Origin of the sequence: Saccharothrix tamanrassetensis, assembly GCF_014203665.1 — a bacterium.
GTDB classification, from domain to species: Bacteria; Actinomycetota; Actinomycetes; order Mycobacteriales; family Pseudonocardiaceae; genus Actinosynnema; species Actinosynnema tamanrassetense.
The window spans coordinates 183,730-414,415 of record NZ_JACHJN010000007.1; the positions used below are offsets into that span (position 1 = coordinate 183,730).

The 230,686-nt window shown below is 72.3% G+C and carries 199 protein-coding genes and 1 pseudogene (2 of these 200 running past the window's edge); 90 read left to right on the top strand and 110 right to left on the bottom strand.

All coding sequences use genetic code 11. The features are described from left to right. Positions 1 to 251, top strand: partial view of an SRPBCC family protein gene (locus tag FHS29_RS22865; RefSeq protein ID WP_184693661.1) — the 3' portion only. The gene continues 178 nt to the left of window position 1, outside the view; the window shows 251 of its 429 coding nt (coding positions 179-429); its start codon lies beyond the left edge, outside the window; the stop codon is at positions 249 to 251. A 3-nt stretch (positions 252 to 254) separates the two neighbouring features. Here FHS29_RS22865 and FHS29_RS22870 read toward each other — a convergent pair whose 3' ends face one another. Next, entirely contained in the window at positions 255 to 521 is a 267-nt protein-coding gene (locus FHS29_RS22870) for a hypothetical protein (protein WP_184693663.1), read from the bottom strand. Positions 522 to 680: 159 nt separating this feature from the next. Between FHS29_RS22870 and FHS29_RS22875 the strand changes: the two genes are divergently transcribed. Then, on the top strand, positions 681 to 1,547 hold the full coding sequence (locus tag FHS29_RS22875; protein ID WP_184693665.1) for an NAD(P)-dependent oxidoreductase: 867 nt from the start codon (positions 681 to 683) through the stop codon (positions 1,545 to 1,547). Here the strand turns inward: FHS29_RS22875 and FHS29_RS22880 are convergent. Further along, the gene (locus FHS29_RS22880) at positions 1,544 to 2,395 is read right to left on the bottom strand and encodes a helix-turn-helix domain-containing protein (RefSeq protein ID WP_312865050.1); all 852 of its coding nucleotides are present in this window, start codon (positions 2,393 to 2,395) and stop codon (positions 1,544 to 1,546) included. The genes FHS29_RS22875 and FHS29_RS22880 overlap by 4 nt on opposite strands. Positions 2,396 to 2,426: 31 nt before the next feature. Then, the gene (locus FHS29_RS22885; protein WP_184693667.1) at positions 2,427 to 4,079 is read right to left on the bottom strand and encodes an acyl-CoA dehydrogenase family protein; all 1,653 of its coding nucleotides are present in this window, start codon (positions 4,077 to 4,079) and stop codon (positions 2,427 to 2,429) included. A gap of 55 nt (positions 4,080 to 4,134) precedes the next feature. Between FHS29_RS22885 and FHS29_RS22890 the strand changes: the two genes are divergently transcribed. Further along, positions 4,135 to 4,914, top strand: coding sequence for a PaaX family transcriptional regulator C-terminal domain-containing protein (locus FHS29_RS22890; protein WP_184693669.1), 780 nt, complete (start codon positions 4,135 to 4,137; stop codon positions 4,912 to 4,914). Between the two features lie 15 nt (positions 4,915 to 4,929). On the opposite strand, the gene FHS29_RS22895 is transcribed toward FHS29_RS22890, so the two are convergent. Then, entirely contained in the window at positions 4,930 to 6,234 is a 1,305-nt protein-coding gene (locus FHS29_RS22895; protein WP_246440706.1) for an alpha/beta fold hydrolase, read from the bottom strand. Between the two features lie 69 nt (positions 6,235 to 6,303). After that, positions 6,304 to 6,963: a GntR family transcriptional regulator gene (locus FHS29_RS22900; RefSeq protein WP_312865051.1), complete on the bottom strand. Its 660-nt coding sequence runs from the start codon at positions 6,961 to 6,963 to the stop codon at positions 6,304 to 6,306. Between the two features lie 265 nt (positions 6,964 to 7,228). Between FHS29_RS22900 and FHS29_RS22905 the strand changes: the two genes are divergently transcribed. Then, positions 7,229 to 7,846, top strand: a complete 618-nt coding sequence (locus FHS29_RS22905) for a phosphoribosylanthranilate isomerase (protein WP_184693671.1) — start codon at positions 7,229 to 7,231, stop codon at positions 7,844 to 7,846. A 109-nt stretch (positions 7,847 to 7,955) separates the two neighbouring features. Here FHS29_RS22905 and FHS29_RS22910 read toward each other — a convergent pair whose 3' ends face one another. From FHS29_RS22910 to FHS29_RS22925, 4 genes are all read right to left on the bottom strand, one after another. Further along, positions 7,956 to 8,606 carry a hypothetical protein gene (locus tag FHS29_RS22910; protein WP_184693673.1) on the bottom strand — a complete coding sequence of 217 codons (651 nt, stop codon included), beginning with the start codon at positions 8,604 to 8,606 and terminating at the stop codon, positions 7,956 to 7,958. 165 nt (positions 8,607 to 8,771) lie between these two features. Next, positions 8,772 to 9,422: a response regulator transcription factor gene (locus FHS29_RS22915; protein ID WP_184693675.1), complete on the bottom strand. Its 651-nt coding sequence runs from the start codon at positions 9,420 to 9,422 to the stop codon at positions 8,772 to 8,774. Beyond that, complete coding sequence (locus FHS29_RS22920; RefSeq protein WP_184693677.1) at positions 9,407 to 10,489, bottom strand: sensor histidine kinase; 1,083 nt, start codon at positions 10,487 to 10,489, stop codon at positions 9,407 to 9,409. Before FHS29_RS22920 ends, FHS29_RS22915 begins: the two co-directional genes overlap by 16 nt. Continuing rightward, positions 10,486 to 11,550: a sensor histidine kinase gene (locus tag FHS29_RS22925; RefSeq protein WP_312865052.1), complete on the bottom strand. Its 1,065-nt coding sequence runs from the start codon at positions 11,548 to 11,550 to the stop codon at positions 10,486 to 10,488. The genes FHS29_RS22920 and FHS29_RS22925 overlap by 4 nt, the downstream gene beginning before the upstream one ends. A 105-nt stretch (positions 11,551 to 11,655) precedes the next feature. On the opposite strand from FHS29_RS22925, the gene FHS29_RS22930 reads away from it, so the two are divergent. From FHS29_RS22930 to FHS29_RS22945, 4 genes are all read left to right on the top strand, one after another. Then, positions 11,656 to 12,654, top strand: a complete 999-nt coding sequence (locus FHS29_RS22930; RefSeq protein WP_184693680.1) for a DUF3558 family protein — start codon at positions 11,656 to 11,658, stop codon at positions 12,652 to 12,654. Between the two features lie 39 nt (positions 12,655 to 12,693). Further along, entirely contained in the window at positions 12,694 to 13,185 is a 492-nt protein-coding gene (locus FHS29_RS22935) for a metallophosphoesterase family protein (protein WP_184693682.1), read from the top strand. 171 nt (positions 13,186 to 13,356) lie between these two features. Continuing rightward, complete coding sequence (locus tag FHS29_RS22940; protein ID WP_184693684.1) at positions 13,357 to 14,376, top strand: LLM class flavin-dependent oxidoreductase; 1,020 nt, start codon at positions 13,357 to 13,359, stop codon at positions 14,374 to 14,376. A gap of 44 nt (positions 14,377 to 14,420) precedes the next feature. Beyond that, positions 14,421 to 14,834: an STAS domain-containing protein gene (locus tag FHS29_RS22945; RefSeq protein ID WP_184693686.1), complete on the top strand. Its 414-nt coding sequence runs from the start codon at positions 14,421 to 14,423 to the stop codon at positions 14,832 to 14,834. Positions 14,835 to 14,862: 28 nt separating this feature from the next. On the opposite strand, the gene FHS29_RS22950 is transcribed toward FHS29_RS22945, so the two are convergent. The 3 genes from FHS29_RS22950 to FHS29_RS22960 are packed head-to-tail and all read right to left on the bottom strand — an operon-like array spanning position 14,863 to position 17,947. After that, on the bottom strand, positions 14,863 to 15,222 hold the full coding sequence (locus FHS29_RS22950) for an STAS domain-containing protein (RefSeq protein ID WP_184693688.1): 360 nt from the start codon (positions 15,220 to 15,222) through the stop codon (positions 14,863 to 14,865). Further along, the gene (locus FHS29_RS22955) at positions 15,219 to 16,313 is read right to left on the bottom strand and encodes a cobalamin B12-binding domain-containing protein (protein WP_184693690.1); all 1,095 of its coding nucleotides are present in this window, start codon (positions 16,311 to 16,313) and stop codon (positions 15,219 to 15,221) included. Before FHS29_RS22955 ends, FHS29_RS22950 begins: the two co-directional genes overlap by 4 nt. Continuing rightward, positions 16,310 to 17,947 (bottom strand): PP2C family protein-serine/threonine phosphatase, encoded by a 1,638-nt coding sequence (locus tag FHS29_RS22960; RefSeq protein WP_312865053.1) that lies wholly within the window; start codon positions 17,945 to 17,947, stop codon positions 16,310 to 16,312. The genes FHS29_RS22955 and FHS29_RS22960 overlap by 4 nt, the downstream gene beginning before the upstream one ends. Before the next feature lie 408 nt (positions 17,948 to 18,355). Here FHS29_RS22960 and FHS29_RS22965 point away from each other — a divergent pair, with 408 nt between their 5' ends. Beyond that, entirely contained in the window at positions 18,356 to 19,285 is a 930-nt protein-coding gene (locus FHS29_RS22965) for a YihY/virulence factor BrkB family protein (RefSeq protein ID WP_184693694.1), read from the top strand. Positions 19,286 to 19,336: 51 nt separating this feature from the next. Here the strand turns inward: FHS29_RS22965 and FHS29_RS22970 are convergent, their stop codons facing one another. Then, complete coding sequence (locus tag FHS29_RS22970) at positions 19,337 to 20,794, bottom strand: PKD domain-containing protein (protein ID WP_184693696.1); 1,458 nt, start codon at positions 20,792 to 20,794, stop codon at positions 19,337 to 19,339. Positions 20,795 to 21,020: 226 nt separating this feature from the next. On the opposite strand from FHS29_RS22970, the gene FHS29_RS22975 reads away from it, so the two are divergent. From FHS29_RS22975 to FHS29_RS22995, 5 genes are all read left to right on the top strand, one after another. After that, complete coding sequence (locus tag FHS29_RS22975; protein ID WP_184693697.1) at positions 21,021 to 21,380, top strand: DUF2203 domain-containing protein; 360 nt, start codon at positions 21,021 to 21,023, stop codon at positions 21,378 to 21,380. Between the two features lie 209 nt (positions 21,381 to 21,589). Next, positions 21,590 to 23,098: a DUF5005 domain-containing protein gene (locus tag FHS29_RS38225; protein WP_184693698.1), complete on the top strand. Its 1,509-nt coding sequence runs from the start codon at positions 21,590 to 21,592 to the stop codon at positions 23,096 to 23,098. Between the two features lie 116 nt (positions 23,099 to 23,214). Next, positions 23,215 to 23,625 carry a hypothetical protein gene (locus tag FHS29_RS22985; protein WP_184693699.1) on the top strand — a complete coding sequence of 137 codons (411 nt, stop codon included), beginning with the start codon at positions 23,215 to 23,217 and terminating at the stop codon, positions 23,623 to 23,625. Then, a complete protein-coding gene (locus FHS29_RS22990) occupies positions 23,622 to 24,152 on the top strand; it encodes an RNA polymerase sigma factor (RefSeq protein ID WP_184693701.1) in 531 nt (176 codons plus the stop codon). The genes FHS29_RS22985 and FHS29_RS22990 overlap by 4 nt, the downstream gene beginning before the upstream one ends. After that, on the top strand, positions 24,149 to 25,141 hold the full coding sequence (locus FHS29_RS22995; RefSeq protein WP_184693703.1) for a hypothetical protein: 993 nt from the start codon (positions 24,149 to 24,151) through the stop codon (positions 25,139 to 25,141). Before FHS29_RS22990 ends, FHS29_RS22995 begins: the two co-directional genes overlap by 4 nt. A 41-nt stretch (positions 25,142 to 25,182) precedes the next feature. Here FHS29_RS22995 and FHS29_RS23000 read toward each other — a convergent pair whose 3' ends face one another. Next, entirely contained in the window at positions 25,183 to 28,092 is a 2,910-nt protein-coding gene (locus FHS29_RS23000) for a proprotein convertase P-domain-containing protein (protein WP_184693705.1), read from the bottom strand. A 272-nt stretch (positions 28,093 to 28,364) separates the two neighbouring features. On the opposite strand from FHS29_RS23000, the gene FHS29_RS23005 reads away from it, so the two are divergent. From FHS29_RS23005 to FHS29_RS23020, 4 genes are read left to right on the top strand one after another with little or no spacing between them, the layout of a single operon-like run. Then, positions 28,365 to 29,138: a carbohydrate ABC transporter permease gene (locus FHS29_RS23005; RefSeq protein ID WP_221456487.1), complete on the top strand. Its 774-nt coding sequence runs from the start codon at positions 28,365 to 28,367 to the stop codon at positions 29,136 to 29,138. Then, positions 29,138 to 30,451 carry an ABC transporter substrate-binding protein gene (locus FHS29_RS23010; RefSeq protein ID WP_221456488.1) on the top strand — a complete coding sequence of 438 codons (1,314 nt, stop codon included), beginning with the start codon at positions 29,138 to 29,140 and terminating at the stop codon, positions 30,449 to 30,451. Before FHS29_RS23005 ends, FHS29_RS23010 begins: the two co-directional genes overlap by 1 nt. Next, positions 30,448 to 31,434, top strand: a complete 987-nt coding sequence (locus FHS29_RS23015) for an ABC transporter ATP-binding protein (RefSeq protein ID WP_184693710.1) — start codon at positions 30,448 to 30,450, stop codon at positions 31,432 to 31,434. Before FHS29_RS23010 ends, FHS29_RS23015 begins: the two co-directional genes overlap by 4 nt. Beyond that, a complete protein-coding gene (locus tag FHS29_RS23020) occupies positions 31,435 to 32,331 on the top strand; it encodes a carbohydrate ABC transporter permease (protein WP_221456489.1) in 897 nt (298 codons plus the stop codon). A 27-nt stretch (positions 32,332 to 32,358) separates the two neighbouring features. On the opposite strand, the gene FHS29_RS23025 is transcribed toward FHS29_RS23020, so the two are convergent. Beyond that, on the bottom strand, positions 32,359 to 32,724 hold the full coding sequence (locus FHS29_RS23025) for an Hsp15 family ribosome-associated heat shock protein (protein WP_184693711.1): 366 nt from the start codon (positions 32,722 to 32,724) through the stop codon (positions 32,359 to 32,361). A gap of 145 nt (positions 32,725 to 32,869) precedes the next feature. Beyond that, positions 32,870 to 34,162, bottom strand: coding sequence for an MFS transporter (locus FHS29_RS23030; protein ID WP_184693712.1), 1,293 nt, complete (start codon positions 34,160 to 34,162; stop codon positions 32,870 to 32,872). 261 nt (positions 34,163 to 34,423) lie between these two features. Between FHS29_RS23030 and FHS29_RS23035 the strand changes: the two genes are divergently transcribed. Then, on the top strand, positions 34,424 to 34,984 hold the full coding sequence (locus FHS29_RS23035) for a 3'-5' exonuclease (protein WP_184693713.1): 561 nt from the start codon (positions 34,424 to 34,426) through the stop codon (positions 34,982 to 34,984). Between the two features lie 205 nt (positions 34,985 to 35,189). Here the strand turns inward: FHS29_RS23035 and FHS29_RS23040 are convergent, their stop codons facing one another. The 7 genes from FHS29_RS23040 to FHS29_RS23065 are packed head-to-tail and all read right to left on the bottom strand — an operon-like array spanning position 35,190 to position 38,050. Next, entirely contained in the window at positions 35,190 to 35,486 is a 297-nt protein-coding gene (locus FHS29_RS23040) for a DUF202 domain-containing protein (RefSeq protein WP_184693714.1), read from the bottom strand. Between the two features lie 4 nt (positions 35,487 to 35,490). Further along, entirely contained in the window at positions 35,491 to 35,838 is a 348-nt protein-coding gene (locus FHS29_RS23045) for a YidH family protein (protein WP_312865054.1), read from the bottom strand. 60 nt (positions 35,839 to 35,898) lie between these two features. Then, positions 35,899 to 36,696 carry a rhomboid-like protein gene (locus FHS29_RS23050; protein ID WP_184693716.1) on the bottom strand — a complete coding sequence of 266 codons (798 nt, stop codon included), beginning with the start codon at positions 36,694 to 36,696 and terminating at the stop codon, positions 35,899 to 35,901. Further along, the gene (locus FHS29_RS37760; protein WP_281391689.1) at positions 36,680 to 36,805 is read right to left on the bottom strand and encodes a hypothetical protein; all 126 of its coding nucleotides are present in this window, start codon (positions 36,803 to 36,805) and stop codon (positions 36,680 to 36,682) included. Before FHS29_RS37760 ends, FHS29_RS23050 begins: the two co-directional genes overlap by 17 nt. Next, positions 36,790 to 36,984, bottom strand: coding sequence for a hypothetical protein (locus tag FHS29_RS23055; RefSeq protein ID WP_184693717.1), 195 nt, complete (start codon positions 36,982 to 36,984; stop codon positions 36,790 to 36,792). The genes FHS29_RS37760 and FHS29_RS23055 overlap by 16 nt, the downstream gene beginning before the upstream one ends. Further along, the gene (locus FHS29_RS23060) at positions 36,981 to 37,424 is read right to left on the bottom strand and encodes a MarR family winged helix-turn-helix transcriptional regulator (protein ID WP_184693719.1); all 444 of its coding nucleotides are present in this window, start codon (positions 37,422 to 37,424) and stop codon (positions 36,981 to 36,983) included. The genes FHS29_RS23055 and FHS29_RS23060 overlap by 4 nt, the downstream gene beginning before the upstream one ends. Positions 37,425 to 37,456: 32 nt before the next feature. Beyond that, a complete protein-coding gene (locus FHS29_RS23065) occupies positions 37,457 to 38,050 on the bottom strand; it encodes a TetR/AcrR family transcriptional regulator (protein ID WP_184693721.1) in 594 nt (197 codons plus the stop codon). Positions 38,051 to 38,146: 96 nt separating this feature from the next. Between FHS29_RS23065 and FHS29_RS23070 the strand changes: the two genes are divergently transcribed. Continuing rightward, positions 38,147 to 38,887 carry an SDR family NAD(P)-dependent oxidoreductase gene (locus tag FHS29_RS23070; RefSeq protein WP_184693723.1) on the top strand — a complete coding sequence of 247 codons (741 nt, stop codon included), beginning with the start codon at positions 38,147 to 38,149 and terminating at the stop codon, positions 38,885 to 38,887. Between the two features lie 7 nt (positions 38,888 to 38,894). Here FHS29_RS23070 and FHS29_RS23075 read toward each other — a convergent pair whose 3' ends face one another. Further along, positions 38,895 to 39,653 (bottom strand): SGNH/GDSL hydrolase family protein, encoded by a 759-nt coding sequence (locus FHS29_RS23075; protein ID WP_184693725.1) that lies wholly within the window; start codon positions 39,651 to 39,653, stop codon positions 38,895 to 38,897. Positions 39,654 to 39,736: 83 nt separating this feature from the next. Here FHS29_RS23075 and FHS29_RS23080 point away from each other — a divergent pair, with 83 nt between their 5' ends. Both FHS29_RS23080 and FHS29_RS23085 read left to right on the top strand, forming a co-directional pair. After that, positions 39,737 to 41,095 (top strand): CoA transferase, encoded by a 1,359-nt coding sequence (locus FHS29_RS23080; protein ID WP_312865056.1) that lies wholly within the window; start codon positions 39,737 to 39,739, stop codon positions 41,093 to 41,095. 115 nt (positions 41,096 to 41,210) lie between these two features. Continuing rightward, entirely contained in the window at positions 41,211 to 42,332 is a 1,122-nt protein-coding gene (locus tag FHS29_RS23085; protein WP_184693727.1) for a hypothetical protein, read from the top strand. Positions 42,333 to 42,492: 160 nt separating this feature from the next. On the opposite strand, the gene FHS29_RS23090 is transcribed toward FHS29_RS23085, so the two are convergent. The 4 genes from FHS29_RS23090 to FHS29_RS23105 all read right to left on the bottom strand — a co-directional run bounded on the left by FHS29_RS23090 (position 42,493) and on the right by FHS29_RS23105 (position 47,330). Next, positions 42,493 to 43,881 (bottom strand): CoA transferase, encoded by a 1,389-nt coding sequence (locus FHS29_RS23090; RefSeq protein WP_184693729.1) that lies wholly within the window; start codon positions 43,879 to 43,881, stop codon positions 42,493 to 42,495. Between the two features lie 181 nt (positions 43,882 to 44,062). After that, positions 44,063 to 45,655, bottom strand: a complete 1,593-nt coding sequence (locus tag FHS29_RS23095; protein WP_246440707.1) for a class I adenylate-forming enzyme family protein — start codon at positions 45,653 to 45,655, stop codon at positions 44,063 to 44,065. Then, the gene (locus tag FHS29_RS23100; RefSeq protein ID WP_312865057.1) at positions 45,652 to 46,947 is read right to left on the bottom strand and encodes a protoporphyrinogen/coproporphyrinogen oxidase; all 1,296 of its coding nucleotides are present in this window, start codon (positions 46,945 to 46,947) and stop codon (positions 45,652 to 45,654) included. The genes FHS29_RS23095 and FHS29_RS23100 overlap by 4 nt, the downstream gene beginning before the upstream one ends. Beyond that, positions 46,944 to 47,330, bottom strand: a complete 387-nt coding sequence (locus FHS29_RS23105) for a hypothetical protein (RefSeq protein ID WP_184693731.1) — start codon at positions 47,328 to 47,330, stop codon at positions 46,944 to 46,946. Before FHS29_RS23105 ends, FHS29_RS23100 begins: the two co-directional genes overlap by 4 nt. 425 nt (positions 47,331 to 47,755) lie before the next feature. On the opposite strand from FHS29_RS23105, the gene FHS29_RS23110 reads away from it, so the two are divergent. From FHS29_RS23110 to FHS29_RS23125, 4 genes are all read left to right on the top strand, one after another. Then, positions 47,756 to 48,787, top strand: a complete 1,032-nt coding sequence (locus tag FHS29_RS23110; RefSeq protein WP_184693733.1) for a Gfo/Idh/MocA family protein — start codon at positions 47,756 to 47,758, stop codon at positions 48,785 to 48,787. A 387-nt stretch (positions 48,788 to 49,174) separates the two neighbouring features. Further along, positions 49,175 to 50,050, top strand: coding sequence for a Gfo/Idh/MocA family protein (locus tag FHS29_RS23115; RefSeq protein ID WP_184693735.1), 876 nt, complete (start codon positions 49,175 to 49,177; stop codon positions 50,048 to 50,050). Between the two features lie 136 nt (positions 50,051 to 50,186). Next, complete coding sequence (locus FHS29_RS23120; protein WP_184693737.1) at positions 50,187 to 52,187, top strand: erythromycin esterase family protein; 2,001 nt, start codon at positions 50,187 to 50,189, stop codon at positions 52,185 to 52,187. 437 nt (positions 52,188 to 52,624) lie between these two features. Further along, positions 52,625 to 53,851 (top strand): MFS transporter, encoded by a 1,227-nt coding sequence (locus tag FHS29_RS23125; RefSeq protein WP_184693739.1) that lies wholly within the window; start codon positions 52,625 to 52,627, stop codon positions 53,849 to 53,851. A gap of 26 nt (positions 53,852 to 53,877) precedes the next feature. Here FHS29_RS23125 and FHS29_RS23130 read toward each other — a convergent pair whose 3' ends face one another. Beyond that, positions 53,878 to 54,756, bottom strand: coding sequence for an LLM class flavin-dependent oxidoreductase (locus tag FHS29_RS23130; RefSeq protein WP_184693741.1), 879 nt, complete (start codon positions 54,754 to 54,756; stop codon positions 53,878 to 53,880). 252 nt (positions 54,757 to 55,008) lie between these two features. Here FHS29_RS23130 and FHS29_RS23135 point away from each other — a divergent pair, with 252 nt between their 5' ends. Beyond that, on the top strand, positions 55,009 to 58,791 hold the full coding sequence (locus FHS29_RS23135) for a Pls/PosA family non-ribosomal peptide synthetase (protein WP_184693743.1): 3,783 nt from the start codon (positions 55,009 to 55,011) through the stop codon (positions 58,789 to 58,791). Next, positions 58,788 to 60,035, top strand: a complete 1,248-nt coding sequence (locus FHS29_RS23140) for a M1 family metallopeptidase (RefSeq protein WP_184693745.1) — start codon at positions 58,788 to 58,790, stop codon at positions 60,033 to 60,035. Before FHS29_RS23135 ends, FHS29_RS23140 begins: the two co-directional genes overlap by 4 nt. 16 nt (positions 60,036 to 60,051) lie before the next feature. Here FHS29_RS23140 and FHS29_RS23145 read toward each other — a convergent pair whose 3' ends face one another. From FHS29_RS23145 to mdlC, 7 genes are all read right to left on the bottom strand, one after another. Further along, positions 60,052 to 60,597: a sigma-70 family RNA polymerase sigma factor gene (locus FHS29_RS23145; RefSeq protein ID WP_312865077.1), complete on the bottom strand. Its 546-nt coding sequence runs from the start codon at positions 60,595 to 60,597 to the stop codon at positions 60,052 to 60,054. 133 nt (positions 60,598 to 60,730) lie between these two features. Then, positions 60,731 to 61,627 (bottom strand): hypothetical protein, encoded by an 897-nt coding sequence (locus tag FHS29_RS23150; protein ID WP_184693748.1) that lies wholly within the window; start codon positions 61,625 to 61,627, stop codon positions 60,731 to 60,733. Continuing rightward, positions 61,624 to 66,198, bottom strand: coding sequence for an RHS repeat-associated core domain-containing protein (locus tag FHS29_RS23155; protein WP_184693750.1), 4,575 nt, complete (start codon positions 66,196 to 66,198; stop codon positions 61,624 to 61,626). Before FHS29_RS23155 ends, FHS29_RS23150 begins: the two co-directional genes overlap by 4 nt. Beyond that, positions 66,195 to 66,506 carry a type VII secretion target gene (locus FHS29_RS23160; protein WP_184693752.1) on the bottom strand — a complete coding sequence of 104 codons (312 nt, stop codon included), beginning with the start codon at positions 66,504 to 66,506 and terminating at the stop codon, positions 66,195 to 66,197. Before FHS29_RS23160 ends, FHS29_RS23155 begins: the two co-directional genes overlap by 4 nt. Beyond that, positions 66,506 to 66,958 (bottom strand): YbaB/EbfC family nucleoid-associated protein, encoded by a 453-nt coding sequence (locus FHS29_RS23165; RefSeq protein WP_184693754.1) that lies wholly within the window; start codon positions 66,956 to 66,958, stop codon positions 66,506 to 66,508. Before FHS29_RS23165 ends, FHS29_RS23160 begins: the two co-directional genes overlap by 1 nt. Positions 66,959 to 67,204: 246 nt before the next feature. Further along, the gene (locus FHS29_RS23170; RefSeq protein ID WP_184693756.1) at positions 67,205 to 68,419 is read right to left on the bottom strand and encodes an MFS transporter; all 1,215 of its coding nucleotides are present in this window, start codon (positions 68,417 to 68,419) and stop codon (positions 67,205 to 67,207) included. Between the two features lie 33 nt (positions 68,420 to 68,452). Further along, entirely contained in the window at positions 68,453 to 70,027 is a 1,575-nt protein-coding gene (mdlC, locus tag FHS29_RS23175; RefSeq protein ID WP_184693758.1) for a benzoylformate decarboxylase, read from the bottom strand. 103 nt (positions 70,028 to 70,130) lie between these two features. Here mdlC and FHS29_RS23180 point away from each other — a divergent pair, with 103 nt between their 5' ends. Further along, positions 70,131 to 71,027 (top strand): LysR family transcriptional regulator, encoded by an 897-nt coding sequence (locus FHS29_RS23180; protein ID WP_184693760.1) that lies wholly within the window; start codon positions 70,131 to 70,133, stop codon positions 71,025 to 71,027. Between the two features lie 21 nt (positions 71,028 to 71,048). Here FHS29_RS23180 and FHS29_RS36990 read toward each other — a convergent pair whose 3' ends face one another. From FHS29_RS36990 to FHS29_RS23270, 18 genes are all read right to left on the bottom strand, one after another. Continuing rightward, positions 71,049 to 71,381, bottom strand: coding sequence for a helix-turn-helix domain-containing protein (locus tag FHS29_RS36990; protein ID WP_184693762.1), 333 nt, complete (start codon positions 71,379 to 71,381; stop codon positions 71,049 to 71,051). After that, entirely contained in the window at positions 71,378 to 71,815 is a 438-nt protein-coding gene (locus FHS29_RS23190) for a cupin domain-containing protein (RefSeq protein ID WP_184693764.1), read from the bottom strand. The genes FHS29_RS36990 and FHS29_RS23190 overlap by 4 nt, the downstream gene beginning before the upstream one ends. Before the next feature lie 64 nt (positions 71,816 to 71,879). After that, complete coding sequence (locus FHS29_RS23195) at positions 71,880 to 72,746, bottom strand: helix-turn-helix domain-containing protein (RefSeq protein WP_184693766.1); 867 nt, start codon at positions 72,744 to 72,746, stop codon at positions 71,880 to 71,882. Between the two features lie 15 nt (positions 72,747 to 72,761). Continuing rightward, the gene (locus FHS29_RS23200; RefSeq protein ID WP_184693768.1) at positions 72,762 to 73,646 is read right to left on the bottom strand and encodes a transporter substrate-binding domain-containing protein; all 885 of its coding nucleotides are present in this window, start codon (positions 73,644 to 73,646) and stop codon (positions 72,762 to 72,764) included. Next, positions 73,639 to 74,430, bottom strand: coding sequence for an amino acid ABC transporter ATP-binding protein (locus FHS29_RS23205; protein ID WP_184693770.1), 792 nt, complete (start codon positions 74,428 to 74,430; stop codon positions 73,639 to 73,641). Before FHS29_RS23205 ends, FHS29_RS23200 begins: the two co-directional genes overlap by 8 nt. Next, positions 74,430 to 75,230: an amino acid ABC transporter permease gene (locus FHS29_RS23210; protein ID WP_184693772.1), complete on the bottom strand. Its 801-nt coding sequence runs from the start codon at positions 75,228 to 75,230 to the stop codon at positions 74,430 to 74,432. Before FHS29_RS23210 ends, FHS29_RS23205 begins: the two co-directional genes overlap by 1 nt. A gap of 106 nt (positions 75,231 to 75,336) precedes the next feature. Beyond that, on the bottom strand, positions 75,337 to 75,975 hold the full coding sequence (locus tag FHS29_RS23215) for a proteophosphoglycan 5 (protein WP_184693774.1): 639 nt from the start codon (positions 75,973 to 75,975) through the stop codon (positions 75,337 to 75,339). Between the two features lie 108 nt (positions 75,976 to 76,083). Beyond that, the gene (locus FHS29_RS23220) at positions 76,084 to 77,292 is read right to left on the bottom strand and encodes an FAD-dependent monooxygenase (RefSeq protein WP_184693777.1); all 1,209 of its coding nucleotides are present in this window, start codon (positions 77,290 to 77,292) and stop codon (positions 76,084 to 76,086) included. 62 nt (positions 77,293 to 77,354) lie between these two features. Continuing rightward, the gene (locus FHS29_RS37765; protein ID WP_184693779.1) at positions 77,355 to 80,360 is read right to left on the bottom strand and encodes an AfsR/SARP family transcriptional regulator; all 3,006 of its coding nucleotides are present in this window, start codon (positions 80,358 to 80,360) and stop codon (positions 77,355 to 77,357) included. Positions 80,361 to 80,510: 150 nt separating this feature from the next. Beyond that, positions 80,511 to 82,373 carry a hypothetical protein gene (locus FHS29_RS23230; RefSeq protein WP_184693781.1) on the bottom strand — a complete coding sequence of 621 codons (1,863 nt, stop codon included), beginning with the start codon at positions 82,371 to 82,373 and terminating at the stop codon, positions 80,511 to 80,513. A 148-nt stretch (positions 82,374 to 82,521) separates the two neighbouring features. Further along, the gene (locus tag FHS29_RS23235; protein ID WP_184693783.1) at positions 82,522 to 82,752 is read right to left on the bottom strand and encodes a hypothetical protein; all 231 of its coding nucleotides are present in this window, start codon (positions 82,750 to 82,752) and stop codon (positions 82,522 to 82,524) included. 92 nt (positions 82,753 to 82,844) lie between these two features. Beyond that, on the bottom strand, positions 82,845 to 85,601 hold the full coding sequence (locus FHS29_RS23240) for an AfsR/SARP family transcriptional regulator (RefSeq protein WP_184693785.1): 2,757 nt from the start codon (positions 85,599 to 85,601) through the stop codon (positions 82,845 to 82,847). A gap of 102 nt (positions 85,602 to 85,703) precedes the next feature. Then, positions 85,704 to 86,759, bottom strand: a complete 1,056-nt coding sequence (locus tag FHS29_RS23245; protein ID WP_184693787.1) for a serine hydrolase domain-containing protein — start codon at positions 86,757 to 86,759, stop codon at positions 85,704 to 85,706. A 52-nt stretch (positions 86,760 to 86,811) separates the two neighbouring features. Continuing rightward, complete coding sequence (locus FHS29_RS23250; protein ID WP_184693789.1) at positions 86,812 to 87,345, bottom strand: potassium-transporting ATPase subunit C; 534 nt, start codon at positions 87,343 to 87,345, stop codon at positions 86,812 to 86,814. Positions 87,346 to 87,349: 4 nt separating this feature from the next. Next, positions 87,350 to 89,404 (bottom strand): potassium-transporting ATPase subunit KdpB, encoded by a 2,055-nt coding sequence (gene kdpB, locus FHS29_RS23255; RefSeq protein WP_312865058.1) that lies wholly within the window; start codon positions 89,402 to 89,404, stop codon positions 87,350 to 87,352. Beyond that, positions 89,401 to 91,023 (bottom strand): potassium-transporting ATPase subunit KdpA, encoded by a 1,623-nt coding sequence (gene kdpA, locus FHS29_RS23260; protein WP_184693791.1) that lies wholly within the window; start codon positions 91,021 to 91,023, stop codon positions 89,401 to 89,403. Before kdpA ends, kdpB begins: the two co-directional genes overlap by 4 nt. Then, on the bottom strand, positions 91,023 to 91,124 hold the full coding sequence (gene kdpF / locus FHS29_RS23265; protein WP_184693793.1) for a K(+)-transporting ATPase subunit F: 102 nt from the start codon (positions 91,122 to 91,124) through the stop codon (positions 91,023 to 91,025). Before kdpF ends, kdpA begins: the two co-directional genes overlap by 1 nt. Then, the gene (locus FHS29_RS23270) at positions 91,121 to 91,267 is read right to left on the bottom strand and encodes a hypothetical protein (protein WP_184694183.1); all 147 of its coding nucleotides are present in this window, start codon (positions 91,265 to 91,267) and stop codon (positions 91,121 to 91,123) included. The genes kdpF and FHS29_RS23270 overlap by 4 nt, the downstream gene beginning before the upstream one ends. Before the next feature lie 214 nt (positions 91,268 to 91,481). Here FHS29_RS23270 and FHS29_RS23275 point away from each other — a divergent pair, with 214 nt between their 5' ends. Continuing rightward, positions 91,482 to 92,195, top strand: coding sequence for a YbfB/YjiJ family MFS transporter (locus FHS29_RS23275; protein WP_312865059.1), 714 nt, complete (start codon positions 91,482 to 91,484; stop codon positions 92,193 to 92,195). Between the two features lie 41 nt (positions 92,196 to 92,236). After that, positions 92,237 to 92,491 carry a YbfB/YjiJ family MFS transporter gene (locus tag FHS29_RS37770; RefSeq protein ID WP_312865078.1) on the top strand — a complete coding sequence of 85 codons (255 nt, stop codon included), beginning with the start codon at positions 92,237 to 92,239 and terminating at the stop codon, positions 92,489 to 92,491. Here the strand turns inward: FHS29_RS37770 and FHS29_RS23280 are convergent. Together FHS29_RS23280 and FHS29_RS23285 are read right to left on the bottom strand one after the other, a co-directional pair. Continuing rightward, positions 92,422 to 93,396 (bottom strand): LysR family transcriptional regulator, encoded by a 975-nt coding sequence (locus tag FHS29_RS23280; protein WP_184693795.1) that lies wholly within the window; start codon positions 93,394 to 93,396, stop codon positions 92,422 to 92,424. The genes FHS29_RS37770 and FHS29_RS23280 overlap by 70 nt on opposite strands. Positions 93,397 to 93,492: 96 nt before the next feature. After that, positions 93,493 to 94,929: a S1 family peptidase gene (locus FHS29_RS23285; RefSeq protein ID WP_184693797.1), complete on the bottom strand. Its 1,437-nt coding sequence runs from the start codon at positions 94,927 to 94,929 to the stop codon at positions 93,493 to 93,495. A 399-nt stretch (positions 94,930 to 95,328) separates the two neighbouring features. Here FHS29_RS23285 and FHS29_RS23290 point away from each other — a divergent pair, with 399 nt between their 5' ends. Both FHS29_RS23290 and FHS29_RS23295 read left to right on the top strand, forming a co-directional pair. Further along, complete coding sequence (locus tag FHS29_RS23290; RefSeq protein ID WP_184693799.1) at positions 95,329 to 97,005, top strand: S8 family peptidase; 1,677 nt, start codon at positions 95,329 to 95,331, stop codon at positions 97,003 to 97,005. 147 nt (positions 97,006 to 97,152) lie between these two features. After that, positions 97,153 to 97,590: a PPOX class F420-dependent oxidoreductase gene (locus FHS29_RS23295; protein ID WP_184693801.1), complete on the top strand. Its 438-nt coding sequence runs from the start codon at positions 97,153 to 97,155 to the stop codon at positions 97,588 to 97,590. Here the strand turns inward: FHS29_RS23295 and FHS29_RS23300 are convergent. Further along, positions 97,580 to 98,071, bottom strand: coding sequence for a GNAT family N-acetyltransferase (locus FHS29_RS23300; protein ID WP_184693803.1), 492 nt, complete (start codon positions 98,069 to 98,071; stop codon positions 97,580 to 97,582). The genes FHS29_RS23295 and FHS29_RS23300 overlap by 11 nt on opposite strands. A gap of 17 nt (positions 98,072 to 98,088) precedes the next feature. After that, complete coding sequence (locus tag FHS29_RS23305; RefSeq protein WP_184693805.1) at positions 98,089 to 98,880, bottom strand: molybdenum cofactor biosynthesis F family protein; 792 nt, start codon at positions 98,878 to 98,880, stop codon at positions 98,089 to 98,091. A gap of 147 nt (positions 98,881 to 99,027) precedes the next feature. On the opposite strand from FHS29_RS23305, the gene FHS29_RS23310 reads away from it, so the two are divergent. Beyond that, a complete protein-coding gene (locus FHS29_RS23310) occupies positions 99,028 to 99,738 on the top strand; it encodes an SDR family NAD(P)-dependent oxidoreductase (protein WP_184693807.1) in 711 nt (236 codons plus the stop codon). Between the two features lie 98 nt (positions 99,739 to 99,836). On the opposite strand, the gene FHS29_RS23315 is transcribed toward FHS29_RS23310, so the two are convergent. From FHS29_RS23315 to FHS29_RS23335, 5 genes are all read right to left on the bottom strand, one after another. Then, positions 99,837 to 101,198 (bottom strand): S8 family serine peptidase, encoded by a 1,362-nt coding sequence (locus FHS29_RS23315; RefSeq protein ID WP_312865060.1) that lies wholly within the window; start codon positions 101,196 to 101,198, stop codon positions 99,837 to 99,839. A 475-nt stretch (positions 101,199 to 101,673) separates the two neighbouring features. Next, a complete protein-coding gene (locus FHS29_RS23320) occupies positions 101,674 to 103,077 on the bottom strand; it encodes a nitrilase-related carbon-nitrogen hydrolase (RefSeq protein ID WP_184693810.1) in 1,404 nt (467 codons plus the stop codon). Then, a complete protein-coding gene (locus tag FHS29_RS23325; RefSeq protein ID WP_184693813.1) occupies positions 103,061 to 103,636 on the bottom strand; it encodes a TetR/AcrR family transcriptional regulator in 576 nt (191 codons plus the stop codon). The genes FHS29_RS23320 and FHS29_RS23325 overlap by 17 nt, the downstream gene beginning before the upstream one ends. A 70-nt stretch (positions 103,637 to 103,706) precedes the next feature. After that, entirely contained in the window at positions 103,707 to 104,381 is a 675-nt protein-coding gene (locus FHS29_RS23330; protein ID WP_184693815.1) for a response regulator, read from the bottom strand. After that, positions 104,378 to 105,682: a sensor histidine kinase gene (locus tag FHS29_RS23335; RefSeq protein WP_246440709.1), complete on the bottom strand. Its 1,305-nt coding sequence runs from the start codon at positions 105,680 to 105,682 to the stop codon at positions 104,378 to 104,380. The genes FHS29_RS23330 and FHS29_RS23335 overlap by 4 nt, the downstream gene beginning before the upstream one ends. A gap of 208 nt (positions 105,683 to 105,890) precedes the next feature. Here FHS29_RS23335 and FHS29_RS23340 point away from each other — a divergent pair, with 208 nt between their 5' ends. The 3 genes from FHS29_RS23340 to FHS29_RS23350 all read left to right on the top strand — a co-directional run bounded on the left by FHS29_RS23340 (position 105,891) and on the right by FHS29_RS23350 (position 110,934). Further along, entirely contained in the window at positions 105,891 to 106,568 is a 678-nt protein-coding gene (locus FHS29_RS23340) for an ABC transporter ATP-binding protein (RefSeq protein ID WP_184693819.1), read from the top strand. Beyond that, positions 106,565 to 108,892, top strand: a complete 2,328-nt coding sequence (locus FHS29_RS23345; RefSeq protein WP_184693821.1) for an ABC transporter permease — start codon at positions 106,565 to 106,567, stop codon at positions 108,890 to 108,892. The genes FHS29_RS23340 and FHS29_RS23345 overlap by 4 nt, the downstream gene beginning before the upstream one ends. A gap of 185 nt (positions 108,893 to 109,077) precedes the next feature. After that, positions 109,078 to 110,934, top strand: a complete 1,857-nt coding sequence (locus FHS29_RS23350) for an ABC transporter ATP-binding protein (RefSeq protein WP_184693823.1) — start codon at positions 109,078 to 109,080, stop codon at positions 110,932 to 110,934. Between the two features lie 355 nt (positions 110,935 to 111,289). On the opposite strand, the gene FHS29_RS23355 is transcribed toward FHS29_RS23350, so the two are convergent. Further along, a complete protein-coding gene (locus FHS29_RS23355) occupies positions 111,290 to 112,447 on the bottom strand; it encodes an ROK family transcriptional regulator (protein ID WP_184693825.1) in 1,158 nt (385 codons plus the stop codon). 77 nt (positions 112,448 to 112,524) lie between these two features. On the opposite strand from FHS29_RS23355, the gene FHS29_RS23360 reads away from it, so the two are divergent. Further along, positions 112,525 to 113,685, top strand: a complete 1,161-nt coding sequence (locus tag FHS29_RS23360) for an MFS transporter (protein WP_184693827.1) — start codon at positions 112,525 to 112,527, stop codon at positions 113,683 to 113,685. Positions 113,686 to 113,785: 100 nt separating this feature from the next. Here the strand turns inward: FHS29_RS23360 and FHS29_RS23365 are convergent, their stop codons facing one another. From FHS29_RS23365 to FHS29_RS23425, 13 genes are all read right to left on the bottom strand, one after another. Next, positions 113,786 to 114,871 carry a MerR family transcriptional regulator gene (locus FHS29_RS23365; RefSeq protein ID WP_184693828.1) on the bottom strand — a complete coding sequence of 362 codons (1,086 nt, stop codon included), beginning with the start codon at positions 114,869 to 114,871 and terminating at the stop codon, positions 113,786 to 113,788. A 123-nt stretch (positions 114,872 to 114,994) separates the two neighbouring features. Continuing rightward, the gene (locus FHS29_RS23370) at positions 114,995 to 116,209 is read right to left on the bottom strand and encodes an amidohydrolase (RefSeq protein WP_184693829.1); all 1,215 of its coding nucleotides are present in this window, start codon (positions 116,207 to 116,209) and stop codon (positions 114,995 to 114,997) included. Between the two features lie 84 nt (positions 116,210 to 116,293). Continuing rightward, on the bottom strand, positions 116,294 to 117,559 hold the full coding sequence (locus FHS29_RS23375) for an MFS transporter (RefSeq protein WP_184693830.1): 1,266 nt from the start codon (positions 117,557 to 117,559) through the stop codon (positions 116,294 to 116,296). A 32-nt stretch (positions 117,560 to 117,591) separates the two neighbouring features. Next, positions 117,592 to 118,854 carry an ATP-grasp domain-containing protein gene (locus tag FHS29_RS23380; protein WP_246440711.1) on the bottom strand — a complete coding sequence of 421 codons (1,263 nt, stop codon included), beginning with the start codon at positions 118,852 to 118,854 and terminating at the stop codon, positions 117,592 to 117,594. Between the two features lie 39 nt (positions 118,855 to 118,893). Continuing rightward, positions 118,894 to 120,198 (bottom strand): cation:proton antiporter, encoded by a 1,305-nt coding sequence (locus FHS29_RS23385; protein WP_184693831.1) that lies wholly within the window; start codon positions 120,196 to 120,198, stop codon positions 118,894 to 118,896. Next, positions 120,195 to 122,009, bottom strand: a complete 1,815-nt coding sequence (locus FHS29_RS23390) for an ABC transporter substrate-binding protein (RefSeq protein WP_184693832.1) — start codon at positions 122,007 to 122,009, stop codon at positions 120,195 to 120,197. The genes FHS29_RS23385 and FHS29_RS23390 overlap by 4 nt, the downstream gene beginning before the upstream one ends. 21 nt (positions 122,010 to 122,030) lie before the next feature. Beyond that, positions 122,031 to 122,378, bottom strand: a complete 348-nt coding sequence (locus FHS29_RS23395; protein WP_184693833.1) for an avidin-fold protein — start codon at positions 122,376 to 122,378, stop codon at positions 122,031 to 122,033. A gap of 118 nt (positions 122,379 to 122,496) precedes the next feature. Beyond that, positions 122,497 to 123,738, bottom strand: coding sequence for an ATP-grasp domain-containing protein (locus FHS29_RS23400; RefSeq protein ID WP_184693834.1), 1,242 nt, complete (start codon positions 123,736 to 123,738; stop codon positions 122,497 to 122,499). Between the two features lie 12 nt (positions 123,739 to 123,750). After that, the gene (locus tag FHS29_RS23405; RefSeq protein WP_184693836.1) at positions 123,751 to 125,382 is read right to left on the bottom strand and encodes a class I tRNA ligase family protein; all 1,632 of its coding nucleotides are present in this window, start codon (positions 125,380 to 125,382) and stop codon (positions 123,751 to 123,753) included. Beyond that, positions 125,379 to 125,747, bottom strand: coding sequence for a cupin domain-containing protein (locus FHS29_RS23410; RefSeq protein ID WP_221456491.1), 369 nt, complete (start codon positions 125,745 to 125,747; stop codon positions 125,379 to 125,381). Before FHS29_RS23410 ends, FHS29_RS23405 begins: the two co-directional genes overlap by 4 nt. Positions 125,748 to 125,776: 29 nt before the next feature. Continuing rightward, a complete protein-coding gene (locus FHS29_RS23415; protein ID WP_184693838.1) occupies positions 125,777 to 127,099 on the bottom strand; it encodes a lysine N(6)-hydroxylase/L-ornithine N(5)-oxygenase family protein in 1,323 nt (440 codons plus the stop codon). 321 nt (positions 127,100 to 127,420) lie between these two features. After that, the gene (locus FHS29_RS23420; RefSeq protein ID WP_184693840.1) at positions 127,421 to 128,452 is read right to left on the bottom strand and encodes an FAD-dependent oxidoreductase; all 1,032 of its coding nucleotides are present in this window, start codon (positions 128,450 to 128,452) and stop codon (positions 127,421 to 127,423) included. Positions 128,453 to 128,771: 319 nt separating this feature from the next. Continuing rightward, complete coding sequence (locus tag FHS29_RS23425; RefSeq protein ID WP_221456492.1) at positions 128,772 to 129,383, bottom strand: hypothetical protein; 612 nt, start codon at positions 129,381 to 129,383, stop codon at positions 128,772 to 128,774. A gap of 77 nt (positions 129,384 to 129,460) precedes the next feature. Here FHS29_RS23425 and FHS29_RS23430 point away from each other — a divergent pair, with 77 nt between their 5' ends. From FHS29_RS23430 to FHS29_RS23460, 7 genes are all read left to right on the top strand, one after another. Further along, a complete protein-coding gene (locus FHS29_RS23430; protein WP_184693844.1) occupies positions 129,461 to 129,979 on the top strand; it encodes a hypothetical protein in 519 nt (172 codons plus the stop codon). A gap of 121 nt (positions 129,980 to 130,100) precedes the next feature. Further along, positions 130,101 to 130,685 (top strand): hypothetical protein, encoded by a 585-nt coding sequence (locus FHS29_RS23435; protein ID WP_184693846.1) that lies wholly within the window; start codon positions 130,101 to 130,103, stop codon positions 130,683 to 130,685. Between the two features lie 40 nt (positions 130,686 to 130,725). Beyond that, positions 130,726 to 131,460: an alpha/beta hydrolase gene (locus tag FHS29_RS38230; protein ID WP_221456493.1), complete on the top strand. Its 735-nt coding sequence runs from the start codon at positions 130,726 to 130,728 to the stop codon at positions 131,458 to 131,460. Positions 131,461 to 131,536: 76 nt separating this feature from the next. Then, positions 131,537 to 132,706, top strand: a complete 1,170-nt coding sequence (locus tag FHS29_RS23445) for an RtcB family protein (RefSeq protein WP_184693848.1) — start codon at positions 131,537 to 131,539, stop codon at positions 132,704 to 132,706. A gap of 141 nt (positions 132,707 to 132,847) precedes the next feature. Then, the gene (locus FHS29_RS23450) at positions 132,848 to 133,207 is read left to right on the top strand and encodes a hypothetical protein (protein ID WP_184693850.1); all 360 of its coding nucleotides are present in this window, start codon (positions 132,848 to 132,850) and stop codon (positions 133,205 to 133,207) included. A 97-nt stretch (positions 133,208 to 133,304) separates the two neighbouring features. Next, positions 133,305 to 135,554 carry a catalase gene (locus tag FHS29_RS23455; RefSeq protein WP_184693852.1) on the top strand — a complete coding sequence of 750 codons (2,250 nt, stop codon included), beginning with the start codon at positions 133,305 to 133,307 and terminating at the stop codon, positions 135,552 to 135,554. Positions 135,555 to 135,847: 293 nt separating this feature from the next. Continuing rightward, positions 135,848 to 138,556 carry an alpha/beta hydrolase family protein gene (locus FHS29_RS23460; RefSeq protein ID WP_184693854.1) on the top strand — a complete coding sequence of 903 codons (2,709 nt, stop codon included), beginning with the start codon at positions 135,848 to 135,850 and terminating at the stop codon, positions 138,554 to 138,556. Between the two features lie 119 nt (positions 138,557 to 138,675). On the opposite strand, the gene FHS29_RS23465 is transcribed toward FHS29_RS23460, so the two are convergent. Both FHS29_RS23465 and FHS29_RS23470 read right to left on the bottom strand, forming a co-directional pair. After that, positions 138,676 to 139,350 carry a S1 family peptidase gene (locus FHS29_RS23465; RefSeq protein ID WP_184693856.1) on the bottom strand — a complete coding sequence of 225 codons (675 nt, stop codon included), beginning with the start codon at positions 139,348 to 139,350 and terminating at the stop codon, positions 138,676 to 138,678. Positions 139,351 to 139,392: 42 nt separating this feature from the next. Next, positions 139,393 to 142,005, bottom strand: a complete 2,613-nt coding sequence (locus FHS29_RS23470) for a helix-turn-helix transcriptional regulator (protein WP_184693858.1) — start codon at positions 142,003 to 142,005, stop codon at positions 139,393 to 139,395. Positions 142,006 to 142,164: 159 nt separating this feature from the next. On the opposite strand from FHS29_RS23470, the gene FHS29_RS23475 reads away from it, so the two are divergent. Continuing rightward, complete coding sequence (locus tag FHS29_RS23475) at positions 142,165 to 142,551, top strand: hypothetical protein (protein ID WP_184693860.1); 387 nt, start codon at positions 142,165 to 142,167, stop codon at positions 142,549 to 142,551. A 137-nt stretch (positions 142,552 to 142,688) separates the two neighbouring features. Next, positions 142,689 to 143,036 (top strand): hypothetical protein, encoded by a 348-nt coding sequence (locus tag FHS29_RS23480; protein WP_184693862.1) that lies wholly within the window; start codon positions 142,689 to 142,691, stop codon positions 143,034 to 143,036. Between the two features lie 99 nt (positions 143,037 to 143,135). Here the strand turns inward: FHS29_RS23480 and FHS29_RS23485 are convergent, their stop codons facing one another. From FHS29_RS23485 to FHS29_RS23510, 6 genes are all read right to left on the bottom strand, one after another. Beyond that, positions 143,136 to 144,005, bottom strand: coding sequence for an LLM class F420-dependent oxidoreductase (locus FHS29_RS23485; RefSeq protein ID WP_184693864.1), 870 nt, complete (start codon positions 144,003 to 144,005; stop codon positions 143,136 to 143,138). Positions 144,006 to 144,074: 69 nt separating this feature from the next. Next, a complete protein-coding gene (locus FHS29_RS23490) occupies positions 144,075 to 144,305 on the bottom strand; it encodes a hypothetical protein (protein ID WP_184693878.1) in 231 nt (76 codons plus the stop codon). Between the two features lie 89 nt (positions 144,306 to 144,394). After that, positions 144,395 to 145,924: a serine/threonine-protein kinase gene (locus FHS29_RS23495; RefSeq protein WP_184693883.1), complete on the bottom strand. Its 1,530-nt coding sequence runs from the start codon at positions 145,922 to 145,924 to the stop codon at positions 144,395 to 144,397. Between the two features lie 130 nt (positions 145,925 to 146,054). Further along, positions 146,055 to 147,335 carry a D-alanyl-D-alanine carboxypeptidase family protein gene (locus FHS29_RS23500; RefSeq protein ID WP_312865062.1) on the bottom strand — a complete coding sequence of 427 codons (1,281 nt, stop codon included), beginning with the start codon at positions 147,333 to 147,335 and terminating at the stop codon, positions 146,055 to 146,057. A gap of 134 nt (positions 147,336 to 147,469) precedes the next feature. Then, positions 147,470 to 152,095: an HAD-IC family P-type ATPase gene (locus tag FHS29_RS23505; RefSeq protein ID WP_312865063.1), complete on the bottom strand. Its 4,626-nt coding sequence runs from the start codon at positions 152,093 to 152,095 to the stop codon at positions 147,470 to 147,472. Positions 152,096 to 152,237: 142 nt separating this feature from the next. Beyond that, positions 152,238 to 152,450, bottom strand: coding sequence for an SHOCT domain-containing protein (locus FHS29_RS23510; RefSeq protein ID WP_184693887.1), 213 nt, complete (start codon positions 152,448 to 152,450; stop codon positions 152,238 to 152,240). A 247-nt stretch (positions 152,451 to 152,697) separates the two neighbouring features. Here FHS29_RS23510 and FHS29_RS23515 point away from each other — a divergent pair, with 247 nt between their 5' ends. The 3 genes from FHS29_RS23515 to FHS29_RS23525 are packed head-to-tail and all read left to right on the top strand — an operon-like array spanning position 152,698 to position 155,499. Continuing rightward, a complete protein-coding gene (locus tag FHS29_RS23515) occupies positions 152,698 to 153,309 on the top strand; it encodes an isochorismatase family protein (protein WP_184693889.1) in 612 nt (203 codons plus the stop codon). Beyond that, positions 153,306 to 154,541: an MFS transporter gene (locus tag FHS29_RS23520; protein WP_184693890.1), complete on the top strand. Its 1,236-nt coding sequence runs from the start codon at positions 153,306 to 153,308 to the stop codon at positions 154,539 to 154,541. Before FHS29_RS23515 ends, FHS29_RS23520 begins: the two co-directional genes overlap by 4 nt. Positions 154,542 to 154,554: 13 nt before the next feature. Beyond that, on the top strand, positions 154,555 to 155,499 hold the full coding sequence (locus tag FHS29_RS23525; RefSeq protein WP_184693892.1) for a LysR family transcriptional regulator: 945 nt from the start codon (positions 154,555 to 154,557) through the stop codon (positions 155,497 to 155,499). Here FHS29_RS23525 and FHS29_RS23530 read toward each other — a convergent pair whose 3' ends face one another. Beyond that, positions 155,500 to 156,927 (bottom strand): amidase, encoded by a 1,428-nt coding sequence (locus FHS29_RS23530; protein WP_281391702.1) that lies wholly within the window; start codon positions 156,925 to 156,927, stop codon positions 155,500 to 155,502. 470 nt (positions 156,928 to 157,397) lie between these two features. Between FHS29_RS23530 and FHS29_RS23535 the strand changes: the two genes are divergently transcribed. The 5 genes from FHS29_RS23535 (at position 157,398) to FHS29_RS23555 (ending at position 162,126) form a co-directional block, all read left to right on the top strand. After that, positions 157,398 to 158,204 carry an alpha/beta fold hydrolase gene (locus tag FHS29_RS23535; RefSeq protein ID WP_312865065.1) on the top strand — a complete coding sequence of 269 codons (807 nt, stop codon included), beginning with the start codon at positions 157,398 to 157,400 and terminating at the stop codon, positions 158,202 to 158,204. Between the two features lie 10 nt (positions 158,205 to 158,214). After that, on the top strand, positions 158,215 to 159,474 hold the full coding sequence (locus tag FHS29_RS23540; protein ID WP_184693898.1) for a PP2C family protein-serine/threonine phosphatase: 1,260 nt from the start codon (positions 158,215 to 158,217) through the stop codon (positions 159,472 to 159,474). Between the two features lie 119 nt (positions 159,475 to 159,593). Continuing rightward, on the top strand, positions 159,594 to 160,070 hold the full coding sequence (locus FHS29_RS23545; RefSeq protein ID WP_184693900.1) for an MSMEG_6728 family protein: 477 nt from the start codon (positions 159,594 to 159,596) through the stop codon (positions 160,068 to 160,070). Next, on the top strand, positions 160,067 to 161,128 hold the full coding sequence (locus FHS29_RS23550) for a carboxylate-amine ligase (RefSeq protein ID WP_184693902.1): 1,062 nt from the start codon (positions 160,067 to 160,069) through the stop codon (positions 161,126 to 161,128). The genes FHS29_RS23545 and FHS29_RS23550 overlap by 4 nt, the downstream gene beginning before the upstream one ends. A 5-nt stretch (positions 161,129 to 161,133) precedes the next feature. Then, complete coding sequence (locus tag FHS29_RS23555; RefSeq protein WP_184694161.1) at positions 161,134 to 162,126, top strand: iron-containing redox enzyme family protein; 993 nt, start codon at positions 161,134 to 161,136, stop codon at positions 162,124 to 162,126. A gap of 39 nt (positions 162,127 to 162,165) precedes the next feature. Here FHS29_RS23555 and FHS29_RS23560 read toward each other — a convergent pair whose 3' ends face one another. Then, the gene (locus tag FHS29_RS23560) at positions 162,166 to 162,360 is read right to left on the bottom strand and encodes a CDGSH iron-sulfur domain-containing protein (protein ID WP_184693904.1); all 195 of its coding nucleotides are present in this window, start codon (positions 162,358 to 162,360) and stop codon (positions 162,166 to 162,168) included. Then, entirely contained in the window at positions 162,344 to 162,991 is a 648-nt protein-coding gene (locus FHS29_RS23565) for a HemK2/MTQ2 family protein methyltransferase (RefSeq protein WP_184693906.1), read from the bottom strand. Before FHS29_RS23565 ends, FHS29_RS23560 begins: the two co-directional genes overlap by 17 nt. A gap of 230 nt (positions 162,992 to 163,221) precedes the next feature. Here FHS29_RS23565 and FHS29_RS23570 point away from each other — a divergent pair, with 230 nt between their 5' ends. The 6 genes from FHS29_RS23570 (at position 163,222) to FHS29_RS23595 (ending at position 170,388) form a co-directional block, all read left to right on the top strand. Continuing rightward, a complete protein-coding gene (locus tag FHS29_RS23570) occupies positions 163,222 to 164,544 on the top strand; it encodes a serine/threonine protein kinase (RefSeq protein WP_281391691.1) in 1,323 nt (440 codons plus the stop codon). Between the two features lie 307 nt (positions 164,545 to 164,851). Next, positions 164,852 to 165,904, top strand: a complete 1,053-nt coding sequence (locus tag FHS29_RS23575; RefSeq protein ID WP_184693910.1) for a fatty acid desaturase family protein — start codon at positions 164,852 to 164,854, stop codon at positions 165,902 to 165,904. Positions 165,905 to 166,524: 620 nt separating this feature from the next. Then, on the top strand, positions 166,525 to 167,544 hold the full coding sequence (locus FHS29_RS23580) for a heme oxygenase-like domain-containing protein (protein WP_184693912.1): 1,020 nt from the start codon (positions 166,525 to 166,527) through the stop codon (positions 167,542 to 167,544). 12 nt (positions 167,545 to 167,556) lie between these two features. Continuing rightward, on the top strand, positions 167,557 to 168,612 hold the full coding sequence (locus FHS29_RS23585) for a thiaminase II/PqqC family protein (protein WP_184693914.1): 1,056 nt from the start codon (positions 167,557 to 167,559) through the stop codon (positions 168,610 to 168,612). Between the two features lie 38 nt (positions 168,613 to 168,650). Next, a complete protein-coding gene (locus FHS29_RS23590) occupies positions 168,651 to 169,490 on the top strand; it encodes a DMT family transporter (RefSeq protein ID WP_312865069.1) in 840 nt (279 codons plus the stop codon). Position 169,491: 1 nt separating this feature from the next. After that, positions 169,492 to 170,388: a GNAT family N-acetyltransferase gene (locus FHS29_RS23595; protein ID WP_184693918.1), complete on the top strand. Its 897-nt coding sequence runs from the start codon at positions 169,492 to 169,494 to the stop codon at positions 170,386 to 170,388. A gap of 55 nt (positions 170,389 to 170,443) precedes the next feature. Here the strand turns inward: FHS29_RS23595 and FHS29_RS23600 are convergent, their stop codons facing one another. Together FHS29_RS23600 and FHS29_RS23605 are read right to left on the bottom strand one after the other, a co-directional pair. Then, positions 170,444 to 170,929 (bottom strand): hypothetical protein, encoded by a 486-nt coding sequence (locus FHS29_RS23600; protein WP_184693920.1) that lies wholly within the window; start codon positions 170,927 to 170,929, stop codon positions 170,444 to 170,446. 272 nt (positions 170,930 to 171,201) lie between these two features. After that, complete coding sequence (locus FHS29_RS23605; protein ID WP_184693922.1) at positions 171,202 to 171,351, bottom strand: hypothetical protein; 150 nt, start codon at positions 171,349 to 171,351, stop codon at positions 171,202 to 171,204. Between the two features lie 840 nt (positions 171,352 to 172,191). Between FHS29_RS23605 and FHS29_RS23610 the strand changes: the two genes are divergently transcribed. From FHS29_RS23610 to FHS29_RS23625, 4 genes are all read left to right on the top strand, one after another. After that, positions 172,192 to 172,416, top strand: coding sequence for a hypothetical protein (locus FHS29_RS23610; protein ID WP_184693924.1), 225 nt, complete (start codon positions 172,192 to 172,194; stop codon positions 172,414 to 172,416). Positions 172,417 to 172,540: 124 nt separating this feature from the next. Continuing rightward, positions 172,541 to 175,327 (top strand): AfsR/SARP family transcriptional regulator, encoded by a 2,787-nt coding sequence (locus tag FHS29_RS23615; protein WP_184693926.1) that lies wholly within the window; start codon positions 172,541 to 172,543, stop codon positions 175,325 to 175,327. 101 nt (positions 175,328 to 175,428) lie between these two features. Then, a complete protein-coding gene (locus FHS29_RS23620) occupies positions 175,429 to 175,620 on the top strand; it encodes a hypothetical protein (protein WP_184693928.1) in 192 nt (63 codons plus the stop codon). 311 nt (positions 175,621 to 175,931) lie between these two features. Further along, entirely contained in the window at positions 175,932 to 181,400 is a 5,469-nt protein-coding gene (locus FHS29_RS23625; RefSeq protein WP_184693930.1) for an ATP-binding protein, read from the top strand. Positions 181,401 to 181,612: 212 nt separating this feature from the next. On the opposite strand, the gene FHS29_RS23630 is transcribed toward FHS29_RS23625, so the two are convergent. Both FHS29_RS23630 and FHS29_RS23635 read right to left on the bottom strand, forming a co-directional pair. Continuing rightward, the gene (locus FHS29_RS23630) at positions 181,613 to 183,733 is read right to left on the bottom strand and encodes a hypothetical protein (RefSeq protein WP_184693932.1); all 2,121 of its coding nucleotides are present in this window, start codon (positions 183,731 to 183,733) and stop codon (positions 181,613 to 181,615) included. A 177-nt stretch (positions 183,734 to 183,910) separates the two neighbouring features. Beyond that, on the bottom strand, positions 183,911 to 185,128 hold the full coding sequence (locus tag FHS29_RS23635) for a hypothetical protein (RefSeq protein WP_184693934.1): 1,218 nt from the start codon (positions 185,126 to 185,128) through the stop codon (positions 183,911 to 183,913). Positions 185,129 to 185,688: 560 nt separating this feature from the next. On the opposite strand from FHS29_RS23635, the gene FHS29_RS23640 reads away from it, so the two are divergent. From FHS29_RS23640 to FHS29_RS23650, 3 genes are all read left to right on the top strand, one after another. Further along, complete coding sequence (locus FHS29_RS23640) at positions 185,689 to 186,651, top strand: phenylacetaldoxime dehydratase family protein (RefSeq protein ID WP_184693936.1); 963 nt, start codon at positions 185,689 to 185,691, stop codon at positions 186,649 to 186,651. A 116-nt stretch (positions 186,652 to 186,767) separates the two neighbouring features. After that, a complete protein-coding gene (locus FHS29_RS23645) occupies positions 186,768 to 187,184 on the top strand; it encodes a VOC family protein (RefSeq protein WP_184693938.1) in 417 nt (138 codons plus the stop codon). Beyond that, on the top strand, positions 187,181 to 187,861 hold the full coding sequence (locus FHS29_RS23650; RefSeq protein WP_184693940.1) for an SDR family NAD(P)-dependent oxidoreductase: 681 nt from the start codon (positions 187,181 to 187,183) through the stop codon (positions 187,859 to 187,861). Before FHS29_RS23645 ends, FHS29_RS23650 begins: the two co-directional genes overlap by 4 nt. Here FHS29_RS23650 and FHS29_RS23655 read toward each other — a convergent pair. From FHS29_RS23655 to FHS29_RS23665, 3 genes are all read right to left on the bottom strand, one after another. Beyond that, on the bottom strand, positions 187,846 to 188,229 hold the full coding sequence (locus tag FHS29_RS23655; protein WP_221456495.1) for a DUF1622 domain-containing protein: 384 nt from the start codon (positions 188,227 to 188,229) through the stop codon (positions 187,846 to 187,848). The two genes, FHS29_RS23650 and FHS29_RS23655, sit on opposite strands and share 16 nt — an antisense overlap. 164 nt (positions 188,230 to 188,393) lie before the next feature. Next, on the bottom strand, positions 188,394 to 189,125 hold the full coding sequence (locus tag FHS29_RS23660; RefSeq protein WP_184693942.1) for an RDD family protein: 732 nt from the start codon (positions 189,123 to 189,125) through the stop codon (positions 188,394 to 188,396). Between the two features lie 131 nt (positions 189,126 to 189,256). Next, positions 189,257 to 193,000 (bottom strand): nSTAND1 domain-containing NTPase, encoded by a 3,744-nt coding sequence (locus FHS29_RS23665; RefSeq protein WP_184693944.1) that lies wholly within the window; start codon positions 192,998 to 193,000, stop codon positions 189,257 to 189,259. Positions 193,001 to 193,197: 197 nt separating this feature from the next. On the opposite strand from FHS29_RS23665, the gene FHS29_RS23670 reads away from it, so the two are divergent. Further along, a complete protein-coding gene (locus FHS29_RS23670) occupies positions 193,198 to 194,874 on the top strand; it encodes a DUF4185 domain-containing protein (RefSeq protein WP_184693946.1) in 1,677 nt (558 codons plus the stop codon). A 105-nt stretch (positions 194,875 to 194,979) separates the two neighbouring features. On the opposite strand, the gene FHS29_RS23675 is transcribed toward FHS29_RS23670, so the two are convergent. After that, positions 194,980 to 195,873: an MBL fold metallo-hydrolase gene (locus FHS29_RS23675; RefSeq protein ID WP_184693948.1), complete on the bottom strand. Its 894-nt coding sequence runs from the start codon at positions 195,871 to 195,873 to the stop codon at positions 194,980 to 194,982. Between the two features lie 79 nt (positions 195,874 to 195,952). Here FHS29_RS23675 and FHS29_RS23680 point away from each other — a divergent pair, with 79 nt between their 5' ends. After that, positions 195,953 to 196,840, top strand: a complete 888-nt coding sequence (locus FHS29_RS23680; RefSeq protein WP_184694165.1) for a LysR family transcriptional regulator — start codon at positions 195,953 to 195,955, stop codon at positions 196,838 to 196,840. A gap of 67 nt (positions 196,841 to 196,907) precedes the next feature. Here the strand turns inward: FHS29_RS23680 and FHS29_RS23685 are convergent, their stop codons facing one another. Both FHS29_RS23685 and FHS29_RS23690 read right to left on the bottom strand, forming a co-directional pair. Then, on the bottom strand, positions 196,908 to 197,687 hold the full coding sequence (locus tag FHS29_RS23685) for a class I SAM-dependent methyltransferase (RefSeq protein WP_184693950.1): 780 nt from the start codon (positions 197,685 to 197,687) through the stop codon (positions 196,908 to 196,910). A gap of 169 nt (positions 197,688 to 197,856) precedes the next feature. Then, positions 197,857 to 198,870 carry a metallophosphoesterase family protein gene (locus FHS29_RS23690; RefSeq protein WP_184693951.1) on the bottom strand — a complete coding sequence of 338 codons (1,014 nt, stop codon included), beginning with the start codon at positions 198,868 to 198,870 and terminating at the stop codon, positions 197,857 to 197,859. 223 nt (positions 198,871 to 199,093) lie between these two features. Between FHS29_RS23690 and FHS29_RS23695 the strand changes: the two genes are divergently transcribed. Continuing rightward, positions 199,094 to 200,239, top strand: a complete 1,146-nt coding sequence (locus FHS29_RS23695) for a glycosyltransferase (protein WP_184693953.1) — start codon at positions 199,094 to 199,096, stop codon at positions 200,237 to 200,239. A gap of 143 nt (positions 200,240 to 200,382) precedes the next feature. Then, positions 200,383 to 200,949: a hypothetical protein gene (locus tag FHS29_RS23700; protein WP_312865070.1), complete on the top strand. Its 567-nt coding sequence runs from the start codon at positions 200,383 to 200,385 to the stop codon at positions 200,947 to 200,949. A gap of 138 nt (positions 200,950 to 201,087) precedes the next feature. Here the strand turns inward: FHS29_RS23700 and FHS29_RS23705 are convergent, their stop codons facing one another. Then, positions 201,088 to 201,396 carry a hypothetical protein gene (locus tag FHS29_RS23705; RefSeq protein ID WP_184693955.1) on the bottom strand — a complete coding sequence of 103 codons (309 nt, stop codon included), beginning with the start codon at positions 201,394 to 201,396 and terminating at the stop codon, positions 201,088 to 201,090. A 268-nt stretch (positions 201,397 to 201,664) separates the two neighbouring features. Here FHS29_RS23705 and FHS29_RS23710 point away from each other — a divergent pair, with 268 nt between their 5' ends. After that, a complete protein-coding gene (locus tag FHS29_RS23710) occupies positions 201,665 to 202,507 on the top strand; it encodes a YwqG family protein (RefSeq protein ID WP_184693956.1) in 843 nt (280 codons plus the stop codon). An 80-nt stretch (positions 202,508 to 202,587) separates the two neighbouring features. On the opposite strand, the gene FHS29_RS23715 is transcribed toward FHS29_RS23710, so the two are convergent. Together FHS29_RS23715 and FHS29_RS38515 are read right to left on the bottom strand one after the other, a co-directional pair. After that, positions 202,588 to 203,784 (bottom strand): TolB-like translocation protein, encoded by a 1,197-nt coding sequence (locus FHS29_RS23715; protein WP_184693958.1) that lies wholly within the window; start codon positions 203,782 to 203,784, stop codon positions 202,588 to 202,590. A gap of 187 nt (positions 203,785 to 203,971) precedes the next feature. After that, entirely contained in the window at positions 203,972 to 204,724 is a 753-nt protein-coding gene (locus FHS29_RS38515; RefSeq protein ID WP_221456496.1) for a helix-turn-helix domain-containing protein, read from the bottom strand. Positions 204,725 to 204,962: 238 nt separating this feature from the next. Between FHS29_RS38515 and FHS29_RS23725 the strand changes: the two genes are divergently transcribed. The 4 genes from FHS29_RS23725 to FHS29_RS23740 all read left to right on the top strand — a co-directional run bounded on the left by FHS29_RS23725 (position 204,963) and on the right by FHS29_RS23740 (position 207,878). Continuing rightward, the gene (locus tag FHS29_RS23725) at positions 204,963 to 205,937 is read left to right on the top strand and encodes a glycoside hydrolase family 113 protein (protein WP_184693960.1); all 975 of its coding nucleotides are present in this window, start codon (positions 204,963 to 204,965) and stop codon (positions 205,935 to 205,937) included. A 195-nt stretch (positions 205,938 to 206,132) separates the two neighbouring features. Next, a complete protein-coding gene (locus FHS29_RS23730) occupies positions 206,133 to 206,417 on the top strand; it encodes a hypothetical protein (protein ID WP_184693962.1) in 285 nt (94 codons plus the stop codon). 93 nt (positions 206,418 to 206,510) lie between these two features. Further along, positions 206,511 to 207,290 carry a YwqG family protein gene (locus tag FHS29_RS23735; RefSeq protein ID WP_312865071.1) on the top strand — a complete coding sequence of 260 codons (780 nt, stop codon included), beginning with the start codon at positions 206,511 to 206,513 and terminating at the stop codon, positions 207,288 to 207,290. Between the two features lie 72 nt (positions 207,291 to 207,362). Beyond that, positions 207,363 to 207,878: a hypothetical protein gene (locus tag FHS29_RS23740; protein ID WP_184693965.1), complete on the top strand. Its 516-nt coding sequence runs from the start codon at positions 207,363 to 207,365 to the stop codon at positions 207,876 to 207,878. Between the two features lie 194 nt (positions 207,879 to 208,072). Here FHS29_RS23740 and FHS29_RS23745 read toward each other — a convergent pair whose 3' ends face one another. Then, positions 208,073 to 209,104, bottom strand: a complete 1,032-nt coding sequence (locus FHS29_RS23745; protein ID WP_184693967.1) for a hypothetical protein — start codon at positions 209,102 to 209,104, stop codon at positions 208,073 to 208,075. Positions 209,105 to 209,314: 210 nt separating this feature from the next. On the opposite strand from FHS29_RS23745, the gene FHS29_RS23750 reads away from it, so the two are divergent. From FHS29_RS23750 to FHS29_RS23765, 4 genes and pseudogenes are all read left to right on the top strand, one after another. Then, entirely contained in the window at positions 209,315 to 209,818 is a 504-nt protein-coding gene (locus tag FHS29_RS23750) for a GyrI-like domain-containing protein (RefSeq protein ID WP_184693969.1), read from the top strand. 407 nt (positions 209,819 to 210,225) lie between these two features. Then, positions 210,226 to 210,633, top strand: a pseudogene (locus FHS29_RS23755) (DUF6301 family protein); the annotation flags it as partial. Further along, positions 210,630 to 211,091 carry a TY-Chap domain-containing protein gene (locus tag FHS29_RS23760; protein WP_184692192.1) on the top strand — a complete coding sequence of 154 codons (462 nt, stop codon included), beginning with the start codon at positions 210,630 to 210,632 and terminating at the stop codon, positions 211,089 to 211,091. The pseudogene FHS29_RS23755 and the gene FHS29_RS23760, both read left to right, overlap by 4 nt. Positions 211,092 to 211,561: 470 nt before the next feature. Beyond that, positions 211,562 to 211,969 carry a RidA family protein gene (locus FHS29_RS23765; RefSeq protein WP_184693972.1) on the top strand — a complete coding sequence of 136 codons (408 nt, stop codon included), beginning with the start codon at positions 211,562 to 211,564 and terminating at the stop codon, positions 211,967 to 211,969. Between the two features lie 387 nt (positions 211,970 to 212,356). Here the strand turns inward: FHS29_RS23765 and FHS29_RS23770 are convergent, their stop codons facing one another. From FHS29_RS23770 to FHS29_RS23780, 3 genes are all read right to left on the bottom strand, one after another. Next, positions 212,357 to 212,578, bottom strand: a complete 222-nt coding sequence (locus FHS29_RS23770) for a hypothetical protein (RefSeq protein WP_184693974.1) — start codon at positions 212,576 to 212,578, stop codon at positions 212,357 to 212,359. Continuing rightward, on the bottom strand, positions 212,575 to 213,390 hold the full coding sequence (locus tag FHS29_RS23775) for a class I SAM-dependent methyltransferase (RefSeq protein ID WP_184693976.1): 816 nt from the start codon (positions 213,388 to 213,390) through the stop codon (positions 212,575 to 212,577). Before FHS29_RS23775 ends, FHS29_RS23770 begins: the two co-directional genes overlap by 4 nt. A gap of 301 nt (positions 213,391 to 213,691) precedes the next feature. Then, positions 213,692 to 214,846 carry a hypothetical protein gene (locus tag FHS29_RS23780; protein WP_184693978.1) on the bottom strand — a complete coding sequence of 385 codons (1,155 nt, stop codon included), beginning with the start codon at positions 214,844 to 214,846 and terminating at the stop codon, positions 213,692 to 213,694. A gap of 201 nt (positions 214,847 to 215,047) precedes the next feature. Here FHS29_RS23780 and FHS29_RS23785 point away from each other — a divergent pair, with 201 nt between their 5' ends. From FHS29_RS23785 to FHS29_RS23795, 3 genes are all read left to right on the top strand, one after another. Further along, a complete protein-coding gene (locus FHS29_RS23785; protein ID WP_184693980.1) occupies positions 215,048 to 216,127 on the top strand; it encodes an aminoglycoside adenylyltransferase family protein in 1,080 nt (359 codons plus the stop codon). A 243-nt stretch (positions 216,128 to 216,370) separates the two neighbouring features. Then, positions 216,371 to 217,522, top strand: coding sequence for a BMP family lipoprotein (locus FHS29_RS23790; protein WP_184694169.1), 1,152 nt, complete (start codon positions 216,371 to 216,373; stop codon positions 217,520 to 217,522). Positions 217,523 to 217,749: 227 nt separating this feature from the next. Beyond that, positions 217,750 to 218,097 (top strand): helix-turn-helix domain-containing protein, encoded by a 348-nt coding sequence (locus tag FHS29_RS23795; RefSeq protein ID WP_184693983.1) that lies wholly within the window; start codon positions 217,750 to 217,752, stop codon positions 218,095 to 218,097. 10 nt (positions 218,098 to 218,107) lie between these two features. Here FHS29_RS23795 and FHS29_RS23800 read toward each other — a convergent pair whose 3' ends face one another. Next, on the bottom strand, positions 218,108 to 218,698 hold the full coding sequence (locus FHS29_RS23800; protein ID WP_184693985.1) for a ClpP family protease: 591 nt from the start codon (positions 218,696 to 218,698) through the stop codon (positions 218,108 to 218,110). Next, positions 218,695 to 219,321: a ClpP family protease gene (locus FHS29_RS23805; RefSeq protein ID WP_184693987.1), complete on the bottom strand. Its 627-nt coding sequence runs from the start codon at positions 219,319 to 219,321 to the stop codon at positions 218,695 to 218,697. The genes FHS29_RS23800 and FHS29_RS23805 overlap by 4 nt, the downstream gene beginning before the upstream one ends. A gap of 295 nt (positions 219,322 to 219,616) precedes the next feature. On the opposite strand from FHS29_RS23805, the gene FHS29_RS23810 reads away from it, so the two are divergent. Both FHS29_RS23810 and FHS29_RS23815 read left to right on the top strand, forming a co-directional pair. After that, a complete protein-coding gene (locus FHS29_RS23810; RefSeq protein ID WP_184693989.1) occupies positions 219,617 to 221,218 on the top strand; it encodes an ABC-F family ATP-binding cassette domain-containing protein in 1,602 nt (533 codons plus the stop codon). Between the two features lie 177 nt (positions 221,219 to 221,395). Further along, positions 221,396 to 221,626, top strand: a complete 231-nt coding sequence (locus FHS29_RS23815; RefSeq protein ID WP_184693991.1) for a hypothetical protein — start codon at positions 221,396 to 221,398, stop codon at positions 221,624 to 221,626. A 62-nt stretch (positions 221,627 to 221,688) separates the two neighbouring features. Here FHS29_RS23815 and FHS29_RS23820 read toward each other — a convergent pair whose 3' ends face one another. Beyond that, a complete protein-coding gene (locus FHS29_RS23820) occupies positions 221,689 to 223,089 on the bottom strand; it encodes an MFS transporter (RefSeq protein WP_312865072.1) in 1,401 nt (466 codons plus the stop codon). Between the two features lie 457 nt (positions 223,090 to 223,546). On the opposite strand from FHS29_RS23820, the gene FHS29_RS23825 reads away from it, so the two are divergent. Then, positions 223,547 to 225,154, top strand: coding sequence for a carboxylesterase/lipase family protein (locus tag FHS29_RS23825; protein ID WP_184693993.1), 1,608 nt, complete (start codon positions 223,547 to 223,549; stop codon positions 225,152 to 225,154). Positions 225,155 to 225,235: 81 nt separating this feature from the next. On the opposite strand, the gene FHS29_RS37775 is transcribed toward FHS29_RS23825, so the two are convergent. After that, complete coding sequence (locus FHS29_RS37775) at positions 225,236 to 225,562, bottom strand: hypothetical protein (RefSeq protein ID WP_221456550.1); 327 nt, start codon at positions 225,560 to 225,562, stop codon at positions 225,236 to 225,238. 56 nt (positions 225,563 to 225,618) lie between these two features. Continuing rightward, on the bottom strand, positions 225,619 to 226,641 hold the full coding sequence (locus tag FHS29_RS23835; protein ID WP_184693995.1) for a linear amide C-N hydrolase: 1,023 nt from the start codon (positions 226,639 to 226,641) through the stop codon (positions 225,619 to 225,621). 132 nt (positions 226,642 to 226,773) lie between these two features. On the opposite strand from FHS29_RS23835, the gene FHS29_RS23840 reads away from it, so the two are divergent. The 3 genes in view from FHS29_RS23840 to FHS29_RS23850 are tightly spaced (each overlapping or abutting the next) and all read left to right on the top strand, a layout consistent with a single transcriptional unit that may run on beyond the window. Further along, positions 226,774 to 228,600, top strand: a complete 1,827-nt coding sequence (locus tag FHS29_RS23840) for a non-ribosomal peptide synthetase (protein WP_184693997.1) — start codon at positions 226,774 to 226,776, stop codon at positions 228,598 to 228,600. After that, on the top strand, positions 228,593 to 230,662 hold the full coding sequence (locus FHS29_RS23845; protein WP_184693999.1) for a type I polyketide synthase: 2,070 nt from the start codon (positions 228,593 to 228,595) through the stop codon (positions 230,660 to 230,662). Before FHS29_RS23840 ends, FHS29_RS23845 begins: the two co-directional genes overlap by 8 nt. Then, positions 230,659 to 230,686, top strand: partial view of a non-ribosomal peptide synthetase gene (locus FHS29_RS23850; RefSeq protein ID WP_184694001.1) — the start only. 6,890 nt of this gene lie beyond the right edge of the window; 28 of the gene's 6,918 nt are visible here — the first part of the coding sequence; its start codon is at positions 230,659 to 230,661; its stop codon lies off the right edge, out of view. Before FHS29_RS23845 ends, FHS29_RS23850 begins: the two co-directional genes overlap by 4 nt.

Sequence of the window (230,686 nt, forward strand, 5' to 3'; positions counted from 1 at the left end):
CCTGGCTGCGGGTCGACCGGGAGCGCCGGATGCTGTCCTGGGGCACGCCGGGCGAGGACGACTACCACGGCGAACTGGCGGTGAACGACCAGGGCGCGGGGCGTAGCGAGATCGTGGTGACCCTGCACACCGAGCGGGCGGGTGGTCCGGACATCCAGCGCAGTCTGGAGGAGACCGTCGCGGTCCTCACGCATCGCGCTACCGCCGAGGCCGACACCGCCGCGGCGGAGAAGGGTGACGACTGGTTCTGAGCACTACTCCGGACGCTGCCGGCGTGGGTCGTGTTCGGGTGCGGTGGCCTGCGCCGGTGGCTGGTGGGGCAGGCCGACCGCTGTGATGCCCACCGCAGCGTCGGACACGACGTGCTCCGGGGTGTGGAAGCCGTTTGCCGACTGCCGCGCCGTGATGCGTCGGACCACCACGACGACCGCCGCCGCCGCTACCACGGCCAGCACCGCGGCTGCGGTCGTCAGTGCCGCTCCGCTCTGCCCCAGAAGCTCACGATCGGCGGTCAGCCCCACAACACCGCGGCCTGCCTGTACCGATGCGTCCGACCCGCGCGAAGGGTAGCCGAGCGGGCGGCCCGCGCCGGACGCACAAACCTTCAAGACGCGGTCACCCGTGACGGCTAGAAATCCGGCAGCGGGTCCACCGGCCCGCGCAGCCGGGGAGGAGCGCGCATGACCACGGGTTTCATCGGACTGGGTGTCATGGGTCAACCCATGGCCCTCAACCTCGCCCGCTCCGGTGCACCGCTGGTGGTCTGGAACCGCACCGCCGCCCGATGCGAACCCGTCGCAGCCGCCGGCGCGCGGGTGGCCGCCGGACCGTCCGAGGTCTTCGCCGAGGCCGAGGTGGTGCTGCTCATGCTCGCCGACGAGAACGCGGTCGACACCGTCCTCGCCCGTGGCACCCCGGACTTCGGCTCGCGCTGCCACGGCCGCACCGTCGTGCAGATGGGCACCATGCCCGCGACCTACTCCGCCGCCCTCGCCGCCGAGGTCGCCGCGGCCGGGGGCACCTACGTGGAGGCCCCGGTCTCGGGGTCGCGCGGACCCGCCGAGGCGGGCACGCTGGTGGCCATGGTGTCGGGCGCCGACGTCGAGCAGCTCCGGCCGGTGCTCGCGCCGATGTGCGCGGAGGTCGTGGACTGCGGTCCGGTGCCCGGCGCGCTGCTGATGAAGTTCGCGGTCAACCTGTACCTGATCACCATGGTCACCGGCCTGGCCGAGTCCTACGCGTTCGCCGAGGCGAACAAGCTCGACCCGGCCCTGCTGACCCGCATCCTGGACGCCGGCCCGATGGCGTCCCAGGTCTCCAGGGCGAAGGCCGCCAAGCTGCTGGACGGCGACTTCACCGTGCAGGCCGCCGCTCTCGACGTGCTGAAGAACAACCGCCTCATCGCCGAGGCGGCCCGAGCCGCCGGCGTGGCGTCCCCGCTGCTGGACGTCTGCCACGCCCTGTTCGGCGAGACCGTCTCCCTCGGCCACGGCGCGGAGGACATGGCGGCCGTCCTGCGCGCGATCCGGGCGAGGTCCGGGACCTAGCGCCGGACCGCGGCCGCCCACGCGGCCGGTGTCAACCCGTACGCGCGCTTGAACATCCGCGTCAGGTGGCTCTGGTCGGCGAACCCGACCGCCGCCGCCACCTCGCCCAGCGGACGCCCCGCCCGCATCAGCCGCCGGGCCAGGTCTAGCTGCCGCATGGTGCGGAACCGGGTCGGGCTGGTGCCGAAGGCGGCGCGGAACTGCCGTGCCACCGCCCACCGGTCCATCCCGGCGACCCGTTCGAACTCCTGCACGCTGTGCCGACTGGTGACGTCGTCCAACAACAACGCCCGCACCCGGCGCACGGCGTCCAGGTCCAGCGCCGCCCGCGCCGCCGGCCGCTCCGACGAGTGCCGGCTGAGCAGGTCCGCCACCGCCGCGGTGACCTCGACGGCCTCCACGTCGTCCAGGGGTTCGTCGATGTGCGCCAACCACCCCGCCACCGCCGTCCCCACGCCCCGGATCACCGGATCGGCCACGAACGGCAACGGCCGACCGCCGAGGGCGTCCTGCACCAGCGCGGGATCCAGGTAGATGATCCGGTAGCCGAAGCCGCCGTCGGTCCCCGCCGCCCCGTCGTGCAGCTCGTCGGGGTGCAGCACGTGCCACTCCCCCGGCAGGCAGTGCCGCAGCGCTCCCCGGTACCGGAACGTCTGCACGCCCGCCGTGGTCATGCCGATGGCGTACGTGTCGTGCCGGTGCGGCGAGAACGCCTCGCCGGCCAACGCCGCCTCCATCCGTTCGATCCCGGCGGCACCACCGCCGAACCTCAGCCGTTGCGCGGCCCGTGCACCGGACAGCGACGTCAACGGGTTCCACGCCCCGCGCTCATCCGACTTCGTCCGCACGCGGACCAGACTAAGGCCTGCCGAGCCCGCGTCAGCGGTCGTCCGGCAGGGCTCGGTCGAGGATGCCGGTGAGGTCCGCGGTCGCGGGGAGGGTGCCGAACGCGTAGCCGCCACCGCCGAAGCGGGTCGCGCAGAAGGCGTCGGCGACCGCGGGCGGGGCGTGGCGGACGAGCAGGGAGGCCTGGAGTGCCAAGGCCAGTCGTTCCACCAGGTGCCGGGCCCGGGTCTGGGCGTCGGTGGGGTCGGCCAGTTCGGTGCCGATCTGTGCGATGGCGGCGTCCAGGCGGGGGTCCGCGCCGCGCGCCGAGGTCAGCTCGGCCATCAGCGCGGGGGCGGCGGACGGGTCCTTGCCCAGCACCCGGAGCACGTCGAGCGCGTTGACGTTGCCCGAACCCTCCCAGATCGAGTTCAGCGGGGCTTCCCGGTACAGCCGCGGCATACCCGAGTCTTCGACGTAGCCGTTGCCACCCAGGCATTCGAGGGCTTCGGCGGCGAACATCGGCGCGCGTTTGGTCACCCAGTACTTGCCGATCGCGGTCGCGATGCGGCGGAACGCGCGTTCGCCCTCGTCGCCGCGCACGGCCCGGTCCGCCGCGCCGGCCAGCCTGAGCGTCAGGGTGGTGGCGGCTTCCGACTCGATCGCCAGATCGGCCAGGACGTTGCGCATCAGCGGCTGGTCCAGCAGCCGGGCACCGAAAGCCGTGCGGTGCGCCACGTGGTGGCCGGCTTCGACCAGGGCCTTGCGCATCAACGTCGCGGAGCCCGCCACGCAGTCCAGGCGGGTGCAGTTGACCATTTCGACGATGGTCTTGACGCCCCGCCCCTCCGGGCCGACCAGCCAGGCCGCGGTGCCGTCGAACTCGGGTTCGGACGAGGCGTTGGAGCGGTTGCCCAGCTTGTCCTTCAGGCGCTGGATGCGGAACGGGTTGCGGGTGCCGTCCGGGAGGACGCGCGGCACCAGGAAGCAGGACAGGCCGCCGGGGGCCTGGGCCAGCACGAGGAACAGGTCGCACATCGGGGCGGAGGTGAACCACTTGTGGCCGCGCAGGGTGTGGACGCCGTCCTCGCCCGTCGGTGTCGCGGCGGTGGTGTTGGTGCGGACGTCGGAGCCGCCCTGCTTCTCGGTCATCCCCATGCCCGCCAGCAGGCCGCGCTTGGTGGTGGGCTCGCGCAGGCCCGGGTCGTACACCCGACTGGTCAACAACGGCTCGTACACGGCGGCGAGGTCGGGTTGGTGGCGCAGGGCGGGCACCGCCGCGTACGTCATCGCCATCGGGCACCCGTGCCCGGCTTCGGTGTGGCCCCAGACGAGAAGTCCCGCGTAGCGGGCCACGTGTGCGCCGGGGCGTTCGTCGGCCCACGCCGCGCCGCTGTTGCCCTCGGCGATCGCGACCCGCATCAGGTCGTGCCAGCCGGAGTGGAACTCGACCTCGTCGATCCGGTTGCCGTAGCGGTCGTGGGTGCGCAGGACGGGTTCGAACGTGTGGGCGTCCGCGGCCCACTGCTGCGCCTCCGGGCTGCCCGCGTGCCTGCCCAGGCGCCGGATGTCGGCTTCGGCCCAGCCGGCGCCCTCCCGCCGCAGGCCTTCGAGCAGGGCGGCATCGGCCGAGGCGTCGTACGGCGCGATCGGCGGCGGCTGGTTGGTGACCTCGTGGGTGGCGTCGGGCAGCACGGTGGGGGCCATGCCGCCGAGTATTACGCTTCCAACACAACCGCAGCAAGAGTGTAATGTGCGCCGGATGGCTACCATCTCCGGCGGTGTCCGGCGAACGGGGAGGACCAGCGTGGCGCCGGAGATCGCCTTGCGACCGCTGACCGCGCGGTCGGTCGTGCTCAGCGTCCTGCTCGGCGCGCACCCGCCGGAGCTGCCGGTGCGCGACCTGGTGCGGATCGCGAACCTGTTCGACATCAGCGACGCCACGCTGCGCGTCGCCCTCACCCGGATGGTGACGGCGGGCGACCTGGCCCGGGCGGGCTCGACCTACCGGCTGAGCGACCGGCTCGTGGAACGGCAGCGGCGGCAGGACGAGGCGATCGAGGCCGGCACCACCGACTGGGACGGCACGTGGGAGATCGTCGCCGTCACGGCCACCGGGCGCGGTCCGTCCGAGCGCGCGGCGCTGCGGACCCGGATGACCGCGCTGCGCCTCGGCGAACTCCGCGAAGGCATGTGGCTCAGGCCCGCGAACCTGCACCGCACCTGGCCACCGGACCTCGCCGGCCTGACCCGGCGGTTCAGCGCCGTCCCCGAGGCCGACCCCGTGGACCTGGCGCGCGGGTTGTGGGATCTCGACGGCTGGTCCGGGCGCGCCGCCGCGCTGCTGCGGCTGTTCGGGGACGCCGGGCACGCCGCGGCACGGTTCACCGTCGCGGCGGCCGTCGTCCGGCACCTGCTCGCCGACCCGCTCCTGCCCGACGCGCTGCTCCCCCACCCCTGGCCGGCCGACGCCCTGCGCGTCGCCTACCGCCGGTACCGGGCCGAACTCGTCAGCCTCAGCCGGGCGGCCAGGCTCGACTGAGTCCCGACGTGCGTCTCACACCCGGCCGGCGGCCATGTCGATGAGGCGGGACAGCACCCGGTCACCGGAGGCGTTGACGCCGTCGTGCTCCCACTCGTTGGTCACCCAGGCCCGCGTCGAGCCGACCGACTTCGCGGCCCGCAACGACAGCTCGACGGGCACGTACATGTCGTCGTGGTAGACCACGGCGGCCACCGGGATGTCGTTGTCCGCCAGCCGTTTCAGGTCGTAGAGGGGTGGCCAGTCGGCGCGTTCCGCGAGCACGTCCGCCGCCTCCGCGAAGGGCCGCAGGGCGGCTGTCCCGCGGAACATCCACGGGAAGAACATCTCGCCGGTGAACAGCAGCGGGTCGGCGTCCCGGGAGAAGTCGGGAAGCCCCTGCATCGCGCGGTGCGCGGACCACGCGGTGGCTGCGCAGCCTTGGGCGTACACCGACTCCTGCAGCACGGCGAACAGCGGGTTGTCCACGAACCCGGTCAGCTGCATCACCTGGTACCGGAACGCGTCGGACAGCCCGTCCGGCCCGAGCGCCTCGTCCAGCAGCCAGTGCAGCCGTTCGGCGCCGTCACCCATGCCCAGCATCAGCCCGAGCACGCGGAACCGCGCGGAGGTCAGTCGGTCTCCGTCGGGCAGCAGCACGGTCTCGCGGTCGAGCAGGTCGGCGATCCGCCGGACCACGTCGCGGTCCTGCGGGTAGCGGTCGTAGAAGGCGTGCGTCTTGTCCCGCACCCGGCTGTAGGTCAACGCGTACACGTCGTCGGCCGTGCCCGCCGGATCGGGCAGGCCACCCGTGATGTAGCACGACGCCAGCCCTTCCGGCGCAATCGACAGGTACGACAGCGTGATGAAACCGCCGAAGCTCTGCCCCAACGTCTCCCACGGCTGCTCGCCGCACAGCCGCCTGCGGATCAGCTCGGCGTCGGCCACGATCGAGTCGGCCCGGAAGCACGCCAGGTAGTCGGCGAGAGCGCCCGCCGAACCGAACCCGGCCGCCGACCGCGCGGTGACCGGGTGGCTGCGCCCCGTGCCGCGCTGGTCGAGCAGCAGCACCCGGTGCGTCTCCAGCGCACGACCCAACCAGCCGTCACCCGCTCGCAACGGCCGGGGCGCCTTGCCGCCGGGGCCGCCCTGGAGGTACAGCAGCCACGGCAGCCAACGGTCCGCGCGCGCCGGATCGACCAGCTCACGGGCGAACACGTCGATCGTCCGCCCACCGGGGTCGTAGTGGTCCAGCGGCACGGAGAACACGTGCTCGGTCACCGACATGCCCGGCATGTGGTAGGAGCGACCGGTGGAGCCGAGCAGGTGATACGGGCTCATGGGGTCCTTTCGTACGGAAGTCGGAACACGACCCGGCGCCCGGCCACGAGTATCCACTGTGGATGGACGCTAGGACGGCTTCGCCCAACGCCCCCGTGTCTGGCTGATGTGTGCGCGCAGCAACTCCTCCGCCCTCGCCGCGTCCCGCGACCGGAGCGCGTCGACGATGGCCAGGTGCTCACGCGCGACCGGGACCAGCTCCCCCTTCTCCAGCAGGGAAGCCAGCCCGTACAGCCGGGTGTGCGCGCGGAGGTCCGAGACCAGGTCGACCATCCGCGCGTTGTCCGCGTAGCCGAGCAGCGCCAGGTGGAACAGCCGATCCGCCTCCGTGTACTCCACGAGGTCACCGGCCTCCGCCCCGTCCACGATGCGCTGCGCCAGTCCCCTCAGGCCTTCGAAGTCGTGCTCCGGGATGACCGACGCGACGTCCCGGACGATCGGCGGCTCGATCAGCATCCGCAGCTGGGCCATCTCGTCCAGGTCCCGCTCACTGACCTCGGTCACCCGGAAACCCTTGTTGGGCACGATGACCACCAGGTTCTCCCGGACGAGGTCCAACATCGCCTCCCGCACCGGCGTCGCGGACACCCCGAACCGCGCACCGAGGGAGGGCGCGGAGTACACCACGCCGGGCTCCATCTCGCCGGAGATGACGGCGGCACGCAGGGCGTGGGCGACCCGCTCCCGGAGATTGACCTTCTCGACCGGGCCGATGTTCGAACTGTTCACGCGCACCGTGGCCACCGACAGCCCTTCGTCAGAGCGGACCTGGCGGCGGCGATCGTCCCGACCTACCCGCTCCCTGGAACACGATGGTATGTGATATTGCACTACCCCGACAATGCGCCACCCGCAGCAACCCAAGCCACCCTCACCTTCGAAGAAGCAAGGCAAAGGGCGCGGTTCTTTCGAAATTGTCTCTACGCAGGTGGACCACATCAATCCGGCCCGGTCGCACCGACGATGATCCACGCCGGGCACTATTCTCACCGCCATGTACGTGAAGCTGTGCGGTCTGCGCACCACCGCCGACGTCGCGGTGGCTGTCGACGCCGGAGCGGACGCGGTCGGGATCGTCTTCACGGAGAGTCCCCGGCAGGTGGATCCCGACACCGCGCGGCGACTCGTGCGCGAGGTGCCGCCGCACGTGCTGTCCGTCGGCGTGTTCAAGGGCATCGCGGCGGACGAGGTGCGTCGCCTCGCCGCCGAGGCCGGGGTCGACGCGGTCCAGCTGCACGGCCGCTACCCGCAGGCGGCGTTCGAGGAAGTGTCGGCGCTGGGGGTGCCGTTGGTCCGGGCGGTCACGTTGACGTCGGACACCGATGTGCGGGTCGGCGCGTACGGCGAGCAGATGTTGCTGCTCGACTCTCCGGTGGCGGGTTCCGGGGAACAATGGGACACCACCGCTCTGGACGGCGCACGGCCGGAGGGGCGGTGGCTGCTCGCGGGCGGTCTCGGGGTGGACAACGTCGCCGGGGCCGTCAGCCGCGCGCGGCCCTGGGGCGTCGACGTGTCGAGCGGCATCGAATCGAGTCGCGGGGTGAAGGACCACGGGCTGATGCGGGAGTTCGTGGCCGCAGCACGGGCTGCGGCACCTCACTCACCCTCGTAGCCCGTCGAGCCCTCGTAGCCCGTCGAGCCCTCGTAGCCGGCCGAGCCCTCGTAGCCGGTGACGTGGGCGACACCGCCCCCGCCGGCCGTCGGAACCGTCCTCGAGCCGGTCAGTTCTCCCAGACCAGCGGCGACTTGTCGTAGCCGTCGCCGTTGTTGTAGCTCGCCGCACCGGCCTTGGTGCCCTCACGGACGCCCTGGAGAACGCACGTCTCGTACTTCGCACCCACCGTGGTGAAGTCGCGGCCCGCGGTCTCCGACTCGCACTGGTCGGTGTCGCCGCTGATGATGACACCCGTGCCCTTGCCGTCCGGGCCCAACGCGCGCAGGCTCAGCGAGCTGTGCGCCAGGTCGGTGCCGCCGACGTTCTCCACGGTGACCCGGATGTAGACCGGCGTGATGCCCTTGGCCTTGTCGCCGAACTTCACCAGGTCGGCGTTCGCGCCCTCTTCGATCTCGTTCACCGTGATGGCGATCGTGCCGGTCTTCTGGGTGCCGTACTTGAACGGCACGACGGCGCGCTCGCCCACCTTCAGCTTGGTGCCGGGCTTGGTCACGTCACCCGCCGGCACGGGCGCCGTGGAACTCCCGGACGTCGCCGAAGCGGCCGTCGAAGCGGTCGCCGAAGCGGCCGTCGTGGTGGTCTCGGCGGACGTCGTGGTGCCGGGCTTGGCAACTCCGTCCGTGGAACTGCCGCAGGCCGACAGCAGGAGGGCTGCCGCCCCGGCGGCGATGGTCAGGGCGCCACGGGCGTGCGTCAAGACAGGTCTCCTAAGTGCGAGGGGGTGGTGCCTCGCAAGCTAGCCCCGTTCGACGCCGGGCACTGTCGGTCGTTCGCACCACAAGCCGGTCACCGTCCACACCAACCGGTCACCAGCCGGTCACCGGCCGCCACGAAACCGGTCGGAGGGCGCCCGAGCCGTGGGTCAGAGGTCGTCGACCCCGATCAGGCCGTCCTGGATCGCCCTGGCCACCAAGGCGGCCTTGGTCGGCGCTTCCCGGCCGATCAGCGCGTACTTGATCCGGATGCGCTCCAGGTGGGAGTTGACCGTGCTGACCGAGATGCCCAGCCGGCGGGCCACGAAGTCCTTGGACTCCGACTGGAACCACTCGATCAGCACCTCGGTCTCCCGCGTGGACAACGCCGGGCGGGCCTCCGAGCGGTCACCGGCGAGCGCCCCGGCCAGCGCCGGCGGCGTGTACGGCCTGCCTTCCGCCGCCGCCCGGGTGGCCTGCACGAGGTGTTCCGCGCCCTCCGCCTTGGTCAGGTAGCACAACGCACCCAGCTCCAGGCACTGCAGCGCGATCTCGTCGTCGGCGCGCATCGAGTAGACGACGACCCGCCGGCCGGCCTCCACCAGCCGCCGCAGGTCACCCAGCACGGGTGTCGGCCCGCCCAGGTGCAGGTCCAGGATCACCACGTCGGCGTCCGCGCCGGCGTCCAGCCACGCCACCCGCACGTCCTCGCCGTCCGCGACGACCTCGATCGGCGGCTCGCCGGAGGACAGCCAGTACGCGACACCCGCGCGCACGGCCGGGTGGTCGTCCACCACCACCGCGCTCACCTGGTCCGCCATCGGGCCTCCGTCCGGGTCTGCTCACCGTACGTGTCGCACCTGACCTCCACCCGTGACGACACGGCGCCCACCGGTGCCCCGGTGTCCGCGATCACCGCCACCCGCACCTCGCCGTCGGTGCGCAGCAGGCTGACCCGCGCCCGTTCCCGGGCGGCGGACAACGCCACCGCCACCGGCGCGGTCAGCTCGCGCCGCACGTCCGTCGGCACGGGCACCGCCGTCCCGCCCACGGCCAGCGAGACCGTCAGCCCACGCCGTTCGGCCACGTCCACGCACGCCGCGACCTCGTGCAGCAGCGGGTCCGGCACCTCGTCGTGCTCGGCGAACAGCCGCCGCAGCTGCGTGGCGGCGAACGCGCACCGCCGCCGGGTGTCCTCGTCACGGGGGTCGAGCACGCCGTCGGCGAGGTCCGCGAGCAGCGGCAACGTCGTGCCCAGACCGCCCGCGAAACCGGCTCGCAGGTCCTGCGCCCACTGCTCGGCCAGCGCGGCACGGGTCGCGGTCCGCTCCTGCTCGACGGCCACCTCGGCGGCCTGGCGCGCGTTGCGCAGCAGCACCCGGGTCAGCAGCAGCACGCCCAGCTGGAAGCTCGTCGCCCCGAGCACGACCACGCCCGCCGCGCCGATCTCGACCCGCTCCGGCGTCCCGGCCAGCACGAACTGCACGACCTCGCACCCGAGGTGCACGCCCGACACCGTCAGCAGCAACCCGACCCGGTCCGCCAGCAGCACCAGCAGGTGCCAGCCGACCAGCCCGAACGACCAGTGCGCCGCACCGAAATGAGCGTCGGGCGGCAACGCGTCCGTGGCGAGGACCGACGCGCCCAGCACCGCCGCCACTCCCGCGCCCACGACCACGGCCGGCAGCGGGCGCCGTCGCACGACCCACACCGCGCACACCAACGTGGCCAGGGCCAACACCCCGAACGCGACCCACGCGCCCGGCCCGTGCGGGTGGGAAAGCAGCGGCGGGAGCGACAGGCCGAACTGCAGGACCGCGACCACGCCGAGCAGCACCAGCCGGATGCTCGCGAACACCTGGCCGGCCGCCGTCTGGTGATCCGTCACGCCGGCCACGCCAACCGGACCGTCGTGCCGCCGGACGCCGAGGTGACCACCGCCGAACCGCCGACGGCGGCCACCCGTTCCACGATCGACCCGCTGATCCCGCGCCGGTGCCCGGACACCGCGGCCGGGTCGAATCCCCGGCCGCGATCGGCGACGGTGACCGTCACCCGGTCGTCACGCGCGGACACCACGAGTTCGGCCCGACCGGTCCCGGCGTGCCGCTCGACGTTGACCAACGCCTCCCGCACGGCTCTGACCAGGGCCAAGGCCACGGACGCGGGCACCGGGGCGGGCTCGGTCCGGGCGTCGACGTCCAGCGGGGCGCGTTCGGCGACCGCCCGCAGGGACGTTCCGACGTCCACCAGGCGGTCCTGCGGCACACCGGCCGTGCCGGTCAGCAGGCCGAGGTCGCGCCGGGCGAAGCCGGCCACCGCGTCGGCGTCCCCACCCTGGGTGGCGACCACCAGGAACGTCGCCGACGCGGTGTCGTGCAGCAACGCCATGTACTCGCGTTCCCGCTTGCGGCGTTCCGCGGCCAACGCCTCCGCCCGTTGCAGCTCGGCCCGCCGGACCCGCAGGACGTCGACCCGCCGCGTGGACCGCCGGACCACCAGGAACGCCAACCGGGCCAGGGCGCACTCCACCACGACCCGCAGCACCACCGAGCCGTCGGACCCCGCTCCCCACAGCTGGACCGCCAGCAACCCGGCCGTGATCGGGACCGCCACCCGGGGCGCCCATTCCCACTGGAGCGTGATCGCGGTCGTGGTGAGCACGTTGAGCGCCCACCACCGGGCCTCCCCGCCGAGCACACCTTGGGCAGCGCAGACAGCCACCACCCGGACCACCGCGAAACCCAGTGAGGCCCGCGGGTCGCCGAAGTCCGCGACGGCGCCGACCACCATCAGGGCGAGCAGGGCGAACCCGAGCGGCAACGCGTCGGAGGACACCGACAACACCCCGAACGCGCTGAGCAGCACCACGCCCACGCCGCGAACCGGCCCCGCGAAGCGGCGGATGGCGGCGAGCAACTCCGCTTCGACCTGCCCGACCCCCGCCACGGCCCCGACCCTAACGCGGCCCTCGCATCCATTCCTCATCGGACACCGCACCGGGAGTCGCGGACTCCCCGCTGTCCGACCGGTCGTTCACATAGGCTGCCCGCCATGATCAGGGCGCGTAGCTGGATCCCGCTCGCCGTGGGACTCGTCGCTGTGCTGAGTGGGTGCACCACGCAGGTGGCCGGGTCCGCGGTGCCGGTGCCCAACCCGACGTCCACCACGACCGCGAAGCCCGAGCCGACGGCCGCGAACCTGCTCGGGGACCTGCCGTCGCTCGACCCGTGCAGCCTGGTCGAGCCCGCCGAACTGGCCCGGTTCGGCACGCCCGCCCTCGCCACGCCCCTGTCGCTGGACTTCTGCGCGCTCACCGTGACCGTGCCGTCCGGGGCGAAGCTGGAGGTCTCGGTCGGTCTGCTCGACCAACTGGCCGCGGAGCGCGAGATCACCGGTCGGGTCGAGGACTACCGCGGCTTGAGGATCGCTGAGGAGACGGACGACGGGAGCCGCTGCGCCCGCCGGCTGGTGTTCCCGGAACTGGTGACGATGACCGTCGCCGTGGACAACTTCACCTCGGACAAGGCGACGCCCACCGAGATGTGCGGGATTGCCGACCGCGCCGTGCGGGCCGTCGCCGACCGGGTGCTCGCCAAGGAGGTGGAGCACCGGACGTTCCCGAAGAACTCGCTCGGCAAGACCGACCCGTGCACCTCGGTGACCTCCGCGACGGTCGGCCGGGTGCCGGGTCTGGCCGGGGCCAGGGTCAAGCCCTACCCGGCCGCCCACCAGTGCCGGTGGAGCAAGGACGGCACCGCGAACCCGCCGCGGGTGCGGGTCACGTACTCCGTGGGCGTGCCCACCGCGGCCGACGGCGGGAACGCCACCACCGAGGACATCGCCGGGCGGCCGAGCACGGTCAGCAAGTCGGGCTCCGCGTCGCTCGTGCTGTGCGCGGCGGAGACCGCCCACATCCCGTTCGACGGGGGCGAGGGTGTGCGGGAACTCGCGATCGTGACGGTGAGCCTGCCCAACGGCAGCCAGGTGGACCAGGCGTGCGCCGCGGCCAGGGCGGTGGCGGCCGACGTCTGGTCCCGACTCCCGAAGTAGCCGCCGGCTGTTCCACGTCGAAACGGGTATCCACGCCCCATGAAGGTGGCCGTCCTCTCCGACACCCACGCCCCGCGCCGCTGGAAGGCCTGCCCGCCCGCCGTGGCCGAGCACCTGCGCGACGTCGACCTGATCCTGCACGCGGGCGACGTGTGCGTGCCCTCGGTGCTCGACGAGCTGGCGCGCTTCGCCCCGGTGGTCGCGGTGGCCGGCAACAACGACGGGCCCGAGGTGACCGCGTGGGGCGCGCCGGAGACCGTGGAACTCGAACTCGACGGCCTGGCCGTCGCGATGATCCACGACAGCGGACCGGCCAAGGGCCGGACCGCCCGAATGCACCGCCGCTTCCCCGACGCGGACCTCGTCGTCTTCGGCCACTCCCACATCCCGCTGGACGAGTCCGACGACGACGTCCGGATCTTCAACCCCGGCTCCCCCACCGACCGCCGCCGCCAGCCCCGCGGCACCATCGGCCTGCTCCGCGTCGAGGCGGGTGAGCTGGTGGAAGCCCGCATCGTGCCGGTCACCTGAACACCGGTCACCTGAACACCGGTTGCCTGAACACCGGTCGTCCGGACGGGCCGGGCGCCGGAGGCTACCCCGGTCGGCGGGCCCGCCCAGACAGTGGAACGCCCCGGTCCGCGAACCCGTCGACTGCCACAATCGTGCTGCGGAGTGCGTCGTGGACGATGGAGGAGCCCTGTGCCACTGCCCTCGGAACCGCTGCGCCAACTGGGTTTCCTCACCATCGGACTGTTCGGTGAGGACGATCCCCGGCGCGGGCACGAGTCGACGCTGGAGATCATCGAGCTGGGCGAGCGGTTGGGGTTCGACAGCGCCTGGGTGCGGCACCGGCACCTCCAGTTCGGCATCTCGTCCCCCGTCGCGGTCCTGGCGGCGGCTTCGCAGCGCACCAGCCGCATCGCGTTGGGCACCGCGGTCATCCCGCTGGGCTGGGAGAACCCGCTGCGGCTGGCCGAGGACCTGGCGACGGTCGACCTGCTGTCCGGCGGCCGGCTCAACCCCGGTGTCAGCGCCGGGCCGCCGATGCACTTCGACCGGGTCGGGCGGGCGCTGTACCCGGACACCGCCGACGCCGAGGACTTCGGCTACGAGCGGGCGCGGCGGCTGCTGGACTTCGTGCGCGGCGAACCGGCCACCGACTTCCGCGGCACAGAGGGGTTCGAGGTCTTCTCCGACCGCGTCCAGCCGCAGTCCCCCGGTCTGGGCAGCCGGCTGTGGTACGGCGGCGGCAGCCTGCGATCGGCGCGGTGGGCGGGTGAGCACGGGATGAACTTCCTGACCAGCAGTGTGGTGAAGGCGGAGGAGTCGGAGGACTTCGCCGAGATCCAGTTGTCGCACATCCGGGCGTTCCGCGCGCACCACCCGGACGGCGACCGCGCCCGCGTCTCACAAGGGCTCGTCGTCATCCCCACCGACAGCGCCTCGCCGGCGCAACGCGCCAAGTACGAGGAGTACGCCCGGAAGCGGACACCGCGCACCGCCACGCCCCGGGGACCGGCGCGCCTGTTGTTCGCCCCGGACCTCGTCGGCACGTCCGCGGAGATCGCCGAACGCCTCTACGCCCACGCCGCGTTCCGGGAGGTGCACGAGGTCGCGTTCGCCCTGCCCTTCACCTTCGAGCACGACGACTACGTGCAGATACTCGGCGACATCGCGGGCCGGCTGGGACCGGCACTCGGCTGGCGGCCGTCCGCCTGACCGCAGCGCGACGACACGGGCAGCCCGGGACGACTACACTCCGGATGGCTGCCGGGAAGCCGTCGGCGCGGCGGGAGGAGCAGCCCGTGGAACTCGGTGTCGGCACCGGGGATGACGTCGTCGTACGCACCGCCGAGGTGGGACGGGTGGTGGCGGCGGTGGTCGGCGTGCTCGACCGGGTCAGTGCCGACCGGATCGCGGACCGCGCGGTCGGCCTGCTGAAGCCCGGCGAGGGCGTGCTGGTGCTGGACCTGTCCGGGGTGACGTTCTGCGACTCGTCCGGGCTCAGCGCGATGCTCCTGGTCTGGCGCAGGGCCAGGGAGATCGGGGCCCGGTTGGCGTTCGTGGAGATGCCCTCGCAGCTCAGCCGCCGGTTCCAGGTCACCGGGCTGCAGGAGGTGCTCGGCTGCTACCCCACCGCGGGCGACGCGCTCGCCGCGCACGACCCGGCCCGCTGACGCAGCGGCGAGCCGGCCCGGCGGGCGGTCAGCTGTCGAGCTGGTGCTCGCGTTCGGGCTCGACCGACCGGGTGAGGTGGTTGTACGTGTTGGTCCTGCGCAGCAGGCGGTCCAGCGCGGCCGGGCGGTTCTCCAGGTGCAGCACGCCGCCGACCGCGTCGAGTCTCCGGTGCACGGCGAGCAGCGTGCCCAGGCCGTAGGAGTCGCAGAACGTCACCTCGCCGCAGTCGAGGCGCAGGCGGCGCACCGGGTGGTCGGCCAGCAGGTCGGCGACGACCCCCAGCAGGCGGTCGCCGCTGTCGAAGACGATCTCGCCGGACACCACGATCCGGGCGGTGTGCGCGTCGACGATGGCCAGGGTGCAGGTGAGCTGGTGCGGCGAACTCATGCGGCAGGTCCATGATCGTGATCGGGCCCCTCGACGCCGAGGGTGCGGGTCGACAGTTCGTGGGCACGCGCGAGGACGCGCTTGGCCCGGGGGAAGTCGCGGAGTTCGGCGGCGAGCACGTCCAGCGCCGGCGGCAGGAAGCGGGCGGGCACGCCGCGGGCGCCGAGGATGTCGGTCGTCCAGGCCAGGAAGCCGAGGAACAGGGCGTCGTCGTCGATGTAGAGGGACGCGGCGAGGAAGTCCACGATGTGCGCGAGGTCCTGCGCGGTGTGGTGGCGCTGTGACTCGCTGTAGGAGGCGAGCTCGGGGAACCGCGCCTCCAGGGCCGAGTACGCGGCCTTGACCAGCTGCCCGCTGGTCCGCGACACCATCGTGTACTCCTGGTCGCCCAGGTGGGGCAGGTCGTCGATCGGCTGGTGGGTGCCGCGCGGGCGGGGCAGCGGGGCCTCGGTGAGCCGGTCGGCCGCCGAGCGCGCGTCGGGAGCCCAGAAGTCCGCGCCGAGCAGCCGCGCGTACCGGCCGTCCGGGCCGAACGCGCCGCCGCCCGCGAGCACCGGTACCCCGGCGGCCTGGCAGGCGGTGATGGTGGCGTGCGCGGTCGGCAGCCGGGTCGCGATGGAACCGGACAGCGCGACGGCGTCCGGCCCGGTGCTGTGCAGGTGGGTGATCAGGTGCGGCGCGGGCACCTGGGCGCCGAGGTAGTCGACGCGGAAGCCGCGCAGCCTGAGCACCTCGGAGAGCAGCCGGGCGGGCAGCGCGTGCCACTCGCCGTCCACGCACGCCACCGTGATCCGGCCCCGGTGCGGTTCGGGGAACGTCGCGGTGCCGGCGAGCGTGGCGATCACGCGTTCGTTGATCGCGGTCGCGGCGTGCTCCTGCGCGACGGTCAGGCGGTTGGCCGCCCACTCCGCGCCGACCCTCCGCTGCACCGCGCCGATCACGTCGAGCAGCACGGACTCGGTGTCCAGGCCTTCCCCGGACGCGGTCAGCACGACGTCCCTGGCCGCGTGCTCGTCGCCGACCACCACGGCTTCCCACAGCCGCTGCGCACAGGTCCGCGCGTCCAGGGTTTCACGGGTGGTGGTGGTCATGCGCCCCGTCCATGGCCGCCGACAGCGGTCAGGTGCCTGCCGCGCGGTGCGGTGATCGCCAGCACCGCGATGTCGTCGTGGCTGCCCCCGCCGATCCACTGGGACGCCACCATGTGCACGTGCTCGGCCACCGCGTCGGCGGGCATCCCGGCGCAGGAGGCCAGCACCGCGTGCAGCCGTTCTTCGCCGAACATCTCCCCGCCCAACGGCCCGCCCATGGCCTCGGTGATGCCGTCGGTGTAGAGCAGGCAGGTCTCGCCGGGCGCGAGGACGACCTCCGCGGTGGTGGCTTCGATCTCGGGGAGCACTCCGATCAGGGTGCCGTGGGCGGGCACCTCCTGCACCTCTCCCGTCGTGCGCACCACCAGCGGCGGCAGGTGCCCACCGCTGGTCAGCCGCAGCCGCACCTCGCTGCCGACCCGGGCCACCGAGGCCAGCACGACCGTGACGAACCGGGTGTCGTGCGAGTCGAGCAGCGCGTTGTTCAACAGCTCCAGCATCCGCCGGTGGTCGGAGGCCATCGGCAGCAGCGCCTGCAGCGTGGTGCGGACCTTGCCGGTCAGCACCGCCGCCTCCAGGCCCTTGCCGCACACGTCGCCGAGCACGGCCAGCGACTCCACGGCCCCAGCTCCGGTCGTGACGGCGGCCGGGTGGACGTCGTAGAAGTCGCCGCCGACCCGTTCGGTGTCCAGCGCCGGCCGGTAGCGGCCGGCGAACTCGATGCCGTCGACCTGGTGCAGCTTCGGGGGCAGCAGGTCGCGCATCAGGGTTTCGGTGATGGAGACCTGCTGGGCGAACATCCGCGCCGCCGACATGGCCGCGCCCGCACGGGCCGCGAACAGCCGGGCGAACACCTCTTCGTCCTCGCTGAACGCGCGTTGCTCGGTGCGCCGCAGCAGGATCAGCGCGCCCGCCGGGACGCCGTGGCCGGGCAGCGGCGTCACCACGATCGACCCGATCTCGCCGAACTCCTCGGGCACCAGCCAGCCGGGCGCGGACGACGGTTCGATCCAGCGGGACGGCACCGGCGGGAAGCCCTGCAGCGCCTCGGCCAGCCCGGCGACGTCGTCCGGGTCCACGGCGAGCCGCTCGTGCACCACGTCGCCGCCGCGCACGCACCGGGCGACCGGGAAGTCGCGCCGGCCGCCGGGTGCGATCACCCACGCCGCGTCGGCCAGGTGACCGGCCGCCAGTTCGGCCGCGACCTGCATGCACCGCTCGGGGTTCAGCGAGGTCAGCAGCCTGGACGACACCTCGCCGAGCACGGCGGTGCGCTCCCGTTCGAGCCGCAGCGCCTCCCGCGCCAGCCGGGTGTCGGTGTCCTCCACCAGCCACCACGTCACGGTGCCGTCGTCGCCGCCGACGGGGTGGGCCTCGAAGCTGCGTTCGCCGATCAGCCCCGACACCCGGTCACGGGTTCCGCCGGTGTGGCGCTCGTGCGCCTCCACCAGCCAACCGGGACACGTCCCGGCCATCGACCCGCCCACCGCCGCGCCGGGGAACAGCACCAGCGCCGCCTCGTTCACCACTCGCACCGCACCCGCCGCGTCGACCGACACCACGGGGTAGGGCGCGCTTCGCCAGCCCACGTCCTGCTGGACGTCGGACTGCCGGACCACACGACTGGTCTTCACCACGCCAACGGACCCGTACAGGGCCCCACCACCCCACTGCTCTCGGTTGCACGACGCGAGGCGGGAAGATCGTGCTCCGAGATTCCCGGCTCGCCTGAACAGCCTAGATTGCCAGACAGGCCCGCTCCCGGCGACCGCCGTACGCGGCGGACGCGGCCGGCCGGATTCCATAGTGGGAGGTCACGGCGCCGATGAGCGGCGGCGAAGTTTTTCCGCCCGACACGGCTGGAATAACCCAGGTGGGGGTACTGCGGGCGGCCGTTCAGCCGTCAACGAGGTCGCCGCCACACGCGCCGACGAGGAGCACGTTCCCGGTCGGGGATTCCCCTTCGCGCCGGTAATCCCCGTTGCGCCGGTAGAAGCCCGACAGGCTGTGTGGACCTCGGATTTCGGGGAAACCCGTCGCACATGGCCTCAGCACCCGCCGCACCGACCCAGCTGCCGAAGCGCTCCTGGTGGGCCGTGCTCAAGCGCACGGTCAAGGAGTTCAACGACGACAACCTCACCGACTGGGCCGCCGCGCTCACCTACTACGCGGTCCTCTCGCTGTTCCCCGGCCTGCTGCTGCTCACCTCGTTGCTGGGCCTGCTGGGACCGGACGCGACGCAGTCGGTCAAGGACAGCCTGGACGTGCTGGGGCCGGGCGAGGCGAAGGACCTGATCGTCGGCGGGATCGACAACCTCCAGAAGTCCAGCGGCATCGCGGGCCCGCTGGCCGTCGTCGGCCTGGTCACCGCGCTGTGGTCGGCGTCCGGCTACGTGGGCGCGTTCATGCGCGCGGCCAACTCCATCTACGACGTGGAGGAAGGCCGCCCGTTCTGGAAGGTCATCCCGCTGCGACTGGTGTTGACCGTCGGCGTGGTGATCCTGCTCGCACTGACCGCGCTGGGCGTCACGCTCACCGGTGGCGTCGCCGAGTGGCTGGGCGAGGTCCTGGGCCTCGGTACGACGTTCGTCACGGTGTGGGACATCGCGAAGTGGCCGGTGCTGTTCCTGTTGGCCAGCCTCGCCATCGGCCTGTTGTACTGGGCATCGCCGAACGTCCGGCAACCGGCTTTGCTGTGGATCACGCCGGGCGGCCTGCTGGCCGTGCTGGCCTGGCTGGTGGCGTCCACCGGCTTCGCGCTCTACGTGGCCAACGCCGGTTCGTACAACAAGACCTACGGCTCCCTGGCCGGCGTCATCATCTTCCTGGTGTGGCTCTGGATCTCCAACCTGGCCCTCCTGCTGGGCGCGGAGCTGGACGCGGAACTCGAACGCGGCAGGCGCATGGAGAGCGGCCAGTCCGACGGCCAGGACCCGGTGGCCCCGCCCCGTGACACCCAGGCGATGTCCTAGCCCCGGCGGAGGGCCCCCGGGCACCGCGCCCGAGGACCCTCCGAGACCCGGTCAGCCGACAACCACGCCCTTCGTCGCCGCCGCCTTCACGGTGGTGGGGACCGAGACGACCTCGTTGTCGAACGGCAGCGCGTCGTTGGCACCTTGGATGGCCACCACCGCCTTGAAGGTGACCTTGCCCACAGCGGCGTCGTCCGGGGAGAAGGTGTAGCGGAACGGGAACTGGGTGGTGCCGGCTTTCACCGGCAGCCACTGGGTCGCCGATCCGACTTCCTCGAAGCCGGTCGGGCTGCTGCGGTACAGGGTGACCCTGGCGCTCTCGTCGTAGCGCTGGTTGGACACGGTCACCGTGATCGGGTGGCTGCGGCCGGCGATGCCCGTCGACGGCACGGCGAAGCGGCTGATCGCCACGTCATGGGTCCGGATGGCCAGTGGTTTGGCAACGGTCGCCGATCGGCCGTCGGCGGTCTGCACGGTAAGACGGACCGAGTAGTCGCCGTCGGCGGTGTAGCGGTGGCTCACTTCCGGCGTGGTGGCCGTGGTGCCGTCGCCGAAGTCCCACAGCCATTCGGTGAACTGGCCGTCGGCCGGGTCGTGGGACTCGTTGGAGAACGTGATCCGGCTGTACACGGACGGGTCGGTCGCGTCGTGGTCGAAGTCGGCGACCGGTTCCGGCGCCACGGTGAAGTCCAGTTCGAGTTCCGGGTTCACCGGGTTGTACGGCGCGAGCTGGATGTAGTAGGTCTGCCCCGCCGTGGCCCGGAACGTGGCCGAAGCCTCGTAGGTCGCGCAGGCCACCCGCTCCAGGTTCCTCGGTTCGGTGCCGGTGTACACCGCCACCGAACCGTAAGTGCGCTGGTCCAGCGTGACGGAACGGGTTCCTGGCGCCGTGTAGGAGTACCAGACGGTCTGGGGCGAGGAGACACACCAATCCGGCTCGTCCGGTTCACTGGTCGCCGCCGCGGTGTCCACCCGGATGTTCTGCGGTGGCACCGCGTTGATCGGCACGGCGGCGGCGAAGTCGTCGTTGGCCGGCGCACGGGCACTGGCGACGCTGAAGTGCAGCGTGCCGCCCACGCGCGAGCTGCTCGCGAGGAAGTAGTAGGTGACACCGGCGAGGGCCTTGAAGCTGAGTTCGGAGTGCTTCGCGCCTCTGGCGTTGTCGTTGCACGCCTCTTGGAGCAGTCCACGCGGCTGCTCGGAGAAGGCGCCCAGCAGGGTGTCGTAGTCACTGCCGAGCGTGGACGCCTTGAGCACCCCGTCGGTGCTCGGCGTGATCGTGAACCACACCGTGCCGTGCTCGAAGCTGCACCCGTACGGGTCGTCGGCCTCCGGTGACGCCTCGGCCGTCGACTGGACGGCGGTGAAGGGCAGGGCGGCGATCCGGGTGGCGTCGGCGAAGTCGTCGTTGTCGGGCGGCGCGGCGTGCGCGACGCCTTGGGAGGTCAGGCCGAGCACGACGGCGGCCACCGCGGTCAGCGCCCGGCGCAGGACAGGTCTCAGGGTCATCTTGTGTTACCCCTCTGCTGGTCGGAATCCCCCAGCGCCCACGTCCCGGGGTTCCGGGGTGGTGGAGTCGCCGACGCTAGGACCGGACCGCGGCTCCGGGTCGGCCGCTTCGGTGCATCCGCACTCGCTCGGCCGAGCACGGCCACCCGAACGGCTCCCGGCCGCTACCCAGCGGCACGACCCGGTAGCTTGGCACCGTCACGTACCCACTCGGCGAGGTAGGACGTTGGGACTTTTCACCCTGCCCGAAGCGCGGCGTGAACTGGACCGGCTGCGGCCGGTGCTGGACGAGATCGTCGGGCTCAGAGCCGACGCAGCCGAGTTGTCCGCCGCGCTCGGCGCCGGCGAGCCGACCGCGCTGGGTGGACTGGCCGAGTTCAAGGCCGCGCAGGCCCGGCTGGACGACCTGATGAGCACGGTGCAGGCGACCGGCGCCGAGCTGAAGGGCTTCGCCCCGCTGCTGGTGGACTTCCCGTCCGAGCTGGACGGCGTGCCGGTGCTGCTGTGCTGGCTGGAGGGCGACCGGGGACTGGACTGGTACCACCGGGCCGACCTGGGCTTCGCCGGTCGCCGCAGGCTCCCCTGAGCCCACGCCGGCGGCACGACCGCCACACGACCGCCCGCCGTGGGCCGTCCGGCCGGTCGAGTCGGCACTGCCGGTCACCAGTGTGCGGCCGTCCGGGCTGAACGCCGGTCCGACCACCGCCGACGTGGCCCGGTCCGGTTGTTCCGATTTTTCTGTTCAGCTCTTGTCCGGCGACACCGAACAACGTGGTTCCGGTAGAAGAACGGGGTATGTCCACACCAACGAAGGCGTGCGGTGTCCTCGCGATCGTCGCCGTGCTGGCGGCATCCGCAGCTCCTGCGGCAGCGGCAGTCCCGTTCTCGCCGGCCCGGCCGGTGGCGCTGCTGGCCGGGCAGGGCGACGGCGATGTCAACCAGACCAGGTCGCGGTTCGGCGTGCACGCGACCGACCTCGGCATCATGTGGCGCGACAGCCGGGGTCGCACCGCGGTGGTGTTCGGCGACACCTACGGCGAGGGCTGGGGCGGCCACGGCGCCGGACCGGAGACCGCCGACTGGCGGTTCAACGTGCTGGGCCACTCGGCCGACACCATTCTGGCCGACGGCCTTCGGATCGACTCGATGGTGGAGGACCGACCGGGCCACGCCGCCGAGATCCTGCACCGCGATCCGGCGGTGTCGGAGGTGACGGTGATCCCGACGGCGGCGGTCGCCGTCGGGTCTCGCGACTACATCCACTACATGTCCATTCGCGGCTGGGAGCCGTGGACCACCAACTACTCCGGCGTGGCCTACTCCGACGACGGCGGGCGCACGTGGGTGAAGCCGGCGGAGAGCAGGTGGCTCAACCAGGGTGGCAGCGCGCGGTTCCAGATGGGCGCGTTCGTGCGCAACGGCGGCTTCGTGTACCTGTTCGGCACGCCGAACGGCCGCTTCGGCAACGCCCACGTCGCCCGTGTCGCGGAACCCCATGTGCTCGATCCTGCCGCCTACGAGTACTGGACCGCGTCCGGCTGGCGGCGTGACGTGGACGCGTCGGTCCCGGTGTTCGGCACCCAGGTAGGCGAGCTGTCCGTGCTGTACCACAACGGTCTGCGCCGCTGGGTGTCGTTGGCCCTGGACGAGAGCCGCGCCGCGATCGTGCTGCGCACCGCCCCCGCGCCCAACGGCCCGTGGAGCGGCGGCCGGGTGGTGGCGCACGGAGTCGACTACCCCGCCCTGTACGGCGGCTTCGTGCACCCGGCGAGCGCGGACGGCCCGGACTTGTACTTCTCGATGTCGCAGTGGGGTCCGTACCACTCGAAGTTCATGCGGCTGCGGCTGTCCGACGTCCCGACGGGGTCGAACCTGCTGTCCGACGGCGGTTTCGAGGACCGCCCGGCAGGGGTGGGACCGGGTCCGTGGCGGATCGACGGGCGCGGCGGCATCGACCAGGGCCTCGGCCTGGCCCACTCGGGGCGCAACAACGGCTGGGTCCGGCACGACAGCGGCTGGAACGCCCTGAGCCAAGGGGTCGTCGTGCGACCCGGGCAGCGGTACCGGCTCACCGGCTGGGTGCGTTCGTCCGCGAGTGGCACCGACGGCTACTTCGGCGTGCGGCGTCCCGGTGGCGGCGTGGTGGCCGAGCAGCGGTTCGGGCACTTCCCGGACTACCGGCAGCTGACCGTGGAGTTCACCGCCGACACGACCGAGGTGGAGGTCTTCGGGGGCACGTGGGGGCGGGGTGTCGACACGTGGGCCCAGCTCGACGACGTGCTGCTGGAACCGGTCACCGGTTGAACGAACCCGTACGGGGTGACCGACCAGAGCGTCGACCCGTGTGACTCAGGTCATAAGGCGCCATGAGCCGTCCGCCGTGTCTCCGGTGTGACAGCTGAGGCGAACTGGAGGTCACCATGACCGCTCTGGACATCCGTGCCACGAGACCGGCGTCGGTGCTGGCAGCCACCGTCGGGATCGGGGTGCACGCGTTCAACCACGTCACCGTGGTGGTGCAGGACGTGTGGCGGCTGATCGCGACGCCCGAGGCGGCGGGCTTCAACCCCGGCACCGTCTACCACCCGATCAGCGCCGTGCTGTACGTGTGGCTGGCGACCACCGTCCACTCCGGACGGAACGCCGGGCGGATCGCCATCACCGTCCTGCTGGCCTTCCAGGCCGTGGGCCGGTACTTCGTGTTCGTGTCGTACCCGGAGGTGGAGGTCAGGGCCGATCTGGTGACCGGCTGGGCGTTGTCGGCGGTCGTGCTGTTCCTGCTGTGGTTCCCGGTGGAGTCCCGCCGGCACTTCGCCGCGCCGGCCGCATGACGGCGGACGCGCTCGGCCGGGCCGTGGTGGGTGTCACCGAGGAGGAGGTGTTCACCGCGTACGTCGGTGAACACCTCCCCCGGCTGCGCCGACTGGCCTACCTGATGTGCGGCGACGAGCACCGCGCCGACGACGTGGTGCAGATCGCCATCACCCGGCTGTTCACCCACTGGCGCAAAGCCCGTGCGGCGCGGGACCTGGACGCGTACGTGCGGACGATCGTGGTCCGCACGTTCCTCAACGAGCACCGCCGCCGCTGGAGCCTGGTCCGCCTGGTGGGCCGCCCCGCCGAGTTGCCGCGCGAGCCGAGCGCGCCGCCGCCGGACGTGGAGACCCGTGAGGTGGTGTGGTCCGCGCTGCGCCGGCTGCCGCCGCCGGCGCGGGCGGTGCTGGTCCTGCGGTTCGTGGCCGACCTCCCGGTGGCCGAGGTGGCGACCACGCTGGGCTGCTCGGAGAGCAGCGTGAAGAACCGGACCGCGCAGGGGCTGCTGGCCTTGCGACGACTGTTGGGAGGCGCAGGACGATGAACGACTCCGAACTGCTGGAACCGCTGCGCGGCGTGGAACCCGGTGCGGGCGGCGGCGTGGATGTCGCACGGGCCATCCGGGACGGCAGACGCCGACGGCGCAACGGAAGGGCGCTGAGCTTGGTCGCGGCCGTCGCGATGGTGTTCGGCGCGGCCGTCGTCGGTCCCGCCGTGCTGCGGGGCCTGAGTCCCGGACCGGCGGCGTCCGCGGCGTTCGACCCGTTGCGCGTGGTGGCCCAGGTCGGCTCTGCCGGCGGCTTCACGCCGGTCGAGTACCGGACCGGCCGCCACAGGCAGGAGGTGGTGCTGGGCCTCGAGGACGACCGGGCGGCCGGGGAGCGCGGGATCGTGCTGATCCACGCGGCGGGCTGGTTCCCCGGCCAGGACGGGCCGGAGTGGCGGCCGGACGGGGACCGCGCGCCGGACGTCGGCGGCCGGGCCGCCTGGTGGCGCGGCGACTCCGAACTGGTGTGGGAGTGGGCCGAACACTCCTGGGCGGTGGTCCGGGTCGCCGGGGGGTTCCCCGACCTTCGCGACCGCGCCCACCGGGTCGCACAGAGCGTGGACACCAGCCGGTCCCTGCCGGTCACCGTGCCGCTGACCGTCGAGGCGGCCGCGGTGACGCCACCGATGCGGCTCGCCGGGGTGCACGTCCCGCTCCGCCAGGGGAACGTGATCGGCTCGCTGGTGTTCGCCGACGACGATGCGGCCGAGGCCGCATCGCTGGTGGTGAGCCTGCACACCGACGGCGTCCCCGGCCGGGACGTCCCGGCGGACCGGCAGGTGGCCGGACGACCCGCCACGGCGTCCGTCGACGTCCTCGCGGTCGCGGCGCCGACCGGGGAGTACGCCATCCGCGTCACGGCCGTGCACGGTGAACTCTCGGTGTTCGGCGCGTCGAGGGGTCTGGTGGCGCTCGCCGAGGCCACCACGCCGGTGTCCGACCCGAAGGACCGGCGCACCTGGGTGGCCGACCCGCTGACCCGCTGACCCGGCGTGGTCGGGGCGCTCCCCCGACCACGCCGGACCGGCTACAGCGTCAGCGTCCAGGTGTCGACGAGGCCGACGTCCTGCGCCGCCGCGTCCTGCACGCGCAGCGTCCACGTGCCGGACCTCGCCTCACCGGTCAGGTTGACCGGGTAGGTGGTGTCGATGTTGTCGGTGCCGCCACCGGACCGGTTGTGCAGCACGTACGCGCTGCCGTCCGGCGCGACGAGGCTGACCACCAGGTCACCGATGTAGGTGTGCTTGATGTGCACCTCGACGGTCGAGTTCGGTGACGCCGCTCCCACGCAGGTCAACGGGATCGTCGACGTCGCGACGGCGTTGTCGTTGATCGCCACGTCGTTCGGGTTGCTGCCCGTGCACGTCCCGCCGACCGGGTTGACGGTCAGCGTCAACGTCGAGCTGCGGGTCGCGGAAGGCGCCGTCCCCGTCACCGTGACCGGATACGTGCCCGCCGGGGTGGTGTTCGACGTGGCGATCGTGACCTGTGCCGACCCACCGGCCGTGACGGAGGCGGGGCTGAACGTCGCCGTCGCACCCGCGGGCAGGCCGCTCGCCGACAGGGCGACGCCTTCCGCCGTGCCCGAGACGACCGACGTGGTGACGGTGGCCGGGGTGGAGCCGCCGGGGTCGACCGCGCCGGAAGACGGCGACACCGCCATCGCGAAGTCGTTGTTCGGCGCCGTGGACGGCCTGAGCTGGTAGATGCCCAGGCCGTAGGTCGCGGCGGTGAGCACCGTCTGTCCACTTGAGACCGAAGTGGCGATGTCCGTGACCGGGACCACCGGCAGGTCCGTACCCAGCGGCGACCAGTTCGCACCCGCGTTGGTCGACCCGAACGCGCCGACATCGCTGCCCACGTACAGGATCGAGCGGTTCTGCGGGTCCAGCGCGATTTCGTTCACCGGGGCGTCCGGAAGGTTGCCGGAGATGTCCTGCCAGGTGCTGCCGCCGTTCGTCGTGCGGAACACGTGCGCGAGGCTGGAACCGTTGCGGTATCCCGAAACCGTCGCGTACGCGAGGTTCGCGTCGGTCGGGTCGACGGTCACCCTGGTGATGAACCGGGTGGGCAGGCCGGTGGTGATCTCCTGCCACGACGTGCCGGTGTTGCGGGTGACCCACATCCGGCCGTCCTCGGTGCCCGCGTAGATCACCCGGCTGTCGCTCTTGGCCACCCCGACCGCGCTGATCGTGGCCCACGTGCCGTGCGTCAGGTCGCCGCTGATCGCGGTGAACGACGCGGCCGAGTCGGTGGACCGGTTGAGCCGGTTGCCGCCGTAGTACACGATCGCCGGGTTGTTGGGGTCGAGCACGACCGGCGTCAGCCAGCCGCGCCGCTCCGAGGTCGTCGCGCCGAACGCGGACACCGTGTTGCCGCCGTTGGTCGACCGCACGCACGCCCCGTTCTGGGCGCACGCGTAGACCTTCTGGTGGTTCGTCGGGTCGATCAGGTTCGCCAGCCCGTCGCCGCCGTAGATCTCGCCCCAGCCGGCCCACGACCGCACCGACCCGTTGTCCTGCAAGCCGCCGCTGATCCGCGTCGGGTCCTGCTGCGACACGGCCACCGTGTAGAACTGCATGTTGAACAGGTTGCGCGACTTGGTCCACGTGCCGTTCAGCGAGCCGTTCTGGGTGGAGCGGTAGACACCGCCGTCGTTGCCGATGAAGACCCGCCCGGCCACCCTCGGGTCGACCGCGACGGCGTGCTGGTCGACGTGGAACGACGAGCCGTTGCTGATCCAGCTGCCGCCGGCGTCGGTCGACTCCAGCATCGGCACGCCCGGCACCCAGATGTGCCGGGCCGCCGCCGGGTCGACGAAGATCCGGCCGAACCACCAGCCGAACGTCGACTGAGAGCTGGACAGCGCACTGGTGTTGGTGATCTTCGTCCAGGTGTCGCCGCGGTTGGTGGAGGTCCAGAAGCCGGCGAAGTTGCCCGGCGTGTCGGCCGCGATCGCGTAGAGCCGGGCCGGGTCGCTCTTCGACACCGCGACACCCATCCGGCCGTTGTTCGGGCCGGCCGCGGGCAGGCCGCCGGCCAGCCGGGTCCAGGTGGCGCCGCCGTCGGTCGAGCGGTGGACGCCGGTGCCGACACCGCCGTACGCCCGACCCGCCGGGGTGCGGGTGTGGTCCCACAGCGCGGCGTAGACGTGCGTCGGCTCGGCGGGGCTGATCGAGACGTCGATGCCGCCCGTGGTGGCGTTCGCACCCGCCAGCGCCTGCCGCCAGGTGACGCCGCCGTCGGTGGTCGCGTAGATGCCGCGCGTCCCGCCGGGCTGGTAGAGCTTGCCCGCCGCGGCGACGAAGATCCGGTCCGGGTTCGTCGGGTCGATCGAGATGCGGCCGATCCGGTCGGTGTCGGCCAACCCGAGGTGCTGCCACGTCGCGCCCGCGTCGGTCGAGCGGTAGACCCCGTTGCCGGGGAACGAGTAGCTGGCCGAGCCCGGCGCGCCCTCCCCGGTGCCGACGTAGATGGTCCCGTTGCCGCTCACCGCCACCGCGCCGGTCGACTGCGGCATGTCGCGCTGCCAGGCGTAGCCGAACGTGGTGCCGCCGTCGGTGCTCTTCCACAGCCCACCGGACGCGGCGCCGACGTAGACCGTGTCGGGCCGGGTCGGGTCGACCGCGACGTCGGAGATCCGGCCGCCCAGCGAGGGCCCGATCGACTGCCACGCCGCCTGCGCGGTGAGGCCGCGCGAGTGCCCGTCCCGCAACGAGTTCGCCTGTCTGCGGGCCTTCGCGAGGTTCGCGCCCACGTCGGAGCCGGGCTGGATCCGCTGGCGCGCGAACCACTCGTCGCTGCCGGCCGGGCCGAGCGGGTTGTCGTTCTCCACGGCCAGGGTGCCGACGACGGTGTCGGCCACGCCGGGCACCGCCGCCGTCGGCAGGACCAGCAGGGCGGCACCCATCAGGGCCAGCGCGGATCGACGTCGCATGGCGGTCCTTTCGGCAGCGGGGTGGAACCGGTGGGACGCGCCCGACATGCTCCCGCTGATCCGGCTTGTCCGGTAGGGCCGAATTGCGGGGTGTTCCGCGGTTCGTCCGAGCCTTGTCGGCGTTCCGCCCGCTGTGGCACTGTGACCCGCTGTCGCGGCCGCGCTGTCCTGGCCGGTCGGTGTCGGGGACCGGTTGGTGTCGGGGACCGGTTGGTGTCGGGGTCGGTTGTGCCGGGGAGGCTGGTGCGCGGATGTGGCGGCGATGGGGTGCGGTGGCGGTCGTCGCCGTGTTCCTGCCGCCGCTGGTCCTGCTGGTCTCCGGTTCCCTGCACCGACCCGGCCTGCCGCCGCCCACCACCCCGGACCTGCTGCCCGACCCCGTCACCGCCGAGGGCTACCGGCTCGCGGCGGAGCTGGGCGGGCTGACCCGGGCGACGCTGAACTCCCTGCTGGTGTGCGCGATCGCGGTGCCGTCGAGCGTGCTGGTCGCGTCCATGGCGGGCTTCGCGATGGCCCGGCTGCCGCGCCGGGTCGCCGGTGCCGTGGCCGCGCTGTCGATGGTGGCGCTGATGGTCCCGGCCGTCGCGCTGCTCGTGCCCAAGTTCGCGATGTTCCGCCTGATGGGCCTGACCGACACGCTCGCGCCGCTCGTCGCGCCCGCGTTGATCGCCACCTCGCCGCTGTTCCCGCTGGTGTACTACCTGGCGTTCCGGGCCGTGCCCCGGGAGCTGTACGAGGCGTGCGCGATGGAGGACCTGACGCCGCTGCGCACGTGGTGGCGGGTCGGGATGCCGCTCGTGCGCCCGGTGACCGCCGGGGTGGGCGCGTTGACCTTCGTGCTGACGTGGTCGAACTTCCTGGACCCGCTGGTGTTCCTGTACGACCGGGAGCTGTTCACGCTGCCGCTGGCGCTGCGGTCGCTGGCGACCCTGGACGCGGCGGACTTCCCGGTGTTCCTGGCGGGCGCGGTCCTGGCGACCGCGCCCGCTCTCGTCGTGTTCGTGGTCGCGCACCGGGATGTGCGGCAGTGGAGGGGAGTCCGGTGATGAGGGCACGTGCGTTGATCGCGGCGGCCGTGCTCGCGGCGGCGGGGTGCGGCGGCACGCCACCCGAGCGGGCCGTGAGCCTGCTGGTGTTCGGCGACCCGCACGAGTTGGCCGCGTACCGGTCCCTGGAGGCCGCCTACGAGCGGGCCGACCCGGGCACGGACGTGCGGCTCGTCGAGGCCGGTGACCGCAAGGACCTCATCACGCGGTTGTCGACGTCCATCGCCGGCGGGAAGCCGCCGGACCTGTTCCTGATGAACTACCGGTTCTACGGCCAGTTCGCGGCGCGGGACGCCATCGACCCCGCCGGTCCGCTGCTGGCCTCGTCCCGGCAGCTCCGCGAGCAGGACTTCTACCCGCAGGCGATGGCGGCGTTCCAGTTCGGCGGCAAGCAGCTGTGCATGCCGCAGAACATCTCCAGCCTCGTCGTCTACTACAACCGCGACCTGTTCCGGAAGTACCGGGTCGCCGAGCCGGGAGCCGGGTGGACGTGGGACGACATGGTGGCCACCGCGACCGCGCTGACCCGTGACGCGAACGGCGACGTGGTGAAGGGTGTCGACTTCGACCAGCCGGGAGCGGCGCCCACGGGCCCGCCGCCGGTGGAGTACGGGCTGGCCGTGTCGCCGGAGTTGGTCCGGTTGGCCCCGTTCGTGTGGTCCAACGAGGGCAAGGTGTTCGACGACGCGACCGAGCCGTCGCGGATCGCGTTGGACGGCCCGGCGCTGGAGGCGTTGCAGAACTTCATCGACCTGCGCGGGCGGCACGGGGTCGTGCCCACCGACCAGGAGGCCGAGAGCCAGGACGACGAAGCGCGGTTCGCCGCCGGCACGCTGGGAATGCTCATGTCGTCCCGGCGTTCCACCACGACGTTCCGCGCGATCGACGGGTTCGACTGGGACGTCGCTCCCCTGCCGGTCTACCGCACGCCCGCGACCGTGCTGCACAGCGACGCCTACTGCATCCCGCGCGGCGCACCGAACAAGACCGGCGCGTGGCGGTTCGTGGAGTTCGCGCTGGGCAAGGGCGGAGCGGAGATCATGGCCGCCACCGGCCGCACCGTGCCGTCGAACAAGGCCGTCGCCGAGTCGCCCTCGTTCCTGGACCCGAACGCGAAACCGCGCAACGCCAAGGTGTTCCTGGACTCGATCCCGACCATCAGGGCCGCACCGACCCTCTCGACGTGGCCGGAGATCGAGGACGTGGCCAACGACATCCTGGAGAACGCCCTCTACTACAACCAACCCCCGGCGGAGGTAGCACGCCGACTGGACGAGCAGACCGCTCCGCTGTTCGCCCGGGCCCGACCATGACCGGTGTCGAACTCGTCGGTGTGCGGGCAGCCCACGGGACGCGGGACGTGTTGCGGCACATCGACCTCACGGTCGCGCGCGGCGAACTGCTGGTGGTGCTCGGTCCGTCCGGTGCGGGCAAGTCGACGCTGCTGCGGGTGATCGCGGGTCTGCACCCGGTCTCCTCGGGCACAATCGGCATCGCGGGCCGGGACGTCACGCGGCTCAGCCCCGGCGAACGGGACGTGGCGATGGTCTTCCAGTCCTACGCCCTGTTCCCGCACCTGACCGTGGCCGACAACATCGCCTTCGGCCACCGGGTGCGCGGTGTGCGCCGCAAGCACGCCCGGCCGATCGCGGCGAAGGCGGCCGAGGTCGCCGGGTGCGCGCACCTGCTCGACCGCTTCCCGCACCAGCTCTCCGGCGGTGAACGGCAGCGCGTCGCCCTGGCCAGGGCCGTGGTGCGGGAACCCGCCGTGTTCCTGCTCGACGAACCGCTGTCCAACCTGGACGGTGAGCTGCGCGCGCAGACCCGGGTCGAACTGCGCGCCCTGCACGACCGGGTCGGGGCGACCACCCTGCACGTCACGCACAGCCGGTCCGAGGCGCTGACCCTGGGCGACCGGATCGCCGTCGTCCGCGACGGGGAGCTGGAACAGGTCGGCACGCCCGACGACATCTGGCGTCGACCGGGCACCGAGTTCGTGGCGACGTTCGTCGGCGCGATGAACCTGCTGCCCGCTGACGGGCCGTGGCGCGCGGACGCCCACCGGGTCGGCGTTCGCCGGGAGGCGGTTTCCCTGGCGGACGACGGGATCCCCGCCCGTGTCGACCGGGTGGAGGTGGTCGGCGAGGACACCTACGTACACCTTCGCGTCGCCGGAGCCCACGCCGTCGTGGCCAGGGTGGCGACGGCGGACCGGCCCGCTGCCGACTCCGCCGTCCACGTCCGGGTCCACGACCGCGACCTGCACCTGTTCGACTACGACGGATCGCGGATCTGAATGTCCGCGAAGGACAGGCAGCTGGCCCTGATGCTGACGCCGTACCTGATCGGGCTGACCGCCCTGGTGCTGGTGCCGGCGGTCGCGTCGCTCGGCATGGCGTTCACCGAGTACGACCTGATCGGTGCGGCCCGGTGGGTCGGCCTGGCGAACTTCGCGGAACTGGCCACCAGCGTCCCGTTCCGCGCCGCGCTGGTCAACTCGCTGGTGTTCGCCGCCATCGCGGTACCGCTCCGGGTCGCCGCCGCCGTGGGTCTCGCCCTGCTCCTGCACCGCCGCGCACCGGCCGCCACCACGGCGAGCACGGCCGCCACCCTGCCCACCGCCGTCCCGGAGATCGCCTACGGCCTGCTCTGGCTGTGGCTGTTCAACCCGTTGTACGGCCCGGTCAACCAACTGCTGCGCTGGGGCGGCGAGAACGGCCGCACCGCGTTCGACACCACCGTCCCGTCCTGGCTGACCTCCCCGAACGACGCCCGCGCGGCGATCGTCGTGATGAGCCTGTTCACCATCGGCGAGATGCTCGTCGTCCTGCTGGCGGCCCGCCGCGCACTCCCCCGGGAGGTCCACGAACTGGCTGCCCTGGAAGGCGCCACCGGCTGGACCCTGGCCCGCCGCGTCACGCTGCCCATGCTGGCCCCGGTGATCGGCCTGCTCCTGCTGCGCGACACGATCCTGAGCTTCCAGTTCTCCTTCGTGCCCGCCCTGGTGGTCACCGACGGTGGCCCGCCGCCGTACTCGACCACCTACCTGTCCCTCTACATCTACCGCAACGCGTTCGAATACCTCCGCTACGGCCATGCGGCCGCCGCCACCCTGGTGATGCTCGCCCTCACCGCCGGCGCGGTGTACCTCCAGTGGCGGACGTTCCACCGCTATCGCAGCCGCTACCGCTGAGCGTTCGGGTGCAACGGCCGTTCCGGGTCAGGGCTGGCCGGTGCGGAACTTGTCCAGGACTCGGCGTTCGCGCTTGGTCGGACGGCCGGCGCCGCGTTCCCGGCGGGCGACCGGGTTGGCCGCTTCCGGCGGTGGGGCGGGGGTGCGGTCGATGAAGCAGGTGGCCGCGTCCGCCGCGCCGACCCGTTTCTGGATCACCCGGACCACCTCCAGGACGCGGGTCGTGTCGCCCACCCGCGCCCGGACCTCGTCACCCGGTGAGACGGTGCTCGCGGGTTTGGCGGGGTGGTTGTTGATGCGCACGTGGCCGCCCCGACAGGCAGCCGCCGCGTCCGGCCGGGTCTTGGTCAGCCGGACCGCCCACAGCCAGCGGTCCACTCGGGTCGACTCCACAGTGCTGAATCATGCCGGGCCGTACCACTGCGGGCCACCTCATACCGGCCCCATCCCTCTGGGCCCCATCCTTCTGGGCCCCATCCTTCTGGGCCCCATCCTTCTGGGCCGGCTCATGCCGGGCCACCGCATGCGCCGGACCGGCTCATGCGGGTGCGTCACGACGGCCGCGTGCCGCGTGGATGCCGGCCGCCACGGTACCCAGGCAGAGGGCGACGGCGCTGAGGGCCAGCGACAGGTGCACACCCACCGCCGCGCCGAGCAGGCCCACGGTGAAGCCGCTGCCGGTCCGCAGGCCGCCGGACGACATGCCGTAGACGCCGAGGACGCGGCCCCGGTCGGCGGGTGGGCTGAGCAGCTGCACGACGGTCTGCGTGATCGACATGGACGCCAGGTGCGCGATGCCGCCGACCAGGAGCAGCACGACGGCCAGCACGTAGCTGCCGGTGACCGCGAAGCCCAGGCTGGTGATCCCGTAGATCCCGGTGGCGATCACGGCCGCGGTCACCGTGGACGGGATGCGCCGGGTCAGCTCCAGCAGGATGCCGCCGACCACGCCGCCCGCGCCGTTGGCGAACAGCAGGACGCCGTAGGCCGCGCCCGCACTGCCCGCGCCCAGGTCGTTGGCGAAGATCGGCATGGACGTCTGCAGCGACGCGCCGACGAAGAACGACCCGAGACCCGCCAGCACGATCATGCTGACCAGCGTCCGGTTCGTGCCGACTTCCCGCAGGACCCTGAGCGACTCCAGCGCCCCGACCCTCGGTCGGACGTGGTGGTCGCGGGTGTGGCCGGTGAACTTGGTGCGGAACAGGAAGATGGTCAGGGGCAGGTAGAACGCGACGTTGATGAAGATGCCCGCGGTCGGCCCGAGGCCGAGCAGCAGCGCCGATCCGACGACCGGGCCGAACAGGATGCCCAGGCTGCGGAACGTGGCGTTGAGCCGGACGGCGCTGGGCAGTTCGTCCTGGCCGACGAAGTCGTGCAGCATCAGCTGCTCCCCCGGACCCCACAGCGCGCCGGCTATGCCGTGCAACACGAGCAGCACGCACGCCTGCCACATCTGCAGCGAGTCGGTGAGGAACAGGATCCCCCAGGCGACGGACACCGCCATGAACAGCACCTGCGCGGCCTGGATCACCCGGCGGCAGTCGTAGCGGTCGGCCAGCGAGCCGAACCACATGGACAGCAGCAGGAACGGGGCCCAGTGGCTGATCACCGCGAACCCGGCCAGCGCCTCCGAGTGGAACTTCTCCCACAGCACCCAGTAGGTGATGACGTGCTCGATGTTGTCGGCCATCATCGCCAGGCCCGCGCCGAACAGGTACGGGCGGCAGTCGCGGTTGCGCAGCGCGGCGAACCGGCGGGGCGGGGACGGGCTGCCGACGGGCGGTGCGGGTTCGGGCAGGTGGGTCGGGACACCGCAGGCTGCGCACATGGTCGGCGTCTGGTCCTCTCGGGTTCGGCTGTGTTCGCCGCGCGGACAGCCGGGTTCTCGTGCCGGACCCACGTTAGGAGCAGCCGACCGGCCAGGCCTAGTACTGACGTGAACAAGCCGGTGTGGGCCGCGCTACACCCGCCGCGCGGCCCGTCCCGGTCAGCCCGGCGATTCCGCGTAGGCGGCGAACGCGCAGCCCTGGGCACCGGCACAGGTGTCGCCGAGGATGTCGCGGACTGTTCTGTCGTCTACGGTCGCCCGGTGACCGGATTGTTGAACGTCGTCGACGTCGAGGCGACCTGCTGGGACGGCAACCCGCCGCCGGGCCAGTCGAACGAGATCATCGAGATCGGGCTGACCGTGGTGGACCTGGGCAGCGGCACCCGCGTGAGCCGGCACCGCATCCTGGTGCGACCGCAGCGGAGCAGGGTGAGCGCGTTCTGCACCGGCCTGACCGGTCTCACGCAGGAGGAGGTCGACACCGGGATCGACTTCGCCGAAGCGTGCCGGGTGCTCGCCACCGAGCACTCCGCGGGCTCCCGCCCGTGGGCGAGCTGGGGCGACTACGACCGCAACCAGTTCACCCGCCAGTGCCGTGCCACGAACACCCGGTACCCGTTCGGGCAGGTCCACACGAACGCGAAGGTCGCCTTCACGGCGGCGCACGGGCTGCGTCGGCGACCCGGCATGGCGCAGGCGCTCGACGTGGCCGGGCTGCCGTTGGAGGGACGCCACCACAGCGGCGAGGACGACGCCTGGAACATCGCGGCCCTGATCCTCCACCTGCACGACCGCGACGCCTGGCCCACCGCCGGCGGGTAGTCGCCGGCGGTGGGCCAGGCGTCGCGGGTAGTCGCCGGCGAGGTGTTCCGACCGCCCGGAAGACGAAAGTTGAGAGCGCCCACCGCACGGTCGCGGCGATGGACGTCGGCAAGCGGTCCCGGCGCGAGGAGGTGCTGCGGGTCCGTTCCGAGCGCGACGCGCTGACCGGGCTGGTCGGCCGCGTGCGCTCCCTGCACCTGGTGAGTCAGCCCGGCGGCAGCAGCGCCAGCAGTTCGACCACGATCATGGTCACCGTCCCGGCGACGACCGCGAGGGGCAGGCCCGCACCGCCGGTCCTCCCCCGCCGTCCCTGCTGGTAGCGCCGGCGCGCGGCGACGAGTACCACCAGCCCCAGCGACACGGTGACCGCCATGCCCGCCAGCGCGAGCGGCCCGATCCGGCCGACCGTCAACCGGGTCAGCACCGCCGAACCGGCGATCATCGCCAACGCCGTGCGCTGCCACGCCAGCGCCGTGCGCTCGTTCTGCGCACCCCGGTCCACGGCCCTACGCCTTCAGCACCAGCACGACGACCGCGGCCAGCACGACCCCGACGACGAGGACGAACCCGATCCCGAACGACGGCAGCGGCTCGGCGTGCCGCATGGCGCGTTCGCTGCGCGCCCACCGCACCCACGACAGCACCGCGCACACCAGTCCGAGCCCGATCAGCAGCACGGCCAGCGCGGTCTCCAGCGCGCCGGGCAGGCCGAGGTCGACCGCGTCCACCGCCACACCGCACGCGAGCAGCGCGAGGGCCGTGCGGATCCACGCCAGGAACGTCCGCTCGTTCGCGAAGCTGAACCGGTAATCGGGCTCCTCACCGGAGCCGTAGACGCTCCGCGGCCACTTCACCCGGGGTTCCGACGAAGGCACAGCGCATCAACTCCACGGCTCGAACCGGACGAAGTCCACTCAGGACACTCCCCGCCGCGCCCCGAACGCCGGCAGCGGGGCGACCACCAGCACCACCAGGATCCCCAGCAGCACGGTCGACGGCCGCGAGGTGTCCCCCAACGGCCCCTGCGCCGGCAGGAGCGCACCGAGCGCGAACCCGACGGCCACCACGACCACCGGCACACCGAACGCCAGCAGGAGGGCCTCCCGGCGGGGCACCCGGCCGTCGAGCACCGGCCCCACCGCCAACCCGGCGACCACCGCCACCAGGTGCTCCACATCCGCCAACGAACCGAGGAACGCGAACGATCCCACCGCGTACACCGCCAACCCCAGCCGCACCCGCAACCGCCACGGCGGCGGGACGGACGCGGACAGCAGGGCCGCCACCCACAGCGCCCCGGCGGAGAACCCCACGTCCAGGGCACCGGCCGTGCGTTCGGCCCAGTCCCACCCGGTCCACCGCAGCAGCACCAGGAGCAACGCGCCCAGCAGCACCGCGCCGAGTTGTCCCACCACGGCGACCACAGCCGTGAACCGGGTGCCCAGCCGCCACTCCGCCAGCCCGACGAACAACGCGAACGTCCCGGTCATCGGCACGTACGCGGCGGGCACGATGGCCAGGAACGACCCGGTGACCGGCGTCCACCACCGCCCCTCGGCCAGCGACGGCACGCCGAACGCCACCTCCGGGTACCAGGGTTCGTCCACGGCGTCCGTCCACAGCGCACCGCTCGCCACTCCGACCACCAGCATCACCACGACCACCGAGACGGTGAACGGCAGCCGCCGCAACACCTCAGCCGTGCGCCGCACGGGACCTCGCGCGTCGTTGCGCCACCAGGGCGTCGTACTCGGCCCGCCATCCGGGGTGGAGCGCCAACCCCGTTCGCCGTGCCTGCTCGGCACTCAGTTCCACCGACATGCCGCAAGTATCGTGCAGCTCGCACCGGTGCCTCCGGTGGCCACCGGTTCGGCGGCGAGCCGCGCCGCGAGTCCTTCGGCCGGCACGGCGGCTTCGTCCCGGTCATCCGGTGTGGACGCCGGTTCGGCCCGGCGGGCGAGGGCTTCCACGCGTTCCACCGCGCTCACGTCGGTGGTCACCGGTGATCCAGGAGGTCGCCGAGGTCGCGCAGCGTGCCGGTCACCGCGCGGAGTTCGGCCAGTGGGATGCGGGCGCCGACGTCATCGGCCCACTCGGCCTGCCTGCGTTCGACCTCGCGCAGCGCCGTCCGACCGGGTGGGGTGAGCGCGAGCAGTCGGGCACGGCGGTCGCGCGGGTCGTCCACGAACTCCAGCATCCCCTCGCCGACCAGGCTGTTCGCCGTCTGCCGCACGGCCTGCCTGGTCAGGCCCATGGTCCTGGCGACCTGGGCGACGGTGCTCGGCCCGTGGTCGACCACGCCCAGCACCTGCCACCGGGCGCTGGTCAGGCCGGCCGGCGCGGCGAGCTCGTCGCCCGCGGCGAGGAGGAGGCCGTTGAGCCGGAACACTTCGACGAGGAGTGCGGAGAACTCGGACCCGCGATCGGTCAACGCGGTCATGGCCGACAACCTGCCAGATTGACAGGTACCTGTCAAAGTTCGCCGATGGGGTGCGCCGCCTCCGCCCGCAGGCCGTCCACGACGAACGCCAGGCACCGCCGCCACGCGTCCGGGGCCGTAGCCGCGGACTCCCTGATCACCTGCGACATCGCCCACGTCAACGCGGTCAGGTCGGACAGTTCGAAGTCCGCGCGCAGCCGGCCGCTTTCCTTGGCGCGCTTGATGATCCGCTCCGCGTGGTCGGCACCGCGCTGGCAGACCTCGGCCAGTTCGGACGCCTGCGGGAACCGCCGGGCGAGCGCGTCGTTGAGGCCGTGGTCCTCGGCCTGGAGGGTGAAGATGCCCACCAGGAAGGCGACGAACCCCCGCCACGGGTCCGGGTCGGCGAGCGACTCATCGGCGATCCGGTCGAGCACCGCCAACCGTTCCGGGAAGATCGCGTCGACGAACGCCTGCCGGGTCGGGAAGTGCGCGTACAGCGTGCCGATGCTGACGCCGGCCCGGCGGGCGATGTGCTCCAGCGGCGCGTCCAGACCCCGGTCGCCGAACACCTCCGCGGCGGCGTCCAGCAGCTTGCGCCGGTTGCGCGCGGCGTCCGCGCGCAGCGGCTTCGGTTCGGCGGCCATGGGCACATCCTACAAATCGAGGACACCCTCGGGTTCGTGATAGCTTCGGAGCGGAAGTCGAGAACACCCTCGACTTAATCCTGTCGAAAGGCGCCCATGTCCACCACCAAGACCGCTGTCGTCATCGGCGCAGGCCCCGGCCTGGGCATGTCCGTCGCCCACCGGTTCGGCCGCGAGGGCTACGCCGTGGCCCTGATCTCCCGGACGGACACCCGGCACGCGGACTACGTCGCCGCGCTGGCCGAGGCGGGAGTCGAGGCGCAGGCCTTCACCGCCGACGTCGTCGACCGCGACCGGCTGCGGTCCGCCCTGGACACCGCCACCGAGCGGTTCGGGACCATCGACGTCGTCTACTACGGGCCGGGCGCGGCCGACCCGGACGCCCCGCTCAAGCCCATCACCGGGATCGGGTCCGACGACGCCCGCGAAGCCATGTCGTGGGTGTACCCGGCGGTCGACGTGGTCGAGCACGTGCTGCCCGGCATGGTCGGGCGCGGCGAGGGCGGCCTGCTGTTCGCGGGCGGGCTCAGCGCGGTCCACCCGATGCCGCCGCTGGGCGCGCTCGCGATCGCCTCGGCCGCCCTGCGCAACTACGCGGTGACCCTGCACGCGGGACTGGCCGACCAAGGGGTGTACGCGGGCAACCTGACCATCGGCGGGCTCGTCGAGCGCGGCGACATCCACCGGTTGGTGAAGTCGCAGCCGGAGAAGTTCGGCGACGTCGGCGACAAGACCCTCGACCCCGACGACATCGCCGACGAGGCCTGGCGGCTGTTCACCGGCCGCGACCGCGCCGAAGCGGTGTTCAGCGCCTTCGCCGCGGGCGTGGAGCGCTGACGCCCGGTCAGACCCTCGGCATCGCCTCGACGGTGGTCCACCCGGGGTGCTTGCCGCTCCGGTCGTCGCCGGACGATCGGCCGCGCAGCCTGCGGTTCAGCCAGGGCAGGACGTGCTCGCGGTAGTAGCGCGCCTCGGCGAGCAGTCGGCGACCGGTGGGGCCGTGATCGACCGGATCCGCTTCGGCGGCGTGCCCGAGGGCCGTGAGCACGTGGGACGCCACCCGGCGGTGGCCGGCCGCGTTGAGGTGCAGCCGGTCCGACGACCAGTAGCCGGCCTTGCGGATCTCGGTGTCGTTGAACATGTCGACCATCAGCAGGTCGTGCCGGGCGGCCAGCGCGGTGACCGCCGTGGTCAGGGCCTCGCCCCGGCGGTGGACCGTGCGGCCGAACGGCAGGCGCTCGGACGGGTCCGCCCCGCTGAGCAGCACCAGCCGCACCCCGGCGTCCGCGCAGCGCCGGATCGCGTGCTCGGTCAGCTCGACCAGCCGCTTCTCGTCCACGCCGGCCCGCATCATGTCGTTGCCGCCGCCGTTGAGCGTGATCAGCGTCGGCGCCGGGGACAGCGACAGCGCCGCGTCGAGCTGGTCGGTGACGATCGGTTCGAGCAGCCGACCCCGGATGGCCAGGTTCGCGTACCGCACCGGCTCACCGAGCCCGGCGGCCAGGCCCGCCGCCACCAGGTCCGCCCACCCCCGTGGCGAACCGTCGGGCAGCTCGTCCCCGACCCCCTCGGTGAAGCTGTCGCCGATCGCCGCGTACCGCACGCCGATGCCCTCCCCTGTCGCCCGTGGTGTCCAGCATATGAGGTGCTCTCGTGGACTGTCCGGCCGTGTCGGAGGATGGCGGGGTGACGCACGGGGACGACAGCGCGACGGCACAGGCGTGGGCGGCGCTCGGTGGCCCGGCCGGGATGTCCGGTGAGGTGGCGTACGAGCCGGCGGGCGGGGTGCTGGCCGCTCGGCTGCCGGTGCGGGAGCTGGCCCGGGCCGCGGTCGGGGTCTGTTCGCTGGCCGCCGCCGAACTGCTGGCCGCGCGGAACGGCGCACCGCTGCCCGCTGTCCGGGTGCACGAGGGCGCGGTGGCCACGGCGTTCGTCAGCGAGCGCCACCTGCGGATCGACGGCCGCGCCCCGGTGACGTTCGCCCCGCTGTCGCGGTTCTGGCGCGCGGCCGACGGCTGGGTGCGCACCCACGCGAACTACCCGCACCACCGGGCCCGGCTGCTGGACGCGCTGGGTGTCCCGGACACCGGCGACGACGAGACCCTGGTCGAACGGCTGGCCGCCGAGGTCGCCGCACGCCCGGCCGAGGCCGTCCAGGAGGACGTCTACGCGGCCGGCGGGCTCGCGGTGGCGGTCAGGGCCGCTACCGGCGAACGCCACCCCCTGGTCGAGACCCGGCCGGCGGGCAGCGGTACACGGGTGCTGCCGCCCGCCGGGCTGCCCGCCGAGGGGGTGCGCGTGCTGGACCTGACCAGGGTGATCGCCGGGCCGGTCGCGACGCGGACGTTGGCCCTGCTCGGAGCCGACGTGCTGCGGGTCGACTCCCCCGCCCTCCCGGAGTCCGGGGACGCCCTGGCGGACACCGGGCCGGGCAAGCGGTCGACGCTGCTGGAACTCTCGGACGACGGCGACCGGCAGGTGTTCGAGGAGCTGCTCGGCCGGGCCGACGTGGTCGTCACCGGCTACCGCCCCGGCGCGCTGGACCGGTACCGGCTCGCGCCCGATGACCTGCTCGAACGCCACCCCGGTCTGGTCGTCGCCCAGCTGTGCGCCTGGGGCTGGACCGGGCCGTGGGCGGGACGGCGCGGGTTCGACAGCCTCGTGCAGGCGGGCAGTGGCATCGCGGTGGTGGAGGGCGACGGTGACCGGCCGGGCGTGCTGCCCGCCCAGGCCCTCGACCACGGAACCGGCTACCTGCTGGCGGCCGGTGTGCTCCGGGCGCTCACCGGGCGGCTGCGCACCGGCGGCGGGCGGCACCTGCGGCTCTCGTTGGCGGGCACGGCTTCCTGGCTGCTGCACGACCTCCGTCCCACCGCGCCGGACGGCGGGCCGTACGACCCGCAGCCCTGGGTGACCGAAGTCGGATCGCCCTACGGCATCGTGCGGCACGCCGTTCCGCCGGTGCAGTACGAGGGCGCGCCGACCGGGTGGAGCCGCCCTGCGAGCCGCTGGGGCGACGACCGTCCGGAGTGGACAGTCCGGTGACTCCTGTCGAGGCCGCCACCGCGTGCCCGGTGCCCGTCAGGGTCGGTCGATCCCGGACGTGCTTGAAGCCGGCGGCACCCGGCGGGATCATGGGTGTCCCGAGGAACGGAGTGCGATGCGCCCCGCCTACCTGGAGCCGCGCACCGACGTGCCGGCCCTGCAGGACTGGTCGACCACGCTGATCCTGGCCGAACTGCGCTGGGGCGCACGGGTCGCCGGGCCGATCGCCGGCGTGTCGGCCGGAGTCGTCGCCTGGCTGGTCGTGTACCTGCCGGCCACCCCCGGCACGGTGGCCGCGATCGTCGTGCTGGGCCTGGCAGCGCTCGTCACCGCCGTGGGACCGCTGATGCACCGCGTCGAGACGCGCCCCGTGCGGCGCGGGCTGCTCGACTCGCCGTGGCGGAGGTGTCCCGCGACCGTCGCGGCCCCCGAGGAAGGGATCCACGACGAACGGCTGCTGGTGTTCGGCGACGGGGGAACGACCGTCCTGCGCGGGATGCTGTCCGACCTGACCGACCTCGTGCTGGAGCGGCAGGAGGTGTTCCTGTGCGGCCCGGACGGCGACGGACGGGCCGTGGTGCGCGTCGCCGGGCTGTGCCGGATGCAGTCGGCCCGGGTGGACGACCGCCCCGCCCGACCCCGTGAACGGGCCCCGCACCTGATCGGCCGGCCGCTGGACGATCCGGCGGTGGCGCGGGCGTTCCGCTACTTCAAGATCGGCGTCCGGGCGTGGGTGTGGTGCGCGGGCGCGGCGGCGCTCGGCGTGGCGATCGCCGGCCTCAGCGCTCGGCCGCTCTCCGTGGCCGGCCTGGTCGTCGGCGGGCTGCTCGTGGCCCTCGCCGCCCTGGCCCTGCCGACCGTGCTGCGCGTCGGCGGCTGGTACCGGGAAGCGGCGGCCGGGCTGAGCGCGACGACGCGGTGGACACCCGTACCCGTGACGCTGTTCCCGTGGGGGCCCTACGAGGAGGTGGCCGGCCTCGCCCAACTGCCCGGCGGCACCGCCCTGGTCCGGTTCCCCCTCCCCCACCTCGACGTGATCGCCAACATCGCCGACACCGGCACGCTCTGGATCGCCGGCGGCACGACCGGCGTGGTGGCCATCGGCGTGCCGCGCGTGCAGGCGTTGACGTTCGCCGTGGTGCAGCCCGACCGCGACAAGCCGGACGACACCTCTCAGCCGTGGCTGCTGCGCGGCAGGGAACCCGCATTGCGCAACGTCCCGGCCCTGCGTCGCTGACCACACCACCCGACGTGCTCAGGACGGGCTCGCGTGCCGTTCGGCGGTGGCGCCGTGGGCAGTTCACGCCGTCCGACGACCCGTGGACGTTCATCACGTCGACCTTGAACGCGTCCCGGCACGAGGTCGCGCAGCACGATCCCGTCGGACGAGCGCCACTTCATCGGACGAACTCCCACGGCGAAGCCGGGAACACACATCCGTCCCGCACCAGCGCACGCGCGAACCGCCGGTCGTCGGCCAGCGAAGCGAGGTCCGTGCACACCGGCACGCCCAGCGGCGCGGCACACCAGCCGCGCGCTCCGGCGTTGAGCCGGGACGCCGCCGACAGCAGCGACGACTCCACCGACCGGCCACGCCCCGTGTGCGCCCGCCGCAGCAGCGCGTCCACGATCCCGTGCGCGGCGACGAGTCCGCCGAACAGGTCCACGATCGTCATCATCGACGGCGGCACCCCGGCGTGCGCCTGGACCACGAAGTCGTTGCTCAGCGGCGGTTCCGGCCCCCACGCGTCACCCCAGCCGGACGCGTGCGCGTAGACGACGCCCGGCCGCGCACGGGCGACGTCCTTGGCCCGCAGCGCCCACCGGGCCGCCTTGCCCGGAGCCCAGTCGTGCAGGAACACGTCCGCCGCCGAGGCCAGCTCCAGCACCTCGTGCCGACCGCCGACCGTGCCCAGGTCGACCTCCGCGACCCGCTTGCCCCGGTTCAACGCCAGGAAGCGCGCGGAGCAGCCGTCCACCACCGGCGGCACCCCGCGCAGCGGATCACCACCGGGCGGCTCGATCCGCACCACGGTCGCCCCGAGCAGCCCCAGCAGGTGCCCGGCCATCGGTCCCTGCACCCGGCGGCACGACTCCAGCACCACCAGTCCCGCCAACGGGAGCGGCCCACCGACCGGCAACGGCGGCGCGTCGCCGCCCAACGGGGCGGTCAGGTACGCGGGCATCTCGTCCAGCACCCGCGACGACACCCGGACCAACGTCATCCCGGTCGTCCGCGCCGCGTTCTCCAGCACGTGGATCGGTGTCCGGCCGGTGAGCGCGGTGAGGTCGACCGGCAGCGGGCAGGTGGCCGTGTCGTACCGCTGCACGAACGGCTGCCAGCCCAGTTCCACGGCCCGCGGCTGCGCATCGAGCACGGCCCAGAACCGCTGCCACACCTCGGCATCCGGCGCGCCCAGCTCGAACAGCACCCGGTCGGCGGACACGAACGGGGGGCCGCTCGCGGCCGGCGGCTCCGGCGACGGTTCCGCCGTGGCCGCCGCCAGGTACGGCGACACCGCGAGCAGCGCGGCCTGGGCGACGGACGTGGTGGCGAGCCGGAGCGCGTTCCCCCGTGCCCGGGCCAGCTCCACCGCCACCGCACCGATCCCGGCCAGCTCGGTCGCGGTGATCGACGCGTAGTCCAGCCCGAGACGGGTGGGCCTGCCGTACTGGCGACCGTGGACGTGCATGAGGCCGCACGCCGCCTGCACGTCCAGTTCACCGCCCAGCGGCAGGTCGACCGGTCCGGCCCAGCTGACGGCTTCGAGTCCGGCGACGGTCATGCGGTCCGCCTCCCCCGCGCGGGGCGGATCACGCACGACGACGGCCGGCGCCGACCCTTCCGGACGCCGGTGTGCGCGAGTCGGGCGAACGTGATCGGGCCGTGCGCGGCGGACCGGCGACGGAACCGCCCGGTGGCGCGCGGCCCGTGGTCGCCGGACAGCTGTGCGGTATCGGTCGCCGTCATGTCCACCGTCCCGTGCCGTGTGTCTCGGCGTTCCCGACCAACCGGGTCAGCAGCTCCAGTCGCCGCACCTTGCCGGTGCCGGTGCGCGGCACCTCGTCCCACTTGAGCACCCGCGGCAGCCCGAGGTCCGGCAACCCGGCCGCCACCGCCCACCAGCGCTCGTGGTCCAGCCGCCCGTCCGCGGTGACCAGCACCGGGATCGGCAGCCGCCCCGCCGGACCGAGCACCACGCACTCCAGCACCTCGGGCAAGCGGTCCTCCACGACGTCCTCCACCTCCAGGCAGCTGAAGCCCGGCACGGCGTCCACCTCCCGGTCCAGCAGCCGCACGCCGCCGGTCCGGGTGCGCACGGCCAGGTCCCCGGTGTTCCACCACGGGCCGGAGTTCTTGGCCTGCCAACGGTCCTGCTCGCCCACGTACCCCGCGCACCGGGCCTTGGTCCGCGCCAGCACCAGACCCGGCGTGCCTCGTGGCACGTCCTCGAACGTCGCCGGGTCGACCACCCGCAGCCGCGTCCGGCCGGGCACCGGACGGCCCAGGAACCTCGCCGTGGTCTCCCGCCGGGCGGCCTTGCGGGTGAGGAACCGGAACGTCAGCGGCCCGGTCTCGGTCTGGCCCCAACCCTGCATCCACAATGGGTGTTTGCGCTTCGAGGCGTTCAGCATGGCGCGCACGGCCGGCGGGTGCATGGCGTCGTAGGAGCTGACGTACAAGCGCACCGAGCGGAACGGGTTGTGGCTCGAAGCAGCCAACTGCTGCCAGCGGACATAGGTGGACGGCAGCGCTTCCACGGTCGTCGGCCGGTGCACGCCCAGCACGTTGCGGGCCGAACCGGGCTCGCTCAGGATCACGATCTTGCGCGGCTCCAGGCCGAACACGCTGGCCGTCCAGCAGAACGTCCGCCCGTGCGCGTAGGAACTGGCGTTGGCCACCACGTCGTCCCGCCGCGTCCCGATCACCGGCACCCGGGTGGACTCGAACCGGGCCAACCGGCTCGCCAGCGTGGAAGTGGTGTGCACGACCAGCTTCGGCAGCCCCGTTGTGCCCGAGGTGTGGTTGATCACCAACGGGTCGTCGTCGTGCCGGAGCCACGGCGACGGGGCCCGCGACCCGCGTACGTCGTCCAGCACCAACCTCCCGCCCCCGTCCCGGTCCCCATACCCATTCCTATGTCCGTCGCCGTGTCCGTCCCCGTGGCTCAACGACAACACGCGTCGCGCGTGGTGCGCCGCCATCGGCCGGTCGGTCACCAGCACCGCCGGTTCGAGCCGCTTGAGCAGGAGCTCCAGGGCGTCGTCGGCCAGGTGCCCGGAGAGCAGCGCCGGCACCGCACCGAGCCGGATCGCCGCGCACGCCAGCAGGTCGTAGTCGTAGTGGTTGCGCTTCACCACCGCCACGCGTTCGCCCTCACGTGCCCCGGCCGCGTGCAGCCAGCCCGCCGCCTCCTCCACCAGGTCGGCGAGCTGCGGCACGGTGAACGTCGTGCCGCGCTCCGGCGCGATGTCGAACGGCCGGTCCAGCACGACGGTGGTGTGCGAACGCCGTGCCGCGCACTCGTCGAACAGCGTGCCCATGTCGCGGGGCTTCATACGGGTTCCCTTCTCGGCACAGCGAGCACACGAGCGGCGGTTCGTCGTCCGGAGCGCACAGCGGCCTCGCTGCACGGCATCACGCCCACCCAATCCCCCGCGTAGTCCACGACCCCGCCCGCCCGTGCGACGAAGTCGGCACGCAGCGCCACCGCCTCCGGGGTCGCTTCGGGCAGCCCGTCCCGGAACCGGTGCACCACCGCGTCGCGGGTGGCCGCGCGCAACCCCGGCACGAACTCCTCGGCGGCGGCGGCGAGCACGTCAGCCACCTCGGTGTCGGACGCCGCCAGCAGCCGGCCGGCGATCGAGGGGTGGGCGACCAACGTGACCAGGCCACGTCCTTCGGGCGCGCGATTGCGGTACTTGAGGTGCTCGAACAGGATGGTCGACACGGTGCGGCTCGCCACCGACGGCAGGGCCACCAGGTACACCTCGGCTTGCGGCCGCCGCTCCAGCATCAGGTGCACCTTGACCACCGGGGTGTACGTCGACGCCTCCAGGAACGGCACCTCGTGCCCCGGCGGGTTCGCGTACACCTGCCGGACGACCGGCGCGGGCATCGCGAGCACCACCTGCCGGGCCCGCAGTTCGGTGCTGCCGGCGAAGATCCGCGCCGACCGCGCACCGGCCACCACCACGTCCACCGGGAACGACAGGTTCACGTCCAGCCGGTCCGCCAGCGCCCGCGCCATGATGTCCATGCCGTCGCGGTAGGTCCGCCACGCCGACGACCGGCCGATCGCCGACAGCACCCCGAGGAACGGCCCGGCCGAGGACCGCTCCGGACCCCAGCCGCAGAACCCGGACAACACCGGTCGGCACAGGTGGTCCAGCGGGTCGGGGTGGTGCCGGGCGGCGAACTCGGCGACCGTGTCCGTCCCGGACCGCTCGGGGTGGTCGAAGTCGTGACCGCCGCGCAGCACCCGGACCAGGTCCAGCAGCCCCCGCACGGACAGCCCGGCGCCGGTCGGCAGTCCCGACGGGCGCGCCAGGCCGGGGCGGACCCGGCCGTCCCGCCACACGCCGGGCCGCCGCCCGATCCGGGGCAGCTCGAACCGCCCGATGCCCAGCTCCGCCAGCACCGCCCAGGTCGCGTCGCAGCCGCGTCCGGAGACCTGCGCCGCGCCCGAGTCGATCACGAAACCGCCCCGGCGCAGGGTCGCCATCCGACCGCCCACCCGGTCACCGGCCTCCAGCACGACCACCGAGCGCCCGGCCTTGCGCAGTTCGTAGGCGGTGGTGAGGCCCGCGATCCCGGCTCCGACCACCACCACGTCCACGTCCGTGCTCACCGCGGGCTCACCACCACGAGCGGGGCCGTCGTGATCCGGTGGGTGTCGGCGCCCGGCCGGACGCGACTGCGTCCGCCGCTCGCGGATTCGCGGATCACCGTTTTCAGCGCGGCGGTGCCGGTACCGGTGATGAACCGCCGATCAGGAGTGGCCGCGACCTGTCGCACGAGGTCGAACAGCACTCGGTCGCCGCTGAACAGATCACCCGGACAGACCGCGATCTTCGCACAGGCCTCGCCGCGTGGAATTCCGCTATTCCCGAACCCACCCGGTGCACAGCGGCCGGCGGCGAATCCGGAGACAACGGCACCGCGAGCACGCACCGGCACGCCGCCACGGAATTCGGGAAATCCTCCGGCATCCGCACGGAATCGGCAGAACATGGTTCGAGGAGCAATGGTGACGGGTAGCGGATCTCCGCCTCCGCGCCTCCCGGGCGCAGGCCACGCACGCGCAACACCAGAGCCCGCGCGTCTGCGTCGCCGTCCGCTCCGACCACGCGCCGCACCCCGGCGTATTCGACTAATGCCCTTTTCCACTCGCCCACCTTGACGCCGTTCGAGCACCGCACGATTCGGGAAAAATGGTTGATCGGGTGAAGAATGGGTCGGGCAGCGCACTCACCTCCGCTGTCGAAGCACGCCCGGTCAGCGTATGGCAGGCGCTCCGACCGACCCGCGCACGCACCGGAGTTCACTCTTCCTGGTCAACTCCGCGAAGCTCTGTTGACAGCGCGGTCCCGGTCGGACAACGTCGTTATTGATCGAATTCGGTCGTTTTATTCGTACGCCTGACGATCAGGGGCTCAATGGTGCGGACACTCGTCGTGGGACTCGGCCGGGCGGGAGCGGAGCTGCACCTCCCGGTGCTCGCCAGGGCCCGTACCGGGGCCCGGCAGCTGTTCGGGGACGAGCCGGTGGTCGCGTGCGACCCGCGCCGGGTGCTCGGCGACCGGCCCGGCCTGGTGACGGCGACCAGCCTCGCCCAGGCGGCCTCGGTGCTCGACGCGGAGGAGACGGTCGCGCACGTGTGCACGCCGCCGGCCGTGCGCACGCAGGTGATCGGCGAACTCGCCGAACGCGGCTTCCGCAACCTGATCGTGGACAAGCCGCTCGCCGCGGACACCGACGACCTGGCCCGGATCATCCGGCTGCGCCGCAAGCGCGGCCTGCGGATCGCGGTGGTCGAGCCGTGGCTGACCAGCTCGCTGACCGCGCGGCTGACCGAGCTGGTGCGCGGCGGCACGCTCGGCGACCCGAGGTCGATCGCGATCGTGCAGAACAAGCCCCGCTTCCGGCGCTCGCTGTCCCGGCCGGGCCACCAGACCGCGTTCGACGTCGAACTGCCGCACGGCGTGGGCCTGGCGCTGCGCCTGGCGGGCAACGCGCGGGTCACCCACGCGGCCGGGTCCGACCTGGTGGTGGGTGACGTGGTGGTGCCCCGGATGGGTGGCGCGCGGGTCGGGCTGCGGCACAACAGCGGGGTGCGCACGGAGATCAGCTCCGACCTCACCTCACCGGTCCGGGAACGCCGGATCACGATCAAGTTCGACCAGGCCACGGTCGTCGGCCACTACGCGGTCAGCGCCGACGACGACCACTCGCAGCTCACCGTCACGCGCAACGGCCACGGCGAGCACGAGGTGCTCCGGGACGACTCGCTGACCGAGTGGGTGATCCGCGCCTACCAGCTGTTCCGGGGCGTCGGCGACCAGCACGCGCGTGGCTTCGCCTTCGCGACCGACGTGGTGCAGCTGCTGTCGGTGGCCAAGAACATCTGCGCCGAACCGGTGGTGCCCGCCGCGCGCGCCGAGACCGCGGTGGCCGTCCATGCCCGCTGAGCCGGTGTTAACGGGCACCACCGGCGAGGCCGCCCCCGACCGCGCGGCCCGACTCGGCTGGTCGGGCGTCGGACCGCGGCCCGCACGGCTACCACGGGTTCGCGGTGCCGGAGCAGAACGTTCCGCACGTGGTTCACGTGCACCTCGAGGACGCGGTCGGCGACCGGTTCGTGCCGCCGGGGCAGGGCGGGGCGAAGGTCGCCGACCGCGTCCGCCTGCTGCGTGCCCGCGCGCACCGGGACGCCTGGTCACCCGACCCGGTCGAGGCGGGCCCCACCGACGACGTGTCGGCCGCGTTCGTGGCGGCGGGCCGGGCCGTGGCCCGGCTGCCGCGGTGGCCACGGCCGACCCCGCCCTGCGATCGGTCCCGCTCGTGCGGGCGGCCCGGTGATCCGCGTCGGCGTGGTCGGACTGGGGGTGATCGCCGGGTACTACCTGACCGCGATCGACGCGCTGCCCGACTACGAACTGGTCGCGGTGTGCGACGTGGACCGCGACGTCCTCGCCGGGCACGGTGTCCGCGACTACCTGCACCACCGCGCGATGCTCGCCGACGGCGACCTGGACGCCGTGGTGGTGACCGCGCCGAACGACGTGCACGCCGCCGTCGCCCGGGACGTGCTCGACGCCGGCCTCCCGGTGTGCGTCGAGCAACCGCTCGCCACCACCCTGGCCGACGGCGAGGACCTCGCGCGGCGGCCGGGAGTGCTGTTCACCGCGTTCCACCGCCGCTACAACAGCAATGTCGTGGCATTGCGGGGGGAACTGGTGAACGCGGCTCCGATCGAGTCGCTGGCCGTGCGTCACCTGGAGCGCATCGAGGACCGCGTCGGTCTGGGCCGCCGGCACCTGGACGCGGGCCGCGACGGCGGCGGGTGCGTCGCCGCCAACGGCCCGGACGCCCTGGACCTGGCCCGGCTGTTCGTCGGCCCGCTGACGCTGGAGTCCGTGAAGATCGTCCGCGACTCCACCGGCGTGGACCGGCAGGCCCTGCTGCGCGTACGAGGCTCCGCGCCGGCCTCGATCGAGCTGGACTGGTCGTTCCCGGGCGAGACCGAGGAGGTGGAGGTCCGACTCGCGGACGGCACCGTGCTGCGGGCCGACGTGCTCGACGGCCACCGGGAGTCCGAGGGCTCGCTGCGGCACGAGTACGTCGGCGTGCTGCGGGACTTCGCCCGCGCGATCCGCGCCGGCGGCCGGGAGGACGGCGGGCTCGCCGCACTGTCCCTCGTGGACGAGGCCCGTCGACGTGAAGGCGCGTGACGATTCGGGGGCCGGGGGCCACGGGTGGATTGGGGCCGGAGGCCACGGGTGGGATCAGGGCCGGCAGCCAGGGGCGGAATACCGCAGAACACCGCCGCAGCCGGTTGACCCGGGCCCTGCGGGGTAGCCGATCGCCATGTCGGATCGCCTGTTCCGAGACCGCCGCGACGCCGGTCGGGTGTTGGCGGGCCTGCTCGACGGGTACCGCGACCGCGACGACGTGATCGTGCTCGGCCTGCCGCGCGGCGGAGTCCCGGTCGCCCACGAGGTCGCGACGGCGCTCGCCGCCCCGCTGGACGTCCTCCCGGTGCGCAAACTAGGCGTGCCCGACCACCCCGACCTGGCCATGGGCGCGGTCGCCGGCGGTGACGTGGTGGTGGTGGACGACGACATCGTGCGCGGCCTGGGCATCACGCCCGAGGTCGTCCGGCGGGCGACCGAGCGGGAAGGCCGGGAGCTGCTCCGCCGGGAACACCTGTACCGCGAGGGCAGGCCCATGGTCGACGTCGCCGGGAAGACCGTGGTCCTGGTGGACGACGGCCTCGCCACCGGCGCCGGCGTGCGGGCCGCGATCCAGGCGCTGCGCGGGCTGGAACCCGCGCGGGTCGTCGTCGCGGTGCCCGCCGCGCCGGAATCGACGTGCGCGGAGCTGCGGCGGCACGTGGACGAGGCGGTGTGCGCGGTCACGCCCTCACCGTTCTTCGCCGTGGGCGAGTCCTACTGGGACTTCGCCCGGACGACCGACGAGGAGGTGCGCGACCTGCTGCGGGCGGCGGCCCGGACCCGGCCCGCGCCCGCTGCGGCCCCGACCGAGATTTCCGCCATCCGCGCGGCGGCCATCCCGGTGCGGGACGGGGCACCTCCGGACGACGTGCTGTTCGACCTGGTCGGTGACGCCCGGTTCGTGCTGATCGGCGAGGCGTCGCACGGCACGCACGAGTTCTACGCCGCCCGCGCGCACATGACGCGGCGGCTGATCGAGGAGATGGGGTTCGCGGCGGTCGCGGCGGAGGCCGACTGGCCGGACGCCTACCGCGTCAACCGGTTCGTCCGGGGCCGGAGCGACGACGCCACCGCCGAGGAGTCGCTGCGCGGCTTCGAGCGGTTCCCGGCGTGGATGTGGCGCAACACCGACGTCCGGGACTTCGTCGACCGGCTGCGCGAGCACAACGACCGGATCGGCGACGAACGCGCGCGGGTGGGCTTCTACGGGCTCGACCTGTACAGCCTGCACCGCTCGGCCGACGAGGTGATCGGCTACCTGGAGGGCGTCGACCCGGAGGCCGCCGCGCGGGCTCGCGAACGCTACTCGTGTTTCGACCACTCCGATGGGGACGCGCAGAACTACGGCTACGCGGCCGCTTTCGGGGCGGGCGAGTCGTGCGAGCGGGCCGCCCTCGAACAGCTCGTGGAACTGCGGCGGGAAGCGCTGGACCACGCCCGGCGGGACGGGTCGGCGGCGGAGGCGGACCTGTTCGACGCCGAGCAGAACGCCCGGCTGGTCAGCGACGCGGAACGCTACTACCGCACCATGTTCAGCGGCCGGGTGTCCTCGTGGAACCTGCGCGACCGGCACATGGCGGACACGCTGGACGCGCTGGCCGAGCACCTGACCGGGCAGCGCGGAGCGCCGGCGAGGATCGTGGTGTGGGCGCACAACTCGCACCTCGGCGACGCCTCCGCCACCGAGTCCGCCGCCCGCGGCGAGCTCAACGTCGGGCAGCTCGTCCGCGAGCGGCACGGCGACGACTGCCGGCTGATCGGCTTCACCACCCACGGCGGCACGGTCACCGCGGCCGACGACTGGGGCGCGCCCGCGGACCGCAAGCGGGTGCGGCCCGCACTCGCGGACAGCGTGGAGGAGCTGTTCCACGACGTCGGCCGCGCGGAGTTCATGGTGCGCTTCGACCGCCCGCCGCAGGCGGCCGAAGTGCTGCGCGACGCCAGGCTGCAACGTGCGATCGGGGTGATCTACCGGCCGCGGACCGAGCGGCAGAGCCACTACTTCCGGGCGCGGGTGGCCGACCAGTTCGACGCCGTGATCCACCTCGACGAGACCCGTGCACTGGAACCGCTCGACCGCAACACCCGCTGGGACGCCGGAGAGCTGCCCGACACCTACCCGTACGCGGTGTAGCTGCCGCACCGACTAGTGCCGCGCGGCCCCTGCTAACCGGCTCGGTGCCCGCTGTAGGCATTCCTGCGCAGTCGGCACCCCGGGTGGACCGCCTAACCGTTCGCCGAACGCCGAACGCGGTCCGCGCCGACCAGTCGCCGCCAGCAGGACGCGCACCCACCCCGGCCGGGCGTCGCCTCGGAACAGCCCCGTCGCTTCGATCTGGCCATTCGTGCCTCCTCGTCTCGCCCGCCACACCGTCCGGACGGGGCCGGTGGTCAACTGAACCCATCCCCCGTTGTTCGGTGTCGGCGCCTGGACGATGAACAACAAGCTCTGAACAATGGGCACCCGACTACGAGGGGGACTCGTCTGGTGGCTCGGCGTGAGCGTCCGTTGAGGGACGGGGAAGGGCCGCTGCTGTCGTTCGCGGCGGACGCGGCGGCGTGGCCGGCCGCATGAGCGGCGTCTTCGAACCGCTGAGGACACCGGCGTTCCGGCGGTTGATCACCGGGCGCGGCTGCGCCGAGTTGGCCAACGCGGTCGCCCCCGTGGCGCTGGCGTTCGCCGTGTTGGACCTGACCGGCAGCCTGGTCGACCTGGGCATCGTCGTGGGGGCGCGGTCGGCGGCGGTCGTGGTGCTGGTGTTGTTCGGCGGGATGCTGGCCGACCGCCTGCCCCGGTCGGTCATCCTCCAGGGCACGGCGCTGACCGCGGCGCTCACCCAGGGGCTCGTCGCGGCGTCGGTGCTCGGGCACTTCGCGTCGCTGCCGCTGCTGGTCGGGCTCGGCATCGCGAACGGCGCGACGGCGGCGATGTCGTTGCCCGCCGCCGCCGCGCTTACCCCGCAGACCGTGGCCCCGGCGTTGTTGACGCAAGCCAACGCGTTGGCGCGGATAGGCGTGAACACCGGTCGGTTCTCCGGGGCGGCGTTGGGTGGGCTGCTGGTCGGCTCGCTCGGGCCGGGGTGGGCGATCGCGGGGAACGCGGTGCTGTTCCTGCTCGCGGCGCTGGCCTACCAGCGGGTCCGGGTCGCGCACCCGCCCCGGGTGGTGGAGAAGGGCGTGCTCGGGGACCTGGTGGAGGGCTGGCGGGAGTTCACCGAGCACACCTGGGTCTGGGTCGTGGTGTTGCAGTTCATGGTCGTCAACGCGGTGTTGGCGGGTGGGCTGTTCGTGCTCGGACCGTCGATCGCCAACCACACCATCGGGCGGACCGCGTGGGGTTTCGTCATCGCTGCGGAGACCCTGGGCGCGTTGATCGGCGGGGTGTTGGTGGCGCGCTGGAGGCCCCGGCGGGCGTTGTTCGTCGGCGTCTCGGTCATCCTGCTGGAAGCCTTGCCGCTGGTCGTGCTGGCCGAGTGGGCGCGGGTGGTGCCGCTGTTGCTCGCCATGTTCGCGGTCGGGTTGACGACCGAGGTGTTCGTGGTGGCCTGGGACGTGTCGCTGCAGGAGAACATCGCGCCGGAGAAGCTGGCGCGGGTGTACTCCTACGACATGCTCGGGTCGTTCATCGCGCTGCCGGTCGGGGAGGTCGTCGCCGGGCCGTTGGCCACCAGGTTCGGCGTGGAGACGACGTTGCTGGCGGGTGCGGTGGTGCTCGTGATCGTGACGTGCGGCGCTTTGTGCAGCCGACAGGTGCGCACGCTGACCCGTCGTGCGGATCAGGAGGACGTCCGGACGTAGTGGCCGGCGACGCGCGGCGAGGCGATCTAGGGGTCCAGGCCGGGCAGAACTTCGGACGCCACCCTCTCCAGGATCCCTTCATCGCCCGCGAACACGCCGGACCCGCGCGGCCACGGTGCGGCCACGTCGGTGAAGCCCAGGGCTTCCGCCCGGCCGAGGAAGTCGCGGTAGACCTCGACGCCGGACAGCGAGAACACCGGGGCGGCGTCGGTCTGGAGGAAGCGGCGCACCTCGTCGCGCGGGCGGTCGAGTGCGTCGAGCGTCTCGTCGAACCGTTGCGACAGCTCGGCGATCGACGACCACCACGAGTCCAGGGAGTCCTGCGGCGCGCCGGTCGTGATCCAGCCCTGGCCGAAGCGGGCCGCGAGCCGCAACGCCTTGGGACCGTTGGCTGCGACCACGAACGGGAGCCTGGGGCGCTGCACGCAGCCGGGCGGGTTCCGGGCGTCCTCGGCCCGGTAGTACTCGCCCGACCAGGTGACGTGGTCACGGGTCAGCAGGGCGTCGAGCAGTTCCACGAACTCGGCGTACCGGGTCGCCGGGCTGCGCGCGAGGTTGGTCCCGCCGAACACCTTCTGGTCGTAGCCGCCCATGCCGCCCGCGCCGACGCCGAGCGTGAAGCGGCCGTCCGACACGTCGTCCAGGGTGATCAGCTCCCGCGCGAACGGCACCGGGTGGCGGAAGTTCGGAGACGCCACCATCATCCCCAGCTCGATCCGCGAGGTCGCCTCGGCGGCCAGCGCCAGGGTCGGCACCGAGCCGAACCACGGGCCGTCGACCAGGGTCCGCCAACCCACGTGGTCGAACGTCCAGGCGTGGGCGAACCCGTAGTCCTCGGCGGCCTGCCAGCGCGGCTTCGCCTCGGCCCACCGGTATTCGGGCAGGATGGTGATCCCGGCTCTCATCCGCACTCTCCTCGGTCGACGTGTCCGACCGAACGGAACCACTGTTCGGCTGTCGACGCGACCCGAACGTGTGAGACCTCCCACTCCCCGTCTCGATCACGCTGCGTCGTGGTGGCACCGGGGTAAAGTCGCAGGCTGCGGTTTCGCGGAGGCGATCGCCGCGGCTGCCTGACCGGTCTGCACCGGGTGCGGGGCAGCTCCCCCACCCTCTCGGAGGACGACAGTGCGTTCGCGTTCAGCCGGTGCGCGCCGGTGACCATTGCCCCCGACTTCACGCTCGCCCCTGCCCTGTTCCGCGCCCGCGCCGCCGCGCCGGAGCGCACCCTGCTCGACATCCTCGCGGACACCGCGCGCCGGCACCCCGAGGCGCCCGCGGTCGACGACGGCACCACCGCGCTGACCTACCGGACCCTGCTCGAAGAGGTCGACCGGGTGCGCCGCGACCTCACCGCGCACGGCATCGGCGTCGGTGACCGGGTGGGCATCCGCGTCCCTTCCGGCACGGTCGACCTCTACGTGTCGATCCTCGCCGTGCTGGCCGCCGGCGCGGCGTACGTGCCGGTCGACGCCGAAGACCCCGACGAGCGCGCGGACCTGGTGTTCACCGAAGCCGGCGCGTGCGCGGTCATGGGAGCGGGCCGGGAGCTCGTGCTGCGCGGCGCCCCGATGGGGCTGGTCGGCGCGCCGGGGCCGGACGACGACGCGTGGATCATCTTCACCTCCGGCTCCACCGGCAAGCCCAAGGGCGTCGCGGTGTCGCACCGGTCGGCCGCCGCGTTCGTGGACGCCGAAGCGGGCCTGTTCCTCGTCGACGAGCCGATCGGGCCGGACGACCGGGTGCTGGCCGGCCTGTCCGTCGCCTTCGACGCGTCGTGCGAGGAGATGTGGCTGGCGTGGCGCAACGGCGCGTGCCTGGTGCCCGCCCCGCGTTCGCTGGTGCGCACCGGCATGGACCTCGGGCCGTGGCTGGTCGAGCAGGAGATCACCGTGGTGTCCACGGTGCCGACGCTGGCCGCGCTGTGGCCCGTGGAGGCGCTGGACGACGTGCGGCTGCTGATCTTCGGCGGCGAGGCCTGCCCGCCGGAGCTCGCCGAACGCCTGGCCGTCGAGGGCCGCGAGGTGTGGAACACCTACGGCCCCACCGAGGCCACCGTCGTCGCGTGCGCCGCTCCGCTGACCGGTACCGGCCCGGTGCGGATCGGGCTGCCGCTGGACGGCTGGGAGCTGGCCGTGGTGGACGCGCGGGGCGAGCTGGTGCCGATGGGCGGCACCGGCGAGCTGGTGATCGGCGGCGTGGGTCTGGCCCGCTACCTGGACCCGGCCAAGGACGCCGAGAAGTTCGCGCCGCTGCCCGCGCTGGGCTGGTCCCGCGCGTACCGCAGCGGCGACCTGGTCAAGGCCGAGGACGAGGGCCTGCTGTTCCTGGGCCGGGCCGACGAGCAGGTCAAGCTGGGCGGACGGCGGATCGAGCTGGGCGAGGTCGACGCGGCGCTGCAGGCCCTGCCGGACGTGGCCGGCGCGGCCGCCGCGGTGCGCACCACCAAGGGCGGCAACCAGGTCCTGGTCGGCTACCTGGTCGCGGCGGACGGGTTCGACCGGGCCGACGCGGTGAGCCGGCTGCGCAGCGCGCTGCCCGCCGCCCTGGTGCCGCTGATCGCGGTGGTGGACACGCTGCCCACCCGCACGTCCGGCAAGGTCGACCGGAACGCCCTGCCGTGGCCGCTGCCCTCGCTGGACGCCGAGGTCGAGTCGCAGCTGGAAGGCACCGAGGCGTGGCTGGCCGAGCAGTGGGCCGGGGTGCTCGGCTCGCGGGTCGCCGACCCGGACGCCGACTTCTTCGCCAGCGGCGGCGGCAGCCTCGCCGCCGCCCAGCTGGTGTCCCTGGTGCGCGCCCGGCACGCCGGGGTGTCCGTGAGCGACGTCTACCAGCACCCGACGCTGCGGGCGCAGGCGCGCCGGCTGGACGAACTGGCCGAGCACGACTCGCCCGTGCGGGTCGTCGCGCCGACACCGCGCCGCACCGCGATCGTCCAGGCGCTCCTGACGATCCCGCTGATGACCGTGGCCGGGGCGCGGTGGACGGTGGCGCTGGCGGCCATCGGCAACGTCGTCGGGCTCATGTCCGTGTCGTGGTGGTGGGTCGCGGCCGGCTGGCTGGTGCTCATCAGCCCGCCCGGCAAGGTCGCCATCGCCGCCGGTGGCGCGCGGCTGCTGCTGCGGGGCGTGCGACCGGGCACGTATCCGCGCGGCGGGGGCGTCCACCTGCGGCTGTGGACCGCCGAACGGCTCGCCGAGTTCAGCGGGGCCACCAACCTCGCCGGTTCGTGGATCACGCACTACGCCCGCGCGCTCGGCGCGAAGATCGGTCCGGACGTCGACCTGCACTCGCTGCCGCCGGTCACCGGTCTGCTCAAGCTCGGCCGGGGCAGCGCGATCGAGCCCGAGGTCGACCTGTCCGGCACCTGGGTGGACGGCGACCGCGTGCGCATCGGCCGCATCCGGGTCGGCGCGGGCGCGACGATCGGCGCGCGCAGCACCCTGTTGCCCGGCGCGCGGATCGGCAAGCGGGCGGAGGTCGCGCCCGGCTCCGGTGTGGTCGGCTCGGTGCCGACCGGCCAGCGGTGGGCGGGCGTGCCCGCGCAGCGCACCGGCAAGGCGTCCCGACCGGGACCGCGCCCGCCGCGTTCGCCGTGGTGGAAGTCCGTCTACGGGGCGACCACGTTCGCGTTGGGCCTGCTGCCCGCCGTCGCGGCGCTGCCGGCCCTGCTGCTGATCGTGCGCGGGCCGTTGACGCTGACCTCGGCGTTGTCGGCCGTGCCGTTGGCGACGTTGGCGTGGTCGGGTTCGTACGCGCTGCTGGTGCTGGTGTCCGTGCGGCTGCTCGGCATCGGCTTGCGCGCGGGCGTGTACCCGGTGCACAGCCGGGTCGCCTGGCAGGCGTGGACGACCGAGCGGTTGATGAACATGGCGCGGGTGGCGCTGTTCCCGTTGTACGCCAGCCTGTTCACGCCGGTGTGGCTGCGGGCCCTGGGAATGCGCGTCGGGCGCGGCGTGGAGGCGTCGACCGTGCTGGCGCTGCCGAAGATGACCAAGATCGGCGACGGCGCGTTCCTGGCCGACGACACCATGGTCGCCTCCTACGAACTGGGCGGCGGGTGGCTGCGCATCGCGTCCGCCAGGGTCGGGAAGCGGGCGTTCCTGGGCAACTCGGGCATGACCGCACCCGGCCGGGCGGTGCCCAACCGGGGTCTGGTGGGGGTGCTGTCGGCCGCGCCGAAGCGGGCCAAGGCGGGCAGCTCGTACCTGGGCATGCCGCCGATGAAGCTGCCGCGTGCCGTCGAGGACGGCGACCAGAGCCGCACGTTCGACCCGCCCAAGCGGCTGGTGGTGGCGCGTGCGCTGGTCGAGCTGTGCCGGGTGGTGCCGGTGATGTGCCACGTGGCGCTGGTCGTCCTGGTGCTGTTCGCGCTGCGCGAGCTGGGCGGCTACGCGCCGCTGCTGGCCGGTGCCGTGCTGCTGGCGGCGGGTGTGGTGGCGTGCGTGGTGGCCCTGGTCGCGAAGTGGGCGCTGGTGGGCCGGTTCCGGCAGCGGGAGTACCCGCTGTGGAGCGCGTTCGTGTGGCGCAACGAGCTGGCGGACACGTTCGTCGAGGTGCTGGCCGTGCCGTGGCTGGTCGGGTCGGCGGGCGGCTCGCCGCTGATGTCGGTGTGGCTGCGGGCCCTGGGCGCCCGGATCGGGCGCGGCACCTGGGTCGAGTCGTACTGGTTCCCGGAGGCCGACCTGGTCCGGCTGGGCGACGGCGCGACCGTCAACCGGGGGTGCGTGGTGCAGACGCACCTGTTCCACGATCGGATCCTGCGCATGGACCGGGTGACGTTGGCGGCCGGCGCGACGCTCGGGCCGCACGGCATCGTGCTGCCCGGCGCGACCGTCGGCGCGCACACCACGGTGGGGCCCGCCTCGCTGGTGATGCGCGGCGAGGAGGTGCCGGCGGGCAGCCGCTGGCTGGGCAACCCGATCTCCGCCTGGCGATGACCGGGTACCTCGCGCAGCACGGCGACCCCGCCTGCCGGGTCGAGCACTACGACCTCGAACTGGACTACAAGCCGCTGACCGGCCGGCTGGCCGGTCGCGCGCGGCTGTGGGTGGCGACCGACGGGCCGATCACGCTGGACTTCGGCCGGTTCGCCATCGGCAAGGTGCTGGTGGACGGCAAACCCGTCCGGTACGCGCACGGCGGCGGGAAGCTGCGGCTGCGGCACCGGGCCGGCGGGCGGTGCGTGGTGGAGGTGCGGTACTCCGGCACGCCCCAGCCCGTGCGCACCCGGCACTGGGGCGACCTGGGGTGGGAGCAGCTGGCGGACGGTGCCCTGGTGGCCGGCCAGCCGATCGGCGCGCCGTCGTGGTTCCCGTGCAACAACCTGGTGCGCGACAAGGCGACCTACCGGATCTCGGTGACGTCCGCCTCGCCCTACACGGTCGTGGCCAACGGGGTGCTGGTCGACGTGCGGACCGGGGGCAGCGCGACGACCTGGGTGTACCGGCAGGCCGAGCCCATGGCCGCGTACCTGGCGTCGGTCCAGATCGGGCAGTACGACCGGCTGACCGTGGCATCGGGGCAGGACGTCGTCTTCCCGGCCCGGCTGCGCCGGGCGGTGACCCACGACTTCGCCCGGCAGCCCGCGATGATGACGAAGTTCTCCGAGCTGTTCGGCCCCTACCCGTTCCCGGAGTACCACGTCGTGGTGACCGACGACGAGCTGGAGGTGCCGGTGGAGGCTCAGGGCATGTCCGTGTTCGGGTCCAACCACGTGGACGGGCGGCGCGGGTTCGAGCGGCTGGTGGCGCACGAGCTGGCGCACCAGTGGTTCGGCAACAGCGTCGGGCTGGCCGACTGGCGGGACATCTGGCTCAACGAGGGCTTCGCCTGCTACGCCGAGTGGCTGTGGGCGGAGAACTCGGGCGGGCCTTCGGCGGCCGTGTCGGCTTCGCGCACGCGTACCCGACTGGCCCGGCTGCCCCAGGACCTGTGCATCGGCGAGCCCGGCGAGGCCGACATGTTCGACGACCGGGTGTACGAGCGCGGGGCGCTCACCCTGCACGCGTTGCGCGACCGCCTGGGCGACCAGGCCTTCTTCACCGTGCTCCGCGACTGGACCCGGACCTACCGGCACGGCACGGCCACCACCGCGGACTTCATCGCGCTGGCCCAGTGGCACAGCGTGGCGCCACTGGACCCGTTCTTCCAGTCCTGGCTGCACGAACCGCGCCTGCCCTGAAGGGCGCCGAGGAGCGCTACAGCCCGACCCGTCGGGGGTCTTCGGCCAGCGTCGCCCGCAGCCGGTTCAACGCCCGGTGCTGCGCCACCCGCACGGCCCCCGGCGTGGAGTTGACGGCGACGGCGGTCTCCTCGGCCGACAGCCCGACGACCACGCGCAGCAGCACGATCTCCCGCTGCATGTCGGGCAGCACGTCCAGCAGCCGGGCCAGCTGCGCCGACAGCTCACCGTGCAGCGCGTGCTGCTCGGGCCCGTCCCCGGCAGCCGGCCCGTCCGGCAGGTCGGCCACCGGTTCCGCCTTGTCGCGCGTGGCGCTGCGGTGGGCGTCGGCGACCTTGTGCGCGGCGATGCCGTACACGAACGCGAGGAACGGCCGCCCCTGCTCCCGGTACGACGGCAACGCCTTCAACAACGCCAGGCACACCTCCTGGGCGACGTCGTCCGCCGCCACCGAGGACCGGCGGACGCGTGCCCGGCAGTACCGCACCACCAGCGGCCGGACGGACGCCAGCAGGCGCTCGACCGCGACCCGGTCACCCGACACCGCCCGGGAGACCTGGATGTCCGAACCGCCCGGGTCGGCGGGTGTCGCCCTGCGGTGCTGCCCGGAGGGGAGATCGGCAGCGCACACCGCGGACCTCCTTCCGTGGTCGACGTGCGGGCCGCCTGCCGGGCCCGCACGACCGGCGACCGGGTCAGTCCCGTTCGCCGCTCAACACCTTCTGCAAGAACACCGCCGGGTAGGTCTGCCGGTACCTGCCGGCCGCCAGGCCGACCGCCTCGGCCTCCTCCGCGTCGATCATCCGCAGCGGACCGTCGGCCGTCTCCGCCGCTCCGTGCTCCCCGGTGTCCACGCCGGGGTAGGCGCCGGGCTTGTGGTAGACCTCCGGATCGGCCGGGAACCGCCCGAGCAGGCCCTCGTCGTGGCCGACGACCTGCCAGGTGCCGTTCTTGACCTGGCTCTCCTCCGTGTACACCGGGAACCGCCGAGGGGCCTTCAGCACGTCCGCCGACGGCCGCCCGTCCGGTGACACGCCCTCGAACAGGCCGATCGCCGTGCCGAAGCGGTTGCGGGTGATGACCACGGCCAACCGGTGGCCGGACGGTTCCACGGGAATGGCGAGGATGTCGCCCGGGGACAGCCTGGTGTTGCGCTTGGCGCGTTCGGCCACGAGTCTGCGCACCTCGGTTCCGTCGACGTCGGCGAACGCGATCCGCCCCGTCCGGATGATCCGGAGAATCGCCGAAGCGTACTGCTGCGGCGTGCTCGGGCTGCCGGCGGAGGCGATCCGTTCGGTCAGGGTGGCGTTGAGCGAGCGGGCGTCCTCGAACACGTGGTCGTTGAGCTCGGCGACCCTGGAGGCGCCCTCGGGTCGGTACCGCTTGCCCTTCACCGTCGCCGTCAGCCGCAGCGGCTCGGTGAACGTGCCGTCCACGGCGTCGCTGTTCGTCGGCACGGACCAGCCCAGCACTTCCAGGAACTCGCCCAGCGTCGGCGGTCCGCCGGTCTCGTCCGCGAACTCGGCGGCGACGTCCGCGAAACCCGAGGCGAACGGGTCGAGCGCGTCGGCGGCGAGTGGCGCGTCGGTCACGGAGGACATCCCAACCCGTTGTTCTTCCTCGACTCGTATTGTTCGTACTCGTCCACTTTGTTCTCGTTCATCGGGTTCTGCCGGTTGCCCCGGTAGTTGTTGCCGTCCCGGCCGATGACCGTATCGTATTGCTCCGCCAGTCGCTGTTCCATCAACCGCGACTCGCCATAGGTCCGCGTGCCGGGCTGCACGGTGATCGTGTCGCCGTTGTTCGGGTCGTAGCGGTTGTTGTTGGCGGCGTGCCGGCGTTCCACGTCGGCCTGGGTGGTGTTCGGGCCGAACTGGCCCGAGTAGTAGACGGTTCCGTTCGCGTCGCTCAACGTGTAGTTCGACCAGCCCGGCCGGTCCAGGTGCAGGTAGCGGTCACGGGTGATCAGGCCCAGCGGGTCGAGCAGGACCATCGGGTTCCCGACGTAGCCGTGGTGGTTCGGCGCGGGGTCCAGGCCCAGCGGGTCGGGGGTGGTGTAGCGGCCGTTCGCCGGGTCGTAGTAGCGGTGCAGGTTGTAGTTCAGGCCGGTCTCGCGGTCGTGGTACTGACCGGGGAAGCGCAGCAGGCAGTCCACCACGCCCTCGGCGCCGCGGTCCTCGCCCCACACGCTGGTCCGCTGCCGCCACTCGACGCGGCCGTCCGCCGTCACCAGCTCGGTCGGGGTGCCGACCAGGTCGGTGACGATCGCGTGGAACCGGCGGTCGATCTCGTGCCGGGTCGCGTCCGCCACCGCGGTGCGGGTGTCCTGGCTGATCGGCGTCCACGTGCCGGGCCGGTGGTCCCACGTGGTGGTGGACACCAGGCCGTGCTCCAGGCGTTCCTGCCCGGCCAGTACCTGACCGTCCCAGTGGAAGCGGTACTCCTCCACCGCCACGCCGTCCGCGCCCAGCCGGCGCTTGCCGATCCGCCTGCCCAGCGGGTCGTAGCGGTAGCGCCACCGCTCCCCCGCCGGGTTGACGGCTTCGACCATCCGGTTGCGCGCGTCGTACCGGTAGGTCCACACGCGACGGCTGCCGGACAGCGTCCGGAGCACGGTCCGCACCAGGCGGCCCCGCTCGTCGTGGTCGTAGTGGACCCGACCCGCGCGGCGGACCAGCGTGCCCGAGACCTCGCGCGGCCCGGCGGCCGGCGAGTCGGCACGGCTGTCGGCGGCGAACGCCAGGTTGCCGGACGCGTCGTAGGCGTAACCCTCCTGCCACGTGGCCGCCCGCACGGCGGTGACCCGGCCCAGCGCGTCCGACTCGAACCGCCGGGCGCCGTCGAAGCTGTCGTCGGCCGAGTCCGGCACGCCGTCCGGGCGGTAGGTCCACCTGCGCCCGTAACGGGGCCGGGACCCGCCCTCCGGGCCGACCAGCTGTCGTGCGACTAGCCGGCCCGAGCTGTCCCAGGAGCTGGTGACCGCGACGTCCGGGCCCAGCGCCTGGAACACCTCGCGGCGCGCGGCGTCGTGGCCGAACGTGATGCGCCGCCCGCCCGTGGTCAGCGAGACCGGCAGCCCCACCCGGTCGTACTGCCAGACCGACGTGTGGCCGGTGGGCGTGGTGCGGGACGTGCGGCGGCCCAGCAGGTCCCAGGTGGAGGTCAGGGTGCGGCCGTCCACGGTCTCGGTGAGCAACCGCCCCAGCGGGTCTCGGGTGAACCCCAGGTCGCCGTCCGGGCAGCTCGCGGTGCTCACCCGGCCCGCCGCGTCGTAGCCGAAGGTGGTGACCTCGCCGCTGTCGGTGCGCTGGGTCAGCGGACGGCCGAGCGGGTCTCGGGTGATGGCGATCGACTCGCCGTCGGTGAGCCGGACGAGGCGCTTGGCCGCGTCGTGCCGGTAGGACACCGCGCGGCCGTTGAAGTCCCGCTCGGACACCAGGTTCCCGGCCGGGTCGTAGGTGTAGCACCAGGTCAGCCGCTGGGGGTTGACCACCTCCACCAGCCGCAGCTCGGTGTCGTGGCGGAAGGAGTGGCGCGAGCCGTCCGGGTCGGTGCGCGCGACCACGACGTGGAACGGGCCCACCTCGTAGCCGGTGGTGTAGCCCGCCCGGTCGGTCTCGGCGATCACGTCGCCGTTGCCGTTGGTCGCCCACGACTGGCTGGTGCCGTCCGGGTAGGTGTACCGGGACGGGGTGTCGGCGTTGCCCCACTGCACGGTGGTGACCGCGCCGAGCGCGTCGGTCGCCCGCACCAGCCGCCCGCGCGCGTCCAGCAGGTAGTGCTCGGTGGCACCGGACGGGTCGGTCACCGACACCGGCAGCCCGGCGGCGTTGGTGGTGATGGTCGTGGTGTTGCCCAGCGCGTCGGTGATGGTGCGGGGCTCGCCGTGCTCGCCGTAGGTGAAGGTGGTGACCGCGCCGGCCGGGTCGGTCTCGGTCAGCTTGTTGCCGCGCTCGTCGTACGTGTACCGCCAGCGCGCGCCGTCCGGTCCGACGACCTCCACGGGCTTGCGCAGCTCGTTGTACTCGGCGGTCACGGCGGTGCCGTCCGGGCGGTCGACGCGCACCGGGTCGCCGTCCCAGCCCAGCGTGTAGCGGGTGGTGTGGCCGAGCGCGTCGGTGCGGGACAGCAGGCGGTGGAACCGGTCGTACTCGGTGAGTTCCGCGTTGCCGAGCGGGTCCACCACCTTGGTCAGGTGGTTGAACTCGTCGTAGTGGAACACCGTGACCTGGCCGAGGCTGTCGGTGACGGTGGTCCTGCGGTTCGCCGGGTCGTAGTCGAAGTCCGAGGACAGGAAGCCCCCGGCGCCCTCACCCCGGACGACCCGGCCGTCCTCGCGGTAGGTGTAGGTGTAGCGGTAGCCCTCCCGGTCGACCCACGCCGTGATCCGGTCGGCTTCGTCGTACTCGTACTGGTACGGCAGGAAAGTGGTGTCCACGATCCCGATGAGCCGGCCGCGCGGGTCGTAGCGGTACTCGACCAGTTTCGTGTTGTCGGCCGCCAGGCGGAGCGCGGCGACGCGGGGGCCGGCGTCGCCGTGCACGGTCTCCACCAGGATCCGGTAGCCGCCCGAGTGGACCACTTCGGTGGGCAGGCCGGCGGCGTCGCGCCGGTAGGTGATGCGGTTGCCGTTGCGGTCGGTGAACGCGGTGATCGGGCGGACCCCCGGGTCGGTCGGGTTGGGGCCGAAGTGGCGCACCCAGCCGGTTCGCGGGTCCTCCACCCGGTAGGTGTCGCCGTCCCAGGTCAGCGCCCAGCGCGCGCCGTCGTTCGGCATTCCCCGCGAGCCGGGGTGTTCCGGGCGTTCGTAGCGCAGGATCTCCGCGTCGTCGCCGAAGTAGCGGACGTCGTGCTCGTCGACCTCCAGTCGTTGGTCCACTGTGGACGACCAGCCGGGACCGTGCAGCCGGCCGCCCCGGTAGCCCGAGGCGTAGGCGCGCCGCAGGAACAGCGGCAGCAGGGCGGGCAGGTCGACGTCGGTGCCGTTGACGATCATCTGGCCGGACACCGCGTCGACCGGGTCGCCGCCCTTGCCGTCGCAGCCGCCGTTGCCGTCGGACTTCTGGCCGCTGCCGCCGTCCTTGTCGCCGGGCTTGTTCCCCTGGCCGTTCTTGGCGGTGTCGGGGCCCCGGGTGTTCGGGGAGTTGCCGCCGGGCGATGTCCCGTCCGGTGTGGACGGACCGTCCGGCTTGGGCGTGGCCGGGGTGTCCGGGATGGTGGACGGGCCCGTCGTGCCGGAAGGACTGGTGGTACCGGATGGGCTGGTGGTGCCGGCAGGACTGGTCGTTCCCGATGGACTGGTGGTGCCGGACGGGCTGGTGGTGCCGCCTCCCGAGGGCCCGGACGGCGAGGGGTCCGGCCCGCGCGGCGTCGGGGCGTCGGGGCCCTTGACCGCGGGGCCGTCCGCCTTGCGGCCCAGCTTGCCCAGGGCCTGGATGATCTCGTCGAGCTTGTCGACGACCTTGCGGATGCGCGGCGTGACGTTGCCGACGGTCTTGATCAGGTTGCGGATCAGGTCGCCGATCTTCTTGACCACCTTGGAGATCGCGGTGATCGCCTGCCCGATGATGACCGGGATCGCCAAGCCGAGGGTGGCCACCGCCTCCAGCGCCCAGGCGATCAGCCGGCCGATCAGCTCCGCCACGATCTCGCGGACGATCTCGCGGACCGCCGCCACCACCTCGCCCATGATCATCACGCCCGCGGAGATGCCGTCCGCCAGCGAGCCCGCCCCCGCCACCGCGTCCGCGACCTGTGCCGAGTGCGCCCGGTAGGCGTCGCCCGCGCTGCCGGTCCAGCCCGCCGTGCCGTTGCGCGACTCGTTCAGGTAGTCCTGCGCGATCGCGGACACCTCACGCGCCACGTTCGCCCACGTCTCGCTGAACGACCGGATCACCGGAGGGTCGCCGGCCAGCCAGTCCAACGCCTCCTTCAGCGGCTGCACGTGCTCGATCAGCCACCCGACGCCGTAGGAGGCGAGGGTGCCGACCGGGTCCACCACCATGCTGAGCGCTTCCAGGCCGACCCCGGCCGCACCGAGCCCGGTGGCGACCCAGTCACCGCTGGAGACGCCCTGCGCCAGGCCGTCGGCGGCCTCCAGGATGCCGATCCCGGTGGTCGCGTTCGTGGTGTCCTGCGGCTGGGCGACCAGGCCCCCGGTCATCCGACTTCGATCCCGTCGAACGCGGCGGCCCCGGCCTGCTCCCGGGCGCCGTAGTCACCGGCCGTCGCGCGCACCTCCTCCGCCACGTGGCCGATCGTCTCCACGCCCTTCGCCAGCGCGTCCACGCCCATCTGCTCGAACGGCTGGAGCAGCATCGCGAAAGGTCGGCAGATCACCCCGTACGCCCCGTCCGACATGGTGACCTGACGCGCGGCGTCCACCGCCGCCCGCAACCGGCCCGCCAGCGCGTCGACCTTCCCGGCGTGCCCTTCGAGCTCGTCGACCAGGACCCGGTACCCGCCGGTCATCAGCGACCACCCGACAGGTAGGAGTCACCGCTGAAGTCGTCGTCGTCGCCGTCACGGGGCGGTCGTGGCGGTGGCGGCTCCTGCCCCTCCGGGTGCGGGAAACCGGCCTGCGCCGTGGCCACCAGGTGCCGGGTGGTGGCGTCGTCGCCGACGGTCTGCGCCATGATCGCGGCGAGTCGTTCCGGGTAACGCGACTGCGCCCGGGTCATCGCCTCCATCACGGCGGCGGCGATCCGGTCCGGGCTCAGCTTGCGGACGCCGTCGGTCATGGTGACCGCGTCGGGGATGCCGTTCGCGCCGACGGTCACGGTCACCGCGCCGCTCGCGGCCGACCCGGTGATGGAGATCCGCTCCACCTCGTCGGTCATCTCCCGGTAGCGGGCCGCCTTCCGCTCGGCATCCCGTTCCCACCGGTCGATCGCGCTCTCCACGTCCGACAACGGCTCCGGCATGGCGTCTCCCTCACCACGAAGATCCAGCACTCCGATGCTGCTCGCGGTCGGCCGGTTGAACAGCCCGTTGGCAGAACCTCACTCTTTTGACGCAGGGGAATTCCCCGTTTGCCTGGAATCCGCCGCCCGGTGGCCGCACTTCGCGGGAGCGGTCGACGCAGTGGCGCCACCGGCGGACGGCGCTGCGCCGACGCCGCCCGCCAGTGCGCTCAGACGACTGGATGACCTTCCGGTCCCCCGAGGACATCACAGCGGTGTGTGTGCCTCGGCAGCCTGGGAGTCGGGGGTGCGGGCGAGCAGCAACACAGCACCCAGACCGAGGGCCGCCACCACCGCGAAGAACCAGAAGCCCCACGGGTACGCGATGCCCGCCGTGACCAGGGCGCCGGTGACGAACGGGCCGAGGATCGAGCCGAGCCGGCCCACCGCGGAGGTGAAGCCGAGCGCGGTGCCGCGGGCCTGGGCCGGGAACGCCTGCGCCACGTACCCGTAGATCAGGACTTGGGCGGAGAACACGAACACGCCGGTCAGCAGCACCATCAGGTTGAGCAGGAAGCTGCTGCTCACCTTCAGGCTCAACGCCGCCAGCAGCACCGCCGCCGCGCCGAACCACAGCGTCGCGATCGGCTTGATGCCGTACCGGTCGGCGATCAGGCCGGCCGCCAGCAGGCCGATCACCGCGCCCACGTTGAGCACCAGCAGCAGGGTGATCGCGGTCGAGATGGGGTAGCCGGCGGTCCGCATCAGCTGCGGCAGCCAGGTGTTCAGCCCGTAGACCAGCAGCAGACCCATGAAGGAGCCGACCCACACCGCGATGCTGGTCCGCCGGAACCTCGGTCCGAGCAGGTCGCGCGGCGACATCCGTTCGGACTCGTCGCGGGCGGCCAGGAACGCCGAGGACTCGGGCAGCCGCCACCACATCAGCGGCACGACCAGCAGGCCCGCGAGGCCGCCGCCGTAGAACAGCAGGTGCCAGTCCTCCTGCGCCGCCAGGGCGAGCACGGACATGAGCACCGCGCCGACGTGGTAGCCGGTCATGGTGAACGTGCTCGCGCTCGCCCTGCGCCGCGGCGGCAGGTTCTCCGACATGACGGTCAGCGCGACCGGCATGCACGCGCCCAGCCCCAGGCCCGCGATGAACCGGAGCAGGGCGAACACCTCCACGCTCGGAGACAGGGGGATCACGAGCGTGAAGACGGAGAACAGCAGGACCGAGCCGATCAGCAGCCTGCGCCGGCCGAACCGGTCCGTGAGGGGGCTGAGGACGGCGGCGCCGACCGCCACGCCGATCAGCGACACGGTCGCCACCAGGGTCGCGCCCGCCGGGGTGAAGCCGAGGTGGCCAGTCTTGAGCAGGGTCGGGATGGTCGCGCCGAACGCGACCAGGTCGTAGCCCTCCAGCAGGACGGTCAGCCAGCAGAACACGGCCGTCCAGGTGGAGCGGGGTGGAGACGTCGTCATTGCCGTGCTCCTCTTCCGGGGTCGGGCGCGGAATTACTCCGGCGTGGTCAGCTGGGTGTCGACCTGGATCAGCCGCGGGCCGTCGGCGACGGCCTTGAGCTGCGCGTGCAACTCGTCCACCTCCGTGACGGTGGTGGCGGGCACGCCGTAGCCCTCGGCGATGCGGGTGAAGTCCAGACCGGGGATCTCGGTGCCCGGCACGTCCGGGGTGCCGAGCAGCCCGCCGAACCAGCGCAGCGCGCCGTACGTGCCGTTGCGCAGGATGACGAACGTGACCGGTACCCGGTGCTGGGCGGCGGTCCACAGCGCGGTGATGCCGTAGTTCGCCGACCCGTCGCCGACCACGGCCACCACCGGCCGGTCGGGGCGTCCCATGGCCATCCCGACGGCGGCGGGCAGCCCGAAGCCGAGACCGCCGGAGGCCGGGAAGAAGTACGAGCTGCCCTGCCGCAGGTCCATCTGCCGCCACCAGGCCGAGTTGGTCGAGGTGGACTCCACGACGTACGTGGTGTCGGCCGTCTGGGTCTCCCGCAGCGCGGCGAAGACCTGCTCCGGGTGCAGCGCCTCCTCCGCCGTCGCCGGCTCGGGGTTCGGCACGTAGCCGGTCTCGCCCCCGCGCGCGGTGGTGCGGGCCAGCAGCGCTTCCACGACCGCACCGGGGTCGGCGACCAGGGCCTCCCCCATCGGCGCCCGGGTCGCCGCGCCCAGGTCGTCGGTCACCTGCACCAGCCGGCTGCCCTCCGGCAGGTACGGGCCCGGCACGTGCTGGTGGTAGCGGAAGACCGGGGCACCCAGCACGAGGATCAGGTCGTGCCCGGCGAGCGCGGTGGACACCGGCGCGATCCCGGCGGGCAGCACGCCCCGGAACAACCGGTGCCGGTTCGGGAACGGCAGCCGGTGCGGCGACGGGGCGACCCACGTCGGCAGCGCGAGGTGCTCCGCGAGCGCCACCGCGCGGTCGAACAGCCCCGCCGCGTCGATGTCGCCGCCCAGCACCAGCGCCGGGTTGCGGGCGGTGGAGACCTGCCCGACCAGTTCGGCGAGCTGGTCCTCGGTCGGCGCGAACCCACGCCGCACCTCGCGGTCCAACGTCACCGCGACGCTGTCGTCGAGCTCCTGCGCCCAGTCGTCGTAGGGCACGGACAGGTAGGTGGGGCGGCGGTGCAGCTCGGCCTCGAACACGGCCTGCGCCAGCGAGCGGGGCACGTCCGCCGCGCAGCTCGGCTCCCCGGACCAGCCGACCAGCGGGCGCATGAGGTGGGCGGCGTCGACGTTGGCCAGCATCGCCTCCAGCCCGATGGCGGACCGCACCTGCTGGCCGGCGGTCAGCACCAGCGGCGAGCGGGAGTAGACGGCGTTGGTGAGCGCGCCCATCGCGTTGCCCGAGCCGGCGGCGGCGTGCAGGTTGACCAGCACGGGACGGCCGGTGGCCTGCGCGTAGCCGTCGGCCATGCCCACCACGACGCCCTCGTGCAGGCCCAGCACGTAGCGGAACGACGCGGGCAGTTCGGCGAGGAACGGCAGCTCGTTCGAGCCGGGGTTGCCGAAGACGGTGGTGAGCCCACGGCGTTCGAGGAACTGGTGGGAGATCCGGCGGACGGTCGGCATGAGCGTGCTTCCTCCTACAGCGGCGGTGTGGGCAGACCATAGGAAACGTCCGGGAGTGTGTTCCAATAAATGTTCGGGCCACTTTATATCGATGGGATCGATGATGCGGGATTTCGACCTGAACCTCGTGCGCACGTTCGTGCTGCTCTACGAGACCCGCAGCGTCACCGCGACCGCCGAGGCCATGCACCTCACGCAGCCCACCATCAGCTACAGCCTGCAGAAACTCCGGCGGCGGTTCAGCGACGAGCTGTTCCGGCGGGCCAAGGGCGGCCTCGTGCCGACGGCGACCGCGCAGGCGCTGTACGAGCCGCTGCACAACGCGCTGGCGGGCATCGAGGCGGCGGTGAGCGGGGCCTGGTCGTTCGACCCGGCGACCGCGCACGCCACGTTCACGCTGAGCTTGTCCGACCTGGGCGAGGTGGCGCTGCTGCCCCGGCTGATGGCGGCGCTGCCCTCGCACGCGCCCGGGGTGACGTTGGCGGTGCGGCCGTTGGACGTGGTGAACGCACCCGACCAGCTCGGGCGGGGCGAGATCGACGCGTTCATCGCGTCACCGTTGTTCAGCACGCCCCGGGTGGCCCGGATACCGCTGTTCAACGAGGGGTACGTCGGCATGGTCGCCTCGGCGCACCCCCGGTTGCGCGGACCGGTCGGTCTGGCGGAGCTGGCCGGGGAACGGCACATCGCGGTGTTCGGGCCGACCGGTCACGACGGGCCCAGGCGGGCGCTGGAGGCCAACGGGCTGATGCACCGGGTCGTGCTGGAGACGACCCGGTTCACGTCGCTGCCCTACCTGGTGCAGGGCGGCGAGCTCATCGCGATGGTGCCGCGCATGGTCGCGGAGGTGTTCGTCACCGACCACGACGTCCGGCTGGTCGAGCTGCCCTTCGACATCGAGCCGGCGCAGGTCTCCATCTACGCCCGGCACGCCCACGCGCGCGGTGCGGCCCAGGACTGGCTGGTGCGCTTCATGGCGGAGATCCTGGCCGGGCGGTGAGCCCGCGCGGGGCGGGTGGGCTCAGCCCACCCGCCCCGCGCGCCGGTACTCCCGCGGGGCGCAGCCGTAGGTCTGCCGGAACACGCGGCTGAAGTACGACGAGTCCGGCATCCCCCACCGCGCACCCACCACGCCGACCCCGACGCGGTCGGCGATCAGGTCGCGCCTGCACCGCTCCAGCCGGCGGTCCCGGATCCACCGGGCCACCGTCGTGCCCTCGCTCTCGAACAGCCGGTACAGCTGGCGGGTCGACACGTGGTGCGCCGCCGCCACCCGCTCCGGCGTCAGCTCCGGGTCGGCGAGGCGGGCGTCGATGAAGGCCTGGATGCGGTGCAGCAGGACGGGATCGGTCACGACTTGTATTCGGGGTGCAGCGACAGCGCGATGAACTGGAACGGCCGGTCCACCCGCTGGTACCCGAGCGGGCAGTGCCGGACGCCCGCCGGGATGTACACCGAGGCGCTGGTCGAGATCTCGTAGACCTCGTCCTCGATGGTCAGCTCGGCCACCGCGCCGAGGTCGTTGATGTCCTCGGGGTTCGAGCCCATCCAGATGAGCACCTCGTCGTACTCGTGGGTGTGCTCCAGCACGTACGGGTTGGGGGTCGGCACCTCGTGGATCCAGCTGTAGGCGATGTGCACCTTGCTGCCCGGCACCTGCCAGCCGCTCATCAGCGCGTGCGCGCCGCTGGTACCGCCCTCCACTTCCCCGTACGCCAGGACACCCTCGTTCGGCAGCTCCTCGCGGACCATCTCCCGAACGATGTACTTCTCGAATTTCCCTGCCATGTAAGGAATCTCCTTCGGTGAGGACGTCCTCCGAAGGTACGAACCGGCAGCCCCGACCGGACAGTCAACGCTCTCGGGCGATCTGGTACTTTTCGCGGACCTCCCGGCGGAAGTCCCCCGGGCTGGTCCCGGTCTCGCGCTTGAAGAACCGGCCGAAGTACGACGGGTCGTCGAACGCCAGCCGGTGCGCGATCTGGGCGACGCTGAGCTCGGTCCGCGCGAGCAGCCGCTTGGCCTCCAACGCCAGGGCGGCCCGGATCACCGCACCGGGCGTCCTGCCCGTCGCCGCGCGCACCAGGTCGGTCAGGTGGCCGGCCGTCACCCCGACCCGCTCGGCGTAGGCCGTCACGGACCGCTCCGCGAGCACGTGCTTGTCCACCAGCCGGATGAACTGCCACGCGGTGGAGGACATCGGGGCCTCCGGCCGGACCTGGCGCAGCCGCTGCGTCCGCACGAGCAGGATGTGCAGGTACGCCTGGAGCATCGTGGCGTAGCCGGACGCACGCGCCCGGTACTCCCGCGCCATGTCGTCGAAGATGCCCTCGACCAGTCCGGTGTGGTCACCGGTCAGCCGCAGCTCCGGGCCGCCCCCGGGGAACGGCGGCGGCCCGCCCGGCCGGTCGAGCAGGAACTCCTCGGCGAACACCAGCACCCGGCCGCGCACCTGCTCGGTGTCCTTCCAGAAGTGCACCTGGCCGGGTGCGAGGAAGTACAGCGTGTTGGGCACGATCGGGTAAGGCTCGAAGTCGACCACGTGCACGCCGTCGCCGCCGGTCAGGTACAGGATCTCGTAGAAGTCGTGCCGGTGCGGGAACCGGGCGCGGGTGAACGCACCGATCTCGTCGAAGGTCCCGATGGCGAACGGCGACAGGCCGGACGGCACCGGGACCTCGATCTCGTGCAGCGGCAGCGGCTCGTCGGAACGCCCCATGCGCCGCGCCTTCCGTCAGCTCCCGCTCGTGGCCAGGTTCAACCCCGGTTCCGGGAGGGACCGGAGTCCGTAGCGGCCGATGATACGGTCCAGCGTCCCGTCCGCCTTGAGCGCTTTGAGCGCGGCCAGCAGGGCGTCCGCCAGCTGCCTGTCGTCCTTGCGCAGGTACATGCCGACGTAGGTGGGCGCGAAGTCGGCCGAGACGATCACGATCGGCGCGTTCTGCTCCTTGATCGCGTACCTGGCCTGCTCGGTGACCGCAACCTGGAAATCGGCCTGCCCGGACCGCAGCGCGAGGTCGGCGTCCTGGGCGGTCGGGTACTGGGTGGACTCGGCGGCCGGCTTGCCCTTGCGCACGCACTCCTGCGATATCTCGTCCGCGTGCTGGACGTCGGTGGTGCCCCGGATGGCGGCGATCCGCCTGCCGCAGGCGTCCTCGACCGACCTGTACCTGCCCTCGTTGGACTTCGCGGTCACCAGGACGCTGGCGGACTGCATGTAGTCCACGAACAGGCCGACGCGCTGGCGCTCCTCGGTGTCGGACAGGCCGTCGTCGGCCATGTCGAACCGACCCGCGGTCACACCGGGCAGCAGCGCCTCCCAGGCGATGTTCTCGATCTCGTAGCGCAGGCCCAGCTTGGCCGCGACCGCCCGCCCCACCTCCGGGGTGATGCCGCCGGTGATGTTGTTGCTCCCGTCGGTGAGCAGGTACGGCAGGTTGGGCAGCGTCGTGCCCACCTTGAGCACGCCCGCGTCCTTGAGCCGCTGCGGCAGCAGGTCGTGCAGCGCCTGGTCCTTCGCGGGCAGCGAGGCGTCCGGCGGCGCCGGGGTCGCCCCGGGATCGCCGCAGGCGGCCAGCAGACCCAGCGCGGCGACGGCGGCGACCAGCTGTCTACGCATGATCGTGTTCCTTCCGGGGGTGACGGCGGACGTGGGCGAGGAACGCCGCGGTCCGTTCGGATTTCGGCGACAGCAGCACCTGCTCGGCGGGCCCCGACTCGACGATCACGCCTTCGTCCATGAACACCACCGTGTCGGCGACGTCGTGCGCGAACCCGATCTCGTGCGTGACGACGATCATCGTCATGCCCTGCGCGGCCAGGTCGTGCATCACGGTGAGCACCTCGCCCACCAGCTCCGGGTCCAGGGCGCTGGTCGGTTCGTCGAACAGCATCACGGCCGGCTTCATCGCCATGGCCCGCGCGATCGCCACCCGTTGCTGCTGACCGCCGGACAACTGCGCGGGCAGCTTGTCGGCGTGCGCGGCGAGGCCGACCCTGGCCAGCAGCCCACGGGCCTCCTGCTCGGCCTCGCGCGGATCGCGGCCCAGCACCCGGACGGGGCCGAGCGTCACGTTGCGCACCGCCGTGAGGTGGCTGAACAGGTTGAACTGCTGGAACACCATGCCCATCCGCCGCCGGGTGCGGGCGACGTCCCGCTCGCTGCTCTCGAACAGCCGACCGTCCCGGTGCTCGTAGCCGACCAGGCTGTCGTCGACCAGGACGAACCCGGCGTCGACCGGTTCCAGGTGGTTCACGCACCGCAGCAACGTGCTCTTGCCGCTGCCCGACGGCCCGATCACGCAGACCACCTCGCCCGGCGCGACGTCGAGGTCCACGCCGCGCAGGACCTCCTGCGCCCCGAAGGACTTCCGGATGCCACGCAGGCGGAGCCCGCCGACCATCACGCCACCGCCCAACGCTCGAGGAACCGCTGCCCGATGCTCGCCACCGTGACCAGGACGAGGTACCAGCCGGTCGCCACCAGCAGCAGCGCGATCACCTGGTAGTTCTGCCCGTAGATCTGCTGCGCGCGGGTCATCAGGTCGCCGCCGCCGATCACCGAGACCAGCGAGGTGCCCTTCAGGATCAGGATGAACTGGTTGCCCAGCGCGGGCAGGATGACCCGGATCGACTGCGGCAGCACGATCGTCCGCGTCGCGGTCGCCCGCGTCATGCCGATGGTCAGCGCGGCGTCCACCTGGCCGCGCGGCACGGCGAGGAACCCGCCCCGGATGATCTCCGCCAGGTAGGCCGCCTCGTGCAGCCCCAGCCCGAGCAACGCGGCCAGGAACGGCGTGACGACCTGGTTGGTCGGCGCGAACCCCAGCGTGGGGAACAGCAGCGACAGGTTGAACCAGAACACGATCTGCACGACCAGCGGCACACCGCGGAAGAACCAGACGTAGCCCGACGCGGCGGCCGACAGCACCGGGTTGCGCGACTGCATCATCATCGCCAGCGCCGCGCCGAGCACCAGGCCGATGCCGAGGGTGGCGAAGGTGAGCACCAGGGTGACGCCGACGCCCTCGATGACCGGTGTGGCGAGGAAGTACCTGCCGACCACCGTCCACTCGAGATTGGGGCTGACCGCCACCGTGCAGCCGAGCCAGCCCACGACCGCCACCAGCACGGCGCCGACGCCCCACCGGGACACGATCCCTCGGCGGCGCACCACTTCGAGCGTGTGGAGTGTGTCGAGCATCGTCCTCCTCCCCCTGCACCGGGTAGGAAGGACGGTAGGTCGGGAGGGGGACGGATTCTTGACTCTCCCTGCCAGGCTCGCGACGTGCGCGAACCCGGCGTGCGGCTCAGTCCACAGTGGATGCGCGGAACCCGCGTGCGGCGGTCGCGCCGGCCGCCGCGTCCCACCCGGTGGCACCGACGACCGCCGCCACGTGCTCCTCGGTGACGTCACCGTCCGCCGCGATCAGCGCACCGACCGCGTCCGGGTCGGGCGCGGCGCCGGCGAGGCCGGGCGCGTCCTGCGCGAACTCCGTGATGAGCTCCCGGCACCGCCGGTCGTCGGCGGCCGGCAGGTTCACCGAGTCGAACCCGTCGTCCAGGTCGTACGGGGCGCGACGCCACACGCCGTCCTCGAACCCGTACACGAAGCCGACCCACGAGCCCTGTTCCAACGCCGTGCGGACCGGTGGAGCCCACCACTCGGGCGCACCGGCCAACAGGTCCGTCTCCGGCTCCTCGAAGTACTCCGCAGCGGTCGAGTAGTACGTCTCGGAGTACTCGTGGTCGTGGCCGATCAACACCGCGCGCCCACCGCCGACGTGGTGCAGGTCGGCCCAGTTGCCGCCGCCGTCGTCGTAGTGCCAGACCGTTCCGTCGGCGTGACAGCTGTCGGCCCATCCCCGTGCCGCGCAGACCGCCGCGAACGCCGCCCACCTCCCGCGCATCCACGCGGGCTCCGGCAGATCCACGACGACGAGCCCCACCACGGCCTCCGGTTCGAGACGGACGATCGACCGAACCAGCCTAGACCCGTGAGGTCGCCCGTCGAGCCGGACCGCCGAGTGCCGGCTCGGTGACCGGTCTCCACCTGACTACAGCTCGGAGTCGGCCGGACTCCCGGTGGTCCGGATGCCCGACCGGCTCCGGTCGGGGCCGGGCAGCGGGTAGTCGGGCAGGTCGGGGTCGGTGGCGAACCAGTCGGTCGACTTGAGCAGCAGCGAGAGCACCAGCCGCGAGTTGAACACCCGGTTCCGCAACCGGATCCGGGCCCGGCTGCGCGGTGCGAGGAACGGCCCGGCGTTGGCCTTGCGGGCGACCTTCGCGAGGCCGCGCAGCCGTTCTCCGTACCGGCGGAACGCCACCCGGTGGTCGCCGTCGGCCGCCTGCAACTCGCCGGCCAGCACGTAGGCGCCGACCACCGCCAGCCCCGTGCCGAAACCGCCCAGCGTGTTGCCGTAGCCGGCGTCGCCGAGCAGCACCACCCGTCCCCTGGCGCAGTGGTCCACCTCGACGCGGCTGATCGAGTCCAGGTGGATCGACGTCGCACCGGACATCGCGTCCACCAGTTCCGGCAACCGCCACCCGCCGCCCCGGAACGCCGAGCGCAGGATCTCCCGCTGCGCCGCCGTGTCGTACCGGTCGTAGGTCAGCTCGTCGGACGCGAACACGAAGAACGCCGGCGCTTTCGGACCGCCGACCGCCGCCAGCCGGCCGGGCTCGTTGTACATCACCGGCTCGCCGCCCAGGTCCCCCAGGTCGGCCAGCGCGTAGTAGTGACCCAGGAACCGCACGTGGTCCTCCTCCGGACCGAACGCCAGCCGCCGCACCGCGGAGTGGATCCCGTCCGCGCCCACCACGAGGTCGAACGTGCGTGGCGCGGCGCGTTCGAAGGTGACGTGCACGCCGTCGGCGGTCTCGGTCAGGGAGGTCGCGGAGTCGCCGAACACGTACTCGCAGGCGTGCGCGGTCTTCTCGTGCAGCAGGGCCGCGAGGTCGCCCCGCCGGATCTCGACGTCGCCGCCGGTGAACGCGCCGGGGATGACGGCCAGTTCCCGGCCGTGCTCGTCGACGATCGTCTGGTCGACGCCGCCGGTCTGGCGGGCGCGCACGTCGTCCAGCAGTCCCATGCGTTCGAGCACCCGGCGGTGGGTCGGGCCCTTGAAGTCGACGGCCTGCCCGCCGGGGCGGGGCTCGGACGCCTTCTCCACGACGGTGACCGCGCAGCCGAGCAGGTGCAGCCAGTGGGCGAGGGCGGGGCCGGCGATGCCCGCGCCGGAGATGAGGACCGTGGTGTTCTTCATGGCCGAGAGCATCGGGGGGCGCGTCGACACTCCGTCGACAGTCCGCTGACAGCGGCTGTCGGTCACACCCCGAGGGCTGTCAGCGCCTCGTCCCGGCTCATCGCCGCACCCCGCGCGTACGCCTCGGCGAACACCTCCGCCCCGACCAGCGCCCGTGCCCCGTCGGCCACCCGTGCCGCGTCCGGATCGCCCACCTCGGCCGTGCCGCGCAACGCCACCGCCGTGCCCAGCAGCAACGCCGCCCGGTCGGCCGCACCGTCCAGCAGCGCCAGCCCGGCCCGGCCCTCCACGACCGCGGCCAGCTCGGTCGCCAGCGCCGGACTGCGCACCACGGCCAACGCCTCGTCGTGCCACCGCGCCGCCTCGTCGCGGTCCCCGGACAGCTCCGCCAGCCGGGCCGACGCGGTGAGCGCCCGAGCCGTCATCCACGGCGCGCCGCCCTCCTCCGCCCGCGCCCGGCCGATCAGGTCGGCGGCGAGCCGCAGGTCGCCGCGCAGCCGCGCGACCTCGCCGAGCCCGAGCACGGCTTCCGCCGCGGGCCGGGCGAACAGCGCGGCGGCACGCGTGAACTGGGCGTGCGCCGCCGCCAGGTCGCCCTGCCGGATCAGGCACCGCCCCCGGTGGCAGTGCAGTTCAGCGCACTCCTCGGTGGCGCCGAGCACCTCGAACAGGCCGAGCGCCTCGTCCCACCGTTCGTGCGCCGAGGCCCACTCGCCCCGCCACCCCGCGAGCTGCGCCAGCCAGTCCGACGACTGGGCGGTGCCCCACCGCTCGCCGAGCACCCGGAACGCGTCCAACGCCTCCCGCATCCCCCGCTCGCCCTCGGCCGGCGCCCCGCGCATCACCGCGAGCAACGCGCTGCTGAACCGGCCGAGCGCGGCGTTCCACGGGTCGTCGCCCAGCAGTCGGCCGGCGTCGGCCGCGAGGTCGTCGGGCGGTCCGGCGACCATGCCCCACAACGCCAGCCCGAACGGGTACCGCATCTCCCGCGTCGCCACGAGCCGCCGCGCCCGGCTCCAGTGCCCGGCGGCGGGCCGCGGCCGGGCGTGCACGACGCAGCTGACGTACTCCTCCTCCAGCCCCTCGGGCACGTCGCCGTCGAGCAGGGCGGCAGCGGCCTCCCCCACCTGTCCCCGCCGTCCGCTCAGCCACCAGTACGCGGCGAGCGCCGCCACCAGCCGCATACCGGTCTCGCGGTCCGCCCACCGCAGCGCCGCCATCAGGTCGTCGTGCTCGGCGGACAGGCGCGCCAGCCACGTCAACTGCTCGGCGCCGCGCAGGTGCGGGTCGGCGCGGCGGGCCAGTGCCAGGTAGTAGGCCGCGTGCCTGCGGCGCAGCTCGTCCTGTTCGCCGGCCTCCTCCAGGCGTTGCGCGCAGAACAGCCGGATCGTGTGGGACATCCGGTAGCGCCCGTCGACCACGGTCACCAGCGAGCGGTCCACGAGATCGGCGAGCACGTCGTCCTCGTCCCCGCAGACCTCCTCCACGGCGGCGAGGGACGCGGCACCGGCGAACACCGAGAACCGGCGCGCCAACCGGCGCTCCCGTCCGCCCAGCAGATCCCAGCTCCAGGCGACGACCGCGTGCAGCGTGCGGTGCCGCTCGGCCGCCGTGCGATCCCCTCGCGACAGCAGCCGGAACCGGCCGTGGCCGGCCAGCCGTTCGGCGATCTCGGCGACCGTGAACTGACGCAGCCGGGCGGCGGCCAGCTCGATGGCCAGCGGCAGGCCGTCCAGGGCAGCGCAGATCGCCGCCACCGCGTCCACCGTGGACCCGTCGACCGCGAACCCGGGCCGCACCGCCGCCGCACGGTCCGCGAACAGCCGGACCGCCGGGGCCTGCGACACGTCCGGCGCGGCGGTGGCCAGGGGTTCCAGCGGCAGCAGCGTCTCGCCGGTCAGGCCCAGCGGCTCACGGCTCGTGGCGAGGACCCGGAGGCGGGGGCACCGGGTGAGCAGCGCGCGGACCAACGCGGCGACAGCACCGACCACGTGCTCGCAGTTGTCCAGCACCAGCAGCAGGTCCTGGTCGAGCGCGGCGACCAGCCGTTCCACCGGATCGGCGGGGCCGGGCCGGAACCCCGACTCGCGCAGCCCCGACGCGGCCAGCACGGCCAGCGGCACGGCGTCGCCCGCGTCGGCGGCGTCGGCGGCGGCGTCCAGCGCGGACAGGTCGACGAAGCAGGCGTCCGGACCGGCGGACTCGACCGCCAACCGGGTCTTGCCCGTGCCACCCGGCCCGAACACCGTGACCAGGCGGGCTCGCTCGGCCGCCAGCCTCGCCAGCTCCGCCTCCCGTCCGACGAAACTGGTGAGCTGGGCCGGCGGCACCCGCCGCACGACCGGGACCGGCTGCTCGGCCCGCAGCACCGCGAGGTGGGCGGCGGCCAGGCCGGGCGTCGGGTCCGCCCCCAGCTCGTCCGCCAGCAGCCGGCGCGCGCGCTCGAACTCGGCCAGCGCCTCCGCCGTGCGCCCCTCGGCGTGCAGCGCCCGGACCAACTGCTCGCGGAACCGCTCGCGCAGCGGGTGCTGCTCCACCAGCGACCGCAGCCGGGCCACCGGACTGCCGTCGCCCGCGGCCAGCTCGGCGTCGACCAGGTCCTCGGTCACCGCCAGCTTCAGCTCCTCCAGCCGTGCCGCCGAGGCGTCGCCGTGCGGCAGGTCGGCCAGCGCCGGCCCACGCCACAGCCCCAGCGCTTCCCGGAGGACGGCCACCGCCTCGGGGGCGCGACCGGCCGCCAGCGACCGCCGTCCGTCGCGCGCGAGGCGCTCGAACACGTGGACGTCCACGTCGTCCGGCCGCACGGCGATCCGGTAGCCGCCGCCGGAGAACTCGACCAGCCCGCCGAGCGCCCGCCGCAGCCGCGACACCTGCGCCTGCACGGCGTTCGCCGCCTCGGCCGGCGGGTCGTCCCCGTACTGGCCCGCGACCAACCGCGCCAGACCGACCGGGCGGCCGGGGTCCAGCAGCAGCATCACCAGCACCGCACGCGGCCTCGGCCCGCCGACGTGGACGACCGCCCCGTCCGCCGACCGCACCTCCACCGGGCCGAGCACGCTGAACTCCACAGAGGTGATTCTCCCGCCCCTCCGACCGGGAATCGTCGTACCCCTGCCGCCGGGTCCGCGCCGACCCGGCCACGGGCATGTGCCGGCCGGCGTCCGTGGCTGCGCCTGCCGGCGACCGCGCAGGCGCGGCAGGGCGCCGGCCGACGCGGCTCACGACTCCCGGAACAACGCCAGCAGCCGTTGTGCGAGCAGGTTCAGGCCGTGGTCGAGCCGCCGGAAGTAGGTCGCCCGGCTCAGGTGCAGTCGGTTCGCCACGCCGAGGTGGTCGGACCGCCGCCGCACGTAGTACGCGTGCATGATCTGCCCGGCCTGTGCGGTAGGCGTGTCCTGCGCGGCGGCGAGTTCCGTGATGGCGGCCGTCAACACCGCGTGCAGTTCCTCGGCCGTGGGGGTGGCCGCCGACGTCAACAACGGGCTGCGCGCCAGCCGGCCGCTGTCGTGGAGGTGTTCCAGCGCCCGCCGCACCTCCGCCACGCACCACCGCAGGTCGGGCTGTGCCGACCCGGTCAGCCCGGTCGCGGCGATCCGGTCCAGCCACGACGCCACGCTGTCCGGCGTCGGGAACCCCAGGTGGTGGATCTCGGACTGCCGCCCGCAGTCGTACGGGTCGTGCCGCGCGTCGCCCAGGTAGCCGAACCCGAGCCTGCGCACCAGCTGCTGGTACTCCGGTGACGGCGTCGCGACCACCATCCGCCCCTGGCCGATGCCGTCGGCCAGGATGTGCCGGAGCAGCGCCGCGTGCGCGCCGGGGTCGTCGCAGACCGCCATGCCGATGAACGTCCCGCCGGTCCGCCCGTCGACCAGGGAACGGGTGTGCTGCTGGGTGACGGGCTCGATCACGCCGACCGCGCGGTCGGTGATCACCGGGGTGTAGGTCATCCCGAGCGGCCGGTCGTCGGGGCCGCACACCACCCGGAAGCCGTCGGCGGTGTGCCTGAGCCAGCCTTCGAGCAGCCGGTCGCACTTGGCGGGGTCGTGGCCGCCGCTCCGGGCCCAGTGGTGGACCAGCGCGCCGATGTCGTCGTGGTCGGACGGCCTCGCCCGCCGCACGGCGGGTGCCGGCGGCACGGGAGGGAACAGCATCCGCTGGATCACCGGGTCGTCGGTGAGGTAGAGCGAGTGCTCGGTGAGCGCACGGCGGCGGCGTTCGTCGGTGGTGGCGGTGAGCAACCGCCGGTTGCGGGCCGCCGCCTTGGTGACGGCCGTGCGGTGCGCGACGGGCCTGCGCCAGCGGTGCTTGAGGTCGAGCAGGGTGCGGAACGGTTCGACCACGGTCGGTCCGCACTCGGTCGTCGTGACCAGGCTCAAATCGGTGAGGGCGGCGAACCAGTCCGGTCCGTGCGGCGTCTCCACCAGTTCGGCCAGCAGTTCCTCGTCCCCCCGGCCCACCACGGCCAGCGCCTCCACCAGGTCCCGGTCGGGTCGCTCAGGGTCGAGTCGGGCGAGGATCCCGCGCAGCGCACGGTCCGCGACCGCGCCCGGCACGTCCGGCGGGGTGGGCGCGAGCAGGGCCAGGCTCAGGCACCGCGCCACCAGCGGCAGGCCGCCCGACAGGCGTTCCACCAGGTCGAGTCCGGCGGTGACGCCGAGCGACACGGCCAGTTCGCGGATCTCCGCGTCCGTCCACGGTGGGATGTCCACGACGGACACGGCACCGCTCACCGGTCGACGGCCGGCCATGACGACGTGCGCCGTCGATCCCGCCCGGTCGAGTTCGTCCCGGAGGACCTCCCGACAACCGGGCAGGTCGACGCCGTCGACGAAGAGGACCGGTCGCGCGGTGTCGAGCAGGCGGCGGATGGTGGCCGGGAGGTCACCCCGCCCCGGCTCGACGACCGGTTCCCCTCCGGCGAGTGCGGTGAGGACGGTGGTCTTGCCGGCCCCGAGCGGACCGACGAGGCCGATCACGGTCGGCTGCTCCGCCTCGGCGAGCAGTGCCGCCACCCGGTCCCGCACGGCCGCCTGCCCGGCGTTGGGCAGCACGGCGGCGGACGCCGTCCTCGACGAAGCCATGGCGTGACCCCCACCCTGGTTGCGGATCCCGTGCCGACTTGTAGTCGGTGAAAGCCGAACGGGTGAACGGTTTACGCCAGAGTCACACTAATGGGGCAAGCGTCGGTCACTCGGGCAGGCGAGGGGCTGCCCGAGTGACCACCTCTGCCTACTCGCAGACGTAGATGTGCACCACGCGCCCGTCGGAGAACTGGAACCACCCGGCGTACCGGCACCCGGCCGCCAGGGCGCTCACCCGGCCGTCCTCGGTGGCCGGCACGACGACGACCTTGCCGCCCGACTCGGCCACCGGGGCGGCCGAAGCGGGCGCCCCCGCGAACAGCAGTGCGCCCATGGCCACCGCGCCCGCGATCACTGCGTTGCGAACAGTACGGAACATTCGAACCCTCTTCCCTGCGGTCATCACGCCTGTTGACGTCCGACAGCGGGGACGTTATGCCGACGGCCGTCCGCCGGAGTCTCACGAGAGTCTCAAACCCGTTCAGCCGCGGCGTCCAGCTCCGCCAGCCGCTGCCGCACCTGGTCGGCTTCTTCGGCGCGTTGTTGGGCGCGGTAGAGGCTTTCGGCTTCCTGCCAGGTCTTCCGGGCCTCGTCGGGACGGCCGAGGGCGCGCAGCGACTCGGCGAGGCGGTCCAGGGTGTTGACGGCCTGGTAGGTGTTGTCCAGGGCCCGGTAGAGCGCCACGGCGGCGGTGAAGTGGTCGACGGCGTCCTGGTAGCCGCCGGTCTGGTGGTCGATGTAGCCGAGGCTGTCCAGGGTGTCCGCCTCGCCGTCGCGGTCCTGGTGGTTGCGTTGCAGGGCCAGCGCCGCCCGGCAGTGTTCGCGGGCGAAGTCGTGGCGGCCCAGTCGCGCGGCGCACCAGCCCACGGCGTTGAGCGCGTCCGCCTCCCACGCCGGGTTGCCCAGGGTGCGGTGGATCTCCAGGGCGCGGGTCGCGTGCTCCATGGCCTTCCCGTCGTCACCGAGCTGGATCCACGACCACGTGAGCGCGTGGTGCGTGTGGGCCTGGTCGGCACGGGCGCCGGTGTCCTCCGCCAGGGCCAGTGCCCGGTAGAGGTGGCGCATCGCCTCGTCCGGCTGGTCCACGTCGGCGCACGCCCGGCCGAGCAGGCGGTGCGCCAGGATCCGGACGTCGGGGTCGGCCAGGTGTTCGGCCGCCGCCAGGGCGTGTCGCCAGAGCATCAGCTGTTCGTGCCGGTTCCCGCGACGGAAGTGGTAGGTGCTCGACGCCCACGCCAGCTGCCAGACCGCCCGGTGCAGGCCGTGGGCGATGGCGGCGTCCACGGTCGCGAGCAGGCAGGCGTGCTCGGCGTCGAACCACGTCAGGGCGGTCGCGTCGTCGGCCAACGGGTGCGGCCGGCTGCCGGGCTCCGGCGGGTCCAGCTCGATCGGGGTCACGTACGGGTGCAGCAGCCGGTTGCCGGCGTGGGCGGTGCGCAGGTAGAAGTCGACCAGCCGGCGCAGGGCGGGCCCGCTGTCGAGCGAGGCGGCGCGTTCCGCCGCGAACTGGCGGATCAGGTCGTGCATCCGGTAGCGGCCGGACGCGTCCCGCGTCACCAGGGACGCCTGCTCCAGCTCGCGCAGCAGCGTCCGGGTGCGGGCCGGCGGCAGGCCGGCCAGGCTCGCGGCGGCGGGCAGGCCGATGTCCGGACCGGGCGCGCACCCGAGCAGGCCGAACAGCTCCGCCTGCTCCTCGGTGAGCGCGCGGTGCGACCAGGAGAACACCGCGGGCAGGCTCGCTTCCGGGTCGCCGTCGTCCAGCGCGCCCAGGCCGAACTCGCGCAGGTCGGCCACCAGTGCCGACAGCGGCAGCCCGCCGGCCGCGTGACCGGAGACGATGCTCAGCGCCAGCGGGAAGCCGCCGCAGAGCCCGACCAGCTCCGCCACGGCGGCGGGTTCGGCGGCCACCCGCGCGGCACCGAGGCGGTCGGCCAGCAGGGCGCGGGCCTCGTCGTCGGCGAGCATGTCCAGCGGCACGTGGTGCGCCGAGTGCCCGGTGATCAGGCCGGTCAGCCGGTTGCGGCTGGTCACCAGCACGGTGCAGGCGGGCGTGCCGGGCAGCAGGTCGGCGACCTGCGCGGTGTCGGCGGCGTTGTCCAGCACGATCAGCATCCGCTTGTCCGCCACCAGGCTGCGGAACAGCGCGGCCTGCGCGTGCGGTTCCACGGGCACCTTGGCCCGGTCGGTGCCGAGGGCGTCGAGGAACCCGCGCACCGCCGAGTGCGTCGCGAGGGGCGCGCCGTCCGGGCTGAACCCGCGCAGGTCCACGAACAGCTGACCGTCCGGGAACCGGTGGAGGTGGCGGTGCGCCCAGTGCAGCGCCAGCCAGGTCTTGCCGATGCCGCCCGCGCCCGCGATGGCGGAGATGACCACCGTGCCGCCGGAGCGGTCCAGCACGGCGTCCAGCCGGTCGAGTTCGTCGTCCCGGCCGACGAACGGCTCGGGTGCGGCGGGCAGTTGCCGCGGCACGACGGCGGGCTTCGCCGCGGCGCCGGCGGTCAGCGCCGGGTCGCCGTTGAGGATCCGCCCGTGCAGCTCCCGCAGCGCCGCGCCGGGGTCGACGCCGAGTTCCGCGACCAGCCTGGCATGCAGCCGCCGGTAGTGCTCCAGCGCGTCGGCGGCCCGCCCGGCGCGGTAGAGCACGAGCATGTGCTGCGCGGCCACCCGTTCGTCCAGCGGGTGTTCGGCGGCCCGTGCCGACAGCTCGGCGACCAACCCCTCGCCCCGGCCCAGCCGCAGCAGCAGGTCGGTCAGGTCGCACTCGACGCCCAGCCGCTCCTGCTCCAGCCGGTCGCGTTCGGCGGCGGCCCACTCGCCGTCCAGCCCGTCCAGCGGATCGCCGTGCCACAGCCCGAGTGCCTCGGTGAGCAGCGCCGCGGCCCGCTCGTCGCCCTCGGCCCGGTCCGCCCGCGCGCACAGCCGGCGGAACCGGTGGAGGTCGACCACGTCCTCGTCGGCGACCAGCAGGTACCCCCCGGAACGCCGTTCCAGGCGCACGTCCGCGCTGATCTGCCGCAACCGCGACACGTAGCTGGACAGCGTGGCGCGGGCCCGCCGGGGCTGGTCCTCGCCCCACACCCGCTCGGCCAGCCGCTCCACCGACACCGGCCGGCCGAGGTCGACCGCCAGGGCGGCCAGCACGCAGCGCTGCTTCGCCGGTCCCAGCTCCACGCGCTGCCCGCGCACGTGCGCCGTGACCTCGCCCAACAGGGCGATCCGAACCTCCATCACAACTCCCGGCTGCCGCCTGCGTCCGCTTGGATACCGTCAGCGGCCGGGCCGGCGCACCCCGGTTCACACGATCGGCCGCGGCCGATCGCGCGCGCCAGGTTACGAAATCCTGATCCTGCGGTCCACTTCGCGGATCACCGCCAGGCCGCCGCGCTGGGCGTTGGACAGCACCACCACGTCCAGGTCCTCCGCCGGGTAGTACCGCGCGATGCCGCTGACGCCCGCGTTGCCGCCGTCCTTGTAGTAGTTGCGCACCGAGCCGTCCGGGTTCAGCGTGAACTCCAGCCCGAAGCCGTACCAGACGTCGCCGTCGTCGTCGCGGTGGTGCGGCACCTGCGGGGTCAGGAACAGCCCGGTGCGTTCCGGCGACAGCAGTTCCCCGCCGCGCAACGCCCGCAGGAACCGGACCAGGTCCTCGGCGGTCGCGTGCGCTCCCCCGTCCGGCGAGCCGATCGGCGGGTAGCTGAAGATGTTCTGCCTCCACCCGGTGATCCGCCCGTCGGCGTCCTCCACCGGATCCCAGCCCTCCGCGACGTCCGGCACGGCCTCGCGGCGGTCGTGGAAGTCCGAACCGGACATGCCGGCGCGGGCGAACACGGTCTCCCGGACGTGGTCGCGGTAGGCGGTGCCGGTGATCTCCTCGATCGCCAGGCCCACCAGCACGTAGCCGACGTTGCAGTACCGGCATCCCTTGCCCGGCGGGAAGTTCGGCGGCTTGTGCACGAAGTTCGGCAGGTGGTCACGGGTCTCCACGACCGAGTAGACCGGCTTGTCGACCCACAGCGCCTCGTAGCTCTCCCCCGCCTCCTCGTCGGCGTCGTCACCGATGCCGGAGGTGTGCGTGAGCAGGTGCCGGACGGTCACCTCGGACGAGATCGTCGTGCCGGACAGGTCGACCAGTCCGGTGATCGGCGCGTCGAGGTCCAGCCGGCCCTCGTCCACCAGCCGCAGCGCGGCCACCGCCGTGAACAGCTTGGTGATGGACGCGGTGTCGAAGCGGGTGGCCAGGGTGTTCGGCACCGGCCACCGCCTGCTCGCCCAGCCGTACGCGCCCGCGAACGGGGTTTCGTCCCCGCTGCGCACCAGCACCACTCCGGAGAACTGGTCGGAGGCGGACCGAGCGCTCAACCAGGAGTCCAACTCCGTGAAAGCCATGCTCCGACGTTAGCGCGGTCGGGGCCACCGGGTGGCGGCCCCGACCGGTCGTTCACCCCAGGGCGCGGTTGAGCGCGGTGACGTTGACGCCGGGTTCGCCCAGGACACCGGCCGCGCGGCCGTCGGTGTGCCCGGCGACCAAGGCTCGGACGCGGTCCTCGCCCAGCCCGCGCGCCCTGGCCACGCGGGGCACCTGGAGTTCGGCGTAGGCCGTGCTGATGTGCGGGTCCAGGCCGGACGCCGAGGCGGTGACCGCGTCTTCCGGCACCCGGTCCTCGGCGACGGCTTCCCGTTGTGCCACGGCGGTCCGGCGTTCGGCCACCACGGCGTCGTACTCGGCGTTCCGCTCCCCCTTGTTCGACCCGCCCGACGCCGGGAGGGTGGCGGCGGACGGCCGGGTGCGGAACCACTGGTCGCCCTCGCGGTCGATTCCGATCGACGTGGTGTCGACGGCTTCCGCGTTGGCGTGGAGGCCGGGCAGCCGGGACACGCCCCACACCGCCGCCGGGTAGAGGATGCCGGTGAGCACCGTCAGGGCGAGCAGGACGCGAAGGCCGGCCACGGCCTGTCTGCCGAAGTTGTCCACAGTGTCACCCGATCCCGGGAATGAGTCGCACGAGCAGGTCGACCAGCCAGATCCCGACGAACGGCGTGACGATGCCACCGAGGCCGTAGACCAGCAGGTTGCGCCGCAGCAGCGCGGACGCGCTGGACGGCTTGTACCGGACACCCCGCAGCGCCAACGGGATCAGCACCACGATGACGAGGGCGTTGAAGATCACCGCCGACAGGATCGCGGACTGCGGCGACCCCAGGTGCATGATGTCGAGCCGGCCCAGCTGCGGGTGGATGGCGGCGAACATGGCGGGCAGGACCGCGAAGTACTTCGCCAGGTCGTTGGCGACGCTGAAGGTCGTCAGCGCACCGCGCGTGATCAGCAGCTGCTTGCCGATCTCCACGATCTCGATCAGCTTGGTCGGGTCGGAGTCCAGGTCGACCATGTTCCCGGCCTCCTTCGCGGCGGAGGTGCCGGTGTTCATGGCCACGCCGACGTCCGACTGGGCCAGGGCGGGCGCGTCGTTGGTGCCGTCGCCGGTCATCGCGACCAGCTTGCCGCCCTCCTGCTCGCGCCGGATCAACGCCATCTTGTCCTCTGGCTTGGCCTCGGCCAGGAAGTCGTCCACCCCGGCCGCGTCCGCGATCGCCCGGGCGGTCAACGGGTTGTCCCCGGTCACCATGACCGTGCGGATGCCCATGGCGCGCAGCTCGGCGAACCGCTGCCGCATCCCGGGCTTCACCACGTCGGACAGCCGGATCACCCCGAGCACCACGTCGTTCTCCGCGACCACCAGCGGGGTTCCGCCCTGCGCGCTGATCTCGTCCACGACGCTCCGGGTGGAGGCGTCGACGGTGAACGCGCTCGCCGCGCCCTTGCGGATGCGCCGGTCGCCCAGGTCGATGCCGCTCAGCCGGGTCTGCGCGGTGAACGGCACGAACTCGCCGGCTCTCTCGCTGTCCGCGGGTTCGGTCGCCCGGCCGTACCTCGTGGCGCACAGCTCCACCACGCTGCGGCCCTCGGGGGTGCCGTCCGCCAGGCTGGACAGCCGCGCGGCGTCCACCAGCGCGTCCACCGGCGTGCCGCGCACCGGGATGAGCTCGGTGGCCCGCCGGTTGCCCCAGGTGATGGTGCCGGTCTTGTCCAGCAGCAGCGTGTCGACGTCACCCGCCGCCTCGACGGCCTTGCCCGACGTGGCGAGGACGTTGCGCTGCACCAGCCGGTCCATGCCGGCGATGCCGATCGCGGACAGCAGCGCGCCGATGGTGGTGGGGATCAGGCACACCAGCAGCGCGGTCAGCACGACCACCGACTGCTTCCCGCCGGAGAAGATCGCGAACGGCTGCAACGCCACCACCGCGAGCACGAAGACGACCGTCAGCGTGGACAGCAGGATCGTCAACGCGATCTCGTTCGGCGTCTTCTGCCGTTCGGCGCCCTCCACCAACGCGATCATCCGGTCCACGAAGGACTCGCCCGGTTCGGTGGTGATCTTCACGACGACCCGGTCGGACAGCACGGTCGTGCCGCCGGTCACCGCCGACCGGTCGCCGCCCGACTCCCGGATCACCGGCGCGGACTCGCCTGTGATCGCCGACTCGTCCACCGTGGCGATGCCTTCCACCACGTCACCGTCGCCGGGGATCACTTCGCCCGCTCCGACCACCACCAGGTCACCGACCCGGAGGTCGGCGCCGGGAACCGTGCGGCCGTCGGTGAGCCGGGCAACCACGTCCTCTTTCGTCCTGCGCAACGAGTCCGCCTGCGCCTTGCCCCGGCCCTCGGCGACCGCCTCGGCCAGGTTGGCGAACAGCACGGTGGACCACAGCGACAGCGTCACCGCGACGGTGAACACGCTCGGTTCGCCGATCGCGAACACGGTGACCAGCAGGGAACCCACCCACACCACGAACATCACGGGGTTGCGCAACTGGTGGCGCGGGTGGAACTTGCGCAGCGCGTCCGGCAACGAGGTCAGCAGTCGGCGAGGGTTGAACACACCGGCGCCGACCTGGTGGCCCGGGTTCCGCGCGTGCCGGTCCCGGATCTCCTCCGGAGTCCGCTGTGGACATTCGGTCGTGGTGGTCACAGCAAAGCCTCCGCGATGGGACCGAGGGCGAGAGCGGGGACGAAGGTGAGCGCGGCGACCAGCACGATCGAACCGCCCAGCAGGGTCGCGAACAGCGGGCCCGTGGTGGGCAGCGTCCCAGCGGTCTCCGGCACCTTCTTCTGCGCCGCGAGGGAACCGGCCAGGCACAGCACCGCGATGATCGGAATGAACCGCCCCAACGCCATGCACACGCCCAACGACGCCTGGAACCAGTCACTGGTCACGGTGATCCCGGCGAACGCGCTGCCGTTGTTGTTCGACGCCGACGCGTACGCGTACAGGATTTCCGACAGGCCGTGCTCACCCGGGTTGTTCAACGCCCCCTTCGTGCTCGGCAGCAGCGCGGCGGTTCCCGCGCCGACCAGCAGCACGGTCGGCATGGCCAGGATCGACACCGCGGCGGCGGTGACCTCGCGACGGCCCAGCTTCTTGCCCAGGTACTCCGGTGTGCGGCCGACCATGAGCCCGGCCAGGAACATCGCGATGACCGCCATCACCAGGATGCTGTACAGGCCGGTGCCCACGCCGCCCGGCGTCATCTCGCCGAACAGCATGTTCAGCATCGCCCCACCGCCACCGAGGCCGGTGTAGCTGTCGTGCATCGAGTTCACCGCGCCGGTCGACGTGCCCGTGGTGGAGTTGGCGAACAGCGCGGACGACGGGACGCCGAACCGCGTCTCCTTGCCCTCCGACGGGCGCAGGCCGTGGGCCTCGGCGACCCAGATGACGGCCAGCACCAGCGACCACAGGGTGCCCATGACGCCGAGCAGCACGTAACCCTGCCTGCGATCGCCGACCAGCGTGCCGAACGTTCGGGTCAGCGACACCGGGATGACCAGGATCAGGAACACCTCGATCAGGTTCGACCAGCCGTTGGGGTTCTCGAACGGGTGGGCGGAGTTGGCGTTGAGGACGCCGCCGCCGTTCGTCCCGAGTTCCTTGATCGCCTCCTGGCTGGCCACCGGGGCCGTCGCGACCTGCCGGCCGTCGACCGTGACACCGGACTTCAGGCTCATCACCACGCCGGTCGCCACCAGCACGACGGCGAACAGGAAGGCCACCGGCAGCAGGATGCGGATCGTGCCCCGCACCAGGTCCACCCAGAAGTTGCCCAGCCGGTCGGTCCGGTGCCGGACGAACCCGCGCACCAGCGCGACCGCCACCGCCATGCCGACCGCGCCGGACACGAAGTTCTGCACGGTCAACCCGACCATCTGGACCGTGTGGCCCATGACGGACTCGGGCACGTAGGACTGCCAGTTCGTGTTCGTCACGAAGCTGATCGCGGTGTTGAACGCGACCCCCGGCGGCACCGCACCCCGGTCGAAGTCGAACGGCAGCACGGACTGGATCCGTTGCAGCACGTAGAGGAGCACCACACCCACGAACGAGAACGCGATCACGCCCCGCGCGTAGGTGCCCCACCGCTGCCCGGACTCGGGGTCGACCCGCGCGACGCGGTAGACCGCGCGCTCGACCCGGGAGTGCCCGGCGCTGGTGTACACGCGGGCCATGTAGTCGCCGAACGGCCGGTGCACCACGGCCAACGCGACGAGGAGGACGCCGACCTGGACCAGGCCGGCCGCAGTCGACGACATCAGAACTTCTCCGGGCGGATGAGCGCCACGAACAGGTACCCGATCAACGCCAGGGCGAGCACGCCTGCGACGACGTCGGCCACCACACCGGTGCCGCTCACAGCCGCTCCAGACCGCGCACCGTCAGCGCCAGTAGCACGAACACACCGATCAGCAGCAACGCGTAGGCCAGGTCGGCCATGTGCGCGCTCCCTTCCCGACTGACACCGGCCCCCGTTGGGCCGTCACGCCGGAAAGGCTGCATCGGGAAGTGCGGGTGTCTGCACGGGCCTGACGCGCCCTTGACACCGACGACCGGCATCTTTACGGGCCTCTGACGGCCGGGAGACCTGCCTCTCACCAGCGGGTTCATCTGATCGAGTCATCGCCGTCACGCGGAGTGGACCCGTGGCGCACGGATCCCATCGGGCGAGCGGTCAGCGGCTGCCGGACAGCAGGGCCGGCGCCGCTCGGCGGGCGTGGTCGCCGACCTGCGCCGGGCCGCGCTGGTCGGCCGGCACGGTCGCGCCTCCCACCAGCATCAGCAGCTGCCGTCCCAGCACGACGGGATCGGCCGCGCCCGCCCTCGTCGCGATGTCGGTGAGCAGTTCGAGGTCGTGCTGCCGGCGACCCGCGCCGCTGCGGGCGTCACGGGCGCGGTGGTGTTCGTCGTCGGCGGGGTGATCGCCTCGCGGATCGGCTCGGGCCTGCCGATCACGGTGTACTTCGCGGGCGCCGGCCTGGGCATCCTGGTCAGCGCCGCGACGATCCCCGCGCTGGGCGCGCACTGGCGGCTCGGGTGGACCGGCCTGGGCGTGGCCGCCGGGCTGGCGGCACTGCTCAGCTGGTCCGCAGCGCGCAGCGACGAGCCGCCGGCCGCGACGAACGGGCGGGTGCGTCCGCTGTGGCGGGCCGGGTCGACCTACCTGCTGTTCGCCGCCGGGTACATCACCTACATCACGTTCCTGTCCGCCTACCTCGCCGACCGGCACGCCCCGACCACCCAGGTCGTGCTCACCTGGACGGCGCTGGGCCCGGCCGTCACGGTCGCACCGGCCCGGTGGAGCCGCCCCATCACGAACTGGCCGGGCACCCGTGCGTCAACCGTGCTGCTCGGCCTGCTCGCGGGCGGTGCGGCGTTGGCGCTGCTCACACCCGCACCGCTGGTCGTCCTCGGCTCCGCGGTCGTCTAGGGGCGACGTTCCTGGGCGTCCCGGCCGCGGTCACCGCGCACATCCGGTCCGAGACCGCACCGGCCGACCGGACGGCGACCCTGGCGGCGTTCACGACGGTGTTCGCGGCCGGTCAGACCGCCGGGCCGTGGCTCGCCGGGCTCGTCGCCGACCGCACGTCGACCGACGCCACCCTGGTCCGGACGGCGGTCCTGTGCGCGGTCGCGGCCGTGGTCGCGGCGACCGGTCAGACGGCGGGCAGGAGTTCGCGCCCGCGTTCGCGCCACCAGGCGTCGAAGGCGGGGCTGCACCCCTGACGGTTCGCGTAGCTGTCCAGGACCCGGGCGTGGATCTCGTGGATGTGGGCGGCCACCACCGTGTCCGGGCGGTAGAACAGCCGGAGCTCCTGCCACATCGGCATCCCGTCGATGGCCCGCACCACGATGCTGTCCGGCCGGTTGCGGCTGGTGGCCAGCGCGGGACCGACGGCCAGCTTCGCCAGCACCAGTTCCAGCAGGGTCGCCAGGCACTGGGTGCTGTGCGGCTGGCGCAGCACCAGGCCGTGCTCCTGGCAGACCTGGTTGAGGTAGGTCCACCAGCGGGACGTGCCCGGCGGCTCGTCCACCCAGGAGTGCTCGAAGATGTCGGCCAGCGGCACCGGGCCCGGCCGGACGATCGGGTGGTCGTGCGCCAACGCGACGAACACCGGCTCGGCCGGGTGGACCACCACGCTCGCCACGCCGGGCGGGACGGCCATGCCGGGCAGCGGCGGCCGGTAGACCAGCGCGAGGTCCAGCTCGCCGATGGCCACCTTGTCGACGCTGATCCGCTCGTCCAGGTCCTCCTGGAGGTTCACGTCCGCGCACCACGGCTGTTCGCGCAGCCACCGGCTCACCGCGACGTGCAGGAACCCGCAGTACCCGCCGACCCGCAGCGGGTCGGACGGCCCGCCGCGCCGGGACCACTCGCCGACCCGTTCGGCGATGGTGGACATGCTGCTGAGCACCACCCTGGCCTCGCCCAGCACCTCGGTGCCCAGCGGGGTCGGCAGGCAGCCGTGCTCGGCGCGGAAGAACAGCGCGCCGCCGACGCTGTGCTCGATCCGCTTGAGCAGACCGGACAGCGCGGGCTGGGACATGCCCAGCAGGCGTGCGGCGCGGGTGAGGCTGCCGGTGTCTTCGATCGCGGCCAGCGCGCGCAGGTGGCGTACTTCCAGCTCCACGGGACCTCCGCTCGGTCCCGCGACCGTACCGCCGCCCGAGGCGCGCGGGAAAGGGGTCCGCGACGCGGCGGACCCCTTTCCCCGGACGACCTCCTGCTAGGGCTTGACCGTCTCCAGGGTGTACTGACCGGAGCCGCTGTACGAGCGGACCTGCCACCGGTAACGCCCTGCCGTGCCGTTGTAGGTGACCTGTTCCACCGAGTCGGGTCCGGTCCCGGAGGCGACCGTGCGCCAGGTCGTCCCGCTCTGCTTCTGCAGGTACAGGTCGAAGTCCGTGCCGGCCGGTCCCTTCAGACATCCCTTCTGCGCGCCCGCCGCCGCGTCGAAGTAGCCCGCCTTGGGCTCCACGGCGGTGGCGCCGGACGAGACGTTGCCGGTCACCGAGGTGCCGCAGCCGGGCGGGTTGGGACCGCCGTCCGTGGTCAGCAGGGTGACGCCGTACCGGGTGAGGATCTCCGGCACCGGCTGGAAGTACGTGGTGGCCGCGCCGCCCTTGCAGTCGCCCGACCCGCCCGAGGTCACGCCCTGCGCCTGGCCGTCGGAGATGGCCGAACCGCCCGAGTCGCCGGGTTCCGCGCACGCCGTGGTCTCGATCGCCTGGTAGACCTTGCCGATCTCCGGGCCGTAGTCGACGGTCGCGTCACGGGACCGGATGGTGCCGCAGTGCCAGCCGGTGGTGCCGCCCGAGCGGCAGATGGACGACCCGACGGGCGCCTCCTGCGAGCCCTTCACCGCGACCCGGCCGCCGTTGTAGTCGTTGACCGCGCCGACCGGGGTCTCCCCCGCGTTGGTGCGCACGAACGCCATGTCGTCGGTCGGGAAGCTGGAGCCCTCGAACCGACCGCCCGGCTGGGTGGTGGTCTCGCCGACCTTGCCGCAGTGCCCGGCGCTGATGAACCCGCCCTGCACCGAGAACCCGACCGAGCAGCCGTACTTGCTGGTCCAGTACCGGTTGCCGCCGACCACGTCGATCAGCGGGCGCGGGCGCCCGACCGCTTCGAGGTAGCTGACGGTCCCGGCGTCCACCCCGGCCGCGGCCACCCAGGCGCGCGCTCGGGCCTCTGCTCCCGGCGCGTGCTTGACGAGCACGCTGTTCGTGGCCGGATCGACCTGCCATCCGGGCACGGACGCCGGCGCCGAGGGCGAAGCCGCGTCGAGCCTGCTCTTGGCCGCGGCCAGGGTGGATTCGCCGCGCGCGACGAGCCTGGGCTCCGCACCCCCGGCTCGCACCGCCGCGGCGGCGCGGGAGTCGGTCACCGCGACGACGAGCTTGCCGCGCTCGGCGTCGAACCAACTCCCGCCGAGACGGGTGCCGAGGGCCGCCCGGAGCCCCCGGTCCGCCCGGGCCGCTTCCCGTTCGGCGGCCAACCGGGCCACCGGGTCGGCGACGCCGAGATCGCGTCGCATGGCGGCCAGCACGGGTAGTTCGGCGACGGGAGGATCGCCGAACGCGGGCGGCGCAGCGGCAACGGCGCCCCCGACGGTGGTCATCACCACCAGGGCGACGACCGGCGACATACGAAGTCTGGACATGCTGGATCTCCTCGCGGTGCAGGGGAACCGCCGGGGACACCGCGACCGGCTCCGGTCGCGGTGGCGAGGCGGGCTGTCGACGGCCCGCCCGGCGGTCAACCCGACCGTAGGACGCGCACCGGCGGCCGGGGAGATCACAGATCGCCATAGCACCGGAACTCCGGCAGCCGCAGCCGCCGGTCCGCCAGGAGTCCTCGGGGAGGCGGAGGTGGAGCCCCGCCTTCGGCGGGTGCCCGGACAGCCCCGCATCCCGGTGCCGCACCGATGGCGACTCGTCGTCGTGCCTGGTCGTTGTTGGGACTTTGTTGTTCAACTCCCGTGCCCCGAAAGGAATCAACGGAACCCGCGTAGGAGTCGGGGGGTGGTCGCACTCGTTCACGACAGGGGGAAGAAGATCAGATGAGACCGAACAGATTGCTCATCCCGGCGGCGGTGGTGCTGCTGGTGTCGTCGGTGACCGTGTCAGGGGCGCCGTCGGGCGTCGCGGTCGAACCGACGACGGACTACCTCGTGCTGGTGGAGCAAGGCGCGAGCCGCGAGGCGGCGGTGGCGGCCGTGCGCGCGGCCGACGGCGTGGTGACCGACGAGAACACCGGGATCGGGCTGCTCTCCGTGACCGGGCCCGCCACCGGCTTCGTGCTCGACGTGACGGCGTCGGACGCGGTGGCCGGGGCGACGCACGCCCGTCCGATCGGCCGGGTGCCCGCGGTGAAGACCGTGCCGGCGCGGGACGTCCCCACCGGCGCGGCACGGCCGGCGCAGGCCTCACCGGGCATGGACCCGTTGGACGGCAAACTGTGGGGACTGTCCATGGTGCGCGCCGACCTGGCCCGCGACCACCAGCTCGGCGACAAGCGGGTGCACGTCGGCGTGCTGGACACCGGTATCGACGGCAGCCACCCGGACCTGCGGGCCAACCTCGACCGGCGGCTGTCCCGCAACTTCGCGAAGGACATCCCCGAGCTGGACGGGCCGTGCGAGTTCACCGGCTGCCTCGACCCGGTGGACCACGACGACGACGGCCACGGCTCGCACGTCGCGGGCACCCTGGCCGCGGCGGCCGACGGGTTCGGCGTCTCCGGTGTCGCGCCGAACGTGACGCTGGTGAACATCCGGGGCGGCCAGGACAGCGGGTTCCTGTTCGTCAAGCCGGTGGTGGACGCGCTGACCTACGGCGCGGACATCGGGCTCGACGTGATCAACATGTCGTTCTTCATCGACCCCTGGCTGTTCAACTGCCCGGACAACCCGGCGGACACGCCGGAGCAGCAGGCCGAGCAGCGGACCACCATCGAGACCGTGCAGCGGGCACTGCGCTACGCGCACGGCAGGGGTGTCACGCTGATCAGCTCGATGGGCAACACGCACGAGGACCTGGGCAAGCCGCGCACCGACCTGCTCAGCCCGAACCACCCGCCCGGCGCGGCGCACCCGAGGCCGATCGACAACGCGACCTGCCTGAAGCTGCCGACCGAGGGCGACCACGTGCTGCCCGTGGTGGCACTGGGACCGTCCCAGGCCAAGGCGGACCGCTCGAACTACGGCGTGGAGCAGACCGCGCTGTCCGCGCCCGGCGGGTACTTCAAGGACGGCTTCGGCACGCCCTGGTACGAGACCAACGAGAACAAGATCCTGTCCGTCTACCCGCACAACGTCGCCGTGGTGCTGGGCGACGTGGACGCGGCCGGGAACGTCACGCCGCAGGGCCGGATCGCCGGCGTGCAGAAGTACTGCCGGGCCGGCACGTGCGGCTTCTACCGCTTCCTGGAGGGCACTTCGATGGCGTCGCCGCACGCGTCCGGCGTGGCGGCGTTGACGGTCAGCGAGTACGGCGTGCCGGACCCGGTCCGCCCCGACACCCTCGCCCTGTCCCCGGACAAGGTGCGGCGGGTCCTGTTCGGCACGGCCGACAAGGTGCCGTGCCCGACGCCGCGCACGGTGTCCTACGAGCACCTGGGTCATCCGGCCGAGTTCAACGCGACCTGCGAGGGCGACCTGTCGTTCAACGGCTTCTACGGCCACGGCGTCGTGGACGCGTTCGCCGCGGTCACCCGAGGCGGCGACCACCTCGGGTGAGGTCACCCGCGCGCCGAGGCTCGTTCCGCTCCCCGCCGTCGTGGCGGGGAGCGGTTCGGCGCGAGGAGCGGTTCACGGCGGCGGGGTGACAGCGGGGACTGGCCGGGGGACAATCGTGGTTTGGCGGACACCGGCGGACGGAGTGCTGTGGCCGAGTTGAGTGAACCGGTGCGGGCGAGGTTGGTGGCGCCGAACTTCTGGCACCTGGCCACCCTGAACCCGGACGGCTCGCCCCAGGTGACACCGATGTGGGTGGACCTGGAGGGTGGGCACATCGTGTTCAACACCGCGATCGGTCGGGTGAAGGAGGAGAACCTCCGCCGCGACCCGCGAGTCTCGCTGTCCTGTGTGGACGGTGCGAACCCGTACGACCGGGTGGAGGTCCGCGGGCGGGTGGTCCGGTTCGTCGAAGGCGACGAGGCCGAGGACAACATCGACCGGCTGGCGAAGAAGTACGTGGGCACCGACCGCTTCGAGTGGCGGATCCCCGGTGAACGCCGGGTGAAGATCCTGGTGGAGCCGACCCGGATCCGACACGTGGTGGGGGTGGAGCCGTTCCGGCGCGGCGTCCTGCCTACGCCGTGAACTCCAGCAGCAGCACGGCGTAGCCGTCCAGGTCGTCCTGCCGGAGCAGGCCGGCCTGCTCGGCGACGCGGATCGCGGCGGTGTTCGACGGACGGGTCTCCACCAGGACCGGCCACTCGGGTCGCACGGTCCCGGCCGCCGCCACCGCCTCGCGTGACACCTCGGTCGCGATCCCCTGCCCCCACCGCGCGGGATCGACGCGGTAGTACAGGTTCCAGCACCGGCGGTCCTGCCACGGCTTCGGCCGCACCCCGCCGAAGCCGACGACGTGTTCCCCTTGGCGCACCGTCCAGTACCCGAGGTCGCCGTCCTCCCACACCCGGACGAAGTCGGCCAGGTAGTCGGCCGACTTCGCCGGGTCGGGAGCGCCGCGGCCGTCACGCGTTCGCAGCGCCGTTTCCAGCGCCACGAACGCGTGCAGGTCGTCCATCGACACGCGGCGCAACCGCAGCCGGGCAGTGGTCGGTTCGGGGCGGACCATGCCCTGACGGTAGCGGCTCAGTCGAGCGCCGGGTCGTACTCCTCGGGGTGCACGGTGTTGCTGAGCAGGCGGCCGTGGGCGCCGAACGTGAAGTGCGTCGGGTTGTGGCCGGTCTCGTCCAGGCCGAACAGGACGCCGTGGGAGCGCAGGCGGTGGACGTCGCGGTGGTCGGCGACCGTCACCGAGGCGCACGGGATGACCTTCTCCCGCCACGTGAACACGTAGATGCCGGGGCGCAGCTGGTAGACCGAGTTCTCGTCGGTGTCCGCCAGGCCCTTCTCCGGGCCGGACAGGCACTGCCAGGTGTACCAGTGCGGGCTGAGGTAGACGTGCTCGTACGCGTGTTCCTCGCTGTAGACCCACATCGCGCGGCGGCCGATCAGGGCACGGGTCGGCGCCGGGGCGTCGCCGAACACGTCGGTGCCGCGGATGGTCGCGGGCACGAACCGCTGGGTGACCCGCGGGGTGCCGTCGTCGTTGATGGTCGTGGTCACGTGCAGCGCCCGGCCGTTGCGCAGGTCCAGGAACAGCGACACCGCCTCCCGCGGACGTGCCTGCGGGTGGAACTGCGTGTAGTACAGGTCGTCGTCCACGAGGAACGTCTCGCAGTCGTCCGCGCCGTGCTCCCACTCGATCCTGGTCCCGGTGAACCGGGCGTGGAGCAGTTGCCCGTCCGGCCCGTCGAGCACGACCTCACGCCCGTGCAGATCCCCCACGGTCGGCGCTTTGTTCGCGTCGAAGCCCGGCGCGAGGCCGTCCAGGGGCAGCCAGGTCGAGGTGTCCGACAGGGTCGTTGCGGTCTCGGTCATCGGCGTTCCTTTCTAGGCCTACCGGTGCAGTCTCCGGCGGCCGGCCGCCGCGGCGGAACGCCCCGACCCGCACCCGTGCGGCACGGGACAAGGACGGTGCGCCGACCGTCAACCCCGGACGAACGCCGACCGCCCACGATGGACCCCATGGATTCGTCGTTCACCGACCGGAAGGTGCTGGTCACCGGAGGTGCGTCCGGTATCGGCCTGGCCTGCGCCCGGGCGTTCCGGGCCGCCGGCGCGCAGGTCGTCGCGCTCGACCGCGCCTCGGGCCCCTCCGACCTCGACACCGTGCACGCCGACGTCGCTTACGAAGCGAGCCTCTCCGGGGCCGTGACGACGGCCGTGGAGCGGCTGGGCGGTCTCGACGTGGTGGTCGGCTGCGCGGGCATCTCCGGCCCGGTCGGCACGCCCCTGGTCGACACGTCGGCGGCCGACCTGGCGGCCGTGCTGGCGGTCAACGTGACCGGGCAGCTGTTGCTCGCCAAGCACACCTACCCGCACCTGTCCACCGGGGGCGCGATCGTCTTCCTGGCCAGCGACTCGGCGTTCGTCGCCACGCCCGGCATGGCGCCGTACTGCGCGTCCAAGGGCGCGGTGGTCGCCCTCACCCGGGCCCTCGCGGTGGAACTGAACCGGGTCCGCGTCAACTGCGTCTGCCCGTCCGTCGTGGACACCCCGATGGCCAGGTCCGACCTCGGCGACGCGGCGATCGACCAGGCCGACTTCCCCGTCCAGACCGCCGACGACGTGGCCCGCCAGGTGCTCTTCCTGGCCGGACCGCACTCCCGCCCGGTCAACGGCCACGCACTGCTGTCCGACTTCGGCTACTCCGCCAGGTCCGGCTTCCCGGCCTGACCGGGCGGGAGCGCGGACGCAGACGTGCCGGGGTCGCTCACGCGACCCCGGCACGGTTACCGCGATGGCGCGGTTACCGCGATGTGCTGCCTACCGCGCTACTGCTTGCGGTGCCAGTAGAACTCACCGGCCGGGCCGTACAGCACGACGTTGTCGTCGTTCTGCACCACCAGGCGGTCGGCGGCCGAGCCCCAGGTGTTGGTGTGCCAGCGGGCCACACCGGCGGCCGAGTAGAGCACGAAGTTGCCGTCGGGCTGGAGCACCGCGCGGGTCACGTCGCTGCCCCACGTGTTGGTGTGCCACAGCGCACGGCGGTCCGCCGTGTAGAGCACCAGGTTGCCGTCGACCTGGAGCACCAGGCGGTACTGGCCGTCCAGCGACGTCCGCGACTGCCCGGCGGTCAACTGCTCACCGCGCACCAGCCGGTCCGGCCCCGACACGGTCGGAACCGCCGAGTGCAGCAGCAGGTTCGGCGAACCCGCACCCGGATCCGTGACGTGGTCACGCGTCGCGGCGTTGACGATCGCGTCCCGGACCACGTTCGGCGCGGCGGCCGGGGTGGCGGTCAGGTGGAGCGCGGCCACACCCGCGACGTGCGGGGCCGCCATCGACGTGCCGTCGAGGACCGCACCTTCGTCGTCGGCCGTGTGCCAGGCGGAGAAGATCCCCTCACCCGGCGCGAACACGTCGGTGCACGTGCCGAAGTTGGAGAACGAAGCCCTCCGGTCGTCCTCCCTCGTCGCACCGACCGTGATCGCCTCGGTGACGCGGGCCGGCGACTGCTCGCACGCGCTGCGGGCGCTGTTGCCCGCCGCCACGACGACCGTGATGCCCGCGCTGATGGTGCGCCGCACGGCCGAGTCGAACAGGTCGTTCGGCAGCGAGCCGAGGCTCAGGTTCGCCACGGCGGGCTGGACCTTGTTGGCGGCGACCCAGTCGAGGCCGGCGATGGCGCCCGCGACCGTTCCGTTGCCGTTGCAGTCCAGCACCTTGACCGCGTGCAGCCGGACGTCCTTGGCCACGCCCACCGTCGTGCCGCCGACCGTGCCGGCCACGTGCGTGCCGTGACCGTTGCAGTCGGTGTTGTCGGTGTCGATGGCGTTGTGGTCGAACGTCGCCCGACCACCGAAGTCGACGTGCGTCGCACGGATACCCGTGTCGATGACGTAGACGTGCACACCGGCACCCTTGTTCGGGTAGCTGTACGAGTCGTTCAGCGGCAGGTCGCGCTGATCGATCCGGTCCAGACCCCACGACGGCGGGTTGGGCTGCACTTCGGTCTTGCGGACCTTCTGGTCCTGGACCACGGAAGCCACCGCCGGATCGGCGGCGAGGCGCTTCGCCTGGTCCTCGTTCATGGTCGCGGCGAACCCGTCGACCACGGACTGGTAGCGGTGGACCACCCGCACACCGGCCCGGTCCGCGACCGCGGTGGTCTGGTTGCGGTCCTTCAACACCACGATGTAACTACCCGCGACAGCGTCAACGCTGTTCGCGCCCTCAATGCCCCCCTGCGCAGCCGCCGGTGCAGCACTGAGCCCCACGGCAACCGCCGCAGCCGCTCCAACACCGGCGAACCGTCTCCAGGACGCGCCGAACTCTCCCATGCCTGGGTCTCCCTCTGCGGGTTCTCACTCGACTACAAGGGGTTCGCGCGAACCGTTGTGGAGCCTAGCGGTCCACCCTCACAGTGCACTCACGATTTGCGACAAAGGGCCGGTCAAAACGCCGGGATCCTCGGCCGGGGCACGGCTCCGTGCGGTCCGCCGCTGCTCCGGCGCACGATCCCCGCCCCGCGCTCGCCGGTGGACGTGCGGTCCGGACGGGGCTCGACCACGTGGTTCCACAGTCGGTGCAACCGATCAGCCGATTGCCGACGGGGATCGGAAGTGCTGTCGGAACCGCCATCCGGCCCAGTTGCGGTGTCCGCTCCGGTCAGCGCCGCCGCGGCAGGTAGAGGGTGACGACACCGACCACCGAAGCCAAGAGGCAGAGCCAGGCGAACCAGTCGCCGAACCTGGTGTACGCGGTCGCACCGGGGGCGAGGCGCACGTCGGCCGTGACGGTCGTGAACGGTTCCGGACCGCCGGTCGGCGCGTCGGCCAGGACCCGCCCGTGACCATCGCTGATCATCACGGTTCCGGTGCGGGCCGACCAGACCACGGCCTGGCCGTGCTCGACGCCCCGCAACAACGCGGTCCTGCTGTGCTGCCAACCGTTGTCCGTCTCGTCGGACGCCGGGATGAGCAGGAGGCCGGTCCCGGCCGCCGCGTAGTCCCGGGCCGGTGCGGAGTGGTTGACGTCCGCGCAGACCTGCACACCGCCGCGCAGGCCGGTGAAGACGAGTTCGTCACCGGGCGGGCTGACCCGGTCGTGGTGCTTGAGGTAGGCGGTCGGGTCACCGCCGTCGGCCGGGAACGTGAGGGCGTAGTTGTACTTGGCGTTGCCGTCGAAGTGCGCGTAGCCGACGACGACGTCGATCCCGTGCCGCTGCGCCACTTGGCCCATCGGCTCGTAGAGCGCGGCCGGGCGCGCTTCCTCGGATCGGAACGACTGCTCCGGCAGCACCACGACCTCCACGCCGTCCGGCAGTGCCGCGATGCGGTCCGCATAGGCGTCCACGAGATCGCGGCCGGCTCGCGTGGCGAGGTCCGGGGCCCAGACCTTCTGGTTGGTCGCGATGGCCGCGACCCGTTGCGTCGGCCCGACGTCCGACAGCCGCAGCGCTCCCCCGCCCAGCGCCACGCCGAGCACGACCAGTGCGACGGCCGCCGTCCGCACCCGGACGGCGGTCGACACCTCCGGGGCGAGCGACGCGGCCACCGCGGAGGGCACGAACAGCACGAGGAACTCGATGCCCCACATACCGGTCACCGAGGCGGTCTGGAGCACCAACGGCACATTGCCCTGGTGGTTGGCGAACGTGCCCATCAGCCCCATCGGATTGGCGACCGACACGAGGTACACCAGGGCCGTCCACGACGCCGACGCGGCGAGCGCCGCCGACAGCACACGGCCGCGAACCAGTTGCGCACGGAACACGACGACGGCGAGCGTGAACGTCGCCGACATCCCGAGGTCGATCAGCAGACCGACGGGCATCATCGGGGTGTCGTGGGAACGCAGTTGCAACGCCCACATGTTCGCCGTGCCGAGGACGAACGCGACGAACGCGACCCCGGCCGCCACCCGCCCCGACACCCTCGGCGCCAACAGCAGCACGGGCAGCGGAGCCACCCACGTCAGCACGGCGACGGGAGCGAAACCCGTGCCCAGGAAGAACAACACGGCCGAGCACGCGGTCGCGCCGGCGAGGGTGAGACTACGACTTGAGTCCATCGAGGACCCTTCCGATCGTCCGCTTGCACAGTGCGCGGAAGTCGTCCTCGGTCAGCTCCATGCGCCCGCCGTGGTACAGCTGGACCAGCCCCATGGCCGGGGTGGTGATGGCGAGGGTGATCTCCACCGGGTCGCCGGGCCTCAACACCCCGTCCTCGACGCCCCGCACGACGGCGTCGAGCACCGGCCCGAACGTGGGCGAGCCGCCTTCCCGGAAGTCTTCCGGGAACCGGCGCGCCCCGTCCCGCCGTTCGGTGACGACGAACCGGTAGAGGTTCGGCTTGCCCAGGGCGAAATCCAGGAAGTCGTCCGCCAATCCGTCAATTTTTTGCTCGAACGTGCCGGCATGGCCCCGCTTGCCCCATCCGGCGGTCAGTTCGGCGACCGCGCCGTCCACCACCGCGCGCAGCAGGGCTTCGCGGTTGGGGTAGTGCCGGTAGGTGGCCATTGGCGTGACGCCCACCTCGGCCGCCACCCGGCGCATCGTCACGGCCTCGGCGCCTTCGTCCAGCAGGATCGCCAACGCCACGGAGGCGATCCGGTCCGCGGTGCCTGTCATGTCTACACCGTACACGTCTTGTCTACGGTGTAGACCTCGCGGATGCCGGAGCGGCGGGCGGAAACCTCTTCTACGCCGGGACGTCGCCGCTGGGCGTGACCAGACCGGTCTCGTAGGCGGCGATCACGGCCTGCACGCGGTCCCGCAGGTCGAGTTTCGCGAGGATGCGGGCGACGTGGGTCTTGACGGTCGCCTCGGACAGGTGGAGGCGGGCGGCGAGTTCGGCGTTGCTCAGGCCCTGGGCGAGCAGCCGCAGCACTTCCAGCTCGCGCGGCGTCAACGCGGCCAGGTCGCGGTGCACCGTGCTCGCGATGTCGCGCTGGGCGAAGCGCTCGACCAGCCGGCGGGTGATCGCGGGGGCCAGCAGCGCGTCCCCGGCGCGGACCATGCGGATGGACGCCACCAGGTGTTCCGGGGTCACGTCCTTGAGCAGGAAGCCGCTGGCGCCCGCCGACAGCGCCGCGTACACGTAGTGGTCCAGGTCGAACGTGGTCAGGATGACCACCCGGGGCTCGTCGGCCGCGCCGCGCAGGATCCGGCGGGTGGCTTCCAGGCCGTCCAGCTCCGGCATCCGGACGTCCATCAGCACCACGTCCGGCTTCGTCCGGCGGACCGCCTCCACCGCCTCGGCCCCGTTGGTCGCCTCGGCCACCACGTCGATGCCGTCGGCGGTGAGGATCATCCGGAAGCCGGTGCGCACCAGCAGTTGGTCGTCCGCGATCACCACGCGCGGCGAGCCGGTCACGAAGCCTCCAAGGGGATTTCTGCGACGACACGGTAACCGCCCGCGGCGCGTGGCCCGGTGCGCAGAGTTCCGCGGTACACGCCGAGGCGTTCACGCAGGCCGATCAGTCCGCGCCCGTTGCCGACGGCGGACGGGCTCGACGCGCCCCCGGTGTCGGCGACCTCCACCCGGAGGCTGTCGGGACCGTACTCGACCACGACCTCGGCGGTCGCACCGGCGGCGTGCTTCACGGTGTTGGTCAACGCCTCCTGCACCACCCGGTAGGCGGCGAGCTGCACCCCGGACGGCAGCGGGCGGGGCGTGCCCCGCACCGACAGCTCCACCGGGACGCCGGTGTCCCGCACCCCGGCGACCAGGCCCTCCAGCTGCCCCAGGCCGGGCTGCGGGGTGAGGTCGGCGTGGTCGCCGTCCGCCGCCAGCAGGCCCATCACGTGCCGCAGCTCGGACATCGCCGCCCGGCCGCCCGCCTCCACCGCGAGCAGCGCCTCCTGCGCCTGGCCGGGATCGGCGGCCATGACCTTGCGCGCCGCACCCGCCTGGATCACCATCACGCTCACGTTGTGCGTCATCACGTCGTGCAGTTCGCGGGCGATCCGCGCCCGCTCGTCCTCGACCGCCCGGCGCAACGCCTCGGCCTGCTCGCGTTCCAGCGCGGACACCCGCGCGGTGCGCTCGTCGGTGCGGATCTTCCACGTGCGCAGGCCGTTGGCCGCCACCGCGATCGGGACCATCAGCATCAGCGGGATGTAGTCGTTCGGGACGACGGCCAACGGCGAGTCGCTGAACCTGCCCACCGACAGCACGGCCGCCACCACGCCCACCGCCGTCGGCAGTCGGTACGGGCTGTACGCGGCAGCGCTGTAGACGGCGATCACGCACGCGTAGAACGTCAGCCTGGGCGAGTCGTGCGGTGCCAGCAGGGTCGCGGGCACCATGGCCCACAGCACGGCCAGCGGGTACCGGCGGCGGAACGCCAGCGCCGCGGAGGCCGCGATCGCGAGCAACACCGCACCGAACGTCGTCGCGGGGGTCGACGGGTTCCCCTCGGGAAGGAGCACCTTGTCGGGCAGGAGCGCGCCGTCGGGAAGGCGCGGAAAGCCTGGGACGAGCGGCACCAACCCGGCGCGCGGTGCCGGGACGTCCACGCCGGAGACCGCGAACTGGATCGCCACGACGCCCAGCACCACCGCCAGCACCACGTCGAAGGCCAGGTTGCGCCGGGTCGGGCGGGGTGGCGGTGGGCCGGACGGGCGGGTCAGCCACGCGACGCCGGAGCGCACCCGTTCCACCAGCGCGTTCATCACGGGCTCATTGTCACCGGCGGGCCGTAGGCCGGACATCGGCACCGTGGGCGCATCCACCTACACCGCTCGACTACATCGCAGGGATGACACCGGCCGCCGTCATCCCGACGCGGTACCGGAAATGGCCCGCCCGACCGACGCGACCCGGTCCCCCGCGCTCCTAGCGTCCTCCCGGCACCATCCGGACGACTCCAGGGAGCACCAGATGACCACGCCGGTGATCGAACTGCGCGACGTGAGCCGCAGGTACGACGGCGGACCGCCGGCACTGCACGAGGCGTCGCTGACCGTCCGGCCGGGCGAGGCGGTGGCGATCCTCGGACCGTCCGGCAGCGGCAAGTCCACGCTGCTCAACCTGATCGCGGGCCTGGACCGGCCGGACGCCGGGACGGTCACCGTGGACGGGGTGCGGGTCGACGGGCTCGGCGAGGCCGCCTCGGCGAAGTACCGGCGGACCCGGATCGGCATGGTCTTCCAGTTCTTCAACCTGCTGGACGACCTGACCGTGGCCGACAACGTGGCGCTGCCCGCGCTGCTGGCCGGCACGGCGCGCGCCGAGGCGCGGCGGCGGACGGCGGAGCTGCTGGCGTCGCTCGGCGTCGCCCGGCACGCCGACGCCTACCCCGGCCGGCTGTCCGGTGGCGAACGGCAGCGCGTCGCCGTCGCCAGGGCGCTGGTGAACCGCCCCGCCCTGCTGCTGGCCGACGAGCCGACCGGCGCCCTGGACACCACGTCGGGAGAGGACGTCAGCAAGCTGCTCGCCGAGCTGAACGCCGACGGCCAGACCGTCGTCGTCGTCACCCACGACCTGGCGCTGGCCCGGTCGTGCACGAACCGCACTATCCGGATCGTCGACGGGCACGTCACCGAGGAGAACCGTTGAGCGCGCTGGGCGAGGTCGTGCGCTCGGGCGTCGGGCGACGCCGGGTGCAGGCCGTCGTGATCGGGCTGTCCACCCTGATGGCGGTGACCGCGTCCGTGCTCGGCGCGACGCTGCTGGACGTGTCCAACGCGCCGTTCGACAAGGCGTTCGCCGAGCAGCGCGGCTCGCACCTGACGGTCCGGTTCTCCGCCGACAAGACGACCACCGGGCAGCTCACGGCGAACGTCCCCGGTGTCACCGCCACGTCCGGCCCGTTCCCGACGGTGTCGGCCACGCCGCACGCCCAGAGGGGGCAGCGCAAGCCGATGACGCTGGTCGGTCGGGCCGATCCGGGCGGGCCGGTCGACGCGGTCACGCTGTCCGAGGGCCGTTGGGCGGGCCCCGGTGAACTGGTGCTGTCCGCCGACACCCCGATGCCCGAACGGCTGATGGGCAGTCGGATCGCGTTCCCCGACCTGCCCGGCGGCCCGACGTTGACCGTGGTCGGCGTGGCGCGGTCGGTGAGCCGGACGGCGGACGGCTGGGTGTCGCCGGCCACGATCACCGCGCCCGCCGGCTACCAGGTGCTGTACCGCCTGGCTTCGGCGGACACCGCCGACCAGGTCGACGCCGCCGGCGCCGCCGTGGCGGCCACCGTGCCGGAGGGTGGCGTGGACGGCGCCCGGTCGTGGTTGGCGGTCAAGCGGGAAGCGGTGCGGGAGACCGCGGTGTTCGTGCCCTTCCTGGTGGCGTTCGGGCTGTTGGGCGTGGTCATGTCGGTGCTGGTCGTCGGCAACGTGGTGGCGGGTGCGGTCGGGTCCGGGACACGGCGGATCGGCATCCTCAAAGCCCTCGGCTTCACCCCGTCCCAGGTGGTGCGCGCCTACGTGGCCCAGGCGCTGATCCCGGCGGCCGTCGGCACCGCACTGGGGGTGGTCGCGGGCAACTTGCTCGCCATCCCGATGCTCGCGGAGACCGAACAGGTGTACGGCACCGCGACGTTGAGCGTGGCGGTCCGGGTGGTCGCGGCGGTGGCCGCCGGGGCGCTGGGCGTGGTGGCGGTGACGGCGTGGGCGAGCGCGGCGCGGGCCGGGCGGCTGCGCACGGTCGACGCGATCGCCGTCGGCCGCGCCGCGCCCACCGGCCGCGGCCGGTGGGCGACCCGGCTGACCGCACGGCTTCCGCTGCCCCGGCCGGTCGGGCTCGGTCTGGCCCGTCCGTTCGCCCGGCCGGCGCGGGCGGCGGCGCTGCTCGTTGCGGTGGCGTTCGGCACGACGGCGGTCACGCTCGCGATCGGCCTGGTGTCCTCGCTCGCCGTGGTGCAGGACGCGCGGCAGACCGACCTCTCCGACGTCGTCATCGGCTCGTTCAGCGGAGGCCTGCGCAACGCGCCGATGTCCCCCGAGGGTCCGAGGCCCCAGTTGACGCCCGCCACGGACCGGGCCGCGGTCACCGCGGCGATCGACGCCCAGGCCGGGACCAAGGCGTTCTACAGCATCGCCCGGACACCGGTGGCGGTCGCCGGGGTGACCGCTTCGGCCGACGTCCTCGGGTTCGGCGGCGACCTGGGTTCGAGCCGCTACCAGCTGATCTCCGGGACGTGGTTCCGCACGCCGGGCGAGGCCGTGGTGCCGTCGCCGTTCCTGAACGCCACCGGCACGCGGGTCGGGGACGACGTGACGCTGGAGGACCGCGGCCAGGCGGTCACCGTGCGGATCGTCGGCGAGGTGTTCGACACCCGCAACGACGGGATGCGGGTCCTGGTCGACGCGGCGACGTTCCCCGAGGCACCCGCCACGAGCTACCACATCGCGGTCGAGCCGGGCACCGACGTGACGACGTACCTGGAGGGCTTGAACAACGCGCTGCGGCCACTCGGTGTGGTCGCCGACCCCAACCAGGACGGCGGCGTCGGCGACACGCTGCTGCTGATGGGCGCGCTGATCGCGTTCCTCACCCTGATGCTGGTCGCCGTCGCCGGTCTCGGGGTGTTCAACGCGGTCGTGCTGGACACCCGTGACCGCGTCCGCGACCTGGGCGTCCACAAGGCGCTGGGCACGACGCCGCGGCAGGTCATCGCGATGGTCGTCGCCTCGGTGGTGGTGACCGGGCTGATCGGCGGCGCGGTCGGCGTGCCCGCCGGGGTGGTCCTGCACCAGGCGGTCCTGCCCGCGATGGGCGAGAGCGCGGGCACCGGCCTGCCCGCCGCGGCGTTCGGCGTCTACGGCCCGGTGGAACTGGCGCTGCTGGTCCTCGGCGGCGTGGCCATCGCGGTCCTCGGGGCGCTGCTGCCCGCCGGCTGGGCTGCCGGCACCCGCACCGCCACCGCGCTGCGCGCCGAGTAGCCGGGCGTGGCCGGTCGGCTGAGGCGACACCCGACCGCACCCGCAGACGGAAGTCGGGCGTCGCCGCGACCGCCGGGCACCGCCCGACTTCCGTCCACAGTGGACAGCAGTGGTTATTCGATCGCCCAGGACGTGCCCCCTGCGGCAGCATGGCCGGGTAAGCGCCGGCAATGGTCCTGGAGAGGATGGCTGTGCCCGGAACTCCCGGCACGACGAACCCCGATTCGCCCACCCGCCGGACGGCGGTGGTGCTGGCCCTGCGCTACTACGGTCGCGAGCTGCGCCGGCAGCGCCGCAACTCCGTTCCCGCGCTCCTGCTGCCCGCGTTGGGCAACATCTGCCTGCTGTACCTGGCACCGCTGGTGGTCGCCGCCCTGGTGGGCCGGCTCGCGGGAGGCGCGGACAGCGACCTCGCGACCGTGCTGCCGTACGTGCTCGGCTTCGCCGGCCTGCTGCTGCTCGCCGAGGTCCTGTGGCGGGTCGGCGTGCACTGCCTCAACCGCACCGACGGACGGGGCATCGAGAAGCTGGCCGTGGCCGGCATGGGGGAACTGCTGGGCAAGGACGCGGCGTTCTTCCACGACAACTTCGCGGGTTCGCTGACCAAGCGGGTGATCAGCTTCGCGACGCGGTTCGAGGAGTTCGTCGACACACTGGCGTTCTCGATCGTCGCGAACCTCGTGCCGCTGGCGTTCGCCTGCGTGGTCCTGTGGCGCTACGACCCGATGCTGGTCGTGGTGCTGCTCGGCCTCATCGCGTTCACCGGCTTCGTCATCGCACCGCTGATCCGCCGTCGCCAGGCGCTGGTGGACCAGCGGGAGGCCGCCATCGCCCGGGTGGCCGGGCACGTCGCCGACACCCTGACGAACATGGAGACGGTCCGGGCGTTCGCCGCCGAGGACCGGGAGGCCGCGGAGCACCGGGTCCGGGTCGCCGAACAGCGGACGCTGACGCTGCGGTCGTGGGACTACGGGAACCTGCGGATCGACACCGTGGTCGCGCCGATGTCGGTTCTCACCAACGCGCTGGGCCTGCTGATCGCGGTCGGCCTGGGCGGCGGCGGGCTGGGCGTCGAAGCGATCATGGTGACCTTCGCCTACTTCTCCAGCGCGACCAGGATCATGTTCGAGTTCAACCAGATCTACCGGCGGATGGAGAGCGCCCTCACCGAGGCGGCCCAGTTCACCGAACTCCTGCTCACCCCACCGACCGTGGTGGACCCGCCGGCGCCGGAACCGTTGCGGCCCGAGGACGCCGCCGTCCACTTCGACCGCGTCACGTTCGCGCACAGCGCGGGGCGCCCCTTGTTCGAGGGGCTGGACCTGAACATCCCCAGCGGCAGCAAGATCGGCCTGGTGGGTCGGTCCGGCGGCGGGAAGAGCACGCTGACCCGACTGCTGCTGCGCCTGATGGACGTCGACGGCGGCCGGATCCTGGTGGGAGGTCAGGACATCGCCACCCTGCGCCAGGCGGACCTGCGCAGCCTGATCGCCTACGTCCCCCAGGAACCCGCCATGTTCCACCGCTCGCTGCGCGACAACATCGCCTTCGCCCGACCGGGAGCCACCGACGCCGACATCCGCCGCGCCGCCGAAGCCGCCCACGTGACCGAATTCGCCCAAGCCCTGCCGCAGGGCTTCGACACCCTGGTGGGCGAACGAGGCGTCAAACTGTCCGGCGGCCAACGCCAACGCGTGGCCCTCGCTCGGGCCATCCTGCGCGACGCGCCGATCCTCCTGCTGGACGAGGCGACCAGCGCCCTGGACTCGGAGAACGAAGTCCTCATCCAGGACGCCCTCTGGCAGCTCATGGAGGACCGCACGGCGCTGGTGGTGGCCCACCGCCTGAGCACGGTGGTCCGCATGGACCGCCTGGTGGTGCTGGACGAAGGCCGGATCCTGGAGCAGGGTACCCACGACGAACTGCTCCGGTCCCGAGGCGCCTACGCCCGCCTCTGGCACCACCAGTCCGGCGGCTTCCTGGCCGACGACAGCACGACCCGGCCGGCGGACCTGGAAGCCGACCGGACCACGGTGCGCTGAGCGCACACCGTCGCCCGCCCTCCGCTTCCGCGCTGTTCCGCCGCCCTCGGTCGTCCGCCGGCATGGCGACGGTGTCCACTGTGGACGAGATTCCGATCAGTGGACTGTGCACATGAGCGGCTAGTGTGCGCGGGCCTTCCGCCTCCGCGACGCTGACCGCCGCCGGGAACCCCGGGTGTTCCCTCGGGTCAGAAGCCGGACGGACGGTGCCTGCGAGCTGGTCCCGAGGGCTTCCCCGCAGTGCCGGCAGGTATAGGTGACCGGGCGGACCATATGCGGCAACGGTGGTTGTGCCCGTCAACGCCCGACGCCCCGTTTGCGGCGATCACTGCCCTGCGAACCCCTGAACGGCTGATCAGGCGCGCGCGCAGTGGCTGAACAGGTCGTCCTGGGCCGCCTCGCACGCCGTCAGCAGGGCACCGCGCAGGACCGCCGAACCACCGAGGGCACTGGGGCGCACGGTGGTGGGTATCGGGGACCACGCGGCCAGGCGGTCGGCGACCCGGGCGGCCAGCGGGTCGCCGCCGGCTCGGCCGATCTCGCCGCCGAGCACCACGCAGCCGGGGTCGAGCACCGAGGTGATCGAGGCGGCGCCGATGGCGACCCGATCGGCGAGGGCGTCCAGGAAGCGTTCCGCACCGACGGCAACGGCCTCGCGGACGACGGCGGCGGCCGATGGCTCGTGAGGCGCGGCGGTGGCGGTGAGGCCGTGCTCGGCGGCCAGAGCGGTGATGGCCGCGGACGACGCGAGGGTGTGGAAGCCGTTGCCCGGGACGGGGCCCGGTACGCCCGGCACGGGCAGGAAGCCGAGTTCGCCGGCGCCCCCGGACGCGCCCCGGTGCAGGGTGCCGTCGAGGACGAGGGCCGCGCCGGTGCCGTGGCCCAGCCAGAGCAGGGCGAAGGTGTCGCGGTCGCCGGCGTTGCCCGCGCGGTGTTCGGCCAGGGCCGCGACGCTGGTCTCGTTCTCCACGACGAGACGGCCGGGGAGGTCGCGGAGGGCGGACATGACGCCGCCGTGCCACTGCGGCAGTCCCGGTGTGCGGCGCAGTTCGCCGGTGGCCGGGTCCACCAGGCCCGGCACGCCGATGCCCACCGAGTGCAGGGCCTGGGCTCCCGCCCGGCGTGCGGCGTCCGTGACGAGGTCGACGGTGCGGTCGACGGCGGACGCCGGAGTGTCCCGGTCGACCGGGGTGGCGGCTTCGGCCAGCACGGTGCCCAGCAGGTCGGCCACGACGACCGCGACGCTGTGCGTGCGGATGTCCAGCGCGGCCACGTGGGCGCGGTCCCGGACGATGCCGTAGAGCTGCGCGTTGGGTCCTCGGCGGCGGACGTCGGCCTCGCCCACGACGGTGACCAGGCCGGCGTCGCCCAGGCGTTTCACCAGTTCGGCGATGGTGGGGCGGGACAGCCCGGTCAGCCGGGTCAGCTGGCCTGCGGTCAGCGGGCCGTCGCGCAGCAGGAGCAGGGCCTCCCGGTCGTTGATCGCCCGGGCGGCGCTCGGTGATGCGGGCATGACCCGGCCCTCTCTTTCATTCAGGAAGCCTTCCTGATAATTTCCGAATCCTACAACGAGGGGAAGAGGTGGGGAACGTGGGCGACACAGCCATCGCCGGCGGTCTGCGGACCGCGCGGTTCGCGGTGGCCGCCGTCTTCGGCGTGCACGGCGCGGTGCTGGGGTCGTTCGCGACGCGGGTGCCGTGGCTCCAGGACCACACCTCGATCGGCGCGGGCCAGCTCGGGCTCGCCCTGGCGTTCCCGGCGATCGGCTCCGCACTGGCCATGCCGTTCGCCGCGCGGATCGGCCACCGGCTCGGCACCCGCACCGCGTTGCGGGTGCTGCTCGCCCTGTGGACGCTCGCGCTGACCCTGCCCTCGCTCGCACCGAACCTGCCGGCGCTGTGCGTGGCCCTGTTCGCGTTCGGCGCCTCGGCGGGCATGTCGGACGTGACCATGAACGCGCTCGGCGTCGAGGTCGAACGCGGGCTCGGCCGGTCGATCATGTCCGGGCTGCACGGCATGTGGAGCGTCGGCGCGCTGGTCGGCTCCGCCGCCGGCACCCTCGCCGCCCACCTGGACGTCAGCGCCCGGCTCCACCACGCGGTCGCCGCGGCCGTCCTCACCGCCGCCGGGCTGGTGGTGTGCCGGAGCGTGCCGGACCTGCGTCCCGAACAGGACGAGGAGCCGCCGCCGAGGTTCGCGCTGCCGCCCCGGTCGGCGCTGCTGATCGGCGCCATCGGGTTCTGCGCGGTGTTCGCCGAGGGCGCGAGCCTGGACTGGTCGGCGGTGTACCTGCGGGACGTGCTGGACACGTCGGCCGGCGTCGCCGCCGCGTCCACCACGGGTTTCGCCCTGACCATGGTGGTGGCCCGGCTCGCGGGCGACGCCGTGGTGAACCGGTTCGGCGCGGTGCGGACCGTGCGCGCGGGCGGCCTGGTCGCCGCCCTCGGCGGCCTGCTCGTGGTCGTCGCACCGCACCCGCTGGTCGCCATCGGCGGGTTCGGGTTGCTGGGCCTGGGGATCGCGGTCGTCGTGCCGCTGGCGTTCGCCGCCGCCGGTCACCAGGAAGCCAACGCGAGCCGCGCCATCGCGGGCGTCGCCACGATCACCTACACCTCGGGCCTGGTCGCGCCTTCCCTCATCGGCGGGATCGCGCAGGCCACCAACCTCACGGTCTCCTTCATGGTGGTGACCGCCCTCGCCTTCGGCCTCGTGCTGTTCGCCGGCGTGTTGTCCACCCGCACTCGCGGATGACCGGCGGTGGTGCGGATCCGCGGGCGGGCATCGAAAGCGGTCGCCGCGCACCCGAGCGGGCCGGCCCGCCGCCGAACGCGGCGGGCCTTCGACGCGCTACCTACCCGGCAGGCACGACCGCAGCCCGCCCCACGTCCGCGGGCACGACGTCCGCGACCACGCAGACCACGTTGTCCGGACCGCCGTTCTCGTTCGCCAGCTCCACCAGCCGCCGCGTCGCCTCCTCCGGGTCGGGCACCGTGCACAGCACGTCCCGCAGGTCGGGCTCGGGCACGACGGTGTGCAGGCCGTCCGAGCACAGCAGGTACCGGTCGCCCGGCAGGGCGTCGTGCAGGGACAGGTCCGGCTCGACCTCCTTGCCGTGCAGCGCGCGCACCAGCAGCGACCGCTGCGGGTGGCTCGCCGCCTCCTCCTCGGTGAGCCTGCCCTCGGCGATCAGCGACTGCACCACCGTGTGGTCGTGCGTGATGCGGAACAGCTCGTCGCCGCGCCGCAGGTACACCCGCGCGTCGCCGACGTGCACCAGGCCCAGGCGCGACCCGGACAGCACCAGCGCGGTCAGCGTGGTCCCGCTGCACTCGGGGGCGGGGTCGGCCGACAGCAGGTCGCCGACCGCCGCCCCGGCCCGGTGCACGGCGTCCGCCAGGGTGTTGAGCAGTTCGCCCGCCGGGATGGCGGTGTCCAGCCGGGCGAGGGTCTCGATGGCCGTCGAGCTGGCCGGTGCGCCGCGCGCGCCGAACCCGTCGGCTACCGCGAGCAGCCGTTCGCCGGCGTAGCCGCGGTCCTGGTTCGACTCGCGGACGAGTCCTCGGTCGGTGCGCAACGCGTAGCGCAGTGCCACGGTCATGGTGGTGTCCTTCCCGGAGAGCTGTTCCACGAGGAAGGTGGCCAGGTTCCGGCGGGCGGCCGTGTCCGCTTCGACCCGCGCCCAGTAGGCGCGGACCTCCGCGGCGGCGTCCGGCGGGTCGAGCTCGCAGACGTGCCGGATGCGGGCCAGCGGCATGCCGAGCCTGCGCAGCCACGCCACCAGGCGGGCCTGGTCGAGCTGGTCCGGCGAGTACAGCCGGTAGCCCGACAGCGGGTCTACCCGGGCCGGTGTGAGCAGCCCGAGCTCGTCGTAGAGCCGGAGCGCCTTCGGTGACAGGCGGGCGGCCCGCGCGAACTCCCCGATGGTGACCAGCTCCACTACCCCACCCCCTCCTCGGCCGGACCGTGCCGGCCCGGCGGAGTCCACCGTGCGGCTTCCCCCAGGGTGAAGGTCAACTCGATGCCCGAAGAGGTCGTCCGAGCAGCGGTCGGGGCGCGCGTGTCACGTGAGCCAGGCGCGGGCCCCGGCGACCAGCGCCGCCACGCCGACCTCCAGGGTCGGGCTGATGACCGGCGCGAACAGCGGCGAGTGGTTGGCGGGCAGGCCGCCGACCACCGCGCGCAGCTCGTCCATGGTCGTCGCGTCGGCGAACGCCGCCGGGTCCGCGCCGCCGAGCAGCCAGTACACCAGCGGCACGCCCGCCGCCGTGGCGAACACGCCCACGTCCTCGCTGCCGGTGACCGGGCCGGGGTCGACCACGCGCTGACCGGTCACCACACCGGCCAGCCCGGCACGGACGCGCTCGACCGCGTCGGGATCGTTGACGACCGCCGGGTAGCGCGACACCGCGACGATCTCCGGCTCACGGGGCGCGCCTGACGCCGCCGCCTCGGCCCGCACGATCCGCTCCACGGCCGTCAACACCCGCTCCCGCACCACCGGGCTGTAGCTGCGGACGCTGAGCAGCAGCTCGGCCTCGTCCGGGATGATGTTGGCCACCGTGCCGGCCCGGATCGCGCCGACCGTGAGCACGGCCGTCTCACCGGCCGCGATCTCCCGCGACACGATGGTCTGCAACCGCAGCACGGTCGCCGCCGCCATCACCACCGGGTCCACCGACGCCTCCGGCCGCGCCCCGTGGCCGCCCTCGCCGTACAGCGTCACGCGCAAGGTGTCCGACGCCGCGAACGCCGCACCGGGGCGCAGCCCCACGAACCCGGCGGGGATCGGCGCGACGTGCTGGCCCAGCACCACGTCGGGCTTGTCGAACCGGTCGAACAGCCCGTCGTCGACCATTCCCTGCGCGCCGCCGCCGGCCTCCTCGGCGGGCTGGAACACGGCGATGACCGTCCCGCGCCACGCCTCGCGCGTGGCCGCCAGTTCGCGCACCGCACCGACCAGGCACGTCACGTGCACGTCGTGCCCGCACGCGTGCGCGACCGGCACGGCTTCCCCGTCCCGGTCGACAACGGTCGTGCTGGCGTACGGCAGGCCGGTGCGCTCGGCCATCGGCAGCGCGTCCATGTCGGCGCGCAGCATCACGGCGGGTCCGTCACCGTTGCGCAGCACACCCACGACGCCGGTTCGGCCGACCCCCTCGGTGGTGTCGAACCCGGCGGCACGCAGTTCCCGCGCGGCGATCGCGGCCGTCCGGGTCTCGGCGAACCCGAGTTCGGGGTGCTGGTGCAGGTCTCGGTACAGATCGGCAAGGCTCACGACGATCACTATCTGCGCCCCGGCGGCGGCCGGCAACACACCGGCGTCGGGCCGTCACCCTCGCGGTGACGGCCCGCGCCCGGATCAGCCCTGCGTGACCGGCTCCTCCACCGGTTCCGCCGCCGGGGTTTCCTTCTTCGTGTCCTTCGTCGCCACGAACCCGACCGCCGCCGCCACGAAGGACAGCGCGCCCAGCACCGGCCACACCGCGTGGCCCAGCTGGAGGAACAGGAACCCGCCGACGATCGGGCCGGCCGCCGCGCCCAGGCCGTACACGAACTGGAAGCTGCCGATGTAGCGACCCCTGAGGTGAGCGGGGGCGACCACGCCGGGGTAGGAGAACACCACGGGACCGCCGATGATCTCCGCCAGCGTCCAGAGCAGCGTGCCGGTGATGATCACGGCCGGGCCCAGCGGCAGGCCGTACGCGGCGACGCCCAGACCGAGCAGCACGAAACACGTGGCCACGACGACCTTGGCCGGCATGTTCTGCGTCTTCTTGGTGACCACGAGCTCGAACAGGATCACCACGGCGCCGTTCAACGCGACCGCGAAGGTGTACCAGAAGATCGGCACCCCGGCCTTCTGCACGTCCAGCGGGAGCGTGGACAGGTACTGCACGTAGACCACGCCGTTGATGAACACCACGAACAGGAACGCCAGGTAGCGGCGGTCGCGGAACACGTCCGCGTAGCTGCCGGTCGAGGCCGGGGCGGCCTCGTCGTCACCGCCGGCGCGGATGCGCTTCTCCTCCGCCTTGGACGGCAACGCCAGGTGCGCCAGCACCGCGTAGGCCAGCGCGACCAGCGCCTCGCCCCAGAACAGCAGGTGGTAGCTGTCCCCGCCCCACTGGTAGAGGGCGAACCCGATCAGCGGCGCGGCGGTCGTGCCCAGGTTCAGGCCGAACCGGTACATCGCGAAGATCATCACCTGGCGGTCGTCGTCGGTCAGCTCGGAGAGCAGCGTCGCCGACGCCGGCCGGTAGACCTGCCCCACCGCGCCCACCAGGGCGGTCGCCACGATCAGCAGCGGGTAGCTGGGCAGGTAGAGCAGCGCGGCGATGAGACCCGCCGAGCCGGCCATGCTCAGCACCGTGGAGTTGCGCGCGCCGAGCCGGTCCGCGAGCGCGCCGCCGACCAGCACGCCGATGACGCTGCCGACGCCGTAGACGCCGAGCGCGGTGGCCGCCTGGCCCGCGGAGTAGCCCTTCGCGGTCAGGAACAGCACCAGGAAGATGTTGAGGAAGCCGCCGATCTTGTTGACGAAGACGCCGCCCAGGACCGCCTTCACCGCCATCGGCGACTCGACGAACGTGGTCCAGATGCCTGTTGACTTGTTCTGCGTTGCCATCACTTCACATCTCTCGGGGGGTTTGCGGGGGTTCAGGCGGGCTTGACTTCGAACGCGGCTTCCGCCGCGGCCAGCCGGTCGGCGACCTGCTCGCGGGAGTCGCCGGTGGCGACGGCGAACGCGATGCGGCCCCAGACCGTGCCCTTGGGCGGCGGCGAGACCACCGCGCCGGGCTTGGCCACCACGACGACCCGCTCGATGCCTTCGGGCAACGCATTCTCCGCGAAACCGAGCGATCCGATCGTCGTGTCCTCCTCCGCCACATAGAAGAACCGAATACCGGCGACTTGACCGCGGGTCGGCGTGAGGTCCGCCGGCCGGCCGGTCGCCGCGGCGGCGGCGGCCAGACCGGGGTCGATGCCGGTCGCCAGCGAGCCGAGGAACGGGATCATGTCGCCACCCAGGCGGCCGTTGACCTCGATGACCTTCGGGCCGGACGCGGTGAGCATGAACTCCGAGTGCGTGATGCCGTCGGTGAAGCCCAGGGCCTCGTGCGTGCGCTGCAGCGCCTTCAGCAGCGCCGGGTCCGCGAGCAGCGGGTCGGCGGCGTCGACGAAGTGCCCGACCTCCTCGGCGTACGGCGGGTAGCCGACCACCTTGCGGCCGATGAACAGCGGCGTCACCTCACCGTCGCGGACCACCGAGTCGACGCTGATCTCCTCGCCGGAGACGAACTCCTCCACCAGGATCGGCTGGTCGGTGTCGAACACCACCGGCTCCGGCCCCTCGGCCTTCTGCGTGAACCCGAAGTTCGCCCGCAGCTGCGCCTCGTCGGCCACCTTGACGACGCCGAGGCTCGCGCCCAGCCCGCGCGGCTTGAGGATCGCCGGGTAGCCGACCACCTCGGCGGCGGCCACCGCGTCGTCCACCGTCTTCACCGGGATGGAGCGGGGCTGCGCCACGCCCGCGACGTCCAGTGCGGCCCGCGTCCGCCCCTTGTCGCGCAACCGCCACACCACCTCCGGGTCGCCGTTGCGCGCACCGACGGCCTGCGCGACGAACGCGGCGGCGTGGATGCGCGCCTCGTCCCAGCACAGCACGCCCGCGATCTCCTCGCGTCGGGCCAGTTCCGTCGCCGCGGCGGCCATCGCCGGGCCGTCCATGGTGTTCGGCAGCACGGTCCAGCCGGCGGCGTACTCCTTCTCCCACTCGGGTTCCGCGTTCAGGAACAGGTGGACGCGGTACTCGGCGCTGATCGAGCGCAACAGGTACTCGCGGTAGGTCCGCATACCGGTGGCGACCACCAGCAGCAACGGGCGGGTGTCCTCGGGGCCGGTCATCACGCGGTGCCTCATTTCTCCGTCGACAGGGGGTTTCGTTGCAGGACGAGCGGATCAGCCGCTGAACGCCTTCTCGCGCTCTCGTTCTTCGTCGGTGACCGCGATGCGCCGGACGGCGTACCGGAGGGTCGGCGGGGCCATCAGCGACGTGACCACCGCGACCAGCACGACGATCGTGTACGTCTCGGTCGTCAGCACACCCAGGCGCAGCCCGACCATCGCGACGATGACCCCGATGACGCCGCGCGCGTTGAGCCCGGCGCCGAGCGCCAGCCCTTCCCAGTGGCCCAGGCCGCCGAGCCGCGCGCCCAGGTAGGCACCGACGAACTTGCCGACCACCGCCAGCACCAGGACCAGCGCCGCCGCGCCGAGCACCGCCGGGTGGCGCAGCGCGGTGAGGTCCATGCGGAGTCCGGCGGTGGCGAAGAAGACCGGGGCCAGCACCACCATCACGAACGTCCGCAGCGGGGTCAGCTTCTCCCGGTCCAGCAGGCCGGACGCGCTGAGCAGCAGGCCGCACACGAACGCGCCCAGGATGGGCTCCAGTTCCAGCGCGTGCGTACCGGCCGCGAACACCAGGGTCAGCAGCACCACGACCGCGACCGCCACGCCCGGTTCGCCCGACCGGTTCGCGAAGGTCAGCGCGCCCTTCACGACCGGTCTGCCGAGCACCAGCGCGACCACGCCGACGACCAGCAGCGAACCGACCGACAGCGCCACGTGCCCGAGCGTGAAACCCGCGCCCGCCATGCCGGAGACGACGGCCAGCAGCGACCAGCCGACCACGTCGTCCACGGCGGCGGCGGTGACCACCAGCTGGCCGATGTCGCGGTGCAGCAGGTTCATCTCCAGCAACACCTTGGCGATGACGGGGATCGCGCTCACGCACACCGCGACACCGAGGAACAGCGCGAAGACCGGGCGGTCCGCGTTCTCCCCGATCATCACGGCGGGCAACGCGAAGCCGGCCGCGAACCCCAGGCCCAACGGGATCAGCAGCCCACCCGCGCTCACCCACGCCGCCGCGCCGCCCCGGCGTCGGGCCAGGCCGACGTCCAGGTGCATCCCGGTGAACCCGACCAGCAGCAGCACACCGAGCTGCCCCACCGCGTCCAGCAGGTGGATCTGCGTGACGTCGGTCGGGAACAGCCACCGGGACAGCGCGGGCCACAACGGGCCGAGCAGCGACGGGCCGAGCACCACGCCGGCGGCGAGTTCGCCGACCACGGCGGGCATCCGGACCCTCGTCGCGAGCCTGCCCAGCGCGAACGCCGCACCGAGCAGGACGGCCAGTTGCACCAGGAACACCAGCAGCTGGTGCGCGCCGAGGGGGCTCGGCGGCGCGGCGGCGAGGATCATCGGTCCTCGTCCTGCGCGTAGTACCAGTTCTCCGGGTTGATCATCCCGTACGGGTTGACCGGACCGAAGCCGCGCAGCTCGTTCGACACCTCGAACAGCCGGATCGGGAAGTTCGGCGTGAAGATCACCGGGACCTGCTCGGCGATGTAGTCCTGGTACTCGTAGAGCACGTCCAGGTCGTCACTGGTGACCGTGCGGTTGATCAGCTCGTCGGCCTTGGGATCGGTGTAGAAGCCGAAGTTGCCGCCCGCGCCGGTGGAGAACAGGATCTCGCCGGTCGGGTGGTGGTAGGCCCAGCCGCCGTTCCAGCAGCACATCTCCCACAGGCACGGGGTTTCCTCGGTCGCCTTGCACGGGGCGTCCTCGGCCACCAGGACCGAGCCGTAGACCTCCTGGAGGCGCAGTTCGATGCCCGCTTCGGCGGCGGCGTCCCGGAAGCCGTGCATCAGCCGGGTCAACGCCGGGCGGCCTTCGACGTACCGCATCAGGATCGTCAGCTCGGTGCCGACCGGGATGCCCTCGCCCGCCTCGCCCGGACCGGTGCCGGGGCGCACGCACACCGCCGGGGTCCGGCTGGTGTCCCAGCCGTTGGCCTCCAACAACTCCTTGGCGTGCTTCGGATCGAACGGCAGCGGCCACGCGCCCTCGCGCTGGCGCGGCGAGACGTAGTCGGTCTTCGGGTACATCGGGACCGGGCCGTTCTGCCGGTAGGCGTAGCCCTGGTAGATGTCCCGCACGGCGGTGTCCTGGTCCAGGCAGCTCTGCAACGCCTGCCGGAGGTAGGTCTGCGCGAACATCTTCCCGACCACGGTCGGGTTGTTGTAGTTCAGCGAGATGTACCGGATGCAGAACGCCGTCTGCGGGTACATGGTGTACTTGTCCGCCAACGGGTTCGGGCCGCCCACCACCGGGTCGACGGCCGGCTCGGTGGCGAAGCTCAGCGGCAGGTAGCCGACCTGGATGCCGTTCTCGGCGTCCGGCCCGGCCTGGAGCATCCGGTACTGCTCCTCGTCGGAGAACGTCGGCACCTGGCGGAACTCGTCCAGGTGCGGCTTGTTCGGCCCGGAGTAGTGCTCGTTGGGCACGAACGTGACGACGCCTTCGAGCGTGTAGCTCTTGAGCCGCCAGGGACCGCTGACGACGCTCCAGATCGGGCTGTCGGCCCACCGCGTGCGGTGCTCGTTGCCCTCGTCCACGATGTCGCCCTGCTGCGCCATCAGGTACTCGTAGACCGCTTCCACGTCCGCCGGGTCACCGGATGCGTTCGCCGGGCCGTCCTCGGTGCGGTCCCACGACTTCGGCAGCGGGGTGATGGTGCTGAGCTGGTTGTGCAGCACCCAGTGCTTCGAGTAGACCTTGTCGAAGGTGAAGAACACCTTGTCCTCGGCCAGCTTGCCGTACGAGGTCAGGTTGTCCGGGAAGTAGCCCGGCACGTACTCGCCGTACCGCGCGCCCTTGACCTTCATCAGGTTGACCCAGAACAGCACGTTGTCGGCGGAGATCGTCTCGCCGCTGGACCACTTCCACGGCTTGACCGTGACGGTGACGGTGAGCCCGTCCTCGCTCCACTCCGGCGGCTCGCCGATGCTCTGGGTGTAGTCGACGTTCGGCGTGCCGTCGCTGCCGAAGTAGTACAGCGTCCGGTACATCAGCGCCTGGAACTCCAGGATGTTGCGGGTGCCCATGCGCTCGGCCGGGGTGAACGGGAAGATCACCGCGGGCGGGAAGCCGGGCGCGCACGCCCAGGTGACCACGCCGCCCTTGCGGGGCTCGGCTTCGGCGGGCGCGGCGACGGTGCTGGCGGATGTCATGGTTTTGTGCGTCCTCGTGGGTCAGCTGGCCTGCGGGGCGGGGATTTCCTCGATCACGGACACGCCGCTCGACGAGTGCGAGCCGAACCGCTCCCACACCTCGTCGAGCCGGATGCGGCCGTCGTCGAGCACGTTCGGCGTGCTGCGGCAGTGGCCGGAGATCACTTCGCCGTCGTCCAGCACCATGCAGTAGGCGAAGTCCAGCGAGCCGTCCGGCGCGGCGGTGCCGGTGAGCGCGCCCCGGCGGGCCCGGCCGCCCAGGAACTCGCCCCACAGCAGGTCGCCGTCCTGGTGGTAGACCGCGACCCGGCTCTCCTCGGGCGCGCCGTCCGCGACCGGCCGGAACCTCTTGCCGTCGTAGTTGATCACTTTCCTGGCTCTCCAAGCGTTTCGGGCGGGCAGCACCGGGTGCCGCCGCCGCGTTCGAGCGGTCGGTGGTGGTGCACCCGGCGCCGCGGGTGGCGCGGCGCCGGGTGCCGGGACCGGGCTAGCGGAAGGAGACCCGGATCTTGGACGCGTACTCGTCGAGCAGCGCGAGCGCGTCCTGCTCGGACTTCCCGGTGGTGCCGAGGAAGCCGACGATCGTGTTGCCGTCCGGCGGGCGCTTGACCACGTCGCCGGGTCGTGCGGTGATCTTGAGCAGGAACACCCGGTCGGACTCGCCGACCTCGGCCGGCACGTCCACGTGGTCGACCACGCCGGCGTCGGAGATCAGGCACATCGAGGTGGTGTGCGTGCCGGTCGGCCGGAAGTGCCGCACGTCCGGCCGGCGGCCGGCCGCGATGTCGACCACGGCCGCGATCGGGTCGTGCTCGGCGGTCAACCGGGCGATCATGTCCAGACCGCCGCCGCCGACCCGTGCCGCGATCTCCAGCAGGTACGGCCTGCCCTGGTGGAAGCGGACTTCCGCGTGCATCGCGCTGCGGTCCAGGCCCTGCGCGAGCGCACCCGCCTTGACCACCTCGTGCACGGCGGCCAGGTCCTCCGGGCTCATCGACGTCGGCGCGTGGTGCACGTCGTCGTCGAACGTGCCGCCCTCGGCGGTGATCCGGTCGACCACCGAGCCGAGGTAGACCTCGCCGTCCCAGGAGACGGCCTCCATGAGGTACTCCTTGCCGTCCAGGAACGACTCGACCAGCAGGCCGTTCGGCCCGAGGTCGATGTCCTCGGCCTCCGAGTTGGCCCAGAACAGCTCCCGGATGCCGGCCGCGGCCTGGGTGTAGTGCTCGACCAGCTCGGTCTCGTCGTCGCACTTGAAGACGAAGTGGCTGCCCGCGCCCAGCGTCGGCTTGACGACCACCGGGAAGCCGAACTCGCGCGCCGCCTGCTGCGCCTGCTCCAGCTCGGTGACGTAGCGGAAGCCGGGGATCGGCGCGCCCGCCTTCTCGTGCGACTGGCGCATCAGCAGCTTGTTGCGGCTGTTGAGCGCCGCCTCCACGCCGATGCCGGGCAGGCCCAGCGCTTCGGCGATCGCGGCGACGGCCACCACCGCGGCCTCGGAGAAGGTGATGACACCGGCGAAGTCCTCGGTGGCGTGCCACTGCTTCGCCGTGGCGATCATGTCGTCGATCTTCTTGCTGCCCACCAGGCGGTAGCGGTCGGCGGGCCAGAAGTCCTCGGTGCCCTCGCCGTTGAGGACGTACAGCTCCACGCCCAGCGCTTCCACCTGCTCGTAGCGCGAGTGGTAGTACTGGAGGTACTGGCGGGTTTCCACAGTCAGCAGCTTCACGGCGGGTGCCTCCTAACGTGCGCCGTCGAGCGCGGGCGAGAGCCCGGTCGGCGCGGTGGTCGCGGGCAGCCGGGGGAACCGGAACACCGGCACGGACTCGGCCTGCGCCGAACCGAGGTCGAGGTCCACGCCCTCGGCGAGCAGCCCGTCCGCGACGTCGACCAGGATCGGCGCGGCGCACGCGAGCAGGGTGCGGGCTTCCAGCAGCAGGTCGCCGGGCGCGACCGGGGAGTGGCCGTTGCGCTTGCCGTCGACCGCGTCGGCCAGCGTGCGCAGCCGGCCCAGCTGCGTGATGACGGTCTCCGCCGCCCGGCCCAGGCTGTAGTTGGGCAGCTCGTAGCAGAGCCGGAAGCGGTCCAGCATCGCCGCCGAGCGCCGCCTGCCGACCTCCGTGGTGCGCGGCTCGGCGGGGGCGTCCACGCCGACCAGCGCCAGGGTGACGGCGTCGGCGAGGGCGTTCCACGGCTCGATCAGCCGCCGGGTGGTGACGGCGTGCAGCGAGTCGCGGCTGAAGTTGGTGCGCTGGTACTCCGGCGCGGTCAGCGCCAGGTAGAACCGCACCAGGTCGCGCGGCACCTCGGCGAGCAGGTCCGCGCTCCAGATCAGGTGGTTGCGGCTGGTGGAGAACTTCTCGCCGTCCAGGTCGTAGAACTCGTTGCAGACGTTGCTCTCCGGGGTGATGTAGCGGTCGCCGTGGGCGAGCAGCATCACCAGGTCCACCAGGCCCCAGTGGTAGACGTTGTCGAAGCCGTGGAAGTAGACCAGTTCGGCGTCGGACTCGGCGCGCCACAGGTGGTCGGTGTCGCCGGCGGCGTGACCGAGCTGCTGGGCGGTCCACCAGGTGCTGTAGATGGACGCGGGCATCGCCTCGATCCACGGGTACAGGATCTGGTCGGGCGTCTCGGCGAACGGCGCCGGGATGCCCCACGTGCCGGGGAAGGTGACCGGCACGTCCGGCAGCGGACGCGCGAGCAGTTCGCCGATCAGCTGCTTGGCGTGCGGACGCCAGCGCGGCGTGCGCGAGGCGTAGTAGCTCGTCAGCCGCTCGCGGTACTCCTCCATCGGCAGCACCAGGATGGTCTGCTCCCGGTACACCACCGGGTCGGAGGGGTCCATCGTGTACTTCGGGTCGACCAGCTCGTCGAAGTTGTTGGGGTGCCCGCAGGTCTCGCACGCACCACCGCAACTGCCCGCCATGCACACCGGGCACGTGCCGGTGACCAGGCCGTCGTAGAGGAACCGGCCCGCGTTCTTGGCGTACGGCAGGCGGACCGTGCGCAACCGGAACCGGCCGGCGGCGTGCAGGTCGGCCACGTAGTCGAGCACCGTGCGGCGGTAGCGGTCGTCGATCGGGGGCAGGCCCGCCATCAGCGTGCCCATGGCGGCCAGCGACCGCTCGATCTTCGCGGTGGAGGTCTCCACCAGCTCCTCGGGCGTGGTCTCCCGGCGGTGCGCGGTGGACACCACGTAGCTCTGGCTGTCGTCGGTGCAGGTCGTGTAGATCACCTGGCGGCCGTTGGCGCGCAGGTAGCGGGCGTACACGTCGCCGGACAGGTACGGCCCCGCCATGTGGCCCACGTGCAGGTCGCCGTTCGAGGTCGGCGTCGCGGCGATGACGATCGCCGGGCGGGAGCGGCCGGTCACACGGACTCCTCGTGGCGGGCGGAGAACTTCTCCGTCATGTCGGCGTCCCACCAGATCGCGTAGAACTCGAAGTCCGCGTCGCCCCGGTTGACCACCTGGTGGCGCTCGTGCGGCGTGAAGTGCACGACGTCGCCCGCCACGAACGGCGTCTCGCCGTCCTCGGTGATGATGTGGGACTCGCCGGACATGGCGACCCAGATCTCGTACTCGTGGTGGCCGTGCGCGCCGGACTCGGCGCCGGGCCGCACCACGCACCAGGAGCCCTCGAACGGCGCGTTCACCAGCGACCACGGCATCAGCCGCTGCGCGACCAGGCCGTTGTCCTGCTTGAGGTTCTCGCGGTCGAGCTTGCGGATCTCCATCATGGTGTCGGTTCCTCCGTGTGGTGGGTGGCTCAGGCGGGGTGGGGGACGCTGGCGAGCAGCTCGGCGTCGGAGCGCGGCCGGCTGTCCGCGGTGGACAGCTGCCGGTCGGCCAGCAGGTCCCCGACGATCTCCCCGGCGCGGATGGCGAGCACGCTGATCAGCGAGTCGGCGATGCCGTGCGTGGACTCGTTGACGCCCTGGAGGTAGACCCTGGCGGTGATCGAGTCGGGCAGCGTCATCCGGTAGTTGCGGGTGACGGTGAAGTCGTCCACCCCCACGGCGGCGGCCAGCGACCGGGTCAGCGCGGGCATCCGCTTGACGAAGCCGGTGCCGAGCATGACCACGTCGCAGCGCAGCTCGTCGGTCCGGCCGGACTTGCGGTCGAGCAGGGTCAGCACGACCTCGTCGGCCTCCAGGCGGGCGTCCGCGATCTCCGCCATGGTGATCATGTGCAGCCGCTCGGTCCCGGTCAGCCTCTCCAGGTACATCGTGCGGTAGAGGTTCTCCAGCATGGACGGGGCGAGGCCGGAGTAGTTGGTCCGGTGCATCTCCCCCAGCAGCTGCTCCCGCGCGGCGGGTTGCGCCGCGTTGAAGGTGTCCACGAAGGACGGGTAGAACAGCTCGTTGGTGAACTTGCTGCTCTCGTAGCCGTTCAGGCCGATCGACCGCATCACCATGGTCACCTGGGCGTTGGGGAAGCCCTGGTGCGTCGACCAGAGCATCTCCGCCGCGCTCTGCGCGCCGCCGACGACCACCATCCGGTGCGCACCCCGCGGGTCGAACTCGCCGACCCGGTCCAGGTACTCGGTGCTGTGCACGACCCGCTCGCGCGGCAGCGTGGCGAACTGCGCCGGCACGTAGGCGTCCCGGCCGGCACCGACCACCAGGTCCCGGCAGCGGACCGTGCCGCCGTCGGCGAAGCGCACCAGCCAGCCGGTGACCTGGCCCGCGACCACGTCACCGGGTTCGACGCCGACCACCCGGCGGCCGTGCTCCAGCCGGACCGCCGACAGCGACCGGGCGACCCACGCCAGGTAGTCGGAGATCTCCAGCCGGTACGGCGTGAAGGTGCCGAGGTTGATGAACTCGTCCAGCCTGCCGATCGAGTGCAGGTAGTTGACGAAGGAGAACTGGCTGCGCGGGTTGCGCAGGGTCACGAGGTCCTTGAGGAACGACACCTGGCTCTGCGACCAGGGCAGCAGCATCCCCCGCTGCCAGGCGACGTCCTCGTGCTGCTCGACGATGAGGGAGCGGGCGGCGAGGTCGGGGGCGAGTTCCTCCAACGCCACGGCCAAGGCCAGGTTCGCCGGCCCCGCGCCGATCGCCAGCAGCTCTACATCCCGGTGGTCCAACGCATTCTCCAAACCCTTGAAGGGGGGTGGCGCCGCGACGGCGGCACCACGCGAGCGGACCGATCGCGCGCCTCGGTAGGGAGGAATTCGGTCCGCCGACGCCGGGAAAGAATTCCCGCGGCGGGAAGTCGATAAAGCCGATTTCGGCTTGCCGGTGGAACGGTAGGTGACCCGACAGCGCTCGACAAGGTGTCCTCGACTGGCCTCGAATCGACTCGATAAAGGAACCCTATCGACCCGTCGAGGCCCGTTCTGCGGGCAGCCCGAAACCCGGCCGGAGGCGTGCCGCGACCTCCGGCCGGGATTCCCGGTGCCGATTCGTCAGAGGGTCGTCAAGAGCTCACCCGCCGCGCGCCGGCTGACCACGACGGCGGTTTTCGCCGCGCCGCCGCTGCCGCCGGTGAACGTGAAGAGGCCGGGTCGCCCGTCGACCGGGAGCAGGCGCAGCCCGGCCGGCGAGCGGTAGCAGTCGAACGAGGCCACCACCTTCTCCGGCGGCGCGGCGCCCACGGCGACCCCGAACCGGCGGCGCACGCCGGCCGCCACCCGGTCGGCCAGCGCCAGGTCCGGCTCCACCGCCTCGGGCCGGACGTCCCACCGGTCGCAACCCAGGCCGAGCAGGAACGTGCCGTCACCCCACGGCCTGCCGTAGAGGCCGGTGTCGTCGTCCACGAACGCGCCCAGACCGGACAGCGGAACGCGGTAGACGCCGTACTGGATCTGCTTGGTGCGCAGCGTCCCGCCGTGGTCGACCAGGCCGGGCGTCCACGCCCCGGCCGCCACGACGAGCGCGTCATAGCGCCGCTCCACCCCGTCCGACGTGCGCAGGGCGGGCCCGTCCCGGACATCGACGGCATCGGCCGCGACCACGTCCACCCCTTGGTCGGCAGCCCGTGCCAGAGCACTGTCACGCAGCTTGGCGGGCGAGAGGTAACCCGCGTGCCGCTCCACGACGCCCACCGCGTCGTCCGCCAGGTCCCGGAACCCGAACCGCCGGCGCAACTCCCCCGCGTCCACGACGGCCGGTGACCCTGGCAGCCTCTCGTCGACGACCCGCACCGACCCGGCCGGGTCCACGCCCCTGGGCACCACGTATAAGGAGCCGATCTCCCGGTAGCCGCTCCACTCGCGCAACCGGTCGTCCCCGCGCAACTCCGCGAGGCTCTCCGCCGCCACCCGACCAGCTCCAGGGTCCAGTTCGAAGCCGCGCACCAGACCGCCGGACACCGCGGAGGCGTCCGGCCTGGTGCGGCGGCCGACGACGACCTCCACCCGCACGCGGTCGGACGCCTCGCTCAGCCGCCACGCCAGCAGCGCGCCGGCGAGCCCGCCGCCGACCACCCCGACCTTCATGCCGGTCCGCCCGTGCGCAGCCGGTATACCGGAGCGAATACCCCTGAACTACTGCTGAAAGTGTGATCCGCATCCCGTCCGGGTAAAGCGGACAATATGTGGCGCTTTGTTGTGCCCCCACCCGACAAACTGCACACCCCGGTCTCCCGTCATCCTGGGTACGCAGATCGTAAGCGCGACCGGGGCAAAGTCAACGGTTCATTCGACCCGCACCGCGCTGACTCATAACGAAGCCTTATGGGGTGGTGTCCGGGCACCTCGGCGCGCTACCGGACACCGCCGAACGGCCGTGCCCACTCGGTAGCCGGCCAATTACCCACTAGCCGACGGTGACCGACCAATTACGGGTGTGCACCAGGTAGCAGAACTCGTCGAGAAGCTTCGCCAGCGACCTGCCGGGTCGTCCCAACCGCGCCACCAAATCCGTTTCGCCCGTTCCCGCCTCGGCGAGCAGGTCCAACGCCCAACCCCGACCGAGCCGCAGGTGCGCCACGTACGCCGCGCGGTCGCGGGCGCCGTGCAGGGCCTGTGCGATCAGGTCGTCCCACGGCATGAGACTGTTGGGGCGCAACGCGAACAGCAGCTTCGACGCGGCCGTCGGACCGAGCGAGCGGCGGGCCGCGGCCGGCGTCGCGGCGAGTTCGGCGAAGCACCCGCCCAGCTGCTCGATCTCCTCGTCGGTCAGCTCGCCGATCCGCGTCACGGGCTGCGGCAGGGCGACGTGCCACCGTTCCCACCACTCGGCCAGACCCCGGTCGAACACCTGCGGCTCACCGGGCCTGGGGTAGCGGATGCGGCACCCCCACGCGTTGAGCCAGCGGTGCGCCGCCTCGCGGTGCGCCGACCGCGCCAGGTCGATGGCCGGGTCGGTGGCCGCGAGCAGGGCCGTCCAAGACCTGTCGGGTTGCGTGTAGCCGCCGAATTGCTCCACAGCGGCTCGTAAAGTCGTGAGATCCGGTTTCACAACGGGGCAGACTAGCCCGGCCCCAGGGCCTACGATCCCGTGCCGTGACCACGAATCTCACCCACCTCGCCAAGCTGACCAGCGTCGAAGACGGCTACCGGCACTACCCCAAGGAAGTCGTCGCGCTGCCGGACCACGACGTGGTCCTCCCCGACTCGCACCTGAAGTGGTACGAGGTGCGCAAGGCCGAGGCCACCGTCGACCCGGCCGTGCGGACGCAGGGCGAGGAGTTCCTGCGCGCCGAGGTGGCTTCGGGCGACCTGGCCATCTCCGGCGAACTCGGCTTCGTGGTGCACCACCTGTGCGGCGAGTCGTTCCACTTCCTCATCGTCTGCACGTGGCGCAACAACAACGAGATGTGGCTGACCGTCTACTACCGCGAAGTCACGCAGCACGAGAGCTTCCAGCGCCTGGAGCAGGGCACCCACCTCCAGGTCATCTGCGTGTGGGAGATGGGTGCCGTCCTGCACGAGCGCCAGGCGTGGAGCCGCTTCCTCTACTCGGACCGCGACGACGAGGCCAAGGCCGCCTACCTCGCCGACCGCTTCAACGGAACCGTCTAGCGGTCTGCGCCCCACGGCAACCCGTCGATCGGACTCGGGGACGACCCAAGGGTCCTCCCCGAGGCGCGCGGTGCCGGACCGGTGGTCGAATGAAGATCCACGACGACCGACTGGGGAGACCATGCGCCGATTCCTCGCCGTCACCGCGTCCGCGGTGTTCGGCGTCGCCGCCTTACCGGCCTTGCCGGCCGGGGCGCGGACGGGCCCGGCCCTGGACTGGGTGCGGTGCGAGGCGGACGAGCCCGGCCAGGAAGACCCGCCGCCGGCGGACGTGCAGTGCGCCGGATTGCGCGTACCCGTCGACTGGGCACGGGGTGGCGCCACCATCGAGCTGTCGCTGGTGCGCCGCCAGGCCACCGGCGACCGGATCGGCACGATCGTCTACCTGCCGGGCGGGCCGGGCGACTCCGGCATCCGGCAGCTGATCGACCGGAACCGCGTCACGCCCGTCGCCGAGGCGCGCTTCGACGTCGTCAGCCTGGATCCGCGCGGTACCAACCGCAGATCCGGGCGGCCCTCGGTGAACGCCGGATCAGCGTCTACAGCCGTTCGTACGGCACGCCGGCCGCACAGCTGTACGCCGAGATGTACCCGCACCGGGTGCGGACGATGGTGCTCGACAGCGTCTTCGACCACACGCTGGGCACACGCGAGTTCATGGCCGGTTCGGGCAGGGCGGTCGAGGACGCCTTCGGCGAATTCGTGAAGTGGTGTGCCGTCAGCACGAACTGCGCCCTGCACAGGACGTGGAGGCCGTCTTCGGCGACCTGTACCGCCGCGCTGAACGCGGCGAACTCGCCGACCCCGCCGACCCCGCCGACCCCGCCGACCCCGCCGACCCCGCCGACCCCGCCGACCCCGCCGACCCCGCCGACCCCGCCAGGAGGATCAGCCCCACGGACCTGTCCTGGCAGACCATGCGGGCGGGTTTCTACACCCCCTCCTGGGCGCAGGTCTCCGGCCGGCCGGCGGAACTCGCCGGCCGGCGCCCGCCGTCGCCGGTCCGGGCGTCGCGGCCGACGGACCCGTTCCCGATCGCGGTGCTGTGCGCCGATCACCGGTTCGGTTTCCGGTCCGGACAGGACTGGGTCCGGATGTGGGGCGAGCTCAAGCGGGCCGCGCCGAACATGCGCACCCACATGGGATGGCTGGGCGTGTCCCTGTGCTCGGGCCGGCCGTTCGCCGTGACCAACCCGCAGCACCGGCCGGAGGTCCACGTGCCACTGCTGATCCTGAACTCCCGGCACGACCCCGCGACCGGCGTGGAGTGGGCGGTCGGGGTCAACCGGACGATCCGCCGAAGTGTGCTGGTGACCTACGAGGACGCCGGGCACGGGGTGTACCTGCGCAACGACTGCACCATGCGGACCACCGACCGCTACCTCGTCGACCGGGTGCTACCGACTCCGGGCACGCGTTGTCCCGGCTCCGATCCGGCCTGGACCCGGGTCGAGACCGGACGAGCGGTGCAGCCGAGTTGATCACGCAGCGGCAGGTCGCCTCCGGCGGGCGGAATACCGTTCGCGACGGGGCTTGGCGCCGCATAACGTAGGACCCGTGGAGCACATCAACAAGCGGCTGGTGAACTGGGCGTCCATTCTGGACCCCGCCTCCCGCGAACAGGCCGAGAAGACGTCCCGCATGCCGTTCGTCTTCCCGCACGTCGCGCTCATGCCCGACGCGCACCTCGGAAAGGGCGCCACGGTCGGCAGCGTCATCCCCACGGTGGGCGCGATCATCCCGGCGGCGGTCGGCGTCGACATCGGCTGCGGCATGATCGCCGTGCGCACGCAGTTCACGGGTGACGAGTTCCGGTCCCGCCCGCTCGCCCCGTTGCGGCGGGCGATCGAGGAGGCCGTGCCGCTGTCGGCGGGCAAGTACAACCGGCGGCTGACCGACACGGCGCGGGAACGGGTGGAGGCGCTCGGCCGCAGCGCGGAGGAGTCCGGCTTCGACCCCGGTTCCTACGCGGCGAACTGGCAGCTGCAACTCGGCAGCCTCGGCAGCGGCAACCACTTCATCGAGGTCACGCACGACGAGACCGGCCAGGTGTGGCTGTTCCTGCACTCCGGCTCGCGCGGGGTGGGCAACAAGATCGCCCAGAAGCACATCAGGATCGCCCGCGAGCAGTGCGGGCGGCGGTGGATCGACCTGCCCGACCAGGACCTCGCCTACCTCGTGGAGGGCGAGGACGAGTTCTGGGCGTACATCCGGGAGATGCGCTGGGCCCAGCGGTTCGCGTGGCTCAACCGCGAGGAGATGATGGACCGGGTCGTCGGGTGCGTGGCCGACTGGACCGGCCGTGACGTGGAGCGGCTGGAGACGGTCAACTGCCACCACAACTACACCGAGCGGGAGACCCACTTCGGCAAGGAGGTGTGGCTGTCCCGCAAGGGTGCCATCAACGCCGAGAAGGACAGGCCGGGCCTCATCCCCGGCTCGATGGGCACCGCCTCGTACGTGGTGGTCGGCAAGGGCAACGCTGTCGCGCTGAACTCCTCGCCCCACGGCGCGGGCCGGGAGTACTCCCGTTCGGCGGCCCGCAGGAGGTTCAACCGGGAAGACCTGCGCACGGCGATGGTCGGTATCGAGTACCGCGACACGGACGCGTTCATCGACGAGATCCCGGCCGCGTACAAGGACATCGACATCGTGATGCGGGACGCGCAGGGTTTGGTCGACATCCGGCACACGTTGCGGCAGATCGTCAACGTGAAGGGCGACTGAACCGCCCGGCAGCGGGGTCGGCGCGCTGACCGCGGCGACCCGACTGCCCCGGCGGGCAGCCAGGGCTGCCCGTGTGGACGGCTGTCCGCACGGGCCTCCCCCGGCGTACCGACCTTGACGTCGGGTCGGTGAAGGCGCCGGGTGAGGACCGGGCCGTGGAGCAGGCCGAACATCCTGCTGGTGGACCCGGTCGCGCGGAATTCCCTCTCCCGGTCGTGGTACAGCGGCTTCCCGCTCCGGGAACCGATCATCGGTGCGAGCCCCGACCACCCGTTGAGCTTCCTCGTGGGTGCCCTGATCACGGGTGTGGAGACGATCAGCCGGGTGCCGTCGCCGGCGCCCGGCCTCCCCGACTCCTTCGTCATGTGCGGGTTGCGGCTGACGACGGAGCGGGGTGACCGGGTCTGCGTGGGCACCCACGGGTCGCCGCGTTCCCCGTTCGACCGGTCCGGCCCGACTCGCCACCCGTGCCGGAGCCGGGCACGAGCCCCTCCCCGGTGACGGACCGTGTTCCCCCTAGTCCACCCGATGGAGACTTCGCGCACTGTGTAGACCCCTCCGCGCCGGGGTAGCCGCGTGAAGACCACAAGGAGGAAGAGTGGATTCGAAGAACCCCGCCGAGATCGTGAAGAACGCTCTCGAGAAGGCAGTCGAGAAGGTGACCGACCTGGTCACGCCGGACGTGCCGGGAGCACCCGCGAGCGAGCCGCCGAGCCTCGCGCAGCCGACGGAGCCGAGGGAACCTCTTCCGCCGAAGGGCGACCAGGACGCACCGGAGACCGTGACCCCGACCGGTGCGCCCACCGGTGCGCCGAAGACGTCCAAGAGCCAGCAGGGCGCGTTCCTGACCACCGCGCAGGGCGTGCGGCTGTACGACACCGACCACTCGCTCAAGGCCGGTGAGCGCGGTCCGACGCTGCTGCAGGACCACCACCTGCGCGAGAAGATCATGCACTTCGACCACGAGCGCATCCCCGAACGGGTGGTGCACGCCCGCGGCGCCGGAGTGCACGGCGTGTTCGTGGGCTACGGCTCCGCGGAGAGCGTGTGCAAGGCCGGATTCCTGCGCGAGGGCAAGACCACGCCGGTGTTCGTGCGGTTCTCCACCGTGGTGGGTTCCCGGGGCTCGGCGGACACCGTGCGCGACACCCGCGGTTTCGCCACCAAGTTCTACACCGACGAGGGCACGTTCGACCTGGTGGGCAACAACATCCCGGTGTTCTTCATCCAGGACGGCATCAAGTTCCCGGACATCATCCACGCCGCGAAGCCGCACCCCGACCGGGAGATCCCCCAGGCGCAGAGCGCGCACGACACGTTCTGGGACTTCGTGTCGCTGCACACCGAGGCCACCCACCACGTGATGTGGCACATGTCCGACCGGGGCGTGCCGCGGTCCTACCGGACCATGGAGGGCTTCGGCGTCCACACCTTCCGGCTGGTGAACGACGCGGGCGAGACGTCGCTGGTGAAGTTCCACTGGAAGCCCAAGCAGGGCGTGCACTCGCTGCTGTGGGAGGAAGCGCAGATGATCGGGGGCGTCGACCCCGACTTCCACCGGCGGGATCTCTACGACGCGATCGAGTCCGGCGCGTTCCCCCAGTGGGAGCTGGGCATCCAGGTCTTCCCGGACACGCCCGAGCAGACGTTCGAGGGCATCGACCTGCTCGACTCGACCAAGATCGTGCCCGAGGAACTGGCGCCCGTGCAGCCGATCGGGATGCTCACCCTCAACCGCAACCCGACCAACTTCTTCGCCGAGACGGAGCAGGTCGCCTTCCACACCGGCCACCTCGTGCCGGGCATCGACGTGACCGACGACCCGCTGCTGCACGCCCGGCTGTTCTCCTACCTCGACACGCAGCTGACCCGCCTGGGCGGTCCGAACTTCGGCCAGATCCCGATCAACCGCCCGCACGCGCCGGTCAACGACATGCTGCGTGACGGGTTCCACCAGCACGCGGTGCACGGCGGTGTCGCGCCGTACAAGCCGAACTCGCTCGACGGCGGGTGCCCGTTCCACGCCGGCGCCGCCGACAAGGCCTACGTCGAGGTGCCGCAGCGCGTCGTGGAGTCCACGAAGGTCCGCCGGGCGGCGGCGTCGTTCGACGACCACTTCACCCAGCCGCGGATGTTCTTCCGCAGCCTGAGCCCGGTCGAGCAGGAGCACGTGATCCGCGCGTTCACCTTCGAGCTCGGCAAGTGCTACGAGCAGGCGATCAAGGAGCGGATGCTGCAGGTGCTGGCCAAGGTCGACACTCGGCTGTGCACCGAGGTCGCCACCGGCCTCGGCCTGCCCGCACCGGCCGCCGAGGAGCTGCCGGAGGTGCAGCCCAGCCCGGCGCTGTCCCAGTTGGGCCAGGTCTGGCCGGTCGACGGCCGGATGGTGGGCATCGTGGTGGACGCCGACGACCCGGACGGCCTCGACGGCGTCCGCACGGCCCGGCTCGCGCTGCAGGCGGCCGGGGTGGTGCCGCTGGTCATCGCCGCCCGCGGCGGTGACCTCGCCCACGGCCTGATCGCCCAGCGCACGTTCCTGACCGCCCGCTCGGTCGAGTTCGACGCCCTGCTGGTGGCCGCCGCTCCCCCGCCCGCCCCGGACGCCCTGCCGGTGCGGGACGAGAAGGCGGGCGCGGCAGCCTCACCGATCGACCCGCGCGTGCAACTCCTCATCGAGGAGACCTACCGGCACGCCAAGACGATCGGCGCGTGGGGCCCCGGCACCGCGTTGGTCGGCACCGGCCCCGGCGTGGTGACCGGCGACGGACCGACCGATGTCGTCCAGGAGGTGCTGACGCTGATGGGTGAGCACCGCGTGTGGGCCAGGCTCGCACCGGCACCCGCGTAACCGACGCCTGCCGACCGCGCCGACCGGGTCGCCGCCGAACGTGGCGGCGACCCGGTCGGCGCTGTGCGGGCACCGCGCGCCCGTCCCCGGTGGGAACGGGCGTGTGCTCCCGGCCCGGGAGATCATCGGCAGGACAATGCCCGCGCGGCTCATGCCGTGAATGCGCGCCGACCACACAATGATTTCGAACGGTCGGATTATACCAAAAGAAAATTCCCCCCTCGGCCCTTGTGGCGCGATATGCGAAAGCACTAGAACTACCGGTGCATTGGCCAATTCGAGGGGGATTGCGCATGCGTTCGACCAAGTTATTGCTTCCCGCGCTGCTCGTGGCCGGGCTGACCACCCCGGTGGCGGCGGCCGGTCCCGCGGCGGCCGCACCGCCACCGGGGTGGACGTTCGCCGGCACGCAGCTGGTGTGGACGGCACCCGGTCCGATCCCACCGGGTGACGCCGCGGTCGAGTTCTGGGACGGGGACCGGCTGCTCGGGGTGCCGCGGCCCTCCGCCGACCTGCGCTCGTACACCCTGGACGGGGCCGCCGTGACCAGTGCCGACCGGCTCCAGGTCCGGGCCTCGGGCACCCGGCTGGACGCCGAGGAGCCGGCGCGCCCGATGGGTTCGACGCCGCCGCCCGCACCCGCGCCGCTGCCCGCCGGCGCGGTCGACCCCGGCAAGCCCGGCCCGTTCCCGACGCGCACCGGGGAGTACGCGCTGGACCCGATCACCGTGCCGGGATACCCGACGCCCATCGAGGTGCAGGCCGTGGTCGTGGCGCCGAAGGGCCCGCACGGCAAGCGCCCGCTCGCGCTGTTCCTGCACGGCAGGCACTTCACGTGCTACGACCCGGCCGATCCGACCAGGATCCTGCTGTCGTGGCCGTGCCCGGCGGGCGCCAAGCCGGTGCCGAGCCACCGCGGGTACCTCCAGGCACAGCGACTGCTCGCCTCGCAGGGCTACCTGACCGTGTCGATCTCGGCCAACGGCGTCAACGCGCAGGACGCCCAGGACCGCGAGGCGGGTGCGGGAGCGCGGTCGGCGCTGGTCCGCGCGCACCTGGCGAAGTGGGCGGACTGGGCGGGGCCCGGTCGCGGCTCGGCACCGGAGATCGTCCGCGCGTCGCCCGCCGCCGACCTGTCGAACGTGTTCCTGGTCGGGCACTCCCGTGGCGGCGAAGGCGTCAACCGGGCGGCCACCGACAGCATCACCCCGCCACCGCCGGGCAGCGGCTACGACGGCCCGGTGCGCTGGAAGATCAAGGGTGACCTGCTGATCGGCCCGACGATCTTCGGGCACAACCCGGCGCCGGACGTGCCCTCGGTGACGTTCCTGCCCGGCTGCGACGGCGACGTCAGCGACCTCCAGGGCCAGATGTACCTGGACGCGACCCGAGGCGTCAGCCGGGGAGCCGCGCTGCACAGCGCGCTCTACTTCGTCGGCGCGAACCACAACTACTTCAACACCGAGTGGACGCCCGGCCAGGCGGAGGCCCCGGCGTTCGACGACTTCCGGTCCCCGCCCGACGACGCGGTGTGCTCGCCGGGGACGGCCACCAGGCTGACGGCGGCCCAGCAGCAGACGGCGGGCGCGACCTACATCGCCGCGGCCGCACGCCTGTTCGTCGCGGGCGACCAGCGCGTGCTGCCGCTGCTCGACGGTTCGGGCGTGCGCGCCCCGTCGGCCGACCCGGCGCGTGTGCTCGGCCACGCCATCGGCGGCGCGCGGTCCGCGTTCGTGGTGCCCGACGACGCGACCACGGCCACCGGCGGTGCGCGGATGTGCGCGCAGGTGCCGGAGGATCCGGCCACCTCGTGCGGCGGCCCGTCCGGACGGCTGGAGTCGCCGCACTTCACCAGGTTCTACGGGGTCTCGCCCGAGCCCGGCAGGTTCGCCGTGGCGCTGGCGTGGTCCGCCGAGGGGCAGCCGGCGGTCGTGCGTCCCGGCCAGGCGGTCTCGCTCGCCGGGGCGCGGGAGCTGGCACTGCGGCTGATCGTCCCGGCCAACACCGTGGCGAACCGCTTCGACGTGGCCGTCACCGACCGGGCCGGGCGCCGCGCGCAGCTGGGTTCGGTGTCGCTCGACGGGCTGCCGGCCACCGGGCGGCTGTCCGCCCGCTGGGCGCAGGAGGTCCGCGTCCCGCTGCCGTCGCACGGCATCGACCTGCGCCAGGTCGCCGCGCTGGAACTCGTCCCGCGCAGCGGTGCCGGGCAGGCGTGGCTCATCGACGCGTACGGCTGGAGCCACGGCCTGCCGGATCCGCGGCCGGTCGCGCTGCCGCGCGTCGACGTGGGGGCGCTGACGGTGCGGGAAGGCGACTCCGGTACGCAGACCTACCAGGTCCCGGTCACCGTCTCCGGCGACGGCCCCGGCTCGGTGCGGCTGTTCGTCAACGACGAGAACGGCCGCACGTTCACCCACCGGCTGGTGACGCTCCAGCCGGGCCGGCACCGGATCGAGATTCCGATGCAGGTCGCGGGCAACACCCGGTGGAGCGCCGGAGCCCGGCGCGCACTGCTCGCGAAAGCCGTCCAGGGCACGGTCGCCGGTCGTTACACGGGTGGTCTGACGGTGCTCGACGACGACCCGGAGCCGACGCTCACCGTCACCCCGGTCGCCGAGGAGGTCGCCGAGGGCGGTGCCCTGACCTGGCGGGCGACGCTGTCGGAGGCGGCCGACGTGGCGATCTTCCGGCTGGGTGCGCCGGTCGCCCCGGTCGGCGGGCCCGAGCTGTCCACCACGGACGTCGACGCCGACTGGTTCCGGCAGCAGGTGTACCCGCCCGAGGAGCCACTGCCGTCCCGACCGTTGTCCTCGACGCGGCTGACCACGGCGATCTACATCCCGGCGGGCGAGACGAGTGCGGATTTCACCGTCCCGACGGTGTCCGACGCGGAAACCGAACCCGCCGAGCAGGTCCGGTTGCACTTCACGACGCTGCCGCCGGGCGGACGTGAGTTCACCCTCGTCGGCAAGGTGACCGGCGAGGCGCCGAACCGGCGCTAGCCGGACCGGACACGGCGACCTCGGAGCCACCGCGCCCCGGGGTCGTCCGTGCCGCGACTGTCGCGGCACGGGCGACCCCGGGGCTTCGCGGGTGTCGACGCCCTGTGCTCGGACCGGGGTCAGACGCCCGCGGTGGAGCGGATCCAGGCGCGCACGGCAGGCACGCTGGAGTACTGCTGCGTCGAGGAGCCGTCGGCGGTGGACGCGACGCCGACCTGCTGGCCGTTGTACATCTGCGGGCCGCCCGAGTCACCGGACCACGCGTTGCCGTTGATCCGGCTGGTGCACAGCGCCTGGCCGCCGTAGTAGTCGCGGCAGATCGAGGTCATCCGCACGTTGGCCGTCTTCAGCTGCGGCGACACCGGGCCGCTGCGGCTGGTGTACCCCCACCCGTAGATCTGGTTGGTGGTGCCGATGGCCGGGTTGGTGTCGGCCAGCTTGGAGTACTCGCTGGTCTGGATGGGCGTGCTCAGCTGCAGCAGCGACACGTCGGCCGAGTTGTTGACGTACCGGCTCACCGAGCTGGGCGTGCCCTGGGCCCGGTAGACGTTGCCGACCCGGACCGTGAGGCCCGTACCGACGCAGTGCTTGGCGGTGAGCACCCAGTTCGGCGAGATGATGGTGCCGGAGCAGGTGAACGAGCCGTTGCGGTAGACCGCGGCCGCCCACGGGGCCGACGTCACCAGCGTGCCACCGATGATCATGGGTTCGACGCTGCCGCTGCTCGGACTCGCATTGGCCGGGGCAGCGGTGACCGCGCACAGCAGCGCGCAGGCAAGGATGAAGGGACGCATGCAGATCTCCTCGTCCACTAGGCAGGGGGGGACAAGCGAGGATCAGGATGAATGTCCGATTCCCGGGTCGGAAAGGGGGAATTCCCGGTCCCCTCGCAACCGGGCGGCGAGCTGCGTGCGGTTGTGCACCTCGAGCTTGCGGTAGATGCGGGTGAGCGCGCCCTCGACGGTCTTGACGCTGATGTTCAGTCGCCCGGCCACCTCCGGGTTGCTGGCACCCTCGATGACGTGCCGGGCGATCCGGGCCTCGAACCCGGCCAGCGCGGCGCCGTCGGGGGTGTCCCCGAGCAGCACCGCCACCCGGTCGGCCCACCGCGGCGCGCCGCTCTCGGTGAACACCTGCCGGGCCTGTTCGAGCAGCCTGCGGGACGCTCCCCGGCGTTTGCGCCGGCGTTCGAGGACGCCCAGCGCCACCAGGCTCCGACCGAGCTGCAACGGCTGGCGCAACTCCCGGTGCACCTCGACCGCGGACCCGAGGGACCGCTCCGCCCCGCGGTAGTCCTTGAGCGCCAGCCGGAGCAGGCCGTCCGCCCGGTCCAGCGACGCCGCCACGCCACGCCTGCCGAGGCGTACCGCACACGCACTGGCGCCACCGATCACCCCGGCGGCTTCGGTCAGCTCACCGACCGCGATCAGGGTCTCGGCCAGGTCCGGGCGGACCGCGAACACCGCAGGATCCACCGCGCCCATGTCCAGTTCGAGCTTGCCGGCCCGGCGCAACGGCCCGAGCGCGGCCTCCGGGTTGCCCGCGCCCAACGCCGCCAGCCCCTGGGCGTGCAGGTTGCGCACGAGGAAGGAGTAGTCGCCGTCCGACTCGGCGCGGCCGGCTCCCCGACGCGCGAGGGCGTCCGCCACCACCGGGTCGCCGCCGTACGCCTCGGCCAGCGCCGCCCCGTAGCACGCCAGCGCGAGGTCGGACCCCATGGTCTCGGCCAGTCGCAGGCACTCCGTGGCCCGGCGCAGCGCGCTGCCGCACCGCCCCATCGCGACCCACACCTCGATCGCGGCCCACGTCATGCCGACCACCTCGGACAGCAGGCCCCGGTCGCCGGCGTGGTCGAGCAAGGCCGTGAGGTGGTCCGACGCCGCCTGCAACCGGTCGGCGAACAGGTCCAGGCGAGCGGCCACCCACAGCGTGCCGTCGTGCGTGACCGCCATCCGGTCCGGCACGATCCTGCGCGCCAGGTCGAGGGTGGCGGTGGCGGTGGCGTCGCCGAGGGCGATCTGGGACAGCGCGAGCGAGCACAGCGACATGACCTCGGTGTGCACGTCCTTGGCGGTCCGGGCCAGCAGCACGGCGTCCGCGAAGTGCCGGGCGGCTTCCCGCAGGTCGCCGCCCAGCGCGGAGTGCACCGCGAACCGGTACTCCACCGGTGCCTCCAGGGCGGCGTCCCCCTTGGCGTGCGTCAACGCCTCCCCCACGATGCCGCCGGCGGCCGTCCTGGCGTAGCGGACGGCGTCGACCATCACCAGCTGGGCACGGACCCGCTGGGTCCTGGACACACCGGGCGAGCACAGCACCGCCTGCGCCAGCGAGGTCGCCAGGTCGTGCCAGCCCGCGCCCAGCGCGTCGTTCGCGGCACGCAACCGGCGCCCGGCCGCCCGCAGCGGGGTGCTCGGCGGGGTGCACTCGGCGGCGAGCCTGCCCAGCTCCGCGGCCCGCCCGAGCGCTCCCTGCCGGCGGACCGCACCGGCGGCCCGGAGCAGCAGGACGGCCGTGGACTCGTCGAAGCCGGTGACCGAGCAGGCCCGGTGCCGCGCCCGCTCCACCGGATCGGCCGCCAGTTCGGCCAACCGCGCGTGAACCCGGCGGACCTCGTCCGCCGGCACGACCACGGGTATCGCGGCGGCGACGAGCGGCTGCCGGAAGTGCACCCCGCCGTCGGGCTCGACCCGGACCAGCGGGCAGTCCCCGAGCTCCGCAGCGGCCCGCTCACGTCCGCAGTGGACGATCATGCGCAGGGTGGGCTTCTCCACCAGGCTCGCGACGAGCAGCGTGGTGCGGGTCGCGGCGGGTTGCGCGTCCAGCAGTTCCGCGACGACCTGGCGCAGCCGGGCCGGGATCCCGCCGGGTGACCTGCTCAGCTCGATGGCGTACAGCGGGTTCCCGCCGGTGAGCCGGACGTCGACCTGGCCGTGCCGGGCCATCAGCTCGGCGGTCACCGCAGCGGACAGCGGCGGCACCTCGATCACCTCGCCGCACCACCCGGCCACCGGCTCCCTGGCCGCGACGATCACCCGTGCGCCGGCCCTGGCGACCGCGTACGCCAGCACCTCCGCCGTGGCGTCGTCCACCCACTGCCCGTTGTCGACCGCGACCACCGGGTCCACCTCGCGGAACACGGTCAGCACGGCCTGCCGGAGGGCGAGCGGATCCGGCTCCCCGTGACCGCGCCGCAGCGCCCGGTCCAACGCCTCCTGCTGCGGTCCGGGCAGGTCGACCCGGACGTCACCGAGGAGATCGGCCAGCACCAGGTACGGGATCCGCCGATCAGCCTCCGCGGGGCAGCTGCGCAGGACCGTGCCGTCGGCCGGCACCACGGCCTCCAGCACGGCCGACTTCCCGATCCCGACCGGCCCGTGCAGCAGCACGCGACCACGCGAGAGCCCGGCCCGCACGGTGGCCAGCAGGTCGTCACGGCCGAGGAGATCCATATCGCCACCGACCGTACTGCCGGCCGCACCGACGCCTCAACGGTCTTCAGTCGGTCCCGGTCCCCCTGCGCGTCGTTCGTGCTGCTCAGGTCCGTGCCCGACCGGCGAACCAGTCACACTCGCTTGGAATCATGCGTCCGTTTGGCGCACACTCACCTCATGAGGGCCGGAAGCGACTACAGCCTGATGCAGGAACGCGCCCGCCGGAACGGTACCCGCGAGGTCGTCGGCGCCGCGCTGACCGGACCGCGCACGATCTTCCAGGACGACCAGGACCGGCCGCGCTGCCCGCACTGCGCGACCCGACTGCGACCGGGGATGGTCCTGAACGGCTGGTCACCCGGCCCTCGTCGGCGACAGCACTACTGCCTGGTGTGCAACGGTGGTTGGTCCGTCGTGAGCGATCCCGCCGAACTCGTCTCCGCCCTGGCCGACTACTGGTTGGCCCGCAACGGCCTGCACGGTGAGCTGCGCCTGGCGGAGTCCCGACTGGCGGCCCTGCACCTGGAGATCCCCCGGCAACCACCCGCCTCCGCCGCTTCGTGACCGAAGTGGCCCCGGGCACGCCGGTCGTGCGCCCGATACCGTGGATCCTCGAGCGCGTCGTGGTATTCGGGTGAGATTCGCCGTTGTGCGTCAGGTGACCTACTGGACCGCTTCCGGTTCGCGCGATCGTCCTGATCATGACGCTTCACCGCCAGTGTGTCGCTGCCGCCGCCGTGGCTCTGGTGCTGCGCGCGTACGAGGTGTGGGTCCGGCGTCGGCGGGACCTGTGCGTGGAGCTGTGCTGGCAGCTGCTGATCATCCACTTCGGACTCGCCTGCCTGCTCGTGCGCACCGTCCTGTTGGCCAGGCGGGAGTGTTTCGCTGCGCGAACGCCGGGTCGGGCACACCGGGCCGGGACGTGGTGGACACGGTTGGGCCTGGACGACGCGACGGAGATGGCCTTGGACGCCCTCGGCCTGCCCGGCGCCCTCGTGCACTACGCCGCGGTCGCCACCGCGGGCCTGGTCACGCGCCTGCGCCGATGACCACGTCACCGCTACCGGCGGACCCGTGACGTCCCGTCCGACGGTAGCTTTCGCGGCCGCGCCGGACGGGCGCCGCTCGGGGTCGGTCCCGCGGTCGGGTCACAGGTCTTCGAGCCGCGGCACGAGTGGTGCGGCGACCTGTTCCACCCAGGCGGCGGGAGCGTCGCCCGGCGGCACGACGATGACCGTGTCGATGCCCAGTCCGGCGTAGTCGGCCACGTCCCGCACGAAGTCGTCCAGGCCGTCGGCCGTGGGCGACGGCCGGTAGGTGAGGGTCTTGTCGATGGTGGCGAAGTCGCGCCCCAGCGCGTCGCAGTGCCCGCGCAGCACGTCGAGCTTGTGCCGCACCAGGTCCTTGTCGCCGCCGAACAGGTTGCACGCGTCGGCGTACTGGGCGACCATGCGCAGCGTCTTCTTCTCGCCGCCGCCGCCGATGAGGATCGGCGGCCTGCGGATCGGCTGCGGCGAGCAGAGGGTCTCCGCGAGCCGGTAGTGCTTGCCCTCGAACGGTCCGTTGTCCGCCGGATCCCACATCTGCGCGCAGATCCGCAACGCCTCCTCCAGCCGCTCGAACCGCTCCGCGAGCGGCGGGAACGGCACGCCGAGCCCGAGGTGCTCGCGCTCGTACCAGGCGGCGCCGATGCCGAGCTCCGCCCGACCGCCGGACAGCACGTCCACCGTGGACACGATCTTGGCGAGCAGACCGGGGTGGCGGTAGGTGACGCCGGTGACCAGCAGACCCAGCTGGACGGAGGAGGTGTGGGCGGCGAGGAAGCCGAGCGTCGTGTAGCCCTCCAGCATGGGGTCCGTCGCCGGCTGGAACCCGTCCATCTGGAAGAAGTGGTCCATCACCGACAACCGGGCGACACCGGCGGCGTCCGCCGCCTTGGCGACCGCGGCCAACTCGGGGGCGATGCCGGCCGGACCGGCGGGGACGGTGAACTCGATGACGTGGATACCCAGGCGCACCCGCCCAGCGTAGGAGCTGGAGCGCACTCCGGCACAAGGGCCGCGTCGGGGTGCGTACCCCCGGGCCGGCTAGTCGGCCGGGCCTCGCATGGTCAGGACCACCCGCAGCACGTGTTCGACGGCGGCCGGGAACACCGCGCCGCGCAACTCGCCGCGGGCGGCGAGGTTCCGGGAGGCGAACTCCACCATGCGGTCCGCGCCGACCCGCCGGACCACGAGCGCGGCCACTTCCTCCAGGTCGAGATCGGGGTTGTCCAGGCGGGTCAGCGCGAACTCGACGATCAGCTCCTCGTCCGTCACGTTTCCTCCCCCGGCCGCAGGCATGTCGGACCTGTACCTCGGGAACGTACCGGTGCGCCCGCCCCGGACGGCACTCCGTCCGCTATCCGCTAGCGGATCCCCTTGCACGCGTTGACGAGCGCTTCGCCGTCGGTGGCGATCTTGTCGCTCATGGCGAGGAACCCCTCACCGTCGCCCGTCAGGCCGTGGCCGAGCGCGGTGGTGAGGTCGGTCGCCAGCGTCTCCAGGGCCGAACGCACCTCGGGGTTGGTGGCGGCCCTGGTGGCGGCGGCGAGGGCGGTCGCCAGGTGCTGCACACCCGCCACGCCGGCGGTCCAGTCCGCGTTGTCCGGCAGCTCGTTGAACGCGGTGATGCCCTCGATGGCCTCGGCACAGCCGGCGGCCAACGTGTCCGGCTGCGGCCGGGTCGGTGCTTCGGTCGACGTCGACGTGGCCGGGGAGGCGGTGGAGGTCGGCTCGGAGAAGAACCCGGTCGCCGCGTCCAGGACCTTCCGAGGTCCGATGACGACGGCCACCAGCGCGGCGAGGAGGATCGCGACCCCCGCGACCATCGCGCCGCCCGACCCGCCGCGTCGGGTGTTCCGGACCGGTGGCGTCCGGGACGGGTGGCTGGGCCGGATCCTGGTCGTGGCGGTGCGATCGGACGTGGCGGTGCGATCGACCGCGGTGGGGTGGTCGATCGCGGTGGCGTGGCCGATTGCGGTGGGGCGGTTGACTGCGGTCGGGCGGTAGGCGGACGGGTGGTAGGCGTCCAGGGACGCGGCGAGCGGCTCCGGCAGCCACCGACCCGGCAGCGAGGGCCCGTGGGCCTGCTCCGCGACGTGCGCCAGGACCTCGGTCAACGACGGACGGTCGCCGGGTTCCTTGGCCAGGCAACGGATCGCGATGCCCCGGATCTCCTCGGGGCAGTCGTCGACGTCCGGCGGTTCGCCGAGGATCCGGAAGAACATGGCTTCCCGGTTGCCCTCGCCGAACGCCGGGCGACCCACCGCCGCGTAGACCGCCAGGTGGCCGAGCGCGAACACGTCCACGGCGGGCGTGACCGGACGTCCCCGCACCTGCTCCGGCGCCATGAACGCGGGCGTGCCCACGCTGGTCCCGGTCCGGGTCAGCGACGTGGCCGCCGCGGCGTGGGCGATGCCGAAGTCGATGACGCGCGGCCCGTCCTCGGCGAGCAGCACGTTGGCCGGGGTCAGGTCGCGGTGCACGATGCCGCAGGCGTGCACCGCCGCCAGCCCTTCGGCGACGCCTGCCACCAGCCGGAGGACCGTGGCCGGCGGGAGCGGGCCGTGCTCGGACACGGCCTGCCGCAACGACGGTCCGGGCACGTAGGCGGTGGCCAGCCAAGGGAGCGCGGCACCGGGGTCGGCGTCCACCACCGGCACGGTGCACATGCCCTGCACTCGCCGGGCCGCGGCCACTTCCTGCTCGAAGCGCCGCCGGAACTCCTCGTCCTCGGCGTGCTCGGACCGGACGACTTTGACCGCCAAGGCCCGGCCACCGGGGCTGAACGCGAGGTAGACCCGCCCCATCCCGCCCACACCCAGCCGCGCCCGCAGGACGTACCCGCCGACCTCACCCGGGTCGTCGGCGGTGAGCGGGGCGAATCTGCCGGACATCCCACTCCCCCGTGGTCACCGGACCTGAACGGTCGACTGCCCGCGGATTCTACGGCGTGACGACCCCGCCCCGTGGCTCCGCGACCGAACCCGTCCGACGCATCGCAGTCGGCGGTCCGGCCGGGACGGCTCAGCCCCGCTCGTGCTCGGGCCGGGCCGTTCTCGCCCGCCGCTTGCGCCAGTACACCGCCAGGGTCAGCGCCAGACCGGTGAAGGTCACGGCCGTGATGGGGCCGCCCACGGTGCCGAACGCGGTCGCGTCGGGATCACGGAGGTCCTGCGACCCCGCCGCGTCGGGCGGTGCGGCACCGAGGGGCTGCCCGACGGACGTGCCGGTGGGTGTCGGGTCGGACGACACGGCCTTCGCCCGGGGTGCGCCGTCCACCAGGTGTCCGACCGGCTGTCCCGAGGGCAACGCGAAGCCGTAGTCCAGCAGGAGCGCGGCTTGCGCCGACAGCCGGATGGGCTGCTGCGAGCCGCGCAGGAGCACCACGGCGAGCCGCCGCCCGCCGCGTTGCGCCGCCCCGACGAAGGTGTGCTGGGCGTCGTCGGTGAAGCCGGTCTTGCCGCCGAGCGTGCCCTCGTAGTCGGTGAGGAGCCTGTTGTCGTTGGCCAGCGCCACGGTGCCGTTCCCGTCGGCGGCCGGGAAGTCCACCGTCCGCGTGGCCACGGCCCGCGCGATCCGCGGGTGCTTCAGCGCGGCGCGGAGGATCAGCGCCATGTCGTAGGGCGAGGTGCTCATGCCGGGCGCGTCCAGCCCGGACGGCGACGCCGCGCGGGTGTCCAGCGCGCCGGAGTCGGCGGCCAGCGCGTTCATCTTGGCCAGCGCGGCGGGCACACCGCCGAGCTTCCGGGCCAGCGCGTGGGCGACGTCGTTGCCGGAGACCATCATCAACACCTCGAGCAGTTGCTCGACGGTGTACTCGCCGCCTTCGCGCAAGCCGACGCACGTGCACTCCTGCGCGATGTCCTCCGCGGTCGCCACGACGGTCGCGTTCGGGGGCCACTCCTTCACCACGGCCATCGCCAGCAGCAGCTTGATCACCGACGCCGGGCGCTGCCGGCCGTGCGGGTCGTGCCCCGCCAGCACCGCGCCCGAGTCCAGGTCGGCCAGCAGCCAACCGGCCGCCGTGATGTCGTCCGGGAGTCTCGGCGCGTCGGCGGGCAGCACCGGGCCGCACTCGCCGAGCCGGTCGCCGCCGACCGGCTTCTCGGGCACTGGCAGCGGAGGGGGCGGCGTGGCTCCCGGGGGGACCTGTTCGGACGTGTCGACCGGCGGGGGTGGTGACACCCGGTTGTCACACGGTGCGGGCTGCGCTTGTGCCGTGGAGGCACCGAGCACGGCGGCGACCGCCAGCGTGCAGGAGGCGAGCACCAGGGCGATAGGCCGTCGGACCGCGGAAAGGCGCACTCGGCACAGGCTATCGGCACCGCCCGGACGGCCGGAGGGGGACGGTCGCATCGCCGCGACACCCCTCGGAACGGCCACTCTCCGTAGCCGAAATCCGTCCGGCACCGACCCGGCGACCGGTCGGCGACGTCCGATCACCGGCTTCCGGCCGGCGGGGCCGGGTCGACGGGGTCGGCTTCGGTGGACCCGGCTCCGGCGGGGTCGGGCTCGGTGGACCCGGCTTCGGCGGGGTCGGGCTCGGTGGACCCGGGTTCGGCGGTGGCGGACTCGGCTTCGACGGGATCGGGCTCGACGGGATCGGGGCGGGCGGGATCGGGGCGGCCGGGATCGGGGCGGCCGGGATCGGGGCGGGCGGGATCGGGGCGGGCGGGATCGAGTTCGGCGGGGGTGGGTTCGCGCGGTCCGGTCAGCGAGGTGCGGGGTTCGATCAGCGGGGTCAGCACCAGGCCGAGCAGGTTCGCGGCGGTGGCGCTGGACAGGGCGATGCCCCAGCCGACCGGCCCCAGCGGCGTGCAGCCGAAGAAGTGGCTGACGCCGGGGGTCTGGATCACCGCCCCGAGCGCGGCCGCCGATCCGATGCCCGCCGCCAGCACGGACCGGTCCATCCCGCCGGTGATCAGGGTCTGCCCGAGCTGGGTGCCGACCAGGGCGGCCAGCGCCACCGTGCCCGCCCGCCGGGACCGGCCGGTGAGCCGCGCCGCGGTCCACGCGGCGGTCGCGCCCAGGGTGGTGGTGATCGCGCGGGCGGTGATGTCCTTGGTCAGGGCCGTGCCCAGGGACGAGCTGGGACCTTCCCGCAGCAGGTCGGGCACGGACTCGCGGTCCGGCCTGCTCAGCGCGATCGCCATGGCGGGCGCCAGGTCCGTCAGCAGGTTCACCAGGAGCAGCTGCCGGGCGGTCAGCGGCGACCGGCCGGTGACGGCCGAGCCGAGCACGCTGAACGCGATCTCGCCGAAGTTCCCGCCCAGCAGGATCGCCAGCGCCTCCCGCACCGACGCCCACATCGCCCGGCCCTCCACCAGCGCGGAGACGATCGTCTCCAGCCGGTCGTCGGTGACCACCAGGTCGGCGGCGGCGCGGGCCGCCGGGGTGCCGCGCCTGCCGAGCGCGATGCCGACGTCGGCCAGCCGGATGGCGGGCGCGTCGTTCGCGCCGTCGCCGGTCATCGCGACCACCCGGCCCAGCCGCTGGTAGCCCTCGATGATCCGGACCTTCTGCGCCGGGGTGCAGCGGGCGATCACGTCGACGGTCGGCAGCAGCGCGTCCAGCCCGGCGTCGTCCAGCGCCTCGACCTGCGCGCCGCTGACCACCGTGACCTCGCCGGGCCGGGTGCCGTTGACCTCGGCGGCGATCGCCTCGCCGGTGGCCGGGTGGTCGCCGGTGATCATGACGATCCGCACGCCCGCCTCGCGCAGCTTGGCCGCGGCGGGCGGCGCGCCGTCCCGGACCGGGTCCGACAGCGCGACGAACCCGAGCAGGGTCAGGCCCCGCACGTCGTCGGCGGCCACCGTGTCGCCCTCGAAGCCGGCGCGTTCGGCGACGGCGAGCACGCGGTGCCCCCGGCCCGCCAGCCCGCGCACCCGGTCCTCCAGGCGCTTGCGGCTCCGCTCGTCCAGCTCGCAGCGCGGCAGGACCACCTCCGGCGCGCCCTTCACGCTCAGCAGCAGCCGCTTCCCCAGCCGGCCGAGGGTGGCGTGGTAGCCGCGGGACGGCTCGAACGGCAGCGACTCGACCGGTGTCCAACCGCGCGCCCCGGTGGTCGGGCGGACCCGGACCCGCCGGGCACCTTCCAGCACCGCCCGGTCCGTCTGGTGGACCAGGTCGCACGGCTCGTCGGCCTCCGGTGTCGCCCGGACGGCGGCGGCCAGCACCGCGCGCAGCGGATCGTCCAGCGAGCCCGGTGCCGCGCCGCGCCGGCCGTCGTCGACCCGGCTGACGGTCAGCCGTCCCTCGGTGAGGGTGCCGGTCTTGTCGAAGCACAGCACGTCGACCCGGCCCAACGCCTCGATCGTGCGGGGGTTGCGGACCAGCGCGCCGTGCTCGGCCAGTCGCCGGGCCGCGGCCAGCTGCGCGGCGTTGACCAGGAACGGCAACCCCTCGGGCACGGACGCCACGGCGAGGTTCACGGCCGCGCCCATGCTCTGCCGCAGCGGCACGCCGCGCAGCAGCCCCGCCCCGGTGACCGCGACCGCCGAACCCAGCGCGACCGGCAGCGTCACGCGGGTCAGCTCGGCCAGCCGGGTCTCCACGCCCGTGGTCGGCGTGCTGCGCCGCGCCGCCGCCATGGCCCGCCCCACCTCGGTGGCGTCGCCGGTGGCGACCACCACGGCCAACGCCTCCCCCACCGCGATGGTGGTGCCCTCGTAGAGCATCGACGACCGGTCGGCGGTCTCGGCGGCCACCACCGGGGCCGGGTCCTTGGGCACCGGCAGGGACTCGCCGGTGACCGAGGACTCGTCGGCTTCCAGCCCGTCGCCGGTCAGCAGCCGGCAGTCGGCCGGCACCACGTCGCCCGCGGCCAGCCGCACCACGTCGCCGGGCACCAGCTCGTCCGCGTTCACCTCGCGGTCGGTCCCGTCGCGCAGCACGGTGGCGCGGACCGCCGACCGGGCGAGCAGACCGGCCAGCGCGCGGTCGGTGAACACCTGCTGCACGCTCCCGATCAGCGCGGACACCCCGACGATGCCGGCGACCAGCGCCGCGTCGACCGGGGAGCCCACCGCTGCCGAGACCGCCGCCCCGCCCGCGAGCACCGGCGTCAGCGGGTTCGCCAGTTCGGCCAGGAAGGCGCTGCCCAGGCTGGGGCCCACCGCCTGCCGCCGCTCACCGCGCTGCCGGCGGCGCGCCTCACCGTCGTCCAGGCCGTCCCGGCTGGAACCCAGCTGTTCCAGCACGGTGTCGACGGGCATGAGGTGCCACGGCTGCGCGGCGTGCCGCGCGACCGGTGCGGTGCTGCCGCGCCCCAGCCTGCCCGCCCGCCAGACACCGTTCACGAACCCGATGGCCGAAGCTCCGTTGACGGCCCGCGACGCGCCCTCGGCGGGCCGGCCGTTCCGCGTGCTCAACGTGCTCACCGCACCGATGCCGCTGGCGGCCTGCGCGAGCATGATCCCGTCCCGGTTCACCCGCCGCGCCGCCGACACCGCCTCCACCAGCAGCGCGACCGCCGCCAGGTCGTCGCCCACGATGAGGTGCGCGCCCCACGGCGGCGGACCACCGTCCCGGTGCACCCCGACGCCGCAGTCCGCCGAACCCAGCGCCCGCCGGTTGTCCGACACCACCATCACCACGTGCCCGTCGGCCTGGAACCCGCGCACCGCGCCCACCAGACCGCTGCCGGCCGGTACCACCTCGTCGGCGAACCGGTACCGCTCGCCGGAGCCGGCGACGACCACTCGCAGGCCCGCGTCGCGCGCGGCTACTACAACCGCGTCCACACCCGGTGTGGTCTCGACGTCGACGGCCAGCACGGCCTGCAACCGGCTGCCCTTGGCGAGCCCGAGCACGGCCGACGCGCCCCGACCGATCAGCCGGCGCTGCTCCCGGACGCCCGTGCGGCCCCGCACCCCGAGCCGGTCCACCGGGCCGATCGCCCAGTCCCCGTCCCGCCGCACGGCCCCCGCGTCGCGCGGGTCGAACAGCGCGAACGCCCGCTCGGCCGGCTCGGTGGTGTCGGTGTCCGGCAGCGGCACGAGGTCGCCGAGCACCGACCGGCCGGAGCCGAGCGCGGACTCGTCCAGCACCAGCACGTCCACCGCGTCCAGCCGGCGCAGCACGGACCGTTCCATCACCAGCGTCCCGCGCCGGGCCAGCACCCGCCCCAACTGCGCGGCGAACGCCGACCGGGACACCGACGGCGCTTTGGGCAGACTGGCGACGCCCAGCGCCACGGCCCGGCGCGGGCCGGTGAACGGCACCGCGGCGAGCCCGGCGACCGCCCCGGCGGCCAGCGCGCGCCGGGCGTACCGCTCGACCGGGCCTTCGGGGAACGGCCGCGGCCGTTCGACGACGATCGGGTCCGCCGCGGCGTCGTCCGGTCCGCTGATCAACCCGGATTCCGCGGCGCACCAGGTCTGCTCGTGCGCCTTGACCTCACGCCACTGCTGCACGCGCTGGGCGATGTCGAGCAGGGTTCCCTCGCTGTGGGACGCCAGCCCGTGCACGAGGGCGCCGAGCACGGAGGTGGCGGAGTCGGCCCGTTCCCGGCCCTGCAACCGGCCGGCGGCCAACTCCCGCAGCCGGGGGTGCAGGTCGATGGCGGCAGTGAGGGCGGCCAGCTCACCGGGCAGCGGTGCCCAAGGCGCGATCTTCGTGATGGCGGCCAGCACCAGTCCCGCGGCGTCGGCGGCGAGCGTGGTCATCAGCCGCGTGCCCTTGAGCCCGTCCGCGGGGTGGTGCAGTTCGTCCTCGACCAGGCGTTCGTCCTCGGTGGCGGGCTCGTCCTCGGCCCGGCGCACCAGGTCCACCAGTTCGGCGGTCGGCGGCGCGGGGTCCGCGACGGCGACGATCACCCGTGACGAGGGCGCGTTCACCCGCGCCCAGAGCACGCCGGGGTGTTCTTGGAGCGCGCGTTCCACCCGGTCGGTGACCTGCCTGCCCTGCGGCCCGCGCAGGCCGTGCGCCTCTATGTGCAGCCGCCCCGGACAGGACCACACGTTCCGGCGGTCGCGGCGCAGCAGGGCGTCGACGAGGCCGGTGCGTTCGAGCGGGGCGAGCGCAAGGCCGGCCAGTCCTTTCGCGATACCGCCAACGGTGCGCACAGGATCGATGCCCAGGAGTTCCACCGTGCGTGGTTTCCCGGGCACGTATGCGCTAAAGCCACCCGTTCGAGCTACACCATGGATGCCGTACACCCGACCGTGACGGCGTGGCGCAGCGGGTGCGTCGAGCGGGCTGACGTCCTCAGGAGGCCCGGAGCAGAGCACGCATCCGCTCGTACTCGTCCAGCGGTATCTCGCCGGTCGCCAGGCGCCGGTCCAAGGCGCTCATCGCCGCGCCGACCGGCCTGCGCAACGACAACACGGCCACCAGCACGGCGGTGCCGACCACCAGGAGTCCGACCAGACCCATGAGCACCACCCAGTCGACCTCCACCAAGACGTGGTACCAGAGCATCATCGCGTCCTCTCGTCGAGTTCCCGAGTCACCCCAGTAGGCCATTCGGAGCAACGCCGTCGCTGCGGCCGAAGGGCCTGACCCGACCAGGGACCAACGGCCTGCGGGGTCCTCGCCGGCGACGGTTCGGCGCACCCCGAGCGGACCGCACCGGCCAGGGCGGGTATAGACGATTTCAATATCAGCACCGGAGTTCGCCGTGTTAGCGTCACGAAACAATTCTTCGTGACGGCCGTGAAGGACCGATATGACGACCCCTCCCTGGATTGTCGATCCGGAGACCTGCGCCCTCCTCGTCATCGACATGCAGAATGATTTCGTGCGCGAGGGTTTCCCGATGGCGGTTCCGATGGCGCGCGAGCGGGTGCCGGTCATGCGGAACGTCATCGACACGTGCCGGGGCGCGGGAGTCCCCGTGATCTACACGCAGCACATCCTCTACGACACCTTCGACGTGTCGCCGCTGGAGACCGCGTACATCCCCCGGCTGCGCGAGGCGGGTATGCGCGACGGCAGCCACGGTGCGGAAATCATCGACGAACTCGCGCCGGAGCCGGGTGAGATGGTCATCCGGAAACACCGGTACGACGCCTTCCACAACACCCCGCTGCACAGCGTGCTGAACACGATCCGGGGACTGCGGCGGGTCGACACGGTGATCATCATCGGCACCTTGACCGAGGCGTGCTGCGAGTCGACGGCCCGCAGCGCGTACATGCACGACTACCGCGTCGCCTTCATCGGGGACGCGACCGGCGCCCTTTCCGATTCCGCGCAGGAGGCGACGCTCCGCTCCATCCGGGGATTCTTCGGCCGGGTGCTGCCCGCGTCCGCGCTCACCGAGGAGCTGGGCGGATGAGCAAGGACGTCCGTTACGAGCGCAGCGCGGTCACCCTGCTCGCGTTGGGCTTCGGTCTGGTCGGCCTCGACCGGTGGATCATCGCCCCGCTGTTCCCCGCGATGGCCGACGAGCTCGGCCTCGACTACCAGGACCTCGGCGGCATCGTCGGCGCGCTCGGCGTGGCCTGGGGCGTGTCGTCGCTGCTGATGGGCCGGTTGTCCGACCGTATCGGCCGCCGGAAGGTGCTCGTCCCGGGCATCCTGCTGTTCTCGCTGTGCACGGCGTTCACCGGACTGGCCAGCGGGCTGTTCAGCCTGATCGCCATCCGGTTGGTCATCGGGCTGACCGAGGGGGCGTACAGCCCGGCGGCATTCGCCGCGACCGCGGAGGCGTCCCATCCGAAGCGCCGTGGTCTGAACATGGGCATCCAGCAGAGCACGTTCGCGCTCTTCGGGGTCGGCCTCGGACCGATCCTCGCCACCCAGCTGCTCCAGGTGCTGCCGAGCTGGCACTGGGTGTTCGCGCTCCTGATCGTGCCCGGCGTCTTGCTGGCCGTCCTGCTGGCCAGGGTGATCAGGGAACCGGACGTGCTCGTCGCGCCCGCCCCGGTCGCGGCCGAGCGGCCGAAGTGGAGCCACCTGTTCCGGCACCGCAACATCCCGCTGGCCATCGTCGCCCTGTGCGGCACGATGACGTGCATCTTCGTGCTCAGCGCGATGGTGCCCAGCTACCTCACCGACTTCCTGCACCTGAGCACCGTGCAGATGGGGATGATCGCCTCGGGCATCGGATTCGGCGCGTTCTTCGGCCAGCTCGTCATCCCCGGCGCGTCCGACCGGATCGGCCGCAGGCCCGCCGTGCTGGTCGCACTGGTGCTGTGCGCCGCGCTGCTGGCCGTGTTCGCCGCGCAGGGCCCGGTGATGCCCGTGCTGTTCCTGCTGCTGTTCTTCGTCGCGTTCGGCGCGAACGGGTGCCTGGCGCTGATCGTGGGCGCGTTGACGGTGGAGTCCGTGCCGCCCGCGCTGACCGCCACCGCCATCGGGACCGTGATGGGCATCGGCGAGATCTTCGGCGGCGGTGTCGCACCCGTGGTCGCGGGCTACCTCTCGAAGCACTACGGCATCCAGTACTCGCTGTACCTGGCGCTGGGCGGGTTGCTCCTCGCCGTGGTCACGGCGGTGTTCTTCGTGGAGACCGCGCCGCGCAGGTCACGCCGGGCCGCACCTGCGGCGCGACACGAAGTGGTGTGAGACGGTGGACGGCATGGATTTGGAGGGAGTGCGGTCGTTCCTGGCTGTGGCCAAGCACCGCACCGTCTCCAAGGCCGCCGCCAGCCTGTACGTCACCCAGCCGACGATGAGCCTGCGCCTGCGGCGCTTGGAGGAGGGGCTGGGCTTCCCCCTGTTCGAGCGGGGGTGGCGCGGTGTCACGCTGACCCGCCAGGGCGCGTACTTCCTGCCGTACGCCGCCCAACTGGTCCGGGACCTGGCCAGCGCGTCGGAAGTGCTCGGCGAGCCGGGGCGGGAGGGTCCGCTGAGCTTCGCGACCGTCGCGCGGGACCAGGAGGACCAGCTCGTCGTCGGGGTGGACTCGTGGCTCACCGGCCGGATGACCGACGCGGTCGTGGACACGTTCCACGCCGCGGCGGGGCCGCACGGCTTCCGGATCACCAGCAGGCCGGCGCCCACCCTGATCGACCTGCTCGGACTGGGGCACGTCGACTACGCCGTGTTCTACTCGACGGGCACCGGCGACGCCCACCGCGCGCGGCCACTGCTGCGGGACCGGATGGTGCTGGTGCACCGCGCGGACCTCGTGCTGGACGGCGAGCAGGAGTCCGCCGTCCGCGAGGCGCTGTCCACGCACGACTTCCTGCTGTTCGACAACCCCGTGCTGACCCACCACGCGCACGTGACCACCCGACTGATCGACGACTACGAGCTCACCCGGTTCCGCGTGGTCGACGACCTCAACGTGATGCTCTCGCTGCTGCGCAAGGGCGGCACGATCTCGATCCTCCCGGTCAGCGCCATCCCCCCGGACCTGCGCGGCACGACGATCGCGATCACCGAACTGGGCCGGTTCCCGCCGGAGATCACCATCGACCTCGGCTGGCACGCGGGCAGCGGCCGGGTGGCGGAGGCCGGCGCGTTCCACGCGGCGATCGTCGCGGCGATCGACACCGCGCAACCCGCCGGTAAACGGTGATCAACAGCCGGGGCGGCGAATTGCCCGGGTCACGATCGCCGGTCGCCGTTGCCCGGTCCGCGTGGCCCGCTCGATGGCGTGTGCGAGCTGGAGCACGCCGAAGTCGTCGCCGCGGCGGCCCACGATCTGGAGGCCGACCGGCAAGCCGTCGTCGGTGAAGCCGAACGGCACCGACGCGGCGGGCAGTCCGGTCGCCGAGATGCACCAGCAGGCACGCATCCAGTCCAGGTAGGTCTCCGTGGGCACACCGGCGATCTCACGCGGGTAGGGCAGGCGGACGTCGAACGGCGGCACCTGGCAGACCAGGGTCACCAGGAACTCGTGCCCGGTGAGGAACTCGCGCATCCGGTGGTACAGCTCGGTGCGCGCCCGTTCCCCACGGGCGAGGTCCGCGCCGGTCAACCCCAGACCGACGCGCGTGTTCCACGCCGCGCTCTCGCCGACGTCCGCCGGCCGGTCGCGCAGCGTGTCCCCCAGGGTCAGCGCGTAGTACCAGGCCCGCCAGATGAGGAACGCGTCGTCGGCTGCGGAGAGGTCGGGGTGGCTGCGGCGGACGTCGCAGCCCAGTGAGGCCAGCAGGTCGGGGCCGGGGGCCAGGGCACGGGTGACGCGCGGATCGACCGGGAGGCCGCCCAGGTCGTCGGTCCACGCCACGACGACGCCGGAGAAGTCCCGTCGCAGCGGCCGCGCGAACTGCTCCGGGGGGACCGCCGACGACAGCGGGTGGCGGGGGTCGGGAGGGCTGAGCACCTGCATCAGCAGCGCCACGTCCGGCACCGTGCGCGCCATCGGGCCCGCCGTGCCCAGGGTGAACATGGGTGCCGCGGCGGGCCAGTTCGGCACGCGCCCGACGGAGGGACGCAGGCCGACCACGTTGCAGAAGCTCGCGGGGTTGCGCAGCGACCCGCCCAGGTCGGAGCCGTCGGCGATGGCAGCCATCCCGGTCGCCAGCGCGACGGCGGCCCCGCCGCTGCTGCCGCCACAGGTCTTGGTGAGGTCGTAGGGGTTGAGCGTGGGGCCGAACACGCGGTTGAACGTCTGAGAGCCGGTGCCCCATTCCGGCGTGTTGGTCTTGCCGAGGGTCACCGCGCCCGCACCCACCAGTCGTTCCACGACCAGCGAGTCGAAGTCCGGCACGAAGTCGGCGTGCACGGTCGAGCCGTAGGTCGTGCGGATGCCCTTGGTCTCGGTCAGGTCCTTGTGCACCACGGGCAAACCGTGCAGCGGGCCGAGCCGTTCGCCCCGCACGATCGCGTCGTCCGCGCGGGCGGCCAGCCGCTTCGCGTGGTCGACGGCCAGGGTCACGATCGCATTCACCGCCGGGTTGACCCGGGAGATCTGTTCGAGGTGGGCGTCGAGCACCTCACGGGCCGAGACCTCCCGGCCGACCATCATCGCGACGAGTTCCACGGCGGGCAGGAAACACAGATCGGCCCCGTCGTGCTCCGGGGTCTCTCGCCGGCTGGAACCACCCCCAGCGGCCGATGCCGCCCCTGTCTGCTCGCTCATGACGCTCCCGAGGTCTCGTCGCCTTCGACAGCGACGCTAGTACCGCAGCCGCAGGGTGCGATGTGTCAGGCGTTGTCGCTACTGCCCAGGCAGCCGCCGACGGCCACGGTTCAGACGGCGGACCCCGCTTTCATGACGGAAGCGCCGTCGGTAGCGGAAGTCATAGGTGACCAATGGTGTGCGGTCGGTCGATACGGGCGGACACCACAACCCGAATCAGTGCAAGAAATCCGACATTCGGGGTGCTTGGCCGCAAGGTCGTCGACCGGCTTCTCCGGCACGGTTCTTTTCCGCGCGTCACACGGCTTCCGGTCCAGCGCTCCGCTTCGACGGCGCGGGTAAGGTTGGCTCGGCCGGGAATGGCGACGCGGAGTGGCAGGGTGGGCCGAGTGGACGTGCGCAGCAGGAACAACGTGGTGGTGACCGGGCGGGATAGCGGACCGGTGGTGCTGCTCGCGCATGGTTTCGGCTGTGACCAGAACCTGTGGCGGCTGGTCGCCCCGGTGCTGGCCGAGCAGTTCCGGGTGGTGTTGTTCGACCACGTCGGCGCGGGCGAGTCGGACCTGTCGGCCTGGTCGCCCCAGCGGTACGCCACGCTCGACGGCTACGCCTCCGACGTCCTGGACATCTGCGACGAACTGGACCTGCGCGACGTGGTGCTGGTCGGCCACTCGGTGTCGGCGATGATCGCCGTCCTGGCCGCCAACCGGGCCCCCTCCCGGTTCGCGAAGCTGGTGCTGCTGACCCCGTCGCCCTGCTACCTCGACGACGGCGACTACCGGGGCGGGTTCAGCCGGTCCGACATCGACGAACTGCTCGATTCGCTGGACAGCAACTACCTGGGCTGGGCCGGCGCCATGGCGCCGGTGATCATGGGCAACCCGGAGCGGCCCGAACTCGGGGCGGAGCTGACCGAGAGCTTCTGCCGCACCGACCCGGCGATCGCCCGGGTGTTCGCCAAGGCGACGTTCCTGTCCGACAACCGCGACGACCTGCCCGGCGTGTCCGTGCCCACGCTGATCATCCAGTGCCGGCAGGACGCGATCGCCCCGCCCGAGGTCGGCCGGTTCGTGCACGAGCAGATCCGCGGCAGTGAACTGGTGACGCTGGACGCGATCGGGCACTGCCCGCAGCTGAGCGCACCCGCGTCCACCGCCGCGGCGATCACCGCCTTCGCGTCGGCGGACGCGCGGTGATGTCGCGGTGATGTGCCAGGCCGGTGACGACACCACCGACGGCCCCGACCACGACGACGGCCACGCCCGGCTGCCGGACGCGACCCCGGCGTTCTCGGCGCTGCTGGAGGACAGTGCCGAGGACCTCTACGAGCACGCCCCGTGCGGCTACCTCTCGACGTTGATGGACGGCACCATCGCCAAGGTCAACGCCACGCTGCTGGACTGGCTGGGGTACCGCCGCGACGAGCTGGTCGGCCGGCGGCGGTTCTCCGACCTGCTGACCGTGGGCGGCCGGATCTACCACGAGACGCACATCGCGCCCTCGCTGTCCATGCACGGCCGGATCGGCGGCCTCGCGCTGGAGCTGCGGGCGGCCGACGGATCCCGGCTGCCGGTGCTGATGACCTCCGTGGTCAAGACCGGCGTCGACGGCTCGGCCCAACTGGTCCGCACCACGGTCTTCGACGCCCGTGACCGGCGCGCCTACGAGCGGGAACTGCTGCGTGCCCGCGACCAGGCCGACCTGGAGCGCGACCGGGCGCAGAAGCTGGCGAGCACCCTGCAACGCACCCTGGTACCGCCCATCCTGCCGACCGTCGCGGGCATGGAGGTCGACGCCTACTACCACCCGGCCTCCAACGACGAGGTCGGCGGGGACTTCTACGACCTGTTCCCCCTGGCCGACGACACCTGGGGTTTCTTCCTCGGCGACGTGTCCGGCAAGGGCGCCGCCGCGGCCGTGGTGACCTCGCTGACCCGCTACACCCTGCGCGCCGCCGCCGTCTCCAACCCGGACCCGGTCGCGGTGCTGCACATCCTCAACACCGTGCTCAACCACGAGTACCAGGGCATCGACCCCCGCTTCTGCACCGTCGTCTACGGCCTGTTGACCCGCGAGGACGACGGCTGCACCGTCGCCCTGGCCAGTGGCGGGCACCCGCCGGCGGCGTTGCTCCGGGCCGACGGCACCGCCGAGTTCCTCCACATCCCGGGCGGGCAGCTGGTCGGTGCGCTGCCCGACGCCCACTTCGCCGGCATCGAGGTGCGCCTGCGCGCCGGTGACGCCCTGCTGCTCTACAGCGACGGGCTCACCGAGGCCCGCACCGGGGGCCGCGTCCGCCACAGCGAGGAAGAGCTGCTGGACTTCCTGGACACCGTCGCCCCGACCACCGCCACCGCCCTGGTGGAGGCGGTGAAAGGCCTGCTCACGAGTTTCGGCGACGGCGTCGACGACGACACCGCCCTGCTCGCCCTGAGCATCCCGTCCGCCGGGACCACCCGGCGGTGACCGACGGCTTCAGCCGCGGTAGCCGTCGTCCGATCCGAACAGGCGTCGCCGCGCGGACACTCACACCGGCATTCCGCGTGCCCTGCCATAAAGCCGCCGCGACCGGGTACCCGTCGAGCGTGCAGACGTTCCTACCCCACCCCGACTTCGCCGCGACCGCGCGCGTGCTGGACAAGCGGCGGTTGGGGAAGCAGCGGGTCGAGGCGATCCAGGTGTTGCGCGGCCTGGTCGTGCCCGGCTACGGCTGGCGGCACCACCCGGCGGTCAAGATGTGGACCGGGTACGAGGAGGCGTTGGTGCGGTACGGCTTGGAGATCTGCACCGCCTGGTGCGAGTACGGGCACGCCGACACGTGCGCCGCCACGCTGCGCGCCGGACTGCTGGAGGTCAGGGGCGACACGAAGGTCCGCGACCAGGCCGAACTGGCCGCGGCGGGCGACCTACCACCGTGGCTGGGCGACGAGGACCTGCACCGCAGCCACCGCTCGGCGCTGGTGCGCAAGGACCCGGCGCACTACGGGCCGCTGTTCCCCGACGTGCCGGCGGACCTGCCGTACGTGTGGCCCGACTCCGACCGCGCCCGGCGCATCGCATGACGACCGTCGGTGTGGAGGAGGAGTTCCTCCTCGTGGACGAGGCCACCAGGCTGACCGTGCCGCGGGCCGAGGCGGTGTTGAAGAGGGTCGCGGAGTTGCCGCCCGGCGCGAACACCCACCGCGAGCTGCTCGGCACCCAGGTGGAGTTCGCCAGCGGGGTGTGCGAGGACCTCGCCGGGCTGCACGGCCAACTGGTCGCGGGCCGGCACGCCCTGGCGCGGGCCGCCGCCGAGGAGGGCGCGCTGCTCGTGCCGTCGGGCACGCCGGTCCTCAGCGCCCCCGCCCCGCTCGCCGACGGCGACCGGTTCCGGCAGATCGCCGACCTGTACGCCGGGCAGGTCGCGGACTACCAGTGCTGCGGCTGCCACGTGCACGTCGGCGTGCCGGACCGCGAGACGGCCGTGGCGGTCCTCAACCACCTGCGCCCGTGGCTGCCGACGCTGCTGGCGCTGTCGGTCAACTCCCCGTTCTCGCACGGCCGGGACACCGGCTTCGGCAGCTGGCGGATGGTGGAGCAGTCCCGCTTCCCGGGTTCGGGCGTGCCGCCGCGGTTCGGGTCGGCGGCCGAGTACGACGCCGCCGTCCGGCGGCTGGTGGACTGCGGTGTGCTGGCGGACGCGGCGATGACCTTCTGGCTGGCCCGGCCGTCGCCCCGGTACCCGACCGTGGAGGTGCGGGTCGCGGACACGGCGGTCACCGCGGCGGAAGCCGTCTTCCAGGCGGGTCTGACGCGTGCGCTGGTGGACCGGGCGGTGGCCGACCTGGCGGCCGGGCGGGAAGCGCCGGAGTTCGACCAGCAGGTGCTGGCGGCGGCCGTGTGGACGGCCTCGCGGTACGGCGTGGACGGTCCCGGCGTGGACCCGTGGCGCGGCGCCACCGTGCCGGCCGCGGACCTGGTGCGACGGCTGCTGGACCACGTCGGCGGTGAACCGGCCGCCATTCCCCCGACCGGCGCTCAGCGCCAACGACGGGCAGCGGAGGGTGGGCCGACCGCGCTGGTCGACTGGCTGGCGTCGATGTGCATCGCCTCGGCCGATCCGGGTAACCCGCCGACGTGACACACATGCTGCAAGGTCTGGAAACCGCCGTCCTCCCCACCGCACGGGGACCGGTGTCCGATGCCGTCATCACCGCCCTGCGGTCCGAACCGTCCGTCCACTTCGCACCGGACGAGGCGCGGCGGGCCGACCCGTACGGCGAGGACCTGCAACTGGCGCTGCACGTGTGCTACGAGCTGCACTACCGGGGTTTCCGCGGCGTCTCGCCGGACTGGGAGTGGGATCCGGAGCTGATCCGGCTGCGGTCGGTGATGGAGCGGGTCTTCAGCGACGCGCTGCACGCCGACCTGCCCGGCCGCGCGCACATCGGCGACGTGCTGGACGAGCTGCTGGTGGAGCCGGTGGACGGCCAAGGCGTGAGCCACTACCTGCGGGACGAGGGCCAGTGGTGGCAGATGCGCGAGTACTTCGTCCACCGGTCGATCTACCACCTCAAGGAGGCCGACCCGCACGCGTGGGCGATCCCGCGCCTGACCGGTCGGGCGAAGGCCGCGCTGGTGGCCGTGGAGTTCGACGAGTTCGGCGGCGGTCGGGGCGACCGGATGCACTCGCAGCTGTACGCCCGGCTGCTCGCCGGCGCGAGCCTGGAGACCGGCTACCTGCACTACCTCGACCACGTGCCCGCGCCGATCCTGGCAACGGTGAACCTGATGTCGATGTGCGGCCTGCACCGGGCGCTGCGCGGCGCGCTGGTGGGCCACTTCGCGGCGGCCGAGATCACCACCGCGCCCAGCGCCGCACGACTGGCCAAGGCGTTGGAGCGGATGGACGCGCACCCCGACTGCATCGAGTTCTTCACCGAGCACATCGAGGCGGACGCCGTCCACGAACAGGTGATGAGGCACGACGTCGTGGGCGACCTGGTGGCGCGCGAACCGGAACTGGCCGACTCCATCGTCTTCGGTGTGCGGGCCACGGAACTGCTGGAACAGCGGCTGGCCGACCACCTGCTCGGTTCGTGGGCGGCCGGGCGCAGCTCGCTGATCCAGCAGTTGTGACGCACGCGGTGTGAGCCGACTCTGTGAGCCGACTGCGACTCAGCGCCGCCGCGTGCGGTGGCTGGTGTCGCAGAACGGGTACCGCTTGCTGCGGCGGCACGCGCACACCGCGACGACGAACCGGTCCGACTCGACCACCGTGCCGTCCTCCAGCACCATCTCGACCGGGCCTTCCACGAGCAACGGGCCACCGGGGACCACGGTGACCCGGCGCTTGTCACGCGACGTCGGCACGGACCACCACCAGTTCCTCCTGCTCCTGACCAGGCGCGAGGTAACCGTTGTCCCGCAACCACTTCGCCCGCCCGCGCAGCACCGGTCCGAAAGGCACGGTCCGACGCGCGACGACAGAGGCCTTCAACCCACCGCCCCGCAACTGGTGCAGCGTGGCGTCCTCGTCGCACAGTTGCGAGTGGACGATCAGCGCCATCCCCTTGTCCGCCAACAGCAAAGGGAGCACGGCGCACAACCGGTCCAGCACCGCACGCCCCCTCTCCCCCGCGTCCCAGGCCCGCGCGCGCCCCTTGGGCTCATACGACTCGCTCGGCACATAGGGCGGATTGGACAGCACGACGTCGAACCGCCGCTGCCCCACCAGATCCCCGAAGTCGGTCCGCAGCGCCCTGAGGGGCACCCGGCGAACCCACCCGTTGACCCGGGCCGCCGTCACCGCCCGCCGGCTGACGTCCACGGCGGTCACCTCGCCGGCACCCGCCAAGCCGGCCACCACACCCAACGCCCCGGTGCCCGTGCAGACGTCCAGGACGCTCGCACCCACCGGAACCCCCGCTTCGGCCAACGCCTCGGCGACCAGCCACGTGTCGTCCTGCGGGCGGTACACCCCAGGCGGTCTCCACAGCCACATGGGACCAAAATTCCCGGATATCGACCCGCCAAACGGCAAGTCCACGACGGACCGATCGGCGGTGTCCCGTTTCCCCCGTCAGGCGAGCCCCGGCGCCGACCACCGACCGACCGGCGGACCTCCCGTCCGCGACGTCCGCCGGCCCGTGGGTGCGGAGCGCCGACTGATCGACGTTTGCACGCTCCCACGGTTGGGCACCCGACAACGGTCCGCTGAGACGACCGGAAGGTATGACGGTGTCACGGTCGGTAAGTGAAAACCTGTTGGCCGGGCGGTACCGGCTCTTGGAGCCGGTCGGGTCCGGTGGCATGGCCGAGGCTCGCCGCGCCTGGGACGTCCTCCTGCGGCGGCACGTCGCCGTCAAGCTGTTCCAGCCGCACTCCGACCCGGGCGCCGACCGGCGGTTCGACGACGAGGTGCGCGCCCTGGCCGGGCTCTGCCACCCGGGGCTGGTGTCCGTCTACGACGCCGACACCCACGACGGCACCCCGTTCGTGGTGCTGCAACTGGTCGAGGGCCGCACCCTGCGGGAGCGGATCGCCCAGGCACCGTTGCCACTCGACCAGGTGCGCCACCTCGGGGCCGGACTGGCCGACGCACTGGAGCACGTGCACTCCCACCACCTGGTGCACCGCGAGGTCAACCCGTCGAACATCCTGCTCGACAGCGAGGACAACCCTTACCTCACCGACTTCGGCCTGTCCCGCCTCACCGGCGCGACGAAGCCGGCGCGGACCGACCAACTGGTGGACGCAGCCTCCTACCTCGCCCCGGAGCAGGTGCAAGGCGAGGAGGTCGGCCACCAGGCCGACGTCTACGCCCTCGGCCTGGTCCTCCTGGAGTGCCTGACCGGGCGGCGCGAGTACCAGGGCGGCGACGTCGAAGCCGCGATCGCCCGGCTGCACCGTCCACCGGCCGTGCCGGAGGGCCTGCCCACCGACGTGGAGCGACTGCTGTCGCGGATGACGGCACTCGCACCGCACGACCGGCCCACGGCCCACGACTGCGCACAGGTCCTGCGGGTACCGACCTTCCGCCCCGGCGGCGCCGCCTCCCCGGCCAGGGACAAAGCGGCGGGCGCCGCCACCACGAAGGTCACGCCCCGTCCCGAGCCGCGCCCGACGTGGAAGACGCTCGTGGCCTCGGCAGGCGCGATGGTCGGCGCGTTCGCCATCACCGTGGCCGCGACCTCGGGCCAGCAACCGGCGGCCTCCGGACCCACCTCCCCCGCCACGTCCGGGTCCTCGGCACAGCCGGTCGCCTCCACGACGCAGACCTCGTCGGACGCACCACAGGACCGGGCCAGGCCCCAGCTCATCATCGGCAGCCCCCGACCGACCGTCACACCGGAGGTCACGACGTCGGCGGCAACGCCTCCCTCCACGGCGCAACCCGCGACCGAGTCGAAACCCGAGACCACGACGGCTCCGGTCGTCACCACCACCACCGAACCGCAGCCGTCGACGTCGGTGACGCCGACTTCGGAGCCGTCGACGACCAGCCCCGAACCCAGCGAGCCGACTGCGCCCACCGAGGACGCCGGCAAGCCTTGACCGGGCCGTACCACCCGGACAGCCACAGCCGTCACGGTCTTCGCGGTCGGGCAGTCACTACCCGCTCGCAAAGCTGACCGGCGGTAACGGATTAAGCCATTCGGCCCAGAGCCGGGTGTAAAATAGGGGTCCGCGGACCGAAATGGGAACCATTTGGACGCGGACCGAGTTGTACTGACGACCTCAAATCTGTTCGCAGTGCATGACGCGACGAGCCGATGTCCGACCTCCGACCGGCAGAAGTCAGGCCTGCGTCTTCCGAGCAGTCCTGCCGTCTCGGTCCGAAGGCGGCCCAGAAAGTAGACACATGACCTCATCGCCCTTGTCCGCCACGCGTCCTCCCGACGTCCGGCGCGGCAGCGACTTCGCCCGCCTGACCAGAGAGGTCAAGGACGCCGGACTGCTGGACCGGCGGCGTGGGTACTACGCCCTGCGCATGGCGATCAACGTGCTCCTGCTCGCGGCGGGCGCCCTGACGTTCGTGGTGCTGGGCGAGTCGTGGTGGCAGGTGCTGACCGCGGTGTTCTTCGCCTTCGTGTTCACCCAGTTCGCGTTCATCGGCCACGACGCCGGGCACCGGCAGATCTTCCGCAGCCACCGGCACAACGACCTGGTCGGGCACCTGCACGGCGGGATCACCGGGATCAGCTACCAGTGGTGGGTCGGCAAGCACAACCGCCACCACGCCAACCCCAACCACGAGGACCACGACCCGGACATCGAGATCCACGCCATCGCCTTCAGCCGCGACCAGGCGGACTCCAAGCAGGGCCTGTACCGGTGGATCACCAAGTACCAGGCGTTCCTGTTCTTCCCGCTGCTGCTGGCCGAGGCCATCGTGCTGCGGATCTCCGGCCTGCAGGCACTGTGGCGCCGTGAGCTGGTGAAGCCCTGGCGGGAAGCCGCCCTGCAGATCCTCCCCGCCGCCGCTTACCTCGCCGCGGTGTTCCTGGTGCTGTCCCCGTTGCAGGCGGTCGTGTTCATCGCGGTGCACCAGGGCCTGATGGGCGTCTACCTCGGTTGCTCCTTCGCCCCGAACCACAAGGGCATGCCCATCATCGCCCCCGGCGAGCGGTTGGACCACCTCCGCAAACAGGTCCTCACCTCGCGCAACGTCACCGGCGGGCGATGGGTCGACGCCCTGCTCGGCGGCCTGAACCACCAGGTCGAGCACCACCTGTTCCCGCACATGCCCCGCCCGAACCTGCGTCGCGCGCAGCCCATCGTCGAAGACTTCTGCGCCCGGCACGGCATCCCCTACAGCAAGGCGGGCCTGCGCTCCTCCTACGCCCAGGTCCTGCGCCACCTGCACGACGCGGGCGCATCCCTGCGCCACGCCACCCCGGCCCCACAGGCATAAGCACGCAGGACGTGCGGCGAACCCCGGCGGCGTTGCGACCGGGTGAACGCGCCGCTGGTCGGCACCGGGAAGCGACCGGGTTGTAGAGCCCCGGACGCTTCCCGGCACTGCTTCGACCCGACGGGTCGGGCGCGTGTCCAGGGCCGGGATCCGGCCAGGTGCTCAAACCCCGGGAAGACCTTCACCACTCCCGCCGCGGCTCCGGACCAGCGTGCCCGGCACCGATCGCGCCGGCGCCGACGGGCTCTTGATCGCCACGTTCTCCCCCGCCGGTCCTGCACGTGCGAGTGGCCGAGCACGGGTTTCGGCTCGTTCGGAAAGATCACCTTCACCGACCGTTATCCGTGCTGGTGACGCGGGCGGCGCGGGCCCCTCGATTACCTCGTTCGGTCCATTGCCGGTCGGCCGGCAGCGTGGAAGCATCGGCTGCGTACCGGTCAATTGTACTATTCGGACAATGGGGGTGGAAATGCGCATCAAGCGTCGTGCCAAGGTAACGGCCCTGTCGGCCGTGCACCTCTGAGCGAACGTTTCCGTCTCACGCCGAGACGAATGAGCGGTAACCGGCGTCGATCAGTCGGTGCCGGTTACCGCGACAACTCTCGAATTGGGGGATTGTGGTGACGGACAGTTTTGTTCCGAGCAAACCTCGACTGCGCGCGGAACTGCGGGTCAGTGCCGCCGGAGCGGCCGAACTGCACACCTCGGGCGGTGTCCTGGACGTCGAGCCGCCCGACGGGATGACGCAGGACGACTTCGTCCGGCTGCTCAGCCACCTCGACGGCAGCACTACCGTCGAGACGCTGGCCAGCGAGAACGGCATCGAGGACAGCCTCGTCCGGGAGGTCGTCGCACCGGCGGTGGTGTGGGGGCTGGTCGACGACGGCGCGGTGCCGCGCGCGTCCTCCGGCCTCGCCGTGCTCTCCCGGCTGGAGGAGGTCTTCAACCGCCAACTGGAGGACCTCATTTTCTCCGGGCCTTTCTGGCAGGCCGTGCTGGAGCGGCCGGAGACCGTCCACCACAACGTCTTCTACGGTTTCGGACTGGAGAACTGGTTCTTCCTGTTCCGGGAGAACGAGTTCGACGCGGCCGTTCTCGCGCTGGCCGAGAACGCCGAGATGCGCGCCATGCTGAACGGCTTCTACCACGAGGAGCACCGGCACGACGACATCGTCGTGCGGGCCTTCCGGCCGCTCGGCGTCGGCAAGGACGATCTTTTGCGCGCCCGGCCGCTGCCGACCACTTCGGGACTCATCAAACTGTTGTCCTGGTGGGCGCGGACCGACCCGATGTTCTTCCTGGCCACCATCGGCATCCTCGAAGGTCGACTCGATTCCGACACGGTCGGTGCCAACGGTCAGATCGCCTACGACTCGTTCCTGTCCGCCTGCGACCGGGTCGGCGTGGACGCGGACTTCGTCGGTCCCATGCGCGAGCACGCCCGGGTCAACGCGGGCCACGACCACGCCTCGGTCAGCCGTGAGCTGTTCGCGCTCGTGCCCGGCGTCGACGAGGACACCGAACGGCGCTGGATCGCCAAGACGCACCTGTTCATGGAGGCCTACGCCGAGTTCTTCAACGGCATCCTCGACTACTACGCCGACCCCCGACGTCCGCTGCTGCGCAGCGTCGAGTTCTGAGCTGGAGGCACGATGAGCACCCTGGTCGGCTTCCGGCGGCCCTCGCTGCGCGAAGGCGTCACCCGGACGCGCACGCCGGACAACGGCACGGAGTTCAGCTACCTGGACGGCCGCAGGTTCGTCGAGTTCGAGTTCGACCCGGACCGCGCGGACCGGTTCCACGAGTTCATCGACGCGCTGGCGAGCGGCGAGCTCGGCGCGTCGGACCTCGCGGCGGCGTTCCCCGGCACGCCGGAGGAGTACGCCGAGATGCTCGAAGCGCTCGACGAGCAGGGCATGATCGTCGAAGCCGAGCAGACCGCGGAAGCGGGCATGAGCGGCATCACCGCGTACGCGACCCTGCGGCGGCACGCCGAGGAGGTGCGCGCCACCGTGCACAGCCCGCTGATCAAGGCGCTGGTCGACGGCACCGTGACGCGCGACCAGCTCATCGGCTACGCCATCGAGTACTGGCACGTCACGCACCTGTGCCCGCGTGCGCTGGCCCCCGTCCTGGCCCGCGACGACCTCGGCATCGAGGTGTGGACCAAGCTCATGGACTTCTACCAGAGCGAGCGCAACCACGACCGCATGATGGAGAAGTCACTGTCGGCGGTGGGGATCACCCGGGCGCAGCTGCTGCGCACGCAGCCGTTGCCGGCGACCGCCGCCGTCATGGCCTCGCTCGGCGTCTACGCGTACAACTTCCCGGTCGCGCTGATCGCGACGCTGTTCCCCATGGAGGAGCCCGAACTGGACTTCCTGGACCTGTTCCGGGAGCGGTGCGCGGAACTCGACCTGCCCGAGGGGTTCGTCAAGCCCATCGTGGCCCACTCCGACGTCAACGAGGACGAGGCCCACGACGCGGTGTCGCTGGACCTGCTCGCGGAAATCCCGTACCTCGGCACGGAGACCGTGCGCGAGTGCGCCAAGGCCGTCGCCGACGTGATCGAGCAGCGCGCCCGGATCGACGCCCAGATCATCTCCTGGTACGGCAACGGCGGAGGTGTCCGGGACCTCGCGTCCGCGGAGTACCCGACGGCCGCCGGAAAGGCACTCACTTGCGCCCCGCTGACGTTGCCGGCATAGCTGTTCTCGCCACGGTCTGGGGCACCAACTTCCTCCTGGTGGAGGAAGCCCTGGAGGGCCTCAACCCGACCCAGATCGTGGCGATCCGGTTGGCGCTGGGCGGGATCGCACTGCTCCTGCTGGTCCGGGCGACCCGCACGGCGTTGCCGGGCAAGGGGTCGACCTGGGTGAAGCTGGCCGGCATGGGGTTGCTCGGCCAGGCCATCCCGTGGCTGCTGTTCGCCTCGGGCCAGGAGGAGGTGACCAGCGCGCTGGCCGGCCTGTACACCGGGCTGACGCCGCTGCTGACCATCCCCGTGGCGTGGCTGTTCCTGCGGGAACGGCCCAGCACGGCGGCGATCTGCGCCTGCCTGGTCGGGTTCGCGGGGCTCGCGGTCGTGCTGGCACCGTGGAGCGGCGGCGGTGACGTGTCGCTGCGCGGGCAGCTGCTGTGCCTGGGCGGTGCCGCGTGCTACGCCGTCGCCTACAGCTACGCGGGCCGGATGATGAAGACGGTGGACGACACGAAGCTGTCGCTGGCCGCGTCGCAGGCGTTGACGGCCACCGTGATCATGGTGCCGGTGAGCAGCGGGCAGCTCGTCGAACCGGCCACGGCGACGTGGCTGATCGTGGTCTGCCTGGCGCTGCTCGGCCTCGGCACGGCGGTGGCCTTCGTGGTCAACTACTGGCTGATCGCCCGGGTCGGCCCGGTGTCGGCCTCGCTGGCGTTCTACCTGATCCCGATCGTCGCGGTGGTGGCGGGCATGGTCGTGCGCGGCGAACGGCTGCACCCCAACGAGGTCGTCGGCTCGGTGCTGATCCTCGCCGCGCTGGCCGCCCTCTACCTGTGGGAGCGCGCGCGGGACAAGCGCACGCCGGTCGCGGCGGAGGCGCACTGACGTGGAGATCCGTGACGACCACGGCCTGGCGGTGGCCATCGCGTCGGTGGACGAGGCCTTGGGCGGCTCGTTCCCGGACGTCACCGTCGTCCGCGTCCCCGATCCGCCGAGGGACAGCTGGGAAGCCCTGGCACAGCGGGGGTTCCTGCGCAAACCCGCGTGGCTGACGTGGCTCTCGCCGACGTGCGGCAGTGACGCGGAGTGGCTCGCGCAGCTCACCCGCAGCGCCCGGAACAACATGCGCGGCGCACGTCGTCGCGTGGCCGCAGACCTGAGGGTGGACGTGCGGCAGCCGGTGACACCGGAGCTGCTGGACGACTTCCTCGTGCTGTACGAGGCGATGGTCGCGACGATGCCGCACGGCGTGACGTTCGCCAGTTCGCTGCGGGACGCGGTGCTCGCCGACGAACGCCACTTCGCCGTCTACGCGGTCGGGGCGGACGGCCTGGCCGGGTGCGTGCTGTGCCGGGAGGACGCCGACAGCGGGCGCCTGCTCGTGCGGTTCTCCGCGTTCGCGCCGCGGTGGCGGCAGGTCGGGCTGGCGCGGGTGCTGTACGCGGAGGCGGTGGGAGCCGCGCGGGAGAAGGGCTACCGGCAGGTCACGTTGGGCAACGACCCCAACCTGTACGGGCACATCGCGCAGCCGGGGCTGTTCGCGTTCAAGGCGGGCCTGGGGTTCACGCCCGTGCCCGCGCCGCCGTTCGGGGTGACCGCGTGGCGGGACGAGGCCGATCTGGTGCGATCGTTGACCGGGCTCGGTGACCTCGCGCTGGTGCTGAGCTACACCGACGCCGCTTCGGACGCGTTCCGGCTGGACGTGCACAGCCGGGACCGGGTGGACCTCACCGCCTACACCCGGCCGTTCGTGGTCGAGACGCGGTGGCACTCGTTGAGCTGAACCGAGGCATCCCGCCGGGTGGATCCGCAGCCGGGCCCGGCGCGGCCGGCGCCGTTCACTCCGAGAAGGTCACCGGGCCCTTGGCCATGGAGAACTGCGTGCCCTGGATGACGGCGACGTACGCCTCCGCCTTGCCCGGCTTCCACTCGACGGGCTTCTTCGCCGCGGAGCCCGGCTGCTGCTGCTCGGTCTCGACGACGACCTTCCACTTGCCCTCGACCGGGGCGCGGCCCTGACCGCCGTCGTCGCACTCGACGGTGTCCGACTCGCCGACGCCCGCGGTGGTGTCCTGCTTGACGGCCAGCACGACCCTGGTGAACTCGACCGGCGACTCGTTCTCCGGGCAGCTCACCGTCCCGGTGAACTCGAAGCCGTCCTGGCCCTTGGTGACCTTCTCGTCGATGACGACCTTGCCCGTGCCGGGGGCCGTCATCGTAGGTTCCGCCACCACCACCGCCGGCGACGACGCCGCCGCCGCACACACGCCGACCACCAGGCCCGCCGCCGCCAAGGTCCGGCCGAACACCACTGGGAACGCCATCACAACCTCCTGTTTCGCACGGCCGTCCTGACCGCGTTCATGCCAGAGGCGGGATGCCCGTGCCCCCGGCCGAAAAACGACGGCACCACGACGGCCACTCGAAGGGGTAGCGGACAGCACTCGCCCGGGGGACAAGAGGCCCGTTGTCACTGCTGGTCACCGCCGGTCCGCGAGGTGACAGCCCCCGGTTCGTCCCGGTGATCGAGGGCATCCGGGTGCCCGGGTCGGTGGCGGGCGCGACGCCATCCGGCTACGCCACCTTTGGACACGGCCTAGGCGCGGAACGGGTTGAGGTCCTTGAGCAGGTCGAGGAGCGGCGTGAGCAGTTCGAGGGCCGTTTCGCGGGCCGCCGGCACGAAGATGATCAACGCCACCACCAGCGCCACGTACGGTGCCACACTGCGCTTGCGCCTCGCTGCCATGCGCACCCCCGCGAACGTTGCGACGTTGCCGTTCCCAGCATGGCACGCGACCACTCGCTGCGAGATCGCCCGACCGGTGCCGGGAACCGCAATCACCGATCGGTTGCCGGGAACCACGCGGGATTCCACCACGCCTGCCCCAACCGCGTGCCCCGCGCAAGCGAAGGGGTGGTCGGCGGACCGGTCTCCCTCTGCCCGCCGGCCACCCACTCCGTAGGCGCAGCCCCTGCCGCTGCGCCGGATCGGACGGGCACTCGCCGGCCGTAGTGCGGAACCCGACCCGGTGCCGTCGTCCGATCCGCCACCCAGTCCACCAGGCGAGCCGGATGGAAACCAGGCAGAACAACCGGCGGAATTAGCGGTCCCGACCGTGTCGAGGCCCGTCCGACACGGCAGACGTCACCACACGCACCACACCGCCCGACCCACGGCACCGACCGCAGTCCGCCCCACAGGGCCGGGGTCACCGGGTCGACGGAGACCAAGGCGTAACTCTGGGGGAAGAACAGCACCTCGATCGAGGCGTCCAGGTCTTCGACCGCCGCGATGGCACACAGCTCGCCGTTCTCGTTCACGCTCATTCCAACGAAAGCGGAAAGGCCGGTCGAAAAACGACACGCTCAAGCCGAAAATCAACGGTCGTGAAGGCGGCCGTTCGCGCAGCGCCGGGCTGTCGACTGCGGCAGACGCACGATCCGACCTGGACCGGAGAGGCGATCGCTTCACCTGTGGCGGCGGGATACGCTGTTCCCGATCGACTCGCCGGACTGGAGGCGTCTGATGCGGAGTCTGCGAAAGTTGCGTCACGTTCTCATCACCGTGGTTTTCACCGGAATGATGATGACAATCGCGAACGCACCCGCTTACGCGTACTGGATCTACCACTATGCCGGTGCCTTCGCCTCGGCGACGGCGTGTGAGGAGGAGCGCCAGGAATTCATCGAGCAGGAAACCAGTGCGGGGCAGATGTTCGTCGCGTACCCGTGCGGCTACCACGACCGCAACCCCGAGACCCGCTCCGGACCGGCGGGCTGGTACTTCCGGTGGGGGATCTTCGCCGCCTGAGACGACCTCCGCTCCGACCCCGGCAGGCGCGGCCGATCGGGTGAACCAGTTGTAAGGACCACCGCTGCCCCGAACGACCCGGTATCCCTATTTCGGCGGTCCGGGTCTCAAGGGGGACGGCGGGATGGCGGCGGTGTTCACCCTGCTCGGTGAGGTGACCGCGCACGTGGACGGGCGACCGGTCGACCTTGGACCGGCGCGGCAGCGGTGCGTCCTGGCGGCGCTGGCGGTGGACGCCGGTCAGGTGGTGTCGGTCGAGCGGGTGGTCGAGCGGGTCTGGGGCGCCGAGCCGCCCCGACGGGCGCGGGCCACCCTGCACAGCTACGTCTCCCGGCTGCGTCCCCTGCTGGGCACGGCGGGGCTGGTCCGGCGGCCGGGCGGCTACCTGCTGGACGTCGACGAGGCGGCCGTGGACCTGCACCGGTTCCGCGAACTCTGCGCGCAGGCGCGGGCCACCGCGGCCGACGAACACGCCGAGGCGCTGCTGACCGAGGCCCTGCGACTGTGCCACGGGGAGGCGTTGGCCGGCCTCGGCGGCGACTGGGCGCAAGCCGAGCGGGACCGATTCGGCGGGGAGCGGTCGGCCGCCGAGTGCGACCTGGTCGACGTCCGGCTGCGGCTGGGGCAGGGCGGGAACCTGGTGGCCGAGTTGTCCGCGCGGGCCGCCGGGTGCCCGTTGGACGAGCGGGTCGCGGCGCAGTACCTGCTGGCGCTGTGCCGCGCCGGTCGCCCCACCGAGGCGCTGGAGCACTACCGCCGGCTCCGGACCCTCATGGTCGGCGAACTCGGCACCGAACCCGGTACCGCACTGCGACAGCTGCACCAGCGGATCATCGACGACGATCCGGCGCTGACCGCGCCGGCCCGGAGCGGGGAGGGCACGCCACCCGCGCCGGTGCCGCGTCAGCTTCCCCCGGCGCCGCCGCGGTTCACCGGCCGTTCCGACGAACTCGCCGCGCTCACCGCCGGTCTGGACGGCACCGCGCCGGGCGGGCGGACCATGGTGATCTCCGCCATCGCCGGGGCGGGAGGCATCGGCAAGACCTGGCTGGCCCTGCACTGGGCCCACCACCACGTCGACCGGTTCCCGGACGGCCAGCTGTTCGTGGACCTCCAGGGGTTCAGCCCCACGGCGACCCCCATGGACCCGACCACCGCGTTGCGCGGGTTCCTGGACGCCCTCGGCGTCGACCCGCGCTCCGTCCCGCCCGACCCGCACGCCCAGGTCGGTCTGTACCGCAGCCTGGTGGCGGACAAGCGGGTGCTCGTCGTGGCGGACAACGCCCGCAACGCCGAGCAGGTGGTTCCGCTGCTGCCGGGCAGCCCGACCTGCACCGTGCTGGTCACCAGCCGGCACCGCCTCACCGGGCTGGCCACCGGTCACGGCGCCCGCCCGGTGCGGGTGGACGTGCTCTCCGATGCCGAGGCCCGCCAGGTGCTCGGGGACCGGCTGGGCGCCGAGCGGGTGGCCGCCGAACCGGACGCGGTGGCCGAGCTGTTGCGCTGCTGCAACGGGTTCCCGCTGGCCCTGGCCATCGTGGCCGGCCGCGCCTGCGCCAACCCCGGGTTCCCGCTGGCCGGGTTGGCCGACGAACTGCACGACGCGCGCCTGGACGTCCTGGACGACGACAACCCGACGGCCGGCCTGCGCGCGGTGCTGTCCTGGTCCCACCGCGCGCTGACCGCTGAGCAGGCGCGGGTGTTCGCATTGCTGGGCCTCGCGCCTGGTCCGGACATCGGACTGCCCGCGGTCGCCGACCTCGCCGACCTGCCCGACACCGCCACCCGTTCGGTCCTGCGCGCCCTGGAGGACCTCCACCTGGTGCAGCAACGGAGCCCGGCCCGGTGGCACATGCACGACCTGATCAAGCTCTACGCGGCCGACCTGGCCCACCAGGACCTCAGCGAACGCGAACGCGACGGGGCGCTGTCCCGCCTGGTCGACCACTACCTGCACACCGCCCACGCCGCCGACCGGCTGCTGCACCCGCACCGCCCACCGATCCGGTTCGACGAACCCCGGTCGAACTGCCGCCCACGGCACCTTGCCGACACCGGCGCGGCACTGGACTGGTTCACCGCCGAGCGCCACAACCTGCTGGCCGTCACCCGGCGCTTGTCGGACGACCACAGCCGAAGCGTGCGGGTCTGGCAGCTGGCCTGGGCCCTGGACACCTTCCTCTACCGCCAGGGACACCTCCACGACGCGGTCGCGGTGTGGCGGGCCGGGCTGGCCGCCGCCGACCGGCACGGCACCCCGGACGTCCGCGTCCTGGCCCACCGCCTGCTCGGTGCCGCCGTCACCTACGTCGGGCTGCACGACGAGGCGGTGGCACACCTGTCCAAGGCACTGGCCCTCGCCGAGGAGACCGGCGACGTGCTCGCCCGAGCGCACACCCACCGCTCCCTCGCCCAGACGGCGGAACGACAGGGCCACGAGCAGCGTGCGCTGGAGCACGCCGTCCGGGCGCTCGACCTGTACCGGGGCCTGGACCTGCCGGCGTTGGAAGCCCTGGCGCTCAACGCGGTGGGCTGGTACGAGGCCCTGCTGGGCGACTACGACCGGGCGCGCGCCCATTGCGAGGCAGCGCTGGACCGCGCGCAGGGCCGCCACCACGAGGTCGAAGCCGCCGCGCTGGACAGCCTGGGCTACATCGCCCACCGCATCGGCGACCACACCGCCGCCCTGGACCACTACCAGCGCGCCCTCACCCTGTTCCGCGCCCACGGCGACGCCTACAGCGAACCCGACACGCTCGACCGCCTCGGCCACCCCTACCGATCCCTCGGACAGACCGACCAGGCCCGTCACGCCTGGCAGCAGGCCGTTCAGCTGTATGAGGCCCAGCACCGCGGCGAGGAAGCCCGACGGGTCCGGGATCACCTCGACGAACTCGACCGCCGGGCTTGAACGGACCCACGGGTTCGGCTGGTTGGTTGGTAGACCGGGCCCGGCGGGCAGGAGGAGACTTCGCGGTGTTGGTCCGGGCGGTGGCCCACAGGAGGCCTGTTATGCGCGCTCATCGGCGTTTCGCGCTGGCGATGGCGGCGGCAGCGGTGCTCGGTGTCGCGTCCGCGGTGGTGGTCGTCGAAGGGACGCACGCGGCCGATCGCGGCGGCACGTCCACGAACGGCCGGGTCGACAACGCGGACCCGCCGCCCATCACGACCACGTCCGACCCGAAACCCGGCGAGGACAACTAGGCACCCGGAGCTTCCTCGGGCTCGTCCTGCCGGGCCGGCCGTCGCCCGCCGTCGCACCGGTCACCTGGTGCGGACCGGCCGCGACGCCGACCGCGTTCACCGACGTCCCGCCGCCGGCGCACGTGCCCGTCGCGAGGTGACGGGGTTCACGACGGCGGCCGGTTCGCGGGTCCACAGCGGGTCTCTTTGTAGGGTTCCTACAACTTTCGACCGGCGACACGCATCGCGATTACGGTTGGCTTCCTGGGGTTGTACAGAAAGGCTGGTCGTCGACGGTCGCCACCGACCGCAGTCCGACGAGGAGCTCGTTCTTGTTCTGCCGAATCGCCATCGTCAACCGCGGCGAAGCCGCCGTGCGCCTCATCCACGCCGTGCGCGACCTCTCCGCGGAGACCGGGTCGCGCATCGAGACCGTGGCCCTGTACACCGACGTCGACAGCACGGCCACCTTCGTGCGGGAAGCCGACCTCGCCCACCACCTGGGCCCGGCCGCGAACCGGCCCTACCTGGACCTGGCGGTGCTCGAACGGGCCCTGGTGGACACCGGCGCCGACGCGGCCTGGGTCGGCTGGGGCTTCGTGGCCGAGGATCCGGCGTTCGCCGAGCTGTGCGAACGCATCGGCGTGACCTTCATCGGCCCCGGCCCGGACGCCATGCGCAAGCTGGGCGACAAGATCGGCGCCAAGCTGATCGCCGAGGAGGTCGGCGTCCCCGTGGCGCCGTGGAGCCGCGGTGCGGTCGACGACCTGGACGCGGCCGTGCGCGCGGCCCGCGAGGTCGGCTACCCGCTGATGCTCAAGGCCACCGCGGGCGGCGGCGGCCGGGGCATCCGGGTGATCAACTCCGAACCGGAGCTGGTCGACGCGTTCGACCGCACCAGCCGGGAGGCCGCGCGGGCGTTCGGCAGCGGCGTGATGTTCCTGGAGCGCCTGGTGAACGGCGCCCGGCATGTCGAGGTGCAGGTCATCGCGGACGGACAGGGCACGGCGTGGGCCCTCGGCGTGCGCGACTGCTCGGTGCAGCGGCGCAACCAGAAGATCATCGAGGAGTCGGCGTCCCCGGTGCTGCGGCCGGAGCAGGTCGCCGAGCTGAAGGCCTCGGCCGAGCGGTTGGCGCTGGCCGTGGGCTACCGGGGCGCCTGCACGGTCGAGTTCCTCTACCGCCCCGACGACGAGCAGTTCGCGTTCCTGGAGGTCAACACCCGCCTCCAGGTCGAGCACCCGATCACCGAGATCACCACCGGGTTCGACCTGGTGCGCGCCCAGCTGCAGGTGGCGGCGGGCGGCCGGCTGGAGGGCACCAAGCCCGTCGAGTGGGGGCACGCCGTCGAAGCCCGCCTCAACGCCGAGGACCCCGACCGCGACTTCGCGCCGTGCCCCGGCCGCATCGAGCGGCTGGCGCTGCCCGCGGGCCCCGGCATCCGGGTCGACACCGGCGTGAGCGAGGGCGACAGCATCCCGCCCGACTACGACTCGATGATCGCCAAGATCATCGCGCACGGCCGCGACCGCGCCGAGGCGCTGGCCCGCCTGCGCCGCGCGCTGGCCGAGACCACCGTGATCATCGAGGGCGGCGCGACCAACAAGAGCTTCGTGCTCGACCTGCTCGACGAGCCCGCCGTGGTGCGGGCGACCGCCGACACCGGCTGGATCGACCGCGTGCGCGCGCAGGGCGGGCTGGTCGTGCACCGGCACTCCGCGATCGCGCTGGCCGCCGCCGCGATCGAGGTCTACGAGGACGAGGAGCAGCTCGCCCGGCAGCAGCTGTTCACCTCCGCGCGCGGCGGCCGTCCGCACACCCGGCACGAGGCGGGCCGGACGCTGGAGTTCACTCTGCGTGGCGAGAGCTACCGCGTGCACGTCGCGCGGGTCGGCCGGCACCGGTTCCGGGTGGGTGTCTCGGCGGCGGCGGGCGAGGTCCGCGAGGCGGACGTGGACGTGCAGCGGTTCGACTCGCACACCGGGACCGTCACCGTCAACGGGGTGCGCTTCCGCGTCGTCACGGGCGTGCACGGCCCGGTGCACCACGTCGAGGTCGACGGCGTGACGCACCGGGTGAGCCGCGACGAGGGCGGCGTGCTGCGCTCCCCCATGCCCGCGCTGGTGGTGGCCACACCGCTGGAGGTGGGCGACGAGGTGGAGGCCGGCGCCCCGGTCCTCGTCCTCGAAGCCATGAAGATGGAGACCGTGCTGCGCGCGCCGTTCCGGGCGCGCCTGCGCGAGTCCGCGGTGTCGGTCGGCAGCCAGGTGCCCGCGGGTGCCCCGCTGCTGCGGCTGGAACCCCTGGGCGACGGCGAGGGCGACGCCGCACCGGCCGCACGAGGCCCGGTCGTCGAGCTGGACCTGCCCGCCGAGCCCGTCGACGTGCCGCCCGCGCAGGCGGTCGCGCGTCACCTGCGGGAGGTGCGCGACCTGCTGCTGGGCTTCGACGCCGACCCGAACGTGGCGGACCGCCTGTCCCCCGCCTACCTGGCCGCGCGCGGCGAGCTGCCCGAGCGCCCGCTGGCGGCGGAGGCCGAGCTGCTGCGGCTGTTCGCCGACCTGTCCGAGCTGTCCCGCAACCAGCCCGTCGGCGACGAGCAGCCGGACACCCGCGTGCACAGCCCGCGCGAGTACTTCCACACCTACCTGCGCAGCCTCGAACCGGACCGGGCGGGCGTGTCCGCCACGTTCCGCCGGCGGCTGACGACCGCACTGGCGCACTACGGCGTCTCCGACCTGGAGCGCACGCCCGCGCTGGAGGAGGCGGTCTTCCGGATCTTCCTCGCCCAGCAGCGCGCCACGTCGGACGCCGCCGTGGTCGCCGCGCTGCTGCGGCAGTGGCTGACCGAGGCACCGCCGGCGGAGTCCGACCGGGTCACCGTCGGGCTCGCGCTGGAGCACCTCGTCGCCGCCACGCAGGTCCGGTTCCCGGCGGTGTCGGACCTCGCGCGCGGCGTGGTGTTCCACTGGTTCGCCCAGCCCATGCTGCGGCGCTCCCGCGCCCGCGTCTACTCGTCGGTGCGCAAGCACCTGATCCACCTCGACCGCCACCCCGACGCGCCGGACCGCGCCGAGCGGATCGCGGCCATGGTGGCGAGCCCCGAGCCGCTGGTGCGGCTGCTCGGCCGGCGCATCGGCCGGCCGGGCACCGACCCGGTGCCGCTGCTGGAGGTGCTGGCCCGCCGCTACTACGGCAACGACGCGCTCACCGCGATCCGCCCCGCGCACGTGTCGGGGTGCGTGTTCGTGATCGCCGAGAACCGCACCGCGAACGCCCGGGTGGTCAGCACCGCGGTCGATTTCGCCACGCTCCCCGCCGGGGTGCGGGCGCTCGGCGAACTGGCCGGCGGCGACGCCCTGGTCGCGGACCTCTACGTGACCTGGCCGGACGGTCCCACCGACCCCGAGGAGATGGCCGCGCGGCTGCGCGAGGTGCTGGCCGGGCAGCCGTTGCCCGACGGGCTGGACCGCGTCACCACCACCGTGGCGGGCAGGCGCGACGAGGCGATGCACCACCACTTCACGTTCCGCCCCTCGCCGGCGGGCCCGGTGGAGGAACGCCTGGTGCGCGGCCTGCACCCGCGCATCGCCGAGCGCATGCAGCTCGACCGGCTGCGCGACTTCGACCTCACCCGGCTGCCGTCGCTGGACGAGGAGGTCTACCTCTACCGCTGCGTGGCCAAGCAGAACCCGTCCGACGAGCGCCTGGTGGCGCTGGCCCAGGTGCGGGACCTGACGCCGCTGCGCGACGACGACGGCCGGATCGCGGCGCTGCCCGCCGCGGAGGACGTGCTGTCCGCCTGCCTGGACGCCATCCGACGGGCGCGCAGCCGGCACGGCGGCGGCCACCGGCCGGCGACCAACCGCATCGTGCTCTACGCCTGGCCGCCGACCGACCTCGGCTCGGAGGACCTGGACGCGGTGGCGCAGCGCGTGCTGCCGACCACGACCGGCCTGGACCTGGAGGAGGTGCTGTTCCTCGCCCGGCGCCGCGACCCCGCCACGGGGCGGCTGGTCGACATCGGCATGCGCATCGGCGACGACACGGGCGCGGGCGTGCGGCTGTCGTTCGTCAAGCCGCCGACCGACCCGATCCGGCCGCTGGACGACTACCGCCAGAACGTGCTGCGGGCCCGCAGCCGCGGCACCGTCTACCCGTACGAGCTGGTCGACGTGCTCAGCGGCCCCGGCGGGTCGTTCGTCGAGCACGACCTGGTGGACGGCGAACTGGTCGCGGTGGACCGCCCGAGGGGGCGGAACGCGGCCGCGATCGTGGTCGGCACGGTGAGCACCCCCACCGCCAAGCACCCGGACGGCATGACCAGGGTGGCGCTGCTGGGCGATCCGACCAAGGCGCTCGGCGCGCTCTCCGAACCGGAGTGCGCCCGGGTCATCGCGGCGCTGGACCTGGCCGAGCGGCTGCGGGTACCGGTCGAGTGGTTCGCCCTCTCCGCCGGTGCCCGGATCTCGATGACCTCCGGCACGGAGAACATGGACTGGGTGGCGGCGGCGTTGAAGCGCATCGTCGAGTTCACCCAGGCGGGCGGCGAGATCAACGTCGTGGTGGCGGGCATCAACGTCGGCGCCCAGCCGTACTGGAACGCCGAGGCCACGATGCTCATGCACACCAAGGGGATCCTGGTGATGACCCCGGACTCGGCGATGGTGCTGACCGGCAAGCAGTCGCTGGACTTCTCCGGTGGCGTGTCGGCGGAGGACAACTTCGGCATCGGCGGCTACGACCGGGTGATGGGCCCGAACGGGCAGGCCCAGTACTGGGCGCCGGACCTGCGGTCCGCGCGTGACGTGCTGATGGCGCACTACGAGCACAGCTTCGTCGCGCCCGGCGAGCACGGCCCCCGGCGGGCGTCCACCGCGGACCCCGTGGACCGCGACGTGTGCGACTTCCCGCACAGCTTGCCGGACAGCCCGTTCACCACGGTGGGCGAGGTCTTCTCGGTGGAGGCCAACCCGGACCGCAAGAAGCCGTTCGACATCCGCACGGTGATGCGCGCGCTGGCCGACCAGGACCACCCGGTGCTGGAGCGGTGGCACGGCATGGCGGACGCGGACACGGCGGTGGTGCAGGACGTCCACCTGGGCGGCATCCCGCTGTGCCTGCTGGGCATCGAGTCGCGTGCCGTGCCGCGGCACGGCTTCCCGCCCACCGACGGCCCGGACACCTACACGGCGGGCACGCTGTTCCCCAAGTCGTCGAAGAAGGCCGCGCGGGCGATCAACGCGGCCAGCGGCAACCGCCCGCTGGTGGTGCTGGCGAACCTGTCCGGCTTCGACGGCTCGCCGGAGTCGATGCGGGAGCTGCAGCTGGAGTACGGCGCGGAGATCGGCCGCGCGATCGTGAACTTCCGGGGTCCGATCGTGTTCTGCGTGATCTCCCGCTACCACGGCGGCGCGTTCGTGGTGTTCTCCAAGGCGCTCAACCCGAACATGACGGTGCTGGCGGTCGAGGGTTCGTTCGCGTCGGTGATCGGCGGCGCCCCGGCGGCGGCCGTGGTGTTCTCCCGCGACGTCGACGGCCGCACCGCCAACGACCCGCGGATGCGCAAGCTGGAGGCCGCGGTGGCCGAGTCCACCGGCGGTGAGCGGGCGGCGCTGACCGCGGAGCTGGCGAGCACCAGGACCGCCGTGCGGGCCGAGAAGCTGGCCGAGGTGGCGGCCGAGTTCGACCGGGTGCACAGCATCCGGCGGGCCGTCGAGGTCGGCTCGGTGGACGCGATCATCCCGGCCTCGGGCCTGCGACCGCGGATCATCGAGGCGATCGAACGGGGTCTGCGGTAGCGCGCCGTCGATGAGGCGGACGTGGTCCACGAAGGGTCGGCCGGAACGGGGGCAAGGCGGCGAGGTGGGGGTCGCGGACGACACGGGCCCGGCCGGCGGGGGCCGGTGGTGTTCGCCACGGGCGCCGCACGGTGCCCGTGGTCCTCACCGGCCGGTTCCGGTCGTCGCGGCAGTGCCGTCCGGCCGGCGAGGACCCGGGGGTCGTGTTGAACTCAGGCGGGTTTGCGGATCAGGCCGGTGTAGGCGGCGACGGTGAGGGTGGCCAGTGCCCACAGCAGCGCCTGCAACACCCACAGCACGACGGTGAACACCTGGCCGGGGGTGGTGGACGTGTCGAGGTCGCAGCGGGCGCGCAGCCCGGTGACCCCCAGCGGCAGGCCGCGGTCGATGCCCAGGCCGATCAGTTCGACGGTGGAACACGGTGTCCCCGGCGGGATCGCGGCGCCGGGTTGCGCGACGGGCCGGACGCGTTCGGCGGCGTGGTGGTCGATGCCGGTGGTGATCTGGCCGGCGGTGTAGCCGGTGCCGCCGGCCAGGGCCAGGACCACGGCGAGGGCGAGCACCAGCCGGTGTGCGCGGTAGCCGTAGCGGCCCAGCCACCCCCACAGCCGGTGCCGCACGCGTGCGAGTCGGCCGCCCAGCGCTTCGGGGTCGCGGCGCCGCAGGTCCTCCTGCTGGACGATCAGCACGTGGCGGGCGTTGCCGTCGTGCCCGGCGGCCCGCTCCACCGCGGCCAACTGCTGGTACGGCTGGGGCAGGTACTCCGGGGTGTGGTGGACCAGCAGGTGCAACCACTGCCGCCACGACACGTGCCCCAGACGGGAGAACACCAGGCCCCGCACCGTGATCTTCCGGTCGACACCGGCCGGACAGGGCCGGCCCCCGGTCTCCAGCCGCCCCTGAGGGCACACCACCGTGGCCGGCAGGAACAGCATCCCGTCCACCTGCGTGTCGGCCAGCACGATCAACGGCCCGCCGTCGCCGTTGGCGATCACCGCTTCGTCGAAAACGGCCTGTCCGCCAATGCGGGCGCTGTGCAGGCGTACCGCACCCCACTCCCCGCTGCCGCTCATGACTGCTTTGCGCGGAGGCCGGTCGTCGTCTACGTGGGGGCGCAGGAACAGGGCACCGTCAGTGCGCAGGTAGTCGGCGTCCAGGGCGGGTCCGCTGTCATTGACGAACTCCGCACCGTCGAACTCGGCGGTCCCGCCGATGCGGGCACTGTGCAGGCGTACCGCACCCCACTTGCCGCTGCCGCGCGCGACGGTGGTGCGCAGGAACAGGTTGCTGTCGGTGCGCAGGTGCTCGACGGCCAGGGCGGGTCCGCTGTCGTTGACGAACTCCGCACCGTCGAACTCGGCGCTGCCGCCGATGTGGGCGCGGTGCAGGCGTACCGTTCCCACTTCGCCGCTGCCGCGTGCGACGGTGGTGCACAGAAACAGGTCGCCGGCGGTGCGCAGGTAGTCGGCGGTCAGGGCGGGTCCGCTGTCATTGACGAACTCCACACCGTCGAAATCGGCCTGTCCGCCGATGTGGGCGTCGTGCAGACTTACCGTACCCTCCTTGCCGCTGCCGCGTGCGACGGTGGTGTGCAGGAACAGGTGGCCGTCGGTGCGCAGGAAGTCGGCGGTCAGGGCGGGTCCGCTGTCATTGACGAACTCCGCACCGTCGAACTCGGCGTTGCCGCCGATGTGGGCGCCGTGCAGACGTACCGCACCCCCCTTGCCGCTGCCGCGCGCGACGGTGGTGTGCAGGACCAGGTGGCCGTCGGTGCGCAGGTTCTCGGCGTCCAGGGCGGGTCCGCTGTCGTTGAAGAACTTCCCACCATTGAACTCGGCGTTGCTGCCGATGTGGGCACCGTGCAGGCGTACCGCTCCCGCTTCGTTGTCGGAGCGAACGACAGCATCGCGCAGGAACAGGTGGCCCTCGGTGCGGAAGCCGTCCGCGAACAACCCCGACACCAGGGACGAGTCCAGGATGAGTTCGGGCAGGCCGGCGTGACGGCAGGTGATCCCTTCGGGCAGCGCGCAGTGCACCAGAGCCAGCCCGGTGACCGCTGTGACCCGGTCCAGGTCCAGCAACCCGAGCACCCGCACACCCTCGATGAGCACGCCGCGTGGGTCCAGCTCGCCGTGGCGGCCCAGCAGCAGGTCCCGGATCAGCTCCGCCCGCACGCACAGACCGGGGCCCTCGGCGACCGCCAACTCCTCCACGTCCACCTGATGGTCCAGCAGCCCCGCCGGCTCGCCGAGGCGGGCGGCGTCGAGCACCGCCCGCTCCAGTCCGGTCATCTCGTCCACCGGCAGCCTCGGCGGGATCCGCTCCTGGTCCACCCGTCCCTGATATCAGCACGATCGACGGTCCGCCGGCTCCCATGCCGCAACTGCCGGGGAAAGCACCGGAACAGCGGCATCGGAAATCACCCGCCGGAAACCGACGACGGGTCAGGCAGCCCGCGACTGTCCTGGTGACCAGCTCGTCAGGACGAGAATCCAACAGCACCACACCACCTACCGCTGAGCCCGCTTCCGCAGCGTCCGGCCGCGGGGCTTGGCCCGGCTCATGAAGTCGAGCGCCTCGCCCCAGGACAGCCCGTCGATCTTGGCGAAGGCCCGCACCGCCTGCCGGGCGAAGCGCATGGCCTGAAGCGGGCTCACCGCCGCCAGGCGCTGGAGGATGAGCCGGCCGGCCGCCACGTCTTCGGGTCGGACTTGCTCGCGCGGGTCCTCCAGCAGCCGCGGTGCTTCGGCCAGGAGGTGCTCCAGGGACCGCTGTACCTGTTCGTCCGTGCCGGCGAGGTGGGCCAGCTCCGGTGCCGCGTCCATCGCCGCACTCCACCAGGCGGCCAAGCCGGGGTACTCCCGGAACGTCGTGTCGCGGAACTTCCGCAGCGCGTCGAAGGAGCGGTCCTTGACCCGCTCGTCGGCCGCGGTGCGGGCGAACAGGCCATCGAGGTTGCAGCCGCCGGGGATGACGGGCAGCGCGTTGCCGCTGAACCAGCCGAACAGCTCCCAGTCGCCGTCTTCCGCCTCGTCCTCGTCCCAGCGCCGGGCGAAGTCGATGTCGGGTGCTGCCTCGAGCGCGTCGCAGTCGGTGGTGAACGCCTCGGTGCCGATCGAGTCGTCGTTGTCGCCGAAGGTGCCGAACCACAGCAGTTCCCAGCCGTCCATCGAGCCCTTCACCTGGGTCCGGACCGACGCCGATGCCGACGCCTTGACCTGGTCGACGGCTGCCGTGATCTCTTCGGGCGTCGGCGCGTGCGTGGCGTTCTGGAAGTCCGCGGCCACCTTCACCACGGCCAGGTGCACGGCGTTGACGAAGGCGCTGTAGCCGTCGTTGGCCAAGCTGTGCGGCCAGCCGTCCTCCTCCATGGCCGCGACCACCACGCCGGTGATGCCGGGCAGGTTGCCGTCCGGGAGCAAGGACGCGATGAAGGGGTCGTTGACCGGGATGGGCTTGAGCACGGTGCTGAACGAGCCGATGGCTTCCGGGATCGCGACGTCGTCACCGGCGTCGACGTCGGTGTCACCGAGGTTCCCGTGGCTGCCGTTCGACGAGACGATGATGGGCGAGCCGATCAGGCCCGCGCCCTGTTGCACGACGTAGCTGTCACCGTCGATCTTGAAGAAGACGGCCCAGAGGTACGGTGCGGCGTTACCCCAACCGTCGCCCTCGTCGTGGCAGTGCAGACGGGCAAGCCTGGTGGTCATGTTGATGGGAACCGCCATGACGGGGGTCCTTTCTCGACGTGGCGCTGTCGGCGAAAGGCTCCGGTGGCGCCGGCCTCCCGGCCGCCGGCCGGAAGCCGGGCGTCATCGACGCCCATGTACCCGTACCTCGGCTGATCGTTCCAGCCTGTTACGCCAACCAGCCCCAACGGGGGTTGATTCATTCGACCGGGTGACACAAGGGCCGGAGCACCTGCGCGGGGTGCTCCGGCGCCGTACAGGCGTACCGCTCCCGCGGTCCGGTTCGCCGGGCCGCACCACGGCGTGGGGGTGGAGGCGCCACCGCACTCTTGCGGTGCCCCGGCACATCGACCACCTCGGCACTTGACGGGTCGCCCTGCGCGTGGAAGCTGTAGCCACCCGATCGGGTGGCTACACCCGGTCGTGGACTCCACTGCCGCACGAGGGGATCCGACTCGTTCATGACCGAGCCGCACACGACTGTCCCGACCGACCGACCCCGATCCGGGGATGTGCCGTTGGTGGTGGAGGAAGGCCCCGGTCCCCATCGCGCCGCGCCGAACCGACCGCCGGGCCACGTCCCGAGGGGTGGCCCGGCGATGGAGGCGCGCCTGCCCGGGACGGTCAGCCACCTGGTGGTGGCGCGGATCGGCGTGCAGCACTCCGATCAGGAGCAGGCCGCCGCAGCGGTCGGACGCGTGCTGCCGCTGGTGCTGGACGGGCCGCACGCGCCCAGCCGGGTGGAGCGGACCAGGGTGCGGTCCGTCGAAACCGGGCAGGCCGCCGACGAGGTGCTGGTCTGCTACTGGACCGACGCGGCGGCGCACGCGCACTGGTGGGCGTCGGAGCCCGTGCGGCAGTGGTGGGACAGCCTGCCGGTCGACGGTCCGCTGGGGCACTGGATCGAGGCGGTCACCGCCGAGGCGGCGCGCACGGAGACGATGTACTCGACCCTGCACCCCGCCGGTCAGGCCGCCGCCCTCCCGGTGGGCTGGACCGACCTGCACGACTACGCGGGTGCGGCCCGCGACCGCATCCCGTTCGCCGGACCGCTGGGTGCCGGCGGCGAGGTGCGCACCGACCTGCCCGCCGGGGAGTCCCCGCGCGGCCGGCGGGTGCGGACGACGGACGTGCCGCAAGGCGCGTGCCTGATCCGCACCGCCCAGCACTGGGCAGGCGCACCGCCCGAGCAACTCCGGGCCTACCTGACCACGGTGGAACCCACCTACCACGCGGCCGTCCGGCACCTGGCGTCCGCCGGAGAAGGCTGCCAGTCGGTCCAGTTCCTGGAGTCGCTGGACATCGACGGCACGCCCGCGCACGGCTCGGAAGCGGTGCTGTGGTGGAACGACCTCGACGCTCTGCTCCGTTGGGCGCGGGACCACCCGACCCACCACGCCATCCTCGACGCGTTCTGGAGCGCCCTGGTCGCCCCGTACGGGATGGAGCTGAAGCTGGTGCTGTGGCACGAGGTGTTGGTGCTGCTGGAGGACGGCCTGGTCGCGGAGTACGTCAACTGCCGGAGCGGCACAGGTCTGCTCCCGGGTCGGGACAGCGAGTGACGCGGCCCCGCCGGCCACGGTCCGCGGCAGGGCGGTAGGCGTGCCGGTCGGCACCGCTCGCGGTGCCGACCGGCGTCGTTGGTCATCCGCGCGGGGTCCGTGCCAGAGTGGAGGGCATGAGACCTGGGTTCCACCTCGCCATCCCGGTCGACGACCTGGCCGAGGCCCGCGAGTTCTACGGCGGCGTGCTCGACCTCGAAGAGGGCCGCTCGGCCGACGCGTGGGTCGACTGGAACTTCCACGGCCACCAGCTGGTGACCCACGTCGTGCCGGGCGCGGACCGCGACTCGGGCCGCAACGCGGTGGACGGGCACGACGTGCCGGTGCCGCACTTCGGATTGATCCTGCCGGTGCCGGAGTTCCACGCGCTGGCCGAACGGCTGCGGGCGGCCGGGCGGGAGTTCGTGATCGAGCCCTACCAGAGGTTCGCGGGCGAGGCCGGGGAGCAGTGGACGATGTTCCTGCGCGACCCGGCGGGCAACGCGCTGGAGTTCAAGGCGTTCGACGACGAGTCGCAGGTGTTCGCGAAATGAGCAGGGGTGTACTGGTCACCGGCGGCAGCCGCGGCATCGGCAGGTCGATCGCCGAGGCGTTCCGCGACCTCGGCGACGAGGTGGTGGCGCTGTCCTCGGCGGATGTCGACCTGGCCGACCCGGTGGCGATCGCCCGGGTCGTCGGCGCCGCCGCCGACACCCTCGGCTCCATCGACGTGCTGGTCAACAACGCCGGCCTGGTGGAACTCGGCTCGCTGACCGACCAGTCGTACGAGGAGTGGCAGTCGTTGTGGCGCCGCACGTTCGACGTGAACGTCTTCGGCGCCGCGAACATGTCCTACTGCGTCGCGCAGCACATGATCGAGCGGGGCGTTCGCGGGCGGATCGTCAACGTCGGCTCGCGTGGCGCTTTCCGCGGTGAACCGGACATGCCGGCCTACGGCGCGAGCAAGGCGGCACTGCACTCGATGGGCCAGTCCCTCGCCGTTTCCCTCGCACCGCACGGCATCTCGGTGGCGTCGGTGGCTCCCGGCTTCGTCGCCACCGACCGGGTGGCCGACATGGTGACCGACGACGTCCGCCGCCAGAGCCCGTTCGGCCGGGTCGCGAAACCCGAGGAGGTCGCCGCCGCGGTGGTCTACCTGGCCTCGCCCGCGGCCGAGTGGGCGTCGGGCGCCGTCCTCGACCTCAACGGCGCCTCCTACTTGCGGACCTGAGGCCCGGTCGGGAGCTCGGCCTGGGGCTGGACCTCCCGCTGCTCCTGGGCTATCTCCCGGCCGAGGAAGTAGTTCAACGCCGTCCGGATCGCGGCGATCGCGGCGAGCTGCCCGATCTCCTCGAAACTGGGGGCGATCGAGGAGCGCAGGATGTCCGCGGCCAGCTGGAACTCCAGGCCCAGCACGAGGAACCTGCCCAGCGACAGGCGGATCGGGGTGAACACCGCGGCATCCCGGTGCCGGATCCCGTTGACGACGGAGCGGAACAGCGCCCACAGCGCCCCCACGACGATGATGCCCGCACCGGCTGCTTCGACCACACCGACCAGGACGTCGATGATCGAGTGAAGCGTCTTCTCGTCCACCACAGCACCTCCTCGTGACGTTCAGGCGTACCCGGTGGAGCCTGATCGACACGTCGGCCACAGGTGTTCCGCGCAGCGGTGCGCCGATACCGCCGCTCACGAGCAGCGGAACGGACACCGCACGGTCACGTTCGGTGGAGGTGGAGGTACAGCGCGCTAGCCCGCGATCACCGCGGCGGACCGCCGGTGCCGAAGCGGTCGCGCAACGACCTGCCTCGATCCAGCACGCGCGAAGTCGTGCCCTGCGCGAGCGACCACGCGTTCGAGTTCCGGACGGCGTTCACCTTGGCCGCCCAGTCCACCGGCTGGACCACGGTGCGGGTACGGCGGTCGTGCCAGCACGAGGGTCCGCGCAGCGCGAGGCATTCGATGAACGACACGGCCAGCAGCACGACACCCACCAGCACCCAGACGACATCGAGCCGGAGCGCACCGACGAGCAACGCCACCCACCCCGCGCCCGGCAGCAGCACGGTCAGCACCGAACGCGCCAACGCCCGCGCCGGACGCACCCGCCGCGTGCCGTCGACCGACACGACGGACAGCGAGGTGACCACCTTGCCCACCGTGCGGCCGAACCAGGCGTGCGCGACGAAGTCGTAGAGTGCCACCGCCAGCACCTGCGCCACCATCACCGCCACCACCGACAACGTGACGTCGCCCCACACCTCGGACAGGCCGGCGGCCGCGCTGTCCCCCGCGTCGTCCCACCGCGCCGAGAACACGCCCAGCACGCTGTCGTCCGCGACCGACGCCGCGCTCAGCGCCGCGCTGTGCTTGACGTGCCCGAGCGCGAGCGCCCACAGCGGCGAGGTGAGGACGAGCACCAGCAGCCAGTCGAGCAGGCGCGCGACCCAGCGGCGTCCGAGGTGCCGAGGAGGAAGGGTTTGCGGCAGCATGGTCACTCCCGGTGGCAGAAAGGGCAGACTACGGCCGGCCGCGGTTCGCGCGGTCCGTAGAACTGCGGCGAATGGCTCGTCGATCCGGGTGATCACCTCCGACGGCGCCGGAGCGCTCGTTCAGCGGCCGGTCAATGTCCGGGGCACGGTCGCCGGTCGGGCAGCTGGGGGAAGTACCGGTCCCACTGCGCCGAGCTGAGCGGGGGGTGGGCGACGGCGCAGACGGTGGCGGCGACGCGCTCGGGGTCGATCTCCAGCAGGCGTGCGGTGTGGTCCTTGCTCCCGGTGGCGAGCGTGTGGCCGTCGGGGGCGAACGCCAGGGACCACACGGCGTCGGTGTGGCCGGTGACGGCTGCGGACTCCGCGGGGTGGCGCGGGTCGCGGACGTCCCACAGCCGCACGGTGCGGTCCCAGCTGCCCACCGCGAGGGTGTGCCCGTCCGGGCTCAGGACCACGGCGTTGACGTTGTCGGTCTGGTGCACGACGGCGAGTTCGGTGGCGGCGCGGACGTCCCACAGCCGAACCGTCCGGTCCCAGCCGCCGGTGGCGATCGTGCGCCCGTCCGGGCTGAACGCCACCGCGATGACCCCGTCGGTGTGGCCGGTGAGGACGGCCAGGTCGGTGGGGCGCCGCGGATCGCGGACGTCCGACAACCGCACGCTCCGGTCCCAGCCCGCGGTCGCCAGCGTGTGGCCGTCGGGGCTGAACACCACCGCGTTGACGCCTTTCCGGTGTCCGGAGAGCACGGCCAGCCGGTTCGGGTAGCGGCGGTCCGCGATGTCCCACAACGACACGGTGCCGTCGAGGCCGGCAATGGCGAGGACCTGCCCGTCGCGGGCGAAGGCGACCGAGTTGACGTTGTCGTGGTGCGCGGCGAAGGTGAACAGCTCGGCGGGCCGGCGGAGGTCGCTGACGTCCCACAGGCGGGCCGTGCGGTCGTAGCTCGCGGTCGCGAGGGTGTGCCCGTCGGGGCTGAAAGCCAGCCCGCACACCGAATCCCGGTGCTGGGTCAGCACAGCCAGCTGCACGTTGCTGTGGGTGTCCCACAAGCGCACGGTGCGGTCCCAGCTGCCGGTGGCCAGGACACTCCCGTCCGGGCTGAACGCCACCGCGCACACGGGGTTGCCGTGCGCGGTGATCGTCGGTCCCGGGAGGTCCCACAGCCAGGTCGTGTAGTTCTTGCTCGACGCCGCCAAGGTCCGGCCGTCGGGGCTGAACGCGACGGACAGCACGTAGCCGGTGGGACCGTTGAACGCGGTCAGCTCGCGGGCGTGGGCCACGTCCCACAGCCGGGTCGTGCGGTCGTAGCTGCCGGTGGCCAGCACGCTCCCGTCCGGGCTGAACGCGGCGGCGCGGACGACGTCGGCGTGGCCGGCCAGCACGCGCGGCGGGGCGAGCGGGTCCGCCGTGTCCCACAACCGCACGGTGTGGTCCTGGCTCGTGGTGGCCAGCAGGCGTGCGTCGGGGCTGAACGCCACCCAGGTCACGGGTGCGGTGTGTCCGGTGAGGACGCGCGGCTCACCCAGTCGCGGCAACGTGGTCACGTCCCACAGCAACGTGGTGCCGTCCCAGTTCGCACCGGCCAGGGCCCGCCCGTCGGGGCTGAACGCCAACGACACGCTGGAGAGGGCGACGCGCGCGGCGGCGATCTCGGCCGGACGCCGTGGATCGGTCGTGTCCCACAACCGCACCCTCGAATCGCCCGCCACCGCCAGCGTGCGTCCGTCGGGGCTGAACGCCACGGCGTTCACGTCACCGGTGAACCCGGACAGCGTCACCATCACCTGCGGGGCAGCGGGATCACTGATGTCCCACAACCGCACGGTGTCGTCCCAACTGCCGGTGGCGAGGACGCGACCGTCCGGGCTGAACGCCGTGCCGTGCACGCTGTCGCTGTGCCCGGTCAGCGTCGCGATCACCTCGGGGTGGTGCGGATCGTCCGCGCTCCACAGCCGGACGGTGTGGTCCTGGCTCGCGGTGGCGAGCAGCTTCCCGTCAGCGCTGAAGGTGGACATGTTCACTTCGTTGTCGTGTCCGGTCAGCTGCGTGGCGTACGGCGTGGCGAACGTGCTGAGCAGGGCGCTGCGGGTGTCGACGGTCGGTGCGAGGCGGTAGGCGGCGAGGCCGAGTTGCGCCGCCGTGGCCGGGTCCGCGGCGCGCAACAGGCCTGCTTGACCCGCGACCCGCTGAGCGACGGCGAGGTCGCGCTGCCGGTCGGCCGCCGTTCGGGCGCGCAGCGCGTACGTGGTGGCGGTCGCGGCGAGCACCAGGAAGACGGTGAGCAGCGCCACCAGCCGGCGTAATCGGCGGGTGCGGAGGCGTGCGGCCGTCTGCTCCCGGACCTGCGCGGACAGGCTCGCTGCCAGGAACTCCCGCTCTCGCCTGCTGAGCACCGAATCGTCCTTCGTGGACAGGTCCTGGGCGAGGGCGAGGCGGGTTCCCCGGTACAGCGCTCCCGGGTCGCGGTCGACCGACTCCCACGCGTCGGTGGCTTCGGTGAGCTGCCGGTGGGTCCGCAACGCCTCGCGGTCCTCGGCGAGCCACTCCCGCAGGCGCGGCCACGACCGGATGAGTGCTTCGTGGGTGATCTCGACGGTGTCCCGGTCCAGCGTCAGCAGCCGTGCGCGGGCCAGGCGGTCGAGCACGACCATCGTGCCGGGGTCGTCCACGTCCAGCTCGCCGCGGCTGATGTGGCGCTTGGTGTCCTCGGTGCCCTCGCCCGGCACCGTCAGCCGGAGGAAGAGGTTGCGGGCGAGGAGCCGCTGGTGCGGGTCGAACTCGGCGTAGACCGACTCGGCGGTCTGGGCGAGAGCGCCGTCGATACCCCCTGCCGCGTGGAATCCGTTCAACGTCAAGGTGTTGCCGCGTCTTCGCCGCCACGTTTCGAGCAGCGCGTGCGACAGCAGCGGCAGCACACCCACCTGCCCGTGCGCATCGACCACGAGCTTCGCCAGCAGCGCGCTCTCGACAGTGCAGCCCGCGGCGACGGCGGGTCGGACGATCGCCGACCGCAACTCGTCGGTCGTCATCGGGCACACCGGGATCTGCGCGTCCCGGAAGAGGTCGACCAGGCGCGGGTAGTTGGTGCAGTGCGCGTAGAAGTCGGCCCGCACACCCAACACGACCCGGCACCGGCCGTGCTCCTCGACGGCCGCGGCGACTAGCAGGTCCACGAACCGCGCGCGCTCGGCCGGGTCGCGGCAGAGGGTGAACACCTCCTCGAACTGGTCCACCACGATGACGACCTCGGCGTCGTCCGGCCCGCCCGCCAGCCTCTGCCGCACCAGCAGGCGCAGGTCCCGCGCGTCCGGCACCCCCGACGAGCAGCCGGTGACGAACCCCAGCTCCTCGACCGGATGCGCACCAGGGGTGAACAGCACCACGTGCCACCCGGCGGGCAGGCGAGGGATCAGGCCGGCCCGCAGCACCGAGGACTTGCCGGCACCGGACGCGCCGAACAGCGCGACGAGCCGCCGCGTCGACAGGCGTGCCAGCAGGTCCTCGACGAGCCGTTCCCGGCCGAAGAACCGATCGGTGTCCTCCGGCTGGAACGACGCCAGCCCGGCGTAGGGCGGTTCTTGCCCGTCCGAGGCGTGGTGGGCGTCTTCCGCGAGCTCCGCGGCCACCTCGTGCCAGCGCCGTTCCCACTCCCCGACGTCACCGCCGCACCCGCGCACGTACGCCAGCGTCACCGCCAGCGTCGGCAGCTTCCGCCCGGCCGCGGCCTGCGACAGCGTCGCCGTCGAGTAGTGCACCTGCTGCGCGAGCGCGCGGTAGGGGGGACTGCCCGCCGCGGCCCGCAAACGTCGCAGGTCGGCCGCGAACCGCAGCAGCACGTTGTCCCCGTTGTCCAGCGGACGTTCCGCACGCGGCAACCGCGTTCACCCCCTGTACTTCCCCAGGCCATTCTTACCCCGGATGCCGGGCCACGCATCGTCCATGCGGGCCGCGTTGTTCACGCCTTGGTTGTTCAGGCCTCGCCGCCGACACGAAACATCGAGGCCGCACTACAACGTGCAGGGATCCGGCGGCTTGTCCGTGGGGGTGCCGCCGGCGACCCGGGGAGATGATGATGTCAATGCCGAGGAAGACGCTGCGGCGAGCGGTCGTCGCGGCGCTCGCCGCAGTCGTGGCGCTGGTCCCCGCACCGGCGCTCGCCGAGATCCCACCCGACCACGCGGAGGACCACAACACCGCGTTCACCAACAGCGACGGCGACCTGTGGGCCTCCTGCGAGTCCGACGACGGGGCGCTCTACGCGGCCAACGGCGACGGCACCGGGTTCGACCTGGGGCACTCGTTCGACCCGAAGACCGAGGACATCGTCGTCAACCGCATCGTCGGCACGCCCTACCTGACGCCGTCCCGGACGGGGCTCACCGGCCGCGTCGTCACGCGGGGCGGCAACCAGGCCGGCACGCCGGGGACGTCGGTCGGCCGGGTCTGGTCCGACATCAGGCACTACAACCGCAAGCCGACCGGGATGCTGTGCGTCGACCGCACGCTCTACCTGGCCGTGCAGGACCTGCGGAGGGACTTCTCGGCGGCACCGGCGGCCACCATCCTCCGGTCCACCGACCACGGGCGGACCTGGCACTGGGACGACAGCGAGCCCATGTTCGGCGTCCGGGACCTCTCCGACCCGCCGAGCAACCCCAAAGCCGCGTTCACCACCATCTTCTTCCTCGACTACGGCCGGGACAGCGTCAACGCACCGGACCCCGGCGTCGTGTACGCCTACGGCCTGGACGACAACTGGGCCGGGCGCAGCCAACTGCACCTCGCCCGGATTCCCAAGAACAGCATCCAGGACAGGTCGACCTGGCAGTGGTCCAACGGCCCGGGGACGTGGACCGCTCCCGGTGACCTGCAAGGCCGCGTACCGGTCATCAACGACGACTCGCTGCCGCCAGGGCACATCAGCCAGGGCAGCGTCGTGTACGACAAGCCGCTCAACCGCTACCTCTACTCGTCGTGGAACGAGGAGTTCTGGGTGTTCTACGAAGCACCGACCCCATGGGGCCCCTGGACGCGGCTGATGACCAAGAACTTCCTCACCAAGTGCTTCGACCGCGGTCGCGCCCGCTGGAACGCCGGCTACCACGGCGGCTACGCGACCACGATCCCGTCGAAGTACATCAGCTCCGACGGCCGGACGATGTGGGTGCAGTCCAACGTCTTCTTCACCGACGACCAGTGCCCGAGCCCGGAGCCCAAGAACCTCGGCAGCTACTCGTTCGCGCTGCGCAAGCTGTGGCTCACCACGCCCGACAACCTCGTCCGCGATCCCGGGTTCGAGGGCCAGCGGCAGTTCAACTTCTTCGGTCTCCCGGCCCCGCTCGGTCCGGTCGAGGCCCCGTGGACGACGGAAGGCCCTGACGTCAAGGGCATCGACGTCGGCACCGCCCTCCCCCGGCAGGGCACCAAGAACGCCTGGATCCACCCCGCGAACCAGCAGACGCGGGCGTGGAACGCGATCACCCAGGACGTCCCGGTGCGGCAGCACACCAGGTACGTGCTGACCGGCTACGTGCAGACGTCGGCGAACCTCACCGAGGGCTACTTCGGGGTCCGCGCCGGGCAGAACGTGATCAGCGAGACCAAGTTCGGCCCGCTCGGCCCGTACACCAGGCTCAGCGTCACCTTCGACTCCGGCGCCAACGACAAGGTCAAGCTGTTCACCGGCTACTGGGCACCCGGTCAGGACTCCTGGCTGCGCCTGGACGACACGGCCATCGCCCCCGCCTGACCGGCGGTCCCGCCTGACGCGCCGACGCGTCAGGCGGGACCGCGTCGCCTGTGTACTGGTTCTGCGACACCCGCATCCCGTCGAGCACGGCGTGGTCCCGACGCGTCACGCGTACTCCGCGCAGAAGCAGCCGACGCCCTTCTCGATCCACTCCCGGCCGACCCACTCCGGGTGCCGCTCGACCATCAGCGCCGTGACCTCCGCGGCGATCGCCTCCTGCGGCATCGCCGAGTCCCGCCGCAACCAGGTTTCATCGCGCAGCAGCTCGAGATGGTCGCGGACATCGGCCAGCAACCGCGGGCCGGAGATGTCGCCGTGGCCGGGCACCACCACGTCCGGGCAGGTCACGACCAGCCGGTGCATCACGTCGATCCAGCGCAGCCCCGAGACGTCGGTGTCGTGCGGCGGGAACCACGGGAAGATCGGGAACTGCCCGGCGTCGACCAGGTCACCGGTGAACAGCACCCCCGCGTCGGGGACGGTCAGCACCTGGTCGCCCCTGCTGTGGGCACGTCCCGTGGCACGCAGCCGCACGACCCGGCCTCCCAGGTCGAGTTCGTGCGCGGTGCCGTAGACCTCGTCCGGCGCAACCAGCTCGACGTCTTCCAACTGCCGCGCGATCGGCGCGCCGAGGCCGCGGAACAGGTCGAGGTAGCCCGACCCCTTCCCGGCCAGTTCCGCTGCCTGCGCGCCGTTGACGAGGTACGTCGCCTCGCCCGCGAAGGCCTGCGCGCCGAACGCGTGCTCAGGGTGGAAGTGCGTCGTGGTCAGGTAGAGCCTGCGGCCCTGGGCGTACTCGGTCGCGAAGGCGAGCACCTTCTCGCCGTTGCGCGGACCCAGGCCGGTGTCGACGACCAGCACGGAGTGGGTGCCGCCGATGACGCCGATGTTGGGCACGAGTTGCACCCCGCGGTTCGGGATCACCACCAGGTCCCGGGCGAGTTCCCGGACCTGGGTGATCTCGACGACCGGCTCGCGGGTGGGGAGTTCGGAGGACATGCTCCGACCCTGCGGCCGGCGCCTGCCCGCCGTCCAACACCGGTTCCGCAAGCCCGATACCGCGTTGGTATCGTTGCTGATGGAGTTCCGCCTGCTGCGCTACTTCGTGGCCGTCGTCGAGGAACGGCACTTCGGGCGGGCCGCCGCCCGGCTGCACATGACGCAGCCGCCGCTGAGCCGGGCCGTCAAGCAGCTGGAGACCGACCTGGGCGTCGTGCTGCTGCACCGTTCGGCCACCGGAGTCGGACCCACCCCCGCCGGGAACGCGCTGTACGCGGAAGCACGCACGTTGCTGGAACAGGCCGAGCGGGCACGGGCGCGGGTGACGGCAGCCGGCGGCGCCGTCACGCTCACCATCGGCACGCTCGCCGACAGCGGCGGAGAAACCGGCACGCGCCTGGCCGCCACCTTCCGCCGCCGCCATCCCGAGGTCTCGATCCGGTTCCGCGAGGCGGACTTCACCGACCCCACCACGGGGCTGCGCAACGGCCTGGTCGACGTGGCGCTCACCCGGTCACCCTTCGACGACACCGGCATCAGCACGCGCGAGCTGCGTTCCGACCCGGTCGGGGTCGTCCTGCGCGGGGACGACCGGCTGGCCGGCCGCGACACCCTGTGCCTGGCCGACCTCGCCGACCGTCCGTGGTTCCAGTTGCCGGAAGGCACAGACCCGGTCTGGCGCACCTACTGGAACGGGGCGACGCCCGTCGGCGAGCGACCTGCCGGCCCCGTGGTGCGCACGGTCCACGAATGCATGCAGGCGGTGCTGTGGAACGGAACGGTCGGCATCGCGCCACTCGTCCACGTCCTGCCCGACGGACTGACCTGGGTGCCGCTGACCGACATGCCGCCGAGCCCCCTCGTCGTCGCCTGGGCGACCGAACACGGCAGCCCGCTGATCCGCTCGTTCGCCCACATCGCCATCGATGCGTACTACCGATCGGCGCACGAATCCCTGGAACGCTGACTGACCGCCGACCAACAGATCACCACCGAGGGCCGGGGCGTTCGAGGAATCGGGACGTGGACGGCTTTCACCGCTGCCGGACGCGCAGCACGCCGGTCAGCATCGGGAGGGCGAATTCGCCGCTGGTGGTCTCCGGTCTGCTCGCGAGGTAGGCGCGGATCCGGCCGAGCGTGGCTTCCCGTTGCTGTTCCGGCATGACCAGCATCCCGGCGCGGGTCGCGAGTGTCGCGACGAGGGAGTCGGCGGTGCGGCGCTGACCGTGCGGGAACTCGGCCTGCTCCGGCGAGCCGAACCGTGCGGCCACGTCGGTCTCCGGAAGGTGCAAGCCCGCCGTCGCGGCGCGCCACCTGCTGAACGTGTCACGCGGGCCGATGGCCGCGCTCCCGCTGACCCGTTCGAGCCCGGCGACCCAGTCGACCCGGTCGTCCATGACGTTCCACAGGCCGGCCAGGATGCCGCCGGGTGCGAGGACCCTGGCGATCCCGGGCCCCGCGACGGCCATGTCGAACCAGTGCAGGGCGTTGCCGGCCAGCACGGCGTCGACGGAACCGTCCGGCAGCGGTATCGCCTCGGCACTGCCCGGCAGGGCACGGACCGTCGGCAGCGCGCGGCGCAGCTCGGTCAGCATCGCCGGGTCGGGCTCGATCGCGATGACGTCGGCGCCCAGCGCGACCAGCACGCCGGTCAGCTTGCCGGTGCCGGCCCCGAGGTCGAGCACTCGCGGGCCGGGCGCGGAGTTCAGCGCCCAGCGCACCGCAGCCGGCGCGTAGTCCGGGCGGTGCTCGGCGTAGGCGCCCGCCGCTGCGCCGAACGACGAGGCATGAAGGAACCGGACGTCTTGTTCCATGCGGTCACCGTATCCGTGCCGCCGGTACCTCTACCGGCCGTTCATACCTGGTGGTTCTCGGCCGTGGCCCGCAGTTGGGGTCGTGTCGACCGACACCCCGCACCACCCCGTGGCACGGGGTGGTGCGGACGATGCCGGGCCGCCGGGCCGGAACCCCTCGCGGTCGTGATCAGAGGCTGTCCCGCAGCGGCACGGTGATCTGCTTCAGCCACGTGCCGGTGGTGAAGTCGCGTGCTTTGATCACCACGGCGTGGTGGTACACCTCGACCTGGAGGCCCTGGTTGAAGCTGCCGCCCAGGGAGGTCTCGCCGCCCTTGCCGTCGTCCACCCAGCCGGTCTGCACGGCGCCGGTGTTGACCACGGTGAAGCCTTCGAGGTTGCCGCTGCCCGGAACGACCCGGCGGGTCACCCAGTCGGACAGGTTGAGGTCCCAGTGGGTGTGCCCGGAGAACAGGAACACGTCCCGGTACCTGCCGAGCACCGCGAGCAGCCGGTCGGCCTGGAGGTAGTCGCCGAGGTAGAGCTTGTTGCGGGTGCCGGACACGGTGTTCGGCAGCGGGTGGTGGGTCAGCACCATCACCGGCTTGCGCCACCGGTCCCAGTGCGCCAGTCGCCGCTCCAGCCAGGTGAACTGCTGGTCGCTGAGCCACACCTCGTCCCACAGCTTCGGGTCGTGGTACCTGGCGTAGCGCTCGGTGCCCAGGCACAGCACCGGCACCCCGCCGAAGGAGGTCTCCGAGTAGACCGCGTTGCGCCCGGCGAAGTTGTAAAAGCTGCGGAACAGCGATTCCTCGGTGGTGCCGTTGGGCCAGGTCTCCTGCGCGAGGGTGTCCGGGTTCCGCCACTTCGGCACGTAGAACTCGTGGTTGCCGATGGCCCAGGCCACGTTCCTCGGGTGCGGGTGCTTGTCCAGCACCGACCGCACCTGGGCGTACTCGAAGTCGTAGCCGCGCGGGGTGATGTCCCCCGCCACGCCGAGACCGGCGCTGCGCGGGTTGGTGGTGTTCATGTCGTCCAGGGCCTTGCCGAAGTCGGCCAGGTCGCCCTGGATGTCGCTGATGACGTTGAACCGCACGGCCAGGCCGAGCGGATCCCGGCCGGGGGCTGCCTCGGCCCGGGTGCCCAGCGCGGTGGTGGCGGCCAGCGCGCCTCCCGTGGCCAGCATGAACGACCTGCGATCCATCCGACACCTACATTCAGCGACACCAGTACGAACGGGCCGAAGGTAGGACGTCCGGGGTGGTCATCGGTGACTTCGCGCCGGCCTGGGCGTGTACGCGAAGGTAACTTCAGGTTCTAGCTCTGACCAGGTGCTTCGCGACCCACTCCGAAGCTACTTCGGCCCCGCCCGCAGGAACCGAGCTGAAGTCACCTTCTGTGAAAAGGGATTCACTACCTTTTCCCCGGTGCGAATCCTCTTCTCGAGCCTCGGCTCACACGGACACACCTACCCCCTCTTACCGCTCGCGATCGCCGCGCACGACGTAGGTCACGACGTCACCTTCGTGACCACGGCCCCGTTCGCGCGCGCCGTGACCGCGTACGGCATCGAGCACGTCGCCGGCGGCATGGACATGCTCGCGGCGTTCGAACTCGCCCACGCCGGTCCCGCGGCCCGGAAGGCACCCGGTTTCCGCCCCGAGCGGGTCTCGAAGGTGTTCGGCTCGATCCTGCCGCGCAGCTACGCCGCGGACCTGGCGCCGATCATCGTCGACCGCAAGCCCGACCTGGTCGTGCACGAGCTGGCCAACCCCGGCGCGGGGCTGGCCGCGAAGGTCGCGGGGGTGCCCGCGGTGTGCCACTCGTTCGGCCGGAGGTGGCGACCCACAGGACCTCCCGATGTCCTGCGCGGACACCTGGCCGAGGTCGCCGCGAACCTCGGCGTCGACCTGCCCGACGGCGACCTCATGCCGCTCGGCAACCCCTATCTCGACATCTGCCCACCGTCGGTGCAGGACCCGGAGTTCCCGGTCCGGCCGACCGACACCATCCCGCTGCGGCCGGTGCCGTTCTCCGAGCCCGGAGAGCTGCCGCCGTGGGTGCGCGAACACCGGGAGCCGTTGGTGTACCTGACGTTGGGCACGGCGTTCGGTGACGCGGGTGTGCTGCGCACCGCGATCGCGGGCTTGGCCACGCTGGACGCGAAGGTGCTCGTGTCCACCGGTCCGAGCGTCGCGGTGGGCGCGCTGGGCGACGTGCCGGACAACGTGGTCGTGCGGCCGTGGTTGCCGCAGGCCGACCTCCTGCCGCACGTGGACCTCGTGGTGCACCACGGCGGCGCCGGGGCCACGATGGGCACGTTCGCCACGGGCGTGCCGCACCTGGTCCTACCGCAAGGCGCCGACCAGTTCGGCAACGCCGAGGTGGTGACCGCCGCCGGGCTCGGCGACCAGGTGCTCGCCGCCGAGATGACCGCCGAGGTGATCGCGACCAAGGCGCGCCGCCTGCTGACCGACGAGGCCGTGCTCGCCGCGACCAAGGCGATGGCCGACGAGGTAGCCGCCATGCCGTCGCCGCACGACGTGGCCCACATGCTCCCCGACTACGCGTGAAACCCGATCCCGCCCGCCTGCCGCGCCGACCGGACGGCCGTGCACCATATGCCGTACCAGCCTTCCGGGAGCCGCAGTGAGGGGCGTACTCATGTCGGCGGATGAGGGCGCAAGTCGTCCCGAGAGGTGGCAGGCTGCGATCCGTGAACCCGATCATCGCGCAGGCGCTGACGATCGCCGGTGTCCTGCTCGGCTCAGCCGCCACGTTCGTCGTCACCTCCACCACCGAGCGAACCCGTTGGAGACGAGCGCAGTCCGCCCGGTGGGATGACAAACGTCTCCTCGCGTACTCGGAGTACGCCAACGCGGTCAAGCCGATGGTCCGACTGTGCCGCCGGATCGCGGAGACCAAGGGGCTGCTGTCCACCGGCGAACCCGTCGACCTCGGCTCCGCGTTCGCCGACCTCGCCGAGGCGGAGACCGAGCGAGCCGCGCGATGGGAAACCGTCCTGCTCCTCGGCGAGCCGGCGACGATCTCCGCCGCACGAGCATGGAGTGAGCAGGTGTGGCGACTGGAGCACATCCTGCGCGACGACCAGCCCGACGCCTCCGCGTTCATCGACGCCTACCGGAACGCCATGCGATTGCGCAACGAGTTCTACGACCGCGCCCGCACGGACCTCGACATCACCAGCGGCCCGCTACCCGAACTCACGTGGAAATCCCTCCAACCCCAGCCACCGCCGCCCGACCACCCCACCACACCATGACGGCGTCATGAGGTCGAGCGACCACGTTGCCGGTCCGCCCCGGAGCCGGCACCCGTGCCGGTCGGCGGGCACCCGGTCCGGGTCCGAGCCGGGTGCCCACCGCGGCAGGTCATGGACTACCGACCGGCGGGGCGTGCGTCACCTACCCCGTCGGCACTCGTCCCCCCGCACCCACAGGGAACCCTCCGCCCAACCTTCGTGGCACCGGTACACCTCGCCGCCCGGGCCGGAGAGGGTGAAGCTCGCCAGCTCGCCCCACCGCTCGGTGTCGCAGTCGTAGCCGAACACCGTCCCGCCGTTGGCCTCCAGCTCGCCGCAGGCCAAGTCGGCGCGCGCCGCCGGCGACGCGGTCGCGATCCCCGGAACCAGTGCGGTGATGGCCGCCCCCACCGCGCCGACGGCCCACAGCCGTGCCCGAAGACCGGTTCTCCCCTGCGTGTTCCTCATCGTCTGCCCCTGTCTCCACCCCGCGACGCCCGCCGGGCGGGTTGCCCGACGGACACGATCACGTCGCACCAGCGCACCACCTCGACGGCCGCGGACGAAAGGCTTCGGCGGTGGACCGGTCCGGCAGGGCAACCGGAACACCCGTCCGGGCAAGGCTTCGGTGTCCACACAGGACGATCACGCCCGAAAGTGCAGCGGTCTCTGCCCTTTCTTCCCCTTGTCCGCCGCCGCGTTCACGAGTTCCGACCAGGGGCCCTAGGGTGCCGGCATGACTTCCGGGATGTTGGACAGACTCGCACCGTTTCGCGAGGAAGCACTCAAGCGGGGCATTCCCGCCACCGACGTGGAGCGGTGGATCGGCATCGCCCGCCCGTGCGCGACGCTGGCGTCGAGCGGGGACGGTCCGGTCGTGGGACGGTTCGGTGGCCCCGTGTTGCTTCCCGCCGACGCATCGGATCCGTGGTTCCCGCACGTTGCCACGCTCGACTGCGCGGCTCTGCCGCCGGAGGCGACGGACCTGGCGCTGCCGTCCGACGGCCACCTGTTGTTGTTCGCGTTCCCCGACATCTCCGATTCGGGTCCGGGCTCGATGGGCACCGCCGCATACGTACCTGCCGGTGCGGCCGTCGAGGAACGGGCCAGGAATCCCTACTTCTACGGCGAGATCCCGGACTACCACCGGATCACCGACGCGTTCCCCGAAGGCCCGCTGCGGCTCACGGTGAACGTGTCCCTGCCCTACCACGGCGCGGTGGAGATCCCCGAAGACCCCTACCTGGCGCCGCTGCCGGGGCACCCCCACTCCGAGCAGCTCCGGGATGTGTGGCTGGAGGTCTGCGGCGACATCGCCACCAACGGGCCGTTGCAGGTGGGCGGGTACGCCTTGGAGGAGTGCATCGACGTGGATCCCGTCGTGAGCGCCTCGTCGCTGCTCGACGAGTCCGACGGTGGGACCGGCGCGGAGCAGTGGGGCGACTGGGTGTTGCTGGCAGACTGGTACACCGACATCCGGGGGCTGGAAGGCGCCACGGTCCACTGGGTCATCCGACGTGAAGACCTTGCCGCGCAGCGCTTCGACCGGGTGTGCACCAGTGTGGACTGGAACCCCTGAGGTGCCGTGGACGTCGAGCACAGGTCGGCACGGTCGCGACGCGCATCGCGACCGTGCCGACCTGTTGACGGGCCGTCAGGTCAGTCACGTGCGGGGATCAGTCCGCGGAGCGGGATCGCGTAGATGCCGAGGGGGCCGCATTCGGTGACCCAGGGGCAGCGTTCCTCGACCACCGCCAACCGCGAGTCCCTGCTGATGGCGGGATTGGTGACGAACGCGGTTCCCGGTCGCGGCTCGGGCAGGGTGATCTCCCTACCGGTTCTCTGGTCGTGGACGAGTGCTCGCGAGTCGGCGAAGGTGTCCTGGGCGCGGCTGAACCAATAGCTGCCGACCAGGTCGCCGTTGCGGTTGGAGGACGTCACACCCGCCGTCCACGTGACGGTGTCCTCCCCCCAGGTCCGCAGCACCACCGGGGTGGCACCAGGTGCAGTGGAGATCTTCTTCAGCTCGAACCGGTAGTCACCCGTGGTCACCACGTAGAAGACCCACGCGCCGTCGCCGCTGAGGGTGTGCGCGCCGCCTTCCGGCAGGGCGTGCATGTCACCGGTGGTGGCGTCCAGCACCGCCAACCGCGAGGAGTCGTCGGACCGGGTCTGGTAGAGGAACAACAACTTCGTGCCATCGTCGGACACCACCGGGCCGTGGGAGCGCCAGCAGCCGGCGCACAAGGTCGGTGTGGTGGTCTCGCCGGTGACGAGGTCGTGGCGGTGGATCCGGTTGTTCTGCCCGTCTTCTTCGTCGAGACCCGCCCAGGTGAGCCAGCGGCCGTCCGCGGACAGGTCGATGGCGTCGAAGAACCAGCGTTCCGGCATGGTCGCGACGCGGCGGACACCGGTGGCCACGTCACGGTGGAACACGCCACCCCGGTAGCCCGGGTCCAATCCGCTGTCGTCGTTGGAGTAGGCGAAGGTGGTGCCGTCCCAACCGATCGCGGAGTACCGCCAGTCCGCCCGCATCGGACTGCCGTCCTCCTTCACGCTCGCCAGGAGGGTGCCGCCGGTCCGCAGGTCCTTGCGCACCAGGAAGGTGCCCAGCGGGCGGTCCGTCCGGTACTGCTCGGGCACCATGTTGCTGTTGGTGCGCACCGAGAACAGCGCGTACCGGCCGTTGCCGGACAGCTCGATGAACTCCCTCCCTCCCGCCGACTCGGGAGCGCCGGTGGCGTCGGTGTCGATCCTGGTGAACCTGGGCCGGGTCTCGGCGACGGCCTGCGCGGTGGTGGCGATACCCACGGTGGCGGCGATTAACGCGATGATGATCTTCCGTATGTTCCCCATAGCCATCCTTTCGGGAGCCAGGCGGCAGACGGAAGTGTGGCAGCGCTTGCGGTGCCCGAACGTGCACTCTTCTCGCGCAGCACGACGTTCGGCCCGATACGCGTTGTCGACTCAGTGGACTCGGGCCGTAGCCCCGTCGATTCCCACCACATCCGGCGGGCGAGGGCGCGGTACCGCGTGGCGGCGTTCACCGCGTCGTCGTCGAGTGGGTTGCCTGCGTGTGCCGGGGCCCGGTGCCTGCGGCGGTGGCGCGCCAGTGCTTTTCGGCGGCACGGAGGATGTCGTTGCCCAGTTGTTCGAGGAATCGGCCCGCGGTGGCGAGCCGGGTTCCGACAGCGGTGTCGGTTCCGAAGAGGTCGGCGCCGCGCAGGGCGGTGGTGGAGAATCGCTGGTTGGCGCGGGCCCCTACCACCGCGGAGCGCAGGCCCGCGTTGTCGTCGAGGAAGTACCGGTGGCGCCGGCTGTGGCTGTCCCGTCCACGTCGGATCAGCCCGTGCTGGTGCAGCAGGCCGACCGCGTGCGAGATGGTCGCCGCGCTGACTTGCAGGTGCTGTGCCAGTTCGGCGGCGGTGCGGCTGCCGGTCTCGGAGGTGAACAGGCAGGCCATCACGCCGGCGGCGGTGCGCGGCATGCCGGTCCCGATGATGGCTGCGGTGAGGTCGGCCATGAACGCGGCCTGCGCGTCGGGGTCGGGGCCGCCGCGCTCACCGGCTCGCGGTGCGGCTGCCGGTGGGCGGGGGTTGCGCCGGGCGCGGTGGGTGGTCGCCAGTTGGGCGAGGTCCGAGCGGTAGCGGCCCGGTCCTCCGTTGCGCGCGACCTCGCGGCTCACCGTCGAGGTGGGGCGGCCCAACCGGCGGGCGATCCCGGCGTAGTCCAGGCCCTGCGCCAGACCTTCGGCGATCTGCCGCCGGTCGGCTGTGGTCAGCCTGCGTCCTGGCATCCGGCCGGCTCCTCCGCTTCGGTCGTCCTGACGCCAGTATGCGAGCCGGTCGTCGACCGTTGCAACGGTCGGCTTCCGGTGTGCATTAGCCGGCATCGTCATTGCAATCCGCGAATGCCGCTGTGAACAGTCAGAACCGTGCGGATCGGCGCGAGACGCCGTTGACCGTGGTTTCGCGTAGTACTTAACGTCCCGGCCCGGCGGCCGAACGACGGCAGCTCGAAGCGAGGAGCACTTCATGCGTGCCAAGGGCATCACTTACGACACCGGCTTCACTCCCGCGGGGCGGAGTACCCGGTTCGCCTTCGACGCCGAGGCGGTGCGACGGGAACTCCGGATCGTCGCCGACGACCTGCACTGCGACGCCGTGCGGATCACCGGCGGCGACCCCGAGCGGCTGGCCGTGGCCGCCGGGCACGCCGCCGACGCCGGGCTGGAGGTCTGGTTCTCCCCGTTCCCCTGCGAACTGTCCGCGACGGAACTGCTGCCCTACTTCGCCGACTGCGCGGACCGCGCCCAGCAGGTGGGAGCGGAGGTCTTCGTCGCCGGCTGCGAGCTGAGCCTGTTCGCCGCCGGCTTCCTGCCCGGAGACGACAGCCTCGCCAGGATCAAGGCCGTGGCCGGCAGCAACCCCGACCCCGACGACGCGGCGGCCCGACTCGCCGAGATCGCCGCCCCGTTGAACGCGCTGCTGGCCGACACCGCGGCGACGGTGCGCGAACGGTTCCACGGCAAGCTCACCTACGCCTCCGGGACCTGGGAACAGATCGACTGGACGCCCTTCGACATCGTCGGCGTCGACGCCTACGGCGAACCCGGGGACGCCCTGCGCCAGGGCATACGGGACTACCGCCGGCACGGCAAGCCGCTCGCGGCGACCGAGTTCGGCTGCTGCACCTACCGGGGCGCAGCGGAACGCGGCGGCATCGGCTGGGACATCGTCGACTACGACGCCACCCCGCCACACCTCGACGGCGACTACACGCGCGACGAAGCCGAACAAGCCCGCCACCTGCGCGAGATGACGGCGGTCTTCGACGAGGAAGGCGTCGACACCGCCTTCTGGTTCACCTTCGCCGGCTACGAGTTCCCCCACCACACCGACCCACGCCTCGACCTCGACATGGCCTCATACGGGGTCTGCGCAGTCCTGCCCGACGGCAGCCTCTCCCCCAAACAGTCCTTCCACGCCATGGCCGACGCATACCGGTGAAGCACCGCAGAGCCACCCCGTGAACGCCGCACAGTCGTCGGTGTACGGACATCCGGGTCCGGGTCAGGGCACGGCGCCGGCGGGTTGCGGCGGAACGGCGGATCGCGGAGCCGTCGAAGAGGACCTGAACCGGGCTGACTTGTTGCGCGAAACGGTCGTTTCGGCCGGGGGTGCCGGACTGCCAGGATCACGGTCATGAGATCAATCGTCCTGTCGGCCGTCGTCGTCACGGCCTTAGTGCTCCCGGTGTCGTCCGCCGCCGCCGCCGATTACACGGTGCCGCGGTCCTCCACGCAGGTCGCCACTGCACGGGGCAGTGATGCGGCGATCACGCTCGCCTCCGAACGCGCACGCGGCGCCGTCCTCGCCGCCGGCGTCGACTGCGTCGGCTGGCGGTACTCGCTCGTCAAGCTCGAAGAGCACCCGAGCACCTCCCTGTACTCGGCAACCGTGACGGCGCGCGCAATCTGCGTGAGCTGACATCCCGACGGCACGCGGCGGCCAAGCCGCTGCGCGGCAAGAGCATCCCCCGGAGAAAAGTCCCGGTCGGACTGATCGACTAGGCTGGGCGTGGTGAGCACTCCCCTGGTCCGTCAGTCCGACATCACCACGTACCTGGTCGAGAGCACCCGTGACCCGGTCGATGCCGGTTCCCGGGACACGATCGGAGGGTGGCCGATCCTCCCGGCGGGAGAGCCTTGGCCGTCGTGCTTCTGCGACGAGCGGATGGTCTTGTTCTTCCAGTTCGACATCCCGGCGGACATCCCCGCCTTCGGCGGCGACCACCTGTTGGTCTTCCAATGCCCCGCGCACAACGACGTGGCCGTTCTCGAGAGCTCCGCCGAGCAGCTTCCCGAGAGGTTCTGGGAGCAGCCGCCGATCTGGAACCACCCCGGTGCGTTCTGGCGGATCCTGCTCCATCGCGACGACACGGGTCCGACCGGCACCCCGGAGCCGTACCTGCAACCGCGCCGGCTCACCCTCAACCCGGGCGCCGAAGAGCTGACGATCTGGTGGCCCGAGCGGAAACTCACCGACGACCAGATCACCGACGGCCAGGCGACCGACGCGGCCTTCACCGAACACGGCACCGGTCTGCGCGAGTTCAAGATCGGGGGTGTCCCGTCCTGGATCCAGGGGCGCGAGTCCTACCGCTGCGCCTGTGGCGCCGACCTGGCGTACGTGTGCCAGCTACCCGAGAACACCGGGTTCGACAAGAACCCCGGCCAACCCGAGCAGTCGGACGCGTCCGACAGCGACCTGTACGTGCTCTTCCTCGGTAACGAGCTCTACATCCTGGCCTGCCCGGCACACTGCAACCCCGCTGCGGCATGGCCCGTCAACCACAACTGAACCGAGGTCGCTCCGTGTCGCGCGTCGGCTTGCCCCCGTAACGGGATCGACGGATGAGTAGCATCCGCCGCCATGGTGGTCGTGCTGCTCGTGGTCGGTGCGTTGGGAATGCCGCTGGCCGGGCTGCTCGTCCGGCCGGATGTGCGGGGAGCGCGGCACGGCGCCGAGATGTTCATCGATCTCGGCCGGTTCGGCTGGTACGGCTACCTCGTGCTGTCCGCGGTGGGGCTGGTCGTCGGGCTGACCGGTGTACTGCTCGGCACGCCGCACGGCCGCAGGCTCGCCACCGGTGCGGCCACCGCCCTGCTGACTCCCACGCTGGTGTTCGGGACGATCCACGTCCTCGTCACCACCACCGGCATGTTCCGCGGCGACGGCAGGCCGTTGTCCGCCGCAGCGGCGGCAGTCGCCACAGTCACCGCCGCGATCGCTCTGACTTTCGCCCAGCGGGTTGTGGTGGCGGTGATCGACCAATGGGTCGGCGGTTGCCAGCGGGAGTTCGAATGTGATGCAGGCGGGCAATCGCCAAGAGTGTCTCCTTGTCCGTTGTCGGCTCACCGTGACGCGTCCGTGCCGACAGCGTCGTGATCTTCGCCGGGTCACACAATTTTGCCCTGCAGGCCACCTGTCAGGCCCAGATGCGGCGCGTGCACCCGACGGCCGCCGGCGACGAGAGTGCGGGTCGCGCTGCGGATCCTTACGCCGCCCGCTGCGACCTGGCCGCCGGCCGCTGTCACATCGACGACAGGCTAAATGATCTTGCTGTTGTCCTGGTGGAAACGTCACCCGGAAGGGATCGTGAACGCCCCGCCCTCAGGGATCATCACAGTGCCTGTGCGACCAGCACTGACCCAGTCCAACTCCAAGCGCCAACTGACACAACATTCCGGTCGGACGCTGAAAGTGAAGTGAAACAACTCCGGGTCACCCGCCGCTACGGCGAACGGGAAATCGTGTCCGTGCGCAACCACCCGAGGCGGTAGCGGCGGTATCGGTGTCAGATCGATACCGAAATCCCGGGACGAGATCATGCTCAGAAGCGGCTCAGGCTCGTCGCGGAAGTCGACCACCACTGGACGAATCGCCAGCAGTACGACTGCCTGGCTGCTACGTCCCTCAACAAGAACCACGATCCCGATGTCGTCAGTAATCCCCGGCACCGGGCCCCCGAATCCATCAATGACTCCGCTGGAGGAAGATGCCTTGTAGCCAATGCTGACGATGATCGGCACGTTGTGTTGAGTCGGAGATTCCGAACTGGTGTAGATGTTCAGATCGCCGTGGATTGCCCCGGCCTGCACGGCGTTGCCACTATTGGTGACGAGATGATTGTGTACCCGAGGACCAGCGGTGCCGGCGGCAACATCACTTGAGAAGTCCGGTCGCTCCGGCAGTGCATACCCGCCGCGGAGCAGTTCACGGAAGTTGGCCCGCTTCTTCTCGTTGCGAAGGCTCTCCCACGCCTCCTGCACCAGGTGAAGGATCAGGGCGGCGGGAGGATCCGGACTGCTCGGGAAGCTCAAGTCAACGAACGTGGTCATTGCGGTCGCCCTCAGCACCAGGCCGGGACTCCGGTCTCGCAACCAGCCCTCCACCGCCTCGGCCATGATCACGACCTTGTCTTCGGAACTCAGCACGATGTCCAGAAGGAACCGTGCGTTCCCGAACGGGCGGCTGAAGCCCGGTGGCTTCTCCCTGATCACCCACGTAATACCAGGCAGCCCATTGAGGCGCTGGCCCAGGTTTTCGAGCACTGTGCCGGCCAGGTCCGCCTCGCCAGGGGCGGTCAGCACGATCCGGATCTCCACCAACACCCCCGTCCTCAGACGAAACGCAGCGTATCGCAGGGTGACCGCGGCCACGGCCTGTTGATCGTGGCCGGGCTCGACTTCTTGTTGCGCATCAGGAGGCGCGGCAGGTACCGCTGACGTGGCCGTCAGGTGGGCGGCTCAGGCGGGACAGGCTGAGGCGGCACTCGTGGCACGGCGCGGCAGGGTCCACTGCCGCAGTGTTAGCGTGCAGGCGTGGAGATCGTCGACGGCCCGAGGATCGTGTCGAAACCCGCGAGCCACTACGTGGGTATCCGTGTCGTCACACCGTTTCGAGGCATGTTCGCCGTCCGCGACGAGCTGATGGACGAGCTTCACGCCTGGCTCGACGGGCGGAGCGTGCCAGACATCGGTCCTACCTTCTTCCGGCTGCACGTGATCGATATGGACGGCCCGATGGACGTCGAGGTCGGTGCCGTCACCCAAGAAGCGGTTGAGGGCGACGATCGTGTCCGTGCGGGCGTCCTACCGGCGGGCCGGTACGCCGGCCTCACCTACGTCAACCATGCGCGTCGTGCGAACCGCACACTGCTTGAATGGTTGCGGGACAACGAGATCAGCCTCGCCAGGTGGGACGAGCCCGCCGGCGATCACTTCGCGTGCCGGTACGAGGCCTACCTCACCGACCCGCGATCCGAGCGCATGAAGACCAAGTGGCGCGTCGAACTCAACATCCTCCTCGCCGAGGACAGTGCCTGAGCAGCCTGCCACCCTCCCTCGGCTATAGAGGACGTTGCGCAACGCCTCGCCTGCGGCATGAGCGTGCGGCGTTGTCGGTCAGGGGTTGAAGCCAGTGGTCGGACCAGGCGCGGGTGCGGTGCGGGACGTCGAGTTGGTGGTTGCGTTGCTGAGACCGGTTGCCTTCTCTGGAGTCAGGTCACGAGTTCGTACTCGACGACGAAGTGGCGGAGTGCCCGGTGGGAGTGGGCGGCTTGGCCGAGGGCACGGTGGTGTCCTCGAACATCGCCGAAGCCGGCCTGCCTTAAGGTAGCCGTGGGGGTCCCAGTGACAGAGCTGTGCAGCCCGGCCATCGGCGGGGACATCGCGGAGTAGTCCACGTCAGCGCGTCCGCAACCGGGCGATGCGGCTGATCCCAGGTCTGGGAGACCGTCGACTTCTGGGCAGGTGTCCCCTGGCCGGTGTCCCGCGCCGACGCCCAGCGGATGGCGGTCGACCGCCTCGGCTGGGCGATCGAGGTCGAGGACGGGCTGGGGTACCTGGTCAACCCGGCCTTCACACCACCGGCGGTGTCGATGTCCGGCATCGACACCGTGTCGTCCGTGCGCTTCCGGATCGCGGACGTGGTCACGGAGGAGACACCGGCGACGAGGGCCTTCCTCGGCGACCTGTTCACGCTGGCGGTGCGCGAAGGGGCGGCCCGGCTGGGGCGTCCGTCCATCAGGCGCGATCGCGGGCACACCGACACGACCTGGGAGATGGGGGCCGCCCGGGTCACCGTCACGCTGTCGTCGAGGTCCGTTGTGGTCCGATTCCTCACCCCGGAAGGCCGGTGACCGAGGTGACCGACTGGGAGGCGTTCGGCGGCGGTCTCACCGAGGCGTTGCGGGAAGTGTCCGACCGGGTCTTCCTGGTCGTCTTCTCGCGCGCCGATCCCCGGGTGTTCGTGCAGTTCGCCGGCGGCGAGCACGAGCTGCACGCCGAGGCGGCGGCGCCGTCCGCGGATCCCGGCCGGATGGCCGCGGCCGGGTGGAAGCCGCCGACCGGCATCGACCCGCCGAACTGGACCTGCTCCTCGCCGCTGCCCGCGTTGACGGTGGAGTACGCCGCGATCGCGGCGCGCTGTGTGGTGGCGTTGCGCGATGTCCACGGGCTCCCCGGTCCCGATGAGCTGGTGTACAAGGCATGGCGCGACGCGGAATGGCCGTCCGGCGCGGTTCCGTCCGCCGAACGGGACCTGGGTGAGAACCCGCTGGTGCTGTCGTGGCTGGGCATCCCGTCCGCGACCGGGTGACAGCAGGCGACGACCACCATCGTGACCCGGTCAGAGATCGCCGTCGCGCACGGTGCCGAAGCCGCTGGGCATCGCCGTTCTGATCATCATCACCGGGATGGCGGCGGTCGTCTTCGTGCCGGTGGCCGGGACCGCGGTGGTGCCGGTCCTGCACCTGGCCGCAGCGGGCCGCGCGTGGCCGCTCGTGCGGGCACCGGCTGCCGAACGTGCGGCGCGATCGGCAACTCCTCACTGTGCCGGCCTTCCGCAGGGCCATCCGATCAGCCGCCCGCCGAACCCCTTCGCGGGGAGATCACCGCCACCGGCTGTGCCGCTGGGCCAACACCCGGGAGCCGACCGCCGACCAGCGACAACGAGACGCACAACAAGCAGTGCCCGCTCGTTCTCGCGGGCACTCCGACGGTGGTGGCATCGGGCCGGGAGACGACGACATAGGGTTCCGCCCAGTCCGACCTAGCTGAGGAGAACTCATGATCCGGCGTTGGAATCCCGAGACCGTGGCCGCACCCGCCGGGCCGTACAGCCATCTGGCACACGTGTCCGCCGGCCACGACGTGGTGGTGCTCGCCGGCCAGATCGGCACGCTGCCCGACGGCAGCCTGGCGGGCGAGGACTCGCTGTCCCAGGCACGGGCCGTGTTCGCCAACATCGAACGACTGCTGGACGCTGCCGGCGCGGGGCCGGCGCAACTGGTGAAGCTGTTCAGCATGGTGTCGGGCACCGAGCACCTTCCCGGCTTCCGCACCGCGATGACGGAGACGTTCGCCCGCTGGTTCCCCGACGGCGACTACCCGCCACAGACCCTGGTCGTCGCCGCCGCCCTGGCCGCCCCGGCGTTGACCGTCGAGGTCGAGGCACTGGTCGCGATGCCCCGCTGACCCCGCGCGGAGACCGCCGACGGCGACGTCCACCGTCGTCTTGCCAGAGTCGTGCAGCACCGACACCGGCAGGCCCGCCGCGCCGCCGTACCGGACCGGCACGACGCCGATGCCAACGGCGCGCCTGAACGCGCGATGCCTGCCGCCTCGGTAACGCATCGACCTGTCTTCGACATGACCGTGTGTTGGCGGGTCAGGTGGCTGATGCCATCGCGCTGCGGCCATGCGGACAACGGCCACGGCCGACAAGACAGCCTGCGGTACACGTCGCTGATGGCTTGCCACGGTTCCGGCGCATCGGCCTCGTGTGGGCCGTGCAGTTCGCGTGCAGCAGGACGACAGCCGTTCGCAACTGCGTCAGCGTTTCCTCGTTGGTCGGGGTCGGGTTCACGTCCACACGGTGTAGTCGACCTTGGGGCGATGTCCGCCGTACCGCCGCTTGAAGGTCTGGCCGACGCGAAGGAGTTCGGCGGTGCGTTGACCGCGCTTGCCTTCACCGGGCGCGAGGTCGTGCGACATGTTCGCGGCGGGATGGCGGAGGCCGAAAATGACCACCAGGATGCGGTACGCCTTCTGGCCGAGTTCGAGGACCTCATTACCTGGGGTCAACCGCGTGTCGCAACGGCCAGGTGGACGTTCATCACGCACGGAACCCGGCCGTCGGCATCGGCCAGTCCGGTCGCCTTGGCCAGGAACTCGGCCTGGAGCGACTTCACGACTGCGGGATCGAGCGGCATGAGGTTGTAGGTCGCCGACAGGGTCGACCACACCTGCTCGGCGCTGCCACCCAGGTCGATGGGCTCGACGGTCCACTCGACTGGTGAGAAGCCGGCCGGGATGAGGATTTCGTCGATGCCGTCGCGGTGCCGGGTGCGCCGGTCTCCCAATTGCGGGATTTGCTGCTGAGCCGGCGTGTCGGCGAGCACCTGGCGGATCAGCCGCAGGAACAGTTCGTATCCCCCACCCCCGCCGGCTCCGCCGGCGAGCACCAAGGCCAGAAGTCCACCGGGCAGCAGAACACGGGCGAGTTCCGCGGCGACACATTCGATGTCCGGCATCAGCATGAACGCCATGTGCGATACGCACGCGTCGAAGGCGTCGTCAGGAAATGGCAGGTCCTGTGCCCGTCCTTCCAGCAGCGTCGCCCCGGCGAGGGATGGCCGTTGCCGAGCGAGCGCCAGGTCAGTGGCCGAGAGGTCGATCCCGGCGACCTCGTGACCGGCCTCGGCGAGCAGCTCGAGCAGGAAGCCGTCGCCGCAGCCGAGGTCGAGCACCCGAGCGTGGCCTTCGACCCGGTCCCGCACGATTTCGTAGCTCGACCGCCCGTCCGGCGCCCGGCCGTGGCCCATCGTGCCGGAGGTCACCGCCGGGTGACGTGCATGAAACTCGCGCAGGAACGCCTCTTGGGCCGCAGTGGTCATGATCACCACTGTAGGACTGCCGGTACACCTTCACGGGACGTTCGTCTTTGGCGCCGCGCCGAGTACGGCTGCCCGCGACGCCCGGCTTGGACGGTCCCGGGCCGGGCAGGGACCGGCGGGCGATTGAAACCTGCGATCTGCAGGACCTGCTCGCACCCGATGTCGTCTTCCTGGGTGCCGGGGGCGGGATCAAGCAGGCCGCCCCGGCGCACCGACTCCCGGGCGTCCGACTCCCGGTACCACCGAAGGCCCGGCGCACAAGGGCAGCCGGGCCTCCGGGTCGATACGGGGAAGGTCGAGGTCACCACCAGGTGGCGGTGCAACCGCTCTGCGCGGCCTGGTTCCCCTCGCAGAGCTTGACTTGCAGGATGTCGTTGGCCTCGACGGTGATGTGTGTCGCGGCGGCGCCCCGGGGAACGCCGGCCGGTGGCACGTAACGAATCCCTGACGATGTCCGCACGGCGAGCACCGAGGACTGGAACGGGCTGCCGGTGCTCGTCACGATCCGCGCCTTCGCGGTCCACCGGCCGTCGGGCAGCCGGTACTTCGTCACCTGCGCCGTGCCGCCCGCCCGTGCCGTGGTGACGGTCCGGTCGGCGACGGAGACGGGGGCGCCCGGCCCCTGCGAGGTGAGGAACTGGCTGTTGGCCAGGTTCCAGTGGTCGGCCAGGTAGGACCCGGCCGGCGGCGCGGTGTTGAAGTAGTCGTCGTTGTTGCAGTCCACGATGTCCTCGTCGGCCGACGGGCACTCGATGCTCAACCCGCCGCCGGGCAGGCCGCCGTCGTCGTAGCAGAGGATGTCCTGGTCGTCCCAGCAGTGCCCGAACTCCGTCGCGTGCGGCGCGCTGCTCTGGACGGCCCCGAGGCTGTGCAGGAGTTCGTGGCCGCCCGGCGCCCAGTCGGAACAGCCCTGGTCGACCACCGCCCAGCCCGGACCCGAGTTGAGCGGGTTGTCCGCCCCGGGCCTGTCGTCGTCCCCCGCGTCGTTCCACGCCAGGCCGCAGTTGTGCGAGCCGTCGTCGAAGACGAGGTACTTGCGGTCCGACCGGTTGTGGCCCAACGCCTTGAGCGCGTCGGCGATCCGTTCCGCGTCGTCGATCTCCGACGCCGGGACGGCGACGCCGAGCACGGCCGGCCGGCAGTCCGCGTGGTGCACGAACCGGATGTGGCGCACGCCGCCGGTCCGCTGGGCGGACTCCAGCACCGCCGCGTCGATCCGGTCCGCCCACTGCTGGATCTTGGGTTCCATCTCGGGGAAGCGGTCCGGCGCACCGATCGCGTGGACGTACATCGGTTGAACCCGTTTGCCCCCAACGCCGTCACCGACGCAGATCGCGGCGGCGGGCGAAACCCCTGTCGTGCCGGTCGACGCGCTCGCCGCCGGCTGCTGCACCCCCGACACGGCCAGCACCCAGACGAGCGCCACCGCGCCCCGCCTGACGATTCGTCCGTTCACGGTTCCCCCTTCGCTGTCTCCATGCGACCGATCGTGGTCCGGAACACTTTGGGAGACCTGGACAGTTGACCCGCGCCGGCACATAGGGGCACAGTCCCTGCCCACGCGAGCGTTCCCGCCGGCGCGTTCGAGCACGCTCCTCCGCCGCGTCGTCGCGAGCCTCGGATGCGCGCGGTCGACGTACTGCTGGATGCTGTCCTCATGGAACTCGCGAAGATCGTGCGGTTGGTCGACGGCACCGTCGGGGCAAAGGTTTTGGGCGCCTACCTGCACGGATCCGCGGTGCACGGTGGACTGAAACCGGCCAGCGACGTGGACGTCCTCGTCGTCACCCGGCACAGCCTGGACGACCGTGAACGTCGAGCGCTGGTGGACGGGCTTTTGCGGATCTCCGGCACTGGGACGGGAGCGCGGCCGGTGGAGCTCAGCGTCGTGGTGCACTCGGAGGTCCGTCCCTGGCGCTATCCGGCAACCGCGGACTTCCTGTACGGCGACTGGCTGCGCGACGAGATCGAAGCCGGTGCTCTCCCGCGACCGGCGCCGATGCCCGACCTGGCCATCATGATCCACTCGGTGCTGGCCGCCGACCACGTCCTGCACGGTCCACCCGCAGCCGAGCTGCTCGACCCGGTCCCCACCGCCGATGTGGTCCGGGGCAGCCTGGCGGGCATCCCAGACCTGCTCCGGGACCTTCCCGGTGACACCCGCAACGTCGTGCTGACCCTCGCCCGGGTCTGGACCACTCTCGCCACCGGAGAAGTCCCGTCCAAGGACGCCGCTGCCGACTGGGCGCTCCCCCGGCTCGCACCCGAGCACCGACCGGTCCTCGCGCACGCCAAACAGCTCTACCTCACCCGCCACTACACCGAGGAGACCTGGACCGACCAGCTCAAGGCGCACGTGCGTCCGCACGTCGACGCCGTCCTGGCCCACATCGAGGAACTGAAGGCGCGCGAAGAGCCGGCGCTACGAGCACTCGACGCCGAGGCGCTCGGCCTGCGACATGACAGCGCGTCGGCTGAATGCCTCGGCAGTTCAGGGAACAGCCGGAGAGGCCTCGCAGGTGGGAGGGACACAGGTGCCGAACCCCGTCTCGAACCAGAGGATCGGCCAGAACAGGACCGGCCCGGTGGTCGGCAGCACGACGGGGGCCAGTGCGTAGATCGCGCTGGCCCCGACGGCGCGGCGACCGGCGGACCTCTACGCCCCGCACGCGGGATCCGTCTCGTGTCGCCGGCACACCACCGACCGGTCGTCGGCATGGCGGGACGCTGGTTGTGATCGGGTTTCGTGTGCCCGCATGTACGCCTTGATCGAGTGGACGCGGGTTCTGGTTGCCGGGTTCGGTGATGTGGTCGGAGGTCGATCCTGGTCGGTACACCGAGTCGCACGCCGTTCCCAGCAGGTGAGCGCCCGTCCGGACGATCGCGGCGAGAAGGTACGGTCCGTCGCGCCGGCCCTGATACGGCCATCGGGGGAATGTCTGCTCTAGGAGCAGGGAGGGGACGAGCCGTGCGCCGTCGTATGCGTGGGACCGCTGTTGCCGCGATCGCGTTGACCAGCCTCATGGTGGTGAGTGGCTGCGTGAAGGATCCCGGCGGGGGCACTGCCGGGTCGACCGACGTCGCTGGTGCCGGTTGCGAGTTCGCGACGCCGCCCAGCGCGCCCGCCGGCTCCAGCACCAGCGCCACCGACGGCAAGACGGCCGCCAACGGCGAGAAGATCGACGGGAGTGCGCTGAAGATCGGTCTGGCCTATGACATCGGTGGTCGTGGTGACGCGTCGTTCAACGACCTCGCCGCCGCCGGGTTCGACCGGGTGATCAAGGAGGCGGGGCTCGCGAAGGAGAACACCCGCGAACTCTCCGCCGCCCCGAACGAGGACGAGTCGGTCAAGCGGTCCCGCCTGCGCCAGCTCGCGCGCGAGGGCTTCAACCCGATCGTAGCCGTCGGCTTCGCGTACGCCGAGTCGCTGAAGGTCGTCGCGCCGGAGTTCCCGGACGTCAGGTTCGGTCTGGTGGACTCGGCCGTGGAGGGTGCGGCCAACGTCACGCCGCTGGTCTTCGCCGAGCAGGAGGGCGCGTTCCTGGCCGGCGTCGTGGCGGCGTACCAGAGCAGGAAGTGCCGCGTCGGCTTCGTCGGCGGCGTCGACATCCCGCTGATCCACAAGTTCGAGGCCGGTTACGTCCAGGGCGCGAAGGCCGCCGCGCCGAAGATCGTGGTCGAGAAGAAGTACATCACGCCGGCCACCGACTTCACCGGCTTCCAGGACCCGGCGAAGGGCCTGGAGACCGCGAAGGGGCTCATCGACAAGGGCGCGGACGTCCTCTACCCCGCCGCGGGCGCGTCCGGCATCGGCGTCTTCTCCGCGGTGAAGCAGGCGGGTGTGCTGGCGATCGGGTGCGACGCCGACCAGTACAACCAGCCGGCGCTCGCGGACACCAGGGACGTCATCGTCGCGTCGAGCCTCAAGCGTGTCGACGTGGCGGTGTACGACTTCGTCGAGGCCGCCGCGAGGAACGACCTCGGCTCGCTGCCGAAGGTCTTCGACCTCAAGGTGGACGGCATCGGCTACGCCACTTCCGGTGGCCGGATCGACGCGAAGCTGCAGGGCATCCTCGAAGGCTTCAAGGCCCGGATCATCGAGGGCGCGATCAAGGTCGCGGACAAGCCGTAGCCCGTCTGTCTACCGCCACCGGGCCCTGCGCGGATGCCGTCCCGCAGGGCCCGGTGGCTTCGCCCGGTGCGGGACCGACCGAGGTGGCCCAGGATTGTCGGACAATCCCACCGCCGGGGCTTCGTCCCGTTCACGTCGCCCGTCGCCGGGGCGACCGGGCACGAGTGCCGTTTCGCCGGGAGTGGAATCGTCGCTCCCGGGTGCCGGTCCTGGGCCAGGATGACGGTATGGCGGACATCCTCTCCTTCCACCCGAAGCGCACCCGCACGCCGGAGCGCCGGCCGGATCCGCTGTGGCGGGTGCTGCTGGGCCAAAGCCTGCGAGCGGCCAGGGAGGAACGGGGTAGCCGGCTGGTCGACATCGCGGAACGGGCCGGCATCTCGCCGCAGTACCTGTCGGAGATCGAACGCGGTCGCAAGGAGCCCTCCAGCGAGATGATCGCGGCCGTCACCGGTGCGCTCGGCGTCGACCTGCCCGACCTGCTCGTCGGCATCGCGAGCGACGTCCGGCAGCACCGCGGCACGGCTCCCGAGGTCGTGCGCCGCCCGGCGGGCCCCGTGCTCATGGCCGCGTGAGACCGCGGTCTCAGGCCCGGCGTTCGAGGACGTGGTCCGCGAGCCCGTAGGCGACGGCGCCCGCCGCGTCGAACACCCGGTCCCGGTCGGTGTCGTGCCGCAGCTGCGTGACGGCGCGACCGGTGTGCAGCGACAGGATGTCCTCCAGCTGGGTGCGCACCCGCACGACCTCGTCGGCCTGGAGGATGAGGTCGGGGATGGTGCCGCGACCCTGCGCCGCGGGCTGGTGCAGCACCACCCGGGTGTGGGGCAGCACGAACCGGTGCCCGGCCTCGCCCGCGGCCAGCAGCACCGCGCCGGCCGCGACCGCCTGGCCGACGCACGTCGTCGCCACCGGCGCTTTGATGTAGCGCATGGTGTCGTACAGCGCGAGCATCGCGGACGGGTCGCCGCCCTCGCTGTTGATGTAGAGGCTGATCTCCCGTTCCGGGCTGTCCGCCTCCAGGTGCAGCAGCTGGGCGATCAGCGCGTTGGCCACACCGGAGTCGATCGCGGTGCCGAGGTAGACGATCCGCTCGGACAGCAGGTGCGAGTACACGTCCATGACCCGCTCGACGCCCAGGCTGCGGGTGATGACGTTGGGGATGGTGTAGGTGCTCATGCGCGGGCTCCCGTCGTCGAACCGAGGCCGAGTTCGTGGGTGCGCACGGGCATGACCTGGTCGAGGCTTTCGACGACGTGGTCGATGAAGCCGTACTCGAGTGCCTGCCCGGTGGTGAACCACCGGTCGTGCAGGGAGTCGGCGAAGATCTGGTCGATCGGCCTTCCGGTGTCCTCCGCGATGATCCCCAGCACGGTGTCACGGGTGTGGCGCAGGTCGTCCGCCTGCACCTGCACCTCGACCGCCGAACCGCCGATCCCCGCCGATCCCTGGTGCATCAGGATGCGGGCGTGCGGGAGGGCGAATCGCTTGCCCGGTGTGCCCGCCGACAGCAGGAACTGCCCCGCGCTGCACGCCAGTCCCAGCGCGAGCGTGGCCACGTCGCACGGCACGAGCCTCATCACGTCGCGGATGGCCAGCATCGCGGGGACCGAGCCGCCCGGCGAGTGGATCCACAGCGCGACGTCCTTCCCCGGGTCCTCGGCGGCGAGGGAGAGCAGTTGGGTGGCGAGCACCGTCCCGTTGTCGTCGTCGAGCGGGCCGTCGAGGACCAGTACCCGCCGGCTGAGGAACCGTTCCCGGAGCCGGTGGTCGAACAGCGGCTGCTTCTCGTTGTCGGTCATGCTCCGACCATGCCGACGCACTGGGGCGCTTCGCCGGTTTCTCTGCTGTGGGCAGATCAGCCCTCGGCAGTCCGGCAACCGACGTCGAAGCAGCCGGCGGTCGATCGCGGTCCGGGGTCCGGCTTCGCGCGTCGCGCTTAATCCGGGTGCACGGATCCCAGGCGTTGTCCTACCCTGGCGGTCGTGATGCAGCACTTGTTCTTCCTCTGAGGGACGACGCCTCCACCGGTACGCGAACCGCGATACCGGACTTCGTCCTCTCTGCTCATCACCTCTCGTCGGAGGCATCTCCTTCATGTCGTCCCACCTCTCGCCCGCCCTCGTGCGCGCGGCGCACGTCCGCATGTCCGGTGTCCACCTCTCCTTCGGCGGACGGCCCGTGCTCGCCGGGGTCGACCTCGTCGCCGCTGCGGGCGACCGGGTCGCCGTGGTCGGCGAGAACGGTCGCGGCAAGACCACCCTGCTGCGGGTGCTCGCCGGCGACCTGCCCGTCGATCGCGGTGAAGTGCACCGCGCGGGCTCGGTCGGTGTCGCCGACCAGCAGATCCCGCTCGGCGCCGGCGATACCGTCGGTGCCCTGATCGACCTCGAACTGGCCGCCGTGCGCGGCGCCCTGGCCCGTCTGGAGGCTGCCACCGACGCGCTCACCGACGGCCGTCCCGGTGCGGACGACGCCTACGGCGCCGCGCTGGCGGAGGCCGAGGCGCTCGACGCGTGGGACGCCGACCGGCGGGTCGAGGTCTCGCTGGCCGCGCTGAACGCCGTGGACGACCGCACCCGCCCGCTCGGCACCCTCTCGGTCGGGCAGCGCCACCGGGTGCGGTTGGCCTGCCTGCTCGGCGCCGGGCACTCCGTGCTGCTGCTCGACGAGCCGACCAACCACCTCGACGCGGGCGGGCTCGACCACCTCACCGAGCGGCTGCGGGCCCACCCGGGCGTGGTCGTGCTGGTCAGCCACGACCGGGCGCTGCTCGGTGACGTGGCCACCTCGGTGATCGACCTCGACCCGTCCAGCGACGACCGGCCGCGGGTCTACGGCGGTGGCTACACCGCCTATGTCGAGGGCCGTCGAGCCGAGCGTGCCCGCTGGGAGGCCCTGCACGCCGAACAGCTCGCCGAGCGGCAGCGGCTGGCCGACGACCTGTCCGCGGCGCAGAACCGGCTGCGCGACAGCTGGCGGCCCGCCAAGGGGCACGGCAAGCACACCCGTGCCACCCGTGCGCCCGGCCTGGTCCGGGCCGTGCATCGACGGCAGGAGGAGCTGTCCGCGCACGTGGTGGCGGTTCCGCCACCACCGACCCGGTTCGCCATGCCCGAGCTGCCCGAGCACCGCGGTGCGACGTTGCTGCGGGCCGACGGCGTGACCGTGGCCGCGAGGCTCGCGCGCCCGGTCGACCTGGCGCTGGACTCCGGGGACCGGCTGGTGGTCACCGGACCCAACGGCGCGGGCAAGTCGACGCTGCTGACCGTGCTGGCCGGTGACCTGGAGCCGGCCACGGGCACCGTCACCCGCGCCCGGTCGGTGCGGGTCGGGCGGTTGGGCCAGGAGTCCGACCCGCCGGGTCGGCGCACGGCCGTGGAGGTGTACGACGAACAGCTCGCCCGGTCGGGTGCGACCGGGCCGGAGCTGGGTGAGTTGGGCCTGCTCGACGGGTACGACAGCCACCGGCCGGTGGCCGAGCTGTCGGTCGGTGCCCGCCGGCGGCTGGACCTGGCACTGGTGCTGGCCGGCCGGCCGCACGTGTTGCTGCTGGACGAGCCGACCAACCACCTGTCGGCCGCGCTGGTCGACGAGCTGACCGCCGCGCTCGGGTCCACCCCGGCCGCGGTGGTGATCGCCACGCACGACCGGCAACTGTTGCGCGATACCAAGTCCTGGCCACGACTGGCCCTGTGAACCGACACCCGCGCACGACGTGGGTCCGTCACGTGCGGTTCGAAGTGGAGTTGTCCGACATGCACCAGAATGGTGGCGTACCCGGAGGGCGAGGGGGCGGGCTTCGGCGTTGGTGCGGACGGGGCCGCTGTGGGCGCCGGAGGGTGTCGGGCGGGCAAGCTGATCACAGGAGGATGCGTGGCCGAGGAAGTGTTGCGGGTGACCGGCGTTCGGTACGAAGGTGACAGCAGGAAGACCGGGTCGTACCGCTATGAAGTGGCTGACGGTTGTTTTCTCACGCTGTTCGACGACGGGCGGGTGCGGTTCCTGGTCGACCCGCGGCCGGATCGGACGATCCACGTGGTGAACACCAACACGAGCAACCGGCCGGGGGCCAAGCTGATCGAAACCAAGCCCAAGGCCACCTGACCCTTCGCGTTCCGGCCTGCCCGGGCGAGGCCGTGCCGGCCGCCGGCATCACGCCCGGGCTCTCACACCTCTGGTCGGCTCCCGGCCCGCTGAGGCCTGCGCGCGGCGCCGGATCCGGTTTCGCGCAGGTCGCCGGGGCGGATTCCGATCAGCACCAGGGCCACCGCGAGCAGCACGAACACGGCACTGATCCGCAGTCCGAGGGCGAGGCTGCCGGTGCCTTGCTGGATGAACCCGAGCAGTGAGGGCGACACCGCCGCCGCGAACGAGCCCATCGAGGTGACCACGGCGATCCCGGTCGCCGCGGCCCGGTCCGACAGGTAGATCGAGGGGATCGAGTAGAAGACGGTGAGTCCCGCGTAGTGGGCAGCCGCCAGGACCGCCAGCAGGACGACGACCACGGCGACGTTGCCGCCGGAGAACGAGAGCGCGACCAGAGCCAGGGCGGCGACGAGCCAACTGGTCGCGGTGTGCCGGCGGCGTTCCAGCGTCCGGTCCGAGTGCCGGCTGACGACGAGCATCACCACGATGCCCGCCAGCGGTGGCAGGGCGGAGAACAACCCCAGGTCGAGCACGTTGCCGACGCCCGCTTCGGCGATGATGCGCGGAGTCCAGTACGACACCGCGTTGGCCAGGGTGTACGCGCCGCACGCGCAGAGACCGAGGAGCCAGACCTTGCGGTCGCGCAAGGCCAGAATGAGGCCGCTGTGCCCGTTCGCCTTGTCGGCGGGCCGCTTCCGCTGCTGGTCCGCGTCGAGATCGGCGCGCACCGCGACCTTCTCCGCCGGGCTCAGCCAGCGCGCCTGTTCGGGTTCGTCGACGAACAGCCGGAAGACCAGCAGGGCCAGCACGATCGGCGGGATCCCCTCCACCAGGAACAGCCATTGCCAGTCGGCGAGGCCGCCGACGCCACCGAGCCCGTGCATGACGGCGCCGGAGACCACCGAGCCGATCACGCCGGCGACGGGCACTCCGACGAAGAAGATCGCGGTCATCCTGGTGCGCCGTGCGGAGGGGAACCAGCGGGACAGGTAGAACAGGGCGCCCGGGAAGAACCCGGCTTCGGCGACCCCCAGCAGGAACCTGGCGACGTAGAAGCTCGGCTCGTCCCACACGAACATGGTCGCGATGGTCACCACGCCCCACGACGCCATGATGCGCACGAGGGTTTTCCGCGCGCCGATCCGGGCGAGCAGCGCGTTGCTGGGGACCTCGAACAGGATGAACCCGACGAAGAACAGGGTGACGCCGAGCCCGTACGCCGCCGGTCCGAGAGCGAGGTCGCGCCGCAACCCCTCCTGCGCGATCCCGATGTTGGTCCGGTCGATGAAGTTCACGATGTAGCAGATGACCAGCAGCGGCATGATCCGCAGGGCGATCCTGCGGTAGGTGGCGGTGCGGTCGACGGTCCCGCCGGCGGCGGTGGGCTCCGGCCCCTGGGCCGGGGTGGTGGGTTCGGCCACGGCGTGCGACTCCTTCGTAGGGACTCCGCCTGGGCGGTGGTGGCGTGGTGAGTCTCCGCATCGCCTGTTGACTTTGTCAATAGCTGATACCGGCCGGCGCCATCACGAAGTGCCTGTCCACCGGACAGTTGCCGACTTGCCCTCTCCGAACCTTTTCCACCACACCCGTTGCGCTCGTCTCATTACCGACTCTGCACGAAGAGAGTCGGACACTCCTTCTGTTGACCTTCTCAACAGAAACGCGTAGGCAGGGCAGCGCTGGCTTGATGTGGCGCGCGGCCGGTCATGGCCTCGTGACGTTGACACCCCCGCACGGGTGGACCGGTGTCCGGGCGGTGCACCGGACCACACCGAAGTAGCAACAGCAGCCGGGTGACCGCCCTTGACCCCTGTGGGCGCCCACTTCGAACATGGGCTGGCCTGTTCTGGTGCCGAGGGTGGATCAATGAGGTCTGTGATGAGGTCACGACCGCTCGTCGTCTCAGTCCTGTGCGCGGTGACCGTGCTGCTGTCCGGCGGTGCGGCTCCGACCGCTCCCGCCGTGGGAGCGGCACCTCCCTGCGCGGACGGGACCGAGGTGCGCACGGTGGACGGTCCGGTGTGCGGCGTCGTCGGGAACGGTGTCACCTCCTGGCTCGGAATCCCCTACGCGGCACCACCTGTCGGGGAACTGCGCTGGCGCCCTCCGGCCCGGGTCACGCCCTGGGCGGAGACCTTCCCCGCCACGCGGGTGGGCATCCGGTGCCCGCAACCCGCCGGCCCTGGCGCGCCGCCGAGCGGTGAGGACTGCCTGAAGCTCAACGTTCGCGTTCCCGAGGGCGACAGCCCACGACCCCTACCCGTGATGGTGCAGCTCCACGGCGGCGGGTTCCTGCTGTTCGGACCGAGCGACGCGAGCCGGCTGGCGGCGGCCGGCCAGGTGATCAGCGTCGAGGTCGGCTACCGGCTGGGCATCTTCGGCTTCTTCGCGGCGGAGCAACTCGGCCCGAACTCCGGCAACTACGCGTTGCAGGACCAGCAGGAAGCGCTGCGCTGGGTGCGGCGCAACATCGCGGCGTTCGGCGGCGATCCGGGCAACGTCACCATCTACGGGGCGTCGGCGGGCGGGTCGAGCGTGTGCGCGCAGCTGGTGTCACCGGACGCGCAAGGGTTGTTCCACAAGGGAATCATCCAAAGCGGCCTCTACAACTCGTTGTTCGGCAAGGACACCTCGTGGCAGCCGCAGGACTGCAAGGCGCGCTGGCCCAGCGAGCCGGAGGCGCAGCAGGCCGGGGCACGGTTCACCGCGGCCGTCGGCTGTGCCGAGGCCGACGACGTCGCCGCGTGCCTGCGCGGGCTCCCGGTGGAGCGGCTGTTGGCACAGGTGGGCAACGGGCTGAACCCGGACAGCGGCACCATCGCTCCGGTGGTGGACGGCAAGACCATCCCGCTCGCGCCGGCGAAGGCGATCGAACGCGGCCACCTCAACCGGGCACGTGTGATGACGGGTGTCGCCCGCGACGACGTGCAGCTGGACCCGGCCGAAACACCCGAGCAGTACGAAACCCTGGTCAGGGAACAGTACGGGAAGCACGCCCCCGCGGTGTTCGCGCGCTACCCGCTGAACCGCTTCCCCGAGCCTTCGGCTTTCCTGGCCTACCGCACGATCGTCGCCGACTCCAACTCCGTCTGCCCCTCCCTGGTCCTCGCCCAACGCCTGGCCCGGCACCTGACGGTGTTCGCCTACCAGGTGGACAACCCGGACTCGCCGCCGGCGGGGTGGCTGGACCAGACCAAGCCCAACGGCGCTTTCCACGTCTCGGAGAACACGTTCCTCTACGCCCGCGACGGAGACCTCTGGAACCCCAACCAGAACGTGTACGGCCGCCAGCTCGTCGCGCAGTGGACCGGGTTCGCCCGCACCGGCAACCCCACCGTGGACGGCACTCCACTGTGGACACCCCACACGGCGGCGGATCCGCGGTTCATGTCGCTGCTGCCCGCCGGCAACAGCGTGATGACCGGCGAGATCGGCCGGCAGCACCACTGCGGCTTCTGGAACGCCATCGCCCCCGGACCGAGGTAGCGCCGGACAACGCCACCCGTCGGGCGCTCAGGGGTCGGGCGTCCGGGTCGGCGCTCGGGGGTCGAGCGTCCGGTCGGGCGCTCAGGGGGTCAGGCGGGCGGCGAAGCCGGCCAGTTCCCCGTCCGCGACCTCCTCGTACCCGTCGGCCGTGATGACGGCGACCGTGGGGTAGATGCGACGGACGATGTCGGGGCCGCCGGTGGCCGCGTCGTCGTCCGCCGCGTCGAACAGCGCCTGCATCGCCGCGCCGACGGCCTGGTCGCGGTCCATGTCCTGGCGCTGCAGCTTCTTCAGCGAGCCCTTGGCGTAGGTCCAGCCCGACCCCGTGCCACCGAAGTCGCGTTCCTCGGCGGGGCGCCGGAAACGTCGAAGGTGAAGATCCGACCCCGCTCCTCCACCGGATCCCAGCCAAAGAACAGCGGCACCGAGTCGAGCACGCTCCGGATGGTCGCCCGTGGACGCCGCTACAGCGCGAGTCGGTGCACCTGCTCACCGGTGGTCAGCGACAGCGCACGTTCGCCCGGTCGGTACACCACCGACCACTGGGTGTGCGGCTGGGCGAGCTCGGCGAGGAGCGCGAGCGCGTCGTCGGACGACAGCCGGCCGCCGTCACGGGCCAGGCGCGACGCCGCGGTCCGGTAGCGGTCGTGGGTCAGTCGGGACTGTTCCGCCGCGGTGGCCAGCGGGAAGTTCTCCATGACCTGCCAGTGGTCACCGGGTGGACGCGGCGTCACCCGGAGCCGACCGTCCGGGAACTCGACCACCGCGGACGCCCCGCTCGCGTCCGCGACGAGGTAGTGCAGACCGGGGCCCGTGCCGAAGTCGATGTTGTAGCCGTCCAGCAGCGCCACCGCCTCGTCCACGGTGCGGGCCCGGTCCAGGACCAGGCGCATGACGCCCACGCCCCCGACCGCCGGCCGTCCCGGTCGCGGTTCGACCCGCGCGTGGTCCAGCGCCGCCATTCCGATCACCAGGCCGTGTTCGTTCATCCCGTCGAACGGCAGGGTGACCGCCTTCGCCAGGGCCTGCCCGGACGGCGGCGCGTCGGTGGTCACGCCCAGGTAGGACAGGTCGACCACGGAGACCGAGCGGTAGGCGTCCGACGGGTTCGCGTGCAGCACCAGCGCCGGGCCGTGGTCCCAGTCGAAGTTCCGGCCCATCAGCGGCTGCCCGGGTGTGCCCGCCGCGACGAACAGCGTGCAGCCGAACGGCGCCCGGTCGGCCCGTCCCGGCCCGTCGCCCGCCGCGTCGTCGATCCGCGGCGCCGGGCCGTAGTAGGTCATCGAGTACAGCGGGTGGTCGTCCAGCTTGCGCAGGGTCGCCAGGCTCCGCGCCGTCTCGGCCTCCGTCGGCGCCACGACGAGTGCCCGCGCCGCCGTCTCCGGGGTCGTCCCGACAGCCGGCACCGGCTGCCCGCGCCACGGAGGGGCACTGCTGACCAGCACCGCCATGGACACCAGCAGCACACCGAGCACCCTGGCCGCCATCGGTCGCCAGGGTTCCCGAAGCGCAGCGGCCGATCAATCCCCGAATGGGTGCACGTCCGGTGTGTTCGGGGTTACAGTCGGGCGCGGCTCCGGCCGCATACGCGCAAACCACTGGGGGGGAGCGTGCGCGATTTGACGGCAACGCCCGTACACGTCCTCGTCGCCGAACGAGCGGCCGCCGCGCCGGAGGCCCCCGCGGCCGCCGACGACGCGCGGAGCCTGACCTACCGGGAACTGGATCTCGCCGCCGGACGGCTCGCGGCGCGGTTGCGCGCCGAGGGGGTCCGCGCCGGGAGCACGGTCGGCCTGGTGCTGGCCCGCGGCGTCGACCTGGTCGTGGCCCAGCTGGCGGTCCTGAGAGCGGGCGCCACCATCGTGCCGCTGGACCCGGTGAACCCTCCGGCCCGCCTCGCGCGGATGCTGGACCAAGCCGCGCCGACGGTCGTCATCACCGGCCCCGACCAGCTCGGCCGGTTACCGGGGAAGGCCCTCACCCTGGACTGGCGGCGGCTCTCGGCCCCCGGCGGCGAGGTGGTCGCGCCCGAACCCGTGCACCCCGACCAGCTCGCCTACGTGACCTACACGTCCGGCTCGACCGGCACGCCCAAGGGCGTCATGATCACCCACCGGTCGCTGGCCCACGCGGTCGACTGGTCACGGCGGCTGTTGGCGCTCACGCCCGCCGACCGGGTCGGCATGACGGCCTCGCCCGGCTTCGACGTCAGCGTGCTGGACTCGTTCGCCGCGTTGGCCTCCGGCGCCGGCCTGCACGCCCCGGACGGCGAGCTGCTGTCCTCGCCCGCCGACCTGCGGCGGTGGCTGCTCGCCGAACGGATCACCGTGTGCTTCCTGCCGACACCGGTCGGCGAGACCGCGCTCGGCATGCCGTGGCCGCCGGACTGCGCGCTGCGCCTGCTGCACATCGGGGGTGCCGCGCTGCACCGGCACCCGGACCGCGGGCTGCCGTTCGACGTGCTGAACCTGTACGGCCTGACGGAGGTCGGCGTCTGGAGCACCTGCGCGCGCCTCGAACCCGGCCGCGACGGCGTGCCCCCGATCGGTCGGCCGGTCGACGGCGCCGAGGTGCTCGTGCTGGACGACCGGCTGCGGCCCGCGCGGGTCGGGGAGGTCTACCTCGGCGGGGTCGGGACGGCGAGGGGCTACCTGGGCAACCCAGGCCTGACCGCGGACCGCTTCGTCCCGCACCCGTGGGCGGCGGGCGAACGCCTCTACCGGACCGGTGACCGCGCCCGGCTGCGGCCCGACGGCGAGCTGGACTTCATCGGCCGGACCGACCACCAGGTGCAGGGCAGCGGCGGGGTCCGCATCGAGCTCGGTGAGATCGAGGCCGCGCTGGTCGCCCACCCCGAGGTGGGCCAGGCCATCGTCACCATGGTCGACGGCAGGCTCGTCGCCTACGTCACGGGCGGGCCGGACGCGGACGCGCTGCGCGCCCACCTGGCCGCGCGGCTGCCGCGGTACATGCTCCCCGACGACTACGCGGTGCTGGACCGCTTCCCGCTCACCGCCACCGGCAAGATCGACCGGAACGCGCTGCCCGCGCTCGCCCGACGCGCCACTTCAGCGCCGTACGAACCGCCGGGCACCGAGCTGCAACGGCAGCTGGTCGGGATCTGGCAGTCCGTGCTCGGCCTGGACCGGGTGGGCATCCACGACAGCTTCTTCGACATCGGCGGCAACTCCATGTCCCTGGTGCAGGTCTACGGCCACCTCACCCGGATCGCCTCCCGTGACGTGTCGCTGGTCGAGCTGTACGAGTTCCCCACCATCGCCGCGTTCTCCCGGCACCTGGAGAACGGCCACGACCGACCGGTTCGGACGCACGACGGCCGACCGGTCGACGGCCCGGAACCACCCGCTGAACCGGTACGGCGTGATCGTGCCCGGTTGGCCCGGCAGCGCCGCGACCGGATCGAGGAGAGCGGTGCCCGTGACTGACACCCACATCGCGGTGGTCGGCATGGCCGGCCGGTTCGCGGGCACGCCCGACCTGGACGCCTACTGGCAGGCCGTGTCGACCGGCACCACCGTGGTGCGCGAGCTGACCACCGACGAACTGCTGGCCGCCGGCGAGGACCCGGCGCTGCTCGCCGACCCGGCCTACGTGCGCCGGTACGGCAAGCTCGACCGGGCGGAGTGGTTCGACGCGGAGTTCTTCGGCTACGCGCCGGTCGACGCGGTGCTCAGCGACCCGCAGCACCGGGTCTTCCTGGAAACGTGCTGGCAGGCGATGGAGGACGCGGGCTACCCGCCGTCGGCGACCGACGCGGTGGTCGGTGTCTACGGCGGCTGCGGGCAGTCCCGGTACTGGTCGCTGGTCGGCAGGCACCGCGACCGGTTCCCGGGGCTCGACGACGTCCGGCTGGCGATGGTCGCGGGCGCCGACCACCTGTGCCTGCGGGTGTCGCACAAGCTGGGGTTGACCGGACCGAGCATGACCGTGCTGTCCACCTGCTCCACCGCGCTGGTCGCGGTGCACCAGGCGTGCCAGGCGCTGCTGTTCGGCGACTGCGACATGGCGTTGGCGGGCGGTGTGTCGGTGCGGGTGCCGGCGCGGGGCGCGGTGGCCAGGGCGGGCAGCGTGCTGTCGCCGGACGGGGTGTGCCGGGCCTTCGACGCCAAGGCCAACGGCACGGTGTTCGGTGACGGCGCGGGCGTCGTCCTGCTCAAGCGGTACGCCGACGCGGTCGACGACGGCGACCACATCCACGCCGTCATCCGGGGTTCGGCGGTGAACAACGACGGGAGCGACCGCGTCGGGTACGGCGCGCCGGGCGTGTCCGGGCAGGCGAAGGTGATCAGGTCGGCGTTGGCGGCGGCCGAGGTGGCGCCGGAGACCGTCGACTACGTGGAGTCCCACGGCACCGGCACCCAGGTCGGGGATCCCATCGAGGTCGCCGCGCTGACCAGGGCGTTCGGCGGTGGCGCTGCCGGCTCCACCGTCCTCGGCACGGTCAAGCCCAACATCGGCCACACGGACGCCGCCGCGGGCATCGCCGGGCTGCTCAAGGTGATCCTCGCGCTGCGACACCGGGTGCTGCCGCCGAGCGTCAACTTCGAGCAGCCCAACCCCGCGATCGACTTCGCGGCCGGACCGTTCGAGGTGCGCACCGAGGCCGCACCGTGGCCGGAGCGCGGGCGTCCCCGGCGCGCCGGTGTCAGCTCGTTCGGGATCGGTGCCACCAACGCGCACGTCGTCGTGGAGGAAGCGCCGTCGCCCGAGCCCGCCGGACCGCCGCGAACACACCGGCTGCTGGTCCTGTCGGCGACCACGGTGCCCGCGCTGCGGCAGATGCGGGCCGAACTCGCCGCTCATCTGACCGCGCATCCCGAACAGTCGCTGGACGATGTCGCGTACACGCTCCAGGTCGGCCGGGTCGGTTTCCCGCACCGCTGGTGCGCGGTGGTCACCGACCGCGCGGACGCCGTCCGGGCGCTGACCGCCGAGGACGCCGGGCCCGACCACCCTGCGCACGAACGCTTTGCACCCGACCGCCAGGCACACGACCGCCAGGCACACGACCACTCGGGCGGAACCGCCGCCGACGAGTTGCACCGGCTCGGCGAGCAGTGGATGGCGGGCGAGGCGATCCGGCCCGTGGAGCGCCGACGCCGGGTTCCGCTGCCGACCTACCCTTTCCAGCGCCGACGCCACATCGTCGAGTCGGCGGCACCCACCGCCGCGCCGCCGGCCGCCGCGCCGCCGGCCGCCGCGCCGCCACCCGCTGCCCGGCCGGTCGCGCCGGTCGCGAGTTCCTGGCAGCCGGCCGAGATCGTGGAGACCGTCGCCCTGCTGTTCGCCGAAGTGCTGCAGCAGCCGGAGGTCGACGCCGACGACGACTTCTTCGCGCTCGGCGGCGACTCGTTGATCGCGGTCGGCCTGATCGCCCGCATAGACGAGACGTTCGACGTGTCGCTCACACCGGAAGAGGTCTTCTCCGACCCGACGCCCGCGGGCGTCGCCACAGTCATCGGCGAACTGCTCAAGGGGGAGCAATGACGGGTTCGACGGGTGCTCCGCTGT

Excerpts from the sequence above, each read along its gene's own strand:
- FHS29_RS22875 (WP_184693665.1), top strand. The coding sequence starts at position 681 with ATGACCACGGGTTTCATCGGACTGGGTGTCATGGGTCAACCCATGGCC.
- FHS29_RS22885 (WP_184693667.1), bottom strand. The coding sequence starts at position 4,079 with ATGGCCCCCACCGTGCTGCCCGACGCCACCCACGAGGTCACCAACCAG.
- FHS29_RS22890 (WP_184693669.1), top strand. The coding sequence starts at position 4,135 with ATGGCTACCATCTCCGGCGGTGTCCGGCGAACGGGGAGGACCAGCGTG.
- FHS29_RS22895 (WP_246440706.1), bottom strand. The coding sequence starts at position 6,234 with ATGAGCCCGTATCACCTGCTCGGCTCCACCGGTCGCTCCTACCACATG.
- FHS29_RS22905 (WP_184693671.1), top strand. The coding sequence starts at position 7,229 with ATGTACGTGAAGCTGTGCGGTCTGCGCACCACCGCCGACGTCGCGGTG.
- FHS29_RS22915 (WP_184693675.1), bottom strand. The coding sequence starts at position 9,422 with ATGGCGGACCAGGTGAGCGCGGTGGTGGTGGACGACCACCCGGCCGTG.
- FHS29_RS22930 (WP_184693680.1), top strand. The coding sequence starts at position 11,656 with ATGATCAGGGCGCGTAGCTGGATCCCGCTCGCCGTGGGACTCGTCGCT.
- FHS29_RS22935 (WP_184693682.1), top strand. The coding sequence starts at position 12,694 with ATGAAGGTGGCCGTCCTCTCCGACACCCACGCCCCGCGCCGCTGGAAG.
- FHS29_RS22945 (WP_184693686.1), top strand. The coding sequence starts at position 14,421 with ATGGCTGCCGGGAAGCCGTCGGCGCGGCGGGAGGAGCAGCCCGTGGAA.
- FHS29_RS22950 (WP_184693688.1), bottom strand. The coding sequence starts at position 15,222 with ATGAGTTCGCCGCACCAGCTCACCTGCACCCTGGCCATCGTCGACGCG.
- FHS29_RS22955 (WP_184693690.1), bottom strand. The coding sequence starts at position 16,313 with ATGACCACCACCACCCGTGAAACCCTGGACGCGCGGACCTGTGCGCAG.
- FHS29_RS22965 (WP_184693694.1), top strand. The coding sequence starts at position 18,356 with ATGGCCTCAGCACCCGCCGCACCGACCCAGCTGCCGAAGCGCTCCTGG.
- FHS29_RS22970 (WP_184693696.1), bottom strand. The coding sequence starts at position 20,794 with ATGACCCTGAGACCTGTCCTGCGCCGGGCGCTGACCGCGGTGGCCGCC.
- FHS29_RS38225 (WP_184693698.1), top strand. The coding sequence starts at position 21,590 with ATGTCCACACCAACGAAGGCGTGCGGTGTCCTCGCGATCGTCGCCGTG.
- FHS29_RS22985 (WP_184693699.1), top strand. The coding sequence starts at position 23,215 with ATGACCGCTCTGGACATCCGTGCCACGAGACCGGCGTCGGTGCTGGCA.
- FHS29_RS22990 (WP_184693701.1), top strand. The coding sequence starts at position 23,622 with ATGACGGCGGACGCGCTCGGCCGGGCCGTGGTGGGTGTCACCGAGGAG.
- FHS29_RS22995 (WP_184693703.1), top strand. The coding sequence starts at position 24,149 with ATGAACGACTCCGAACTGCTGGAACCGCTGCGCGGCGTGGAACCCGGT.
- FHS29_RS23000 (WP_184693705.1), bottom strand. The coding sequence starts at position 28,092 with ATGCGACGTCGATCCGCGCTGGCCCTGATGGGTGCCGCCCTGCTGGTC.
- FHS29_RS23010 (WP_221456488.1), top strand. The coding sequence starts at position 29,138 with ATGAGGGCACGTGCGTTGATCGCGGCGGCCGTGCTCGCGGCGGCGGGG.
- FHS29_RS23015 (WP_184693710.1), top strand. The coding sequence starts at position 30,448 with ATGACCGGTGTCGAACTCGTCGGTGTGCGGGCAGCCCACGGGACGCGG.
- FHS29_RS23020 (WP_221456489.1), top strand. The coding sequence starts at position 31,435 with ATGTCCGCGAAGGACAGGCAGCTGGCCCTGATGCTGACGCCGTACCTG.
- FHS29_RS23030 (WP_184693712.1), bottom strand. The coding sequence starts at position 34,162 with ATGTGCGCAGCCTGCGGTGTCCCGACCCACCTGCCCGAACCCGCACCG.
- FHS29_RS37760 (WP_281391689.1), bottom strand. The coding sequence starts at position 36,805 with ATGTCGGTGGAACTGAGTGCCGAGCAGGCACGGCGAACGGGGTTGGCG.
- FHS29_RS23060 (WP_184693719.1), bottom strand. The coding sequence starts at position 37,424 with ATGACCGCGTTGACCGATCGCGGGTCCGAGTTCTCCGCACTCCTCGTC.
- FHS29_RS23065 (WP_184693721.1), bottom strand. The coding sequence starts at position 38,050 with ATGGCCGCCGAACCGAAGCCGCTGCGCGCGGACGCCGCGCGCAACCGG.
- FHS29_RS23070 (WP_184693723.1), top strand. The coding sequence starts at position 38,147 with ATGTCCACCACCAAGACCGCTGTCGTCATCGGCGCAGGCCCCGGCCTG.
- FHS29_RS23085 (WP_184693727.1), top strand. The coding sequence starts at position 41,211 with ATGCGCCCCGCCTACCTGGAGCCGCGCACCGACGTGCCGGCCCTGCAG.
- FHS29_RS23090 (WP_184693729.1), bottom strand. The coding sequence starts at position 43,881 with ATGACCGTCGCCGGACTCGAAGCCGTCAGCTGGGCCGGACCGGTCGAC.
- FHS29_RS23095 (WP_246440707.1), bottom strand. The coding sequence starts at position 45,655 with ATGAAGCCCCGCGACATGGGCACGCTGTTCGACGAGTGCGCGGCACGG.
- FHS29_RS23105 (WP_184693731.1), bottom strand. The coding sequence starts at position 47,330 with ATGTTCTGCCGATTCCGTGCGGATGCCGGAGGATTTCCCGAATTCCGT.
- FHS29_RS23110 (WP_184693733.1), top strand. The coding sequence starts at position 47,756 with ATGGTGCGGACACTCGTCGTGGGACTCGGCCGGGCGGGAGCGGAGCTG.
- FHS29_RS23120 (WP_184693737.1), top strand. The coding sequence starts at position 50,187 with ATGTCGGATCGCCTGTTCCGAGACCGCCGCGACGCCGGTCGGGTGTTG.
- FHS29_RS23125 (WP_184693739.1), top strand. The coding sequence starts at position 52,625 with ATGAGCGGCGTCTTCGAACCGCTGAGGACACCGGCGTTCCGGCGGTTG.
- FHS29_RS23130 (WP_184693741.1), bottom strand. The coding sequence starts at position 54,756 with ATGAGAGCCGGGATCACCATCCTGCCCGAATACCGGTGGGCCGAGGCG.
- FHS29_RS23140 (WP_184693745.1), top strand. The coding sequence starts at position 58,788 with ATGACCGGGTACCTCGCGCAGCACGGCGACCCCGCCTGCCGGGTCGAG.
- FHS29_RS23155 (WP_184693750.1), bottom strand. The coding sequence starts at position 66,198 with ATGACCGGGGGCCTGGTCGCCCAGCCGCAGGACACCACGAACGCGACC.
- FHS29_RS23160 (WP_184693752.1), bottom strand. The coding sequence starts at position 66,506 with ATGACCGGCGGGTACCGGGTCCTGGTCGACGAGCTCGAAGGGCACGCC.
- FHS29_RS23165 (WP_184693754.1), bottom strand. The coding sequence starts at position 66,958 with ATGCCGGAGCCGTTGTCGGACGTGGAGAGCGCGATCGACCGGTGGGAA.
- FHS29_RS23170 (WP_184693756.1), bottom strand. The coding sequence starts at position 68,419 with ATGACGACGTCTCCACCCCGCTCCACCTGGACGGCCGTGTTCTGCTGG.
- mdlC (WP_184693758.1), bottom strand. The coding sequence starts at position 70,027 with ATGCCGACCGTCCGCCGGATCTCCCACCAGTTCCTCGAACGCCGTGGG.
- FHS29_RS23180 (WP_184693760.1), top strand. The coding sequence starts at position 70,131 with ATGCGGGATTTCGACCTGAACCTCGTGCGCACGTTCGTGCTGCTCTAC.
- FHS29_RS23190 (WP_184693764.1), bottom strand. The coding sequence starts at position 71,815 with ATGGCAGGGAAATTCGAGAAGTACATCGTTCGGGAGATGGTCCGCGAG.
- FHS29_RS23195 (WP_184693766.1), bottom strand. The coding sequence starts at position 72,746 with ATGGGGCGTTCCGACGAGCCGCTGCCGCTGCACGAGATCGAGGTCCCG.
- FHS29_RS23200 (WP_184693768.1), bottom strand. The coding sequence starts at position 73,646 with ATGCGTAGACAGCTGGTCGCCGCCGTCGCCGCGCTGGGTCTGCTGGCC.
- FHS29_RS23205 (WP_184693770.1), bottom strand. The coding sequence starts at position 74,430 with ATGGTCGGCGGGCTCCGCCTGCGTGGCATCCGGAAGTCCTTCGGGGCG.
- FHS29_RS23210 (WP_184693772.1), bottom strand. The coding sequence starts at position 75,230 with ATGCTCGACACACTCCACACGCTCGAAGTGGTGCGCCGCCGAGGGATC.
- FHS29_RS23220 (WP_184693777.1), bottom strand. The coding sequence starts at position 77,292 with ATGAAGAACACCACGGTCCTCATCTCCGGCGCGGGCATCGCCGGCCCC.
- FHS29_RS23230 (WP_184693781.1), bottom strand. The coding sequence starts at position 82,373 with ATGGCTTCGTCGAGGACGGCGTCCGCCGCCGTGCTGCCCAACGCCGGG.
- FHS29_RS23235 (WP_184693783.1), bottom strand. The coding sequence starts at position 82,752 with ATGTTCCGTACTGTTCGCAACGCAGTGATCGCGGGCGCGGTGGCCATG.
- FHS29_RS23240 (WP_184693785.1), bottom strand. The coding sequence starts at position 85,601 with ATGGAGGTTCGGATCGCCCTGTTGGGCGAGGTCACGGCGCACGTGCGC.
- FHS29_RS23245 (WP_184693787.1), bottom strand. The coding sequence starts at position 86,759 with ATGGCTTTCACGGAGTTGGACTCCTGGTTGAGCGCTCGGTCCGCCTCC.
- kdpA (WP_184693791.1), bottom strand. The coding sequence starts at position 91,023 with ATGTCGTCGACTGCGGCCGGCCTGGTCCAGGTCGGCGTCCTCCTCGTC.
- FHS29_RS23270 (WP_184694183.1), bottom strand. The coding sequence starts at position 91,267 with ATGCAGCCTTTCCGGCGTGACGGCCCAACGGGGGCCGGTGTCAGTCGG.
- FHS29_RS23285 (WP_184693797.1), bottom strand. The coding sequence starts at position 94,929 with ATGTCCAGACTTCGTATGTCGCCGGTCGTCGCCCTGGTGGTGATGACC.
- FHS29_RS23290 (WP_184693799.1), top strand. The coding sequence starts at position 95,329 with ATGAGACCGAACAGATTGCTCATCCCGGCGGCGGTGGTGCTGCTGGTG.
- FHS29_RS23300 (WP_184693803.1), bottom strand. The coding sequence starts at position 98,071 with ATGGTCCGCCCCGAACCGACCACTGCCCGGCTGCGGTTGCGCCGCGTG.
- FHS29_RS23305 (WP_184693805.1), bottom strand. The coding sequence starts at position 98,880 with ATGACCGAGACCGCAACGACCCTGTCGGACACCTCGACCTGGCTGCCC.
- FHS29_RS23310 (WP_184693807.1), top strand. The coding sequence starts at position 99,028 with ATGGATTCGTCGTTCACCGACCGGAAGGTGCTGGTCACCGGAGGTGCG.
- FHS29_RS23320 (WP_184693810.1), bottom strand. The coding sequence starts at position 103,077 with ATGGACTCAAGTCGTAGTCTCACCCTCGCCGGCGCGACCGCGTGCTCG.
- FHS29_RS23325 (WP_184693813.1), bottom strand. The coding sequence starts at position 103,636 with ATGACAGGCACCGCGGACCGGATCGCCTCCGTGGCGTTGGCGATCCTG.
- FHS29_RS23335 (WP_246440709.1), bottom strand. The coding sequence starts at position 105,682 with ATGAACGCGCTGGTGGAACGGGTGCGCTCCGGCGTCGCGTGGCTGACC.
- FHS29_RS23340 (WP_184693819.1), top strand. The coding sequence starts at position 105,891 with ATGACCACGCCGGTGATCGAACTGCGCGACGTGAGCCGCAGGTACGAC.
- FHS29_RS23350 (WP_184693823.1), top strand. The coding sequence starts at position 109,078 with ATGGCTGTGCCCGGAACTCCCGGCACGACGAACCCCGATTCGCCCACC.
- FHS29_RS23355 (WP_184693825.1), bottom strand. The coding sequence starts at position 112,447 with ATGCCCGCATCACCGAGCGCCGCCCGGGCGATCAACGACCGGGAGGCC.
- FHS29_RS23375 (WP_184693830.1), bottom strand. The coding sequence starts at position 117,559 with ATGGCAACGCAGAACAAGTCAACAGGCATCTGGACCACGTTCGTCGAG.
- FHS29_RS23380 (WP_246440711.1), bottom strand. The coding sequence starts at position 118,854 with ATGAGGCACCGCGTGATGACCGGCCCCGAGGACACCCGCCCGTTGCTG.
- FHS29_RS23385 (WP_184693831.1), bottom strand. The coding sequence starts at position 120,198 with ATGATCCTCGCCGCCGCGCCGCCGAGCCCCCTCGGCGCGCACCAGCTG.
- FHS29_RS23390 (WP_184693832.1), bottom strand. The coding sequence starts at position 122,009 with ATGACATCCGCCAGCACCGTCGCCGCGCCCGCCGAAGCCGAGCCCCGC.
- FHS29_RS23410 (WP_221456491.1), bottom strand. The coding sequence starts at position 125,747 with ATGATGGAGATCCGCAAGCTCGACCGCGAGAACCTCAAGCAGGACAAC.
- FHS29_RS23420 (WP_184693840.1), bottom strand. The coding sequence starts at position 128,452 with ATGAAGGTCGGGGTGGTCGGCGGCGGGCTCGCCGGCGCGCTGCTGGCG.
- FHS29_RS23435 (WP_184693846.1), top strand. The coding sequence starts at position 130,101 with ATGCGCCGATTCCTCGCCGTCACCGCGTCCGCGGTGTTCGGCGTCGCC.
- FHS29_RS23460 (WP_184693854.1), top strand. The coding sequence starts at position 135,848 with ATGCGTTCGACCAAGTTATTGCTTCCCGCGCTGCTCGTGGCCGGGCTG.
- FHS29_RS23465 (WP_184693856.1), bottom strand. The coding sequence starts at position 139,350 with ATGCGTCCCTTCATCCTTGCCTGCGCGCTGCTGTGCGCGGTCACCGCT.
- FHS29_RS23470 (WP_184693858.1), bottom strand. The coding sequence starts at position 142,005 with ATGGATCTCCTCGGCCGTGACGACCTGCTGGCCACCGTGCGGGCCGGG.
- FHS29_RS23475 (WP_184693860.1), top strand. The coding sequence starts at position 142,165 with ATGAGGGCCGGAAGCGACTACAGCCTGATGCAGGAACGCGCCCGCCGG.
- FHS29_RS23480 (WP_184693862.1), top strand. The coding sequence starts at position 142,689 with ATGACGCTTCACCGCCAGTGTGTCGCTGCCGCCGCCGTGGCTCTGGTG.
- FHS29_RS23495 (WP_184693883.1), bottom strand. The coding sequence starts at position 145,924 with ATGTCCGGCAGATTCGCCCCGCTCACCGCCGACGACCCGGGTGAGGTC.
- FHS29_RS23510 (WP_184693887.1), bottom strand. The coding sequence starts at position 152,450 with ATGCTCTGGTACCACGTCTTGGTGGAGGTCGACTGGGTGGTGCTCATG.
- FHS29_RS23515 (WP_184693889.1), top strand. The coding sequence starts at position 152,698 with ATGACGACCCCTCCCTGGATTGTCGATCCGGAGACCTGCGCCCTCCTC.
- FHS29_RS23520 (WP_184693890.1), top strand. The coding sequence starts at position 153,306 with ATGAGCAAGGACGTCCGTTACGAGCGCAGCGCGGTCACCCTGCTCGCG.
- FHS29_RS23525 (WP_184693892.1), top strand. The coding sequence starts at position 154,555 with ATGGATTTGGAGGGAGTGCGGTCGTTCCTGGCTGTGGCCAAGCACCGC.
- FHS29_RS23540 (WP_184693898.1), top strand. The coding sequence starts at position 158,215 with ATGTGCCAGGCCGGTGACGACACCACCGACGGCCCCGACCACGACGAC.
- FHS29_RS23550 (WP_184693902.1), top strand. The coding sequence starts at position 160,067 with ATGACGACCGTCGGTGTGGAGGAGGAGTTCCTCCTCGTGGACGAGGCC.
- FHS29_RS23555 (WP_184694161.1), top strand. The coding sequence starts at position 161,134 with ATGCTGCAAGGTCTGGAAACCGCCGTCCTCCCCACCGCACGGGGACCG.
- FHS29_RS23565 (WP_184693906.1), bottom strand. The coding sequence starts at position 162,991 with ATGTGGCTGTGGAGACCGCCTGGGGTGTACCGCCCGCAGGACGACACG.
- FHS29_RS23570 (WP_281391691.1), top strand. The coding sequence starts at position 163,222 with ATGACGGTGTCACGGTCGGTAAGTGAAAACCTGTTGGCCGGGCGGTAC.
- FHS29_RS23575 (WP_184693910.1), top strand. The coding sequence starts at position 164,852 with ATGACCTCATCGCCCTTGTCCGCCACGCGTCCTCCCGACGTCCGGCGC.
- FHS29_RS23585 (WP_184693914.1), top strand. The coding sequence starts at position 167,557 with ATGAGCACCCTGGTCGGCTTCCGGCGGCCCTCGCTGCGCGAAGGCGTC.
- FHS29_RS23600 (WP_184693920.1), bottom strand. The coding sequence starts at position 170,929 with ATGGCGTTCCCAGTGGTGTTCGGCCGGACCTTGGCGGCGGCGGGCCTG.
- FHS29_RS23605 (WP_184693922.1), bottom strand. The coding sequence starts at position 171,351 with ATGGCAGCGAGGCGCAAGCGCAGTGTGGCACCGTACGTGGCGCTGGTG.
- FHS29_RS23610 (WP_184693924.1), top strand. The coding sequence starts at position 172,192 with ATGACAATCGCGAACGCACCCGCTTACGCGTACTGGATCTACCACTAT.
- FHS29_RS23615 (WP_184693926.1), top strand. The coding sequence starts at position 172,541 with ATGGCGGCGGTGTTCACCCTGCTCGGTGAGGTGACCGCGCACGTGGAC.
- FHS29_RS23620 (WP_184693928.1), top strand. The coding sequence starts at position 175,429 with ATGCGCGCTCATCGGCGTTTCGCGCTGGCGATGGCGGCGGCAGCGGTG.
- FHS29_RS23635 (WP_184693934.1), bottom strand. The coding sequence starts at position 185,128 with ATGGCGGTTCCCATCAACATGACCACCAGGCTTGCCCGTCTGCACTGC.
- FHS29_RS23640 (WP_184693936.1), top strand. The coding sequence starts at position 185,689 with ATGGAGGCGCGCCTGCCCGGGACGGTCAGCCACCTGGTGGTGGCGCGG.
- FHS29_RS23645 (WP_184693938.1), top strand. The coding sequence starts at position 186,768 with ATGAGACCTGGGTTCCACCTCGCCATCCCGGTCGACGACCTGGCCGAG.
- FHS29_RS23650 (WP_184693940.1), top strand. The coding sequence starts at position 187,181 with ATGAGCAGGGGTGTACTGGTCACCGGCGGCAGCCGCGGCATCGGCAGG.
- FHS29_RS23660 (WP_184693942.1), bottom strand. The coding sequence starts at position 189,125 with ATGCTGCCGCAAACCCTTCCTCCTCGGCACCTCGGACGCCGCTGGGTC.
- FHS29_RS23670 (WP_184693946.1), top strand. The coding sequence starts at position 193,198 with ATGTCAATGCCGAGGAAGACGCTGCGGCGAGCGGTCGTCGCGGCGCTC.
- FHS29_RS23675 (WP_184693948.1), bottom strand. The coding sequence starts at position 195,873 with ATGTCCTCCGAACTCCCCACCCGCGAGCCGGTCGTCGAGATCACCCAG.
- FHS29_RS23680 (WP_184694165.1), top strand. The coding sequence starts at position 195,953 with ATGGAGTTCCGCCTGCTGCGCTACTTCGTGGCCGTCGTCGAGGAACGG.
- FHS29_RS23685 (WP_184693950.1), bottom strand. The coding sequence starts at position 197,687 with ATGGAACAAGACGTCCGGTTCCTTCATGCCTCGTCGTTCGGCGCAGCG.
- FHS29_RS23690 (WP_184693951.1), bottom strand. The coding sequence starts at position 198,870 with ATGGATCGCAGGTCGTTCATGCTGGCCACGGGAGGCGCGCTGGCCGCC.
- FHS29_RS23705 (WP_184693955.1), bottom strand. The coding sequence starts at position 201,396 with ATGAGGAACACGCAGGGGAGAACCGGTCTTCGGGCACGGCTGTGGGCC.
- FHS29_RS23710 (WP_184693956.1), top strand. The coding sequence starts at position 201,665 with ATGACTTCCGGGATGTTGGACAGACTCGCACCGTTTCGCGAGGAAGCA.
- FHS29_RS23715 (WP_184693958.1), bottom strand. The coding sequence starts at position 203,784 with ATGGGGAACATACGGAAGATCATCATCGCGTTAATCGCCGCCACCGTG.
- FHS29_RS38515 (WP_221456496.1), bottom strand. The coding sequence starts at position 204,724 with ATGCCAGGACGCAGGCTGACCACAGCCGACCGGCGGCAGATCGCCGAA.
- FHS29_RS23725 (WP_184693960.1), top strand. The coding sequence starts at position 204,963 with ATGCGTGCCAAGGGCATCACTTACGACACCGGCTTCACTCCCGCGGGG.
- FHS29_RS23730 (WP_184693962.1), top strand. The coding sequence starts at position 206,133 with ATGAGATCAATCGTCCTGTCGGCCGTCGTCGTCACGGCCTTAGTGCTC.
- FHS29_RS23740 (WP_184693965.1), top strand. The coding sequence starts at position 207,363 with ATGGTGGTCGTGCTGCTCGTGGTCGGTGCGTTGGGAATGCCGCTGGCC.
- FHS29_RS23765 (WP_184693972.1), top strand. The coding sequence starts at position 211,562 with ATGATCCGGCGTTGGAATCCCGAGACCGTGGCCGCACCCGCCGGGCCG.
- FHS29_RS23775 (WP_184693976.1), bottom strand. The coding sequence starts at position 213,390 with ATGACCACTGCGGCCCAAGAGGCGTTCCTGCGCGAGTTTCATGCACGT.
- FHS29_RS23785 (WP_184693980.1), top strand. The coding sequence starts at position 215,048 with ATGGAACTCGCGAAGATCGTGCGGTTGGTCGACGGCACCGTCGGGGCA.
- FHS29_RS23790 (WP_184694169.1), top strand. The coding sequence starts at position 216,371 with ATGCGTGGGACCGCTGTTGCCGCGATCGCGTTGACCAGCCTCATGGTG.
- FHS29_RS23795 (WP_184693983.1), top strand. The coding sequence starts at position 217,750 with ATGGCGGACATCCTCTCCTTCCACCCGAAGCGCACCCGCACGCCGGAG.
- FHS29_RS23800 (WP_184693985.1), bottom strand. The coding sequence starts at position 218,698 with ATGAGCACCTACACCATCCCCAACGTCATCACCCGCAGCCTGGGCGTC.
- FHS29_RS23805 (WP_184693987.1), bottom strand. The coding sequence starts at position 219,321 with ATGACCGACAACGAGAAGCAGCCGCTGTTCGACCACCGGCTCCGGGAA.
- FHS29_RS23810 (WP_184693989.1), top strand. The coding sequence starts at position 219,617 with ATGTCGTCCCACCTCTCGCCCGCCCTCGTGCGCGCGGCGCACGTCCGC.
- FHS29_RS23825 (WP_184693993.1), top strand. The coding sequence starts at position 223,547 with ATGAGGTCACGACCGCTCGTCGTCTCAGTCCTGTGCGCGGTGACCGTG.
- FHS29_RS23835 (WP_184693995.1), bottom strand. The coding sequence starts at position 226,641 with ATGGCGGCCAGGGTGCTCGGTGTGCTGCTGGTGTCCATGGCGGTGCTG.